The 230,686-nt window shown below is 59.0% G+C and carries 197 protein-coding genes and 3 tRNA genes (2 of these 200 cut by a window edge); 67 read left to right on the forward strand and 133 right to left on the reverse strand.

The features are described from left to right. Both O5O48_RS14625 and O5O48_RS14630 read right to left on the reverse strand, forming a co-directional pair. Window positions 1-218 carry the 5' end (the start) of a circularly permuted type 2 ATP-grasp protein gene (locus O5O48_RS14625; RefSeq protein WP_269687396.1) on the reverse strand. It extends 2,371 nt beyond the left edge of the window, so 218 of the gene's 2,589 nt are visible here — the first part of the coding sequence; the start codon lies at window positions 216-218; its stop codon lies beyond the left edge, outside the window. A 54-nt stretch (window positions 219-272) separates the two neighbouring features. After that, complete coding sequence (locus tag O5O48_RS14630) at window positions 273-3,590, reverse strand: transglutaminase family protein (RefSeq protein ID WP_233049601.1); 3,318 nt, start codon at window positions 3,588-3,590, stop codon at window positions 273-275. 209 nt (window positions 3,591-3,799) lie between these two features. On the opposite strand from O5O48_RS14630, the gene O5O48_RS14635 reads away from it, so the two are divergent. Beyond that, window positions 3,800-5,257: a circularly permuted type 2 ATP-grasp protein gene (locus tag O5O48_RS14635; RefSeq protein ID WP_228245013.1), complete on the forward strand. Its 1,458-nt coding sequence runs from the start codon at window positions 3,800-3,802 to the stop codon at window positions 5,255-5,257. A 3-nt stretch (window positions 5,258-5,260) separates the two neighbouring features. After that, a complete protein-coding gene (locus tag O5O48_RS14640) occupies window positions 5,261-6,229 on the forward strand; it encodes an alpha-E domain-containing protein (RefSeq protein WP_104738401.1) in 969 nt (322 codons plus the stop codon). 48 nt (window positions 6,230-6,277) lie between these two features. Here O5O48_RS14640 and O5O48_RS14645 read toward each other — a convergent pair whose 3' ends face one another. After that, the gene (locus O5O48_RS14645) at window positions 6,278-6,655 is read right to left on the reverse strand and encodes a YkgJ family cysteine cluster protein (protein WP_088277872.1); all 378 of its coding nucleotides are present in this window, start codon (window positions 6,653-6,655) and stop codon (window positions 6,278-6,280) included. 205 nt (window positions 6,656-6,860) lie between these two features. Here O5O48_RS14645 and O5O48_RS14650 point away from each other — a divergent pair, with 205 nt between their 5' ends. The 3 genes from O5O48_RS14650 (at window position 6,861) to O5O48_RS14660 (ending at window position 11,379) form a co-directional block, all read left to right on the forward strand. Beyond that, window positions 6,861-8,078 carry a serine hydrolase domain-containing protein gene (locus O5O48_RS14650; protein WP_269687397.1) on the forward strand — a complete coding sequence of 406 codons (1,218 nt, stop codon included), beginning with the start codon at window positions 6,861-6,863 and terminating at the stop codon, window positions 8,076-8,078. Window positions 8,079-8,513: 435 nt separating this feature from the next. Beyond that, a complete protein-coding gene (locus tag O5O48_RS14655; protein WP_233049598.1) occupies window positions 8,514-9,560 on the forward strand; it encodes a DUF2817 domain-containing protein in 1,047 nt (348 codons plus the stop codon). Window positions 9,561-9,633: 73 nt separating this feature from the next. Next, the gene (locus O5O48_RS14660; protein ID WP_269687398.1) at window positions 9,634-11,379 is read left to right on the forward strand and encodes an alkaline phosphatase D family protein; all 1,746 of its coding nucleotides are present in this window, start codon (window positions 9,634-9,636) and stop codon (window positions 11,377-11,379) included. 3 nt (window positions 11,380-11,382) lie between these two features. Here the strand turns inward: O5O48_RS14660 and arfB are convergent, their stop codons facing one another. The 3 genes from arfB to O5O48_RS14675 all read right to left on the reverse strand — a co-directional run bounded on the left by arfB (window position 11,383) and on the right by O5O48_RS14675 (window position 13,653). Further along, on the reverse strand, window positions 11,383-11,796 hold the full coding sequence (gene arfB / locus O5O48_RS14665) for an alternative ribosome rescue aminoacyl-tRNA hydrolase ArfB (protein ID WP_269687399.1): 414 nt from the start codon (window positions 11,794-11,796) through the stop codon (window positions 11,383-11,385). Between the two features lie 97 nt (window positions 11,797-11,893). Then, window positions 11,894-12,604: a type 1 glutamine amidotransferase gene (locus O5O48_RS14670; protein WP_228245020.1), complete on the reverse strand. Its 711-nt coding sequence runs from the start codon at window positions 12,602-12,604 to the stop codon at window positions 11,894-11,896. Between the two features lie 14 nt (window positions 12,605-12,618). Next, window positions 12,619-13,653 carry an Lnb N-terminal periplasmic domain-containing protein gene (locus O5O48_RS14675; protein WP_269687400.1) on the reverse strand — a complete coding sequence of 345 codons (1,035 nt, stop codon included), beginning with the start codon at window positions 13,651-13,653 and terminating at the stop codon, window positions 12,619-12,621. A 122-nt stretch (window positions 13,654-13,775) separates the two neighbouring features. Here O5O48_RS14675 and O5O48_RS14680 point away from each other — a divergent pair, with 122 nt between their 5' ends. The 4 genes from O5O48_RS14680 to O5O48_RS14695 all read left to right on the forward strand — a co-directional run bounded on the left by O5O48_RS14680 (window position 13,776) and on the right by O5O48_RS14695 (window position 19,894). After that, window positions 13,776-14,750, forward strand: a complete 975-nt coding sequence (locus O5O48_RS14680) for a hypothetical protein (protein ID WP_233049595.1) — start codon at window positions 13,776-13,778, stop codon at window positions 14,748-14,750. A gap of 269 nt (window positions 14,751-15,019) precedes the next feature. Continuing rightward, window positions 15,020-16,996: a sensor histidine kinase gene (locus O5O48_RS14685; protein WP_269687401.1), complete on the forward strand. Its 1,977-nt coding sequence runs from the start codon at window positions 15,020-15,022 to the stop codon at window positions 16,994-16,996. Beyond that, the gene (locus O5O48_RS14690) at window positions 16,993-17,424 is read left to right on the forward strand and encodes a response regulator (protein ID WP_233049593.1); all 432 of its coding nucleotides are present in this window, start codon (window positions 16,993-16,995) and stop codon (window positions 17,422-17,424) included. Before O5O48_RS14685 ends, O5O48_RS14690 begins: the two co-directional genes overlap by 4 nt. A 13-nt stretch (window positions 17,425-17,437) precedes the next feature. Then, window positions 17,438-19,894 (forward strand): EAL domain-containing protein, encoded by a 2,457-nt coding sequence (locus tag O5O48_RS14695; RefSeq protein WP_269687402.1) that lies wholly within the window; start codon window positions 17,438-17,440, stop codon window positions 19,892-19,894. A 21-nt stretch (window positions 19,895-19,915) separates the two neighbouring features. On the opposite strand, the gene O5O48_RS14700 is transcribed toward O5O48_RS14695, so the two are convergent. Together O5O48_RS14700 and O5O48_RS14705 are read right to left on the reverse strand one after the other, a co-directional pair. Then, window positions 19,916-20,077: a hypothetical protein gene (locus tag O5O48_RS14700; protein WP_269687403.1), complete on the reverse strand. Its 162-nt coding sequence runs from the start codon at window positions 20,075-20,077 to the stop codon at window positions 19,916-19,918. 104 nt (window positions 20,078-20,181) lie between these two features. Next, window positions 20,182-22,308, reverse strand: coding sequence for a TonB-dependent receptor family protein (locus O5O48_RS14705; RefSeq protein ID WP_269687404.1), 2,127 nt, complete (start codon window positions 22,306-22,308; stop codon window positions 20,182-20,184). A gap of 336 nt (window positions 22,309-22,644) precedes the next feature. Between O5O48_RS14705 and O5O48_RS14710 the strand changes: the two genes are divergently transcribed. The 3 genes from O5O48_RS14710 (at window position 22,645) to O5O48_RS14720 (ending at window position 26,026) form a co-directional block, all read left to right on the forward strand. Continuing rightward, a complete protein-coding gene (locus O5O48_RS14710) occupies window positions 22,645-23,565 on the forward strand; it encodes an MBL fold metallo-hydrolase (RefSeq protein ID WP_269687405.1) in 921 nt (306 codons plus the stop codon). A 114-nt stretch (window positions 23,566-23,679) separates the two neighbouring features. Next, on the forward strand, window positions 23,680-24,771 hold the full coding sequence (locus tag O5O48_RS14715; RefSeq protein ID WP_269687406.1) for a helix-turn-helix domain-containing protein: 1,092 nt from the start codon (window positions 23,680-23,682) through the stop codon (window positions 24,769-24,771). Further along, window positions 24,704-26,026, forward strand: coding sequence for an amidohydrolase (locus O5O48_RS14720; protein ID WP_269687407.1), 1,323 nt, complete (start codon window positions 24,704-24,706; stop codon window positions 26,024-26,026). Before O5O48_RS14715 ends, O5O48_RS14720 begins: the two co-directional genes overlap by 68 nt. A gap of 59 nt (window positions 26,027-26,085) precedes the next feature. On the opposite strand, the gene O5O48_RS14725 is transcribed toward O5O48_RS14720, so the two are convergent. Next, window positions 26,086-27,816, reverse strand: coding sequence for an N-acyl-D-amino-acid deacylase family protein (locus O5O48_RS14725; RefSeq protein WP_269687408.1), 1,731 nt, complete (start codon window positions 27,814-27,816; stop codon window positions 26,086-26,088). Window positions 27,817-27,939: 123 nt separating this feature from the next. Here O5O48_RS14725 and O5O48_RS14730 point away from each other — a divergent pair, with 123 nt between their 5' ends. After that, a complete protein-coding gene (locus tag O5O48_RS14730; RefSeq protein WP_269687409.1) occupies window positions 27,940-28,959 on the forward strand; it encodes an AraC family transcriptional regulator in 1,020 nt (339 codons plus the stop codon). Window positions 28,960-29,155: 196 nt separating this feature from the next. On the opposite strand, the gene O5O48_RS14740 is transcribed toward O5O48_RS14730, so the two are convergent. The 4 genes from O5O48_RS14740 to O5O48_RS14755 all read right to left on the reverse strand — a co-directional run bounded on the left by O5O48_RS14740 (window position 29,156) and on the right by O5O48_RS14755 (window position 32,744). After that, complete coding sequence (locus O5O48_RS14740; protein ID WP_269687410.1) at window positions 29,156-30,133, reverse strand: pyridoxamine 5'-phosphate oxidase family protein; 978 nt, start codon at window positions 30,131-30,133, stop codon at window positions 29,156-29,158. A 25-nt stretch (window positions 30,134-30,158) separates the two neighbouring features. After that, window positions 30,159-30,788 (reverse strand): glutathione S-transferase family protein, encoded by a 630-nt coding sequence (locus O5O48_RS14745; protein ID WP_269687411.1) that lies wholly within the window; start codon window positions 30,786-30,788, stop codon window positions 30,159-30,161. Between the two features lie 136 nt (window positions 30,789-30,924). Beyond that, window positions 30,925-31,830: a LysR family transcriptional regulator gene (locus O5O48_RS14750; RefSeq protein ID WP_269687412.1), complete on the reverse strand. Its 906-nt coding sequence runs from the start codon at window positions 31,828-31,830 to the stop codon at window positions 30,925-30,927. Further along, on the reverse strand, window positions 31,830-32,744 hold the full coding sequence (locus O5O48_RS14755) for a LysR family transcriptional regulator (RefSeq protein WP_269687413.1): 915 nt from the start codon (window positions 32,742-32,744) through the stop codon (window positions 31,830-31,832). Before O5O48_RS14755 ends, O5O48_RS14750 begins: the two co-directional genes overlap by 1 nt. Window positions 32,745-32,916: 172 nt before the next feature. On the opposite strand from O5O48_RS14755, the gene O5O48_RS14760 reads away from it, so the two are divergent. From O5O48_RS14760 to O5O48_RS14780, 5 genes are all read left to right on the forward strand, one after another. Continuing rightward, a complete protein-coding gene (locus tag O5O48_RS14760) occupies window positions 32,917-33,417 on the forward strand; it encodes a YHS domain-containing (seleno)protein (RefSeq protein ID WP_269687414.1) in 501 nt (166 codons plus the stop codon). A 69-nt stretch (window positions 33,418-33,486) separates the two neighbouring features. Beyond that, window positions 33,487-33,954 carry a DoxX family protein gene (locus O5O48_RS14765; protein ID WP_269687415.1) on the forward strand — a complete coding sequence of 156 codons (468 nt, stop codon included), beginning with the start codon at window positions 33,487-33,489 and terminating at the stop codon, window positions 33,952-33,954. A gap of 53 nt (window positions 33,955-34,007) precedes the next feature. Further along, window positions 34,008-34,295: a BufA1 family periplasmic bufferin-type metallophore gene (locus O5O48_RS14770; protein WP_269687416.1), complete on the forward strand. Its 288-nt coding sequence runs from the start codon at window positions 34,008-34,010 to the stop codon at window positions 34,293-34,295. 9 nt (window positions 34,296-34,304) lie between these two features. Further along, complete coding sequence (bufB, locus tag O5O48_RS14775) at window positions 34,305-35,165, forward strand: MNIO family bufferin maturase (RefSeq protein ID WP_269687417.1); 861 nt, start codon at window positions 34,305-34,307, stop codon at window positions 35,163-35,165. Then, a complete protein-coding gene (locus tag O5O48_RS14780; protein ID WP_269687418.1) occupies window positions 35,162-35,902 on the forward strand; it encodes a DNA-binding domain-containing protein in 741 nt (246 codons plus the stop codon). Before bufB ends, O5O48_RS14780 begins: the two co-directional genes overlap by 4 nt. A 62-nt stretch (window positions 35,903-35,964) precedes the next feature. Here the strand turns inward: O5O48_RS14780 and O5O48_RS14785 are convergent, their stop codons facing one another. The 6 genes from O5O48_RS14785 to O5O48_RS14810 all read right to left on the reverse strand — a co-directional run bounded on the left by O5O48_RS14785 (window position 35,965) and on the right by O5O48_RS14810 (window position 49,900). Further along, window positions 35,965-38,076 carry an HlyD family efflux transporter periplasmic adaptor subunit gene (locus tag O5O48_RS14785; protein ID WP_269688713.1) on the reverse strand — a complete coding sequence of 704 codons (2,112 nt, stop codon included), beginning with the start codon at window positions 38,074-38,076 and terminating at the stop codon, window positions 35,965-35,967. Further along, window positions 38,070-39,416 carry an efflux RND transporter periplasmic adaptor subunit gene (locus tag O5O48_RS14790; RefSeq protein WP_269687419.1) on the reverse strand — a complete coding sequence of 449 codons (1,347 nt, stop codon included), beginning with the start codon at window positions 39,414-39,416 and terminating at the stop codon, window positions 38,070-38,072. The genes O5O48_RS14785 and O5O48_RS14790 overlap by 7 nt, the downstream gene beginning before the upstream one ends. Window positions 39,417-39,425: 9 nt before the next feature. Further along, the gene (locus tag O5O48_RS14795; protein ID WP_269687420.1) at window positions 39,426-46,460 is read right to left on the reverse strand and encodes a DUF4347 domain-containing protein; all 7,035 of its coding nucleotides are present in this window, start codon (window positions 46,458-46,460) and stop codon (window positions 39,426-39,428) included. Window positions 46,461-46,499: 39 nt separating this feature from the next. Beyond that, on the reverse strand, window positions 46,500-47,249 hold the full coding sequence (locus O5O48_RS14800; RefSeq protein WP_230927606.1) for an efflux RND transporter periplasmic adaptor subunit: 750 nt from the start codon (window positions 47,247-47,249) through the stop codon (window positions 46,500-46,502). After that, window positions 47,249-48,814 carry a TolC family protein gene (locus O5O48_RS14805; protein ID WP_269687421.1) on the reverse strand — a complete coding sequence of 522 codons (1,566 nt, stop codon included), beginning with the start codon at window positions 48,812-48,814 and terminating at the stop codon, window positions 47,249-47,251. The genes O5O48_RS14800 and O5O48_RS14805 overlap by 1 nt, the downstream gene beginning before the upstream one ends. 741 nt (window positions 48,815-49,555) lie before the next feature. Beyond that, a complete protein-coding gene (locus O5O48_RS14810) occupies window positions 49,556-49,900 on the reverse strand; it encodes a YggL family protein (RefSeq protein WP_269687422.1) in 345 nt (114 codons plus the stop codon). Window positions 49,901-50,125: 225 nt separating this feature from the next. Between O5O48_RS14810 and O5O48_RS14815 the strand changes: the two genes are divergently transcribed. Continuing rightward, on the forward strand, window positions 50,126-50,761 hold the full coding sequence (locus tag O5O48_RS14815) for a hypothetical protein (RefSeq protein ID WP_269687423.1): 636 nt from the start codon (window positions 50,126-50,128) through the stop codon (window positions 50,759-50,761). 25 nt (window positions 50,762-50,786) lie between these two features. Here the strand turns inward: O5O48_RS14815 and O5O48_RS14820 are convergent, their stop codons facing one another. The 29 genes from O5O48_RS14820 to O5O48_RS14960 form a co-directional block, all read right to left on the reverse strand. Further along, window positions 50,787-53,402, reverse strand: a complete 2,616-nt coding sequence (locus O5O48_RS14820; RefSeq protein ID WP_269687424.1) for an EAL domain-containing protein — start codon at window positions 53,400-53,402, stop codon at window positions 50,787-50,789. A gap of 195 nt (window positions 53,403-53,597) precedes the next feature. Next, window positions 53,598-54,383: an OmpA/MotB family protein gene (locus O5O48_RS14825; protein ID WP_269687425.1), complete on the reverse strand. Its 786-nt coding sequence runs from the start codon at window positions 54,381-54,383 to the stop codon at window positions 53,598-53,600. Further along, window positions 54,376-55,191: a motility protein A gene (locus O5O48_RS14830; protein WP_228245035.1), complete on the reverse strand. Its 816-nt coding sequence runs from the start codon at window positions 55,189-55,191 to the stop codon at window positions 54,376-54,378. The genes O5O48_RS14825 and O5O48_RS14830 overlap by 8 nt, the downstream gene beginning before the upstream one ends. 339 nt (window positions 55,192-55,530) lie before the next feature. Beyond that, window positions 55,531-56,370 (reverse strand): cache domain-containing protein, encoded by an 840-nt coding sequence (locus O5O48_RS14835; RefSeq protein WP_269687426.1) that lies wholly within the window; start codon window positions 56,368-56,370, stop codon window positions 55,531-55,533. A gap of 90 nt (window positions 56,371-56,460) precedes the next feature. Next, window positions 56,461-57,234, reverse strand: coding sequence for an enoyl-CoA hydratase/isomerase family protein (locus O5O48_RS14840; protein WP_269687427.1), 774 nt, complete (start codon window positions 57,232-57,234; stop codon window positions 56,461-56,463). A 64-nt stretch (window positions 57,235-57,298) separates the two neighbouring features. Beyond that, window positions 57,299-58,339: a Rieske 2Fe-2S domain-containing protein gene (locus O5O48_RS14845; protein WP_088275401.1), complete on the reverse strand. Its 1,041-nt coding sequence runs from the start codon at window positions 58,337-58,339 to the stop codon at window positions 57,299-57,301. Window positions 58,340-58,486: 147 nt separating this feature from the next. Beyond that, window positions 58,487-59,335, reverse strand: coding sequence for an SDR family NAD(P)-dependent oxidoreductase (locus tag O5O48_RS14850; RefSeq protein ID WP_269687428.1), 849 nt, complete (start codon window positions 59,333-59,335; stop codon window positions 58,487-58,489). Window positions 59,336-59,449: 114 nt separating this feature from the next. Beyond that, a complete protein-coding gene (locus tag O5O48_RS14855) occupies window positions 59,450-60,700 on the reverse strand; it encodes a helix-turn-helix transcriptional regulator (protein ID WP_088274943.1) in 1,251 nt (416 codons plus the stop codon). 197 nt (window positions 60,701-60,897) lie between these two features. Then, complete coding sequence (locus O5O48_RS14860) at window positions 60,898-62,091, reverse strand: helix-turn-helix transcriptional regulator (RefSeq protein WP_269687429.1); 1,194 nt, start codon at window positions 62,089-62,091, stop codon at window positions 60,898-60,900. Window position 62,092: 1 nt separating this feature from the next. Beyond that, window positions 62,093-64,483, reverse strand: a complete 2,391-nt coding sequence (locus O5O48_RS14865) for an efflux RND transporter permease subunit (RefSeq protein WP_269687430.1) — start codon at window positions 64,481-64,483, stop codon at window positions 62,093-62,095. Between the two features lie 9 nt (window positions 64,484-64,492). Next, a complete protein-coding gene (locus O5O48_RS14870) occupies window positions 64,493-65,461 on the reverse strand; it encodes a WD40/YVTN/BNR-like repeat-containing protein (RefSeq protein WP_269687431.1) in 969 nt (322 codons plus the stop codon). A gap of 255 nt (window positions 65,462-65,716) precedes the next feature. Then, window positions 65,717-66,919, reverse strand: coding sequence for an acetyl-CoA C-acyltransferase (locus O5O48_RS14875; RefSeq protein WP_269687432.1), 1,203 nt, complete (start codon window positions 66,917-66,919; stop codon window positions 65,717-65,719). A 13-nt stretch (window positions 66,920-66,932) separates the two neighbouring features. Next, window positions 66,933-67,403, reverse strand: a complete 471-nt coding sequence (locus O5O48_RS14880) for a MaoC family dehydratase (RefSeq protein WP_269687433.1) — start codon at window positions 67,401-67,403, stop codon at window positions 66,933-66,935. 22 nt (window positions 67,404-67,425) lie between these two features. After that, window positions 67,426-68,214 carry an SDR family oxidoreductase gene (locus O5O48_RS14885; RefSeq protein ID WP_269688714.1) on the reverse strand — a complete coding sequence of 263 codons (789 nt, stop codon included), beginning with the start codon at window positions 68,212-68,214 and terminating at the stop codon, window positions 67,426-67,428. A gap of 8 nt (window positions 68,215-68,222) precedes the next feature. Next, window positions 68,223-69,407: an acyl-CoA dehydrogenase family protein gene (locus O5O48_RS14890; protein ID WP_269687434.1), complete on the reverse strand. Its 1,185-nt coding sequence runs from the start codon at window positions 69,405-69,407 to the stop codon at window positions 68,223-68,225. A 10-nt stretch (window positions 69,408-69,417) separates the two neighbouring features. Beyond that, window positions 69,418-70,599, reverse strand: a complete 1,182-nt coding sequence (locus tag O5O48_RS14895) for an acyl-CoA dehydrogenase family protein (protein WP_269687435.1) — start codon at window positions 70,597-70,599, stop codon at window positions 69,418-69,420. A 14-nt stretch (window positions 70,600-70,613) separates the two neighbouring features. Continuing rightward, complete coding sequence (locus O5O48_RS14900) at window positions 70,614-71,516, reverse strand: SDR family oxidoreductase (RefSeq protein WP_269687436.1); 903 nt, start codon at window positions 71,514-71,516, stop codon at window positions 70,614-70,616. A 104-nt stretch (window positions 71,517-71,620) separates the two neighbouring features. Next, window positions 71,621-72,856 (reverse strand): helix-turn-helix transcriptional regulator, encoded by a 1,236-nt coding sequence (locus O5O48_RS14905; RefSeq protein ID WP_269687437.1) that lies wholly within the window; start codon window positions 72,854-72,856, stop codon window positions 71,621-71,623. Between the two features lie 130 nt (window positions 72,857-72,986). Then, window positions 72,987-74,138 (reverse strand): acetyl-CoA C-acetyltransferase, encoded by a 1,152-nt coding sequence (locus O5O48_RS14910; RefSeq protein ID WP_269687438.1) that lies wholly within the window; start codon window positions 74,136-74,138, stop codon window positions 72,987-72,989. Beyond that, window positions 74,131-75,198: an acyl-CoA dehydrogenase family protein gene (locus O5O48_RS14915; RefSeq protein WP_269687439.1), complete on the reverse strand. Its 1,068-nt coding sequence runs from the start codon at window positions 75,196-75,198 to the stop codon at window positions 74,131-74,133. Before O5O48_RS14915 ends, O5O48_RS14910 begins: the two co-directional genes overlap by 8 nt. An 11-nt stretch (window positions 75,199-75,209) precedes the next feature. Continuing rightward, window positions 75,210-76,376: an acyl-CoA dehydrogenase family protein gene (locus O5O48_RS14920; RefSeq protein ID WP_269687440.1), complete on the reverse strand. Its 1,167-nt coding sequence runs from the start codon at window positions 76,374-76,376 to the stop codon at window positions 75,210-75,212. 10 nt (window positions 76,377-76,386) lie between these two features. After that, window positions 76,387-77,139, reverse strand: coding sequence for an enoyl-CoA hydratase family protein (locus O5O48_RS14925; RefSeq protein ID WP_269687441.1), 753 nt, complete (start codon window positions 77,137-77,139; stop codon window positions 76,387-76,389). Beyond that, window positions 77,136-78,251, reverse strand: a complete 1,116-nt coding sequence (locus O5O48_RS14930; RefSeq protein ID WP_269687442.1) for an NAD(P)H-dependent flavin oxidoreductase — start codon at window positions 78,249-78,251, stop codon at window positions 77,136-77,138. The genes O5O48_RS14925 and O5O48_RS14930 overlap by 4 nt, the downstream gene beginning before the upstream one ends. Next, window positions 78,248-79,159 carry an enoyl-CoA hydratase gene (locus O5O48_RS14935; protein ID WP_269687443.1) on the reverse strand — a complete coding sequence of 304 codons (912 nt, stop codon included), beginning with the start codon at window positions 79,157-79,159 and terminating at the stop codon, window positions 78,248-78,250. The genes O5O48_RS14930 and O5O48_RS14935 overlap by 4 nt, the downstream gene beginning before the upstream one ends. Then, window positions 79,156-79,965: a CoA-transferase subunit beta gene (locus tag O5O48_RS14940; RefSeq protein WP_269687444.1), complete on the reverse strand. Its 810-nt coding sequence runs from the start codon at window positions 79,963-79,965 to the stop codon at window positions 79,156-79,158. The genes O5O48_RS14935 and O5O48_RS14940 overlap by 4 nt, the downstream gene beginning before the upstream one ends. 10 nt (window positions 79,966-79,975) lie before the next feature. Next, window positions 79,976-80,851, reverse strand: coding sequence for a CoA transferase subunit A (locus tag O5O48_RS14945; RefSeq protein ID WP_088274974.1), 876 nt, complete (start codon window positions 80,849-80,851; stop codon window positions 79,976-79,978). 2 nt (window positions 80,852-80,853) lie between these two features. Continuing rightward, window positions 80,854-81,750, reverse strand: coding sequence for a VOC family protein (locus O5O48_RS14950; RefSeq protein WP_269687445.1), 897 nt, complete (start codon window positions 81,748-81,750; stop codon window positions 80,854-80,856). A gap of 208 nt (window positions 81,751-81,958) precedes the next feature. Next, a complete protein-coding gene (locus O5O48_RS14955) occupies window positions 81,959-82,900 on the reverse strand; it encodes a bifunctional OB-fold nucleic acid binding domain-containing protein/MaoC family dehydratase (protein ID WP_269688715.1) in 942 nt (313 codons plus the stop codon). Continuing rightward, on the reverse strand, window positions 82,900-84,111 hold the full coding sequence (locus O5O48_RS14960) for a thiolase family protein (protein WP_269687446.1): 1,212 nt from the start codon (window positions 84,109-84,111) through the stop codon (window positions 82,900-82,902). Before O5O48_RS14960 ends, O5O48_RS14955 begins: the two co-directional genes overlap by 1 nt. Window positions 84,112-84,292: 181 nt before the next feature. Here O5O48_RS14960 and O5O48_RS14965 point away from each other — a divergent pair, with 181 nt between their 5' ends. Both O5O48_RS14965 and O5O48_RS14970 read left to right on the forward strand, forming a co-directional pair. Next, entirely contained in the window at window positions 84,293-86,356 is a 2,064-nt protein-coding gene (locus O5O48_RS14965) for a PQQ-dependent dehydrogenase, methanol/ethanol family (RefSeq protein WP_269687447.1), read from the forward strand. Window positions 86,357-86,501: 145 nt separating this feature from the next. Beyond that, complete coding sequence (locus O5O48_RS14970) at window positions 86,502-87,197, forward strand: hypothetical protein (RefSeq protein WP_269687448.1); 696 nt, start codon at window positions 86,502-86,504, stop codon at window positions 87,195-87,197. 255 nt (window positions 87,198-87,452) lie between these two features. Here O5O48_RS14970 and O5O48_RS14975 read toward each other — a convergent pair whose 3' ends face one another. The 8 genes from O5O48_RS14975 to O5O48_RS15010 form a co-directional block, all read right to left on the reverse strand. Further along, window positions 87,453-88,826: a DUF1329 domain-containing protein gene (locus tag O5O48_RS14975; protein WP_269687449.1), complete on the reverse strand. Its 1,374-nt coding sequence runs from the start codon at window positions 88,824-88,826 to the stop codon at window positions 87,453-87,455. 61 nt (window positions 88,827-88,887) lie between these two features. Next, window positions 88,888-90,516: a DUF1302 domain-containing protein gene (locus tag O5O48_RS14980; RefSeq protein WP_269687450.1), complete on the reverse strand. Its 1,629-nt coding sequence runs from the start codon at window positions 90,514-90,516 to the stop codon at window positions 88,888-88,890. Between the two features lie 45 nt (window positions 90,517-90,561). Next, entirely contained in the window at window positions 90,562-91,653 is a 1,092-nt protein-coding gene (locus O5O48_RS14985; protein ID WP_088274988.1) for an MBL fold metallo-hydrolase, read from the reverse strand. Further along, entirely contained in the window at window positions 91,650-93,509 is a 1,860-nt protein-coding gene (locus tag O5O48_RS14990; RefSeq protein ID WP_269687451.1) for a long-chain-acyl-CoA synthetase, read from the reverse strand. Before O5O48_RS14990 ends, O5O48_RS14985 begins: the two co-directional genes overlap by 4 nt. Continuing rightward, window positions 93,506-94,591, reverse strand: coding sequence for an alkene reductase (locus tag O5O48_RS14995; RefSeq protein ID WP_269687452.1), 1,086 nt, complete (start codon window positions 94,589-94,591; stop codon window positions 93,506-93,508). The genes O5O48_RS14990 and O5O48_RS14995 overlap by 4 nt, the downstream gene beginning before the upstream one ends. A 10-nt stretch (window positions 94,592-94,601) precedes the next feature. Further along, the gene (locus O5O48_RS15000; protein WP_269687453.1) at window positions 94,602-95,231 is read right to left on the reverse strand and encodes a nuclear transport factor 2 family protein; all 630 of its coding nucleotides are present in this window, start codon (window positions 95,229-95,231) and stop codon (window positions 94,602-94,604) included. A 45-nt stretch (window positions 95,232-95,276) separates the two neighbouring features. Further along, window positions 95,277-96,050: an SDR family NAD(P)-dependent oxidoreductase gene (locus O5O48_RS15005; protein WP_269687454.1), complete on the reverse strand. Its 774-nt coding sequence runs from the start codon at window positions 96,048-96,050 to the stop codon at window positions 95,277-95,279. 11 nt (window positions 96,051-96,061) lie between these two features. After that, on the reverse strand, window positions 96,062-96,796 hold the full coding sequence (locus O5O48_RS15010) for an SDR family NAD(P)-dependent oxidoreductase (protein ID WP_269687455.1): 735 nt from the start codon (window positions 96,794-96,796) through the stop codon (window positions 96,062-96,064). A 220-nt stretch (window positions 96,797-97,016) separates the two neighbouring features. Here O5O48_RS15010 and O5O48_RS15015 point away from each other — a divergent pair, with 220 nt between their 5' ends. From O5O48_RS15015 to O5O48_RS15025, 3 genes are read left to right on the forward strand one after another with little or no spacing between them, the layout of a single operon-like run. Beyond that, complete coding sequence (locus O5O48_RS15015) at window positions 97,017-98,339, forward strand: spinster family MFS transporter (RefSeq protein WP_269687456.1); 1,323 nt, start codon at window positions 97,017-97,019, stop codon at window positions 98,337-98,339. A gap of 27 nt (window positions 98,340-98,366) precedes the next feature. Further along, window positions 98,367-99,203, forward strand: a complete 837-nt coding sequence (locus O5O48_RS15020; RefSeq protein WP_269687457.1) for an alpha/beta fold hydrolase — start codon at window positions 98,367-98,369, stop codon at window positions 99,201-99,203. 47 nt (window positions 99,204-99,250) lie between these two features. Then, on the forward strand, window positions 99,251-101,368 hold the full coding sequence (locus O5O48_RS15025; protein ID WP_269687458.1) for an oxidoreductase: 2,118 nt from the start codon (window positions 99,251-99,253) through the stop codon (window positions 101,366-101,368). 328 nt (window positions 101,369-101,696) lie between these two features. On the opposite strand, the gene O5O48_RS15030 is transcribed toward O5O48_RS15025, so the two are convergent. From O5O48_RS15030 to O5O48_RS15070, 9 genes are all read right to left on the reverse strand, one after another. After that, window positions 101,697-101,927, reverse strand: coding sequence for a DUF2798 domain-containing protein (locus O5O48_RS15030; RefSeq protein ID WP_269687459.1), 231 nt, complete (start codon window positions 101,925-101,927; stop codon window positions 101,697-101,699). Between the two features lie 209 nt (window positions 101,928-102,136). Continuing rightward, the gene (locus tag O5O48_RS15035) at window positions 102,137-102,928 is read right to left on the reverse strand and encodes an SDR family NAD(P)-dependent oxidoreductase (RefSeq protein ID WP_269687460.1); all 792 of its coding nucleotides are present in this window, start codon (window positions 102,926-102,928) and stop codon (window positions 102,137-102,139) included. A 1-nt stretch (window position 102,929) separates the two neighbouring features. Continuing rightward, complete coding sequence (locus tag O5O48_RS15040) at window positions 102,930-104,588, reverse strand: class I adenylate-forming enzyme family protein (RefSeq protein WP_269687461.1); 1,659 nt, start codon at window positions 104,586-104,588, stop codon at window positions 102,930-102,932. Window positions 104,589-104,660: 72 nt separating this feature from the next. Then, complete coding sequence (locus O5O48_RS15045; protein WP_269687462.1) at window positions 104,661-105,791, reverse strand: acyl-CoA dehydrogenase family protein; 1,131 nt, start codon at window positions 105,789-105,791, stop codon at window positions 104,661-104,663. Continuing rightward, a complete protein-coding gene (locus O5O48_RS15050; RefSeq protein ID WP_269687463.1) occupies window positions 105,788-106,993 on the reverse strand; it encodes an acyl-CoA dehydrogenase family protein in 1,206 nt (401 codons plus the stop codon). Before O5O48_RS15050 ends, O5O48_RS15045 begins: the two co-directional genes overlap by 4 nt. Before the next feature lie 115 nt (window positions 106,994-107,108). Further along, window positions 107,109-108,590 carry an FAD-dependent oxidoreductase gene (locus O5O48_RS15055; RefSeq protein WP_269687464.1) on the reverse strand — a complete coding sequence of 494 codons (1,482 nt, stop codon included), beginning with the start codon at window positions 108,588-108,590 and terminating at the stop codon, window positions 107,109-107,111. 38 nt (window positions 108,591-108,628) lie between these two features. Beyond that, on the reverse strand, window positions 108,629-109,867 hold the full coding sequence (locus O5O48_RS15060; protein WP_269687465.1) for an NADH:flavin oxidoreductase: 1,239 nt from the start codon (window positions 109,865-109,867) through the stop codon (window positions 108,629-108,631). Continuing rightward, a complete protein-coding gene (locus O5O48_RS15065) occupies window positions 109,857-110,318 on the reverse strand; it encodes a nuclear transport factor 2 family protein (protein WP_269687466.1) in 462 nt (153 codons plus the stop codon). Before O5O48_RS15065 ends, O5O48_RS15060 begins: the two co-directional genes overlap by 11 nt. Window positions 110,319-110,320: 2 nt before the next feature. Continuing rightward, window positions 110,321-111,205 carry an SDR family NAD(P)-dependent oxidoreductase gene (locus tag O5O48_RS15070; protein WP_269687467.1) on the reverse strand — a complete coding sequence of 295 codons (885 nt, stop codon included), beginning with the start codon at window positions 111,203-111,205 and terminating at the stop codon, window positions 110,321-110,323. A 203-nt stretch (window positions 111,206-111,408) separates the two neighbouring features. Here O5O48_RS15070 and O5O48_RS15075 point away from each other — a divergent pair, with 203 nt between their 5' ends. The 5 genes from O5O48_RS15075 (at window position 111,409) to O5O48_RS15095 (ending at window position 115,420) form a co-directional block, all read left to right on the forward strand. Continuing rightward, window positions 111,409-111,582: a hypothetical protein gene (locus O5O48_RS15075; protein ID WP_160003153.1), complete on the forward strand. Its 174-nt coding sequence runs from the start codon at window positions 111,409-111,411 to the stop codon at window positions 111,580-111,582. An 84-nt stretch (window positions 111,583-111,666) separates the two neighbouring features. Continuing rightward, window positions 111,667-112,665 (forward strand): AraC family transcriptional regulator, encoded by a 999-nt coding sequence (locus O5O48_RS15080; protein WP_269687468.1) that lies wholly within the window; start codon window positions 111,667-111,669, stop codon window positions 112,663-112,665. A 106-nt stretch (window positions 112,666-112,771) separates the two neighbouring features. Next, the gene (locus O5O48_RS15085) at window positions 112,772-113,542 is read left to right on the forward strand and encodes a class II aldolase/adducin family protein (RefSeq protein ID WP_269687469.1); all 771 of its coding nucleotides are present in this window, start codon (window positions 112,772-112,774) and stop codon (window positions 113,540-113,542) included. A gap of 12 nt (window positions 113,543-113,554) precedes the next feature. Beyond that, window positions 113,555-114,481, forward strand: coding sequence for a TauD/TfdA dioxygenase family protein (locus O5O48_RS15090; protein WP_269687470.1), 927 nt, complete (start codon window positions 113,555-113,557; stop codon window positions 114,479-114,481). Window positions 114,482-114,484: 3 nt separating this feature from the next. Continuing rightward, complete coding sequence (locus tag O5O48_RS15095; protein WP_269687471.1) at window positions 114,485-115,420, forward strand: NAD(P)-dependent oxidoreductase; 936 nt, start codon at window positions 114,485-114,487, stop codon at window positions 115,418-115,420. A gap of 88 nt (window positions 115,421-115,508) precedes the next feature. Here the strand turns inward: O5O48_RS15095 and O5O48_RS15100 are convergent, their stop codons facing one another. The 6 genes from O5O48_RS15100 to O5O48_RS15125 are packed head-to-tail and all read right to left on the reverse strand — an operon-like array spanning window position 115,509 to window position 121,228. Continuing rightward, window positions 115,509-116,675, reverse strand: a complete 1,167-nt coding sequence (locus O5O48_RS15100) for an acyl-CoA dehydrogenase family protein (RefSeq protein ID WP_269687472.1) — start codon at window positions 116,673-116,675, stop codon at window positions 115,509-115,511. 10 nt (window positions 116,676-116,685) lie between these two features. Continuing rightward, window positions 116,686-117,861, reverse strand: a complete 1,176-nt coding sequence (locus O5O48_RS15105; RefSeq protein WP_088275032.1) for a lipid-transfer protein — start codon at window positions 117,859-117,861, stop codon at window positions 116,686-116,688. An 11-nt stretch (window positions 117,862-117,872) separates the two neighbouring features. Then, the gene (locus tag O5O48_RS15110) at window positions 117,873-118,295 is read right to left on the reverse strand and encodes a MaoC family dehydratase (protein ID WP_088275034.1); all 423 of its coding nucleotides are present in this window, start codon (window positions 118,293-118,295) and stop codon (window positions 117,873-117,875) included. Further along, window positions 118,264-119,400, reverse strand: coding sequence for an acyl-CoA dehydrogenase family protein (locus O5O48_RS15115; RefSeq protein ID WP_269687473.1), 1,137 nt, complete (start codon window positions 119,398-119,400; stop codon window positions 118,264-118,266). The genes O5O48_RS15110 and O5O48_RS15115 overlap by 32 nt, the downstream gene beginning before the upstream one ends. Before the next feature lie 10 nt (window positions 119,401-119,410). Beyond that, the gene (locus O5O48_RS15120) at window positions 119,411-120,385 is read right to left on the reverse strand and encodes a bifunctional MaoC family dehydratase N-terminal/OB-fold nucleic acid binding domain-containing protein (protein ID WP_269687474.1); all 975 of its coding nucleotides are present in this window, start codon (window positions 120,383-120,385) and stop codon (window positions 119,411-119,413) included. A gap of 54 nt (window positions 120,386-120,439) precedes the next feature. Continuing rightward, entirely contained in the window at window positions 120,440-121,228 is a 789-nt protein-coding gene (locus O5O48_RS15125; protein ID WP_088275038.1) for an SDR family oxidoreductase, read from the reverse strand. 137 nt (window positions 121,229-121,365) lie between these two features. Here O5O48_RS15125 and O5O48_RS15130 point away from each other — a divergent pair, with 137 nt between their 5' ends. After that, window positions 121,366-122,151 (forward strand): enoyl-CoA hydratase, encoded by a 786-nt coding sequence (locus O5O48_RS15130; protein WP_088275040.1) that lies wholly within the window; start codon window positions 121,366-121,368, stop codon window positions 122,149-122,151. Between the two features lie 183 nt (window positions 122,152-122,334). Here O5O48_RS15130 and O5O48_RS15135 read toward each other — a convergent pair whose 3' ends face one another. The 9 genes from O5O48_RS15135 to O5O48_RS15175 all read right to left on the reverse strand — a co-directional run bounded on the left by O5O48_RS15135 (window position 122,335) and on the right by O5O48_RS15175 (window position 135,214). Further along, window positions 122,335-123,702: a DUF1329 domain-containing protein gene (locus O5O48_RS15135; protein WP_235005746.1), complete on the reverse strand. Its 1,368-nt coding sequence runs from the start codon at window positions 123,700-123,702 to the stop codon at window positions 122,335-122,337. An 11-nt stretch (window positions 123,703-123,713) separates the two neighbouring features. Next, window positions 123,714-125,381: a DUF1302 domain-containing protein gene (locus O5O48_RS15140; protein ID WP_269687475.1), complete on the reverse strand. Its 1,668-nt coding sequence runs from the start codon at window positions 125,379-125,381 to the stop codon at window positions 123,714-123,716. 157 nt (window positions 125,382-125,538) lie between these two features. After that, window positions 125,539-127,125: a FadD3 family acyl-CoA ligase gene (locus O5O48_RS15145; RefSeq protein WP_269687476.1), complete on the reverse strand. Its 1,587-nt coding sequence runs from the start codon at window positions 127,123-127,125 to the stop codon at window positions 125,539-125,541. A 20-nt stretch (window positions 127,126-127,145) separates the two neighbouring features. Next, on the reverse strand, window positions 127,146-128,177 hold the full coding sequence (locus O5O48_RS15150) for a ferredoxin--NADP reductase (protein ID WP_269687477.1): 1,032 nt from the start codon (window positions 128,175-128,177) through the stop codon (window positions 127,146-127,148). A gap of 1 nt (window position 128,178) precedes the next feature. Further along, a complete protein-coding gene (locus tag O5O48_RS15155; protein WP_269687478.1) occupies window positions 128,179-128,940 on the reverse strand; it encodes an SDR family oxidoreductase in 762 nt (253 codons plus the stop codon). Continuing rightward, window positions 128,937-130,661, reverse strand: a complete 1,725-nt coding sequence (locus tag O5O48_RS15160; RefSeq protein WP_269687479.1) for an FAD-binding protein — start codon at window positions 130,659-130,661, stop codon at window positions 128,937-128,939. Before O5O48_RS15160 ends, O5O48_RS15155 begins: the two co-directional genes overlap by 4 nt. A 60-nt stretch (window positions 130,662-130,721) precedes the next feature. Further along, window positions 130,722-131,912 (reverse strand): acyl-CoA dehydrogenase family protein, encoded by a 1,191-nt coding sequence (locus O5O48_RS15165; protein WP_269687480.1) that lies wholly within the window; start codon window positions 131,910-131,912, stop codon window positions 130,722-130,724. A gap of 134 nt (window positions 131,913-132,046) precedes the next feature. Beyond that, on the reverse strand, window positions 132,047-133,708 hold the full coding sequence (locus O5O48_RS15170) for a methyl-accepting chemotaxis protein (protein WP_269687481.1): 1,662 nt from the start codon (window positions 133,706-133,708) through the stop codon (window positions 132,047-132,049). Between the two features lie 75 nt (window positions 133,709-133,783). Next, a complete protein-coding gene (locus O5O48_RS15175) occupies window positions 133,784-135,214 on the reverse strand; it encodes a coniferyl aldehyde dehydrogenase (protein ID WP_269687482.1) in 1,431 nt (476 codons plus the stop codon). 186 nt (window positions 135,215-135,400) lie between these two features. Here O5O48_RS15175 and O5O48_RS15180 point away from each other — a divergent pair, with 186 nt between their 5' ends. The 6 genes from O5O48_RS15180 (at window position 135,401) to O5O48_RS15205 (ending at window position 141,321) form a co-directional block, all read left to right on the forward strand. After that, window positions 135,401-136,405 carry a flavin reductase gene (locus O5O48_RS15180; RefSeq protein WP_269687483.1) on the forward strand — a complete coding sequence of 335 codons (1,005 nt, stop codon included), beginning with the start codon at window positions 135,401-135,403 and terminating at the stop codon, window positions 136,403-136,405. A 15-nt stretch (window positions 136,406-136,420) separates the two neighbouring features. Next, window positions 136,421-137,194, forward strand: coding sequence for a glucose 1-dehydrogenase (locus O5O48_RS15185; protein WP_269687484.1), 774 nt, complete (start codon window positions 136,421-136,423; stop codon window positions 137,192-137,194). 19 nt (window positions 137,195-137,213) lie between these two features. After that, window positions 137,214-138,005 carry a fumarylacetoacetate hydrolase family protein gene (locus O5O48_RS15190; protein WP_269688716.1) on the forward strand — a complete coding sequence of 264 codons (792 nt, stop codon included), beginning with the start codon at window positions 137,214-137,216 and terminating at the stop codon, window positions 138,003-138,005. Between the two features lie 17 nt (window positions 138,006-138,022). After that, window positions 138,023-138,919 carry an acetaldehyde dehydrogenase (acetylating) gene (locus O5O48_RS15195; RefSeq protein ID WP_269687485.1) on the forward strand — a complete coding sequence of 299 codons (897 nt, stop codon included), beginning with the start codon at window positions 138,023-138,025 and terminating at the stop codon, window positions 138,917-138,919. A gap of 11 nt (window positions 138,920-138,930) precedes the next feature. Beyond that, complete coding sequence (gene dmpG / locus O5O48_RS15200) at window positions 138,931-139,956, forward strand: 4-hydroxy-2-oxovalerate aldolase (protein ID WP_269687486.1); 1,026 nt, start codon at window positions 138,931-138,933, stop codon at window positions 139,954-139,956. A gap of 63 nt (window positions 139,957-140,019) precedes the next feature. Beyond that, the gene (locus tag O5O48_RS15205) at window positions 140,020-141,321 is read left to right on the forward strand and encodes a spinster family MFS transporter (RefSeq protein ID WP_269687487.1); all 1,302 of its coding nucleotides are present in this window, start codon (window positions 140,020-140,022) and stop codon (window positions 141,319-141,321) included. A gap of 48 nt (window positions 141,322-141,369) precedes the next feature. On the opposite strand, the gene O5O48_RS15210 is transcribed toward O5O48_RS15205, so the two are convergent. The 4 genes from O5O48_RS15210 to O5O48_RS15225 all read right to left on the reverse strand — a co-directional run bounded on the left by O5O48_RS15210 (window position 141,370) and on the right by O5O48_RS15225 (window position 146,218). Then, window positions 141,370-142,134, reverse strand: a complete 765-nt coding sequence (locus O5O48_RS15210) for an SDR family oxidoreductase (protein WP_269687488.1) — start codon at window positions 142,132-142,134, stop codon at window positions 141,370-141,372. A 79-nt stretch (window positions 142,135-142,213) separates the two neighbouring features. After that, the gene (locus O5O48_RS15215; RefSeq protein ID WP_269687489.1) at window positions 142,214-143,743 is read right to left on the reverse strand and encodes an amidase; all 1,530 of its coding nucleotides are present in this window, start codon (window positions 143,741-143,743) and stop codon (window positions 142,214-142,216) included. 24 nt (window positions 143,744-143,767) lie between these two features. Continuing rightward, window positions 143,768-144,421 carry an EthD domain-containing protein gene (locus tag O5O48_RS15220; protein ID WP_269687490.1) on the reverse strand — a complete coding sequence of 218 codons (654 nt, stop codon included), beginning with the start codon at window positions 144,419-144,421 and terminating at the stop codon, window positions 143,768-143,770. Window positions 144,422-144,745: 324 nt separating this feature from the next. Next, the gene (locus O5O48_RS15225) at window positions 144,746-146,218 is read right to left on the reverse strand and encodes a spinster family MFS transporter (RefSeq protein WP_269687491.1); all 1,473 of its coding nucleotides are present in this window, start codon (window positions 146,216-146,218) and stop codon (window positions 144,746-144,748) included. Between the two features lie 966 nt (window positions 146,219-147,184). Here O5O48_RS15225 and O5O48_RS15230 point away from each other — a divergent pair. After that, window positions 147,185-148,579 (forward strand): tyrosine-type recombinase/integrase, encoded by a 1,395-nt coding sequence (locus tag O5O48_RS15230; protein WP_269687492.1) that lies wholly within the window; start codon window positions 147,185-147,187, stop codon window positions 148,577-148,579. A gap of 2,004 nt (window positions 148,580-150,583) precedes the next feature. Here the strand turns inward: O5O48_RS15230 and O5O48_RS15235 are convergent. The 7 genes from O5O48_RS15235 to O5O48_RS15265 form a co-directional block, all read right to left on the reverse strand. After that, on the reverse strand, window positions 150,584-153,505 hold the full coding sequence (locus tag O5O48_RS15235; protein WP_269687493.1) for a glycosyltransferase family 2 protein: 2,922 nt from the start codon (window positions 153,503-153,505) through the stop codon (window positions 150,584-150,586). 82 nt (window positions 153,506-153,587) lie between these two features. Continuing rightward, window positions 153,588-154,415 (reverse strand): glycosyltransferase, encoded by an 828-nt coding sequence (locus O5O48_RS15240; RefSeq protein ID WP_269687494.1) that lies wholly within the window; start codon window positions 154,413-154,415, stop codon window positions 153,588-153,590. Then, window positions 154,412-155,308, reverse strand: a complete 897-nt coding sequence (locus tag O5O48_RS15245; RefSeq protein WP_269687495.1) for a hypothetical protein — start codon at window positions 155,306-155,308, stop codon at window positions 154,412-154,414. The genes O5O48_RS15240 and O5O48_RS15245 overlap by 4 nt, the downstream gene beginning before the upstream one ends. Window positions 155,309-155,584: 276 nt before the next feature. After that, window positions 155,585-157,579 carry a DUF262 domain-containing protein gene (locus O5O48_RS15250; RefSeq protein ID WP_269687496.1) on the reverse strand — a complete coding sequence of 665 codons (1,995 nt, stop codon included), beginning with the start codon at window positions 157,577-157,579 and terminating at the stop codon, window positions 155,585-155,587. After that, the gene (locus O5O48_RS15255) at window positions 157,576-158,976 is read right to left on the reverse strand and encodes a DUF262 domain-containing protein (protein WP_269687497.1); all 1,401 of its coding nucleotides are present in this window, start codon (window positions 158,974-158,976) and stop codon (window positions 157,576-157,578) included. The genes O5O48_RS15250 and O5O48_RS15255 overlap by 4 nt, the downstream gene beginning before the upstream one ends. 6 nt (window positions 158,977-158,982) lie before the next feature. Further along, a complete protein-coding gene (locus tag O5O48_RS15260; RefSeq protein WP_269687498.1) occupies window positions 158,983-165,336 on the reverse strand; it encodes a DEAD/DEAH box helicase in 6,354 nt (2,117 codons plus the stop codon). 4 nt (window positions 165,337-165,340) lie between these two features. Next, window positions 165,341-168,661 (reverse strand): STY4851/ECs_5259 family protein, encoded by a 3,321-nt coding sequence (locus tag O5O48_RS15265; RefSeq protein WP_269687499.1) that lies wholly within the window; start codon window positions 168,659-168,661, stop codon window positions 165,341-165,343. Between the two features lie 541 nt (window positions 168,662-169,202). Between O5O48_RS15265 and O5O48_RS15270 the strand changes: the two genes are divergently transcribed. Next, a complete protein-coding gene (locus tag O5O48_RS15270; protein WP_269687500.1) occupies window positions 169,203-170,078 on the forward strand; it encodes a WYL domain-containing protein in 876 nt (291 codons plus the stop codon). 50 nt (window positions 170,079-170,128) lie between these two features. On the opposite strand, the gene O5O48_RS15275 is transcribed toward O5O48_RS15270, so the two are convergent. From O5O48_RS15275 to O5O48_RS15295, 5 genes are read right to left on the reverse strand one after another with little or no spacing between them, the layout of a single operon-like run. Further along, a complete protein-coding gene (locus O5O48_RS15275; protein WP_269687501.1) occupies window positions 170,129-170,668 on the reverse strand; it encodes a hypothetical protein in 540 nt (179 codons plus the stop codon). Beyond that, window positions 170,665-171,165, reverse strand: coding sequence for a hypothetical protein (locus O5O48_RS15280; protein ID WP_269687502.1), 501 nt, complete (start codon window positions 171,163-171,165; stop codon window positions 170,665-170,667). The genes O5O48_RS15275 and O5O48_RS15280 overlap by 4 nt, the downstream gene beginning before the upstream one ends. Continuing rightward, window positions 171,165-171,356 carry a hypothetical protein gene (locus O5O48_RS15285; protein ID WP_228246455.1) on the reverse strand — a complete coding sequence of 64 codons (192 nt, stop codon included), beginning with the start codon at window positions 171,354-171,356 and terminating at the stop codon, window positions 171,165-171,167. The genes O5O48_RS15280 and O5O48_RS15285 overlap by 1 nt, the downstream gene beginning before the upstream one ends. A gap of 56 nt (window positions 171,357-171,412) precedes the next feature. After that, window positions 171,413-172,168, reverse strand: coding sequence for a hypothetical protein (locus tag O5O48_RS15290; protein ID WP_269687503.1), 756 nt, complete (start codon window positions 172,166-172,168; stop codon window positions 171,413-171,415). 12 nt (window positions 172,169-172,180) lie between these two features. Next, a complete protein-coding gene (locus O5O48_RS15295; protein WP_269687504.1) occupies window positions 172,181-172,522 on the reverse strand; it encodes a hypothetical protein in 342 nt (113 codons plus the stop codon). Window positions 172,523-172,639: 117 nt separating this feature from the next. On the opposite strand from O5O48_RS15295, the gene O5O48_RS15300 reads away from it, so the two are divergent. Further along, window positions 172,640-173,026, forward strand: coding sequence for a hypothetical protein (locus O5O48_RS15300; RefSeq protein WP_269687505.1), 387 nt, complete (start codon window positions 172,640-172,642; stop codon window positions 173,024-173,026). 61 nt (window positions 173,027-173,087) lie between these two features. On the opposite strand, the gene O5O48_RS15305 is transcribed toward O5O48_RS15300, so the two are convergent. Next, entirely contained in the window at window positions 173,088-174,323 is a 1,236-nt protein-coding gene (locus O5O48_RS15305) for an ADP-ribosylglycohydrolase family protein (protein WP_269687506.1), read from the reverse strand. A gap of 87 nt (window positions 174,324-174,410) precedes the next feature. Here O5O48_RS15305 and O5O48_RS15310 point away from each other — a divergent pair, with 87 nt between their 5' ends. From O5O48_RS15310 to O5O48_RS15340, 7 genes are all read left to right on the forward strand, one after another. After that, window positions 174,411-175,451 carry a helix-turn-helix transcriptional regulator gene (locus tag O5O48_RS15310; protein ID WP_269687507.1) on the forward strand — a complete coding sequence of 347 codons (1,041 nt, stop codon included), beginning with the start codon at window positions 174,411-174,413 and terminating at the stop codon, window positions 175,449-175,451. Beyond that, window positions 175,448-176,098: a HEPN domain-containing protein gene (locus tag O5O48_RS15315; RefSeq protein ID WP_269687508.1), complete on the forward strand. Its 651-nt coding sequence runs from the start codon at window positions 175,448-175,450 to the stop codon at window positions 176,096-176,098. Before O5O48_RS15310 ends, O5O48_RS15315 begins: the two co-directional genes overlap by 4 nt. Window positions 176,099-176,389: 291 nt before the next feature. Beyond that, the gene (locus O5O48_RS15320) at window positions 176,390-177,022 is read left to right on the forward strand and encodes a hypothetical protein (protein ID WP_269687509.1); all 633 of its coding nucleotides are present in this window, start codon (window positions 176,390-176,392) and stop codon (window positions 177,020-177,022) included. A 9-nt stretch (window positions 177,023-177,031) separates the two neighbouring features. After that, entirely contained in the window at window positions 177,032-177,376 is a 345-nt protein-coding gene (locus O5O48_RS15325) for a DUF4258 domain-containing protein (protein WP_269687510.1), read from the forward strand. Between the two features lie 14 nt (window positions 177,377-177,390). Further along, window positions 177,391-178,176 (forward strand): hypothetical protein, encoded by a 786-nt coding sequence (locus O5O48_RS15330; protein WP_269687511.1) that lies wholly within the window; start codon window positions 177,391-177,393, stop codon window positions 178,174-178,176. Further along, window positions 178,176-178,430 carry a hypothetical protein gene (locus O5O48_RS15335; RefSeq protein WP_269687512.1) on the forward strand — a complete coding sequence of 85 codons (255 nt, stop codon included), beginning with the start codon at window positions 178,176-178,178 and terminating at the stop codon, window positions 178,428-178,430. Before O5O48_RS15330 ends, O5O48_RS15335 begins: the two co-directional genes overlap by 1 nt. Window positions 178,431-178,479: 49 nt before the next feature. Beyond that, on the forward strand, window positions 178,480-179,118 hold the full coding sequence (locus O5O48_RS15340; RefSeq protein ID WP_269687513.1) for a hypothetical protein: 639 nt from the start codon (window positions 178,480-178,482) through the stop codon (window positions 179,116-179,118). Here O5O48_RS15340 and O5O48_RS15345 read toward each other — a convergent pair. The 4 genes from O5O48_RS15345 to O5O48_RS15360 form a co-directional block, all read right to left on the reverse strand. After that, the gene (locus tag O5O48_RS15345; protein ID WP_269687514.1) at window positions 179,115-179,663 is read right to left on the reverse strand and encodes a hypothetical protein; all 549 of its coding nucleotides are present in this window, start codon (window positions 179,661-179,663) and stop codon (window positions 179,115-179,117) included. The genes O5O48_RS15340 and O5O48_RS15345 overlap by 4 nt on opposite strands. Further along, window positions 179,656-180,816, reverse strand: a complete 1,161-nt coding sequence (locus O5O48_RS15350; RefSeq protein ID WP_269687515.1) for a hypothetical protein — start codon at window positions 180,814-180,816, stop codon at window positions 179,656-179,658. Before O5O48_RS15350 ends, O5O48_RS15345 begins: the two co-directional genes overlap by 8 nt. Before the next feature lie 292 nt (window positions 180,817-181,108). Then, entirely contained in the window at window positions 181,109-181,579 is a 471-nt protein-coding gene (gene hepT / locus O5O48_RS15355; RefSeq protein WP_269687516.1) for a type VII toxin-antitoxin system HepT family RNase toxin, read from the reverse strand. 104 nt (window positions 181,580-181,683) lie between these two features. Further along, window positions 181,684-183,834, reverse strand: coding sequence for an NERD domain-containing protein (locus O5O48_RS15360; protein ID WP_269687517.1), 2,151 nt, complete (start codon window positions 183,832-183,834; stop codon window positions 181,684-181,686). Between the two features lie 283 nt (window positions 183,835-184,117). Between O5O48_RS15360 and O5O48_RS15365 the strand changes: the two genes are divergently transcribed. The 6 genes from O5O48_RS15365 (at window position 184,118) to O5O48_RS15390 (ending at window position 188,539) form a co-directional block, all read left to right on the forward strand. Beyond that, the gene (locus O5O48_RS15365; protein WP_269687518.1) at window positions 184,118-184,438 is read left to right on the forward strand and encodes a hypothetical protein; all 321 of its coding nucleotides are present in this window, start codon (window positions 184,118-184,120) and stop codon (window positions 184,436-184,438) included. 103 nt (window positions 184,439-184,541) lie between these two features. Then, window positions 184,542-185,510: a DUF932 domain-containing protein gene (locus O5O48_RS15370; protein WP_269687519.1), complete on the forward strand. Its 969-nt coding sequence runs from the start codon at window positions 184,542-184,544 to the stop codon at window positions 185,508-185,510. 108 nt (window positions 185,511-185,618) lie between these two features. After that, window positions 185,619-186,626 carry a YqaJ viral recombinase family nuclease gene (locus tag O5O48_RS15375; protein ID WP_269687520.1) on the forward strand — a complete coding sequence of 336 codons (1,008 nt, stop codon included), beginning with the start codon at window positions 185,619-185,621 and terminating at the stop codon, window positions 186,624-186,626. A gap of 81 nt (window positions 186,627-186,707) precedes the next feature. Next, entirely contained in the window at window positions 186,708-187,661 is a 954-nt protein-coding gene (locus tag O5O48_RS15380; protein WP_269687521.1) for a recombination directionality factor, read from the forward strand. Between the two features lie 31 nt (window positions 187,662-187,692). Continuing rightward, on the forward strand, window positions 187,693-188,181 hold the full coding sequence (gene radC / locus O5O48_RS15385) for a RadC family protein (RefSeq protein ID WP_269687522.1): 489 nt from the start codon (window positions 187,693-187,695) through the stop codon (window positions 188,179-188,181). A 25-nt stretch (window positions 188,182-188,206) separates the two neighbouring features. Further along, entirely contained in the window at window positions 188,207-188,539 is a 333-nt protein-coding gene (locus O5O48_RS15390) for a hypothetical protein (RefSeq protein ID WP_269687523.1), read from the forward strand. Window positions 188,540-188,546: 7 nt separating this feature from the next. Here the strand turns inward: O5O48_RS15390 and O5O48_RS15395 are convergent, their stop codons facing one another. Continuing rightward, a complete protein-coding gene (locus O5O48_RS15395) occupies window positions 188,547-188,891 on the reverse strand; it encodes a helix-turn-helix domain-containing protein (RefSeq protein WP_269687524.1) in 345 nt (114 codons plus the stop codon). A gap of 140 nt (window positions 188,892-189,031) precedes the next feature. On the opposite strand from O5O48_RS15395, the gene O5O48_RS15400 reads away from it, so the two are divergent. Genes O5O48_RS15400 through O5O48_RS15410 form a run of 3 tightly spaced genes read left to right on the forward strand, consistent with a single transcriptional unit; the run spans window position 189,032 to window position 190,187 of the window. Then, complete coding sequence (locus O5O48_RS15400; RefSeq protein ID WP_269687525.1) at window positions 189,032-189,478, forward strand: hypothetical protein; 447 nt, start codon at window positions 189,032-189,034, stop codon at window positions 189,476-189,478. Window positions 189,479-189,519: 41 nt separating this feature from the next. Further along, window positions 189,520-189,912, forward strand: a complete 393-nt coding sequence (locus O5O48_RS15405; RefSeq protein ID WP_269687526.1) for a hypothetical protein — start codon at window positions 189,520-189,522, stop codon at window positions 189,910-189,912. An 11-nt stretch (window positions 189,913-189,923) separates the two neighbouring features. After that, a complete protein-coding gene (locus tag O5O48_RS15410) occupies window positions 189,924-190,187 on the forward strand; it encodes a hypothetical protein (protein ID WP_269687527.1) in 264 nt (87 codons plus the stop codon). 126 nt (window positions 190,188-190,313) lie between these two features. Here O5O48_RS15410 and O5O48_RS15415 read toward each other — a convergent pair whose 3' ends face one another. Together O5O48_RS15415 and dcm are read right to left on the reverse strand one after the other, a co-directional pair. Then, window positions 190,314-190,748, reverse strand: coding sequence for a very short patch repair endonuclease (locus tag O5O48_RS15415; protein WP_332367345.1), 435 nt, complete (start codon window positions 190,746-190,748; stop codon window positions 190,314-190,316). Beyond that, a complete protein-coding gene (gene dcm, locus O5O48_RS15420; protein ID WP_269687528.1) occupies window positions 190,745-192,040 on the reverse strand; it encodes a DNA (cytosine-5-)-methyltransferase in 1,296 nt (431 codons plus the stop codon). Before dcm ends, O5O48_RS15415 begins: the two co-directional genes overlap by 4 nt. A 111-nt stretch (window positions 192,041-192,151) precedes the next feature. On the opposite strand from dcm, the gene O5O48_RS15425 reads away from it, so the two are divergent. Further along, window positions 192,152-192,448, forward strand: a complete 297-nt coding sequence (locus O5O48_RS15425; protein ID WP_269687529.1) for a hypothetical protein — start codon at window positions 192,152-192,154, stop codon at window positions 192,446-192,448. A 3-nt stretch (window positions 192,449-192,451) separates the two neighbouring features. On the opposite strand, the gene O5O48_RS15430 is transcribed toward O5O48_RS15425, so the two are convergent. The 5 genes from O5O48_RS15430 to O5O48_RS15450 all read right to left on the reverse strand — a co-directional run bounded on the left by O5O48_RS15430 (window position 192,452) and on the right by O5O48_RS15450 (window position 198,451). Next, window positions 192,452-193,620, reverse strand: a protein-coding gene (locus tag O5O48_RS15430; RefSeq protein WP_228247539.1) for an IS3 family transposase whose coding sequence is annotated in 2 segments (ribosomal slippage) — window positions 192,452-193,359 and window positions 193,359-193,620 — 1,170 coding nt in all. Because the reading frame shifts where the segments join, the coding sequence is not laid out codon by codon here. A gap of 127 nt (window positions 193,621-193,747) precedes the next feature. Further along, window positions 193,748-194,188, reverse strand: coding sequence for an EcoRII N-terminal effector-binding domain-containing protein (locus O5O48_RS15435; RefSeq protein WP_269687530.1), 441 nt, complete (start codon window positions 194,186-194,188; stop codon window positions 193,748-193,750). Continuing rightward, a complete protein-coding gene (locus O5O48_RS15440; protein WP_269687531.1) occupies window positions 194,185-196,005 on the reverse strand; it encodes a DEAD/DEAH box helicase in 1,821 nt (606 codons plus the stop codon). Before O5O48_RS15440 ends, O5O48_RS15435 begins: the two co-directional genes overlap by 4 nt. Further along, window positions 195,998-196,822, reverse strand: coding sequence for an HNH endonuclease (locus O5O48_RS15445; protein ID WP_269687532.1), 825 nt, complete (start codon window positions 196,820-196,822; stop codon window positions 195,998-196,000). Before O5O48_RS15445 ends, O5O48_RS15440 begins: the two co-directional genes overlap by 8 nt. 6 nt (window positions 196,823-196,828) lie before the next feature. Further along, complete coding sequence (locus O5O48_RS15450; protein ID WP_269687533.1) at window positions 196,829-198,451, reverse strand: ATP-binding protein; 1,623 nt, start codon at window positions 198,449-198,451, stop codon at window positions 196,829-196,831. A gap of 401 nt (window positions 198,452-198,852) precedes the next feature. Here O5O48_RS15450 and O5O48_RS17765 point away from each other — a divergent pair, with 401 nt between their 5' ends. Further along, window positions 198,853-198,927 carry a hypothetical protein gene (locus O5O48_RS17765; protein ID WP_350227377.1) on the forward strand — a complete coding sequence of 25 codons (75 nt, stop codon included), beginning with the start codon at window positions 198,853-198,855 and terminating at the stop codon, window positions 198,925-198,927. Here the strand turns inward: O5O48_RS17765 and O5O48_RS15455 are convergent. The 3 genes from O5O48_RS15455 to O5O48_RS15465 form a co-directional block, all read right to left on the reverse strand. Beyond that, a complete protein-coding gene (locus tag O5O48_RS15455) occupies window positions 198,924-199,877 on the reverse strand; it encodes a YagK/YfjJ domain-containing protein (RefSeq protein ID WP_269687534.1) in 954 nt (317 codons plus the stop codon). The genes O5O48_RS17765 and O5O48_RS15455 overlap by 4 nt on opposite strands. 423 nt (window positions 199,878-200,300) lie before the next feature. Then, complete coding sequence (locus O5O48_RS15460) at window positions 200,301-200,552, reverse strand: AlpA family phage regulatory protein (protein ID WP_269687535.1); 252 nt, start codon at window positions 200,550-200,552, stop codon at window positions 200,301-200,303. A gap of 86 nt (window positions 200,553-200,638) precedes the next feature. Beyond that, on the reverse strand, window positions 200,639-201,835 hold the full coding sequence (locus O5O48_RS15465; protein ID WP_269687536.1) for a hypothetical protein: 1,197 nt from the start codon (window positions 201,833-201,835) through the stop codon (window positions 200,639-200,641). 1,091 nt (window positions 201,836-202,926) lie between these two features. Between O5O48_RS15465 and O5O48_RS15470 the strand changes: the two genes are divergently transcribed. Further along, window positions 202,927-203,091, forward strand: coding sequence for a hypothetical protein (locus tag O5O48_RS15470; protein WP_269687537.1), 165 nt, complete (start codon window positions 202,927-202,929; stop codon window positions 203,089-203,091). Between the two features lie 6 nt (window positions 203,092-203,097). Here the strand turns inward: O5O48_RS15470 and O5O48_RS15475 are convergent. The 11 genes from O5O48_RS15475 to uvrB all read right to left on the reverse strand — a co-directional run bounded on the left by O5O48_RS15475 (window position 203,098) and on the right by uvrB (window position 213,015). Next, a tRNA-Pro gene (locus O5O48_RS15475) sits at window positions 203,098-203,174 on the reverse strand. A gap of 77 nt (window positions 203,175-203,251) precedes the next feature. Continuing rightward, window positions 203,252-203,611 carry a MerR family transcriptional regulator gene (locus O5O48_RS15480; protein ID WP_083727851.1) on the reverse strand — a complete coding sequence of 120 codons (360 nt, stop codon included), beginning with the start codon at window positions 203,609-203,611 and terminating at the stop codon, window positions 203,252-203,254. After that, window positions 203,592-203,894: an integration host factor subunit alpha gene (gene ihfA / locus O5O48_RS15485; protein ID WP_088275071.1), complete on the reverse strand. Its 303-nt coding sequence runs from the start codon at window positions 203,892-203,894 to the stop codon at window positions 203,592-203,594. The genes O5O48_RS15480 and ihfA overlap by 20 nt, the downstream gene beginning before the upstream one ends. Before the next feature lie 5 nt (window positions 203,895-203,899). Further along, window positions 203,900-206,278 (reverse strand): phenylalanine--tRNA ligase subunit beta, encoded by a 2,379-nt coding sequence (gene pheT / locus O5O48_RS15490; RefSeq protein WP_269687538.1) that lies wholly within the window; start codon window positions 206,276-206,278, stop codon window positions 203,900-203,902. A 39-nt stretch (window positions 206,279-206,317) separates the two neighbouring features. Next, window positions 206,318-207,322: a phenylalanine--tRNA ligase subunit alpha gene (pheS, locus tag O5O48_RS15495; protein ID WP_228246485.1), complete on the reverse strand. Its 1,005-nt coding sequence runs from the start codon at window positions 207,320-207,322 to the stop codon at window positions 206,318-206,320. Window positions 207,323-207,429: 107 nt separating this feature from the next. Continuing rightward, the gene (gene rplT / locus O5O48_RS15500) at window positions 207,430-207,786 is read right to left on the reverse strand and encodes a 50S ribosomal protein L20 (RefSeq protein ID WP_083727855.1); all 357 of its coding nucleotides are present in this window, start codon (window positions 207,784-207,786) and stop codon (window positions 207,430-207,432) included. Window positions 207,787-207,818: 32 nt separating this feature from the next. Further along, a complete protein-coding gene (gene rpmI, locus O5O48_RS15505; RefSeq protein WP_083727856.1) occupies window positions 207,819-208,013 on the reverse strand; it encodes a 50S ribosomal protein L35 in 195 nt (64 codons plus the stop codon). A gap of 61 nt (window positions 208,014-208,074) precedes the next feature. Then, window positions 208,075-208,626, reverse strand: coding sequence for a translation initiation factor IF-3 (infC, locus tag O5O48_RS15510; protein ID WP_233049867.1), 552 nt, complete (start codon window positions 208,624-208,626; stop codon window positions 208,075-208,077). After that, on the reverse strand, window positions 208,623-210,548 hold the full coding sequence (thrS, locus tag O5O48_RS15515; protein WP_269687539.1) for a threonine--tRNA ligase: 1,926 nt from the start codon (window positions 210,546-210,548) through the stop codon (window positions 208,623-208,625). Before thrS ends, infC begins: the two co-directional genes overlap by 4 nt. Before the next feature lie 179 nt (window positions 210,549-210,727). Continuing rightward, a tRNA-Val gene (locus O5O48_RS15520) sits at window positions 210,728-210,804 on the reverse strand. Window positions 210,805-210,969: 165 nt separating this feature from the next. Continuing rightward, window positions 210,970-213,015 (reverse strand): excinuclease ABC subunit UvrB, encoded by a 2,046-nt coding sequence (gene uvrB / locus O5O48_RS15525; RefSeq protein WP_269688718.1) that lies wholly within the window; start codon window positions 213,013-213,015, stop codon window positions 210,970-210,972. Between the two features lie 286 nt (window positions 213,016-213,301). Between uvrB and O5O48_RS15530 the strand changes: the two genes are divergently transcribed. Beyond that, window positions 213,302-214,504, forward strand: coding sequence for an amino acid aminotransferase (locus tag O5O48_RS15530; protein ID WP_269687540.1), 1,203 nt, complete (start codon window positions 213,302-213,304; stop codon window positions 214,502-214,504). A gap of 76 nt (window positions 214,505-214,580) precedes the next feature. Beyond that, window positions 214,581-214,656 (forward strand) — tRNA-Asn (locus O5O48_RS15535). 48 nt (window positions 214,657-214,704) lie between these two features. Here O5O48_RS15535 and O5O48_RS15540 read toward each other — a convergent pair. Then, the gene (locus O5O48_RS15540) at window positions 214,705-215,304 is read right to left on the reverse strand and encodes an FMN-dependent NADH-azoreductase (protein WP_269687541.1); all 600 of its coding nucleotides are present in this window, start codon (window positions 215,302-215,304) and stop codon (window positions 214,705-214,707) included. Between the two features lie 103 nt (window positions 215,305-215,407). Then, complete coding sequence (locus tag O5O48_RS15545) at window positions 215,408-215,728, reverse strand: 3-phosphoglycerate kinase (RefSeq protein WP_233049534.1); 321 nt, start codon at window positions 215,726-215,728, stop codon at window positions 215,408-215,410. A 99-nt stretch (window positions 215,729-215,827) separates the two neighbouring features. Between O5O48_RS15545 and O5O48_RS15550 the strand changes: the two genes are divergently transcribed. The 3 genes from O5O48_RS15550 (at window position 215,828) to O5O48_RS15560 (ending at window position 218,207) form a co-directional block, all read left to right on the forward strand. Continuing rightward, window positions 215,828-216,718: a LysR family transcriptional regulator gene (locus tag O5O48_RS15550; RefSeq protein ID WP_088275083.1), complete on the forward strand. Its 891-nt coding sequence runs from the start codon at window positions 215,828-215,830 to the stop codon at window positions 216,716-216,718. Between the two features lie 67 nt (window positions 216,719-216,785). After that, complete coding sequence (locus tag O5O48_RS15555; RefSeq protein ID WP_233049533.1) at window positions 216,786-217,625, forward strand: alpha/beta fold hydrolase; 840 nt, start codon at window positions 216,786-216,788, stop codon at window positions 217,623-217,625. 15 nt (window positions 217,626-217,640) lie between these two features. Continuing rightward, the gene (locus O5O48_RS15560) at window positions 217,641-218,207 is read left to right on the forward strand and encodes a peptidylprolyl isomerase (RefSeq protein ID WP_228246492.1); all 567 of its coding nucleotides are present in this window, start codon (window positions 217,641-217,643) and stop codon (window positions 218,205-218,207) included. 5 nt (window positions 218,208-218,212) lie between these two features. On the opposite strand, the gene O5O48_RS15565 is transcribed toward O5O48_RS15560, so the two are convergent. After that, a complete protein-coding gene (locus O5O48_RS15565) occupies window positions 218,213-219,337 on the reverse strand; it encodes a GNAT family N-acetyltransferase (protein WP_269687542.1) in 1,125 nt (374 codons plus the stop codon). 132 nt (window positions 219,338-219,469) lie between these two features. Here O5O48_RS15565 and ada point away from each other — a divergent pair, with 132 nt between their 5' ends. From ada to O5O48_RS15585, 4 genes are all read left to right on the forward strand, one after another. Further along, the gene (gene ada, locus O5O48_RS15570) at window positions 219,470-220,537 is read left to right on the forward strand and encodes a bifunctional DNA-binding transcriptional regulator/O6-methylguanine-DNA methyltransferase Ada (RefSeq protein ID WP_269687543.1); all 1,068 of its coding nucleotides are present in this window, start codon (window positions 219,470-219,472) and stop codon (window positions 220,535-220,537) included. Next, the gene (locus O5O48_RS15575; protein WP_269687544.1) at window positions 220,530-221,441 is read left to right on the forward strand and encodes a DNA-3-methyladenine glycosylase 2; all 912 of its coding nucleotides are present in this window, start codon (window positions 220,530-220,532) and stop codon (window positions 221,439-221,441) included. Before ada ends, O5O48_RS15575 begins: the two co-directional genes overlap by 8 nt. A gap of 154 nt (window positions 221,442-221,595) precedes the next feature. Further along, window positions 221,596-222,501 (forward strand): YihY/virulence factor BrkB family protein, encoded by a 906-nt coding sequence (locus O5O48_RS15580; RefSeq protein ID WP_233049528.1) that lies wholly within the window; start codon window positions 221,596-221,598, stop codon window positions 222,499-222,501. A 149-nt stretch (window positions 222,502-222,650) separates the two neighbouring features. After that, window positions 222,651-223,847, forward strand: coding sequence for a serine hydrolase domain-containing protein (locus O5O48_RS15585; protein ID WP_269687545.1), 1,197 nt, complete (start codon window positions 222,651-222,653; stop codon window positions 223,845-223,847). Window positions 223,848-224,008: 161 nt separating this feature from the next. Here O5O48_RS15585 and O5O48_RS15590 read toward each other — a convergent pair whose 3' ends face one another. The 7 genes from O5O48_RS15590 to hrpA all read right to left on the reverse strand — a co-directional run. Then, the gene (locus tag O5O48_RS15590) at window positions 224,009-224,719 is read right to left on the reverse strand and encodes a DUF2057 family protein (RefSeq protein WP_269687546.1); all 711 of its coding nucleotides are present in this window, start codon (window positions 224,717-224,719) and stop codon (window positions 224,009-224,011) included. Window positions 224,720-224,886: 167 nt separating this feature from the next. Continuing rightward, complete coding sequence (locus O5O48_RS15595; protein WP_233049525.1) at window positions 224,887-225,936, reverse strand: porin; 1,050 nt, start codon at window positions 225,934-225,936, stop codon at window positions 224,887-224,889. A gap of 284 nt (window positions 225,937-226,220) precedes the next feature. Next, complete coding sequence (locus O5O48_RS15600) at window positions 226,221-226,454, reverse strand: anti-sigma factor family protein (RefSeq protein WP_269687547.1); 234 nt, start codon at window positions 226,452-226,454, stop codon at window positions 226,221-226,223. Continuing rightward, window positions 226,448-227,059 (reverse strand): RNA polymerase sigma factor, encoded by a 612-nt coding sequence (locus tag O5O48_RS15605; protein WP_088275105.1) that lies wholly within the window; start codon window positions 227,057-227,059, stop codon window positions 226,448-226,450. The genes O5O48_RS15600 and O5O48_RS15605 overlap by 7 nt, the downstream gene beginning before the upstream one ends. Continuing rightward, window positions 227,059-228,180, reverse strand: a complete 1,122-nt coding sequence (locus tag O5O48_RS15610) for a beta-ketoacyl-ACP synthase III (RefSeq protein WP_088275107.1) — start codon at window positions 228,178-228,180, stop codon at window positions 227,059-227,061. Before O5O48_RS15610 ends, O5O48_RS15605 begins: the two co-directional genes overlap by 1 nt. 14 nt (window positions 228,181-228,194) lie before the next feature. After that, window positions 228,195-229,154 (reverse strand): alpha/beta fold hydrolase, encoded by a 960-nt coding sequence (locus tag O5O48_RS15615; protein ID WP_269687548.1) that lies wholly within the window; start codon window positions 229,152-229,154, stop codon window positions 228,195-228,197. Window positions 229,155-229,194: 40 nt separating this feature from the next. Next, window positions 229,195-230,686 carry the 3' end of an ATP-dependent RNA helicase HrpA gene (gene hrpA / locus O5O48_RS15620; protein WP_269687549.1) on the reverse strand. Its footprint extends 2,408 nt past the window's final position, so the window shows 1,492 of its 3,900 coding nt (coding positions 2,409-3,900); its start codon lies beyond the right edge, outside the window — the gene reads right to left on this strand; the stop codon is at window positions 229,195-229,197.

Raw genomic sequence — 230,686 nt, forward strand, 5'->3', positions numbered from 1 at the left:
GGATTGAAGGTGACGCCGTTTTCATGCAGCAGGTTCTGCGCTTCTTCCGAGCGAGCAGCCAGCACGTCGGGCCCGAGCTGGACAATATCATCCAGCACGCCTTGCCAGTGAGCGCGCGGCTGCTGGTTGTCGCTCAGCAACTCGTCATGTCCGTCATGCCCTGGATAGTCCCCGAGAATGGCATTGACTGCGGGGTCCAGATTGGCGAGGTGTTGCATGGAGCGGTTCCTGGTTCAGGCTGAGGTCAGCCGAGTGTGCTGGGTGACTGACGATTATAAACCAGAGCTGCCAACGACAGCGCGGCGCAAATCCAGGGTGTGCGGATACTCCTGACCCGGCGCCTGCCGCACCTCCCCTGCCTTGCCCTGACTATGACCATAGCTCCAGAACCGCGCCATGCGCCGCGCCTCAGCCTCATTGGCGTTAACCGGGAAATGCTCGTAATTGCGGCCAGCCGGATGCACCACATGGTAGGTGCAGCCTCCAACCGAGCGGCCGTTCCAGTTGTCGATCAAGTCAAACACCAGCGGCGCCTGGACACTGATCATCGGATGCAGCGCGGACGGTGGCTGCCAGGCGCGGTAACGCACCGCGGCTACCAGTTCGCCCGGCACGCCGGTTGCCTGCAGTGGCACCTTGAAGCCGTTGCAGGTCAGCTGATAGCGAGCCGGATTGAAGTCATGCACCTTGACCTCCAGCCGTTCGACCGAGGAATCCACATAACGGGCGGTGCCACCACCGGCAACCTCCTCCCCCAGCACGTGCCAGGGTTCAATCGCCTGGCGCAGCTCGATGCGGGTATCTCCGTATTGGACCTCACCCGCATGCGGGAAGCGGAACTCCAGAAACGGCGCGAACCACTCGTCACGGAAATCGAACCCGTGGGCACGCAGGTCGCGCAGTACATCGCACAGATCACGCCACAGATAATGCGGCATCATCCATTTGTCATGCAGCGCTGTGCCCCAACGCGCCAGCGGCTGGCGGTAAGGCTCGGCATAAAAGCGGGCGACCAGCGCTCGAATCAGCAACTGCTGCATCAGACTCATGCGCGCATGCGGCGGCATTTCAAACCCGCGCAACTCCAGCAGCCCGAGCCGGCCGGTCGCGCTGTCGGGCGAATACAGCTTGTCGACACAGAATTCGGCGCGGTGGGTGTTGCCGGTAATATCGGTCAGCAGGTTGCGCACCAGGCGGTCAACCAGCCAGGGCTGCGGTACCTCGCCGGACGGCATCTGCGCCAGCGCAATCTCCAGTTCATACAGCGCCTCATGCCGGGCTTCGTCAATCCGTGGTGCCTGACTGGTCGGGCCGATAAACATGCCGGAAAACAGGTAAGACAGGCTCGGATGGTGCTGCCAGAAGGTCAGCATGCTCGCCAGCAGGTCCGGCCGGCGCAGGAAAGGTGACTCGGCAGGCGTGCGACCACCGAGGGTAACGTGGTTACCGCCCCCGGTGCCGGTGTGGCGGCCATCGAGCATGAACTTCTCGGTACCGAGCCGCGTCAGTCGTGCTTCCTCGTAGAGAGTCTCGGTATTGCGCACCAGCTCAGGCCAGCTGGCCGCGGGCATGATGTTCACCTCAATCACCCCTGGGTCCGGAGTGATCATGAATTTCTCGATGCGGTTATCCGATGGGGGGGCGTAGCCTTCGATGCAGACCGGCAGATTCAGCTCGGCGGCGGTGTGTTCAACAGAAGCCAGCAGCTCCAGGTAGGACTCCAGCCGAGCCAGTGGCGGCATGAAGACAAACAGCTTGCCGTCACGCGGCTCAATGCACAGCGCGGTGCCGATAACGCCGCAGTCGATCAGCTCCGGCCGCTGTTCCTGCCAGTCCTGTCCGGCTGCAACGTGGTGAAGCGAACCCTCCCCCTCGGCGTACATTGCACTGTAGCGGCTGGCCACTTCGCCATGCAGATCTGCCAGCGGCGCCTGCTCCTCGAACAGTGACGTCGGCTGCGGCTCCTCGCGGCGGGCGATCGGCAGCGCCGACAGCGGCAACCGCAGGCCCATCGGTGAATCGCCGGGCACCAGATAGAGCTGCTCGCGACGCAACGGCCAACTGCCGCTGAGCCAGCCGCCCTGCGTCGCCGCCAATGGCAGCGTGTAGCCGACCGTCGCATCCAGGCCGCGCTCCAGCAACCGCGCAAGGCGCAGACGGTTGTCATCGTCCTTGAGGTCTTCGCCGCGCAAATCGACGTCAATCGGTTGCGTGCGCTCCAGCCAGAGGTAATAGTAGGCATCCTCGAAACAGGGGATCAGATGCGAGTCCGAGACGCCAAGGCGCCGTGTCAGCGCCTGCGCAAACTGCAGCGCCTTGGCATCGTCCACGCCGTAGTCCCGATCCATGTCGGCCAGCCAGCGGTCGTCCTGCCACATGGGCTTACCGTCGCGGCGCCAGTAACACGCCAGCGCCCATCGCGGCAGCGGCTCACCCGGATACCATTTTCCCTGTTGATAATGAATAAGCGACTGGGGCGCAAAATGCGGGCGCAGACGCCGTAGCAAGGTCTCGGAAAGCCCTCTTTTGGTTGGCCCCTGGGCAGCAATGGTCCATTCTGGTGCATCCATATCATCAATGGAGACAAAGGTTGGCTCGCCGCCCATGGTCAAACGTACGTCCAGCGCCTGCAACTGCGCATCTACCTGTTCACCCAGCGCGAGAATCTCTGCCCACTGATCTTCAGTGTACGGTTTGGTTACACGGGGATCTTCGTGCACCCTGGTGACGCTCATATTGAAGGAAAACGTCACCTCGCAGGGCTCGGTTGCACCGCTAATGGGCGCGGCGCTGGCAGGCTCAGCCGTGGCGGCCAGCGGCAGATGCCCTTCGCCAGCCAACAGGCCCGAGGTTGGATCCAGCCCGATCCAGCCTGCTCCAGGCACAAACACCTCGGTCCAGGCGTGCAGGTCTGTGAAATCGGTTTCGGTACCGGACGGACCGTCAAGCGCCTTGACGTCGGCCGTCAGTTGAATCAGATAGCCTGAAACAAAGCGCGCTGCCAGCCCCAGATGACGGCAGATATGCACCAGCAGCCAGGCCGAGTCACGGCACGAACCGCTGCCCAGCGTGAGTGTCTGTTCCGGGGTCTGTACGCCGGGTTCCATCCTGATCATGTACTGAATTTCATTGGCCAGACGCTGATTCAGCGAGACCAGGAAATCCGTAATCGAGCGTTCTTCACGGTCAACCTTGCCGATCCAGCCAGCCAGTTTCGGGCCCGCTTTTGGCGTTTCCAGATAGGGCGCCAGCTCTTTTTTCAGCTCGTCCCTGTAGTCGAAAGGGAACTGCTCGGCGTATTCCTCGACAAAAAAATCAAAGGGATTGATCACCGTCATCGGTGCGATCAGCTCCACCTCAATAGAGAGGCTGGTCATCTTTTCAGGAAACACAAGGCGCGCCACATGGTTGCCGAACGGGTCCTGCTGCCAGTTGATGAAGTACTCACCTCCGCTAACCTTGAGGCTGTAGGCATCAACTGGCGTGCGGCAGTGCGGTGCGGGACGCAACCGGATGAGATGGGGCGCAACCGAAATCGGCTTGTCGAACTCGTAGTGGGTTTCATGCCGGAGTGCAACGCGAATAGTCATGTTCCGTTATCCCATCAATGTATGCGGTCAATCCATCCAGCCGATCAACGAAGCAATGGCTGTGCCAATCGGCGAGCGTCCTATTTTGTTAACACGGTTGGGTGACAATTATTCGAGTGCACCCAGCGTCTCATGCCCTGATCCGGTGCATCTGGTATGGCAATTGCAAGTTGCAGAGTATCCCTTCCCCTGGCGGACAGAGTAGCTGAATGAGCAAAGTAAACTGGGACGATTACACATCCAAAGGCTTCTACGATGAACTGATAAAGGCACCAGGGCAGCCGCGACCGGAGGCGGAACTGCTGTGCCAATACCTCGCCAACCTCGATGCCCGCGAGCTGAGCGAACACAAGACGGCGGCCGAAGTTGCCATCCAGCTGATGGGCATCACCTTCACTGTCTACACCGAAGGCAACATGATCGACCGAGCCTGGCCCTTCGACATCGTGCCGCGCATCATCCCGCTGGCCGAATGGCAAAAGACCGACGCCGGACTCAAGCAGCGGGTACAGGCGCTCAACATGTTTATCGACGACCTTTACCACGACCAGAAGATCGTCAAGGACGGCGTGGTGCCGCGCGAAGTGCTGGCCCAGTCGGTCAACTTCCGTCCGCAGTGCGTCGGCATCTCCACGCCGCATAACGTCTGGGCACATATCTGCGGCTCGGACCTGGTGCGCGACAAGGACGGCACCCTCTACGTGCTGGAAGACAACTTGCGTGTGCCGTCTGGTGTGTCGTACATGCTCGAGAACCGCAACGTCACCAAGCGCGTCATGCCCGACCTGTTCGCCACCGGCCAGATTCAGCCGGTCGACGACTACACCGCGCAGTTGTACGACATGCTCGCGTCACTCTCGCCCCGTCCCGGCGACGACCCGTGCATCGTCATTCTGACCCCCGGCATATACAACTCCGCCTACTACGAGCACTCCTACCTTGCCCAGCAGATGGGCGTGCAGCTGGTTGAGGGCACGGATCTAGTGGTTGGCGACGACGACTGCGTCTACATGCGCCGCATCGACGGGCTGGCCCGGGTCGACGTGATCTACCGCCGGGTCGACGACATGTTCATCGACCCCGAGGTGTTCAACCCCGAGTCCATGCTCGGCGTGCACGGCCTGATGCGCGCCTGGCGCAAGGGCAACGTGGCACTGGCCAATGCGCCGGGCGCCGGCGTGGCCGATGACAAGGTGATCTACGCCTTCGTGCCCAAGATCATCGAGTACTACCTCGGCGAGCAGCCGCTGCTGCCGAATGTACCCAGCTACCTGTGCATGTTCGAGGACGACCGCAAATACGTGCTCGACAACCTCGACAAGCTGGTGGTCAAGCCCGCCAACGAGTCCGGCGGCTACGGCATGCTGATCGGCCCGCACGCCAGCAAGAAGGAACGCGACAAATTTGCCGAGCTGATCAAGGCAGACCCGCGCAACTACATGGCGCAGCCAACCCTCAGTCTTTCGACCTCGCCAACCCTGTGCGGCAACAACCAGATGGAGCCACGTCACGTCGACCTGCGGCCGTTCATCCTGTCCGGGGAGTCTACCTGGGTTACCACCGGCGGCCTGACCCGGGTCGCACTTACCAAGGGATCGCTGGTCGTCAACTCCTCTCAGGGCGGCGGCAGCAAGGACACCTGGATCGTAGACCTGGCGGGGAACTGACCAATGCTTTCACGAGTTGCCGAAAACGTTTACTGGATGGCCCGCTATCTGGAGCGCGCCGAAGATACCGCTCGCCTGCTGAGTGTGAACAGCCACCTGTTGCTGGACCTGCCGCGCGCAACCAAGCTCGGCTGGTCCGAAATCATCGCCATTACCGGCAATGACGAATTGTTCGACGAGTTCTACCCCACCCGTGACGAAGCCAGCGTGCTGTCGTTCATGTGTGGCGACCGTCGCTACCCCGGCTCGATCCTCAGCTCGCTGGCCGCCGCGCGGGAGAACCTGCGCACCACCCGCGACGTCATCCCGCGGGAGATTTGGGAAGAGGTCAACCAGCTGTACCTGAGCGTTAAGGAGCAGGTTGGCTCAGGTATCACTCCGCGCCGGCGCGATGCATTTTTGGGCCGGGTGATCCGCAGCTGTCAGACCGTCAATGGTCTCATTGAAGGTACGCTCAGCTATACGCCGGTGCGCTCCTTTCTGATCGTCGGACGACAGCTCGAACGGGCAGATATGACCACCCGCATCATTGATGTGCGCTCGGCCAATCTGCTGCCGCGCAGCGCAGAAGACCTCAAGCCCTTCGAGACCTTGCAGTGGATGAGTGTGCTCAAGTCACTGACTGGCTACCAGATGTACCGCCAGCATGTACGCCTGCGTATCCGCGGGCCGGACGTGCTCAGTTTTCTGCTGCAGGACCAGCTATTCCCGCGCAGCGTCGCCTGCTGCATGGACCGTCTGGCAGAAGCGCTGCAAGGTTTGCCACGTCATGAACTGGCACTGAAGGAAGTCGAAACCTGCCGGCAGGACCTGAGCAAGCCGGACGTAACGCTGCTGGCTGCAGAACCGGATCAGTTGCACGCCTTTGTCGATGAAATCCAGATCGATTTCGACGACCTGCACGCGGCAATCAGCCAGACCTACTTTGCCCAGCAGGAACTCAATCAGAGCCAGAGTCAGAGCGCGAGCTGAGGCCCCCCGCTGCCGAGAGCTCAACACCTCGGCGGCGGGACACCTCAATCAGGCAGCTACGATCGGGATCAGGCGCGGGCGGGTCGGATTGGACGGCAGCGGGGGCAAGCCGTGAGCGGCTCTGGCGCGCTGACAGTCCGGGCTGTCCAGCCCGTTTTCACCGTGAAATGGGAAGTCACGGCAAGGACTCGGGCGCTTCTCGTAGATACTGCAGCGAACGCCCTCACCGACCGTTCCCATCAGACCCACACAACGCGGCTGGGGCTGATTGGTGCCCTGCATGCAGGCACGGTACGGTGTTATCTGTTCAGTAAGCTGGGTGGGTACGTCACCCCCTGGGGCACTGTCAGTTTCTCCCCAGTAAAAAGACACCCTGAATGTGGCGCAACAGGCACCGCAGTTCAGACAGGGCGAATGGTCGCTCATTTCATCGCAATCCTCATGCTGCTCCGGAGCGCGTTTTTTACTCCGCGCCGCGTCGCCGCACAAGAGCCCGGAGACAGCGCCCCGAACTTTATTTTGTAACCACCATCACGACGCTGGATGGCAGACCATTTGGCCGCCGCAGCGCTTTCTGCTTCGCCGCCGGACAGGCTACTATCGACGGCTCACGAACAAGACGGATAGATCCATGGCAAACAGCAACTGCATCGCCGGCGTTGACCTGGAACGGCTCTCGCGCATCGGCACTCACCTGCAATCGGCCTATATTGACGCAGGCAAGCTGCCCGGCGCTCTGACTCTGGTGGCGCGCCGTGGCCAGGTTGTCTATTGCGAAGCACAAGGGCTGAGAGACGTAGAGCGCGGCCTGCCGGTCGAGCGCGATACGCTGTTCCGCATCTACTCGATGACCAAGCCGGTCACCTCTGTTGCCCTGATGCAGCTGTACGAACAAGGTCGCTTTCTGCTGGATGACCCGGTCCACAAGTACATCCCCAGCTGGAGCAACCTGCGCGTCTACAAGACCGGCAGCCATCCGCACATTCTGACCACGCCCTGCGAGCGCCCCATGACCATCCGTGACCTGCTGACCCACCAGTCCGGTCTGACCTATGGCTTCATGAATCGCACCAACGTCGACGCCGCCTACCGGGCGCTCAAACTCGATGGCGGCCCCGGCCTGACCCTCGACCGTCTGATCGACGAACTGTCACGACTGCCGCTTGAGTTCTCGCCCGGCACCGCCTGGAACTACTCGGTGGCGACAGACGTCTGCGGTTATCTGGTGCAAGTACTGTCGGGCTTGAGTCTGGACGACTACTTCAAGCGCCATATCTTCGACCCGCTGGAGATGACCGACACCTTCTTCACCGTCCCGGCCGACCGCATCCCACGCTTCGCCGCCTGCTATCAGTTCCAGCCCGGCGGCAGCTTCAGCCTGCAGGACGATCCGCAGGACTCCAGTTTCACCAAAGCCCACGACTTTCTCTCCGGCGGCGGCGGCCTGGTCTCGACCATCGACGACTACTACCGCTTTGCCCAGGCGCTGGCCAATGGCGGAGAGCTGAACGGCGCCCGTATCATCGGCCGCAAAACGCTCGAATTCATGCGCATGAACCACCTGCCCAACAATCAAGACCTACCTGGTGTCTCCGTCGGCTCGTTCAGCGAAACACCCTACGAAGGCAGCGGCTTCGGCCTCGGCTTCTCGGTCAAGATCGACGTCGCCAAATCGCAGACCAACGGCTCGGTCGGCGAATACGGCTGGGGCGGCATGGCCAGCACCAACTTCTTCGTCGACCCGGTTGAGGATTTGCTGATGGTGTTTATGACGCAGCTGATTCCGTCGTCGAGTTATCCAGTGCGGCAGGAGTTGCGGGCGATCATCAATGGCGCGTTGGTGGATTGAGGTTTGCAGGCTGCTTTGCCGTATGGCACCGGCGCCGCTGGATAGTCTCAACCCATTGCAGTTCGTCGTTAAGGCTGATTGCCAAGCTGGCAGGTGATTCGTTTTTCGCCTTCACGGCGAGTCAGGGGAAATGCTTGCCCATTTCCCCTAACGACCCCTGGGGCACCCCGGCTGCGCGGCCCTTCGGGTTCGCTGCGTTGCTCGGGCCAGCGGGGGCCGGCAGAACTCGGCTCTTCGAGCCTCAAACAGGCTGCTGTCCTCTGTCCCGCCGGCCCTGCGCTACTCGCCCACGCAAACGGGGACTTCTAGTCCGCGCTACGACATAGGTTTGCGTAGGGGCGCGGCATGCCGCGCCCGACTCACACGAACACCAATCCGTCACCCAATCGTCACACTCCCCTGCCACCATCGGGCTATCCCACGCCCGAGTGCATCATGAGCGACGCGCAACACCTGATTCAACGTCACCTCCCAGAGCACACCCAGCTCGAAGCCTTGTTGCATCAGGCGGCACGTCATCTGCGCGTTACCACCCCACTCAAGGTGCCTGTCAACGGTCTGGATATCCCAATCCGGGTGATTGAACTCGGCAGCCGCTCACCGCAGGCGCCGGTTATCGGCTTTTTTGGCGGCGTACACGGGGTTGAACGGATCGGCACGCAGGTGCTCATTTCCTGGCTGCACAGTCTGGTCAACCGGCTGGACTGGGACGATCAGCTGCGCGAGCAGCTTGAGCGCGTGCGGCTGCTGTTCATGCCGATGATCAACCCCGGCGGGATCTGGCATCACCGGCGCAGCAACCTCAATGGGGTGGATTTGATGCGTAACGCGCCAGTGGATGCGATGGGGCCGGTACCCTGGCTGGTAAGCGGGCATCGCATCAGCAGACGTCTGCCGTGGTATCGCGGCAAACTGGGCGCCCCGATGGAAGCCGAGTCAGCGGCGGTGGTCAGCGTCGTGCAGCAACGGTTGCTGTCAGCCCCCTTCGCAATGAGTGTCGACTGCCACAGCGGCTTCGGTCGCCGCGACCGGCTCTGGTGCAGTTACGCACGCAGCCACAAGCCGATTGAGCACATCGCCGAGGTGCTGAGCCTCAAGCAGCTGTTCGAGCAGACCTACCCGCACCACCACCCGTATATCATCGAGCCGCAGTCGATCAACTACACCACCCACGGCGACCTCTGGGACTACCTCTACGACCACGGTCTGGAACACCACCCACAAAACCTGTTCCTGCCCTTTACCCTGGAAATGGGCTCCTGGCTGTGGGTGCGCAAGAATCCCCGGCAGATGTTCGACTACTTCGGCTACTTCAACCCGGTCATCAGCCATCGAAAACGCCGGGTCCTGCGCCAGCATCTGCCACTATTCGAGTTTCTTACCAACGCCACCCGCTGCTGGCAAAACTGGATTCCAGCTGCTCGGAACCGCGATCTGCTCACCCGGCAGGCAATCGACCTGTGGTTTGTCGACAAGCCTTAACCATCCCGTCGTCAGCCTGTCACACCACACTGCCACCCTTCTGCCCCAGCCCAAACATCATCAGGAGCAGGAAATGAGCGGACTCAACCGGCGTGATTTTCTTCGTGCATCAGCGCTCGCTGTCGGCACCATCGTGGTATCCAGCGGCCTTCAAGGCTGCCTTTCCAGCAGTTCTTCAGACGACGCTGCTCGCGAGCTGAGCTTCAATCACGGCGTAGCCAGCGGGGACCCGCTCGCTGACCGCGTCATCATCTGGACCCGTGTGACTCCGCTCGATGGCCGCAGCGCCGACATCAGTGTCGGCTGGGAAATAGCGACTGACGCGGCATTCACCGACCTGGTTCACAGCGGCACAGCAACCACCGGCGCTGCGCGGGATTACACCCTGAAGGTCGATGCGCAGAACCTGTTGCCAGGTACCACCTACTACTACCGGTTCAAGGCTGCTGATGTAATCTCGCCGGTCGGCCGAATGAAAACCCTGCCGGCAGGCAGCATCGATCAGGTGCGCTTCGCGGTAATGTCCTGCTCCAACTACCCGGCCGGTTATTTCCATGTCTACGCCGCGGCAGCAGCAGAGTCAGAGCTGGACGCAGTCATTCACCTCGGCGATTACATTTACGAGTACGGCAACGGCGGCTACGCCACCGAAGACGCCGCAGCCCTTGGCCGCTTGCTGCCCGACAACAACGCTGGCGAAATCCTCACGCTGACGGACTATCGTCGCCGTTATGCGCTGTATCGCACCGACACCGACCTGCAGTCGCTGCACGCCGCTGCGCCCTTTATCGCCGTGTGGGATGACCATGAAGTGGCCAATGATACCTGGCGTGACGGCGCAGAAAACCACAACGAGGGAGAAGGCGACTTTACCGCCCGCAAGCTGGCGGCCCTGCAGGCTTATTTTGAATGGATGCCGGTGCGCCCTGCTTCGGCTAACGACGAGGAAACCATCTATCGCCGCTTCGACTTCGGCGACCTGGTCAGTCTGCATATGCTGGACACCCGGATAATCGGCCGCGATGAGCAACTGGACTACGCCAACTACATCGGCGCCAGCGGGTTTGACGCAACGGCTTTTGCAGCCGATGTCAGCGACAGCAACCGCACCCTGCTCGGCCAGACACAGCTGAACTGGCTGCAGACCCAGCTCGCGACCTCGACTGCCATCTGGCAGGTGCTGGGCCAACAGATCCTCATGGGCCGCATGCTGCTGCCGGCGGAGATGCTGACCGCGCTGCAGAGCCTGGGTTCAGGTGAGCTGACCACGATGCTCACCGAGTTGGTAACCATCAAACTGCGTCGGCAGGCCGGCGATCCGACTCTGACCTCTGAAGAAATAGCGCGTATCGAGACCGTTATCCCGTACAACCTCGATGCCTGGGATGGCTATGCCTATGAGCGGGAAGTATTGCTGGGCACCGCACGCGGTCTGAACCAGAACCTGATTGTGTTGGCGGGCGACACCCACAATGCCTGGGCCAACAATCTGGCCACCCTCAGCGGCGATGCCGTCGGTGTGGAATTTGCCACCGCCTCAGTCAGCTCGCCCGGGCTCGAAGAGTATCTGGGTCTGAGCGATGCCGAAGTGCCGGGCGCCGAACAGGCGATCACGACGCTGGTCGACGCTCTGGAATACCTGAATGCCAATCAGCGCGGATATCTGGTCGTCACCCTCACCACCAATGATGCAGTCGCAGACTGGCGCTTCGTGGATACAGTGAAGTCGTCAACCTGGAACCTGGACACTAGCCGGGCCAAAAGCCTGCGCACCTTGCCAGGCGCTGCAAACCGGGTTCTGGTGCCGACGCTCAGCTGAAACTTAGATGTCGACCCTGCCGCGCAGCTGCTTGGTCTGACCGCGCTTGACCTTGCCTTCCACCCGTTTGACCTGCGAACTGCGGGTCGGACGGGTCGGGCGGCGCTTCTTCTGCACTACGCTGGCAGCCAGAATCAGCTCGCGCAGCCGGTTGAGGGCGTCTTCGCGGTTCATTTCCTGGGTACGGAACTGCTGAGCCTTGATGATGATCACGCCATCACCGGTAATGCGCGAGTCACGCAGCGCCAGCAAGCGCTCCTTGTAGAACAGCGGCAGGCTGGAGTTATTGATGTCGAAGCGCAGATGGATTGCGCTGGACACCTTGTTGACGTTCTGACCGCCCGCGCCCTGTGCGCGCACAGCGGTCATCTCGACTTCCCAGTCGCCGAGCTGAACCTGGTTGGAGATATAAATCATGGCGCCACCGTTGGTGTATGAGCTGAAACACCGGCGCTCCCGCGCAGATGTCAACCCGCGCAGCATACGCCGATGCTGCGCGACAGGCAAAACCCTATCAACCGCGGGCTTGCTGAACGAAGTTGATAATCCAGTCGAACATCAGGTCGCTGTCCACAGCAGCGTGCAGAGACGCCTTGCCGGCGCGTACCCGAGCGGGCGGTATTGACGCCGTGCGCATATCCATCAAGGCCTCGGAATAAGCTTTTTCGAACTCCGGATGGCCTTGAACACTGAGAAAGTGATCGCCGTACTGCAACAGGTAATTCGGGCAGAAATCACTGCCGGCGATAACTTGCGCATGGGGCGGCAACTCAACGACCTGGTCCTGATGACTGACGATCAGATCGATCTTGTCCTGGATCGGCTGCATCCATGGCTTGGGCTCATGGATCTGGTTAAAGGACACGCCAACGCCCCAGCCACGCTCAGACTTGCGAACCTCGCCCCCCATTGCCGTGGCCATAACCTGATGCCCGAAGCAGACCCCGATCAGCGGTTTGCGCTCGCTCCACAGAGTGGCGATAAAACCTTCAAGTGAGCGAATCCAGTCCAGCTGCTCGTAGACGCCATGCTTGCTGCCGCTGATCACATACAGATCGCACTCATGCGGATCGCCGGGCAACTCACCCTTGTGGGCCGGGTAGATACGGTAGTCCATCTGCGGCAAACGCTTGCGCAGTGCCAGTTCGAACATCTCCGGGTAGTTTCCGTGCGCGGGCAGCAGGAGCTCGTTCACATCATCACACTGCAACAGACCTACTTTCATGCTAATTCCTTCCATCAAAACGGCGCCGTCACGCCAGCAGCTTGATCATGGCGTCCTGCCTTGAACTCATCCTCACAGCCCGGCACGCCCTTGCGGATGCAGGCTGAGAAATCCTCGTCTCCAGTCACCGCCCTTGCCCGTTCTGTTATTCGCCCGAGCCGCTTTAACTCGGCCAGCGAATAACCGGGCTGCAAGCCACCCTGATGGTATACGTAGTTGTCCAGAAAACCACTGAGCAGCAAGCGGATATCCGAACGCAGATCAGGACGAATGCGTTGCATCAGCCGGAAGACAACGTTGGTGCAGTTGGCGTGCAGCGTGTGATAGAAGCGCGGCGACACCGCCAGCCGATTGGCAACCTCGACGTAGCCCAGCAGCAACGCGCGGCCGGCGGCAGGTGTCAATCGGGTGCGATACAGGTACATATCCTCATCCCGGTGGTTGGTGCGTACCTTGACGATATCCTGCTCTTCACTGGCGACGATGTTGAGTTCGAAGTGTTTGAAGAAGCCTGCAATCGCCGAGTAATCACCACCGCGGGCGCGGCGAATTTCGACCGACCAGGTCGAATATCGGCCATCGGCAAACCCGAAGGAAACCAGCATATGCGCGATTGAGCGATGGCCCCAGAATGACAGAAACATGTCTACCGATTGCAGCGTCGAAAGCGCGTATTCACGACTCTGCCAGCGGATATCGTAATCGTCGGCACTGCGCCACTCGAAGCAACGCACCCGCTGCAATCGCAGAACGTCCCCGTCGACAGTCCCAGTGGTCGTATAGGCCATATCGTCCGCCCAGTCACAGTTGCCTTTGGGCAGCACGCCTCGCCACCACAGCAGCAAGGGGCCAAAAGCAGCCAGGAAGCACAGCAGCGCGTCAATGGCCTCGCCGCGTGAGGTCAGACTGAGTACCAGCGTCATGACCAGCACCCAGCAACCGAGTGGCACATATCGTAACCACAGACGTCGCGGGCGATGGAACCACAGCGCGGGGATCGCCCAAAGCGATACCAGCACTACCATCAAAGCCTGCACTGTCTCCAGCATGACGCCTCCCCAACGGATCGCCGTTGAATACAGCGCCCTACAGGAGCGAAGTCTACACCCTTGGCGCCCCGGTGCCATCTGCCTTAGTGGCTATACTGCAGCCAGGGGAAAGGAGAAACAGCATGGGCAGACAGATCTTTGCATTGATGTTGCTGTTAACCGCCGGCGTGACCGGCGCAGACGAAACGAATGATTCCGATCTCTCCCCTTGGGCGATCGATACCATTACCCCGATCCACGACAGCGTGACGCGCTGGGTCGACAACACCGCCCGCAACATCGACGGTTTTTTTGGCACCATCGACAGCGACAGCGTCGACAACGAGTCCTACCTGCGCCTGAGTACTGACTTCGACTGGGCCGAATCCGAAGAGTTTGATATCGACCCCGGCATCCGCTTCAAACTCGATGTACCAACCACAGAAGAGCGGCTGCGGCTGATTATCGAGAGTGATCCCGAGGAGAGCCGAGGCACCCTTGAAGAACAAGGCGCCGAACGGCTGCGTAATGACACCGATGGCCTTGGCGATACCGTCGCTGGCCTGAGCAGACTGGGCAGCCGCGACAAACGCGAAGGCTGGCAAACCCGTGTTGGCGCGGGGGTAAAACTGCACTGGCCGGTCAATCCGTACCTGCGCTACAGCGCTGAGCGGCTCTGGCAACTGGGCGACAGCCCATGGCAACTATCCAGCTACAATCGCGCCTCCTGGTTCGAGCATGACGGCTACTCTGCTCGCTCGCGCTGGGACGTTGGCCGACCACTGGACAGCACACGCCACCTGCGCTTTGTCAGCCAGCTGCAATGGCAGGAGGATTACGACCAACTTGAATTCTCGCAGAGTGCGCAACTCAACAAGGTATTGGGCAAACGCAGTGCCATTCGCTACTCGGCGGTCATAGTCGGCGGCAGCTCCTCAAACCCAAGGGTCAACGACTATTACCTGCAGGCCGACTATCGGCGCGACATCCATCGCCAGTACCTCTACTGGGATATTGTGCCCGCGTTGCACTTCCCGCGTGAAGCCGATTTCAAGCCGCGCTGGGCCATCAGTCTGCGACTGGAAATGTTGTTCAGGGCACACCTGACGCGTGAATAAAATGCAGGATCAGAGGCATAACCTATACTGAGCGACGATTGTGACTAGCGTTACTCACGAGCTCCAGGGATGAAGATACGATGCCGATCCGCATGGAACAGGGTAAATACGTACTTCAGTACTTTTTCCTTATCTGGTTGCCACTGACCCTACTGACCGTCATCGTGACCAGTGCCTTGATGCACAACCAGCGTCAGATGGCGCGGGGCACCGCGGCGATAGAGCAGCAGGCACAGGTAGAGTCCGCACAGAGTCTGCTGAGTAGTCGGTTGTCCCGCATTCAGGCCGATGCCCTTTACCTCGCCGGCCAGCTCGCCTTGATGCAATCGGACGAACAGGCAACGTCAACTTTTGAGACCTTCCAGCGATACCACCCGCAGTACTACCAGATCCGCCTGCTGGACCTGAACGGACACGAACACATACGCGTGGAGCTGACCGACGGGCAGCCTTTGGCTCTACCGTCGACACGCCTGCAGGACAAAAGTCAACGCTACTATGTTCAGCTCGGTCTGCAGCAGCCAGTGGGCAGCGTTTACCTGTCTCCGTTCGACCTCAATATGGAAAACGGCGAAATCGAGCGCCCATTTCAACCGACAATTCGCGTCGCCACCCCAATTGCCGATGCCGACGGGCAAACCAGGGGCCTGCTGGTCATCAATTACCGCGGCCAATATTTGCTCGACGCGCTGGCCTCGCTAGACAAGCCCAATAAGGCGGCACTCTGGCTGGTGAACGCCAACGGTTACTGGCTAAAGGCAAGCGATCCCGCAATAACATGGGGGTTCATGCTGCCGGAACGTAGTAGCGCCAACCTGTCACAGCAGCACGTGTCCCTGTGGAGCCAGATGATACGGGAAGACAACGATGGCAGTGCCGTGTCCGACGATGCCATGTACCGCTTCGTCAGCGTCGACTTCGACCCCCGCAACGATATCCCCCTGAGTCAGTCGCTAGGCAAGCTGTACATTGTCTCCGAGCTCGCTAATAAACAGCTATTGGGCACCAGCCAGAACGCCGGCCGGATTTTCTGGCAGGCTGCAGCCCTCGTCATCCTCTTGTTCGCCATGCTCTCGCTGCTGCTGGCCCGTACCATCGCCCAGCGCCGAGCCACTGAACAAAGTATGGCAAGTAATGAAAAGATGTTTCGCGCGATGATTGAAGCGGCACCGGATGCCATCATCATCACCGATACCGACGGCAATATCACCCTGGCAAACGAGCAGACTACTGTCATGTTCGACTATGCGGAGCAGGAACTGGTTGGCCAGAAAGTGGAAGTGCTTATTCCGACAAACCTTGCCGAGCGCCACGTACAGCACCGCAGTGGCTACATGATGGAGCCCAAATCCCGTTCGATGGGCCTGGGGCTCAGTTTGTATGCACGACGTAAGGATGGAAGCCATTTGCCCGTTGAAATCAGCCTGAGCTCTATTCAAACAGCCGATAGCAAGCTGGTTTTCTGCGCCATTCGGGACGCTACCGAACGCCGCACCACCGAACGCAAGATCCGCCAGCTTAACGAAAGCCTGGCCCAACAGAACAACGAACTGCAGGCCGTTAACAGTGAACTGGAAGCTTTCAGCTACTCGGTATCCCACGACTTACGCGCGCCACTCAGGGCGATCGACGGTTTTAGCAAGATTCTCCAAAGTAGCCTTGAAGGCAAACTCGACGCCCAGGAAACCGACTACTTCAATCGGATCCGCAAGGCTGCGCAGAACATGAGCCGCCTGATCGATGACCTTCTGATGCTGGCCCGAGTAACGCGCGCCGAGGTCAAGCTTGCCAGCCTCGACCTGAGTCGCACTGCTGCAGCAATAGCCGAGCGGCTGCAAGAAAGCCAGCCGGAGCGCCGGATTGACGTGCAGATAGAACCGAACATCAGAGTTCAGGCAGATCCAGCGCTACTCGGTGTAGCGCTGGATAATCTCCTCGGTAACGCGTTCAAGTTCACCGGCAATACCGCAGAGCCGCGAATCGAGATCGGCCGTATCGACGACCCTGAAGGCGACGTGGTGTTCGTACGCGACAATGGCGTCGGGTTTGACATGAGCTATGCTGACAAACTATTCACGCCGTTTCAGCGCCTGCACAGCGCAAGCGCATTTCCCGGGACCGGAATCGGTCTGGCCTCTATCGCGCGGGTCATGAACAAGTTGGGTGGCAGTATCTGGGCCGAATCCAGCGAGGGCCACGGAGCGACATTCTATATACGATTCAAACGCGCAAGGAGCGAGCAATGATGGAAAAGCCGATATTGCTTGTGGAGGACAATCAGGACGATGTGGCCTTGATGCTGCATGCTCTGCACAACAACCGTATCCGGACGCCAGTGGTCGTTGCAGAGGATGGCGAGCAGGCACTGGCGAAGCTTTTTGGCGCGCAGAATGCTCAAGTACAGCTTGCGCCTGCACTGATCTTGCTTGACCTCAACTTGCCCAAGCTCAATGGGCTGGATGTCCTGCGCGAACTGCGTTCCAACGACAGCACGCGTATGGTCCCGGTGGTAATTCTGACTTCTTCACTGGAGGAAAGCGATCGCTTGCAGGCCTATCAATCGGGTGCCAACAGTTACGTTCGCAAACCGGTGGACTTTGAAGAATTTATCGCTGTCGCCCAGCAGTTGGGCAGCTATTGGCTTGGCCTCAATCAACCCGCAATGGACACCTGATCGGAGCGCTATCATGGGTGGAGACGTAACAGGCAGCCGCTGGAAGGTCCTGATGCTGGAGGACAATGAAGACGATGCTCTGCTAATCGTCCATCACATGCAAACGCATGGCATTGTTCTTGAGTGGGACCGTATAGAGTCCGAACCAGAACTGCGCCAGCGCCTGGCATCCGAACAGTGGGACGTAGTGCTGTCCGACCACAGTATGCCGCTGTTTGACGGTGTCACTGCCCTTCGCATAGTGCGCGAACTTGATCCAGACATACCTTTTGTATTCGTATCCGGCACCTTGGGTGAAAAAGCCGCAGTCGCCGCAATCAAGGCCGGCGCCCAGGACTTTATCGGCAAGCACGACCTCACGCGCCTGGCGCCCTCGGTAGAACGGGCCATCACCGAACAGGCCCTGCAGAAAAAACATCGTATTGCGCAAGACGGACTGCGCAAACTGTCCCAGGCGGTAGAACAGGCTGCAGACAGTATTTTCATCACCAGCCGTGACGGCCAGTTCGAATATGTAAACCCCGCTTTCGAGCACATGACAGGCTACACCGCCGAAAGTACCCAGGGGCAGACACCTGATCTGCTCAAATCAGCCGATCAGGACCCATCCGCCTATGCCGAGTTGTGGAATACCATCCTAAGTAAACAGGTGTATCGGGGCACGCTCATCAACCGCAAGAAAAGCGGCGAGGCGTTCTTCGAGGAAAAGGTAATAACCCCTCTAGTCAACCCCGCCGGGCAGATAACTCATTTCGTATCCACTGGCCGCGACATTACCGAGCGCGTGCTCGCCGAAGAGGACCGCTCCCGCCTTAACGCCATTCTTGAAGCGACCACTGACATAGTTGCCGTAGCCGATGCCAGTGGCGAGGTGCTCTATCTCAACAAGGCTGGCCACGCGCTGCTGGCCAGATCGCTGAGCCTGCCTGACGTCGCGACCGGTGAAGCAAAAACTCACAATGCCCTTAACGCAGCAAAAGTACTGATTCGTGGAGCCCTCGCCCAGGCCGAAAAGCACGGAGTCTGGGAACGCGAGTCAGTGCTTCAGGATAGTGCCGGGCAACAGATTTACCTGCACCAGGTTGTCATGTCGCATCGTGATCAGAACGGGCGTATTGCCTACTACTCGACCATCGCCCGCAATATCAGCGAGCGTAAGCAATTCGAGGCTCAACTTCAGCATCAGGCGACACATGACTTGCTGACCGGGCTGGCCAACCGGGTTCTGCTGGCCGAACAGTTGCAAACGGAAATCCAGCGCTCAGCACGGCTCAATCACCTCACAGCTGTCATCTTTCTGGACATGGACAACTTCAAGCGGGTCAACGATAGTCTTGGCCACAGCATCGGTGATCAACTCCTGCAGCAGGTAGGTGTTCGGCTTGGCCGGCACATTCGGTCAAACGATATTCTTGCCCGCTATGGCGGTGATGAGTTTGTCATCGTAGCTAACGACCTGAACGACGCAGACACCATCACCAGCATACTCGACAAGGTAAAAAGGGCTTTTGAACAGCCGGTACGTATTGCCCGTCAGGATATCTTCGTCAGCTTCAGCGCCGGTATTGCGGTCTATCCGGACGATGGCGATGACGTCGAAACCCTGCTGCGCAATGCCGACTCCGCGATGTATCAAAGCAAGGCGCTCGGTGGACGCTCTTTCCGCTTTTATGCACCAGCCATGAACGAGCGCCAGCAACGGCTGCTGGCACTGGAGTCAGAGCTCCACCGGGCACTGGAACGTAACGAGTTTGTACTGCACTACCAACCCCAGGCTGATCTCGAATGCGGAAAGGTAACCGGTGTTGAAGCCCTGATTCGCTGGCATCACCCCAGACACGGACTGGTTGCACCGAATGATTTCATTCCCTTGCTGGAAGAAACCGGGCTGATCGACGACGTTGGTCTGTGGGTTCTGCGCCAGGCCTGCCAGGATATGCTTCGCCTTGCAGCAGAGCTCGGACAGGCGCCACGGGTGTCGGTCAACCTGTCAGCGCGCCAGTTTTCCTCTCAGCGCCTTGCCGAGCAGGTAGCGGCGGTGCTGCGCGATACCGGGCTGCCGGCAGAGCAACTCGAGCTGGAAATCACTGAACAGATGTTGATCAATGATCTCGAGTCTTCCCGCTCCACACTCGGGGCGCTCAGGGATCTTGGCGTTACTGTAGCCATTGACGATTTTGGTACAGGCTACTGCTCGCTGGCCTACCTCAAGCGCCTGCCACTGCATGTCTTGAAGATAGACCGCACCTTCGTATCGGGGCTGCCGGATGACCTCAACGATCTTGCTATTGTCGAAGCCATCACCCTGCTTGCCCACAAGCTGGACCTGCAGGTCATCGCCGAGGGCGTAGAGACAGCGGCACAACTTGAAACACTGCGCGCGCTGGGCTGTGACATGGTACAGGGCTACTATCTGAGCAAACCCGTCCCCCTGGACAGGCTGGAAAGTGCCGCTGCACTGACCGTCTGAGCTAGCCTCGGTAGCTCCCGCTTAGTCTTCTTCACGCAGCCGATGACAGAAATCGCCCGCATCCAGCTCATTGAGCTCCTCACCCTCCAGCGGACCTTCCCAACGGCTATGCGGCGGCTCAAGCTCAGGCAGCGGTGAATGCGGCAGGTTATTCTCGCCCGGGTGCTGTTGATCAAATGACATGGCGTACCTCCTGACAGAATCGACGTGTACCTGTTAATTCAGTCAAGCAAACCCTGCGTCAGGTTCCAGCTGACTTGATGAGCGGTCAACAGCTCACCCGGGAGTTACAGCCAACTCCAGGATAATCCTGTATAAACGCCAAAGCCCTCACCGGGCGTCAAACGCGCCGCTTCCATGCCGTTGTCGTTATACCCGGGCGTCACGGTTGCGGCGTAGTGCTCATCAGTCAGATTGCGCAGCTCCAGCCAGGTCTGCCAGTCGCCCTTGGGCGCATCGTATCCCAAGGTAGCGCCAAAAATCGTGTAGCTATCGGCATTCCAGGAGTTGGCGTAATCCACCGGCACCTTGGATGCAAACTGGGCATTTAGCCCTACGTAAACACCGACCGGATGCTGATAGCGCAGCTCACCCTGGTAGTAATGACGCGGCAGTCCCGGCAGCGCATTACTGCCAAAGGTGTCGTCGTCACGGTAGTGGAAATCACTGAAGGTATACGCCTGACGCAGCGCCAGCGCGCCCAGCTCGTCGCCCTGCCACAGGGTGCTGGTCAATCCCGCCTCGATACCCTGATGCACGGTCGCGCTGGCATTTGACTCGGCAAAGATGTTGGGCTCGATCTCGATGGTCAGCAGTTCGTGATTGACCCGCGAGTAGTACCAGGCCAGATCCCACAAACCGACGAGCGAATCTCCACGCGCACCCACTTCAAAGGTCGTCGCGGTCTGGTTATCCAGACTGACCGGGGTGCTTTGACGGTTGCTCCAGGGCTGGTTGCTGACTGGGAAGCGCGTCGGTGAGCCCCAGATCATCGACCACGGGTGCGGCGGCTCAACCGAACGGGACAAGTTGCCGTAGACCTCGCTACCGGACTCCAGCTGATAACGCAGCCCCAGACGCGGCGCGTAGTCCCAGGTGCCTTCGTTGAGCTTCTCATCGGTGTCCGGCCAGGTCACCTCGACCTCACGCTGGGTGTAGATCAGCGCCAGTCCGCTGCTCAACCACAGGCGTGGTGCCAGCTCCAATTCGTTGCTGACGTGCAATACGTTGTCCGAGCCCTGATGGGTGTATTCGCGCATCAGGGTGCCTACCGGGTAGACAGTACCGTCTGCGTTAAGCGGTTGGTAGGCCGTTTCCTTCGCATCGCTGCTGGGCAGATTGGTGGTGGTGCGCCAGCCGACAGTGGTGTTTGAGTTAAGGCCAAACAGCTCGTGTTCGCGCTTATAGTTCAGGGTGGCGCTGACGTCGCTGTAATCCACCCGGATGCGGTACGGGCTTTCCATCAGGTCCATCGGATAATGGTGATAAACCAGCCCCATTTCCAGCGTGCTGAAGTCGTCGAGTCGCAGCGTGGTCTTGTTTGCCAGCCAGGTGCTGCCCGGCTGCTCACGCTTGGCATCACGGGCGATATTTCCGGCGTTGGCTTGAGTCGGATCATCGTCCATCTGCGACTGGGTCAGGCGGCCCGGCGTCTGATGCTCGGTCTCCCGATAACGCAGGTAGAAACGGGTTTCCAGATCCGGCGTCAGCTGCAGGCCGACGTTGGCGACCACACCCTTGCCGCTGCCGGCGGCGTGATCCTGCTGACCGTCGTAGTGCAGGTCGGTGATACCCACGTAATAATCCAGATCACCGATTACCTGACCGGATGCGATGTGGCGCTTGAGGTAACCGTCGCTGCCCGCCTCCATGCGCAGCTGCAGACGCGGCGCATCAAACCCGCTGCGGGTGATGTAATCAACCGCCCCGCCCAGTGCCAGTGCGCCGCGCTCAAAGCCGTTGGCCCCGCGCAGTACCTCGGCGCGACTGAGCCACAGGGGCTCCAGCAGCTCATACGGCGTACCGCCCGAACCGGTCAGCGGCAGGCCATCGAGCAGGATATGATTACCCGACGCATGCGCTCCCGGGCCGCGGTTGATTCCCGAGCCGCGAATACTGATCTTCACACCTTCGTTACCTGGCGACTGGGCATATACGCCCGGCTGATAGGCCAGCACATCGGCCACGCCAGCCACCCGTCCCTGTTCAACCTGCTGCATGTCGACCACATTAGTGCCGCCGGGCACCTCGCTCAGCGCTTCACGCGCTCTGGCAATCTCATCAAACGTCTCGCCGGTTACCGTCACGGCGTCCAGTTCGGTAACAGCTTGCGCCTGAGCAATTGCAGGAGAGCCCAGCAGGCAGGCCAGACACAGCGGCGCCAAACGTGACGGCGGGGTTAACAGATTGGACATGCGGCAACTCCAGCAGCAGACAGGAACAGTGCGAACGGCGCATTTTACTGGTTTCCCCTGCGCGAACAACCAAGCGCAATGCCAGCAACTGCGCCGGTTTCACACGGATCAGCCCCCTGCTGACAAGAGCCGCTGGCGAGTGCAGCGCACAACTCTCGCGGAAGCCGCATTCCAGAGCGGCCAACGGTCATCAGGGCGTTCATGCACCCCTTCGCAAGGCGGTATTCCCCGATTACCAGCGCCGCCAAACTTGACGAGGTGCGGCAGCTTGCCGTAACAAGGACATCCAACAACAATCGCCCGCCCTTGTCGCGGCAAGCCAAAATGGACGCCGACATGCCAGTTCAGGAATCCGCTCAACTCCCCGTCAGCCATCGTGACTTCGGCCGTGTCTCGGTCTATTTCGGCGAGCGCAGCGGCAAGTACCCGGACGGCAATCAGATCCTGATTCGCGGTAGCGAGGTCCGTACGGCGCTGGATACCCCGCTGGTGTCCAACCATATTGGCGCCGCCTTCGACGACAGCGAACTGGTGGTGCTCGGGCACGTTCACGAAGACCACATCGCAGGCCTGCACCGGCTGCCCAATGTGCCGGTCCATGCTCATATCAACGACTTGCCGACCGTGCAGAGCTGGGACGGCATGCTCGCTGCCTACGGAGACATGGACCCGAGCCAGGCAGCCGCGATGCGCGCCAACTTTGAGCGCAAGTTCCATTACACCCCACGCCCCGACGCCATTGGCTATGAGGACGGCGCGCTCTGGGATCTGGGCAGCAACCGTATCACCGCCTTCCACCTGCCCGGCCACACCGCAGGCCATTGCGCCCTGCTGATCGAGCCCGAAGAGGTGCTGTTTATCGGTGATATCGACCTGACCGGATTCGGTCCCTACTACGGTGACGCCTGCTCCAACCTTGCGGATTTTCGTCGCAGCCTGGACGCCGTTGCGCGCATTCCCGCCAAGGTCTGGGTCACCTCGCACCATCGCGGCATCTACACCGACCGCGAACAGTTCCTGCACGATCTGGCTATTTATACTGCCAAATTGACCGAGCGCGAGAGCAAGCTGCTGACCATGCTGCGGAGCGGTCCACGCACCTTGTCCCAACTGGTTGAACAACGTCTGCTCTACCCGCCCGGATACGACGCAGCCTGGGTTAAGGGCGCGGAGCGAAGGACCATCAGCCAGCACCTCGCCGAGCTGCTGGCCGATGGTCGGCTGGTTCAGCATGAGGATCGCTACCAACTGGCCTGAACAACTCCCGCGCCAGCGGCGTATGTGCACAGGATGGCGCGATCCGCACTTGCTTGCCTGCGTCGGGCTCGCGACACTGGACGAACCCTTTCAGCAGCTCGGTTAATCTTTGCCATGGCACAGACTGCACCCACCGCGTCCAGCGAGCACCTCGACAAGATCGTCAAGGGCCTGCGTGCCTGTGTACCGGCCAACAGCCTGGAGGCGGCGCTGCAACGCAGCCATCTGACGCTGCAGCCCCATGCCCGGCGTGTGCCGCTGGCAGCCATTCGCCAGCTGGTGACAGAGCTGGCCGAGGAACAGCAGGATCCGTGGCTGCTGGTCCGCGCCTTCAGCTATCTGAACTATTCCGAAACCTTTCTGGCAACCACCTATCTGGGCAACGCCCGCACCCTGCGTGATGCCATCAATTTGAGTCAGCGCTACTTTCAGCAAAACAGCGACCTGGCCAGTCTGGCGCTGGAGCAAAGCGGCGCACAGGCCCGAATCGTGGTAACGCCAACGCCGGAGGCAGAGGCCACCGAACAGCAGTTGCTGGCGACCCTGTATGCGCTGCTGCGCATCTGCCAGGGGCTGGGCTTGCAGCAGGCCGGCGCGGCCATGGCCGGTTTCTCTGACGCCGCGTGTGAAGCCTGCCGGCGTCTGCTGCGTGTCCCGGTGGAGATCCTCGCAGGTGCCAAACGTCTTGAACTCCGGTTTCCTGCGCTGGAACTGGCCCGTGCGCTGAATACTGCGCAACCCAATATTGCGCGCCTCGCACGCAGGGAGCGTCAGCTGATTCGCTCCCATTCCGGCCACAACTGGAGCGAGTCCGTGCAATTGCTACTGACAGCGCTGCTGCCCCGCGGTGAAACCCGCCTCTCACGCTGCGCCAGCCTGCTGGCGGTGGCACCTCGTACACTGCAGCGCAGGCTGACCGCCGAGCAGCGGCCGTTCAGTGCGCTGCTGGACAGCGTTCGCCAGCAGCTATGTCTGGAGTATCTGCACAGCGGTCATGCCGATGCCACCCTTGCACTGTTACTCGGCTATCGCCAGACCAGTCAGTTCTATCGACAGTTTCGCCTGTGGTTCGGCTGCTCACCGAGCCAGCTGCGCCCACACCTTACCCCTGAAACAACCAAAACAAGAGGACGCTCCCATGCGCTGCCGCACCCTGCTTCCGGCGCTGCTTCTGCCCCTGGCTCTGGCAGCCAACGCCACGGATAACGCACTCGACGAACGCCTGGTCAGCGGCGCCGAGGCCATTGCGCCCAAAGCCATTGCCTGGCGCCATGACATTCACCAGCACCCTGAGCTGGGTAATCAGGAACACCGCACCGCTGCGCTAGTCGCCGAGCACCTGCGCAGGCTCGGGATGGACGTACAGACCGGCGTTGGAACCACCGGTGTAGTCGGCCTGCTGAAGGGCGGCAAGCCGGGGCCGGTGGTCGCCTTACGCGCCGACATGGATGCCCTGCCAGTGCTTGAGGCAACAGGTCTGCCCTTCGCATCCAACGTCCGCCAGCCGTATCTGGGTGAGGAGCGCCCGGTCATGCACGCCTGTGGCCATGATGCCCATGTTGCGATCCTGATGGCGGCCGCCGAAGTCCTCGCCAGCGTAAAGGACGAGCTGCCGGGCAGCGTGAAATTCATCTTTCAGCCTGCCGAAGAAGGCCCCAGTGACTATGCCTACGATGGCGAGCGTCACTTCGGCGCCCGACAACTGGTGGAAGCGGGTGTGATGAAGAATCCGCAGGTAAATGCCGTCTTTGGCTTGCACGTCAGCTCTGCCATGCCTACCGGCCTGATCGGCTATCGCAGCGGCCCGGTGATGGCCAGCTCAGGTGATTTGCATATCCGCGTTCAGGGCAAGCAAACCCACGGTGCCCAGCCATGGGATGGGGTCGATCCAATCGTAACCAGCGCGCAGATCATCAACGGACTGCAAACCGTTGTCAGCCGGCAGACCAATATCATGCCCGCTCCTGCGGTCGTCACCATTGGCACCATTCATGGCGGCAGCCGGCACAACATCATCCCCGAAGAGGTTGTCATGACCGGCACCGTGCGAACCTTCGGCGATGACGTCCAGCAACAGGTCAACGAGCGTATCGAGCGCACGGCAAAGGGAATTGCACAAGCGGCTGGGGCCAGCGCCGAGGTAAAAATCATCGACAATTACCTGACCACCACCAACAACCCCGCACTGACTGAGCGCATGTTGCCGACCCTGCGCCGTGCAGCACAGGGCCGGGTGGTGGTATCGCCGATGGTCACCGGCTCGGAGGACTTCTCGTTCTATGCCAACGAAGCACCGGGCCTGTTTTTCTTTCTGGGCGTCACGCCAATGGACCAGATGGGTAAGGCCGCGCCGAATCACTCGCCCGGCTTTGTGGTCGACGACGCAGCGCTGGTGACCGGCGTGCGGGCACTGAGCATGCTCGCAACCGACTACCTGCAACAGACACAGAACGATAACTGATCTGTGACTGCCCGGCGCCGGGTTATCCGGGCCGGCAGCACGAGCTGCTGCAACCGCTCTTACCTCGCCCGCAAATAGCGGCCAAAGCCCTGAACCTTGCCCAGTTCGGCTACCGGCTCGCCCTCTTCCACTGCAACCTTGCCGTTGATCAGCACGTTGCGCACGATGCCCGCGTTGCGGTTGACCATGCGCTCCAGCCCAAAGCCCTCCATCTCTGCCCACGTTTCGATATCCAGCGGCTGACCCAGCTGCGACGGATCCAGCACCACCACATCCGCACGGTCACCCACCCGCAGCGTGCCGGCATCGATCCCCATCCATTGGGCCTGCTCGCCGGTCAGGCGATGTACAGCTCGCTCCAGGCTCATGGCCGGGTTTCCCTCGTCGATTGACTGCTTGATCAGCTGCAGAAAGCGCAGCGGCAGGTTGTAAAACGCCATATTGCGAATGTGTGCACCCGCATCCGAGAAGGTGATCAGCGTGTCGGGGTTGCTGACCATGGCCCGCAGCCGGTCAACCCGGTGGTTGCCGATGATGGTGAACCAGCGCAGCTTGCGGCCGTATTCGACCATCAGATCGAGGAACAGGTCGACTACGTGCATCCCCTTCTCATTAGCAATTTCGGCGAAGTCTCGCCCCACGTAACGCTTTTCGGGGCAATCAAGAATAATGGCGTCGCCAAAGTCACGCTGCCAGACGCGCGGCGAGAACTTCTCCGAATAGAACCTGCGAAATTTGCGCCGGTAGGCCTCGTCCTTGAACAGCGCGTTCTGCTCGACCTCGGTCTTCAGGTTACGCGCCATTTCGCCGGCACCAAACTCCTCGAACACCACATGGTCAATGCCATCGGCATAAATCGCAAAGGGTGTCGGCAACACCTGCCAGCGAAAATCGCCGCCCAGCAAATTGGTTACCCGCGCCGCCAGTTTGGCCATCGGCGCAACCGTCTTGTTGCCCTTGAGGTCAAGCATGGAAATCAGTGTGGTTTTCAGCGGCTTGCGCAGCACGCCCAGCGCCTCGCCCAGGTACTGAAAAATTTGCAGCGGGTTGGCAGCATTCGGCGCGCCCTGATGGACTCGCCCACGACGTCGCAGATGCGCATTCAACCGTTTTACCTCACTCCAGCGCGCGTAGGTGCTGGGCAGGCTCTTGGACCACTCGCGGTCGCCATCGATCTTGTCCCACTTAAGGCACATGCTCGAAAGGCCGAGAAAGCCCTCGTCCAGTGCCTCTTCCAGCAACGATTCCATCCGCAGCAGTTCAGCTTCGGTTGGCCGCACGGCGCGATCGGTGGAACGGTGCAAGCCCATCACCGCAACCCGCAGATCACTGTGACCCAGAAAGCTGATTACGTTAGGGCCCAGTGGCTGGCGCTCAATGAAGGCTACCCACTCGGAGGGGGTGCGCCAGGTCTTGTTCTGCTGCAGGATCGGCAGGACCTTTTCACGTGGCACGGTCTCAACCCGGGTGAAGATATCAGAAGCATCTTCGGCGTCGGAGCAGACCATACTCAATGAGCAGCTGCCTACCAGGACCGTGGTCACGCCGTGACGCACCGATTCCGACAGACTGGGCGCGACGATGAGCTCAGCATCGTAGTGGGTGTGGGTGTCAATAAAGCCCGGCGTGACCCAGCAGCCGCCGGCATCGATAACCCGGGCACCGGTTACATCCAGCGGACCCTCGGAGATGTCTGCGACCACGCCATCACGAATTGCCACATTGCACAAACGAGACGGGCCACCTGTACCGTCGAAAAACCGGCCGTTATTGATCACCACATCAAACATGGCCACACCCTCTATTGTTGTTATTAAGAGTGTCAGACTAGGCAACAGCCCGGAGCAAAACTTGACATTTTGCGACACGCCGCCAAATCTGCAACTTGGCCAATAGCGCTCGCAGGAGACGCCATGACTATCCGGTATGTTGTACGCAGTGCGGCGATAAGCGGGTTTCGCGTCGAAGCCGGAGACGCTGCCGACCTGCTCCTGCGTAAGGCCGGTATCGATCCGGCACTGCTCGACAGCGAGGATCATCAGATCGAGATCGAACAGCTGCAGCGTCTGCTGGCCGAGGCAGCCGAGCATCTCCAGCGCCCGGATTTCGGCATGCGGGTTGCGCAGCACCAGGGCATTGAAATGCTGGGCCTGCTCGGCAAGGTCCTGAGCAATGCCACCACCCTGCAGGAGGCCTTCGGCATAGCTCAGCGATACATGAGCCTGCATAGCAGCGCCGAACACTGGCAGTTGCAGACCTTCGCAGGACAGGTCCACATCATCCGCACCGAGCACAACAACCCAAGCCCGCATGCACGTCAGTATCACGAGATGTCCGTGGCGGCGTTTTTGCGGGTCGCACGCCTGCTACTTGGCCATGCGCAACGCCCGTTACGGGTGACCTTTGCCCATAGCCGGATCGGGGCGCTCAGGCAGTATCTAAACCATTTTGGCTGTGAGGTGCTGTTCGATCAGGAACACGACAGCCTGGTGTTCCCCGAAGCGATGTTCAGTGCTGTCTTCAACAGTACGCGATCCGACGACGGCAAAGAGAGTGAGCAGTACCTGGCCAATGCCCGGGAGCGGCTGCAGACCAGTCTGGAGCTGCAGATTCGCAACCTGATTACCGAGCAGCCGGGCCTGCAGCACATCAGCATCGACACCATTGCAGCACAGCTTGGGCTGCACCCGCGGAGCCTGCAACGCCGGCTGCAAGAGGAGCAGATCCGCTTTCGTGATCTGGTACAGGATGCACGCATCCGCATGGCCTGCTGGCACCTTCAGGCCTCACGCTGTGACGTTACCAGCCTGTCAGACCGGCTTGGTTACAGTGACCTCTCCTCGTTCAGTCGCGCCTTCAAGCGACGCATCGGCGTGTCACCGGCCAAATGGCGGCAGCAGTTCAGACAGGCCGCTGCCGTCACCTCTCCTTAGGGGACACAAGCCGCTGCGGCTGGCCCCTACAACCCCAGCTCGGACAGCCCCGAATGTTCAGCCGGCCTCGGGCCGAGAGGCCAATGGAAAGGCGCTTCTCAGGTCGGATGGGGCGCTCGTTGATACAGGCGTACCTTTTCGATTGCCGTCTCCCGGGTAAATGGGGTAACGGCTGACGTTGTTCAGTACTCACCTTCTACTCCTGGGGCGTACCCGATTCATTAACAGATAGGGACTCATCGGCCCACCTGCCGGTGCGACCCAACGCCGGCGAAAAGCCCTCAAACTGCCAGCGCAAAGCCGACCCGCCCGGCCGCCAGACCGCACGCTCGACCTCCAGATGCCAAAGGTGCTCAACACCTTCGTAGCGCTCGGCTTGTGGTGCGTCCCATTGCAGCTCGACCCGACCGGTAATTTGCAGCAGGTCACCACTGGCGAAGTCGATAAACAGCAACCCCGCACGCGGATTGACCAGCAGGTTGCCGAGGGTATTGAAGAAGCGGTTGCCGGAAAACTCCGGCATGGTCAGGCGGTCTGCTGTCACTCTGACAAAACCGGGCCAGCCACCGCGATGAGACACGTCCACCGCGGCATCCTGACCGTCGCGTGGCAAGCCACTGGCGACGAAGCAGGTATCAGCAGCACTGATCAGCTCGCGCATGCGGTCAGTCAGGCTGTTGGTTACAAGGGTGCCCGCCTCTTCCGGGGCACCAGCCTCTGCGAGCAACTGACGTTGCTGGATGAACTGCGGACAGTTGCCAAACGCCTGCTCGACCCGAATATCCAGCCCGTTCGAGTCAATCGCGCTTATCTGCCCTGACAAACGATTGCGCCGTCGGGTAGTCAAATCGATGCCCAGCAACCCAACCGCCCCGGTCTCAAGCAATGCCTGAGCACAGGGATCCGCGCCGCTGAGCCGGGTATCCAGCCGCAGCGTCGACGGATCGGGGGACCAGGCAAAGCCCGGCGCCCCCTCCAGCATGCCAGCCCAGAGATCACCGTTGGCTGAAACGGCACCCACGACAACAAAGTTCAGCAGCGGATAGAACGCCCGATGCTGCTCAGGCAGCACCGGGCTGAGCACCCGCGGTCCGATCTCAGCCATCCGCTCGGCAACACCGAGGCGGCGCTGCAATTCGCGCTCGCCTGCATGCCATACATCAGCGTTACTCATGACGGAGCCCTCTGTGCCCACTCGCTCAGGCGCTTTGCAGGCCAATGGCGGAACGCGCCATCGGCACAAAGCCGGGCAAACTCTCAATCTGCGCCAGCCATGCTTGCACCCGCGGATACTTGCTCAGCGAAACGTTGCCTTCCGGTGCGTGCGCCACATAGCTGTACAGCGCGACGTCCGCGATGGTCACCTGCTCTCCCGCAAGGTAGCTGCTGGCAGTCAGAGCACGTTCAACCAGGCCCAGCAAATCGTGCGACGCATTGATGGTGGACTCGGCATCATAGGGTGCGCCAAACAACGTGATCAGCCTGGCGCGCGCCGGTCCAGCGGCCAGCTCGCCGGCGGCGACCGACAACCAGCGCTGCACCCGCGCGGCGCCTGCGGCATCGCGTGGCAACCAGCGACCGGAGGCATCGTACTGAGTGGCGAGGTACACCAGAATGGCGTTCGAATCGCTGAATACCTGGCCACGGTCCTCGATAACCGGCACCTGGCCGAAGGTGTTCAACGCCAGAAAGGCCGGCTGCTTGTGCGCACCGGTGGCCAGATCGACAAATACGGTTTCATGGGGAACGCGCAGCAGCGACAGCATCAGTTCAACGCGGTGCGCGTGGCCGGACAGAGGGTAACGATAGAACTTGATCGGATGTGACATGTGAGACTCCAGTATCTATGACAGGTAAAACGGGCTGCGGTGGTAGCCGCAAATGCCCGCGGGAGTCTCATCTTCTTACCTCGCACAAAAGTGAGGAATAACCGGCAACAGCAATCCTTTATTGCGAAAACTGAAATTACCCTTCATTCAATGCCGGGTGTACTCGCAAGCGCGCGACGGCCAGATCCACGAAGCTGCGGACCCGCGCAGCGGCGCGGCGACCTTCCCGGTAGACCACATGCACCGGCAATACCGGCAACTCGAATTCCTGCAGTACCGGTTGCAACCGCCCCAGCGCCAGCGACTCATGCACCTGATAGCTCATGCAGCGCACCAACCCCGCGTCCCGCTCGGCAGCCGCAATCGCCGCATGATTGGTTGCACAGCTCAAGCGTGGCAGCAGCGCGTAACGCTTTACCGCGCCCTGCTGCACAAACTGCCATTCCGGCGTACGCGAGTCGGCAGATGAATGCACTATCTGATGTTCAATCAACTGCTCCGGCCGCGAGGGCGTGCCATGCGCGGCAAGGTAGTCCGGACTGGCGCAGATGATGCGCCGCACATCACCGACCTTGGCAGCAAACAGTGACGAGTCAGGCAATGCCCCGACCTGCACCGCGACCTCAATTCCCTCCTCGTGCAGATTGGGTACCCGGTCCTGATACACGCCAAACACCTCGACCCGCGGATGCGCCTGAAGGTATTCCAGCAGGATGGGCGTCATCAGCGACTGCCCGAAGAGCAGCGGCATGGACACCTGCAACCGCCCCTGAGGTGACGTGTGCAAACCGCTGGCAGAGCGGTCGGCGTCAGCCACTTCCGCCAGAATACGCCGGCAGTCCGCAAGAAAGCGCTCACCGGCCTCGGTCAGGCCCACGCCCCGCGTGCTGCGCTGCAACAACTTGACACCGATACGCTGCTCCAGCGCATCGATTGCCCGCGTGACCGTGGGGGCCGACAGATACAAGCGCCGCGCCGCCTTGGCCAGACTCATCTCGTCGGCCACCGCCCCGAATACCGTCATTTCCTGAAATCGGTCCATCAGTGCGGCCCCCTGCCCTGCAACGCGCTGTTGGCGCTCAGCTGGGCGACGCAGAAATCAACAAATTCACGTACCTTGGCCGGTATCCTCCGCCCGCCCTGGTGAACCACATGAATCGGCAGTGGCTCTAATTCATAGTCTTCCAGCAGCAGTTCCAGCGCGCCGATCCGAACCTGCTCCGCGACCTGATAGGACAGCACCCGGGTGATGCCCCAGCCCAGTTTCGCCGCGTTGATTGCCGCCTGGTTTGCAGTAACAACCAAGCGCGGCTCAGGTATGACCTGGATTCGCCCCTCGGGTCCACTGAACTCCCACTCAGTCAGCAGTGTGCTCGAGGCAGACATCACAACCGACGCGTCTGCCAGCTCGCTCGGGTGCGATGGCCGGCCGTAACGCGCCAGATATCCGGGCGAGGCGCAGACGACCCGACGGACCTCACCAACGCGAATGCTATTGAGATTGCCATCAGGCAATTCACCGATCCGCACCGCCACGTCAATTCCTTCGTCAAGCATGTGCACCACCCGGTCGACCAACAGCGCCTTGATCTGTACCGCGGGATGGTTGGCCAGATAGTCGACCATTACCGGAGTCACGAACAGCTCACCAAACAGCACAGGTGCAGTCACCGTTAGCAGGCCCCGTGCCTGCGCATGCACGCCACCCGCCGATTCCTCGGCTTCGTCCAGCTCGGCCAGAATCCGGCGGCAGTCTTCAACGTAACGCTGACCTGACTCGGTCACATGCACACTGCGGGTTGTGCGCGCCAGCAACAAGGTGCCGAGCCGTTGCTCCAACGCAGCAACAGCACGGGTAACGCTGGGTGCAGACATGCCAAGCTTGCGTGCGGCAGAGGCAAAGTTCTGCTCTTCTGCAACGGCCTGAAATATCTGCATTTCCTTGAATCTGTCCATGGTCCACTCCGGTTCACTGCCGATCAGGTTAGACCAATAATTTCATTTACAACAATAGTCACTTTCAAAATCAGGCTGTTCTTTGATTTTTTGGATGCACTTACAGTTCAAACCGTCGCTGCACAGCACGACACACCATTGACTGAAATTGCATGAATCGAGGAGCTACACCATGACACTGAAAAACGCTTTTATCGCCAGTTCGCTGGCCGTTGCCCTGGGCTTTGGCGGTGCCGCACTGCTGACCGCAACCACCACCTATGCTTATGACGAAACCTCAACGTCGGCGATCAACGTCGATGAGCAGCGCGTCATTCTCAAGGGTTACGACACCGTCTCCTACTTCCAGGGCAATCCGGCAGAGGGCAGCAGCCGCTTCGCCGTCGAGCATGGCGGCGCCCTGTACTACTTCGCCAACGCCGAGAACATGAAGACCTTTCAGGCCGATCCTGCGGCCTACGTGCCGCAGTACGGCGGGTACTGCGCAATGGGCGCGGCGCTGGGCAAAAAACTGGATGTAGACCCGAGCCAGTACAAGGTGGTCGACGGCAAGCTGTACCTGAACGTTAACGCGGACGTATTCAAGAAGTGGGCTGAAGATGTGCCTGGCAACATCGCCAAGGCCGACACCAACTGGCCGCTGATCAAGGATCTGGCGCCGAACGCCCTGTAACCCGGTACTGCGGCGGTAGCCTCGCTGCCGCCGCAGCCATTCGCGCCCATCATCAATGAGGTAGTTATCATGCTTTCCCCCTCTGCACACCGGCCCCTGCAGGCTCCGCTGCAGGACGTTCTGCTACTGGCCGCACGCATTTTCCCCGGTGCCGTGTTCTGGCAGTCCGGACGAACCAAGGTCGACGGCTGGCAACTCAATGACACCGCGCTGTACCTGTTTCAGGAAGAGTATCGCCTGCCGTTGATTGACCCGGTGATCGCCGCTGCGTTGGCAACGATCGGCGAGCACCTGTTACCGGTGATGCTGTTGCTGGGGTTAGCCACACGACTCGGTGCGTTTGGCCTGCTGACCATGACCCTGGTCATTCAGCTGCTGGTCTACCCTTCGGCCTGGGCCACTCATGGCACCTGGGCAGTTCCGCTGTTAGTGCTGCTGTTGCACGGCGGTGGTCGCCTGTCGCTCGACCACCTGATCGGACGCTGGCTGAACCCGATATCCACTCCACGCGCCCCGCATTGCACTCAGGCGCACTAAGCACCGTGCGTTCGCGAACCGCACCCCTATATATTAGAAAGAGGACCTTCATCATGGATCGTCGACACTTCAACACCGCGCTGGCCGCCTCGCTGCTCGGAGCTGTACTTGCAGCCAGCCAGCATGCCAGTGCCGCCGGCATCAACGCCGGCAAGGAAAAATGCTATGGCATCTCACTGGCCGGTCAGAATGACTGCGCCGCAGGCCCCGGCACCTCCTGCGCCGGCACCTCCAAGATTGATTATCAGGGTGATGCCTGGACACTGGTTCCGTCCGGTACCTGTACCAGCATCGAGACTCCACACGGCATGGGCTCGCTGACGCCAGTCAAGCGTCCCTAGGAGGTGGACATGCACTACTTCCCCCTGACCCGAGGTGCCGGTGTTGGCTTCAAGCCACAACATTTTGAGGCTCTGCTTGCAAATACCAGCGCTGTCGATCTGCTCGAAATCCACGCGGAGAACTATTTCGGCGAGGGGGGAATTCTGCATCACCAGCTGGAGCAACTGCAGACGGAGCTGCCACTCTCAATTCATGGTGTAGGTTTATCACTCGGAGGCGCAGAGGCGTTGAACCCGCAGCACCTGCGGCAGCTGCAGCGCCTGTGTGAACGCTACCGCCCTGCCCTGGTTTCAGAACACCTTGCCTGGGCCTTTAGTGACGGGCAGTTCCTGGCGGATCTGCTGCCGGTTGTATACAGCAGCGAGGTACTCGACCGCACGGTTGATCACGTTGCCCGATTGCAGGATACCCTCGGTCGCCGGGTTCTGATCGAGAACCCCGCCACGTACCTGACGTTTGCCCAAAGCGAATTACCCGAGGCCGAGTTCCTGGCTGCGCTGGTGCAACGCAGCGGCTGCGGCTTGTTGCTGGATCTGAACAATCTGCTGATCAGTTGCCACAATAACGGCGGCCGGGTCGACAGCTACCTGCAGACTATCCCTCTCGACGACGTGGGCGAGGTACACCTCGCGGGCCATAGTGCTAAGCCTGTGGCTAACGGTGGCACCTTGCTGATCGACGATCACGGCAGCGCCGTTGATAGCGCAACCTGGGCTCTTTATAGCCATTTCCTGCACATCGCTGGCAGCAGACCAACCATCATCGAACGGGACAATGATGTCCCGTGCTGGTCCCGGCTGGTACAGGAGGTCGATGTCGCACGCGCTTGCCTGCTCGAATCCGACCGTACCAGGGAGGCGACCAGATGAATACGCACGATCAGCGGCAGTTCACCAGGGCGCTTACCCAGTCCGCTCCCGAGACACCCTGTCATCTTTTCAGCGGCAAGGCGCGGGATGTGGAGCAACGCTTCGATATCTACAGAAACAACGTCCGGGCGGCGCGCATCAGCGCGCTGCGCCAGGTCTACCCTGTGCTGGATCGCCTGCTGGGCGAGAGATACTTCACGGCCGTCGCTGCTGCCTTTGTCAGCAGCCAGCCGCCAACGTCTGCTGTTCTGCACTGCTATGGTGACGGACTTGGCGAGTTTTTGATGTCGTTCCCGGCAGTGGCGCAGATGCCGTGGCTGCGTGACATAGCAGACCTTGAGCGGGCACGTTTAAAGGCGTTTCATGCCGCAAACCAGATCCCGTTCAAGCCGATTCCAGACGACAGCGCGCTGTCCTGGCTTGAACAACCACTGGCATGGCACCCGTCGCTTGCCCTGCTGCGCTCAACCAGCCCGCTGTTACGGATATGGCAAAGCCAGATAGACCAGCTGCCGATGCCTCGCGCCGAAGACTGGCAACCGGAAAACGTGCTGGTGTGGCGCCCTCAGTGGCAACTTCACACGGAGCGGATAAGCTCGCTTAAGGCTGATCTGCTAGCGCCCTTTCGGTCAGGCAGCACGCTCAGTCAGGTGCTGGCGTTTAGTTCAGAGGATGAAGCCGAAGCCATACCGGCACTGGCAGAACTGGTAGCCTGGGGGTGCCTTTGCCCCGCGTGACATTGTGCGCCTGCATGCCAGAGCACCGCTCATGGATCGGGCAGGCGCGCAAATCATTTTGTTCAGAATCCGGACTCCCGAATAAAAAGCGCAATCAGACGCTGCAACTGATGCAGCAATGCACTCCGTGGCTTGCCTTCAATGACGGCCACGCCGACCTCCCTTTTCTGTCGAAGAACCTCGGGTACAGGGCCTTCAAGCGTCATTTCGACGCGATAATGTGCGGCTTCCGGTATCAGCCGGTCATCCTTGAGTCGTGCGGCGATAGGGCCGCCCGCGTCAGAGCCGAGCTCTGCGTAGGGCAACGCCGGAACAGCGCTGATATCAATTTGTGCAACCCGCACAGATATTCGCTCGCCCTCACCCGAGGATGCGACAAATACACCGACCTGCCCGTGTTCAAGAGAGGTCAGATAACGCTCGTTTACCAATCCTTCAATAATCAGTTGGTCATTGTTGACCAGAGTAAGAATCGGCTCATCGCGTCCGATCCACTGGTTGTCGGACAGGCTTCCCATGGCGCCGACAAACCCGTTGATCGGAGCCCTGACGACCAGCTTCGCCTCCCGCTGACGCAACCCGGCCAACTGTTCATTCAACTGCTGGAGACGCTCAAGGTTGACCGCCTGAGCGACCTGGTCATCACGAAAAGTCGACTGACGAGAGAGCTTCAGGCGAACCAGCTGAAGCTGTTCCAGCGTTTCCTGCACTTGCTGCCTGAGTTCCGGCGACTGCAATTGCACAAGTACCTGACCCGCCGTCACCTGATCGCCGGACTGCACGTAAACAGCCACTACCTGAGCCGGCTCCGACGCAAACAGCGATTGCACCTGCTGAGCACGCAAGACGGATGGCAGCCGAACATCAACCGACAAGGGCAGCAACATCCAGACTAGCGCCAGCAATGGCAGTGCCCACCCGACCAATCGCCAGCCTGTCCAGTGAAAATCAGCGCGACGCTCTCGCCACGTACGTACTTCCTTGAATATGGGCATGACGATGAACCAGAGCACCTCGACAATGAATAGAAAGATGCCAAGCACCTTGAAGAAAAAGTGATACACCAGCAGAGCAATACCCAGGAACAGGAAAAAGCGGTACAACCATGTGCCCCAGGCATAGAGGATCAGCAGCCGTGCGCGTCGACGTGGCATCGGCTCCGGCAGCGGATCATTCAGCCCCCATAGCCAGCGACGCAACCGCCAGCGTCCGAGTTCGAACGCACGCTGTTGAAGGTTCTCTACCCCAATCAAGTCGGAAAACGCGTAGTACCCGTCAAACCGCATAAACGGACTGATGTTGACCAGGACAGAGGTAACCCAACTGGTGGTCGCAATAAAAAACGCGGCACTGCGCAGCGAACCATCCGGCAGGACACCCCACAGGAACGTGGCAATGAGCGCGAGATAAAGCTCTGTTCGGACGCCAGCAGTGACAATACGCAGGCGATCACGACGGGACTGCAGCTTCCAGGCATCCGTAGTATCGGTATATAGCACCGGAAACATCACCAGGAATGCGACGCCCATGGATGCCACTCTGCAACCTAGTCTTTGCGATATCAGCGCATGCCCCAATTCATGGGCACTCTTGACCAGCACCAGCGTCAGACCGTAAAGCAGAAACCCTTCCAGGCTGAAGAAGTAAAGAAAGGTCGCACTGAACTCGTCCCATTGACGCAGCACCAGCAGACCGCCCAGGACTCCGAGAACCATAACGATCCGATGAGCAGTACTGCCGAGCAGCCATGACAGCTTCGGACCGACTTTATTCAGCCAGTTGTCAGGCCGAAACAGCGGGATTCGAATAAACAGATAGTTATGCAGTAACCATTGCAGGACACTGGGCCGGCTGCCCTGCTGTTGACGATAAAAGGCGTCACTGGCGCCGTTGCTGCGGGCAAGCACCAGGTTGTTTGCAATCAGAAAATCGGAAAACGCACGAATCTCCTCGACCGCATGATCCAGCCCTCGGGCCTGCAGAAATGCATGCATCTCTTCCAGCGTGCGGCCTGGCTGCCAGTGGCGAATCAGCGCCAGGGCGTCTATCGACAGGGTGAAATAACGGTTACGCACTCGATCATGCAGCAGATAACGTGGCGCACCATCTTCGTCATGCCCTCCCGGCAGCAGCTTCAGGTCCTGCCTGAGTGCAGGTAGCCTGAACTCTACCATCCCAGCCACTGCCGAACCGAGGTAATGGGGCGGCGAAACAGGTAGAAGAAAATGCTCACCTTCTCACCGTACACCTTGGCGGTACCACGCAGGCCAACACGGGGAGGCTCTGCCTGCCGCTCAGACTCGCTGAGCTGTGCGATCAAACGGTAGGCCAGCTGCTGATCCGGCGTTGTCTGTGGTTCGTAGCCGGACTCACTGAGCTGTGCCGACCAGGCATGCAGAGGATCATTGTCGAGAAAAACCCTTACCTCCGCTCCCGACACCAGGGAAATCGAATCCTTGACCGGCAGCATGATTCTGAACTCCACCTGGGTCGGATCCGCAACCTGCATAATCCGTTCCCCTACCCTCACGGGCCGGCCCTTCCAGTCGTCCGGGTTGTCCAGTACGGCAACACCCGGCCGGTCAGCCGTAATCACCGAGCGCTCCAGCTGGTCCCGGGCAAACTGCCACTCGGCCTGTCTCAAACGAACCTGCGCTTCCAGCTCGGCGAGCCTGGCTTTCTGCGTGGGATCCAGAAAGCCGCCCTGCTGAACAGTCTTCAGTTCGGCCTCGGCAACGGATAACGCCTGCCTGGCAACCGCCTCCTTACTGGCAAGCTCACTTTGCTCAAGCTCGATCAGCACATCGCCCGGGCGCACCTGCTGATTGGGCTTTACCGCTACCTGCCTGACCACCCCTTCCAGGGGGGCTGCAACAACATGGGGAGACTTCGGTACCACTTCAACCGGCGCCAGGGTGCTCAGGCGCACCGGTAGCAGCATTATCAGCAGAACCGCCAACAGGCTGGCCAGCCACACCTTGCGGTGCTGCAGATTGCTTTTCAAACGAGTGAACTGCTGACCGCGACGCAGCGCAAAGAGCGCGTGCCCGGCACTTCCCGCCAGATGCTGCAGCACACTCTGCTCGGCCTCGCTCCAGTTTTTGTCTCGCAGAAGAAGCAGAACGCCTGCAACCTCGCCATTTCTGGCCTCGATACGCAGCGGTTGCCAAAGGATATGGTCGGGCAGACCAAGCTCTCGCCATTCGTTGGCAAGGTCCGCGCTCAGATCAGCCGGCCTCAGCTGGGTCTGATTTTCCGGACTCCCCTGCCCAATTACAAAACGCGCCAATTGCTCAACCCAGGCGATGTAGGGTGAGGTGTAATCAACGGTAGGCAAATCAGACGCGGCAACGACATGCGGCCGCTGCATACGCTCACCGACCAGCAAAACGCTCTGGGTGTATGGCACGCAGGTATGTGTCTGATTGACCAATGTATAAAACAACTGCGCAAGGCTTTCAGCCTTGCGCAGTTGCTGTTCAAGCCCCAAAAGGGCCGCGACAGTATCGCTCACCAATACCCCTTAAACTGACTGGAGCATCGACACGAGTCGGCTGCCATAGTGGTCACGCGCCGCTATCTCCGCAGCCAACTGGTCATTCAGCGGAATGAATCCCGTTGACTCGACGTCAACAGGCTCGACTGCTTCCGTATCAGCGCCGGCCGCCCGCTTGAACAGCTCCTCAAGGTCAAGCTTGAGCTCAAGCACGCGAATCTGCCCGTCGGAGCCGATCGCCTGAACCCTGATACTGACCTCTTTCTGACCAGCAGGCGGATTGCCGATTGTGACCGAACCAGTGGTCGGGTCCAGCTGAACCCACCCAGGCAGCTGCTCACCGCTCGACAGTGTTCCGCTGTAACGCTGGGTACCACCATTGGTACTGGTGTCCTGAATCGCGATGACGACCTGGCCTTCAGAGTTACTCTTGATACTGGTTACCACCAGGGAAACAACATCGAATGCATCCCGCTGAACCTGGGTGAACTCTACCTGACCCGCCTCGTTTACGTTGACGTCAATCGAAGCGCGAACGGTCGTTGACCCATCGGGATTCCTGACCTGGACCGCGATAGCGCCCGGTTCGGACAGAATGACCTGCTCGGATCGACCTTCACCATCGTTGTCCGCACCCTGCAGATCATCAGACGGCTCGCTACCTTCACCAATGGCATCTTCAACAACACTTTCGAAGCCAAGGCCGGACGACGGCATAAAACCACTGGAATCCAGCGGGTCACGCGTGTCACCGCTCTCGCTGACAAGCCCATCTGGCATACCCGACTGCGGGAGTTCAACCGGCTGGGAGTCAGTATCAGGCGCTGGGGGCGGAGTACTGCCCGGGCCGGGATTGGCCGGGGCTTCGTTAGGCACGGCAGTCACCGTCAGCTCGAACACTCTGGAGACAGTGGCACCCTCGGCATCAATTGCCGTTACCTGAACCTCGAACACACCGGGCTCGCGCGGCGAACCTGAGATTGAGCCGGTCTCCGAGTTATAAACCAGCCCGCGCGGCAGCCCGCTGATGCTGAAGTCCAGATCCTCTCTGCTTAGCGTCGAGTCCTTGTCGGAGAACAGACTGTCCACTTCGAGCGCATAGCGGTCGCCCAGCTGCACAGTGGTTTCCTCACGGCTCAGCTCGCGCGCGGTGACTTCTGGGGCATCGTTGGTACCTATGATCCGAAAGTTCACAACAGCCTGATCGGTCGCGCCCTGACTATCTTCTACTGTCACGGTGTAGCTGAAGCTGATTTCATCTCCTGCATTGAGGAAATCCAGGTCAAGGCCACGGACATCGTACGTCCAACCAATGCTCCCTTCGTTATCAAGCTCGGTGGCACCAGTGCTGAATGCGTCAACCAGCGCCTGAGCCAGCCCAGCAGGCAGCGTACCTACGACACTGTTATCCGCGCGGCTCCAGGTGATATCGTCATTTGACTCAAAGCTGACGTCGATCGTGTCCGTCAGATCGACATCCGCAAAGTGCACCTCGCCGGACTGCACCAGATCCTGGGCGGCAGCGTCACCTGCCTCGGTAAAGTCCTCAGGCGCGTCAACGGTGACCTGCGGTGCATCGTTGCTGCCGGTCAGGGTAACGGTCACATCCTGGGTCGCCGTGCCACCATTGCCGTCATCAACGGTGATGGCAAACACCGCGGTAACGACTTCACCCTCAGCCAGGAATTCCAGGTCACCAGCGTCGATGTCGTAAGTCCAATCGATAGTGCCGTTGTTGACGTTTCCATCTGCCGGGCTGATGCTGAAGGCATTCTCGATCGCTGCCAGCTGCTCGGTGGTCAGCGGCAGATTGGTGATACCATCAGCTCGCTTGGCGGTAACCGACTTGGTTACTTCGCTCGCCGTTGGGCGGTCGGTCAGATCCACATCGGTAAAGGTGATCGAGCCACTGTCAGTCAGATCGGTGCCGTCGATGATCTCGCCGGTCACATCCACCACGGTGATCTTTGGCGCATCGTTGCTGCCGGTCAGGGTAACGGTGACGTCCTGAGTAGCCGTGCCGCCATTGCCGTCATCAACGGTGATGGTAAACACCGCGGTAACCACCTCTCCCTCAGCCAGAAATTCCAGGTCGCCGGCGTCAATGTCATAGGTCCAGTTGATGGTACCGTCATTGTCATTACCCGCCGCCGGGCTGATGCTGAAAGCATTCTCGATCGCTGCCAGCTGCTCGGTAGTCAGCGGCAGATTGGTGGTGCCATCAGCGCGCTTGGCGGTAACCGACTTGGTCACCTCAGTCGCCACTGGGCGGTCGGTCAGATCCACATCGGTAAAGCTGATCGAACCGCTGTCAGTCAGGTCACTGCTGCCATCAGTGATCTCGCCGGTCACATCACCCGCGCTGATCTCAGGCACATCGTTGCTGCCGGTCAGGGTGACAGTCACGTCCTGGGTCGCCGTACCGCCATTGCCGTCATCAACGGTGATGGTAAACACTGCGGTAACCACTTCACCCTCGGCCAGAAATTCCAGGTCGCCGGCGTCAATGTCATAGGTCCAGTTGATGGTACCGTCATTGTCATTACCCGCCGCCGGGCTGATGCTGAAAGCATTCTCGATCGCTGCCAGCTGCTCGGTAGTCAGCGGCAGATTGGTGGTGCCATCAGCGCGCTTGGCGGTAACCGACTTGGTCACCTCAGTCGCCACTGGGCGGTCGGTCAGATCCACATCGGTAAAGCTGATCGAACCGCTGTCAGTCAGGTCACTGCTGCCATCAGTGATCTCGCCGGTCACATCACCCGCGCTGATCTCAGGCACATCGTTGCTGCCGGTCAGGGTCACGGTCACGTCCTGGGTCGCCGTGCCGCCATTGCCGTCATCAACGGTGATGGTAAACACCGCGGTAACCACCTCTCCCTCAGCCAGAAATTCCAGGTCGCCGGCGTCAATGTCATAGGTCCAGTTGATGGTACCGTCATTGTCATTACCCGCCGCCGGGCTGATGCTGAAAGCATTCTCGATCGCTGCCAGCTGCTCGGTAGTCAGCGGCAGATTGGTGGTGCCATCAGCGCGCTTGGCGGTAACCGACTTGGTCACCTCAGTCGCCACTGGGCGGTCGGTCAGATCCACATCGGTAAAGCTGATCGAACCGCTGTCAGTCAGGTCACTGCTGCCATCAGTGATCTCGCCGGTCACATCACCCGCGCTGATCTCAGGCACATCGTTGCTGCCGGTCAGGGTGACAGTCACGTCCTGGGTCGCCGTACCGCCATTGCCGTCATCAACGGTGATGGTAAACACTGCGGTAACCACTTCACCCTCGGCCAGAAATTCCAGGTCGCCGGCGTCAATGTCATAGGTCCAGTTGATGGTACCGTCATTGTCATTACCCGCCGCCGGGCTGATGCTGAAAGCATTCTCGATCGCTGCCAGCTGCTCGGTAGTCAGCGGCAGATTGGTGGTGCCATCAGCACGCTTGGCGGTAACCGACTTGGTCGTCTCTGCCGCCGTAGGCAGATCAGAGGGATCTGCGTCAGTAAAGGTGATTGAACCAGTATCTGAGAGCGGACCGCTATCATTGATGGCGCCATCGGTATCGACGCCTGTCACGACTGGGGTATCGTTTACTGCGTTAATGGTGATGTCGAGGGTAGCTGCTTCCAAAGTGCCAAATCCAGCTCCACCGTACTCGACGATATAGCCGCTAATAGCACCGTTGTTAAATGCATAATCATTCCATTTTCCATTACTGGAGATGAAGTGCGCGTAGTCTTCTTCGCCAGCATTGTTCGGTTCACCGTCGCCCCAGTTTTCATAGTTGCCGTCAACCGAGCTACCGCTACCCGTACCAGTCCAAAATAAAGTGCCCGCCTCTGGCCCGGTTACCCAGCGCCATTGCCCTTCAATAGCAGCATCGCTGGCACCCATCCAGCCATCGCCACCCAGCTTCGGAGTAATAAAGGCATTTTCCTCAGCGGAGGTTACGGTGGCCAGATACCCCTTCAAGCCAAACAACTCGCGGCTCTCAGCGGCAGCCTTAGCGTCCGCCCAGGTCATACCGGGTGCACTGACGTACTCGTAGTAATGCCCATTCGCAGGGTTGTAGAACAAGCCCTGCTCATCCACCCGATAGGGTTGCCAGCTGGTGCCGCTGTCGTCACTCGCTTCGATTGTCAGCTGGTCGCTGCCAAAGTAATCGGCATCACCTGCGTAACGAAGCGAGTTAAGAGCGGCCTGAACATCGCCAATAGCACCCGAGAACACCAGAGTGTGGCCACCGGACTGGGAAACAGAGACCGAACCTGGATTATCCAGAGTCAGGTTGCCATGGTTTGAACTGATACGAACTGTGACGTTGTCCCCTTCAACATCCGTCAGGGCGAACCCGTTGATGAGAATCGAAGAGTCTTCGTTAAGTGTGACGGATGACTTGCCGGTAATGGAGACCGGATCATTGACGGCCGCGACCTGAACATTGACCTGCAAGCTGGCAGCAGACACCCCGTTCTGGCTGTCAACGGCTTTCACCGTGAAAGCCGAGAGTACGCCGTTGGCATTACTGCCCGGCAGCCAAATCAGGCTCTCGCCTGGTGCCAGCAGTGTAGTACCGGCAACGACATCGCTGAGTACCCCGCCAGACTCGCGGCGCAAAGTACCACTGAGAATGGAATCGATACGGAACGATACCGAGGCATCCTCTTTGTCGGAGGCGTTGGCCAAGGCTTGCAGTTCTGCGTAGGTAATGGTCCTGGCAGTATCCTCCGACGCGCCGGTTACAGTCCCGGTGCTGTTATCAATTACCGGGATATCATTAACTGCGGTAATGGATGTTCCAAGACTAACCGCTGCAGCCGAGACTGCTGCTGTGCCGCCGGTGCTTCCAACAGCGGTAGTATCAAACGCTTGTCTGGTCGCACCGCTGGTGAAGGTAATGCCGGGATCAGAGCTGTCAACAGCATGAACACTGAGGCTACCGGGCGCGCCATTGTAATCCGCCGCAGGAACGAACCGCAGGCTCGCAGTAGAAGACAGCAGCAGACCTGCATCGGCCGACACAGTACCAACCGCTAGCCAGTTGGTGCCATCAGTGGAATATTGCCACTCGCCCTGCGAGGAATCGCTGGCGTCGCCGGTGATGATGATGCCTGCCAGTGAATCCTTCGGATCAAAGGACGCATCGACATCCGAGAACAGCGAGCCAAACAGAGTACCGACACTGCTACCTGCAGGAGCCGTGGTGTCTTCATTGACAGCGCCGAGTGATGCATTGCCACTGAACGAGGGAGCGTTGTTGCGTTCAGCGATAGTGACCTGACTGGTATCGGAGCCGGTATTGCCAGCCTTGTCCATTACCGAGACGGTAACGGTGCGGGTCAGTGTATTGTAGTCGACCGCGGTATTTTCGTAGGTTATGCGCTGGGCAAGGGAGGTCAGTACAGAGTCACCAACTGGGCCCGGCGGGTTGGCTTGGGTGACCTTGACGTCGTCGATCATCAGCTTGCCACCGACCAACGTTCCGCCAGTAAAATCGTACGACCCTGCTACAAAGACAAATCGGTATACCCCTTCCTGGCCAGCTGCGATTGTGATCTCCTCGCGCGCCCAACTGGTCTCCTGATTCGAAGCGGTACCGGTACGATCCAGAATTGTGATGGTTTCACCGGTATTGACGTCGATAATGTAGCCAAACGCATCATAGGCATCACCGCCGCTAAGCGCCTTCCAGTCGAAGGACACCTTATCACCTACCTGAAGCACTACCGCCCCATCACTATAAACGGCCGGCCCTCGAATTACGCCATACCCTTGGTCGATATATTCTTGCCCGGTATCAAGCTCGATCGCTAAATCGTTCGCATCGGAACCAGCATAATTCGATAGTTTGGCACTTTGAGTAAAATTACCCCCGGTAGTGTTATCGCCTATAGACCCATTGCTGGCGGGGTAGGTTGGGTCAACTGGGGTAAGTTGCCCGGCGATTTGGTCAACACCCATGCGCAGACGTTGCATGACCGATGTCCAGCCTGAGATAACCGTCGAACCGTTGGTGCCATCCTGGAAGTCGCCGTTTTCAAATGCGTTGGAGAAGTTGATTCTCAGCGGCTGGCCATTTTCACCGTTCTTGATCGGGTCAACGCTACCAATCACAATCGCGACAGACCCGTTACCCCGGTAGACCGTGGTGCCAACGATGGATACCTCACCGTTCACGGTTGAGGGTGTGCTGTCACTGATGAAGCCCAGCGACTCTGAGGACGTCGCACCACCAATTTCGAAGTCGATATAACCGCCGGTATAATCGGTGCCGCCACCGATGGTCACATCGCCGTCAATCAGCACAGCCCCGTCACCTTCGCTGTACTGGAGGTCATCAAGGTTGGAGATTACCAACGGCGCCAGCGTGCCATCGTACCCAGCAGCAACCAATGCAGTGGTCTCGACCGAACCACTGGTCACCTCCAGCTCCCAATCCCCGCCGAGTGCCTGGGCACCGGTCAGGTCTTCGGACGCAGCAACATCAGCGCTGGTAAGTTGCGCTACGGCATCCAGAAAACCCTGCCCCTCGCTATCAGAGCCGACGTAGCAACCGTAGAGCATCAGGTCACCCGACTCGGTCAGCGTTTCACCCAGCGCGGCGAGCAGTTGCGCATTGGCATCCAGATTCTCACCATTAAGCGTCAGTGTGCCGAGTTTCAGCTCACCCACATCACCGTGAGAGAACAGGTGGATGGCATCAATACCCGACTGCCCCTGCAGCGCGGCGACCATTTGTTCCAGGCCGTTCTCGCTGCTGTCTATCAGAATGACTTCAACACCGTCATCCAGCCCATCGACCAAGTCCTGATAGTTGTCTACCGAGGTATCGACAAAAGCGACTTCGCGGCGATTACCAGGCTCACTTGCCGTGGGCGCCGGCGCAGCAAAATGCATGCTCTGTTCGGCCGAAGCGGTATGCGTTGCGGCCTCCTGAAAAGCCACGTCCGTGGTCATTTCTACAGCGGTAGCAACCGCAGCACCATCAAGCAGAATGCGCGGCTCCAGCGCACTGATCAGGGGCTTGCGGCGAAAGCGAACTGCGTTAGCGGGGGTGTGTTTTTTCATGTCCTCTATCCCTTTAGGGCACCGGCCAGATGGTCTGTTTCAGGGGCTGACTTGTTCTTCGGCGGGCGCGGGCTCGCTGAATACGGCAGTCGCGCTCATACCGGGTATAAGTTGCGTGTTTTGTGGCAATTTGGCTCTCAGCAGGACTGTCTGGCTGACAGCATCAATTGCGGGAATAATCGCCCTAACCTCGGCAGATTCGGGTTCGGCAAGGTTGTCCACCAGCAAGCTGATTGGCTGGCCCACGGTCAGCCAGTTCAGCCAGGCTGCAGGCACAACCACTTCCGCCTCGAGGTTCTGGTCACCCACAACCTCAATCAATTCCTGTTGCTGGCGAATATTCTCGTGGGCGTTGACCCGCAGACCGACAACGCGGCCTCGCCAGGGTGCCTTGATTACACAGCGGTCGGTGTTGAGACGGGCAATTTTCAGCTCAGCCAGAGCCTGGGCATATTCTGACTGCGCCAGAGCGACATCCAGCCCACCGATTGAGTTCAAGGCATCAAGCTCACGAGCATTTTCGCTTTTGATTCGCGCTGCCTGAACTTCAGCAGCCACCTTCTCGGCCTGGGCGTCATACAGGGAACAGTCCAGATCAACCAGAACTGCTCCCCTTTCAAAGGCCTCACCGGGAAGGTAAGGAATGCGCTCAACGCGCGCAGCCAGCTCGCCCGAGAGTACGGCGCGATCCAGTGACTTGATCACTGCTCGCGCCTGGTACTCGGCCTGAGCCGAAGCCGCGCTTGCCAGCAGGGCCAGCGACAGCCCCAGATTGAATTGCTGACGCATCAGCTGGTCTTGTCGCTGGCGACGACTTGATCAGACTCAACTGGCACAACGGCCTCCGCAGACTGTGCACTTTGAGCTGAATGCTGCCACTGATCAAAGCGCTGTCCGATCTCCTGGCCCAACGCCTCAACATTCAGAGTCTGATAATCCTGCGGGAGCAGATCCATGCCGATGGTCACAAAGACACGACCGTAGCTGTTCTGCAGATCGGCATACGCAACATCACGGCGCAGCTCGGCCAGGACAGTGTTAAGCGACTCACGAATCAGGTCGAGCTGCGACATGCGCTTGTGCTCCGCAGCATTGCGGGTCTGCTCGCCAATGCGCTCGGCAACACCGAGATACTGAGTGGCCAGGTCGAAGCTTTTGCGCGCCTGCTCATAGCGGATGCGAGAGAGATGCACCTGAGTGAGAACCGCCATGGAGGTAGCCAAACGCTGCTCTTCGGTCAGCGCCTCGCGGGTCTCTGCCATCCGACGCTCAGCGCCAATCTTGAACACGTCCAGCATGTTCCAGCTGATCTGCGCGCCGACACTGGTCCAATCCTGGTTCAGCAGATATTCGTTACTGTCCTGGTACGAGCCGGCGGTCAACTGAATACCCGGCAGCAGGCTCAGCATTGCTGCCTTTGTCTCTGCAGCAGAAATGCGTTTCTGGTAGTGAGTTTCGACCAGCTCAGGGCGCTGCTGCAGCGCCTGCTCTTCCATCTCGGCCAGGCCCACGCTCAGCTCAGGCACCACAAAAGCCGGATTCGACACGTCAACCAGGGAGAACTGCGTGCCCGGCTTCAAACCCATGAGGGCCGACAATTCGGTCTTGGCTCCCATAAGGTCCTGACGCAGGGCCTGCAGCGCGCGGAGAATATCCAGTAACTCACGCTGGTAATACAGCGCATCCAGCGGTGAACGCAATCCTTGAGTTTCCACCTGGCGCGAGTTCGCCAGTGCATCACTGGCCTGATCGATAAGAGGATTGATCTTGCTCAGCAGGCGCTCTGCCGAGACTGCTCGCCAGTAGGCAGCGCGCACGTCCTGGGTAATGTTGTGAACAACCTTTCGCTCACGCTCCCTGGTAATCAGATAACGATCCGCATGCTGCTGAGCACGAACATAGGACAGACCAAAGTCGAGGACATTCCAGGAGAAGGCAACATCCTGAGTATCACGCTCACGACCCTGTGAAACGGAGTAAGCCGGGTTCGGACCCAGCGCATCCGGCTCGCCATCAGTAAAGTTGACGCTGGCAGACGCTGCGTATTCACTGCGCTTCGAATAACCCGCCGATGCCGTCAGCTCAGGCAACATCTCATGGCGAACAAGATCGATTTGCCCTTGGGCCAGAGCCGCTTCCAGGGACTTCAGTTTCTTATCACGATTGTTGAGAACGGCGCGGGCGATCGCCTCATCCAGAGAGATCGCTGCCTCAACAGCCTGCTCCTGCGCCAAGCGTTCGATATCCGAAAGCGCTGTCGTTTCAAGGCTTTGCGGACTAATCACGTTGGGAGTAACAGAGCAACCACTTGCGAGGGCAACAACAGATAAAGCTAGCAGGGACTTCTTAAGCATGAACTCTTCCTTCGGTAGAAGATCGGACCAATCCAATGGCGACGTGCCAGCATACTAATCATTCTGCAAATTAAAAAACAAGTCTATTTACAGCGAAAAGCTATAAGCAAAGATCGGTTGATTCAGGTCAATGTTCTCCAGAGGGGAACTCATTGCGCACACGCGAAAACGCCAATTAAATAGCGTCAAAAAAAACAACATGCAGCATCCAGCGACAGGATCAAACACGGCAGTCGAATAGCACTACCAACACAGAAGTCGCATTAGCAATCAGAACTTCTGCCAGCCAAATGGGGCTATATCGCCCCAAAAAACCAGCCAACTGCAGCAATTATTGCAGCCTTGCAGCCAACCAGGGTATTAGCGGAATGTAATACCCGATCGCATAACGGCAAGTACAGAGCACACTTGGCGCTCTGATAAAGCACAATCGTTCCTCAGCTTACTGGGCAATGAGCTGCGGTTTTCAGAATGGAAGAGAGCAACAAGAAAAAAGCAATACGGACTAAAAAAACAGACACTTAAGCCGCTAACTTATAAAGTTAATGCAGCATGAGACGATACAACAGACACAATAAAGCGTTAACCACACTAAATAAATCACCAAAATAAACTCTGGCTGTTAAACGCTGGAAGCCAAACCTTATTCCTGGCTGCGCGCTGTTACGAAAAAGCCCCTGGCTTTGGGCCAGGGGCTTTACTCGCAAATCTGGGCCATCATTACCTGATGCCCCTAAACTGTTAAACCGCTGCGTTGATCGGCTTGTCAGGATACCAGGCATCCTGCAGAGGACCGACTTCGCAGACAGCCAGTTCGCTGCGCGCCTTGAGCCAGCTCTCGACAGCCTGACGCTGCTCTTCGCTGACCGAGCCGCGCTCGGCCAGGCAAACCAGACCAAAGCCCTCGCCACCAACATAATCCAGGTTGTTTGCGTCCATTGCCTCAGCCAGGAACTGGTCCAGGAAGGCGTCAATCGCCTCAATATCAAGATCGCTCTTGAATTCGAGATTCAGCTCAAAGCCCAGCTCCTGAAACTCGTCAACACACAGCTTTTTGCGCAGGCGACGGGACCGATTGGTAGCCATAAGTTTTCCTCTTGAATGATGTCAGCGCGGATTGTAGCAGGGTAGCCCCGCTCCCGCTGGCCTTCCGACCAGCTGCACTGCTAAACCCGTCGCGCGGCGCCCTGTTACCGCGGACTGATACCAGTTGGCCTTCCTGAACGCTGATATGCCTTGCACTTTGTTTTGCCATTCAAGCCGAGATCGGCAAGTATCTTTCCCGGATTCAACGCCTTTGATGGAGAGATAATGAATCGTTTTATCTGGCTCTGGGACAACGCTGCAACACTGGCCGGGATAGCTACCCTGCTGGCCCTGCTCACGGCATTGACCATCTGGACTCGCCTGCTGCGACATCGAGCAAAGCCATTGGTGGTGACCGCCGCTCACTTTCGTCCCTCCTTGCTTCCAGGCGACTGGACGACGTTCCTGCGAATCAAGAACCGCAGCGATCGACCAATGGTCATCCAGCGTATCGACATCCTGGGACCGCAGATCCACTATCTGCGCTGCGTGGCGGGTGAACTGATCGAAGGCCGAAATGTGCAACCGGTGCTGGCGGCGTTCAGTCACGACAGCGCTACACTGGCTCCGGGCGGCACCTTCTCTACATCGAACCACGATCTTGACCATGACGCGGCCAACGAGCTATTCAGCAGCCAAAACCGGTTAGGCGTCATAACCGATCGCGGTGACTACTGCCTTGCCCTGCCGCGCCTGAGAGTAAACAGACTTCACACGGGCGATCCCGACTTTGAACTCGCAACCGACAGTCGCTGGGTGCATGAATGGAACAGGCTTAGGGTCATGATCGCCGGTCTGGTTTCTAACAGGTCAATCCGGCGACACATACTGGGCATCAGAGACGAGCGCGCCGGCAGCTGATGCCGAGCAGCTCGTGCGCCAGATTTCAAAGCAGCTCAAGAAATGCATCCACAGACATCGGCTTGCCAAACAGGTAGCCCTGAAAGTGCCTGCAGCCATGCAGACGCAGAATATCCTGCTGCGCAGGGTGCTCAACGCCTTCGGCGATGACCTCAAGTTCAAGCCCTTCGGCCATCGACAATATGGCTCTGACAATGGCGATGTTGCCTTTGTCATCAGGGAGCCCTCGGACAAAAGACTGGTCTATCTTCAGTTGGTCGAGCGGCAGGCGCTGCAGATACGCCATGGATGAGTAACCGGTACCGAAGTCATCAATGGCAAACCGCACTCCCATCTCCCTCAGCAGCTGCATTCGAGAGACGGCTTTGTCTACATCGGTCAGCAACAGGGACTCGGTTATCTCAAGCTTGAGCTGCAGTGCACTGGCGCCTGTCTGCTGCAGAATTTCCCTGACCTGACAGACAAAATCGTCCCGGTACAAAAGTCGTGCACTGATATTGACAGCCAACGACAGCGTCGCGGTCTGCGGTTGCTGTGCCCATCGCGCCAGCAGCTCACAACCCTGACGCAGGATTGCCAGATCCAGTGACTCTATCAACCCAGAGCGCTCTGCAATGTCGATAAACACGCCTGGCGCAAGCAGGCCCCGCGAAGGATGCTGCCATCTGACAAGCGCCTCGGCCCCTTCAAAATTGCCGCTGGCATCGGCCTGGGGCTGCAGATAGAGCACAAACTCTTCCTGCGCAAGTCCACGCCGAATGTCCTCCTCAAGCTCGATCCGCATGCTCACGACCGCCTGCATCTGCGGGTCATAGAAGCTCAGCATGTCCTTGCCTGCTGCCTTGGCGCTGTACATCGACAGATCAGCGTACTGCATCAACTCGTCAGCGGTGTGCTGCTCATCGTTGAACAGCACAATGCCGAGGCTCGCACTGCTGCTGAAAACCTGATCCTTGATCAGGTAGGGTTCACGCAGGGTTTGCAGCAGCTTCCTGCCGATGTGTTCAACCTGGGTGGCCGCTTCGGTCGCATTGACTTCCGGGCCCTCAAGCAAAACCACAAATTCGTCTCCGCCAAAGCGCGCTACCGTATCGCGCTCACGCAATGCGTGCCGAAGCCGCTCGGCAACCTGACACAGCATCCCATCTCCAATCTGGTGACCGTAGAGATCATTGACGTTCTTGAAGTCGTCCAGATCCAGAAAAATCAACGCGGCGTAGTGCTGCTCGCGACGGCAAACCACAAGCGCCTGCTCCAGGCGCTGACGCATCAGCCGACGATTGGGCAGATTGGTCAGCGGATCGTAAAAGGCCAGATGCTGAATCTTTTCTTCTGCATCCTTGCGCTCACTGATATCGGTCAGAGACGCAACGTAGTTGGTCAGGCGCCCCTTGGCATCGTGTACGGCGCTGATCGTCAGCCATTCGGGAAATGCCTCGCCACTCTTGCGGCGGTTCCATATTTCGCCCTGCCAGCCACCAGACTCGTAAAGCGCCTTCCACATCTGCTGGTAAAACTCCGCCCCCTGATGGCCTGAGCCGAGGATTCGCGTCGGCTGGCCCAGAACCTCTGCTTCGCTGTAGCCGGTGATGGCCGAGAACGCGCGATTGGCCTTGATGATTCGTGTCTGCGCGTCGGTAACCAGCATCCCCTGCTGGGACTCGAACGCGATTGCAGCGATCCGCTGATCAAGCTCAAGGGCTACCCGGTCGCTGATGTCGCGTGCCAACAGCACCACTGCTCGCCGCCCACCAACCATGACTTCCAGACGCCGTGCTCTGGCTTCAAAGGTTCTGATCCCTGCCAGCGTCTGCATGCTGTACTCGATTGACAGCGGTTGATCCGTATCCAGTGTCCGCGCGATAAACTCGAGAAAACGATCAGCCTGCTCCTTCGGCAATACGTCCTGCAAACGCCTGTTCAGCAACTTTGATTGCTCAGCAGCAAGCAGTTCGTGCTGCGGCGTGCTGACTTTAAGGTAGGTGCCCTGCTCGTCAAGCACCATAAACACATCCGGCACCGCGTCCGTCACTGCCTTCAGATAGGCCTCGCTCTGGCGCAGCGCATTGCGTGCCTGCCGCTGCTGCTCCACATCTTCCAACAGCAGACCAAGCAAAACAGCGGCCGGGATCAGCACAGCCAGTAGCGGTACCAGAGCATGTTCCAGAAACAGGGCATAATTGTCAGCCGGCAGCAGTGCGAGAATGAGCACCTCAAGCAGGTGCATTCCAGCGCTGAATATCAGCAACGAGAGCACGTTGAAGGGAATCCGATGGCGTCGATAGAGATGACGAAACAGCAGTCCCATCAATACGGGCATGGCCACGTTCAGTAACCCCGGCACCAGGCCGACACCGCCGAGCGACAGCCGGAACAAACCTGCCATCACACCGGCAATCCCCGCGACCAGCGGTCCACCGAAAAACGCGGCCATACTGAGCACCACTGTACGGCCATCGAAGATCAGCCCTTCAGCCAGCTCAAGCGGAATCATCATGCCAACAATGCACACAGCGCCAAAGAGTACTCCCGAGCACACCTTGCCAGGCAGCTCGTAGCCATCCAGGTAGCGCATGATCATTGCGTGAAGCCAGCAGAGCGCAATCAGCAGCGTCAGATTCTCGACCAGATCCAGAAACATCAAGTACCTCGAAAGCTGCTGACAATGGCGGCGGCAGGCGCGCGCAGTCTCGGATTAATATTGGGCGACAAGGCAAGCCTCCCGCAAAACCATAGGCGCAACTGGGACGCCCAGCCACCTAATAATGTCACATTGATGTCACTCAAAAACACGAACGCCAAATCGGGGCTGATGCCCCTTCCCCGGCGGATGCCGTTATTTTTCTAGAATGAGCTCCACGCGGCGGTTGGCTGCTCGACCAGTGGCGGTATCATTCCCCTGCAGTGGCTGCGTATCGGCATATCCCACGGCGACCAAGCGCTGACTGGCAATACCGTTGGCCTCAAGGTAACGCACCACACTGCCGGCACGTGCCCCTGACAACTCCCAGTTCGACGGATAGCGCAGGCTGCGAATCGGCAGGCTGTCCGTGTGCCCGGCAATGGTAATGCGGTGCTCACCCTGACGCAGCACAGGCAACAACTTGCGCAGCACCAGCAGACCATCAAGACTGAGCTCCGCCTCTGCCGGCGCAAAGATGATCTCGCTGCTGATGCGAAAACTCACACTCTGATCGTTGTAGATAACCTCGATGTCATCTCCCAGCGCTGAGGTATCCAGCCCGGAAAGCGGATCAGACGTCGGTGCCGGCGCAACCGGCTCCGTAATCGGCGGAGAAACGATCTGCACAGGAGCTGCTGTCTCGCTGAGCGTGTCGACCTGGACGCCGCCCGATGAGTTATCACGTACCGAGCCGGCAAACGTCAGCATGACCACCAGCATCACCAGCAGCAGCGTCAATACATCCAGATAAACAGTAAGCCAACCCTCCTCTTCAGGAGGCTCGAAGGCTTCATGAATAACCGGCTGTCGCCGTGCCCTGTGCGCAGCAACAGCACCTTCTCGCCGTGCCCGCTGCAGTTCAAGTTCGGTCAGATGCAGCTGCTTTTCAAGCAGGACGCTGCGTGCGCGATCATCGCCATCGCCCGGCAAATCAGTCATCTCGAGCCTCGCCGTGCAGGGCCGGCTTGCCCTTGCTGCCGTCATTGATCTCGTCCCGATAATGGGCCATGAACGACTTGAGCATTTCGCGCATCACCGCCGGGCTGCATTTTCGGTTCATCATCGAGATGCCCTGCATGATGGTATTCATCAGCGCGACACGATCCTCGGTGCGCCGCTCCAGCTTGACTGCAACCGGCTTGAACAGCAGGTTCGCCAGCAGCACCCCGTAAAAGGTCGTGATCAGGGCGACTGCCATCTGCTGACCAATACTGGTGACATCACCGTCGCCCAGCAGGAACATCAAATTGACCAGGCCGACCAGGGTCCCGACCATGCCAAAGGCCGGCGCGTAGCTGGCCATGACGCGGAACAGCTGCGCCTCGGCGTGCTCACGCGCACGCAAACGCGCTATGCGCCACTGTAGAAGATCCATCACATCCTCTTCCGGCGTCATATCCACCACCAGTTGAACCCCGGTCTTGAGAAACGGATTGGCAACCTGCTCAAGGGCACGCTCAACCGCCTTGAGGTCACCAGACATCCAGATACGATAGATTCTGATCAGCTCTTCGATGTCCTGCCGCGCATACAGCCGTTCATTGCGCATCACCGTTGCCAGCAGGCCGAAGATGCGCAGCACCTCGCGCATGGGGTAGCTGATAAAGGTCGCCGCCAGCGTGCCAAACAGCACAATCCCCAGTCCGGGCAGATTGAGAAACAGCCCCGGCGCCTCCGTTGAAAACACCAGAACAGTGGCAAGCAACAGCACACCGGCAATCATGCCGATCAGCGTGGACGGATTCATGCAGGCTCCATCAGAATGTAATTGGGTATCGCAGGATAGATAGGCCCGTTGCAGGACGCAGACAGACAGAAAATCCGACGCGATATCAGTTCTGAGAGAGTTTGCCCTAGCTGCAGGGATGGGTATAGCCCCATAAAAGAGGCCGCAGACAAGCCGGGCGCGAATACCCTCGGCAGTCACAGGATGTACTGCTATCGAAGGAAGACCGATGTATGGGGAAGTTGAAGCCTGACAGGTTTTGCAGAAGTGACTTATCAGCGCAAGGCGCGGCAACTGGCCAAGGCTACCGCGCTAATTACACCTGACTCATATACCAACCAGCAAGGGCTGCTCCCCGGATTACTCGGTGTACCACCCGACACACGCCAACAGATTACCGAGCCGGCGAATGGCAATGGTTTTGGATTCCACATGCTGGGTCACCGGATTGCGCCACTGGTAACTGAACTCGGCCTCGTCCTTCCCTGTCATCAGCGCCAGTACAGGATCACCGAGCGGGTTACCGGCATGATCGCGCAGGGTATCGAAGCGTGTCCCGATCAGTCCCGGGTTGTAACCGTGTGCAACGAAGCGACGCGTATCGCCATCGACCACGAAGGGGTAAAGGTCATCCTGATAAAAGGCACTGTCCAGATCGTTGATGCGCGCAATGGTGGCCTGTTGATTCGTGGTAAGTGCCTCGACGACCCTGTCCAGCATGACCAGCGCGCCCTGCTTGCCTGTGCGCGGCAGGTAATAGCCGACGGCAACGATGTAATCGTTTACCACTCGGTAGAAGGCCTTCTTACGCTCCTCCTTGCCTTGCTGCCAATTCAGCCAGCGATACTCGCTAACCTGAACACCATCAGCCTCCTCGACTGCCAGTACCTGCTGGAACGTCTCCTGCAGATGGTCATCCAGCAGGGATGCAATATTGCGCCCTATCAGCACACGGGATGGTCCTCCGCTGGCAACCATCACACCTGAGCGGTCAATAACGAAGACGTACAAGTCGCTTTCGGTGAAGTCGCCCTGCCTGCTGAAAACGGCAAAACTGCGCTCGCCTTCGGCTTTCAGGAACTCGGCTGCACGCTCGAGCAAGGCATTTGCCCGCTGTTCCTGTTCCCCTTCGGCGGCAATCAGCTGCGAGCAGAGCAGCATGGAAAGAAGAGCGAGACTGGCAGTGATGATGTTTTTCATAAGGACTCACAACACATAGGCGGATGAGAATAACCAGTCAAACTACCCTAGAAACTGTGAAGCGTCTGCGCGTCGTCCATTTGGACGACCTCAGCGCCGTTTGGCCAGAAACGCTGCGACTGCGCCGGCAAACGCCGGACGACTGGCACAGCTCACAAAGCTGTATTGCTCGGCATCCAGCTGAGTCGCCAGTTCGTGCTGCAATCCCAGATCGATCAGATCGATCGTCGCCCGCACTACCTGGGGGTCCAGCGACAAGATGCGCTTGAGCAACGCAGCCAGCTCGATATCAAGCTGCTCGGCGCTGACAACTCTCTGCACCAGGCCCCACTCACACGCCTGCTCAGCAGAGAGGCCGTGCCCCAGAAGCGCCATCTCAAGCGTTCTGCTGCGACCGATTCGTCGCACCAGCGACCACGACAGCCCCAGGTCCGGCGTTGTCGCGATATCGCTGTAGGCATAAACGAAGCGCGCCGCACTGGTAGCCAGCACCAGATCCGCCGCCGCTACCAGGCTCAAGCCCGCCCCGGCTGCAGCGCCCTGCACAACAGCCATAGTCAACCAGGGCGCAGAGTGCCACTGACGTATGCAGGCGTGCATGGGCTCAATGATTGCCATGGCAGCGCCAACCGGATCCGACTGCAGCGCCTGCAGATCACCACCGGCAACAAACGCCCGACCTTCCCCGCGCAGCAGCAGAACACGCACATCGTCACGGGAAAGCAGCAGCTCGGTGGCGTGAAAACATTCCTGCGCCATTTCAACGCTGAGTGCATTCATTGCCTGAGGGTTATTGAAGGTCAGGGTTGCGCAGCCGTCAGCAAGCTCAAGGCTGAGCTGGCGACCGGAAAGCAAGGTTGTCATCAGGTTCCTCCGGAAACGGCAACGGCTGGCACCTGGCCAGCCGTTGCGAACAGCACAGCTATTTTCAGCGGTTATCGACGACGATGAACTCGCGCAGTTCCTTGTGCATGGCAGGCACATCCGCCTCGTCCATGAAGAACTGCTGATACCATTCGCGCAGCTGATAAATAGGGCCGTCCCCTTCAGCAAGTACCGGCATGTCAACCCGGCGCTTGTGCGACCAGATATCCACGTCCTGATAGAAGGACTCGCGGTTCTGCTTGACGTAATCCAGTGCCAGCTGCTTGTTCTGCTCCTCAGTCCAGCCCGGAATCTTCTTGACCAGCACACCAAAGCGCAGCTCGAACTGATTCGGACCGACCGGCACGTGACAGTTCAGCAGGATGCTCTCTACCAGCAGGCCATCATACTCGGCGCGCATGCGGGTAAAGTGGGTAGCCGGGCCGTAGTAGGCAGAATCAGCAATCAGGTCACCGCCCAGACGCTCGGAGTCACCCATAAACAACTGGGTGCCAATATGCTCCTTGAACGTGTTGCGGAAGTACTTGGTCGGCGTGCCGTGGACCGGGCCAAAGTGCTGGGCATCAACGAGGTTGTCGACCAGCTCGCGCGGGTTGGTATCGATCATCATCAGATCCAGATGCCAGTCGTGATCCCACTCGTCGCTGTCAATTTCCGGCAAGTGCGGAATCTCAACGCCCTCTGCAGGCGGCTTGCCTTCCGGGTTGTTCCACACAAACAGCAGATTGTTCTCTTCACAGGTCAGCCACTTGCGGGTCTTGGCTTTCGGCGGAATCCGCTTGCAGTAGGGAATCTCGGCGCAGCGGCCGCTGGCGTCAAACGCCCAGTGGTGGAACGGACAGACAACCTTGCCGTTAACCAGTTCGCCCTGGGACAGGTCTGCGCCCATGTGCGGGCAATAGGCGTCCAGGATGCTGATGGCGCCCTGCTCGTCTGCGAATGCCAGCAGACGGGTTCCGAAAATATTCAGGGTGTGCAACTGGCCATCGCGATAGTCCTTGGCCTCACCCAGGCAGTGCCAGCCACGGGCATAACGATATTCCGCGGCCTCAACAGCTGGTTTGACATTGATTAGCTGATTCATCAGTTGGTCCTCACTGAGCATTTTTATCTTTGTTCACCACGGCTTGGTTCCGCCCATGTGAATACGCCCGCAAAGCGCAGCGGCCTGAACCGGTCGGACAGTAACCTCATCCGATGCAGGGCATCTTCGCGTCAGCGGGTAGTCTGTTCATCCTCCACTTGGACTAGACCACTCATCGACAACCTGATGTTCACGGGCAAATGGCTGGGCGTGTACGGTGCGTTTTTGATATGTGCCAGCGGTGTCCTGCCGGCAGAGCCAGAGCATGACCGCGGCAGGCACGTGGGGCGGCGCAGACCCGGCGCCGAGGGCGCGGATGCCCTCAACGCCGATGGTCGCCTCAAGGGCTTCAGTAGTGACCACACCGGGATTGAGCGTATAGGCGCGAATCCCGCGATGCCCCAGCTCTGCCTTGATCACCCCGGACAATCGCGAGACCGCCGCCTTTCCAGCGCCATAGGCGTATCCCCAGCCGCCCCGCGCGGCGGAGACGGGCGGATTGCTCTCGCCGGCGCCCGATGAGACGTTGATAATGACTCCCGCGCCCTGCTGCGCCATCGGGCCAACCAGTCGGCGAGTCAATAGCAAGGGGGAAATCAGATAAGCCTGCGAGACGCGCTGCAGCGTCTCAACCTGTAAGTCGAGCAGCGAGACGTTGAGGTCGCTGCCCTGATAGACCGCATTGTTGATCAGCACATCCACGCGCCCAGCCTGATCCAGCGCCTGATCTGCCGCGAGCTCTGCGGAGGCGCCATCGAGCAGGTCCAGATGAACGCAAAATACCCTGGCGCCCCGTTCTCGGGCCTCTGCGGCAACACTGCCGAGGCTGCCGGGCAAGGGTTTGCCATCGGCCCCGGTCAGACTGTATTGGCGCTGGGCCGCATCACCCTGCATGCGACCGGCCAACACCAGGTCGTATCCTGCGCTGGCAAAGGCCAGCGCAGCGGCCCTGCCGATGCCGCGGCTGGCACCGGTGATCATTGCTACCTGTTTCATTGCTTCCCCGCTCGTCTGATAAGGGGCCTCTAGCGGTCCCTTTTTCTCAGTATCAAGTCAGGTGGGGAGTCAACTCATCGTTGGTACGGACTATTCCTTGGCTGGAGCACGCGCTCAATGCGTGCGCAGTGAGCGCAGCTCAGGCCGCGCAATGGCTGAAGGCTTGACCGTCAGCGGCGTCACCTGGCCACGGCCAAGCGATACCACGCTGTTGAGCATCACACGCACCAGCTCGGCCTGGCGCCGAACACCGGTCTTCGAGAAGATCGAACGCAGGTGCGCACGAGCCGTGTTGCGCATGATACCGAGGTTCTCAGCGGCCTCTTCCAGCGACAGGCCGTTGGCCAGCTCCAGCGCCAGCGCTGTTTCAGCTGGGGTAAAGTTGAACAGTTCCTTGGCCACCCGGTTGTCGACCTGGGAGCGGCCTACCGAGTCGCGGATATACACGATCACGGTCGGCCGTCCCTTGCCTTCGGCCCATTCGGATGCCGGCAGCGCCTCGACTACAACGCCAAGACTGACCTCACCCGAGGGCCGAGCGATGGACAGGGCCTCACGGCTTTCCGCCGGCTGCTGGCCCTGCTGCAAATCCAGCGTCTCGCGAATCAGCCGGTGCAACTCGCGGTTATCGCTGGGGTAGCTGGCCTCCAGCCGGGTGCCGACCAGCTTGATGCCATCGGCCTCCTTCAGCATCGCCCGGGCTACGTCGTTTAGCTGCAGTACGCAACCGGTTTCGTCCAGCACCAGGGTGGCAACAGACAACCGGTTTATGGCTTCGGCGTAAACTGTGCCCAGTGACTCGCTGCGCCCGAGCAGATTGTGAACGTGCAGCGAGCGGCGCAGGTGTGGCAAAAGTCGATTGCACAGCGCCTTGTCTTCGGCACTGAATGCCGGCTGGTTGTGCCCACGGGTCACCCGCATGCGCAACATGCCGTCTTCCGGGGTAGTAATGTCGGCACCAAGGATGTGGTACACATTATTCAGGCGTGCGTAATCGGTGTAGTACGGGTTGGCCTCCCACTCCTCGGTGGTCATCACATCATCGATGGTAAAGCTGACGTCCGCCGGCATGCTCGAGAAGGGGCTGTCGTTATGGTAGTAATCAAAGTAGCGGACCGTACCGCTCCCCTCGACCTCCCCCGCAACCAGCATCAGACCAATGTTGTCAATTCCCGGAATGCGCAGAATGAGTGTGGCGTAGTTGGCCTGGAACAGCTTGCGCAGCTCCTCGACCGCGTCGTACAGGCGCTGAGTATCAAACGCACCGTCGTGGATACACCCAATCAGGTGATCGTAATGATCCAGACTAAGGCTGATACTGTGCGCTATCGGGTTTTGTGGTGTTACAACGTTCTTGTTATTCATGACTGTGCGACCTCTGCGTCGGGCTGCTCATTGGCGGCCCATCTTGTTTTTATTGATAAATACAGCAGTCTGAGTCTCTGTTGCCCGAGCTGCAGCAAAGTGCCCTCTGCGACAAAGTGTCTCACCTTACTTCGTTTTGCATTGTGCGCAAATGTCTGGAATGGCCATTGAGCATGGCTACAGAGGACATCAGCGCGTTATGTGTCGTTTTCCTCCCGCGCTTCGGTTTCAACGCCTCCGTCCTGCTGACCCAGTGAAACCACGCTGTTAAGGATCAGGCGCACCAACTCCGTTTGACGGCGCACCCCGGTTTTGGAAAAAATCGCGCGCAGATGGGCTCGAGCCGTATTGCGGCGAATGCCCAGCGAACTGGCAGCTTCCTCCAGCGACAGGCCGTTGGCCAGCTCCATCGCAAGCGCCGACTCAGAAGGCGTAAATCCGAACACCTGACGGGTCATGGCTGTACTGAGCATCGAGCGGCCTACCGCATCTCGCACGTAAACCACAACGCAAGGTTTGCCGTCGTCCCAGTCAGACTCCGGGACCGGTTCAATCAGCAACCCCAGGCTGACCTGTCCCGAAGGCCTTGAAATGGACAGCGCTTCGGCGATATTGCCATCATTGCTGCGACCGGCCGTCTGGGCGCTTCGCAGCGCCTGATACAGGCGCTTGTTGTCTCCCGGGTAATTGGCTTCCACGCGGCCGCCAACCAGCTTCAGTCCATCTCCGGCCTGAAGCATGTCCCGTGCGATCTGGTTGGCTTCCACGATGCCGCCGTTTTCATCGAGCACCATGGTCGCAATTGCCAGCCGGCCGATGGTCTGGGCGTACAGCGCGTTGAGCGACTCCTTGTGGCCTATCAGGTTGTGAATCTGCAGGGCCCTGCTCATGTGCGGAATCAGTGAGCTGCAGAGCAGTTTTTCCGCACGGGAAAAGTCCTGAGTACCATCTGGCCGGGTAATGCGAAATCGAAAAACGCCGCCGCCAGGAATCGCGACATCGACGCCCATCACATGCAACACCCTCTGCGGCTGGCAGTAACGCTTGTAGTAGTCGGACTCCAGCCAGGTGCTGTAGCTCATGAGGTCCGTTACCGTGAATACCCGGTTTGTCTGGCAGTTCACAAACGGTGTTTCAGCCCGGGGATAGGCAATGTAGGTGATGGTACCCTCACCTTCTATATCACCGCTGACTACCATCAGGCCCTTGTCGCTGCCCACCGGCGCACGCAGGATCAGTGTTACGTAATTGGCACGGAACAACTCGCGCACATGGCCCAAAAAGCGGCTCCAGCTATGGTCATCCAGCGCAGCATCATACAACTCGCCCAGCAGGGAGTCGTATGCTGCCGCCGGGACCATGGTGGCTTGTTCCTGGCTGATCTTGGTCATCTCAGTTCGGCCCGGCACCCTGCAGCGGGCTCCTCACCGCCGGACGCACCCGTACCAGCGGTTTGCTGCGCTGGAACCAGGCAGCCAGCCCCGGCAGCAGGAAAATCGCGCCGAATACGTTCACCAGGAACATGAAGGCCAGCAAAATACCCATATCTGCCTGGAACTTGAGCGGTGCAAAAATCCAGGTACCAACCCCGACCGACATGGTTACTGCGGTAAACAACGCCGCAGTGCCGCGCTGACACATAGCTTCGTAAAAGGCCATACGCAGGCTCTTGCCGGCCTTGAGTTCGTGCTGCATGCGCTCGTACAGATAAATCCCGTAGTCGACCCCAACACCCACCCCGAGCGCCATTACCGGCAAGGTCGCAACCTTGAGGCCAATCCCGAACATCGCCATGACGGCGCTGCACAGGGTGGCAACAATCGCCAGCGGGATCAGGATGCAAAGCACTGCGCGACCACTGCGGAAGGTGACCCAGCAAAACAGCGCCACTGCCAGCAGCAAAGATCCGTGCATTTGTGCTTCGGCCTGCTGCACCGCCTCATTCGAGGCAGCCATCACGCCCACGTTGCCGCCAGCCAGCATGAAGCGCAGCTTCGGTTCATCGATATTGGCGATAATGTGCTCAACCTGGTCAATCACATGAGCAATGGTGTCGCCGTCATGGTCATTGAGAAACAGCAACATCTGCATGGTTTGACAACCATCAACCACCAGACCGTTGGACGCCGAGTAGGCACGCGAGCCCGCCATCAGACCGCGGGACGAGCCCGGAATGGCCGCCCAGCGCGGGTTACCTTCGTTGTTGCCGGCAATCGAAACCTTGCCCATACCCGCCACACTCTGGGTCGAATTGACGCCCTTGATGCTGCGTGCATGAAAGTCCAGCTCCTCGACCGCGCGCATCACATCCGGGTCCAGACAGGCTTCGGTGACGTCGGTTTCCATGTAAATCGACAGTACATCAAGACCGATCGAGTACTTCTGGGTGATGCGCAGGTTGTCCTGGTTATAGCGGGCACTCTGGCGCAGCTCGGGGGCACCGACCCCCACATCGCCGACAATCAGCTCGCGGCTTTTCCAGGAACCGGCAACCAGCAGCACCAGACTGATTGCAAAGACCACCAGCGCGGGACCCGGCGTCGCCAGGACAGACAGCCTCCACCACAGTTGGTGCTTGCCGCCGTTGCGCGCCTCATGGGCTGCCCAGGCACGACGATCCAGCGTCAGCCAGGACAGGATGATCGGCAGCATCATCTTGTTGGTAAAGATCATCAGCAAGCCACCAATACAGGCTGAAATCCCCAGCTCGCGCACAATCGGAATATCGATCAGCATGATCACACCGAAGCCCAGTGCGTTGGTAACCAGCGCAAGCGCACCGGGGATGAAGATCTTGCAGCAGGCCACTTTGGCTGCTTCCCTCGGTTCCAGGCCGTTGAACAGTTCCTGTTTCCAGGCGTTGCTCATCTGTACCGCATGCGACACCCCGATCGAGAAGATCAGGAACGGCACCAGGATCGACATTGGATCGATACCCATACCAATCAGCGGCAGGATCCCCAGCAACCAGACCACCGGTACCAGTGCAACCAGCAACGCGACAACGGTCTGTACCAGTGAACGCGAGTAAGCCCACAGCAGCAGCGTGGTAATGATGAAGGCGATCACGAAAAAGCCCATCACCTCAACCAGGCCATCAATCACATCGCCAACCAGCTTTGAGAAGCCGACGATATTGATCTCGATATTCTCGTTCTCGTACTTGCTGCGAATCGCCTCCAGCTGACGGGCAATTTCGGCATAGGACACACGCTCACCGGTGTCCGGGTTGAACTCCTGCAGTTCGGCATTGACGATCGCCGCAGTCAAATCATTGGCCACCAGTCGACCGATTTCACCGGACCGGGCAGCGTTGCTGCGAACCTGCTCCAGATCCTCGGGCGTGCCGCTGAATTGGGGCGGAATAACCACATCACCGACGAAACCGTCTTCCGATATTTCGACATAGCGCACGTCGGGAGTGAACAGCGAGCGTACACTGGCACGCCGTACGCCGGGGATGAAGAACACCTCATCGGTAACCTGGCGCAGCACCTCGAGGAATTCCGGGTTGTAGATATCCCCCTCGCCCAGCCAGTTCACACTTACCAGGATCGTGTTGGCACCCGAGAACGTCTCGCTGTAATGCAGGTAGTTCTCCATGTACGGGTGGCTGGCCGGAATCTGCTTGTTGAAGCCAGGATCCAGTCGAATCTGGGTCGCGCTGTAACCCAACCCGAGAGTCAGCAGCATGAAAAACCCGAGAATGAGCTTGCGGTGGTTCATCAACAGGTCGGCAAAACCTTCGACCCAGCGATCCAGTAAACGAACATGCCTGGTCATGACTACCCCTTATCGACCTGTATGCGCCAGAAGGTCTCGGTCCCGCTGTTGCAGACCGAACTGTCCGGCGACGAAAAATTCTCTGTTAGGCAGAACCACTGCCGACGTCAGCGTCCCCATGCCGCGCATGAAGCCGATGTTGCGAAGCTCGCCATCGCCTGTCAGGTTGACGTAGGCACCGCCGGTCCCGACGATCACTACGCCATTGGCATCAGCGGCGTGACCGTAAAGTGGCAACTGGTGAGGCAGCTGGATTTGGCTCCAGTTAATGCCATCGTCGTGGCTGACGAAGACATGCCCACGCATGCCATAGGCAACCCAGCTGGCGTCTTTGAGATGGGCAACCCCGAACAGAGAGCCACGATAAAACGGCTCCACTGCCTGCCACTGATCACCGCCATCGGTGCTGCGCAGGACAAGCCCCATTTCGCCAACCAGCAGCTGCATGCGCTTGCCGTCACCAGCCAGGTCGTTCAGATGCTCGCCATGGATATCCAGCTCAACACTGGTCCAGCTCTGGCCGGCGTCGGTGGAATGGAAAAAGCGGCCAAAGCTGCCATAGGCAAACACTTCCTTGCCATCGGCACTCCAAGTCCCCATCAGCGGCTCGCCGGCTTCCTCGTCATTCATGATGACGTCCCAGCTATCACCGCCGTCGGTGCTGCGAAGAATCAGTTGATCATGGCCGACGGCCAGCAGCAGATTGCCACCCAGCCAAGTGATACCTGTGAGGGTGACCGGCAGCTGGTGGTCGCCATAGGTCTGTTGCCAGCTGTCGCCATCGTCGTCACTGACCATGATGGTGCCGCGCTCGCCAACCGCGACCATGCGGCCGTCAAAATGCACCAGATCATTGAACTGGATACGGGCAAGGTCCATATCCAGCTCAGCACCTTGGCCATCGTGGCGGGGGGAAAACGCGTAGAACACCAGAGCGGTGACGACAATGCAGAAGGCGTAGCTAATCAGTTTGCTCATGATGCATTCCTGCCTGTTGAGCTCCTCGGGGGAGCACATTGTTTTTATTCGGCTGAGCGCCTGTCCCAATCTGAGACAAAGCGTCGCAGCAGCACCAGCATCGATATTCGGGCACCAGGAACGTGACAACATCGTCCAAACGGCTTACACCCAAATGCCAGTATGCAAATCTGCGCAAACCTGCGAGGTAGACGCGGGGAAGCACGAGCCCGCTGAAACGCGGGCCCGGCTCTCAGACGTTAATTGGAAGAGGGCTCAGTCGAGCTCGAACAGGCCGGCGGCACCCATGCCGCCACCGATGCACATGGATACAACGACATAGCGGACACCGCGGCGGCGGCCTTCCAGCAGCGCGTGACCGACCATACGAGCACCGCTCATGCCAAACGGGTGACCAATGGAGATCGCACCGCCGTTGACGTTAAGGCGATCATTGGGAATACCCAGCGCGTCACGGCAGTACAACACCTGGCTGGCAAATGCCTCGTTGATCTCCCACAGTCCGATATCCTCGACCTTCAGACCAAAGCGCTGGAGCAGTTTCGGGATGGCGTAAACCGGGCCAATCCCCATCTCGTCGGGCTTGCAGCCGGCCACAGCGATACCGCGGTAGGTGCCAAGTGGCTTGAGGCCGCGCCGGTCTGCCTCGGCACGACTCATAAGCAGGCAGGCGGCCGCGCCATCAGAGAACTGCGAGGCATTACCAGCAGTGATATGTTCACCCTGGGCAATCCACTGGCCATCTTTCCAGACCGGTGGAAGCGATTGCAGGCCTTCCAGGGTAGTGCTCGGGCGATTGCACTCGTCGCGGTCGGCGGTAACCTGTTCGTGACCGGCCGGCTTGCCTTCCTTGTCGAACAGCAGCTTGCTGGCTGTCAGCGGGACGATTTCATCGGCAAACAAACCGGCCTGCTGGGCAGCTGCGGTGCGCTGCTGGCTTTGCAGCGCGTAGGCATCCTGCTCGGCGCGACTGATGCCGTAACGTGCAGCAACAATCTCGGCGGTTTCGATCATCGGAATGTAGGCAGTCGGCATGACCTCCAGCACTGCTTCGGAGCGCGCGCGGTGAGCGTTCTTGTGCTTGGTCTGGGTCAGCGACAGCGATTCAACCCCGCCGCCGATGGCAATTTCCAGCTCGCCGGTCATGATCGCCTTGGCCGCTTCACCTACCGCCATCAGGCCGGACGCGCACATGCGATCAAGCGCCATACCGGGCACGGCATCGCCAAGGCCGCCGGTGTAGGCACACAGCCGGCCAATGTTGTAGCCCTGGGTGCCCTGTTGTACGGCGGCGCCCATGATCACATCACCTACCTCCTCCGGCTTGATACCCGCGCGCTCAACTACCGCACGCACCACGTGGCCGCCGAGAACCGGGGCCTCGGTGTCATTGAAGGAACCACGGAAGGATTTGGTCAGCGCGGTACGCGCAACGGAAACAATAACGGCATCTTGCATGCTATGAGACTCCTCAGGCAGCGGGATTGAAGGTGTAGCGGCTAATGGTGTCAACGACGCAACCCGGGCGGTCACTGCCTTCGACCTCGACGGTCACGCGCACGACGACCTGCACAGCGCCATTGGCGAGGGCCTCAACCCCGGTAACCTCACCCACGCCGCGAATACGTGCGCCAACACGCACTGGCGCGGGGAAACGCACCCGATCGCAGCCATAGTTGACACCCATCTGCAGGTTCTCGACCCGCATCAATTGCGGCAGGAAATAGTTCACCAGTGACAGGGTCAGGTAGCCGTGGGCGATGGTGCCGCCGAACGGGCCCTTGGCCGCCTTCTCGGGATCAACGTGAATCCACTGGTGGTCACCGGTTGCATCGGCAAACTGGTCGACCCGAGGCTGCTCGATACGCAGCCAGTCGGTGGCGCCCAGCGATTGACCGACGGCGGCTTGCAGCGCCGCCGCCGAGGAAAATACGGTAGTCATTGCTTTACTCCTGAAGGCGCACTCAGGCGCGCTGGGAACTGACGGGCAGAATTTCGCCGGTCATGTAGCTGGAATAGTCGCTGGCCAGGAACATCATCACGTTGGCCACCTCCCAGCACTCGGCTCCTCGGCCATAGGCCTCGCGGGCTTCAAGCTCACGCAGCAGCTCTTCCGGTGCCGATTTGCGCAGCATCGGGTGCACCGCCAGCGACGGGGCGACTGCGTTAATACGCACGCCCAGCTCGACCGCTTCCAGCGCCGAGCAGCGGGTCAAGGCCATTACGCCAGCCTTGGCTGCGGCGTAGTGCGCCTGCTCTTTCTGTGCCCGCCAACCCAGCACCGAGGCGTTATTGACGATCACAGCGCCCTGCCCGCGGGCTTTTACGCGCTGCAGAAAATAGCGGGTCATGCGCATGGTGCCGTTCAGGGTCACATCAATGACCTTGTCCCATTCGGCGTCTTCCATGTCGATCAGCATCTTGCTGGTACCCAGACCGGCGTTGTTGATCAGCACGTCAGTGCCACCGAGCTTGTCTTCCGCGAAGTCGATCAGGGCGCGCACCTGGTCTTCGTCGGTCACGTTGCAAACCAGACCCCATACAGCATCGAGCCCGGTTTCGGCCTTCAGCTTGTCGACCGATGCGGCCAGCCGGCCTTCGTGCACATCACTAATAACGATGGCGCGACAGCCCTCTTCCACCGCCCGGGTGGCGGCAGCGAAGCCGATGCCGGCGCCGGCTGCGGCGGTGATAAGGACTGACTTGCCTTCAAGCAGGCCGTGCCCGGAAACGTACTGCGGATTGGTGATCATGTTGCTCATTACAGGTTTCCTTTGGCTTCTTTGGGCATGCCCAGTCCGCGTTCAGCAATGATGTTGCGCTGAATCTGGTTGGTGCCGCCGTAAAGGGTGTCGGAGCGGGTGAACAGGAACAGGGACTGCAGGCGCGTCAGGTTGTACGGTGCGGACTCGACCATCTCGGCCTCCGGCCCCAGCACATCCATAGCCAGCGCGCCCAGGTTGCGGTGCCAGCTGGCCCAGTGCAGCTTGTAGACCAGGGCTGCGGGTCCGGCGTCGTTACTGCTGTCCTGCGAGAGCATGCGCATGGCGTTGTAGCGCATCAGACGCAGGCCGATATGGGCCTCGGCAATGCGCTGACGCAGCGCCGGATCGCGTGCCGCGCCGTTGTCCCGGGCGATACGCACAATCTGGTCCAGCTCGTTCTGGAACTGCATCTGCTGGCCGAGGGTGGAGACGCCACGCTCGAAGCCGAGCAGGCCCATCGCAATCTTCCAGCCATCGCCCGGGGCGCCAACGATGTCAGCGGCGACCGCATCATCGAAGAACACTTCGTTGAACTCGGAGGTGCCGGTCAGCTGCTCGATGGGCCGTACGGTGACGCCCGGCTGATGCATCGAAACCAGGAAAAACCCCAGCCCCTTGTGGCCACGTGACTCCGGATCGGTGCGCGCAACGACAAAGCACCAGTCGGACTCATGAGCCAGCGATGTCCATACTTTCTGGCCGTTAAGAATCCAGTGCCCATCGGCATCCTGCACCGCACGGGTGCGGACGTTGGCCAGATCCGAGCCGGCGCCCGGCTCGGAATAGCCCTGACACCAGAGCTCGGTGCCAGCCAGAATACCGGGCAGGTATTTCTGCTGTTGCTCGGGGCTGGCAAAGGCGATCAGCGTCGGGCCGGCAAGGCCCTCACCAATGTGCCCTACCCGCCCCGGCGCACCGGCACGGGCATACTCTTCATGGAAGATCACCTGCTGCTCAATGCTGCAGCCACGGCCACCGTGCTCCGTGGGCCAGCCAACGCAGGTCCAGCCGCCTTCGGCCAGCTTCTGCTCCCAGCGTTTGCGCTCTGCCGGGAACATGTGCTCGTCACCCGGGCCACCACGAAAGCGCAGTTGCTCAAATTCGCCGCACAGGTTGTCTTTCAGCCAGCCGGCAATCTCGGCGCGAAAGGCTTCATCGGCTGCGGTAAAGGTCAGTTTCATGCTCGGCTCCTCAATCCAGCAGCAGGCTGGCAATCAGCTCACGCTGCGCCGCACCGGCACCCAGGTACAACTCACTGGCCTTGGCCCGCTTGAAGTACAGGTGCACGTCGTATTCCCAGGTAAAACCGACACCACCGTGCAGCTGAATGGCGCTGCCGGCGTTGTGGAACAGGGTGTCGGAGCAATAGGCCTTGGCCATCGCTGCCGCTTCGGCCAGCTCGGCTGCCAATCGCGCATCACCCTCGGGGTTTACACGCTCCTCGGCGATACAGGCGGCATAGTAGACGGCCGAGCGGGACACCTCGCACTTGAGCAGCATGTCGGCCGCCTTGTGCTTGAGCGCCTGATAACTGGCAATCTGGCGGCCGAACTGCACGCGCTCCTGCATATAGGCAACGCTGATATCAAGCACCTGCTGGGCCGCGCCCATTTGCTCGGCGGCCAGCGCCACCTTGACCAGCGCCAGGATGTCGTCAAGCAACTCACCAGCGGCCTCGTCGCCAGCCATGCGCGCCGAGACCGGTACCAGCACATCGCTGAACTGCAGGCGGGCCTGGCGGCGGGTCTGATCCAGCGTTGGTTGCCACTCGCGACTGATACCCGCGGTGTCGGCCGGCACGGCAAACAGCGCGACGCCGTCGCGGCCCGCAGTGCCCGGCGCTCGTGCGGCAACAATCAGCAGGTCAGCACTGTGGCCATCGATCACATAGCGCAGCTCGCCGCTCAGGCGATAGCCCTCATCACAGGCTTGCCATTGCAGACCGATGGCCTCGCAGCCCCACTGACCGCCAAAACGGGCCGCCTCGGTACCGGTCCAGCCCAGGGTTGCCGTCAGTGCGCCATCGACGATGGCGGGCAGGTACTGCGCCTTCTGCTCATCGGTGCCAGCCAGCAGCAACGCGTTGACGCCCAGCCCGACGGTGGCGAAGAACGGCGAGCACAGCAGCACCTTGCCCATCTGCTCCAGTACCGCAGCCAGTTCGACCTGGCCAAGGCCCATACCGCCATAGGCTTCCGGCACGGTGATGGCCTGGAAGCACAGTTCCTGGCAGATGCGCTGCCACAGGTCCGGGTCATAGCCGAGTTCGGTTGCCATGGCTTTGCGCACGGCAGACGAATCCGACACGTCCTGCAGGAATGCCGCGGCAGTGTCGCGGATCATTCGCTGCTCATCGGTGAAACGAAACTCCATGGTCAGGCCTCGCTTTAGCTGCCGTAGACTTTTTGCGCCGGAACTTCGTTTGCCAGCAATTGCTGCATGGCGGTACCGACCTCTGCTGGTGCCCAGCGCGCGCCCTTGTCGACGCCTTCGGTAGTGCGCCAGCCATCAGCAATTGAGATCTTGCCGCCCTCGGCTTCGAAAATCCGACCGGTAATGGCCGCAGACTCGCTACTTGCCAGCCAGGCCAGCACCGAGCTGACGTTTTCCGGCGCCCAGTAGTCGAAGCTGCCATCGTCCGGCTTGGCCATGCGCTGGGCCATGGATTCAACCGCGGTAGTCATGCCGGTACGGGCCGCCGGCGCAATGGCGTTGGCGGTAATACCGTAGCGACGCAGCTCGGCCGCCTGATTCAGCGTCAGCGCAGCAATCCCGGCCTTGGCCGCCGCGTAATTGGATTGACCAATCGAGCCCTGCAGCCCGGCGCCGGAAGTGGTGTTGATGATGCGCGCGTCAACGCGGTGTCCGGCCTTGGTCTGATCGCGCCAGTAGTGCACCGCGTGGGAGCTGATACAGAAGTGGCCCTTGAGGTGTACCGCCATGATGGCGTCCCACTCGGCCTCGCTCATGGAAGCAAACATGCGGTCACGGTTGATACCGGCGTTGTTGAGCACAACGTGCAGATCACCCCAGGTTTCAATCGCCTGACGGACCGCATTTTCGCTGTCGGCGTAGTTGGTGATATCGGACGTGTTGACTGCTGCCCGGCCACCGGCGCAGAGGATTTCATCCACCACCGCAGCAGCGGCGTCACCGTTGATATCGTTGACCAGAACACAAGCGCCTTCAGCTGCGAAGACGCGTGCGTGGGCGGCGCCCAGTCCACCACCGGCGCCGGTGATGATAACCACTCGATCGTTCAGAATTCCCGTGCTTGGGGTATCAGTCATGCCGCGACTCCTCGTAACAGTGCTGTTTTAGCGTGCGAGGATTGTTGCGTCGCGGGCATGCCGGGATCATCGTCCGTAGAGACTACGATCCCGCTGGGAGGGTGTTATGGCAGGCGTAATTCGGATTCGATGACTTCGGAACTGACTCGGCTGGCGTCCGCATCAAGCCCACCCTTGCCCATTGAAGCAACACTGTTGAGCAGCACTCGAACCAGCTCGGCCTGACGGCTGGCACCGGTTTTCGAGAACATCGAACGCAGATGGGCGCGGGCGGTATTGCGCATGATGTTAAGAGCCTCGGCCGCCTCTTCAAGAGACCGACCATTGGCCAGGTGATAGGCCAATGCGGTTTCCGCCGGGGTGAAGTTGAACAGCTCCTTGGCGATTCTGTAGTCGACCTGAGAGACCGCCACCGCATCACGGATATACACCATCACCACTGGCTGGCCTTGCCCTTCCGCCCACTCGGCACCGGGTATGGGCTCGACCACCAGACCCAGGCTGACATCCCCTGAGGGCCTAGCGATGGCCAGAGTGGTACGCGACTCCGTGGGCGGGCGCATGCCTTTTACCTCCGCCGCGCTGCGAATCAGCTTGACCAGCTCACGGTGATCACTGGGATAGCTGGCTTCCAACCGGGACCCTACCAGCTTCAAACCGTCGGCCCGAGCCAGCAGTTCACGGGCAACATCGTTCATCTGCAGAACGGTACCCCCCTGATCAAGCATCAGCGTGGCAACCGACAGCCGCTTGATGGCATCGGCATGCAGGTGACTGATTGATTCACTGCGGTCAAGCAGGTTGTGCATGCGCAAGGTGCGCTGCAGATGCGGGATCAGGCGCTGACACAGGGCCTGATCCTGTTCGGAGAAGGCAGGCTGATCGTGGCCCCGGGTGACCCGAAAACGCACCACGCCCGTCTCCATCGCCGTCACATCGGCGCCCATCACGTGATAGACATCACTGGGTCTGGCGTACTCGAGGTAGTAACGGCAATTCTGCCAGTCCTCACGCGACATCACCGAATCATTGGTGAATACGGTATCGGTTGGCAGATCGACAAAGGGATTGTCATCGTGCAGGTGTTTGAAGTAGGCGATACGGCCGCGCGCTGCGCGATTACCGGCCACCAGCATCAGTGCCAGGTCTTCCACATCGGATATCCGCAGAATCAATGTGCAGAAATTGCCATTGAACAGAACCCGCAAGCACTCCAACGCCTCGTAAAGGCTCTCGGTACACATCGCGCCATCGTGGATAGTGCCGATGATGCGGTCATATTCATCCAGCGATAGCGCCTGATCGGACAGCGCTCGCGAACCCGTGTTGTCTGTTGTCATGGTCCCACCTGGTGCCGACGCAACCCTGCCTGGCGTGGTTGTTGTTCTGACCATCCATGGGCCGCTCCGGGAGTTAATCCGGCAACTCGGAGTGTAAGCGCAAAAAGCTCATACACCCCGCATATGCCACTCAAAGGCGTTCAATGATAGTCACGTTGGCCTGACCGCCACCTTCACACATGGTCTGCAGGCCAAAACGCGTGCCGCTGCGCTCGAGTTCGTGCAGCAAGGTCGTTATCAGGCGGGCACCGGTGGCACCCAGCGGGTGACCAAGGGCAATGGCGCCGCCGTTGACGTTGGTGCGCGCCGGGTCGTAGTCCAACTCCTGTTGCCAGGCCATGACCACCGACGCGAAGGCCTCATTGATCTCCACCCTATCGATATCGCTCATCTGCAGCCCGGTTTTGCGCAGCGCGTGGCGGGTCGCCTCAATCGGCGCGGTCAGATGCCAGATCGGGCAGTCACCACGTACGCTGATGTGGTGAATACGTGCCCGCGGCGTGAGCTGGTAGCGCTTGAGGGCCGCCTCGGAGACCACCAGCAGCGCAGCCGAGGCGTCCGCAGTCTGGCTGGATACGGCCGCGGTAATACCCGGGAACTGGGCATCAACCGGCTCCAGTGAAGCCATCTTCTCCAGCGTGGTCTGGCGTGGCGTCTCGTCTACCGACAGGCCCGCCAGCGGGGCAATCTCGCGCTCAAACAGACCACCGGCAATGGCGCGCAGCGCACGCTCGTGGCTCTCCAGTGCGAACTGCTCCATAGCCTCACGGCTGATCTTCCAGTGATCGGCGATCCGCTGGGCGGCGTAGAACTGGTTAACCGGCTGGTTGCCAAAGCGTGCCTGCCAGCCCTCGCTGCCGGAGAACGGATCAGGGAAACCGAGCGGCTGACCGGCCAGCATCGCCGAGGAAATCGGGATCTGGGTCATGGTTTGCACACCGCCAACGGCGACCACATCCTGGGTGCCACTCATCACCGCCTGGGCGGCAAAGTGCAGAGCCTGCTGGGAGGAACCGCACTGGCGATCCACCGTGGTGCCCGGGACATTCAGCGGCAGGCCGGCGGCCAGCCAGCTGGTGCGGGCGATGTCACCGGCCTGCGAGCCGATGGTATCGACACAGCCAAAGATGACGTCGTCATATTCATCGGCCGGAATGCTGTTACGCTCGACCAGCGCCTTCAGCGCATGGGCGCCCAGGTCGATGGCGTGAATGGCAGAGAGACTGCCCTTGCGTTTGCCGGTCGGGCTGCGCAGGGCGTCAACGATATAAGCTTCAGGCATCGGTAGCTCCAAAGGAGTGGTGCGGGCCAATCGGTGCGTCGGCGGCCAGCACGGCTTCGGCAACGCGCGAGGTGTGGAAGGCACGATCGCCCCAGGACGAATCCAGCGCCCAGGCACGCTTCATGAACATCTGCAGGTCAACTTCCCAGGTGTAACCCATGGCGCCGTGCACCTGAATGCCATGACGGGCGGCAACCCATGCCGCCTCGCAGCAGGCCAGCTTGGCGTGGGACACGTTGAGCGCGGCTGTCGGCTCGTTATTGGCCAGTGCGTGGGCCGCGCGGTACAGCACCGGCTTGGCGAACTCGATCTTGCCGGCAACATCGGCCAGCTTGTGCTTGACGGCCTGGAAGCTGCCGATGGCCTTGCCGAACTGCTTGCGCTGAACCGCGTAGTCAACCGACAGGTCGAGCATGCGCTGGGCCAGGCCCAGACTCTGACCGGCTACTGCCAGGGCACCGCGGTTAAGGGTCTGATCCCAGATCGCACTGCCCTGCTCGGCACCCACCAGGCGGGTGGCGTCGCCGGGCTGGAAACTGACGCGACTGAGACGGCGGGAGCTGTCGATGCTCGGGTTGCGCTCGAAGCTGACGTGCTCGCGCTTGAGGGCATGAATTTCGCCCTGATGCGCCTGCAGTACCACGTCGGCCAGATGCACATCGGCCACCAGCGGGTTGACCGGGTGTCCGACCGCAATGCGCACGTCACCGTCGACAATCCGGGCCAGCAACTCATCACGCAGCCCGGTGCCCGCTGGCAGCGCGGCCAACAGACCGGTGGCCACGTAGGCGGTATCGGCCATGGAGTCGGCAATGGCGTAGTAACCCAGTTCCTGGGTCAGCAGCGACCAGGCGATATCATCCATGCCCAGGCCGCCCTGCGCCTCAGGGACCGACAGCGCGGTGAGGCCCTGTTCGGCCATCTTGCGGCGCATCTCGGGTGAGCGACCGTCTTCGGTCTCCCAAATCTCGCGCAGGGTTTCCGGCGGCGCTTCGGTCATCAGAAACCGGCTGATGGCCTCGCGGAAGGCGAGCTGATCTTCGGTAAAGGTAAAGTCCATGATCGCCCCCCTCAGGCCTTCGGCAAACCGAGCATGCGCTCGGCGATGATGTTGCGCTGAATCTCGTTGGTGCCGGCATAGATGGGGCCGGCCTGGGCAAACAGGAAGCCTTCCAGCCAGCTGCCGCCGTCGACGGCTTCCGGCGCGCTGCCGCGCAGCTCGCCCCGAGCGCCGAGAATTCGCATCGCGGTTTCGTGCATTTTCAGATCCAGTTCGGACCAGACGATCTTGTTGACGCTGGCCTCGGCGCCAACCTTCGCGCCCTTCTGAACCAGGCCAACGGTGTGGTATGACGAGTAGGCGTAGGCTTGCGCGCCCATCCAGCTTTCAACCACGGCGTCGCGCAGACCCGGATCGCGGGCTGCCACTTCGGGGTTGGCCTTGAACAGCTCGATAAGCCGTTTGGCAGTGTGCTGGAAACGCGCCGGTGAGCGCAGCAGCAAGCCCCGTTCAAACCCGGCAGTGGCCATGGCTACATTCCAGCCCTGGCCTTCGGCACCGATGCGGTTTTCAACCGGCACCCGTACCTCGTCAAAGAAGATTTCGGCAAAGGCTTCCTTGCCGTTCAACGCCTTGATCGGGCGAATGGTGACGCCCGGGCTGTTGAGGGGAACCATCAAATAGGTCAGACCGTGATGTCGCTGGCTGTTTGGCTCACTGCGAAACAGGCCAAAGGTCCAGTCGGCAAAACTGGCGCGGGTGGACCAGGTTTTCTGGCCACTGACAACGTAATAATCGCCGTCGCGCACGGCCTTGCTGCGGATCGCTGCCATGTCGGAGCCGGCGTTAGGCTCGGACCAGCCCTGCGCCCACATATCCTCACTGGAGGCGATACGCGGCAGAAAATGCTGTTTTTGTTTCTCGGTGCCGAACTCCATCAGGGTCGGACCCAGCAACAGCTGGCCGTTCTGATTGACGCGCATTGGCGCGTTGACCGCGTAGTACTCTTCCTCGAAGATCAGCCACTCGATCAGGTCGCAGCCGCGGCCACCCAAGTGCTCCGGCCACATGACCATGGACCAGCGGCTTTCGTACAGCTTGCGCTCCCAGGCCCGGTGTTCTTCAAAGCCTTCCCGGGTGTCGTAACTGGCCAGCGGTTTGCTGGGTACATTGGCTTCCAGCCAGGCGCGGGCCTCGGCCCGGAAGGCGTTTTGCTTGTCGGTATACGTCAGTTGCATGCTGGCTGCCTCAGAAGCTGGCGTCGCGTTTTTCAACGAACGCGCGGCGGGTTTCAGCCGAATCCGGCATGGTGTAGGCCTCGAGGGTGAAGCCCTGCTCCCAGCGGTACTTGTCTTCCAGATTGCCGTCTTCGATGCCGTTCAGCGCTTCCTTGGCAATGCGGATCATGGCCGGGCTCTTGGCGGCGATCTTCTCGGCGATGGCACGAGTAGCAGCCGGCAACTCGTCACGCTCGACCAGTTGCTCGATGAAGCCGTACTGCATGGCGTCCGGCGCGGTCACGGTTTCGCCGGTGAAGAACATGTAACGCACCTTCTGTACCGGGAACAGGCGCTGCAAATGGGCACCGCCGCCCATCGCGCCGCGGTCGACTTCCGGCAGGGCGAACGTGGCACAGCGTGAGGCAACCACGATGTCGGCCGCTCCGGTCATGCCGATGCCGCCACCCAGCACGAAGCCGTGCACGCCGACGATGACCGGCACCTGGCAACGGTGAATCGCCTTGAAGGTGGCGTAGTTGCCGGCGTTCACCTTGACGATGCGCTCCGGGTGGGCATCCAGTTCTTTAATGTCGACGCCGGCACAGAAACCGCGACCTTCGGAGCGGATGATCAGCACGCGCACATCCGGGTTGGCGCCCAGCTCATCGATGGTGGCGGCCAGTGACAGCCACTCGTTACTGTCCAGTGCATTGACCGGCGGTTTGCAGATCACCAGTTCGGCGATGCCGTTCTCGATCTGACTGCTAAAAGCATTGCTCATGCGTGGGCACTCCCCTTCTGCTCAACGCCCGCTGGCGTCGAGTCCTGCTGCATACGTTGCTGGAGCCGATGCAAGCAGACATCAGCCTCCTGGACTATTTCATCGATCAATTGCTGACAGCTGAGCAGGCGATCAATCGCCGCCGCGACCTGGCCACTGGGCAGGATTCCTTCGTCAGGGAAGCCTTCGACCATCGAGCGCTGTAGCAGAATCGGCTGGTTGGCCGCCATGATGACCTGCGAGGTGGCACCCGGGTCTTCACGCACGGCGCTGAAAAAGGTCTTGAGCATGTGGCCCGCGGTCATGCCGGTCTGCGCCTTCCAGCGATAGGCACTGCGCAGCGCAATCATCAGTCGGCCGATCGGGCCGGCGGCTTCCAGCTTGCGGATGAACGGGTTGTCGACCATGCGGTGACGCATGCCGTCCACTGCCAGCGTGACCCTGATCTGCTGGGTATCGCGGGTGGCCAGGTAGCGCTCCAGAGTCTTCGCCGGAGTGGGCGAATCGCTGCTCATCATGAAGCGCGTACCCATGGCAATGGCTTCGGCACCGGCAGCCAGCGCCGAGGCCAGTCCGCGACCGGTTGAGAAACCGCCGGCGGCGATTACCGGAAGCTGCACCGCGTCCAGCACCTGGGGCAGCAAGATACTGGTAGGAACACCGCCGGTGTGACCACCACCCTCGCCGCCCTGAATGGTGATGATGTCTGCGCCCATTTCGGCCGCCTTGATCGCATGCTTGAGAGCGCCGACCGTTGGAACGCACAGAACGCCTGCGTCCTTGAAACGCTGTACGGTCTGGCGGTCCGGACCGCGGCCGTAGCTCACGGCACGCAGCCGGTACTTGATCGCCAGATCAACGCACTGGGCGGCGTTGTCCTGAAACATGTGAAAGTTCAGGCCGAAGTTGCTGCCGCCTGTGGCGTCAACGACCTTGCGAATCTCGGCCTCCAGCTGGTCCGCCGCGATGGTCGCTCCAGCGAGAAAGCCAAAGCCGCCGGCGCGCGTGGTGGCGATCACCAGATTGGCATCCGACACCCAGCCCATGGCGGTCTGAATAATCGGGTAGCGGCAACCCAGCGCTTCGGTCACACGGGTGTTGTACCAGCTCATTTGCTGCCACCCTCGCCGGCCTGCGCCTTGTTGGCCGCCGCCATGGCCTTGCCGTCAAAGCCGCCCAGCTTGTCACCCGAGATCTGTTCGTTGTGAACATGGGCGAAATGGTGCCAGGCGAATACGGCTTCCATGCCGGTACGCTTGCCCTGAAGATCCTCGATGTGATTGACCGCCTGCTTGGTCAGCGCCAGCCCCATGCGCGGCTGTTTTGCAATCTTGCCGGCCACCTCCATGGTGGTGGCTTCCAGCTGATCACGCGCTACCACCCGGTTGACCATGCCCAGCTCGTAGGCACGGGCGGCCGGCATACGCTCACCCAGGAACAGAAACTCCTTGGCAATACGGGGATGCATTTCGAAGGCGTGCGCAAAGTATTCGACTCCCGGAATACCCATTCGCACGACCGGATCCTGGAAGAATGCGTCGTCGCTGGCGATGATCAGATCACACACCCAGGCCAGCATCAGGCCGCCGGCGATACAACCGCCCTGGACCATGGCGATGGTCGGCTTGGGCATCTCGCGCCAGCGCCGGCACATATTCAAATAGACTTCCTGCTCGCGCACATAGAGGAACTCGCCACCCGGTTTATTGGTGTGGTCCCACCACAGGTGCTTGTGTTCGAAGCTCTTGGTCACGTCGCGGCCAGGGGTGCCGATGTCATGCCCGGCAGAAAAGTGCTTGCCGGTTGAGCACAGCACGATAACCTTGACCGCATCGTCGTTGATCGCGCGGCGGAAGCAATCGTCCAGCGCATAGGTCATCTGCGAGTTCTGCACATTATTGAACTGCGGACGACTCATGGTGACGACGGCAACACCATCGTCGACCCGATAGGACACCGGTTCGTCGGTCTCGTAGACCGCCGTATCAGGGCGGTCCACAAATTCGTTGTGCTCACTCATGCGCGCAGCTCCTCGGCTGAACGAATGCCGGCCGGATTACCCTTGAGCTGTTTGGACCGCAGGTTGTGCGGGTCCAGCCTGGCAATGGCGGCCAGTTGCTCGGCGGTCGGATGCGGCGTCTCGCCCAGGTTGTCCACTTTCAGCAGCGGGAAGCCGGTGCGTTCCTGGACCAGTTCAAAATCAACGCCCGGGTGCAGGGATACCACGCGAGGCGCATTATCCGGACCGTTCCAATCCATTACGCACAGGTCTGTTACCGCCACCCCGATGCTCATCAGGTCGCGGCGCATGCCCGGCCTCCAGCGCTCGGGCTTGAAGCCGACACCGGAAACCATGTCCACCTCACCGGCAACAAACACCCGGCTGTTGTGGTTGGGCACAAAGAACGAGTTGCGGTGGTTGATGCTGTTACCCGGCAGACCGCGGACACCCAGCATGGCAACCTTCGGCTTGTGGTAGTCACCGACTACCGACAGGTTGGTCTGCGCCCAGCGGTCGATCTGGGTCGGGCCGACCATGGCGTGACGGCGGCCGTGCCATACGCAATCAAAGATACGTTCAAAGGGCATGTAACCGGCGTACTTGGGCTGGTAGTCGCCACGCGGGCCAACCGGCACCGGCTCTTCTACCAGGAAGGCCTCGCTGTCGGTCATCAGCAGTTCCGGGCTATGGCTCACCTTGGCCAGGCTTGCGCCCAGACGGGGAATAATTCCCAGGCCAGATGCCAGCCATTCACCGTTGTTACGCCAGGCCTCGGAGGCGGCCACAATCATCAGTTCAGCCAGGCTGAATTCGGGCTTGCTCATGGTCGACTCCTTAGAAAATGGGCATTGGCAGCTGACTGATGCGCTCGGCACCGCCGTTACGCTCGAGGTATTCGGCATCGCTGCAATTAACATGGGTTTCTGCGTACTGTTGCCAGCCGTCGTCTTGCGCGGCACTGTCGCTGTAGGCTTTGAGGTGCTGCATGTCCCAGCCGTAGGCCGGGCCGCAGGCGGTCGGATGGGCACCGAGCGGGGCGTGAACCACGCCGGATACCAGCGAGCGCTCAAACGTATTGAAACGCGCGGTCTCGGCATCCAGCTCCAGCTTGTCTTCCACCTCTTCGGCACTGACATAGCAACGCTCGGCGGCGCGCGCGAAGTGCTGGTCGAAATACACGTCGTTGCCGGTAATCAGGGTATTACCCAGGCGGTCGGCGCGGTTGACGTGAACAAAGGCCACATCCAGGTTCAGCGCCGGCATGGCCAGCAGCACTTCACCGTCGGCGTAAGGCGAGGCAATGGTGCGCAGTTCGGGGTTATGGGTCAGCACATCGGTCGCCAGACCAGCACGGGCCGGCAGGAACGGCAGACGCATCGCGGCCGCCTTCAGCCCCCACTGGAACAGACCTTCGTCCAGCTCCATGACGTTCAGCTCGCCAGCCTGACGCGCCTTGCGGAAATAGGGCTCCAGTGGAATGGCATCCATGGTAGCGAAACCGAAGATCAGCTTTTTCACCTTGCCGGCCGCGCACAGCATGCCGACTTCCGGGCCGCCGTATGCAACAACGGTCAGATCCTTCACGTCCGAGCGCAGAATTTCGCGCACAATCGCCATCGGCTTGCGACGCGGGCCCCAGCCGCCAAAACCAATTGTCATTCCGTCGCGCAGCTGGCCAACCACGTCGGCGGCCGTCATCAATTTATTCACCTTCAACCCTCCTGCTGACCGGCACCGAAGTCGTGCCCCCAGATGCTGACCTTGGTAAATTCGAAGGCCGTGTGTTTGTCCCAGTCCACCTGCAAGCCACCCCAGCCGTACTCCAGATCAAAGCCTGAGGGGGTTTTCATGTAGAACGAGGTCATTTGGTCATTGAGGTGTTGCCCCAGCGTTGCCGACAGCGGAACCTTGTGCGCAACCCGACGATCGTGCGCACGACCCACCTCGGTCATCGAATCCACTTCCACCATCACGTGTACGCACTTGCTTGGGACGTCGTATTCGGCAATGGCCAGGCTGTGGTGACGTGCGTTGCCACAATGCATGAAGTGGATACGAATGGCCGGCCCATTGGGATCGGGGCGGAAATTGAAAATATCGGAGATGGCAAAGCCCAGAACGTCACGATAAAACGCCGCGCAGGCATCAAAATCCGGTGCCGGCAGCACAGTGTGACCCAGCCCCATGTCGCCGGTCAGGAAGCGCGGTACGCCTTGCGGCGAGACAAAGGGTTCGCAATCGGACAGGTAACCCCAGGTCAACTCGTGACGATTGCCACAGGGATCAAACAGCACGGCAGCTTCGTTGACGCCACGCTGACGGCAGAACTCGGCACTCTGCAACTCGAACGCCACCTGCTTGCTGCTGAGCTTCTCAAGCAGCGCGTCAAAGGCCGGCTTGCTGCCCAGCTCCCAACCTGATGCCAGATAGCGATCGGGGGCACCCTCGACTACCAGCATGCGAAACGGACGATTATCCATCTTGATGTAAAGGCCACCACCCGGCGCCTCACTGGTCATCATGCCAAGCACGTTCTCGGCATAATCACGCCATTTATGCAGATCATCGATCTGCGCAACAAAATAGCTCAACGCGCGTATTTCACTCATGCCGCCACTCCTCATTTATTGCTTTTCGGGCTTGTGAGGATTGTTGCGCGCGGCACCTGGCCAATCATCGTCCATAGAGACTAACGGCCAGCGCCGCAGCTGCGGGCCTCGCACGAGATAACCGTCGAATAAAAAAAACCGCCTCCAGCATCAACTGGAAGCGGTAAAAAGACCGTCTCGGGGACGGTTGGGTCGAACGTCAGCTCGATTACATGTACAGAATGACCAGATCATTGATCACGGCCGGTCGATCCTGGCCGACCACATGGATATTGAACTCCATGATCATCTGGGTGCCGCGCGGCAATACCTCAACCGACTTGACCCTGACCCGCGAATGCAGCAGCGAGCCGGCCGGCACCGGGCTGGGAAAGCGCAAACGCTCGGAGCCGTAGTTGACCATATTGGTGAAGCCGGTTACCTCGAAGGACAGCGGCACCTGCATGCGCGACATCAGCACCTGCACCAGCGCACCATGGGCGATCGTGCCGCCGAAAGGCCCTTCCTTGCGGGCCCGTTCCGGGTCGGTATGAATCCAGTAGTCGTCGCCGGACAGCCGGGCAAAATCGTCAATCAGCGCCTGATCAACCAGGATCTGGTTACTCCAGTCACTGAACTGATCCGATACCAGCGCTTTCAGCGCATCGATATCCTTTACGTCGATCCTGGTACGCGCCGGACCAGCGTCGGCCGCCGGCGCCGGCGGTGCCTTGGGCACTTCATCACGCTCGACAAGATCGACATCGACACCGGTGTAACGCAGCAGCACGGTGCCATCCTCACTGACCCGCGCCCGCACCGGTTTGACCGCCATACCGACCCGGATATCGTCCGGCGCCAGGCCAACCAGCGTGGTATTCATCCGCACGCCTTGTTCCAGCTCGACAACCGCCAGAATCTGCGGCTCGGCTCCGGCAAACTCCGGCAGCGTAGGAATGCGCGCGACAGTGAAGGTATAGAGAGTGCCGGCACCGCTGACCTCTTTCCAGCTCAGATCATGGCTGAGGCAGTGACTGCAATGACGGCGCGGATAGAACGTCCATTGCTGGCAGCTGTTGCACTGCTGCAACTGCACCCTGCCTTCCTTCAAACCGTTCCAGAACGGCGCAGAGATCGGTGTCGCCAGCGGCATTGGTTTGTTCGACATGATTAGGCCCCCTGAAGAATCAATACGCCCTGCTCGCTCATGACACCGCCGGTGCCAGAGACAAACACCTGATCGCATACTCGAAGCTGGCGATCCCCCGCCTTGCCGGCAATCTGCTGGTAGGCTTCCACCACCTGAGAGAAGCCGCCGGCCGAGCCAGCCTGACCAAAGCTCAGCTGACCGCCATGGGTATTCATCGGGAAGTTGCCCTTGAAGGTCAGGTCGTTTTCCATGACGAATCTCATACCCTCGCCCTTGGCGCAGAAACCGGCGTCTTCCAGACTCAGCAATACGGTGATGGTGTAGCAGTCATAGACCTGTGCGGCGTGCATATCCGCCGGGGTCGCACCTGCCATAGCAAAAGCGGTGCGCGCGGCGGCAGCCAGCGGGGTCTCGGTCATGTCCTGGGCGTAGCTGGGAGACTTGTAGCCCAGCCGCTCACCGAAGCCGGTGACAAAGGCCGGACGCCCCTTGCTGCGCTCGGCAAGCTCGCGCGAGGCAACGATGACCGCTGCGCCACCCGCCACCGGCATGACGATCTCCAGCACATGCAGAGGATCTGCCACCATGCGGCTATTGAGGACATCATCAATGCTGAGCGTCTGGCCGCGGAAAATGGCATCGGGGTGAGCCTGAGCGCTGGTGCGCTGGTCAACCGCGATCTTTGCCATCGCACGCTGGTCGTAGCCATATTGGGCGGCGTAGCGCTGGGCGATCATTGCATAGCCGGTGTTCTGGCCCATGTGACCGTAAGGCAGGTCAAATTCGGCCTCGGGCGCCCCGTACTGGGTGCTGTGCCCGCCAAAACGCATGGCGCGGGCCATAGCCGAGGGATCGTCATCCGGTCCGAACGGCGCCATGCGTTGCGGAATGACGCACAGCACGGCCTGGCAAATACCCAGTTCGATGGCGGCTGCCGCACGCCAGATCATGCCGACGGCGGTGGTTCCGCCAAGATCGACCACTTCGGCAAAATTGACGCCGATACCCAGGTATTCTGCAGCCATCGCCGGCACGAAGCTGGACGCTTCGTGAAAGTGCGGCCCGTTAATGCACAGACCGTCAATATCGCTGGCCTTCAGGCCGGCATCCGCCAATGCCCGCGCGGCCAGATCGGCGACCTGCTCCAGATGAAACATTTGTGGAGCCGTGGAATATTTTTCCGGCTTGTACTGCGCGGCGCCAACAATGGCTGCCTGTCCTTTCAGTCCCATACCCTGCGAACCTCTTGTAGTTGTAATGACTGTGTCGATTGTCATCGGCCCGAAACAGGTCTCCATCGTCCGAAAAGCCTACATGGCCAAAAAAACCGGCAGCAGATAACCGTTTGGACGAGGCCGGTAATGACCAGAGCGCGCATGCTGACGGTTCAAAAACAAGAACAAGGAGAGAGTTATGCCCCGTTTCACCGCGGCGCGACTGACCGGCGTGCTGCTGTCGCTGGTTGCCGCAAGCAGCCCGATCAATGCCGACCAGCAGCCCGATCAGCAGTGGCCTCATCACGGAAACAACCAGGCCGAAACCCGCTACGCTCAGGCCAGCCAGATCAATACCGAAACCATCGGTCAGCTGGGGCTGGCCTGGCACTTTCGCTTCGATCGACCACGGGGCGTCGAGGCCACGCCCATCATGGTTGGAGATACCCTGTATGTCAGCGGTCCCTGGGGGCTGGTATATGCGCTGGATGCGCGCACTGGGGAACTGCGCTGGCAACATGATCCACAAGTAGAACCCGGCAAAGGCGCTGTCAGTTGCTGCGATGTGGTCAATCGTGGAGTCGCGGTGGCGGATGGCAAGGTCTTTGTCGGCACCCTGGACGGCCGGTTACAGGCCTTGGACGCCACTAGTGGAGCACTGCTGTGGGAAACGCTTACGGTTGATCCACAACAGCCGTATAGCATCACCGGAGCCCCCCGCGTCGCCAATGGTCTGGTAATGATCGGCAACGGTGGTGCGGAATTTGGTGTGCGGGGCTACATCTCGGCCTATGACAGCGCGAGCGGCGTGCTCAAATGGCGCTTTTATACCGTACCCGGCAATCCGAACGATCCGGCTGACGGCGCTGTGTCCGACACGCCCCTGGCGCAACTGGCAAGTCCGACCTGGCAGGGGCAGTGGTGGACACTGGGCGGAGGAGGCACCGTGTGGGATTCGATGGCGTTCGACCCCGAATCCGGGCTGTTCTATTTTGGCGTCGGCAACGGCTCACCCCATGACCGTGATCTGCGCAGCCCGGGCGGCGGTGACAACCTGTTTCTATCCTCCATCATCGCAGTGCGCGCCGATACCGGCGAGTACGTCTGGCATTATCAGACAACCCCCGGTGATAGTTGGGACTACACCGCTACCCAACATATGATTCTGACCGAGCTGACGCTCAATGGCGTGGAGCGCAAGGTGCTGCTGCAGGCACCAAAGAACGGTTTCTTTTACGTTCTGGATCGGCTGACCGGCGAACTGCTCAGCGCCGATAACTACGTTCCCACATCCTGGGCCACCCATATCGATTCGGCCAGCGGCCGGCCGGTCGAGGTTCCCGGAGCGCGTTATCCCGAAAGCCAGCCGGCGCTGGTGACCCCATCGCAGATTGGCGGCCATAACTGGCAACCGATGGCGCTCAACCCACAAACCGGCCTGGTCTATATTCCGGCCCAGCAAAGCACCGCGTTCATGCAAAAGGCCAACGATACGACGGTGCGCCCCGGGCGCTGGAATACCGGGGTGCAGGATCACCCGATGCCCACCAGTGCCGAGGCGATAAAGCAGGCCAAAAGCGGTTTCAAGGGTTTTCTGCTGGCCTGGGATCCGGTAACCCAGCAAGAACGCTGGCGCGTTGAACACCCGGGCCCCTGGAACGGCGGCGTCTTGACCACTGGCGGCAGTCTGGTGTTCCAGGGTGTGGGTGGCGGCGGTTTGCACGCCTACGACGCCCGCGATGGCAAGCCGCTCTGGCAAAGCGACACCTGGCTGGACATTCTCGGCGGGCCGATTTCCTACGTATTGGACGGCGAGCAGTATATTGCCGCTGCTGCCGGCTTTGGCAGTTCCATGCACCTGACTGCCAGCTTGCTGCTGCCCCGTCGAGGAATGTCGGTACCAGGGGGTGTGTTTGTCTGGAAGCTGGGAGGCCGCCAATCCATGCCGGCTATCCCCGAGCGTCCCGAAGCACCACCATTGCCGGCAGTCCAAGCTTCGCCCACCCAGTTGCAATCCGGCGCGCAGCTGTTCACCCGTTACTGCATGGTCTGCCATGGCGCCGGAGCCGTTGCCGGCGGTGGCATTCCGGATCTGCGCTACTCGCCGTACCTGCAGTCGGACGAGCTGTTTCGCTTGCCACTGCTGCAAGGCACCTTGCAGCAACGCGGAATGCCCTCCTTTGCTGACACCCTGAATGGCGAAGACGTCTCCAGCATTCGCCGCTACATCATAGACAGCGCCGGCAATACCCTCGGAAACTGAGCGAAACACCGGTCGGCACCTGCCGGCCGGTGCAATAGCCCTGTGGAATTACGCCGTCTTGCCTAGTCCATTTACGGCACGCCGAATGCCGCCTGCTGTGTAACTTTCCAGCCCTTCTGTGATCGCCAACAAGGGAGTGAACAATATGCACGCGATCAAACGGCTGCTACTGGCAGCCACCCTCACCAACACCGCCGCAGTCTGCGCCGATACCCTCGAGCTTCAGCAACTGGGACTGCGAACCGCCAGCTCCCTGCTCATGCTGCATGGCGAGCACAACGGCAGTGAAGACCTGAACCATTTCTATCGGCTGCGGCACCGACTGGAAACCAGCTGGAGCGAGCACAAGGCAGACGCCAGTCAAGACGAAACCCTTGCCATGCAGCGCCTGTTGCAAAGCATTGATACCGCTGTAGCCCAGCTTCACCAAAACGGCGGCATCGAGCTTGAGCACGCGGAGAAAATGAACCGTGAATTGCGTCTGATGCAAAGCTTCTGGTTTCAGGCCGCCGGTGACGACCGCGGGCAGCTGCAACTGGCATTGCTTGACCTGAATTATCGCTACCTGCATCGCAGCTACATCGGTATGCCTGAGCCGCTTAGTCTGCCCGGATCCGGGTACTACAATGCCGCCAACCTGGAACTGATCAACACTCTGGATAGCGCCCTGACAGCTGTCAGCGCACCAGATCACAACGGTGCCCGCTGGCTTATGCTCAAACGCATGTACGGCGACCTTGATAGCAACTGGGCACAAACCCCAACTGCACCGGTGGTGGTCAACCTGAATGCCAACCAGTTGCTGTTCGAACTCAACGACGCCCTGAAACCAACCCCTTGACTCCTCTACTCCGTCAGCCTGCCGGCTGACGGGGCCATTGTGCGAGTCTGGCCTGCCTTCCGCGCCCCCCTCAGTCTGCCCCGGTTAAAGCAGTTGGCACGCTGCACAGCAGCTAATTGTGTGGTGGCTGGCAACGGTGCCAATGACCGCTGTTAGGCAGGCATCTGCAGTACCATCACACCGAACCTGTACGACAAAAAAACCCCCTGACTGGCAGGGGGTTTTCATCATTGATGTGATGTCACCGTCAGCAAACTATCGACCGCGGGCGCGCATCATGTCCGGCGTAAAGAAGTTGGGTTCAATATTGCCGGCATTGATGATCGGCCCCTTTTCACGCTCCTGGGTCAGCGTGTAGCCAACATACTGACCGCTGGAAAGATCATGGTAGAAGGAAGCCCCAGCCTGCCATGCGCTCATATCCGGATGGTAGTAGTAAGTCACGAACGAGTGCTTCCAGAGGTCGCCACGATTGTCATAGAAATCGGCAATCACGGCATGCCAGGTATCCTCGTCGAGATACATCATGCGTTCGCGGTAAAGATGACGGCTGTTTTCCTTGAGGTTGGCCTTGATGACCCAGACCCGGCGCAGCTCGTAGCGAATATGCTCGGGGTTGGCGTGGTTGGGGGTCAGCAGCGAATCATAGGTAATGTCACTGCTGTTGATAGCAAAGTCGTTGGCCGGAATGTAGATCTCTTTCTTGCCGATCAACTCCCAGTCATAGCGCTCCGGCGAGCCATTGAACAGGCGGTCGGAGTCGATGGTCATGGCGCCGTTGGAGCCACCCAGCGGCTGGTCGAAGCCGTAGCCTGGTGCCAGCCGGACACGGCGGGTGCCGGTGTTGTAGGTCCAGGCAACCCGGGGCGCCGTCTTGTAGTTATAGGGTTCATGGTTAACGGAAATGTTGCCGCGCTCGCGCAGCGGCATCAGCACCTCGGTCATGCAGAAAGATGAGGCACCGTCTTCGGTACGTGGCTCACCCGTTGGGCTGGATGCCGGAGACAAACAGACGCCATTCACACGACCCCAGCCAATTTCACCAGTGGGCTGTACCGATGCCAGATCACGCACTTCATCCTGGGTCCAGGCACGATAAGGCAGCTGGTGATTCCACAGCACTTCCATCGCGTTCTTCGGAATCGGGAACGGGTTGCTGCCAAGGCCGGTATAGCCCATGCCGTCATCTACCAGCTCGGCATTGAGGGCGTTCCACTTGGCGCGCTCACAAACGTGCTCCGGGTAGGCGAAATCGCGGTGGCTGGGATACACCTTGATCTGAAAGGTATCCGGGTACTGCTTGAACATCGCCAGCTGGCCTTCGGTCAGATTCTCGGCATGTTCCTGCGCGTTGGCTGCGGTGATAACCAGAACCGGCTCTTCGTTGGCGTAGGGATCAACCGGGTGTGAACCGGAATGGGGCTCGGCGTTCCAGCCTGGGACCTCGCCAACGTACTTGCGGGTATAGGGCGGAATGGTACCGGCGGCGTTACCGGCGGCTTCGGCACCAACGCAAGTCAGGTCCTGGCCAAGGCGCGCGGCTTCCTCCGGACTGACCTTGGCGTGGGCGGTCGCGGACAGCATTGCAACAGCCGCGGCGAGTGAAATAACTGCACTGTGTTTCAACATTATTTTTATCTCCAGTGTATCGGTGCGCCCCGCTCCAGCGGGGCGCAAACCTTAGGCGTCATCAGAACGAATACTTGGCCGAGAAAGTGATGTTGTCCCGGTCGGTCAGCTGGCGGTTGGCGCGCAGGCTGGCGGAGCTCAGGTAGTTGGTGTAGGTGGTGTTCAGCTCCAGGTTGCCCAAGCGTTTGAAGGTGGCACCGATCCCCAGACGCTTGTCGTGCTGACCGGCACCAATGGCGCCCTGCAATGGGGTCCGACCATCAACCACGTGGGCAAAGCTGACCGGCACACTGAGATCCCAGCCGGCAAAGATGCCCGGGTAGCTCAGGCTGACCTGCAGGGTGTAAGCCGTGGAGGACTTGGTCTGCCAGTTGTTGCCGGAGTCGTAGGTGAAATCCTTGCTGCCGAATACCGGATCACCGTCAACGCCATTGGCGCGCACATGTACCACCTCGCCGAGAATGGTGGTCGCATCGGCCCACGGCGCAGCACCCAGGGTGCGAATAAAGCTGAGCTGGAACTGCTGGCCACGGCCTCGGGTCGCGGTCGGGCCTGCCGGCGTCATGACATTGACCGGCGCGCCGTCGCGGTAGCTCCACTCACCGCCAATCTGGGTATCACCCCACAGGGTGGAGAAGCTGACACCGGTCAGCTTGATGTCGTCGAAGTACTCAACCTGATATGTGGTTGGCAACCGAGGATCAAGCGGATTCAGCCCGAAACCGCCCAGCGATATACCTGACGGGTTGCGATCATGGTAGCGAACGTGGAACAGACCCAGCTCCCAGGTAAGGCTGGGACGGTACATGACGCGCACACCCCATTGACCGCTGTCGCCAGGCTTGTTGGTGCCGGCGTAATTGGCCTGCTGATAGAAGCCTGGTGCCAATTGCAGCAACAGAAACTCCCGACCCGGGCCGGTGACGTCAGAGGTAGAGAGGTAAGAGCCCACCGGGCTCAGATCATTACCAGCCCACTCGTACTGATAGTAGGCAGCCACACCAACATCCGGGCTGATTTCCCAGTTCGCCGATACCTGCCCGAGAGGCAGCAGGACTTCCTTGGTCTCAACACCGGGCTGGCCGGCCTTGACCACATCTACCGCCGACTGGACGCCGTTTACACCTGGATAGAACAGGCCTTCACCCCAGGCCACCATATGCTCACCGGCGCGCAGCGAAAGCCGCTGGTTGGCAGGCAGGTCGAAGTTGCCATACACGTAAGCGTCGAGAATGCGCCCGTAACCACCGGAAAAGCGCTTGGTGTCACTGGTGAATTCATCAGCGGCACCAGCCTTGTTGACTGTCGCTGGCGAACGGTTGTCGTTACTGCGGTGATAAACGTCATCGTAGAACGCGTTGGCGCGCAAGACTGCCCCGTAATTGCCATGAGTCAGAATCATCTCGGCCAGCGCACCAACACGGTTGGTGGTCAGCGAGTGCTTGTCGAAGTTTCGGTTACCATCGTCACCGTTGATATTCGACAGTAGCTCGGAATCCTGATCGCTCAGGCGCATGCCGATGCCATAGCTGGTGGTCACCGACCAGTTGAGTTCTGTGTCGCTACCGAACGAAATCGGTTCCCCTGCGTAGGCGCCGGCTGCGCCAAGCGTGGCAACAGCTATCGCCAGGGAGGCAAGTACAAAACCTCCCGAAGCATGTGGTAAAGCATTCTTGTTTTTGTTGTTCATGACTGCTCCTAGTTTTGGGGGGGAACACCCCCCGGTTTGGGTTGCTTACACGTGAATGTCTCCGGGCGAACCCACTGTCTGTTCATCGGCTCTGGCCAGGCTGTAGCGCCACACCGAATCACGTAGTTCGCGCCGTACTGCGCCCTCTTCCATGAGGTAATTGAGGTGAGCCAGGGTCTCGCCCATGGCCATCAGATGATCGAAACCGTTGCGCACCCGAGTGAACAGCAGCGCCCTGGCCTGCTCTGCCGTCAGCGGTTCCTGCAGCGCCACCAGCAAGCGATCCAGATGCCGGTCGTGATGCTGCTGCAACTGCGCCAGACGCTGGTGCAGACCAAAGAACGGCCGCTCATGGGCCGGCAGCACCAGCACCGAGTCAGGCAGCTGACGCAACTTGCGAATGGATTGCAGCCACTCACCAAGCGGGTTGGCATCAGGCTCGGTAACGGTGATGCAGATGCTTGAGGTAATACGTGGCAATACCTGATCACCGGAAATCAGCAACTGGTCTTCTTCGCTGTAGAGGCAGGCATGCTCAGGGGAATGCCCTGAGCCCACCACAACTCGCCAGTAGCGATCGCCAATGCGCAGCTGCTGACCGTCACGCAGACGGCGGTAGCTGTGCGGGACGTCAATACTGAAAAAGGCCTTGTTGATCGCCGGAATCATTTGCTCAATGTCGCTGTCGGCCATGCCCGCGCGGCGATACAGCTGCATGAAGGTCCAGTGCGGTGCATCGCTTGGGCTGCCCTGAAACGTCAGCGACTGATACTCGCCAAAGGTCATGTAGGCCGGGCACTGAAAGCGATCGACCAGCCAGCCGATCAGGCCGGAGTGATCGTAATGACAGTGCGTAGCGATAACGGCCAGCACCGGTTGCCCGGCGAACAGGCCGGTGAATACCTGCTCCCAGACCGCACGCGCCGCATCCGTGGCCAAACCGGTGTCCACCACAACCCAGCCATGTTCATGGCGCAGCAGATAGAGGTTGATATGGTCCAGCGCGAACGGCAGCGGCATGCGCAGCCAGTAGATGCCGTCAGCGACCTCGCGAACGTCACCCATCGCCTGCGCCTGCTCCCAGGGGAAGCGCAGAGGCGAGTCGACGACACCGGCGTGCAGGCTGATATCGGTCATGCGCTTTCCCCGGCAAACGCCGGCAGAGCGTTGCGTGCCAGTACCTCGTCACTCAGCGGCTGATAGGTCCCCGTCATGGCATCACGAACGTACAAAGGGTCGCTGACCTGGGCAGGAGAGTAGCCCTGACGCTGAAGATCGACCTTGCGCAGCTTGAAGGTACTTGTCATATCCGCCATTGCCGAGACCCTGACAAATACCGGCACCGCATAGTGCGGCACTCGCTCTGTCGCAAATGCGTGGAACGCGTCGGGATCAAAGGTTTGACCGGGTTGCATCAGAATGGCCGCCATGCCGGCGCGGCCCTCGTGCTCGGGAACCTGAACGCCGTAAATGTTGATCAGTTCCAGACCAGGGAAGTCGCCCAGCGCATCGGCCACTTCCAGTGTGGAAACGTTCTCGCTCTTCCAGCGGAAGGTGTCGCCAATACGATCAACGAAATAGCAGTAGCCATCCTCGTCATAACGCAGCAGATCACCGGAGCTCCACCAGGCGTCGCCGTCGGCAAACACATTGCGCAGGATCTTCTTCTCGGTCGCCTCCGCCGAGGTATAGCCCTCGAAACGGCCGGCACCGATCTCCGGGTGATTGACGATGTAGCCGACAGCCTCGCCTACTTCGCCCGGTTGGCACTGGATATAGCGGCCCTGGTCGTCGCGAACGTGGGTCTGGGTCTCGGTATCAAACTTCAGCAGCCGCAGGTTGGTCTTGTCCCAGAACGGCACTCGGCCACAGGACCCTACCCGGTTGTCTACGTTGAGTGTGGCCGCGTTGGCCTCGGTAGCACCCCAGCCCTCGAAGATATCGATTTCACCGAACCGCTCCACCCAGCGCTGCCAGACATCGCGACTGAGACCGGCGCCCAGCATGCAGCGCAGGCTGTGATCACGGTCATTCGCCTGCGCCGGCTTGTTCAGCAGGTAGCGGCAGATTTCGCCGATGTACTGAAACACGGTTACCTGGTTGCGGCGAATGTCGCTCCAGAACTCACTGGCGCTGAACTTGCGCCGGAACACAATGGCAGCACCGGAGGCCAGTGCTGTCGAGGTAATCGAGGTGGCCGCTGCGCCGTGATACAGCGGCAGGCAGCAGTAGAAAACGTCCTCTGGCTTGACCTCCAGCGTGACCTTCATGACATCGCCCGAGGTCATCCAGCGCATATGGCTATAACGGGCCGCCTTGGGCAGACCGGTGGTACCGGAGGTGAAGATATAGAGCATGTCATCTTCGGCCTTGATACCGACCCGCAGCGCCCGGTCGGGACGCGCATCGGACGCTGCCGCAACCGCACTGGCGAAACCGCTATCCAGATAGCCGGGGAAGGCGCTATCCGCCGGCTTTTCAGCATCAGGCACCAGCCAGCAGGGATAGGCGGCGGTCTCGCTGGTATCAAGAAATACCTTCAGGCATTCCTCACCGATAATGACCGCTTTGGCCCCGGTGCTTTCCAGCGCATGGACCAGCGGCTTGCCGGTGAGGTGATAATTGATAAACGCAGTGGTGACACCCAGCTTGCTCAGGGCGAACCAGCAGAAGAAAAAGTCCGGCCGGTTTTCCATTGCCAGAGCGCAAACGTCACCAGCGCGCAGGCCCCGCGCCAACATGGCATTGGCGTAGCGATTGGCTATGCGCTCGACCTCGGCATAGGTGAATCGCTGGTCCTGATAGATCAGGAACGGCCGTTGCGCATAACGATCCACCTGAGCCTCGATCCGGTCGGCGAGCGTATAGGCGTCACTTGGCTTGATCTGCAGCGAGGCCGCCGAGCGCAGGTCCAGTTTCGCCTGCGTCGCCTCTCGGGATGGCAGCTCAAAGCGGGATTCTTGTTCTTGTTTTGCCCTGGCTTGAGTGGTCATGCATGTTCCTCCAGCGGATTGGCGCCTAGCGCCGGATAGTCGATGTACCCCTTTGGACCGGGTGAATAGAGCGTCTGGCGATCAAACTCGGCCAGCGGTGCGCCAGCGCGGATGCGCTCTACCAGGTCGGGATTGGCGATGTAGTGACGGGCAAACGAGACCGCATCAGCCGCGCCCTGCTCTATCGCAGCCTGCGCGGTATCAGGCTCGAAACCGTCATTGATGATCAGCGCCCCGGCGAACCGGCTGCGCGCCAGCGCAAAGGCGTCGATCTTCGAGCTGTGGGCCCGCATGATGTGCAGATAGGCCAGATCCAAGCCCTGCAGCGCATCCAGCAGCGCGTCAAAGGTGGCAGCCGGGTTGCTGTCGGCTACGTCGTTGTAGCGGTTGGCCGGACAGAAGCGGATCCCCACCCGACCGGCACCGATGGCATTCGCCATCGCGTCCAGCACCTCACGGGTAAAGCGCACGCGGTTTTGCGGGCTGCCGCCGTATTCGTCGGTACGCTGGTTGGCGTTTTCCGACATGAACTGCATCGGCAGGTAACCACTCGTACAATGCAATTCAACACCATCAAAACCGGCAGCACGGGCATTCAGCGCGGCCTGCCGATACTCGCTGACCACCTCGGCGATCTGCTCGCGGGTAAGGGCCTCGGGCTGCTCGGTTGGCGCCAAGCCAACTGCATCGGTAAACAGCTCGGTCTGCGCGGCTACTGCCGACGGAGCAACGGTACGCGCGCCCTCCGGCTTGTTGTGCCTGCTGGCAACCCGGCCGCAATGCATCAGTTGCAGCACGATGCGGCCGCCACGGGCATGCACGGCTTCGGTCACCTGACGCCAGGCGGCGATCTGCTGGTCGTTGTAAATCGCCGGCGTGCGGCAATAGCCCAGACCGTCAGCCGACGGCGCAGTGCCCTCGGCGACAATCAGCCCGGCACTGGCGCGCTGGGCGTAGTACTCAACCATCTCGGCGGTCGGCACCGCACGATCATCTGCACGGCTGCGGGTCATCGGCGCCATGACGATACGGTTGGCCAGTTCGATCTCGCCAAAGCGAGCCGGCTGCATCAGAGCATTCATGCCGGCCTCCTCAGCGCACACGAATCTTCGGCGGCGGGGTGTCGCCCCGCATGCGCTGAAGAAACTGTTCAAGGGGAGCCGGCTCGGCCACTTCCGGCAGATGATCGCGCTCGGGCGCACCAGCCCAGAACGACTTCCACGACGCGAACAGATCATGGAAGGTGCCCGGATAAGGCGCACGACCCGGCCAGCGCATTTTCATATCGCCGATCGGCGGCTTGTTCAGGTCAGTGGCGTACCAGTAACACGGCAGACGGCGGCGGAAATACCAGCGCCCATCAATGCGCTGATAGTCGTCCCAGTAGAGCATTTGCATGATGACCCACTCAGCTCCGGTCTCATGCTCGTTCTTGGAATACACCACGCCAATGGCGTTATCCGGATCGGTAAACTCAATGATGTGCTGACCGATATGATGCGAGGTGCCGGTAAACTGCCAACGCAGGGTGTCATCGACCCAGGCCTTGAGATGCTGACGGCCGGTCTTTTCGCGTCCTACACGGATATCCGGCGCAAACAGGCCGACGTGCGCATCCAGGTCGCGCATATCCAGTGACAGTGCGTATTTACCAGCCAGCTGGCGGATCTCCTCAATCGACTCAAGGCGATCCAGGCGCTGTACCAGGGAATTCTGATCCATGTCTTGCCTCAACTTCAGGCAGGTGCGAGCACGGGGCTCGCCCTGTTATTCAAAAACGGTGTAAAGGTCGGAACTGCGGCCACCATCAACGGCCAGACTGGCGCCGGTAATGTAGGAAGCTTCGTCCGAGGCAAGGAAGAACACGGCATTGGCGAGCTCGTCGGCCTCGCCTACCCGTCTCATGGGAATCAGCTTCTCGGTGTTGTTGCGCGAAGCATCGTCACTCAGCATGCCGGCAGTGGCCGGGGTAGCGACCACGCCCGGAACCACTACGTTGCAGCGCACGCCGCAGGCAGCGCCCTCGGAAGCGACCGCACGACTGAAGTTGATGACTGCTGCCTTGGCTGCGGAGTAGCCGGACATCCAGGCGGTGCCAAACACGCCACAAATGGACGCGATGTTGACGATGCTGCCGCCGCCCTGCTTCTTCATCAGTTGCATGGCAGTGCGGGTACCCCAGAAGGTGCCGTCAACAGTGGTCGCGAAGTTGGCGTGCCAGTCGGCAGTGGTCATCTGATCAACGCCGCCCCAGGTATAGGCCATGGCGTTGTTGACCATGACATCAAGACGACCGAATTGCTCTGCAGTTGCCTCGATGGCACCAACGAAGGCTGCCTCGTTGCTCACATCGGCTACGCGGTAGCTGGCCTTGCCACCGGCTGCGGTGATCTCGCCAACCACGTCGCGCAGCGGACCTTCACTGCGACCACAGATCACTACGGTAGCGCCTTCAGCGGCCATTTTCTTCGCGGTGGCCGCGCCAATACCGGAACCACCGCCGGTTACGAAACACACCTTGTTATGCATACGTGCAGTCATAATCTGTCTCCTTACAGGAAGGCGGAGCCGCCGTTGATGGTCAGGTTCTGGCCGGTCACGAAGCTGGCGTCATCGCTGGCCAGGAACACCACCGCGCGAGCGATTTCAGCCGGCTGACCCAGACGACCCAGCGGAATGGCAGCGACCATCGATTGCATCCACTCATCGGGAATGCCGGCCATCATCGGGGTGTCGGTCGGGCCTGGAACGATGGTATTGACGCGAATTTTCTGCGGCGCCAGCTCCCGCGCCAGGCTGCGGGTCAGGCCCATCACGCCGGCCTTGGATGCGACGTAATGACTGGGGCCTTCACCGGTCACTGCACCGGTGCTGGAGAAGTTGATAATGCTGCCGGCGATACCGCCGTTGACCATCAGGCGGGCCGCTTCACGAGCACACAGGAAGCTGCCCTTGAGGTTGACGCCCACCACGCGATCCCAGTGCTCAACGGGGGTATCCAGAAAACTGTCGACGGAGCCCGTGCCGGCGTTGTTGACCAGCACGTCAAGGCGGCCCGCCTCACTACTGATACGCTGCATGGCTGCCTGGACAGAGGCTTCATCCATGACGTTGCAGACCACGGCGCGAGCCTTGTCACCGTACTCGGCAACACTGGCGGAGATAGCCTCTTCGTTGATGTCTGCGGCGTAGACGATCGCCCCTTCGGCAACGAATTCACGCACGATGGCTGCACCCATTCCCTGGGCGGCACCGGTAACGAAGGCAATCTTGTTATTGAGTTTCATGGCTGCTCCTGTTGGCCCGATTGCGACGATCGGGTTGATTACGGTTGCAGCAATGATTCACGTGACAAAGCAGGCAAACATCGTCCGATGAGACTAAGCAAATTGGCCCATCCAGAGCGCCTGGCGAGGTCTTGAGAAGCTGGTCTGAACGGACGATGAAGATCGCTGAAAGCGCGCGGATGATCCTGTTTACGTACAAAAACAAAAGGAACACAACACCATGAATGCTCCGCCGAGAACCTCGGTTCCCCATGCACCGGTCGTTACCTGGCGCACCCACTACGCACTGTTCATGCTGGCGATCATCTACATCTTCAACTACATCGATCGTCTGGTTGTTTCCATTCTGATTGAACCGATCAAACTGGAGTTTGGTGTCTCCGACACCCTGATCGGCCTGCTCTCCGGGGTCGCTTTTGCCCTGTTCTACACCGTTTTCGGGTTGCCTTTCAGTCGCCTGGCCGACCGTTTCGGTCGCAAGCCCGTGGTTGCACTGGCGTGTATCGCCTGGAGTGTGATGACCATGTTGTGCGGTCTGGCCGGCAGCTTTGCGGTACTGCTGCTATGTCGTATCGGCGTCGCCGTCGGAGAAGCCGGCGGTTCGGCACCATCAGTGGCCATGGTGTCGGATCTCTATCCACCCAAGCAGCGCACGCGGGCGCTGGCGGTACTGATGATGGGGCCGGCGGTCGGTGCATTGGTCGGCCTGGGCGTGGGTGGCTGGGTCGCCGAGACCTGGGGCTGGCGCTGGGCATTTATCGCGACCGGCGCGCCCGGGGTCCTGCTCGGCCTGCTGCTGGCCTTTACCGTGCGTGAGCCAGCCAAGCCCGCTGACACGTCGGCGCAAAACAGCAATGACAGTTTCTGGCGCACTATAAGCAGCCTGCTGGCGACCCCGTCCTACCTTCTGATCATTGTCGGCGGCAGTCTGGCGGCGATCGCCGGCTATGCCATTGCCACCTGGAATCCCAGCTTCCTGATTCGCTCCCACGGCCTGAGCCTGAAAGAAGCAGGGCTGCTGATGGGGCTGGGGGGCGGAGTAATCTCCGTGTGCGGAACACTGGCCTGCGGCTGGTTCACCGACCGAATGGTTGCCCGGTCCCCGGCATGGCAGCTGGGCGCCGCTCTGTTTGGCAGTTTGCTGAGCATCCCCTTCTGCCTTGCATTCTATCTGTGGCCAGCAGGTACCGCGTTCCAGGTTGGCAGCGTTGCGGTACCCACGGCAGGACTGTTCTACATCGGCTTTGCCTTCTTCGGCATGTGGTGGTCGGTACCCTGCTTCGGTGCCATGAGTCACCTGTTCCCGCCCAGCAGACTGGCGCAGGGCACGGCCATTCTGTTTATGGGTATCACCCTGTTCGGCGTAGGCCTCGGCCCGCTGGTGGTTGGCGTGCTGAGCGACCTGTTCAGCCATATTGCCGGTACCGAAGCTCTGCGCTACTCGCTGGCCAGCACCGTTTCCCTGCTGGCTTTGTCCTGCCTGTGCCTGGCACTGGCCATTCCCCGCTACGTTCGCCAGATCACCACCACCAAGGTCAATTGAACCGACCCAAAACCATCAGGAGTCAAAATGAGCAACACCAATCAGGATCTTCCGCTGCCAGTCGGCAAATACGCCAAGCTCGACACCGGCCTGACTGTGCACTACCTCGATATCGGCAAAGGTCCGGTTATTGTCTGGCTGCACGGCAGCGGCCCGGGTGCCAGTGGTTTCAGTAACTTCAAGGGTAATTACCCGGTTTTCGAGCAAGCCGGTTACCGCAATCTGGTACTGGATCTGCCCGGGTTTGGTCGTTCCGACAAGCCGGATACGGTCAACTATGATCTCGACTTTTTTGTGCGCAACCTCAAGGCACTGCTTGATCAGCTCGAAATTGACAGCTGCACCCTGCTCGGCAACTCGCTGGGCGGTGCCATCGCTCTGGGCTTCGTGCTGGCTTACCCGCAACAGGTCGACAAACTGATTCTGATGGCCCCCGGTGGTATCGAGGAGCGCGAAACCTATTTCCAGATGGAAGGCATTCAGCGCATGGTCGAGGTATTCGGTCAGGGTCCGATGGGTGTTGAGCAAATGCGCCAGGTCATGACCCTGCAACTGTTCGATCCAGGCCAGCTCCAAGAAAGCCTGCTGGCCGAACGTGCAGCTGTCGCGGTGACCCAGCCAGGCAACCTGTTTTCCACCATGCTGGTGCCGAACATGACCGAGCGCCTGAGCGAGATCAAGGCTCCGATCCTCGGCTTCTGGGGCACTAACGATCGCTTTAATCCGCCGGCCGGTGCCTTCAAGATCCTGGATAACGCCCCAAATGCGCGCTTCGTCATGCTCAACCGTTGCGGCCACTGGGTGCAGGTAGAGCACCAGCACATGTTCAACCGTGAATGCCTCGAGTTTCTGGCCGACGCTTGAGTCTCACCCGGCGAGCCACATCAACTGATGTGGCTCCGAGAGTCCCCATGTCTTACAAAAATCTTCTTTCAGCCGGCCGGATCGGCCGGCTGCATTTGCGTAATCGCATCATCATGGCGCCGATGGGCTCCAACTTCGCCGAAGCCGATGGCACCTGCGGCGAGCGCATTCAGGCGTATTACGAAGCACGTGCTGCCGGCGGCGCCGGTCTGCTGATCATGGGTGTCTGTGCCGTAGCATTCCCTGCAGGCACCGCCGAGCCCTATCAGGTTGGCGTCTCCGAGGACCGGTTCATTCCCGGACTGAGTCAGCTGGCTGCGCGGGTACACAGGCACGGCGCCAAAATTGCCATGCAATTGCAGCATGCCGGCAAGACCGCTGCGCGCGATATTGCCGAAGGTCGCGAGCTGTGGGTGCCGTCCATGCCGCCGCCAATGAAAACCGACATGATGGCCGCTCTGACGCCCGAGGAGCTGCGCGGATTTATCAGCGGTAACAGGGGGCGCCCCAGCGTGCGAGTCATGGACAAGGCAGACATCACGCAGATGATCGAGTGGTTCGCTAGCGCCGCAGTGCGTGCGCAGCAGGCCGGCTTTGACGGAGTCGAGATCCACGCGGCCCACAGCTACATCATTGCCGGCTTCCTCTCGCCCTACTACAACCGGCGCGACGATGAATACGGCGGCAGCATCGACAACCGCGCCCGGCTGATGCTTGAGGTGCTGCGGGAAGTACGCCGGCGCACCGGCGAGGACTTTGGCGTCTGGTTGCGCCTCGATGCCGCCGAACTGCATACCGAGGGCGGCATCACTCTGGACGAGTGCAAGCAGTTTGCGCGCATGGCCGAACAGGCCGGCGCCGATGCGGTTTCAGTATCGGCCTACGCCACTATCAAATCCGGGGTAGCCTTCACCGAGGCACCACTGGTGCAACAACCCGCAGGGTTTCTCGAGTGGGCCACCGAGGTCCGCAGCGCAGTCAGCATACCGGTCATCGCAGTAGGCCGGATCGAACCGGAACTGGCCGACAGCGCCATTGCCGACGGACGTTGCGACTTTGTTGCCATGGCCCGCAAGATGCTGGCCGATCCCGAGTTGCCCAACAAGCTGATGCGTGGCGATGCGGCTGCGATTCGTCCCTGCATTTACTGCTACGTCTGTGTCAGTCAGATTTTCGTCAATGAACGGGTCAAATGTGCGGTCAATCCGTTTACCGGCAATGAGTCGCGTAAGCTGATACTGCCTGCCGATCCTGCCCGTCACGTGGTAGTGGTAGGCGGCGGACCAGCCGGTCTGGAAGCGGCCAGACTGGCAAGCCTGCGAGGCATGCGGGTTACCCTGCTTGAGCGCAGCAGTCAGCTGGGAGGCACGTTGTTCTTTGCTGCCCTGCCCTACCCGGAGAACGGCAAGTTGCTGGATAACCTGGTATATCAGGTCCGCCAGTTGCCGATTGATATTCGCCTGAACACCGAGGCCTCACCGCAGCTGCTGCGTGACCTGGGCGCCGATCATGTGCTGGTTGCCAACGGTGCCAGCCGGGTGCCTCCTCATATACCCGGTGCGGACGGGGCTCACGTCTGGAGCGGTGATGAGCTGCGCCGGCTGATGACCGGTGATCGCGCCCAGCAGGTAGCCCGCAGCAAATTATCCGTATTGCAGCGCGGCATGCTCATGACTGGGACGCTGATTGGCGCGACCCGCAGTACCTCAGCACTTCGCCAGCTGTCACGGCTCTGGATGCCGTTGGGCAAACAGGTGGTGATCATCGGCGGCGGACTGGTTGGCCTCGAGCTGGCCGAGTTTCTTGCCGAGCGCGGTCGCAGTGTAAGCGTTGTCGAACCGACGGAGAGTTTTGGCCGGGAATTGTCCATCGTGCGTCGCTGGCGCGTGCTCGACAACCTCCGCAAGCACAGTGTTGCAATGCATCGCCAGACCAGCGTGGTAGCGATCGACCAGTGTCAGGTGCACTGTCTGGACGAAAATGGCGGTGCTTTCAGCCTGCCTGCCGACTCTGTCGTCATCGCTCTTGGGGCGGCTCCGCAGGGCGATCTGGCCGAGCAACTGGCCAGGTCCGGTATTGCTGTCAGCCGGATTGGCGACTGTAACGAGGTGGGATATATCGAGGGCGCCTTGCGCTCGGCCACCGACGCGGTACTTGCGCTGTGAACAGCGGCCGCGTCCTGGTCCATACGCTCTAGTCTCTATAGAGGATTCGCCGGCGCGACCACACGGTCACAATACAAACATGGCGTATTCGCCATGCCTCCGTTAGTGGTGAAGCTGCGCGACCGGCTTTGCGACCACGCACAGCGTGCAAACGCTGTTTTTTGCCGGCACGGGTTCTCCTCCGTGTCGGTTTTTTTTGATCTATCGCATACGCTGACCAGCATCCCTCCCTGAGTGCCTGCGCTACGCGGCCTCTCGCTCTTGGGCCGCGCCGGGGGACGCAGCTAGTCCCGCCCCCCCAGCACGGCCGCCTCCTGTTGTCGATAGCTCAGTCCCGCCCGGGACCGGCAAGTCGGCCAGCCAGCATGAAGGCCAGTGGCGACACCAGCAGCGACAGGCAAAAGGCAACGGGCCAGGCGACGACAAATGCAGCAGCCCAAGTGCCCAGCGCTTTAACGCTGAATCCCAAATTCAGAAAGCTGAAAAAGCCGGTCATAAGAAAGGCCATCATCCCGGAGATGAAAACCTGAGCAACGATGATGACGCGTTTACTGTGCATGTGCATGAACTCCTCAGAAGGTCCGGGAGTGCATGGGCAGCGGAGGCGGCACACGGCATCTCCCCCGGATGGAACAGGGTGATGCTGTGGGTTCTGAAAACAGACTAATTCCCGCGTGGGCACGAGTGCCGGAATAACCACACCGGCATATCATTTTTCGACCGGGCGATGCTAAGTGGCGACTGCCCCGCCGTCAAGGCTGCGCAGCTCTATTCTGCCGGCTGCGGTGCCCAACTAACGCCGTTGATATGCGAACCGCCGTCAACAAACAGGGTGTTCCCGGTAAGGTAGCGGGCAGCGTCGCTGGCGAGGAATACCGCCACCGGACCGATATCGTCCTTTGGGTCTCCTACACGCCCCATGGGGTTGGCGGCCGCCATGGCCCTGGCATTATCCGGGTTGGCCTCGGCAAAGCGCTGATAGGCAGCGCTTGCCGCCCCCGGGCAGATAATGTTGCAGCAGATCTGATCAACCGCCCACTCGCGCGCCGCGGTGCGGGTCAGACTGCGCAGGGCCTCCTTGGCGGCATTGTAGTCGCCACTGTACATATGCGCGTTCACTCCATTGAGCGAGCACAGGTTGATAATCCGCCCGCCTCCCTGCTGGCGAAAGTATGGCAACGCCGCCTGCATGGCCCAGAATGCCGCCATCACCGCCATGTCATAGCCGCCGCGCAGCTGCTCATCGGTCAGCTTTTCCAGCCGGGTCAGCCGACCGGCCTTCCAGGCGTTGTTGACCAGTGCATCAAGCCGTCCGAAGTGAGCATGAGCTGCGTCCACCATGGCGATTACCTGCGACCGATCGGTGACATCCACCACCCGACTGGCCACCCGCCCCGGGTGACGTTCATTCAATTCCGCCTCGGTAGCGGCAAGTGCCTGCGCATTGATATCGGTAAGCATCACGCCGGCTCCGGCCTCCAGCATGGCTTCAGCCATACCGCGACCAATGCCCATGGCGCTGCCGGTAATCACTGCAACGCGATTGTCCAGAAGCCCCATGCTAGATCCCCAGTGCCTGTTTGATCACCGGCTTCTGCAGCTTGCCGGTCGCGTTGCGGGCCAACGGCTGGTCGGCGAACCAGATACGCTCGGGAATCTTGTAGGCTGCCAGGTGCTCAGCCATGAACGCCTGCAGTTGCTCGGGCTCCAGTTCTCCGTTGCGGTACACTGCCAGACCGACCACTTCGCCAAAACGGCTATCCGGGCAGGCAAAGGCAGCAGCCTCGATTACGGCCGGGTGTGCGGCGGCCACCTGCTCCACTTCCAGTGCCGAGATATTTTCGCCACCGCGAATAATGATGTCCTTGATACGGTCGGTAATGCGGATCATGCCATTGTCGTCCAGGCAGCCGACATCGCCACTGAACAGCCAGCCGTTATTCAGGGTTGCGGCGGTTTCCTCCGGGCGGTTCCAGTAGCCCCGCATCATCGCCGGCGAGCGCAACCATATCGGCCCTTCGCTGCCGGCAGGCAAAGGCTGCTCAGGCGATTCGCCAATGCACATATCAACAATCGGAAGTGGCCATCCCGCGGTAGTCGGGAACAGTACAAACTGATCTCCGGCATGGGCGGCGCCAATACCATTACCCTCGGTCATGCCGTAGCCGGTCCCAACCATTGCCTGCGGTTTCACACTCAGCAGCCGCTCCAGCAGCGCCGAGGAGGCAGCACCGCCACCAAGCCCAAGGGAAAACAGGCTTGCGGTTGCCTCGGAATCAAAGCGCGGATGAGCCAGAAGCTCCTGCATCATCACCGGTGCACCATTGAACTGAGTGCAACGCTCGGTTTCGATCAGCCGCAGCGCCTCCTCCACATCCCATTTGTACATGATGACCATGCGCCGACCGTTGCGTAGCATGCTAAGGAACTGAGCATGCAGACCGCTGACGTGAAACAGCGGGAAACACAGCAGTGCCGTGGGCTGCAGCCCCGACGCCATGATCGGCTTGATTCGCTCAGGCGAACTCATGGCGGCCATTGCGCCCTGATAGTCCAGCGCAAACAGTGCCTGACCCAGCGCCTGGTTGGTCGACACCACGCCCTTGGCGCGGCTGGTCGTCCCCGAGGTATAAAGGATCAGGGCGTCATCCTCCGGCGCCGGCTGGTGCAGCGTGGGCGGCGCGGAAGGCAGCGCCATCATGGGTGCCCACTGGGCCGCCACCGGCTCGTCACCGATGCCGTCAACCAGCAGCACCCGGGTGCGCTCGGGCAAGTCGTCGATGACCTGCTGCCAGCGTGGAAGGTCACAGATCAGCAGCGCAACATCCGCATCCTCGATGCAGTACAACAACTCGTCATGCAGGCCCCAGCTGTTCAGCGGCACCGGCACAAGGCCCGCCTGTACGCAGGCGACAAAGGCAATCATCCACTCGGGACGATTGCGCATGGCTATCGCTACCCGCTGGCCGGGCTGCAGACCCAGTGTCTGCTGCAGCGCCGCCGTCAACTGATCGGCGGCCGCAAAGAAGCTACTGACGGTATAGCGCTGATCCTGCCACAGCAGAAATGGCACGTCGCCATGGCGACGACCGGCCTGAATTGCTTCCACCAGAGTGGTCGGCGCATTACGAAAGCGCTTGCTGCCGTCGGCAGCCGTATCGAGCGCAAAGGGAGACTGGTCGTGCAGCAACTGGCCAATGCTGGCACGAGCAGTAGTCAAAAAAGTGTTCTTGTCTGTCATCTGGGTAGCCTGAGTCTTGTTGCTTTTATTGGTACTGCAACCCGTTTGCGGCTAGCTCAGCCGCACGCCGGCATAGCGCGATACATGAAAGGCACTGTGCCCGAGCTGAGACTGCGCCATGCGAATACGCTTGAGGAACAACCCCAGGTCGTATTCATCGGTCACGCCAATGCCTCCGTGCATCTGGATCGCTTCGTTGCTGATCAGCTGGGCCGCTTCATTGGCTTTCCACTTGGCCAGACTCACCAGTTGTCGGCGTTGAGCCGGGTCGACCTGATTACGATCCAGCGCCTCAAAGGCTGCCATCACGCTGCTGCGCATCAGCTCCAGCTGGACATACAGTCGCGCCGCCCGGTGCTGCAGCGCCTGGAAGCTGCCTATTGGGGCATCGAACTGCACCCTGGTGCGCAGGTACTCAAGGGTCATGGCAAAGACCGCTTCGCAGCAGCCAAGCAGCTCGGCTGCAAGACAGGCTCGACCGCGATCCAGCGTCAGCTCGAGTGCCGCCTCGAATTGGTCGCTGGCGAGCAGTGCAGATGCGTCCACCGCTGCGTCTTCAAGCAGCAGTTGCGCCATATTGCGCGCATCAATCATCTGCCGACGCTGCAGCGTCATGCCAGCCGTACCGGCGGGTACGGCGAATACCCCGCGCTGACCGTCTTCGAGGCGCGCAATCACCAGCCAGCCGTCGGCCTCCAGGCCATCGATTACCCAGCTCTTGCAGCCACTGAGCCGGTAACCACTATCGGTTCTGATCGCACGGGTATCGCACAGATCCGGCTGGTGGCGGTCGGCTTCTTCGAGAGCCAGCGCCCAGCGCTGTTCGCCCGCGATCAGACCCGGCAGCAGGCCCTGCGTCTGACTATCACTGCCCAGTTGTTCGATAAGACTGCCGCACAACACCACGCTGCTTAGCAAGGGGGACGCACTGAGGTGACGACCGATCTGCTCGAAAATCGGCGCAAAGCCGGCAAAACCGAAGTCGAGCCCGCCCTGGTCCTCGGCGAAGGCGACCGCGGACCAACCCAGTTCAACCATCCCCTGCCAGACCTGCGGGTCAAAGCCAACGGCCGCGTCGGCGTCGCGCAGGGCGCGTTGGGCAGCCACCGGGGAGCGTGCCGCCAGGAAGTCCTGCGCACTGTCCAGCAACTGCTGCTGGTCTTCGTTGTAGATCAGGCTCATGAGCGCACTCCCTGGACCGGGTCCGGCAGGCCAAGCACCCGCTTGGCGATGACATTCAACTGTACTTCCGACGAGCCGCCGGCAATGGTCTGGGCAAAGCTCATCAACCAGGCCCCGGTCAGATCGAGATCACGACTGGCGAATCCGTCACCGCTCCAGCCCATGGACTGATTGCCCAGCAACTGCAGCAGGATTTCGAACTTCTCGCGTTCCTGCTCGGTATGCACCAGTTTGGAGATAGCCATCAGACCGGAGACGTCCTGACGGGCGCTGAGGCTGTCGATCATCCGGCGATTGGTCAGACTGAAAGCCTGCTCATCCATCAGACAGGCAACAGCCCGCTGCTGAAGTGCAACTTCGTCAGCATCTTGCGGCGCCGGCAGACAGCGCTTGACGTATTCATCCAGGTCAAAGTGGGTAGGCAGTGCCGACTCACTGAACCGGGACATGGCACGGCGTTCGTGCTGCAGCAGGGCCTTGCCCAGCTTCCAGCCGTCGTTAATTTCACCAATGAGCTGCGAGCGCGGTACCCGAACATTGTCAAAGAACACCTGACAGAAAGAGGACTTTCCGCTGATCAGATCAATCGGCGAGACGCTAACACCAGGCGACGTCATATCCAGCACAATCAGGCTGATACCCTTCTGCTTGGGCACCATGGGGCCCGTGCGCACCAATGCGTACATCCAGTCGGACTTGTTGCCGTAGGAGGTCCAGATCTTGGTGCCGTTGATCACGTAATCGTCGCCATCAAGCACTGCCGTCGTGCGCAGGCTGGCCAGATCCGAACCGGCATTGGGCTCGGAGAACCCCTGGCACCAGCGAATTTCACCACGCGCCATCGGCGGCAGAAAACGCTGTTTCTGCTCCTCGCTGGCATACTCCAGCAACACCGGGCCAAGCATCCAGATACCCAGATTAATCTGGGGTGGACGACAGTGCAGGCGCCGCATTTCGGCATCCAGAATGGCGCTGCGGCGCACATCCAGACCACCACCGCCGTAGGCAACCGGCCAATCCGGGCAAAACCAGCCCTTGTCTCTCATCCGCTCGAACCAGAGCTTCTGGTCTTCACTGCAAAACTCGACATTGCGCCCACCCCAGACCATCTCCTCTGACGGCATCGGCGTGCGCATCGACGCTGGGCAATTGGCTTCAAGCCAGGCCCGGGTTTCGGCGCGAAACTCTTCCAACTCGTTCATGCTATACCTGCTCGCTGTTACATCCGGGCCAGACCCGGGGAGACAAAGTGTGTTAGCGACTCTACGAGGGCGACCGGCGACCGGCGTCGTCCGTCCGGACGACGCCGTAAACAGCTCAGCTCGACAGTGCAGCTGCGCTGCGGCCGGCCATGCGGCCAAAGAATGTGGAGTCGCCAAGCGAAAGACCGGAGCTGTAACCCTCCCCCCAGCGAGGCAGGCCGCAGGCAGTTCGGCCGGCGGCATAGAGCCCGGTAATGGTTTCACCGTCAGCGTCAAGCACCTCACCGGTGGGTTTTGTCGCCAGCCCGCCCAGGGTGAAGGCGTGCGCCTGGAAGTCACCCTTGCAATAGCTCAGGGCGGCAAATGGCGGCTCCGTAAGCGGTCGCAGCCACTCCTCGCTCTTGTGAAAATGCGGGTCCTCACCGGCAGCGGCATAGCGGTTGAACTCCTCTACCGTGTGCACAAGCGCGCCGGCAGGCAGCCCAAGCTCCTGTTCGACCTCCTCCCAGCTTTCACCAACGGCAGCAATCTCAAGATCTTCCTGCAGAATCGGTCGACCGAATATTTCGTTATCGACCAGTAGCCAGGCGCGGCCCTGAGACTGCCGCAACACTGCGTGGGCGACCCGGCCGTGGTAACTGTCCTCGTTGACAAAACGCTGGCCGTGGCCATTTACGAAGATTCCCTTGACCAGCGACGCCGGCGGAAAGAACGGCAGCGTCGCGAAAAATTCCTGCATGTTCAGCGTGGCGGCACCAACACTGATGCCCATGCGAATGCCGGAGCCATCATCATTGCCACCGGTGACCGGCAATTGGCAATCCAGGGCCGACGGAACGAAACGGCGGACCATGTCGGCATTGCAGATGAACCCGCCTGCGCAAAGGATCACGCCACGGCGCGCTCGAAGATAGCGAATCTGGCCATCCTGGCGCGCCACAACGCCAACCACACGCCGGTGTTCGCCAATCACCAGTGCCAGGGCCCGGCTGTTGCAATGCAACTGGGCGCCCAGCGCCACCGCCTGATCACACAAGACCTTCATCAACAGCTGACCGCCGCCCCAGCCGGTGAACTGTACGGTGTGCCCGCGCGGCGCCGGTTGCGCCTCGGCACTCCAGGGCCAGGCTTTCTCGTTGCCCGACCACAGAAGCGTGTCGTCGGTCGGCGGTTCAATCCACTTGCCCGGCAGATAGGTACCCTTGAAAGGCACCCCCAGTGCGCGCAGCCAATTGAAGTGCTGCACGGCGTTCTCGGCATAGACATCTACCCGCTCGGCGTCGGCAGCCGGACCGCCCGACATCATCAGGTAACGGCGCAGATCATCCGTACTGTCACTGAAGCCGTGCTCACGCTGCACGTCAGTACCGCCGTTACCGCCGACATACACCTCACCGCCCGAAAGTGCGGCGCTACCACCACCGGCACCCGCAACCTCCAGAACTACCACATCAGCCCCGGCGTTACGCGCCTCGATGGCCGCACAGGCACCCGCCGCGCCAAAGCCAACAACCAGCACATCGGTTTCCATGTCCCAATGGCCAACCTGTGCCTCCGACACCGCTCTCCCCGGTGAATAACGCACGTCTTCGCTCATGCAAACTCCTGCATCGAAATAGTAATGGGGGGGGGAATTCAGCTCGCCGCCGGCAAGCTGTTCAGCACCGGATCTCCCGCGCGCCCAAGCACACAGGAGGTCCCGCCCTCGGTGTACATCATGGCCACGCAGCGGTTGCAGGCCGTGCAGCCGCTCTGCGTCAATGCACCGTGCTGCAGGTCGCGCACCCAAGCCGGGTCGTGAATCAACACCCGTCCCATCGCCATCAGGTCGAACCCTTCGTCGCACAGGGTGGAAACCCCCTCGGCGGAGGTCAGGCCACCGAGATAGGCCAGCGGCACATTTACCGCAGCGCGAATCTGGCGCGCATACTTGAGCAAATACAGCGGCTTGAACTCACGCGGCTTCTCGAACCGCTGCTGCAGGTACATGGCCAGTTTCATGATCGGATTGGTGACCACCGCTCGGTTCTCCGGCGGGAAGGAGGAGCCAAACATGGTAGTGATGGACTCGGCGTTCATCCCCGCGCTCAGCACCAGCGCATGGGCGCCTTCCGCTTCGAGCGCCCTGGCAATGGCAACCCCTTCCTCAATGTGGTTTCCGCCGCGCACGCCCTCGGTAATGCTGAATTTGCACAGCACCGCCATCTCGCGCCCCACCGCATCCAGCACGGCGCGCAGCACTTCGCGGGGAAAGCGCAGGCGATTTTCCAGGGAGCCGCCGTATTCATCGGTGCGCTTGTTGTACAGCGGCGAGAGAAACTGGCTCAGCAGGTAGCCGTGGCCCATGTGAATCTCTACAGCATCAAAGCCGGCCTGCTGCGCGAGCCGTGCTCCGCGTGCAAAATCGGCGGCAATACGCTGCATATCGGCGCGGGTCATCTGGCGCTTGAAGAACATACCGCTCATCAACCCGATTTTGTTGAAGCCGCCGCTGGCCGACAAGGGCCGGCGCTGACCGGGCTGGGGGGTAAAGACAAAACAGCCGCCGTGGGTGATCTGTGCCGAGACCGCGCCGCCTTCGCGGTGCACCGCATCGGTCAGCGCACGCAGGTGCGGCAGAGTTTGCTCATTAAGCTGAATCTGGTTGGGCAAGGTGCAGCCGTCATCGCTTACCGCACAGTAGGCAACGGTGGTCATTGCCGCGCCACCAGCAACAATACCGGCGTGGAATTGCACCAGCTGCCGTGATGGCACACCATTGGGCGACATGCCTTCATTGGTGGCGGCCTTGATAAAGCGGTTTTTCAGTTGCAACGGGCCAATCTGTACGGGCACAAAGGCGCCCTGCACCTGGGTGCTGGTATCACTGCTCATGCGGTTCTCCAAGGCTGCGACCGGTTACCACCGAGTGCAGACGGCAGACCGTTTCCACGATCTGCCAGCGGCCCTCGCTTTTGCGATAACGGTCCTGATAGGTGCCGCCCAGCTGGCGTGTAAGCCCGCTGTCGGCATCAAGATTGAAGTAATAAATGGCCCAGCAAGCGCTGGCGGTGTTGTCCGACTCCAGCGTGATTTCCGGGTTGGCTGCGTGGTGCAGGTCGATTACCTGCGGCTGACACGCCATCTCCCGGTACACCTGGATGAACGCCTCACGATCACGGAAGGTGCCGATCGGACCAAAGTCGATCCAGATCTCGCCCTCGGCAAAGCAGTCAGTAATGACCTGCACATCCTTGCGGTCACAGGCGTTGAGATAGCGGTGTTTGAGGGCGCGAATCGCCTCCAGATCCTCCAGCCGCTGCAAACGTTGCAGAATGTCGTCCATGCTCAGCCCACCCTGGCCGGATGCACCGCCGGCGGCGCACCCAATTGCTGTCGTAGCGAGGCCGGCTGCCGGCCATCCGTATCTCGCAGGCCATAGGCCAGAGCCTGCTCGGCAACAATCAGCGTGTGGCCGTTAAGACGCTCAAGCTCGGGGTCGCTCCACAATGAGTGGATTACCCTGCCGGTGAATTGCGGTGTCTCCGCACGCTCAAGAAAAGCCGCGTAATCAACGTTGTCATCAGCGCCAGCCAGGGCGCTGCGCTCGGTCTTTTGCAGTCCGAGCCAGAGCGATACAGCCTTGACCGGTGTCGACTCAAGATCGACCGCCATATCAGCTGCCATTTTGTCGCAGCCGGCTTTCTGCGCCCCGTACGCGGGGCCGTGCATATAGCAGTTGGCGCCAAAGCTGGAGATAAATACGATCAGGCCCTGTGTGCTGCGCAACAGCAGCGGCATGGCGCAGTAACTGGCAACGTAAGCCGAGCGCAGCCCAACGTCGAGCATCTGTGACATGGCCAGCGGCTTTTCCCAGAAAGGCCCCGGCGCAGTCAGCTGCGGAGGAAGGAAGGTGGCGTTATTGACCAGCAGATCAAGCCGCCCCTGCTCACGCTCGATACGCTCGAACAACGCAGCAACCTGTGCATCGTCAGCGTGATCGCATTGCACCGCGATGCCGTGACCGCCGGCATCACTGACAGCCGCCGCGCTGGCCTCAAGATTGCCACTCAGCCGCTGCCCGCCAACCGAGTCGGTACCAATACCGGACAATGTACGGCCACTCAGGTAAACCGTCATGCCAAGTGCGCCAAGCGCCTCGGCTATCCCGGCGCCAACACCTCGGCTGGCGCCTGTCACCAGGGCGATACCCGCGCAAGATCCATTGTGCATCTGGCTTTTCCTTTTCTTGTTTTCACCCGATTGTGAAAACTCGCCAGTGCAGCAACATCGTCCAAGCAGACGATACCAACCGTTCGTCGCCAGAAGCCGTACCTAACCCGTTTGGACGAGGTACAGACTTGTCGGATCGGCAAAATACCGCCTTATCTGAATACCCCAATTGGCTCATACAATCTCAAGAAGAGGGCCTTAGCATGAACAGATCACGACTCCATCTCTGGATTTGTGGCAGTGCCGCAGCGTTGTTGCTGATGCTGATGACCGCCGCGCTCAACTCGCCGCTGGCGCAGTATGATCAGCCGCGCTGCGCTGGCAGCCAGTCCCTGTGCCCCAGCGGTCCCCTGCCGGTAGCCAGGCTGCTGCCCTAGCAGCCGCCGAACTCCGTGCCGCTCGGCGCATGCAAGCGGCCTGCGTGGCCCGAGCGCTGGCTCTTCTGCATTGACGAGTGATCCATGAACACGGATGCGCGCTACATCTTCTGGCTGCTGGATTTCCTTGCGCACCAAGGCGTTGATACCGACGCACTCCGATCAGCGCACGGCCTGGACGATCTCAAATCCATGGACATGCCGGTAAGCAGCCGGACCCACACGGCACTGCTCCTGGACGCCATGGAGAAGACGGGAGATCCGGGGCTCGGGCTCAAGCTGGGCTATCAGCGATCGCTGGCAACCTATGACCAGCTTGCCTTTCTGATGCTCAGTTGCTCGACCTTTCGCGAGGCAAACACCACCGGACTGAAGTACCAAAACTACCCCGGTCGTTTTTCCGGACATTCGATCATCACGACCTTCAGCGAAATAGACGGTCAGGGCTGCTATCAGGTCAACCTGAACGAAGACCTGGGGCCCCTTCGGCTGCTGGCCGTTGAAGAACTGCTGGCCAATATCATGGCAACCGCTCGATGGGTACTGGGTCAGCCCTTACCGGTAACAAGGCTTCGTTGCGACTATCCCGCCCCCAATCACGCAAGCGAGTACCGGGCCATTTTCAACTGCGAGCCCCAGTTCGATACACCGGTTATCCAGCTGTTCTTCGACGCAGCAGTCCTCGATGCACCGATGCCGAACGCCAGCCCACAGAGCGCCAGACTCTATGAGGCAATGTGCGCGGAGCACAGCATCCGGCGCATGGGGGGAAACATGGCCTGGCGGGTATGGCCGCTGATCGTCAAGGACCCTGCCAACCCGCCAAATGCCGATCAGGCTGCCGCCCAACTCTGCTGCAGCCCAAGGACATTGAGACGCAAACTGCAGTCGGAGGGCTGGCAGTACCAGCAGATCATTGACCGGGTCCGTGAAATCCATGCCCGTCGCGGTCTCAGCGATCCGACCCTGTCAGTCACCCAGCTGGCCTTTCAACTGGGCTACTGCGATCACTCCGGATTTCTCAAGGCGTTCAGGAAATGGACCGGCATAACGCCGCGAGAATTCAGAAGCCGCCTGCTGTAGACCATCTCTGGCCACTCAGGCCTGTTAACTGGCCAAACCTTCCAATGCCCGGCGCCGGCCACTCCTTAGCATCCTTCAACACACACAGCCAAAAGGATAACCCCCCGTGTTGAAGACAGAGCATTTGAATAAAGCCATGTTCGAGAAGTTCGCTCCGCGCAGAGGCGAGCGCGCGCTGCTTCCCGACCTGACACCAAAGGCCGAGGTGGCACTGATGTGCCGCATGCTGTTCGCTGAAGGCTGGAACGACCATATCGCAGGCCACATAACGGTTCGCCAACCGGACGGCAGCATACTGACCAATCCGTGGGAGCTCACATGGGACGAAGTGACAGCCAGCGATATCATCACCCTGGACCAGCACGGCAACATCCTGGACAGCCACTGGAATACCACTCCCGCCATTGGTCTGCACCTGCAGCTGCATGATGCCCGTCCCGATGTCAACGTCGTCGTTCACAACCATCCCAAATGGAGTGGTATCTGGGCCAACTTGCAAGAAACCCCGCCGATCTATGACCAGGCTGGTGCCTACTGCGGCTCAGAGCTGCCGAATTACAACGAGTATCTCGGCACCTTCGAGAACAAGGCCACCAGTATGACCGCAGTCGAAGCACTGGGTGACGCAAAGTGGGCCTTACTCGCGCACCATGGCGCGCTCGTCGTAGGGCGTGATCTGCGCCAGGCGCACCTGCGAGCTGCGACGCTCGAGTGGCGCTGCCGACGGGCCTATGAGGTTCGCCTTGCCGGTGGTGCAGAGCCCTTGGCCGAGGAGGTAATCGCACAGATCGGCCTGCCGGACGCAAACGGCTTTCCATTTCTCTGGGAAGCAATGGCCCGTCGTGAGCTTCGTCGCGATCCAACCGTTCTGAGCTGAGGAAGAAAAACCATGAAACTGACGGTTAAGCCGCTGGACAATATTGGCGTTGAAATTCAAGGCTTCGACATCACCCGCCCGCTGCAAGAGGCAGAGCGGAAACAACTGATTGCCCTTTGGCATCAATACGGTGTTCTGGTCTTCCGTAACCAGGATATTACCCCTGAAAACCAGATCGCATTCAGTCGGCACTTTGGCCCTCTGGCCCTGCATCCCCTGAAGGCGACGCGATCAGAAGCCTATCCCGAGCTGTTCGAGATCGAAAGCGGTGGCGACAAGGACAAGTCGATGACCGCGATATACAAGGGAGAAACCATTGTCGGCCGACTGGACTGGCATATCGATCTGCACTACACCGGAAAACCCAACCACGGCGCCGTGCTTACAGCCGTCGAAGTCGCCGGCGAAGGCGGATTGACCGGGTTCGGCGATCTGGCAAAGGCCTACGATGCACTGGATGACAAAACCAGGGAGCTGATTGCCAGGCTTGAAGTGTCCTATGCCTTCAGCATGCAACGAAGACACATGCGCTATGTGGACCTGGATGGATATGAACCGGGCCCGCACAGCCCGAAGAAACCCGCGGATGTGAAGTTTCCCGACTTCCCCGAGTCGGTTTATCCCATGGTCATGACCCATCCGGTGACCGGAATGAAAGTTCTGGGCATCGTCGAGCAGTTCCTCGATCGGGTGATCACCCCCTACAAGGCCGGCCTTTCCAACGATGAGTCGATTGAATTGCTGGAACGCCTGGTGGCGCATACTCGCGACCCGCAATTCCATTATTTCCATCAGTGGCAACCGGGAGACATGGTGCTCTGGGACAACTGGCGCGCCATGCATTGTGCGACCGGCACCCCTCCCGGCGTACGCCGGCGCATAAACCGCACCACCATCGAGGGTGATGTTCAACTGGGCCGTGTTTTGCTTGAGGAGTAAGTCATGCGCGTTGTGATGCTGTTTGACCTTCCAGCCATGCGCGAGGCCATTCAGGCCGCTGTTCCAGACGCAGACATCCTGACCCTGCCGCCCCCTGGCCAGATAGCCAGCCTGGGGGCGGTAGATGCGGTCCTCGCCCCCCCGGGAGCCAGTCAGGCGCTGGGGCAGCTACTGGCCCGGCACCCGGAGATTCGCTGGATTCATGTGCTGGGCACGGGGATTGACGACTATCCGCTGGAGCTGCTTCACGGCAGGCAGGTGACCTGTTCAAGGGGGGCGACTACCGCGCCCATCGCCGAGTGGGTTATGGCGATGATACTCGCGCAGGCCAAGAATCTGCCGTTCAGCTGGGTCACCCAGCCACCACCGCACTGGTGCATGGCGCAGCTGGATACGCTGGAGGGTAAAACACTGGGGATACTTGGCTTTGGCAACATTGGCCAGGCCATTGCTCGCAGGGCTCTCGGGTTTGACATGAAGGTACGGGTCACCATGCGCACCTATCGTCCTGCAGGTATGGCAGGCGTCGAATCCGTAACCGACATCGATGAGCTGATCACAACGGCGGACCATCTGGTACTGGCGCTTCCTGCAACCGCCCTGACCGAAGGACTGATGAGCGCAGACCGACTGTCGCTGATGAAGCGCGGCAGCCACCTGATCAACGTATCACGTGGCACCCTGGTCGATACCCGGGCCCTGAGGGAGCATCTGGATAGCGGGCAAATTGCCCGCGCCTCCCTTGATGTGGCAAACCCTGAGCCATTGCCGGCAGGTCACTGGCTTTACCAGCACCCGCAGGTACAGCTAAGCCCCCACATTTCCTGGAATAGCCCTCTCAGCCAGCAGCGCATGAGCGAGGCATTTATCGACAACCTTCTGTGCTTTGCATCAGGTGCCGAGTTGAATGGTGTCATCGATAGCCAGGCAGGCTACTGAGCACCTGCACTTGGGCACTTGACGAAGGGGAAGTCTGAAGACAACCACAGCGGCAGCCCTGTTTGGGGCCCCGCTGTGGTTACTACACTTAACGCGAGCGCGGCATACCCAGGCCGAACTGCGCCACCAGCTCACGCTGGATCTCGTTGGTGCCGCCACCAAAGGTCAGGGTGACACAGGCACGCACGTCATATTCCAGCTCGCCAAGCAGAAACGCCGCAGCACTGCCGTCACGAATCAGGCCATTGGCACCGACCACTTCGGTCAGCTTGCGCAAAATCTCCACAGCCGATTCCGAACCGTACACCTTGGTGGTCGAGGCCAGCGCGACGTCCATCTGGCCGGCCTCAAGATCCGCCGCAATGCGGAAGTTGATCAGGCGCATCGCCTCCAACCGGGCATAGCATTCAGCCAACAGCGAACGCACCCAGGCATGATCCATCGCGCAGCGTCCCTGTTCATCCTTGGCCCGGGCCCACAGATACACCTTGCGGAACATGCCCACTACCCGATCAGCCCATGAGCCAAGTCCGAGACGTTCGTGGTTGAGCTGGGCAGTGACCAGCTGCCATCCCTTGTTCAGCTCACCGACCAGGCGGGTTCGCGGCACAATGACGTTGTCATAGTAGGTTGCCGCGGTCGGGTTGCTGCAGGTCGGGATGAGCGTGTTGGAGAAGCCCTCGCTCTTGCAGTCGACAATCAGGATCGATATTCCCTTGTGACGCAGCTCTTCGGGATTGGTCCGCGCAGCCAGCCAGATATAGTCGGCAGAGTGAGCCCCGGAGGTCCAGAGCTTATTGCCGTTGACCACAAAGTGGTCGGGCTCGACCCGCGCACTGGTCTTCAAAGTAGCCAGGTCAGAGCCGGCGCCCGGCTCCGAGTAACCAATGGCAAAATGGATTTCCCCGGCAGCAATGCCCGGCAGAAACGTCTCCTTTTGCTCCTCGGTACCATAGGTCATCAACGAGGGTCCAACGGTACTGATGGTCACGAACGGCAGTGGTGCGCCGGCAATATTGGCCTCTTCGAAGAAGATCAGCTGCTCGGTCGGGCCGTAGCCCTGACCGCCAAACTCCTTCGGCCAGCCAACCGCCAGCCAGCCATCCTTGCCCATCTGCCGTACCAGCCGGTGAGAGGTAGCACTGCCCTCTTCCCCCCGCAACTCACGACGCAGATCGTCGTTCATCAGGCTCTTGAAGTAGTCACGAACTTCCAGGCGCAGCTTGTGCTGCGCCGGTGTCAGGTCAACGTACATGCTGATCTCCTCAGGCTACACCCAGAATCAGGCCACTGGTTGGCACGCCGGTACCGGCTGTTACCAGCACGTTCTCGACGTTATCCACCTGGTTTACCGAACTGCCACGTACCTGGCGAACACCCTCGGCAATACCGTTCATACCGTGGATGTAGGCTTCACCAAGTTGACCGCCGTGGGTATTGATCGGCAGGCGACCGCCACGGGCGTGATGGCCGGCACGAATGAACTCCTTGGCTTCACCACGATCAGCGAAGCCGAACGACTCCAGTTGCGGCAGTACAAACGGCGTGAAGTGGTCATAAATAACCGCTGTCTGAATCGCATCCGGGCCGATGCCGGCCTGACGATAGATCTCGCGGGCGACCACATCCATTTCCGGCAAACCGGTGATGTCCTCGCGATAGAACGAGGTCATGCTCTGCTGACCGTCGGCGATCCCCTGCGAGGCGCCCTTGATGATCACCGGCTTCTGCTGCAGATCGCGGGCGCGCTCAACAGAGGTGATGACCATCGCCACCGCACCATCGGATTCCTGGCAGCAGTCCAGCAGGTGCAGCGGCTCGCAGATCCAGCGCGATTGCTGGTGCTCCTCAAGGGTGATCGGCTTCTCATAAAAGAACGCCGCGGGGTTGGTTGCCGCAAAATCGCGGGCGGCAACCGCGACCCGACCGAAGTCTTCCGAGGTCGCGCCAAAGGCGTGCATGTAGCGACGGGCAAACATGCCGACCCAAGCCGCAGGGGTATGAAAGCCGTGCGGCATGTACCAGCCGTAATTGACGTTATCGAAAATCGGTGTCGCGCCAAACCCGTAACTGCCGGTACCGAAGCGATACCAGGAACGCTCGTTCATCGCCCGATAGACCACTACGGTCTTGGCCACACCACTGGCAACCGCCATGGCCGCGTGCATGACCGGACCACAGGCCGCCCCGCCACCGTGCGGCACCTGCGAGAAAAATTTGACTTCCTTGCAGCCGAGCAGACGGGCGATCTCGTACTCCGGTACCTTGTCGACCGAGTAGGAGCTGAAGCCATCCACTTCCGAAGGGTCGATCCCGGCGTCAGCAAGCGCCGTCAGGGTCGCCTCCATGGCCAGGCGCAATTCGGTACGTCCGGAGTTCTTGGAAAACTCGGTCGCACCGAGGCCAACAATAGCGGCCTTACCGCCAAGTGCATCAGTCATCTTGCTTCTCCTTACGCAGGCAGAACCACGGTGACCTTGCCGGTCGCGTGGTTGCCCATGGAATTTTTACCCTTCAGCGCGACCACCAGTGTCCGGCTGGCCTCATCGCGCTCGACCACTTCACCGGTGAAGGTCATGGTGTCGCCCGGGTAGTTCGGCGCGCCCAGTTTCAGCTGGATATCACGGAACACCGCCAGCGGGCCGCTCCACTGTTCTACAAAGCGCTGCGCCAGTGCGGTCGTGGTGAGAATATTCATGAAAATGTGTGGTGACCCCAGTTCACGGGCGGCCGCAACATCGTGGTGGCCCGGAAAGTAGTCACGGGTGGCAATGGCGCCACCATTGATCAGCGTAACGGTGACCGGAATCACCAGTTCGGGAAGGTGTTCGCCCACCTGGGTTTCAGCAAATGCTCTGGTTTTCATCGAGGTCATATTTCCATCCAAGCGTGTCATTGTTGGCCAGCCAGTCGCCAAGGCGCTCAAGAGTGGCTGCCGAGCCGCCGAGCACCAGGCTCAGATAACGGCTCCAGTAGAGGAAGCGGTGAATCGGGTACGTCAGATCGACGCCGATACCGCCGTGGACGTGCTGGGCCCGATGACCGACCAGATGGGCAGCCTCGGTGCTCAGGTAGCGAACCGACAGGGCCTCGGCCTCACTGGCCAACGCGCTGTCAAGGCGATAGCAGAGCTGGTAAAGAGCGCTGCGCAGCGCCTCCAGGGCGATATGAGCATCGGCCATGCCCATCTGGACCGCCTGGAACGAGCCGATCGGACGATCGAACTGCACACGTTCGCTGACATAAGCGACCGTGCGACGCAGCTGTTCTTCACTGACACCCAGCTGCAGCGAGGCAGCCGCCGCGACCGCGCGTTGCTCAAGCCAGCCGACTGCCTGCGCCGGCAGGACCTGATCGGCCTTGATGCACACGCCATGACAGTGCACATCGGCGGCGCCGAGGCCGTGGTTCCAGGTCGCAGAAACCAGCTCGACCCCTTCTGCCAGCGGGTCAAGCAGTACCAGATGCACGCCGTCGTCGCCCTGTGCCAGAACCAGCACGGCACCCGCCTGGGCTGCCAGATCGACCGCGCCAACGCTGCCATTGAGCAGCAGATAGTCGTCGTGCTGATCGAGCTGCAGGCCAATCCCGTGGCTGTTCGACAGGCCATTCAGAGACAGGCTGAGCAGCTGCTCGCCCCGGGCGGCCGAGGCAATCAGGTCGCCATGACTGTCTGCGGCGAACCGGGCAAGGCAGGCAGCAGCCAGCTGGTGCTGCCACAGCGGCACATGCCCCAGGGCCGTGCCCTGAGCGCGCAGAACACAATGCAGGTCGGTCATGCCCATACCCGAGCCGCCAAACGCCTCCGGAATAGCCAGCGCATGCAGCCCGGTCTCGATACAGGTTTGCCACAGCTCGGCCATGAACGGCTGGCCCTCGAGATCAAACGCACGCATGCGCTCGTCTGTGCAGTAATCGCTGAAAACGCTGCCTGCCATCTCGGCAATGGCACGCTGATCTTCACTCAACGAAAAATCCATGCTCGCCTCCTCAGGCCGCAACAACGCGAAATTGCGGCAGGGTCTGTTGATCGTCAAAGCGGTGGAATTCAACCTGCACCCGCTGGCCAATCTCCAGCGTTGCCGGATCGGCGCCAACCAGGCCGGCGATCAGACGTACGCCTTCGTCCAGCTCGATCAGGCCTATCGGGTTCGGGTAGTCAAACGGCGGTACTTCCGGGTAATGCATCACCACAAAGGAATACAGCTGCCCCTTGCCCGACGCCTCAATGCTGTCCCAGTCAAAGCTGTGACACTTGATGCATACCGGCGCCGGAGGATGACGCAGGGTCTGGCAATCGGTGCAGCGCTGAATCAGCAACTTGCCGGCTTCGCAGCCCTCCCAGAAGAATCGGGTATCGTCACTGACGCCGGGCAGCGGCCGCTTCATGGCCTTGGCCTCTGCCGGCTTGGCGGCCGGTTTTTCCTGTGGGCGCTGGGCCGGCTTGAACTTGAAGACCCTGAACAGCTGGCGGCCGACTTCCTCGTCGCCAGCATCCTGCTGGGAGAAATAGGTCATCAGCACGGTAACGAAAAATCCGGTTCCCAGCGGGGTGGTTTTTTCTTCGGATACGCTGTCGAGCCGGCTGGTGAAGTAAAGACGCTCGCCGGCAACGATCTGACGGTCGAAATACAGGTCGGAGTTGACCGCTACCACGGCCGGATAGCCGTGGGGCTCAATGACCTTGAGCACCTCAAAGTTGTTTTCGGTGCTGGAGCCCTCCGGGAAGTTCTCCTGGTCCAGACCGCCCATGCCCCACACCTGCAGCATGCCCGGTGGCGCCACCACGTCAGCGTACCCCTGCTGCCGGGCAAACTCCGGATTGGTGTAAAGGGGGTTGTCGATGCCCATGATTTCGCACCAATGGCGAATCATCGGCGCGTTAACCCGGTCCCAGGCATAGACACGACCGTACTCGCGTCCGACCATGGCCTGAACCTCGTCGATGAGTGCTTGATCAGCCAAGTTCTTCTCCTGATTGTTTTCCAAGACACGCCTCAAAGGCGTGGTCGCGTTAGGTCACGCCTTGCCGGCAGTGGACGCGGCCAGAAAGGCCGGTGCTTCTCCACCGCCGTGCAACAGCAGGTTGGTACCACTGAAATAGGCCGCCATCGGTGAGGCGGCATACAGACAGGCATTGGCGATATCCTCGGGCTCACCCATGCGTCCGGCCGGAATGGTCCGGCCAACCGCGGCAATACCCTCTTCATCGCCGTAATGCAGATGAGACTGCTCGGTACGAATCAGACCGGGGCTGACACTCAGAACCCGGACCTTCGGCGCCCATTCAACCGCCAGCGAACTGGCCAGTGAAACGACCCCGGCCTTGGCCGCGCCATAGGCAGCTGTTCCGGGCGACGGCCGGCTGGCAGCAACCGAGCCGATGAACACGATCACCCCGCCAGCAGCCTGCTGCTGCATAATGGCGTTGGCCTGCTGGGCCAGGTTCAACGGCGCCAGCAGATTGAGTCTGATGATGCTTTCGCTGAAGCGCGGAGAGGCAGTCGCGGCGTCGGCATTGGGGCTGCCGCCGGCGTTGTTGATCAGCACATCAAGGCGGCCGTAATGTTCATGGACAGCGCCCAGAGCCTGCTCGGTTGCCTCGGGGTCACGTACGTCCAGACTCAGAAAACGTGCACTGCGACCATCGACTGACGGCAGCTGCTCGGGCTCGCTGCGCCCGCAGACCACAACATTCGCTCCGGCCGACAGGAACGCACAGGCAATTCCCGCACCGATACCGCGCGTTCCCCCGGTGATGACGACAACTTTGCCGGTGTAATCCAGGGAGGCACTAACTGACTGCATGAACGGTTCCTCTGCTTGTTTCATGAAGTCACTGTATGGGCGCTCAGGCATCGGCGATTCGTCTGAATGGACGATGAGCTACCACCCGCAGCTGAAGACAATCGGCCACAATGTCCCCCTCCGCCCGGAGTCTTCCGATGACCGATTGCGCTAAGTCGGTGCTGTTGATTGACCGACCTGCCCCCTTTGTTACCCGCCTTACGCTTAACCGCCCGGCGGTCACCAACGCGCTCAGCCTGGAGCTGCAAGCCGCGCTTTCCAGAGCCTTCACCGAGGTTGCGACAGACCCGCAAACGCGCTGTGTCATCCTCACCGGCGGCGAACGGGTGTTCGCTGCCGGCGGTGATATTTCGAGCATGGCCGATGTCGGTGCCATTGATATCCTTTGCCGGCATACCGAGCGGGTATGGGCACCGATCCAGCACTGCCCAAAGCCGATAATTGCCGCGGTTTGCGGCTACGCCTATGGCGGCGGTTGCGAACTGGCCATGCACGCCGACATCATCATTGCCGGTCGCAGCGCACGCTTCAGCCAACCGGAAATCCGCATTGGCATCATGCCCGGCATTGGCGGAACCCAGCGGCTGGTGCGCGCCGTAGGCAAGGCAAAGGCAATGCAAATGGCGCTGACCGGCCGGCCAATCAGTGCCGAGGAGGCCCACCTGGCCGGGCTGGTGAGCGAGCTGGTTGACGACGATCAGGTTGCTGCGACCGCTCTGGAGCAGGCGAAACTGATCGCCGGCATGCCGCCGCTGGCGGCAGAGCAGATCAAGGAGGTCATTCTGGCCGGCATGGACGCCTCGCTGGATGCGGCACTGGTCATGGAGCGCAAGGCCAATGCCCTGCTGTTCGCCTCCCGCGACCAGAAAGAAGGCATGCAGGCATTTCTGGAAAAACGTCGCCCCGACTTCCAGGGCAACTGACCGGCGCGCTGGTCACTCGCGATCACCCCAGGCGACCCGGCCAATTCCGGCCTTTCTCGAATCGAGTGAGACCAATGCGCTGGCCCGGCACGGAACGTTCGCCAGCCACTCCGACATGCCACAATGAACCAATAAAAAACCCCGCCTGTCTTGCGACAGGCGGGGTTTTGTTATGGCCTGAAATCAGCGACCCGAGCGGCGGGCAGCCTCCGGACCAAAGTCACGCTCACTCAGGTTACCCGTGTTGAGGGTATAGCCGTTGGGCTGCTCGTTGACCAGGTTGAAGGCCAGATAGCTCTTGGCCTGCAGATCGTGGTACAGACCTACTCCCGCCTGCCAGGTATTGGCTTCATAGGCGTAGAAGTAGTTGATCATCGAGGTACGCCACAGGCCGCCACGTGCATCGTAGTTGTCGGCCATGACCATCAGCCAGCTGTCCTCATCCACGTACATGTGACGGGTCGGGTACAGGTGACGGTAGCTGTCCTTCAGGTTGGCCTCGAGCACCCAGACCCGGCGCAGTTCGTAACGCATGAACTCGGGGTTGGCATGGTTCGGCGGCAGCAGCTCGTCGTAGGTCACATCGTTGGAGTGAATGCGGTAGGCGTTGGCCGGAACGTACATCTCCTGCTTGCCCACGATCTTCCAGTTGTAGCGCTGACCGGAGCCGTTGAAGATCCGCACCTCATCCACGGTGATCGAACCGCCACTGCCCGGGAACTGCATGTCATACCCGTATTCGGGCGACTGACGGACACGACGGGTGCCCGGATCATAACGCCAGCTTTGACGCGGTTCGGTAGCGTGGTTGTAGTATTCCACACCGGTGTTGATTTCACCCCGATCACGCTGCGGCAGCAGGGTTTCGTTCAGATAGTAGGCCGACGGACCTTCGGTCTTGCCGAGCACACCCGGTTTCAGGTTCGGGGCGTAGTTGCGCGAGCGTACCTGCCCCCAGTTGATGTTGCCGTTGGACAGCACATAGGCGTTGTCGGAGACCAGCTCCTCGGTAAACGGACGGAAGGTGAAGAAGGACGAGGTCCACATCAGCTCCAGACCGGTTTTCGGGAACGGGAACAGGATACCGCCAGTGGTGGCCTGCACGCCCTCACCGTCGTTCACGAGCTGTGCAGAACGGGCGTTCTCCAGGGTTGCCTGGCAGACGCTGTCAGCAAAGCGAAAGTCGCGACGGGTCTGGTAGACCGGCATCTGGAAGGTGTCCGGGTAGGCTTCAAACAGGGCCTTCTGACCGGCCGACAGGCGATCGGCATACTCGGCCATATTCGCCGCGGTGATCACGAACAGCGGCTTGTCTTCCGGGTACGGATCAATCGGATGCTTGCCTGTGCCCTCAAAATTGACGTGTGGCGGGGTACCCAGCCACTTGCCGGTCCATTCGGTGATGCTGCCGTCGGCATTGGCTGCCTTCTCCGCGCCGACGCAGGTCAGTTCGTTGCCCAGCTTGGCAATTTCCTCGGGGGTTGCAGCAGCGTGCACCAGCCCTGCCTGAACCAGCAGAGTCGCAATGCACAAGGGTTTGATCATACGCATGGGAAACTCCATCAGAAGGTGTATTTGGCGTTGAACGAGAGGTAGTCGCGGTCGGCCATGGTGCGGCCCTTGGCGATATCCGGGGTCGACAGGTAGTTCACCCAGGTCGCGCCCAGCTCGAAGTTGCCGAGGTAGCTGAAGGTGGCACCCAGGGTCAGGCGCTGCTCGTCACGGCCCAGGCCCTGGCGACCGCTGCCGTCAACGCTTTGCTGCAAAATCGCATTGGTGGTCAGATCCCAGCCGTTGAAGATGCTGGGATAATCCAGATACGCACCGAGACCGATCAGGGTGCCAGCGCGGGTCTGGCCGTCGTAGACGAAGTCGTCGAACTGGCCGTCCTCACCCGGGAAACCACCGGTCACGGTGAGGGTGTCAACGTCCTGAATGCGCTCATGCACCACTTCACCCATCAGCGTGGTCTGGCTGGCAATCGCACTCGGACCGAGGATGTAGACGAAGTTGGCGCTGGCCATCAGCAGCTCGCCAGGTGTCGGCGCACCGTTGCTGAGATAAACCGGCGCACCATCGCGCAAGCTGATGTCCGACCCCACCTGCACGTCACCGATCTTGGAGGTCAGGCTCACACCGGTCAGCTTGATGTCTTCGAAATAGCCGAATTTCAGCGCCGGGACGCCCGGGCCGTAGCCGACGGCATTGATGCTGTCCAGCGACGAATACCGGGTAGCGCCGCTGGCGTCAAAGAACATGGCCGCGACCCGATCATGGTAGCGGTAATGATAGAGACCGACCTCGGTGTTGAAGTCGATGTTCCAGCGTACGCCCAGACCCCATTGGCCGGAGTCACGCGGATCATCTGCCTCAATGCTGTTGGCTACGGTAAAGGTTGCATCAGGCAAGGCCGCGACTGTGCCGGGCGCGAAGCGGTAGAACTGCGAACCCGGGCCGAAGAAGTCGCCACCGAAGAAGTCGCCGACCGGGTTCAGGCGGGTCTTTTCCCATTCCAGCTGGTAGAAACCAGCGAGAGACAGATGCTCATTCAGTGTCCAGGTGAACGACAGCTGATTGACCGGCAGATAGGCATCCTTGGCCTCGGTGCCCGGCACGTTGAACTTGGTGGCATCAACGGGTGCCTGGCCCTGGCTGATGTTCGGCCAGAACAGGCTCTCGCCCCAGGCAACCAGGTGGCGGCCGGCGTTGAGTGACAGATACTGGCTTTCGCCAATCGGGAAGTTGCCGTACACGTAGGCATCGAGCAACTGGAAGCGGCTGCCGCTGTCGCGGCGGGTGGTCGCGGTAAAGCGGGACTCATCACCAGGTGTACCCACAACACGGTTGACGGTCGCGGCGGAGTTGTTGTCGTTGTCGTTCTTGTAGACGAAGTCATAGAAGTGACTGCCGCGCAGGATCGCGCCAACGTTGTCCTTCTGCAGCATCACTTCGCCAAACAGGCTGACGCGGTTGTTGACCGGGGCATGACGCTTGAAGTTTCGGGTCGCGTCATCGTTGTTTGGATTGGCCAGGTAGTGGCTGTCAGGGCTGCGGGTACGCAGCGAGTAGGTGTAGTTGGCGGTTACCTGCGATTCAATGGTCAGCCCGTTATCAAGGTTCAAGGTGGGCAGGGCCATGGCAGCGGCAGGCGTCAGCCCGGCCGCCAGCGCCAGCACCAGCGGCTTGAGCACAGCGCCGTGGCAGCCATTGTTGCGATTGTTGTTATTCACTGTTCGCTCCTGATGTTTATCCATGTCATCCCGAAAGCAGGACGCCGGAGAAGTATCGGAAGCGAGGCAAAAAAACACTTACCTCAAACGGAGTAATCCGTGCGAATAAGGAAAAAATCGCTGCCACACGGGGCATGTGGCAGCGCGAAGAGCCTCATCAACCGGCCAGTTGACGGGCCAGCAATAACTTGTCGACTTTGTTGGAGGCATTGGTTGGCAGCTCCCGGTAGAAGGCAATACGGCGCGGAACCTTGTAGTTGGCCATGCGCTCGCGGGACCAGCTGATAAGATCGGTATCGCTCACCTGCTCGCCCTGGCGCAGCACCACGCAGGCACAGCCCACTTCGCCCATACGCTCATCCGGCACGCCCAGCACCGCAACCTGGGCAATGGACGGATGCTCACTCAGCGCCGCCTCGATCTCTGCCGGGTAGCAGTTGAAGCCGCCGACGATGAACATGTCCTTGAGACGCCCGGTAATGCGCAGATTGCCTTCGGCATCCAGGCTGCCTACATCGCCAGTGTGCAACCAGCCCTGCGCGTCAAGCGCTTCGGCGGTAGCCTGATCGTTGTTGAAGTACCCCTGCATGACGTGAAAGCCGCGCAGGCAAATTTCGCCCTGCTCCCCCTGACTCAGCGCATTCCCCTCGGCATCGAGTATGCCCAGCTCCGTGCCGGGAATCGGCTTGCCACTGGTGCCGGCAATGGTCTGCGCCGAGTCCTGCGGGTCACAGATGGTGGCAAGACCGCCGCATTCGGTGAGGCCATAGGCGGTGGTAACAACGGTGAAGCCGAGCTCTTCGCGCATGCGCTTGATCAACACCGGCGGGATGGTCGAGGCTCCGGTAACCGCAACACGCAGACTGGACAGGTCAGTAGCGCCCCGACGGGGATGATCCAGCATCGACAGATACAGGGTTGGTGGGCCTGGCAAAATCGTGACCTTGTCCTGCTCCACCCGACGAAACACATCGTCAGCGTCGAACATTGCCTGGGGCAGGATGGTAGCACCACCGAGCAGGCAGGTCAGCCAGCCGGCCTTGTAGCCAAACGAATGGAAGAACGGATTGACAATCAAGTAACGGTCACCGGGTACCAGCCCAATGATCCTCACATACTCGTTGAATGCGCGCAGACTTTGCCCATGCGCATACATCACGCCCTTGGGCTTGCCTGTGGTGCCGGACGTAAACAGCAGATCCGACAGATCATCAGGACCAACCGACTGCGCACGTTCCAGAGCCTGCTGCGCAGAGACAGCCTGCCCTCCGGCCAGAAAGGCCGACAACGCCTGCTCCGCCGCAGCGGACTCGCCAATCACTACCACCTGCTCCAGCCCGGCGGGCCGCACCGGTGCCAGCATCGCCGGGTAATCGTTACCCAGGAACTGACCCTGCGCAAACAGCAACCGGGTACCACTGCGGTCCAGAATATCCGCCGCCTCACTGCCTTTCATGCGGGTATTGAGTGGCACCATCACTGCCCCGGCTGCTTGCAAGCCGAGGGCCAGCAACACCCACTCGATACTGTTCGGAGCCCAGATCGCTACCCGGTCGCCATGGCCAATTCCCGCGGCAATCAGCGCCCGGGAAACCTCGAGCATACGCTCGGGCAACTCTGCATAAGCGATACGCTGCGCCCCATCCTCCAGGGCAATGGCATCACCATGAAGCTGCGCAGCGCGCAGAACCAGCGCCGGAATCGACGCCGGCAAATCAGCCGGCGAGGGAAACACTGAAGACATCGGGGAAATCTCTTGTTGGATCAATCGGGAAAACGCAAATGCACCTTGTCGCTGGTGGCCACAGCCTGACAGGCCAGGGTCCAGCCCTCGCTCAGTTCCTGCTCGTCCAGCGCATCGTTGTGCAGCAGATCTACCTCACCGGATACCAGCGTGCACATGCACGAAGCGCAGGACCCAACCAGACAGGAGTGAGGCGGCTCCATGCCCTCACGCTGCATGGCCGAGAGCAGCAACTCACCGGGCTGGCAGTCGATCTCGCGCACCTCGCCATCCAGTTCAACGGTGAGTGTTGTCGCCAAGGCACCTTCGTGCTCAACCACACCGCCCTGCGGCTGCTCACTCTCACTGGGCAGCGAGACAAAGCGCTCAACATGAATCGCCGCCGGCGCAAGACCGGCCTGCTTGAGCGCAGCCACGCCCGCATCCATGAATGGCTCCGGACCGCAGATAAAGGCTTCGGCGTGCTCAAATCCGGCTGCCAGGTGCGCCAGCTGCGGTACATTCGGGTGCCCCTGAACACTGGCAAGCCAATGCACTACCTGCAGACGCTCCGGATACGCCGCTACCAGTTGCTGCAACAGATCACGGAAGATCACAGACGCCTCGTCACGGTTCGCGTAGATCAAGCGAACACGGCCGGTTGCCTGGCTAAGCACCGAACGCAGGATCGACAGAACCGGCGTCACTCCGCTACCGCCAGCCAGCAGCAGGAAGTCACCATCGAGCTGACGCGGCACAAATACGCCAGCCGGCGGCAATACCTCGATCCGGTCGCCCGGCCTGATCTGATCGCACAGCCAGTTGGACCCTCGCCCATCTGCCACACGCTTGACCGTGACCCGCAGGTTCTCGCTGGCAAAGGGTGAGCTGGACAGGGAGTAGCAGCGCGGCAACCAGTCGTCCTGGTAAGGGATACGCAGGGTCAGAAACTGCCCCGGACGATATCTGAAGCGCTCTGACTGCTCCTGCGGAACGCTGAACTCGAAAGAGCAACTGTCGTGCGTTTCCTGAATGACCTCCGCAACCTCAAGCGCTATGTAATTCATGCTCATCTCAAATACCCATCACGGCTTGTCCGCTATCCACACGCATTTCGATGCCATTGATTGCCCGCGACTCGTCGCTGGCCAGATACAGCACGGCATTGGCAACGTCGCTCGGCAGGCACATGCGATTCATCGGGTCGGCATCAATGGTGAACGCAGACGGATCCATGCCCTTCGGATAGCCGCCCAGGGTCATGGGTGTCATCACCCCGTCGGGGTGCACCGAGTTGCAGCGGATCCGATACTTGTGTTTGCGGCAATGCACTGCCACGGCGCGGCTAAGGGCGGCCACCGCACCCTTGCTGGCGCTGTAGGCAACGTAGTCTTCCAGCCCCAGCAGCGCTGCCAATGAAGAGATGTTGACGATCGAACCGCCGCCACTGTCTTTCATCAGGCGCACCGCCATCTGGGTACCCAGGAAGACACTGTCGGCGTTGATGCGCAGCAGCCTGTGCCACTGTTCGAGGCTCTCCTGCTCGATATTGGCCTTGAGCAACACCGCCGCGTTATTGACCAGCACATCCAGGCCAGCCCCCCGCTCGGCCAGATGCGCCGCAAGGGCGTCCCAGCTCTGGGGGTCGGAGACATCCTGACGCACAAAACTGGCCTTGCCGCCGAGCGAGGAGGCAAGCGCCTGCCCCTGCTCGACGTTCAGATCAGTCAGCACCACCTCTGCGCCTTCGGCAACAAACAGGCGAACACAGGCTTCACCAATACCGCTGGCGCCGCCGGTTACCACGGCGACCTTGCCCTGCAGACGTCCGCTCATGCTGCCTTCTCCCGCTGTTGAACTGCGCTTGCCAGATGCAGAGCTGCAACGTAACCAAAGGTCATGGCCGGCCCCAATGTGCCGCCAGCACCCGGATAGGTGGTTCCAAGTACCGAGGCGGAGGTGTTGCCGATCGCGTAAAGCCCGTCGATGGTTGAACCGTCCTCACGCACGACCTGAGCGTGCTCGTTGGTCAGCAGGCCGCCCTTGGTGCCGATATCGCCGGAGTACATCGGCATGGCATAGAACGGACCCTTGCCGATCGGCGCCAGGCAGGGATTCGGGCTGACGTTGCTGTCGCCGTAGTAACGATCAAAGACGTTCCCGCCACGGGCAAAGTCGAGATCATCGCCGGTGGCCGCGTAGCCGTTCATCTTCTCCACGGTTGCCTTCAGACCGGCGGCATCTACACCAATCTGGCCAGCCAGCGCGTCAAGCGTATCGGCCTTGTAATACAGGTTGTTCAGCCATTCCTTGCGCAGGCGCATGTCCGGCATGATCTGGGCCGGCATCAGCGGGCCCATGGCGTAGTTGAAGCGGAAGTGACTGTCGAAGATGGCCCAGGCCGGAACGCATTTGCCGCCGGTCTGTTCATTGTTGCGGTACATCGCATCAACGAACTCCAAATACGGCGCCGCCTCATTGACGAAACGCTGACCCAGGCCGTTGACCACAATCGCCCCCGGGAAGGCGCGCTCAGCGAAAATACCCCGGGCACGGTCTTCACCCGGCACCAGCAGGCTCGGTGCCCACCAGCCCCACTCCATCAGATCGGTGGCCGCACCGATACGTTGCGCCGCTTCCAGTGCCGCACCGGTGTTCGCACCAGCCGGTGTGGCGCTCCAGGCGGCCTTGGTCGGCTGCGGCAGATACTTGTCACGCAGCGCCTGGTTTTGCTCAAAGCCGCCACTGCCGAGAATCACGCCACGACGTGCACGCAGCACTTCTACCCGACCCGCTCGCTCGACCTGAATGCCGCAAACGCGGCCATCCTCGATCACCAGATCGGTAAAGTTGGTGTTCAGCCACAGCGGAATATTGCGATCCATCATGGAGGCACGCAGGCTGGCCACCAGCGCATTGCCCAGCGCGGTGCGGCGGTCACGGCGGCTGCCGGTCTTGCGTCTCCAGCGAAAATCGAGCTTGTAGCGCAACATCATCCACAGCACCATCAGGCGCCAGCCACGGCTCTTGGACATGGCCTTGTGCGCATCACGTGCGGTCCAGGCAATACGCCCCATCAACATGTTGCCCGGCGCGCCTTCGCGCAGATTGTCGAGTTCGTCGCCCAGCTGACTCAGGTCGAACAGCTCGGGGTCGAGACTGCGCCCGCCCGGCAGTGAACCCGGCATATGCTGGTAATAATCGGGATACTTTTCGGCCACCGCGTAGCGGACTCGGGTGTTGTCCTCGAGCCAGGCAATCATCTCCGGGGCCTTGTACAGGTAGGTTCGCAAGCGGCGTTCATCTACCCGGTCGCCAACAGCAGCCTTGAGGTAGGTCCAGGCCAGCTCCTCACTATCGTTGCCGCCAATGGCCTTGAAATAATGGTTGTTGGGAATCCAGATACCACCGCCGGACAGGGCGGAGGTGCCGCCATATTGCGCGGTTTTTTCCACCATCAGTACGCTCAGGCCCTGATCTGCGGCCGTTATTGCTGCGGTCATGGCGCCGGCACCGGAGCCGACCACAATCAGGTCGTATTCATTGTTGTTATGCATAGCGTTGCTCGTCGACAGTTTTGGGAAGGTCGGCCGCCCATCCCGGGCGGCCGGTTCTGATCAAACGTACGGATCAGGGTTGGGCAGGCCGAGCTGAACCGCTCCGTAGGCGCGACCGAAGGCGGCGACGTTGTTGGAGATGTGGCCACGAGCCTGGTGCAGATCGCGGAAGATACGAGCAACCGGATTGGTGTTGTACAGGCCGGACGCCGCCATGCAGCGCAGCAGCTGATTGACCTTTTCGGCGCAGACATTGGTCACGTGGGCAGACTGGTAGCGGTACAGCAAACGGGTTTCCACCTCAGGAAACTCGTTGCGCTCGGCCAGCTCGCAGAGGTGATCAAAGTTGCGTTCGAGCACCAGTTTGAGCTGGTCCAGGGTCAGAATGGCATCGGCCACCACTTCCTGGGCCAGCGGGTCCTCGGCGGTCTTCGCACCGTGCTTGCCAATGTGTGCCGCCGCATTGGCACAGAACGCGTTGATTGCACCCTGCAGCGCGCCCATACAGGAGCTGGAGACCGCGCGGGTAAACACCTGGGCAAACGGAATCGCGTAAAGCGGGCTAGTGTTGACCAGCCGGCCCGGCGTCGCTTCCATACTGGTGTTGTTGGTGCGCTGAACGCGGTGGAACGGAACAAAGGCATCTTCGACAACAATGTCGTGACTGCCGGTGCCGCGCAGGCCCAGAACATCCCAGTTGCGCTCGATGCGGTAGTCACTGCGTGGCACCAGGAAAGTACCGTGCTCGCTGCCCTCGCCATTGGCGTCCGGCGGGATGATGCCGCCGAGCAGGGTCCACTTGCAGTGCTCACTGCCGCTGGAGAAGCCCCAGCGACCGCTGATGCGATACCCACCCTCAACCGGCGTCACTTTGGCTACCGGCATATAGGTCGAGCCGATCAGGGTCTTGTGATCATCACCCCACACTTCTTCCTGCGCTTCCAGCGGATAACGTGCCAGCTGCCAGGGGTGCACGCCCATGACACCGTAAATCCAGGCAGTCGACATGCAGCCTTCGGCCAGGGTCATCTGGATTTCGAAGAAGGCGCGGGGATCCAGCTCATACCCGCCAAACCGCTTCGGTTGCATAGCCTGGAACAGGCCGGCTTCCTGCATGTCAGCGACGGTTTCATCCGGCACCTTCATTTCGCGATCAGCTTGCTCGGCACGGGCCTTGAGCGCCGGGACTAGCTTGCGTGCAGCCTCCAGCAGCTCCAGTTCTTTTTGTGATTTTACGCGAGTGGCAACCATCTCTTGGTCCTCCAAAGACTTTTTCGTACCGCCAAACAGCGCGGGTTGTCCTGATTATCCGAACGCCGAACAGGACACTCATCGTCAATGTGGACTACTCATTACCCCTCGTTTGCGCAGCGAGGCGCCCAGGTTCAGCCAACCTGAAAGCGCCCTGCCATCAGCTCGAGCTCTCCGGCCAGGCGTTCCAGTTCGACAGCAGCAGCTGCACTTTCGGCAGCCGTACCGGACATGTGTCGAACACCGACCGACACCCCCTCGACCTCACGGGCGATTTCCCGGGTCGCGGTCGACTGGCCGTTAAGAATGTGACTGATCTGATTGACCGCCTGGATTACCTCACCGGTGCCCTGGCGAATGGTCGCCATGGCCTCCGTCGCTTCGCTGGCCAGCTTTACACCGCTTTCAACTCGGACCACGGTCTGCTGCATACCGGCAGATGCGGTGCGCGTACCATGCTGGATCTGCTTGACCGTTTCGGCGATTTCCAGAGTCGACTGCGAGGTCCGCTCGGCAAGCTGCCGGACCTCCCCTGCCACCACCGCGAATCCGCGCCCCATATCACCGGCACGCGCAGCCTCAATCGCAGCATTGAGCGAAAGCAGGTTGGTTTGCTCTGCCACCTCGTTGATCACCTGGATTACGCTGCCGATCTGACCGGAGAAGCGCTCAAGCGCCTGCATGTGCTCCGCCGTAGAGGAAACCACGCTGGCGATTTCCCGCATCTCGGTAGCCATCTGGTTAATCAACTGTTCGCTGGAGCGACTGGAGTGCTCGGCCTGCTCCGTGATGTCCCGGGTTGATTCGGCATGGCCGCGAACCTCGTCGATAGATACCGACAGCTGCTCGACCGCAGCCGACATACTGCTGACCGCCTCAGCCTGCTGACGGGCGAGTGTCGATGAACTATCGGACAGACCGCTCATTCCGGAAGAAGAGCGGCCAAGCATGCTCACCTGATCGCGCAAGCCACCCAGCAAGCGACCGAGGTTATCGCGCATGCGCGCGAACTCGTGTATCAGATCGGTAATCTCGTCGTTACCAGAGGCGATCACCGGTCGACTCAGATCACCCTCGGCGATGGCCTGGGCATGCCCGGCTACCGATGACAGGCCCAGGCGCAAACGACGAATCAGCAGGCCACCCACCAGGCCACCGGCCAGCACCCCGATCAATGCCAGCAGCAGATAGGCCATCACACTGTAGCGGTAACGCTGCTCGGCCCGGTGAAAGTCTGCCTCGGTTTTTTCCTCCTGGTACTGCCGCAGATTGGCCAGCTCCTCGGCAGCCAGTCGGCCTTCTTCGGCCCCCATCTGCAGAAAAACCCGGATACCGGCGATGTTGAAATCGTTCAGCGCCAGCGAGGACAGCATGGCGTCGAGGTCCTCGCTCCACAGCTCGTAATGCTCATCAAAGGCGGCAAGCAGTTGCAGATCACGCTCATCCAGCTCGCGCTCGGCAAACCCGGCCCTGTGCTCCTCGAGTTCGGAGGTGTTGGCCCGAATCTCGTCCAGCAACACTGACAGGGCCCGCGAGTGCAGCACTGCCAGATTACCATCGGGGTCATACTGGAAGGCGGTGATCACCAGCCGGCGATTGCGCTCAAGCAGGCGCTCAATGTCGGTCGCCTGACGTATCGCCCCCAGACGCTCGTAGTGAGCCGTGTGCAGGCTGTCGCGCGCCAACTTGAGGCCGTACCAGCCAAGGGCTACCGCCGACCCGAACAACACCAGCGCAAGGCCGGCCCAAATCCACAGGCGGCTGGCCAGGGTAACGCGTCGCGAGCTGAATAACATGTTTGCTCTCCATGCACAGACAAACCGCGCGACGTTCCCGCCCCGCGGCTGTAAACAGATCAACTGAGGGAGATATCAGCGCGTAATTTGCGCTTTCATCGCATCGGTAAAGCCGGGATGGTACGGCGCGAGCATGCCCCACTCGCCGCGGGGATCGTAGGCAGGCGCCTTGAACACCGTGCGGGCATGACTGAACTCAACAAAGCCTTCCATTCCGTGGTAATGCCCCATACCCGAGGCGCCTACCCCACCGAAGGGCGCATCCTCCATCGCGGCGTGCATCAAGGCATCGTTGATTGTGACCCCGCCGGACAGGGTGTAATCCAGCACCCGGCGCTGCTCCTGCTCATCGCTGCCGAAGTAGTACAACGCCAGCGGCCGCTCACCCTGATTGATCTCATCGATCACGTGCGGCAGCTCGCTGTAAGTCAGCAAAACCAGCGCCGGACCAAATATTTCCTCCTGCATGATCCGGCTCAGACGCGGCGGATTGACCACAATCGACAGCGGCCGACGACGCTCATTCTGCGCTACCGCAACATCAGGGCAGCGCACAACCTGCACCCCCATCTCCTGCACTTCTGCCAGGCAGCCATCCAGCCGCGCCAAATGGCGCTCATTGACCACCGCAACACAATCAGGATTGCCGGCAACCGACGGATACAGTGCCGCCCAGGTGCCGGTGAAGGCATCGATGAAGGCATCACGCCACTCGACCGGGACAAACACCAGGTCCGGCGAAATGCAGATCTGACCACTATTGGTACCTTTGGCGATGGCCAGCCGGCGCGCGGCGTCGGCAATATCGGCAGAACGCCCGATCACCACTGGCGACTTGCCTCCCAGCTCCAGCGTCACCGGCACCAGGTTTTCAGCCGCCCGGCGCATGATGTCGCGACCGACTGACGTGCTGCCGGTAAACACCAGGTGGTTGAACGGCTGGGAAGCAAAGCCCTGACCAACCTCAATGCCACCATTGATGACCGCCAGCTCCAGCGGATCAAAGCGCGCGTCGATCGCGCGCGCGAGCACCTCGGCCGTGCGCGGCACTACTTCGGAGGGCTTGAGCACAGCTCGATTGCCAGCTGCGAACACACCGGCCAACGGACTGAGCAAGGTGAACAGCGGCGCATTCCAGGTGCCGATAATGCCTACAGTGCCCTTGGGCTGATACTGCACCCATGCCTCACCACCCAACTGGTCATAGGGAGCGAACACAGGACGAGGCTGATCGGCGCTCCATTGCTCCAGATGATCTCGCGCATGCTTGAGCGAGGCGAGCGCACCCAGCACGTCATTCATCAGACTGAAGCCGGGATGGCGACCGCCAAAGTCCTCATCCATTGCCGCAGCCAGCGCCTCATGCTCGTCCACCAGCAAATCAATTACCTGCTGAATGCGCCGCTGCCGAACATCAACACCCACTCGCCCCTGACGGTCGGTGGCCTGACGCTGCAAGGCAAGCAGCTCGGTCAATTGTTGCAATGATTGCAGGTACGCGCGCACGGATCACTCCTTCGCCCTACTGGGCTGTTCTTGTGTTTGCCGGTCAGGCTAGCCGACCAGAACCTCCGTCACGTCGTCCATTTGGACGACCTCCCGGTGCCGCAGCGTTAGTCCATAGAGACGATGAACATAAATGCTGCCAACTCAATACTTTCGCCACGTTCCGCAGCAACAGTGAGGCAGCACATGACTGCTACAGCCAGTTTCAATCCAAAGGCGTTCCGTGACGCCCTGAGCACCTTTACTACCGGGGTGACCATCATCACCACTCGCGGCACGGAAGGCGAACCGATCGGCATCACCGCCAACAGCTTCAACTCGGTTTCGCTCAACCCGCCGCTGGTGCTCTGGAGCCTGGCAAAGTCAGCCTTCAGTCTCTCTGCCTTCTCCAGCAACAAGCACTGGAATGTGCACGTGCTGTCGGTCGAGCAGGAAGCCCTGTCGGGACGCTTCGCCTCGCGCGGCGAGGACAAGTTCGCGGGCATCGAACTCGATCGCGGCATCAACGACATTCCGCTACTGCATAACTGCACCGCGCGCTTTCAGTGCCGCACAGCGTTCATGTACGAGGGCGGCGACCACGTGATTTTCGTTGGCGAGGTGCTCGGCTTTGACAAGAGCGAGCTGCCACCACTGGCATTCCAGTCAGGCCAGTACGCGCTGGCCGCCCGCAAGCCGCGCGAGGGTGTTCGGCTGTCCAATGCCCAGTCACACCCACCCGAGTGCAGCTACACAGAGGACCTTCTGGGCTATCTCGCCGGACGAGCCCACTACCAGCTGGTGGCCTACCTGCGCACGCTGCTGCAGAACCATCGACTGGATGAACACGCGTTCTTTGTCTTGTCGGTCCTCAGCATTCAAGACCGCCTGACCCTGGACCAGATCAATCACTTCGTTGCCTATACCGGCCGAGAGGTGACCATGGCGATGATGCTGTTTCTGGAAAAACAGCGTTATGTCGCCATCGAGATGGACGGTGAAGACCAGCGCTTCGTGCTGACTGCTGACGGCCGGGAAGTCTCTCTGGAGCACGTCGCTGTTGCCAAGGCAGTTGAACAGGACATCACCGAGAAGCTCGGTGCCGGCGATACCCAGGCACTGAAGATTCTTCTCAAGCGCCTGATCCACGCAACCGATCCCGGCCTCCCCGACCTCTGGCAGGCCGAACCCCAAACCAGCGACGCCCACTGATATCAAGGAGTTCTCATGGCTCTCATCGAGCAGTTCACCCTGCAGGGCAAGGTCGCCCTGGTAACCGGTGCCGGCAAAGGTATTGGTCGTGCCATCGCGCTGGCCTATGCCGAGGCAGGTGCCAGCGTCGCCTGCGCGGCACGCACGCTGAGCGACGTAGAGTCGGTTGCGGCAGAAATCCGCGCTGCTGGCGGCAAGGCCGTCGCTGTGCAGTGTGACGTGAACGACGCCAGGCAGCGCGAAGCCGCGGTCGCGGCAACCCTCGATGCCTTCGGCAAATTGACTCACCTGGTCAACAACGCCGGTGGCGGCGGCCCGAATCATCCGCTCAAGCTCAGCTGGCAGGAGTTTGACCAGTCCATGCATTTTAACGTCACCACTGCCTACCACTTCATTCAGCTGTGCGCACCACACATGTTTGAAGCGGGCTCCGGCAACGTGATCAACATTACCTCCGGCGCTGCCCGTTACATCCAGCGTGGATTCAGCCGCTACGCCGCAGCCAAGGCCGCGCTGACCCAGCTTGGCTTCATGCTGGCCCAGGATTTTGCTCCGACCATGCGCATCAACGCGATAGCACCAGGCCCGATCATGACTGACGCGCTGGCTGGTGTGATGACCGATGAAATTCGCGAGGTGATGGAGCGCAACACGCCGCTCAAGTGCCTTGGCGACACCCAGGATATCGCCGCCGCGGCCCTGTACCTGGCGACCCCCGCCTCGAAGTGGGTTACCGGCAAGGTGATCGAAGTCGACGGCGGCGCCGAATCCAGCGTTTTCCCGACCTGAAGGACACCAGAACATGGCATTGGACCCGCAATTGATTACCGCTCTGGGTGATGAGCTGTTCAGCGCACTGCGCGAACGCCGCACCCTGACGCCGCTGACCAGCCGCCACCCCGAGATCAGCATCGACGATGCGTATCGCATATCGCTGCAGTTTCTAAGCCGCCGCGAGGCCATGGGTGAGCGTTTGATCGGCAAGAAGATTGGCGTTACCAGCAAGGCCGTACAGGACATGCTGAACGTGCATCAACCCGACTTCGGGTTTCTCACCGACCGCATGCAGGTTGCCAACGGCGCCACTGTCAGCCTGCGCGAGTACAACCTGATTCAGCCGCGTGCAGAAGGCGAAATCGCCTTCATTCTGGCAGAGGACCTGACCGGCCCCGGCATCAGCGCTGATGACGTGCTGGCCGCGACCGACTCAGTCACGCCCTGTTTCGAGATCGTCGACTCTCGCATTCACGACTGGCAGATCCGTATCCAGGACACTGTCGCCGACAACGCCTCCTGCGGCGTGTTCGTGCTCGGTGACCAGCGCACCGATCCGCGCACACTGGACCTGGCAGCCGCCGAGCTGACCATGAGCAAGAACGGCGAAGCGGCCGGTCGCGGGCTCGGTTCTGCGGTACAAGGCCATCCCTGCACCGCTGTCGCATGGCTGGCCAACACCCTTGGCGAACTGGGCATTCCATTCCGCCGTGGCGAAATCATTCTGTCCGGCGCCCTGGCACCGCTGGTGCCGGTCACTGCCGGCGATCATATCCAGATGCATATCAGCGCGCTTGGCAGTGCCAGCATGCGCTTTACCGACTGACACTCAGGGAGAATCTCATGAGCAAGAAAATCCGCTGTGCCCTGATCGGACCAGGCAACATCGGCACCGACCTGCTGTACAAGCTCAAGCGCAGTGAATGGCTGGAGCCGGTCTGGATGGTAGGTATTGACCCGACCTCCGAAGGCCTCAAGCGGGCCGAAGAAATGGGCCTGAAGGTAACCTGCGACGGTGTTGACGGGCTGCTTGAGCACGTCGAGAGTGATGATATCCGCATCGCCTTTGACGCTACCTCAGCCTATGTCCACGCCGAAAACAGCCGCAAGCTCACCGAGCGCGGCGTGCTGATGATCGACCTGACTCCGGCCGCCATCGGCCCGTACTGCGTCCCGCCGGTCAACCTGGCAGAAAACCTCAAGGCCGGTGCAACCAACGTCAACATGGTTACCTGTGGCGGCCAGGCCACCATTCCGCTGGTCGCTGCGGTATCTCGCGTGCAGCCGGTTGAGTACGCGGAAATCATCGCCACTGCCGCGTCCAAATCAGTCGGTCCCGGCACCCGCAAAAACATCGACGAGTTTACCCGCACCACCGCCAGCGCGATCGAAAAGGTCGGCGGCGCGCGCAAGGGCAAGGCAATCATCATCATCAACCCGGCCGAGCCACCACTGATCATGCGTGACACGGTGCACTGTCTGGTTGAAGGCGAGCCGGACAAGGCCGCCATCACCGCCTCGATCGAGCAGATGATCGGTGAAGTGCAGAAGTATGTTCCCGGCTACAAGCTGGTCAACGGCCCGGTATTCGACGGCAATCGGGTCTCGATCTTCATGGAAGTTGAAGGTCTGGGTGACTTCCTGCCCAAGTATGCCGGCAATCTGGACATCATGACCGCTGCGGCAGCCCGCACCGCCGAAATGTTCGCCGAAAATCTGCTCAAGCAAACCGCCCTTTAAGGAGGCACGCCATGGACCTTCGCGGCAAGAAGATTACCGTTCACGACATGTGCCTGCGTGACGGCATGCACCCCAAACGCCACCAGATCAGTCTGGATGAAATGAAGTCCATCGCCGTTGGCCTGGACGAAGCTGGCATTCCGCTGATTGAGGTCACACACGGTGACGGTCTGGGCGGCAGCTCCGTCAACTACGGATTCCCGGCCCATAGCGATGAAGAGTATCTGTCTGCAGTTATTCCGCTGCTCAAGCGCGCCAAGGTGTCCGCCCTGCTGCTGCCGGGCATCGGCACCGTTGACCATCTGCGCATGGCCAAGGACCTGGGCGTCAACACCATCCGCGTTGCAACCCACTGCACCGAGGCCGACGTCTCCGAACAGCACATCACCAAGGCGCGCGAGCTGGGCATGGATACCGTCGGCTTCCTGATGATGGCGCACATGAACAGTCCTGAAGGGCTGACCCAGCAGGGCCTGCTGATGGAAAGCTACGGGGCCAACTGCGTCTACATCACCGACTCTGCCGGTTACCTGCTGCCTGATGACGTCGCTGCCCGCGTCGCCGCACTGCGCGCAGCCCTCAAGCCTGAAACCGAGATCGGCTTCCACGGTCACCACAACCTGTCGATGGGCGTTTCCAACTCCATCGCTGCAATTGGCGCCGGCGCCACCCGCATCGACGCAGCCTGCGCCGGACTCGGTGCAGGCGCAGGCAACACGCCGATGGAAGTCCTGATTGCGGTCTGCGACCGCATGGGTATCGAAACCGGCGTGGACGTGTTCGGCATTCAGGATGTCGCTGAGGATCGCGTTGTTCCGATTATGGACTTCCCGATTCGCAGTGACCGTGACGCCCTGACCATGGGCTATGCCGGCGTGTACGGTTCATTCCTGCTGTTCGCCAAGCGCGCCGAGAAGAAATACGGCGTGTCTGCCCGCGAGATTCTGGTCGAGATGGGCCGTCGCGGTATGGTCGGCGGCCAGGAAGACATGATCGAGGACACCGCACTGACACTGCTGAAACAGCGTCAGGCCTGACCCTTAATGCGGTAGATACAACGGCTCCGTCAGGGAGCCGTTGTGCTTTCAGGAGTGTGCAGGATGAGCAACGCTGCTGTTACCCGCGGCCTGGGCTGGCGCGCCCACGGGCTGCTGTCGGTGCTGGTTTTTGCCTACGCCGGCTTCTTCATTGGCCGCCAGATCATGTCGATAATGATCGAGCCGATCAAACAGGAGTTCGGCGCTTCGGACACCGCAATGGGACTGATCTCCGGGCTGGCATTCGCCGCAGTTTATGCATTGATGGGCCTGCCCGCCGGCCGCCTGGCTGATCGAGGCAGCCGGGTGCGCCTGCTGGCGTTCGCCGGCCTGCTCTGGGGAGTGTCCACCCTGCTCTGCGGGCTGGCCACCAGCTTCTGGCTACTGGTGGCAGCACGCATGCTGGTTGCCGTTTTCGAGGCACCGGTTACCCCCGCCTCGCTATCGCTGATTGCCGACCTGTACCCGGTGCAGCAACGCTCGCTGGCGATCAGCTTTTTCACCGGTGCGCCCACGGTTTCGGCCATGCTTGGTCTTGGTGTCGGCGCCTGGGTCATCGATACCTGGGGCTGGCGCAGTGGTTTCTATCTGGTCGCCAGCCCGGTGTTGCTGGTTTCGGTAGTGCTGGGCCTGCTGGTGCGTGAGCCTCGGCGCGGCTACTGGGATGCCAACGGCAGTACCGTTCACGCGCCCCGCCACAACCTGCGTCAGGCCGCGGCGCATTTGTTCAGCAACCGCCCGTATCGGCTGACGGTGCTGATCTGCACGCTGTTCAGCTTCAGTGGCTTTGCCTTCGCCATGTGGAATACCAGCTTTCTGATTCGCTCCCACGGGCTGTCATTGCAACACGCAGGCATTCTCGCTGGCGTAGTAGTCGGCGGCACTGCGACTGTCGGCGGCCTGTTCAGCGGCTGGCTGACCGACCGTCTGGTCGTTGTCGACCGACGCTGGCTGGTCTGGGTGCCGCTGATCGGCCAGAGTATCGCGCTGGCATTTATGCTCAGCTATCTGATGTGGCCGGTACAGACCGCCTTCCATATCGGCAGCATGCCGGTACCAACGACCATGTTCTGGTGCGCGCTGATGGGCTTTTTTACCGTCTGGTGGGTAGCTCCGCTATTCAATCTGCTGACCCAACTGGTCGACAGCTGGGAACGCGCTACAGCCGTTGCCCTGCAGACCATCTGTACAACGGTAGCGGGCGTCGGCCTCGGTCCGCTGTTCATTGGCGCCTTGAGCGATATGCTGGCGCCGTTCAGTGGAGACGAGTCCCTGCGCCAGGCGATGCTGCTGGCCAATATCAGCCTGTTTGTCGCACTGTTGCTGCTGTTGCGGCTGCTACGCCAGCCACACTTCCGGCAATAAAACACAAAAGGCCCCGAACGGGGCCTTTTGCTGCGGCGCAAACTACGATCAGAACCGGTTGGGACGTATCATCGCGTCCATGCCGCCATCAGCAAATACCACCGTGCCGTGCATAAAGCCGGCCTGCGAAGACAGCAGAAAACGGATGACGTTCGCCAATTCCGCGGGCTGGCTTCCACGTCCCAGCGGTGCGACAAAGTTGCGCGTCGCCTCGCCATAACGTGCATCCTCTGTGGACGCCTTGTACAAAGGCGTTTCAACTACGCCCGGTGCCACCACATTGAGCCGTACGCCCAGTTTGGCCCACTCGTGAACCTTGCTGCGCACCAGCAGGCTGACCGCCAGCTTGGAGCCGGCATAGGCCAGACTCGGATCCTGATCGGCAATTGCCGCCAGCGCTTCAGCTTCATCGCCCTTGAGCAGGGTCTGAATGATCGGATGCTGATCGACACCCGGCTGCACCGCAGCCACTGAACCGACCACCACCGCCGATGGCTCAGTGCCCTTGCTCAGAGCCGGTGCCAGGCCATCGAGCAATGCTTTGACCGCAAAATAGTTAACCGCAAGGATCAGCCCGGTATTGGGGGCAGTTACCCCCAGGCCGGCACAGAGCACCAGATGGTCCAGGCGGTCGCCACAACGATCACGTACTTGCGAGACCGCTTGCTGACGACCTTCATCAGTGGACAGGTCTGCATTGATGTCGGCGTTGGCACGGTCGATACCGATGACACTGTGGCCAGCCTCGCGCAGCTGCGCACAGAGCGCAGCGCCAATACCCGAGGCGGAGCCGGTAACGGCGGTAATGGGCATAGTGGTTCTCCTGATTGTGATTGTTGGGCCCTGCCGTCACTGTGCTTAGCAGCGCAACGGAGGGCATCGTCCGGTGGGACTACACAATCTCGGGCACCCTGCTGAACCACGGACGGGCCTGCTCAAGCTGGCTGGCCAACCGCAGTAACGTGCGCTCCTCACCAAAGCGTCCGGCAAACATCACCCCCACCGGCAACCCATCCTCACTCCAGTACAGGGGCACCGACATCGCCGGCTGACCGGTAATGTTGTATACGGAGGTGAGCGAAGACATCCGGCCAGCCAACGCCCCAAACTCCTGAACCGGCAAGTCCATGGTGATGGTGCCAAGTGGCGGTGGAAGATGCGGCATTGTCGGGCTCAGAATCAGGTCGTACTGTTGCAAGAACGCTTCCATATCATGGCCGGCACGGCGCAAGGCAAGCACGCCGTTATTGTAATCAACGGCCGAGACCTGCCTGCCCCAGCCCAGCATCTGCCAGTCCACCGGCTCCAGATCAGCCTCTGTTGCAATCCGCCCCAGCTGATGCTCGCGCAGCGCCACGCTCTGTGCCAGGCTGACCATACTTACCAAGCCGGATGCACGTCCCGCGGCCTCCAGATCCAGCTCCGGGGTTATCTCCTCGACCACATGCCCAAGCTCGGCGCACAACGCAGCGGCCTGCTCAGCCGCCTTTCGGCACTCTGGCTCCAGTTCTCCGCCCTGCAGCGGTGCAGCAAGCAAGGCGATGCGCAGCTGTCCCGGCTTGCGGCCAAGCTGTTCCAGATAGCGTCCCTGGCTGTCCTGCTTTGCCAGCGCTCTGCCCGGCTTGCGCCACGCCAGGCAGTCCAGCATCGCGGCGCTGTCCCGAACACTGCGGCTGATTACGTGTTGTGCCGACAGCCCACCGCGCACGTCAGTATCACCACTGCCGATGGGTACCAGCCCGCGGCTTGGCTTGAGCCCAAAAAGGCCACATGCAGAAGCAGGCATTCGGATCGAACCGCCACCATCGCTTGCGTGGGCAACCGGAACAATCCCTGCTGCCACCGCAGCAGCCGCACCTCCTGACGAGCCGCCGGCACTGCGATTCAGCTGCCATGGGTTATGCGTCTTCCCCCACAACGTGCTCTCAGTACTGGGACAATTTCCAAACTCGGGGCTATGCGTCTTGCCGAACACTACCAGACCCGCTTCACGTACCTTGCGCATGTAAGGGTCATCCTGCTGCGCGACGGCATCGCGAAACATTCGTGAACCCTGGGTAGTAACGGTGCCCGCCATGCTCACGCCCAGGTCCTTGAGCAAAAACGGTACACCTCCGAAAGGCCCGTCCGGCCGACCGGCCTTGAGCTGTTCTCGGGCCAGATCGTAGTGTTTCAGTACGACCGCGTTGAGCGTCGGGTTGACCTGCTCGGTCCTAGCAATAGCCAGCTCAAGCAACTCGGCTGCGCTGACCTCGCCGCCAGCAAGCAGGCCAGCCAGCGCGGTTGCGTCCTGCTTGCGATACTCGTCAAAACGCATATTCTCAGAGCCATGGGCAACGGTCGAAAAGCCCAGCGGCAACGCCAGCCCACTCAGCCCAATACCGGTTCCCGCCATGAAACGACGACGTGATATGGATGTCATGATTCACTCCTGTTTTTGTACTTGTCATGGAAGAAACGCCACAAAGCCCTGCTTCAACTGCTGGGCAGAACTTGAATGAGTATGAACCTGAACCGCAGCCAGCAAGCCTGGCGCGGGACCAGTCAGACCCGGTGGTCTCTCGGGGTGCTGATCAAGTTGCAGCCAAAGCAACGCATCGAAAGGAAAGTCGCTGCCAACCACCGGACTGAGCAGATCCAGGCTCATCCTGCGCAGCCCTCGAATATCACGGCTGAGGGAACGCGCCCAGGCCTCGACTTCGCGCCGAAACTCTGTCTGCGAACGGCCGGCGCGGGAAAACAGCAACGCATATCTCAGCTGTGACAGCGCGTCGTCAGTCTTTGCGCCCTCAACCATCACAGACTCTTCAGACATGGCGACGCGTATCCGCTCTGGCCGCATAAACTTGCGCTCATCGTCACGCATCAGCGCGCGCGAGCGCGACTGCATGGCCTGTCTGATATCAAATCCGCGTTGCATCTGAAACTCGCTGATGCAATCAAAATCAAGCCCGCCGACCTCGTCGACCAGGTGATTGCGGGTGTACTGCCGGTAAGGAAAATGGGCGATAGCCAAAGGGCTGTGAATTTCTTCGTAATAGCGCCGAAACGCATCGCGCGACAGATCGGCGCGTCGGGTCAAAAGGGAAATGGCTTTCATGCATCGCTCGCGAACAGATGAGATTCTGATGTTCGAGATTCAATGCCAGACCGAAGAGCCGCATCGTCCGTTTGGGTATTTGTGCCAGCCGGCAACTTCAGGTATCAGGCTCTCGGCTAACCCAAACCCTGTTCCAGAGCAGTGCAGAACCGCGTCCAGTATGGTTCGCTCTGCCTGCTCCCAAAACCCTTCGATGGGCAACGACCGGGTGTCGGACCTGATTTCTCAGGAGAGCATAAAGTCAACCGGATCACGCCATTCAATGACACCGGTAGTTACTTCGGGCAAAAAGAGAGGGCGCAATGCGCCCTCCCGAGCAGTCACTTATACGGTGACCGGATTTTTTACCTCTCTGTCCACCATGTCCTTGCCCAGGCGGGTCCAGGTCAGCAGGAAGCATAGAGCGCTGGCAGCGTAGAGGCAGGCCATTATGACCATGGAGGTTTGCAGACTTTGCGCATAGACCTGCCCGCATACGTCCTGCAGGTTCTGGTTCAGTTGACCAACCACTGCGGGATGACACTGGTTCCGTGCCAGTTCGCCAGCCGCCACACCAAGATCGGCGATACCGGACTTGAAGAAGATGTCCGAGATTGCGCCAATGAACAGCGGGCCGAAGCCGTAGCCAATCAGGTTGACCAGCAGCAGCATCACCGCCGTGGCCATAGCGCGTACCCGCATGCTTACCACGCCCTGGCCGATGGTGTACTGGGCGGCCAGGTAGCCATACTTGACGAAGCCACCGATGATCAAACCGATTGCCGCGTAGAACAGGTTGTCCGTGGTGAAGGCGAAGATATAAAAGGGAACCGACAGCAACAGGCCCGCCGCCGGCACCCAAGCGATGGCGCCCGGGTGCTTCTTGTAAATTCTGGTCGCCAGCCACCCGGTAGCAAAGGTACCAATGGCGGCTGACAGGGCAACCGGTGTGTTGATCCAGATCGCAGCCTGACCGGCAGTGATCTCGTAGGTCCGGACCAGAAAGATCGACTGGAACGAGGAGATACCATAGCCGCAGAACGCAGCGATGGTAGCGCCGGCAGTCATCAGCCAGAAAGCAGGCTTGCCCATCAGCTCATGGATCGCTTCACCCAGGCTGGCCCGCTCTTTTTTCACGGCGACCGGCGGATCGGTATAACCTCGCGGAGGCTCCTTCACCGTGAGTTTGAAAACCAGGGCGACCAGCAGGCCAGGCAAGCCGACGACGAAAAAGGCGGTGCGCCAGTCAAATACATCGGTCACCCAGCCGCCAACCAGGTTGGCAACCATGGTGCCGAGCGTTACGCCCATGGCGTAGAAACCCAATGCCTGTGAGCGCTCTCGAGGGATGAAATAGTCCGCGATCAGCGAGTTGGCCGGCGGTGTGCAGCCCGCCTCGCCAATACCCACACCAACGCGGCACATCAGCAGAATCCAGAACGCGCCGATGGTCACCGAGCCAATAGTGACTTCCGTCGCCAGACCGCAAAGCGCGGTCATCAGCGACCACAGGGCCACACAGACCGTCATGATCCAGACACGATTGGCGACATCTGCAAAGCGTGCCAGCGGAATGCCAACGGCGGTATAGAGCAAGGCAAAACCGAAGCCGGTGAGAAGCCCGAACTGGGTGTCTGTAATCCCCAGGTCCGGCACCAGGTCAGGGCCGACGACGGCCAGCAGGGCGCGGTCAACGAAATTCAGGATGTAGATAAATGTCAGCGCAAGGAGCACATAATTGCGATAAGCCTTGGAGCCGTAGCCGGCCAGTTGGCCTTGGGCTGCGCCCTCTGCGGCAGTGGTGGGTCTCATGGACATAAGCCTTCCAGGTATATTGTTATTGGTCGATGCGGACTGTAATCCCACACTGGTATTACCTACTGCAAGCACGGTCTGGCCTGAAGAACAGCATAAAAACCCTGCCCCGCAACCGGACGAGCCGACCCACTATATCGGCATAGCGGGATACAGTGGCGGACAGAATTGTTGAGTTTTGTCGCCGGACTTATTCACCTCAGGCGATTACCAGGCTCAGGCTCGCATGCGTCATCCGTGCGCATTACGTTACAGGGTAATAGCGAAACGACCAGTCAGGATCGAGCCAAACAGCCGGTTTGAATACCCGCCCATAAACAAATGCCATAGCTTGAGCGGCACGCTGCAGAAACGCACGCCTTTGCAGCCTGCAGTGTTTACTGCCTGTTCTGACCGAGTCTGCTGGTGCACAGACCTAACACTGCAGCAAGGGAATACGACGTGCCCTGCGCCGTCATGTGAGTTTTGGCAGCGCCATCTGACTGCATTGTTAACTGCCAATCCGAATCAGTCGGCATAACAGGTCACTCGACGGTCATCCTCAGGATGGATAGAAGATCGCTGACCATGCCAGCGAAGGGATGATCCCGAGGGATCAGCGGGCTCACGAGGAAGTGGTGGGAGTTGACTAGGTTCCAGGCCCGGATATTGCCGAGATCAGTAGCTGCGAATTGCACCGACCTTGCGCCAGACGAAAAAAAGGCCAGATCAGTCTGATCTGGCCTTTCGATTGTTTGGTCGGGACGGAGTGATTCGAACACTCGACCCCTTGCACCCCATGCGATTTTTTAGTGGATTTCCATGAATCTCCATAGACGTCACCGGACGGCACAAACCCTAGTAAATACGCGGCATACAGGCTAGATTAGCATCCACAGACGTCCACCACCATCCACCGACAGCCAAGCGATTCGGTGGGGCAAAAGTGGGGCAAAATTCTAAGCCACCGTTTTATACAAGGGGTAGAGAGTGGCCAAAATCACCGCCAAGCAGCTTGAAGCACTCACCACGACTGACGACGGAAAAACTCTCCGGGAAGATGGCGGATTGGTTGGTAAAGTACGTGCTGGTGTCCGCGGGATCACCGTACTCTTCCGCTACGAATTCAAGCTCGATGGCAAGAAAGGTGACCACCGACTGGGTAGCTGGCCGAAGAAGTCTCTAGCCCAAATTCGTGCTGAACGTGATGACGTACGCGCAACAGTCAGCAAAGGCGTTGACCCAACCTCCGCCCGCAAGGCAGCCAAGATCGAAGCGCAAGCCGCCATTGCTGCCACAATCGCTGAAGCCGAGCGCCAGGCGAGTGAGAGCAAGACCGTTCAGGATCTGTTCGATACCTGGCTGGCTGACGGTGTCGCTCGCCAGGACGGCAATGCCGAACTGCAGCGCAGATTCAAGAAAGACGTCCTCCCCTTCATCGGCAAGACTCAGATCCGCAGCCTGACAGACAAGGACCTACTCAGCGTCCTGCGCAAAGTCAAAGCACGCGGGCTCAACCGCTCTGTTGTGATCCTCAACAACGACTTAGGCCAGATGCTGCACTGGGCCGAGAAACGCAAACCCTGGCGCCCGCTGATGGCTGACGGCAACCCAGCTGACCTGATCGACGTGAAGAAACTACTCGATCATGACTACCAGGAAGAACGCGACCGCGTGCTGTCCCCTGATGAGATTCGCGAGCTCTGGAACATCTTCATCAAGCTGGAAGAGGACTACACCGCCCTGCCCGCCGGCAGCAAGTACAGCGGCATTCGACCAGTCAACGAGCGTGTGCAATGTGCCGTCTGGATTTGTCTGAGCACCTTGTGTCGCATAGGTGAACTGCTCAAGGCCGAATGGAAGCACGTCGATCTTGAAAGCGGCCGCTGGTTTATTCCAGCCGAGAACACCAAAGGCCAGCGCGGTAAACGTCAGGACCACCACATTTTCCTCTCGGACTTTGCAAAGGAACAGTTCCAACGCCTGCAGCACGAAACCGGCTCTACACCATTCGTGTTTCCAAACCGTTCCGGCGATGCCCACGTCAACACCAAAACCGTCAGCAAGCTGATTGGCGACCGTCAGTGCGTGTTCAAAGGCCGCAGCAAGCCTCTAGCTGGGAGACATCATGACGACAGCCTAGTGCTGGCGAAAGGCGCGAACGGCGAGTGGACGCCACACGACATGCGCAGAACCGGCGCAACCATGATGCAAGCGCTGGGAGTCCCCCTCGACATCATCGACCGCTGCCAGAACCACCTGCTGGGCGGGTCCAAGGTCAGACGGCATTACTTGCTGCACGATTATGCTGAGGAAAAGCGGCAGGCTTGGGAGATGCTTGGTAAGGAGCTGCAGTTGATTTTGAGTTTGCCTGCCGAAACATAGCTAAGAGCATACTGGCATTCAAACGAACAACACCGGGCTCAGCCCCGAAACTGAGCCGGTGTCAGGTGAGTACTTGCCCTGTATTGCCGAACTCTCAAGGTGCAGGAGAAGCAGTGCCTATCTTCGAGGGGGCATTCAAGTACTACAAATTGCAGCGCATGAGTCAAATTAAGTACTTACGGTATCCCTGCATTAAGTCCCCATAGGACTCAACCAACCAGCGGTAATCCTCGTACCAGTCTGCAAGAGCATGCCGATACTGATACTGCCCCCGACGAGTACTTTGCAGCATTCGCAAATGCCCAAGAATAGCCTCGTAGCGCTGTGGCGTCCCAGGCTCGCCCCAGGCACTCCGGTAGGATTGGGGGAACGCGTCCGGGATCACACCAAACACAGCGAACTCCAGCACCTGACGACGCTCATCACGAGGTAAGCCGGTTTTTCCTACCCTATACCCAAAGACCTTCAAAGGAGACTGCTCAAGTCCGTACCTGTCATTCCCAGGTTTTCTTCGGCTGCTTTTACTAAAGCGCGACACGGCACTCCGTACTACGGGAGGAGGCGTATGCCGAATACGGGAGTGTAAATCTCGCTGGTAGCTCTCTCGCTCGGCATTGGTGTCTGGCGCAACAGAGTAATGCCGCCTTGAGCGTGGACGGGGTTGTGAGTGTTCCGGTCGCTCGGAAGCGCTTAAGTCAGGCTTGAATGGCTCCTGTGGCTGCTGATAAGAACCATAACTTGCGGAGTTCGACTCACGGATCAACCACACCGCAAAAAACAGAACGAAAAAAATCAGCGCCATTGCTTCAAAGAAATTATCAGACAGCATAACTTCAAAACAAATCTCAAGCGTTTACAGTTTTGTAAGCATCGGGGAAGTCATTTCCACTCAAACTAATTTCGCACGCACTACTGATACAGAGTCAGTCTGACCGGTCTAATCCCCGTAAAACAAGGACATACATTCCGGAAAATCACAGGATCAGTCAAGCCTCAGAAAATCCGTCGCTCAGCTCCGAGACAGACGTGGCAGCGTTGCCGCTCACGTCTACCTGTGGGATACGCCAACAACATGAGGGCCAAACTACCGGTCAACGTGCGCGAGTAGTTTAGGCCAGCTACACCTTCTGCGCCTGCGAAGGTAAAGTGCTTCCACTCACGTGATGAAGCAGCAAGATGATCGATACATTTGACTCCTCCCCTTTTCCTCTTGTGCGAATCACCGGCAATGGCCCCGGCGAAAAAGGCAGTGGGAGCCCCCCCACTCTCGACGTGACATTCAACCTACCAACGCTAACTGAACCCAAGGGTAACCAGGTATTCATCCGAAACGCTCGCGTCGCTGAGCAGGCTGATAACGGGCCGTTCGTAGTGAGCGCGCGCTGCCTGAGCAACAGCGCGCTGTTTCAACTACAGCAAAGACTGAGCAGCATCAGCGTGGACCTAACCCGGCGTCTTGGTTGCCTGCCGTCCTCTGGCCTAACCGCGATTCAATGCTTTTCTGAGATCGCAAATTCTGTATGTGTAGATCGCGCGCCCCTACTACCGTCGCTTGCGCGCCATTCCGACATGGACAGAAGAAAGCCTTTGGCATGTGTGTTTCATAACTGGCTAGGTGAACGAAGATTAGCCATGGAGATCGGCACCCACTCTCCTGCTCGAATCACATGGCCTGGTCTTCATTACCCAGGCCCGGATGGCGGAACAGAACAAGCTAACCCGCTGCAAAGGCTTCTCGACATATTCAACGAACAGCAGCCTTGTGAATCCCTTCGTCGAGAGCTTCAATTGCTCGCTGGTGCCTCTAACAACTCGTGGCTAGCCTCGCTAACCCCAGCCACTCTTGAGGACTTGGAAGTCAGTTTTTTTCTGCCCAGAAACACGCAACATACCAAGCAATGGTGGCTATATGACAATGAGGCCTCGACTGCCATCGACTTGATACTCAAGCGCCTGATATGGAGCCAGCAGTACCTAGCCAATTGGTAGTTTGCTGAAGGAGGTTTATGGCTCACCCTGCAACGAAGGCATTGCAAAAACATCTGATAAGACCTTGAACGCCTCTTCTTTGCGTGAAGAAGAGTAGTCCTCTCGATCGTGGTAGTAGCAATAGATATCGTCGATGTGAACCGGCCGCTCCGCCAACTCGCTCATTGGCAGCATGGTCGCGTAGTCCGAAACCATGTCGATCCATTCTCCGTCCCGATCCCGAAAGTAGCTTTTGGGCACCCTATCGAACAACGACTTTCTGAATGCACGCATATGCGCCCAAACGTTCCCGCCACCATGCCGGCGCGCACTATCGTAAACCGGTGTGCAGAGCTGCGCAGGTTTGGATGGCCGGAACATCGTTCCGTTGATCAAATCTGCACCAGCTGCGACTTCTTCATGAAGCCGCTCAACAACTCTCGACGACATCAGCGCATCATCCTGATCAAGGACAACAATCAGTGACTCAGGGTTAGTGCAAATACGTTCAATAGCTTCAATAAAATTCGGCATGTAGCCTTGGCGCTGCTCTCGCCGAATAAGGGTAGTCCTCGCAAGCAGATTGCGCAGTAGCGAGGGAATCCTAGCCTGCCAAGCTACGCTTCCTCCATCCTCAATCAGGATGATGCCGAAAGCTTGAGAGCGCTGCTTTCGCAGAGAATCCAAACATCGCGTCAATTTTTCTACCGGAGTATTCCTGCCCTTCAGCAGAAAAACGACACTCTCAGCACGTACCGGATAGCCCCAATGCGCGTCGCGCACCAGGTCGAAATGGTTCTTTTGGCCGTCGGGCACCAGCCCTTGCCCTATGAGGTCTCGCAGCACAGGCAAGTTGATACAGGCCTTATCCTCGTTCCGTGGATGGATATAAAAAGATCGACTATCACCGCCTCTTAAGCTGACTAATTCAGCTTTAGGCTGATGTCGCTCTAATGCCCTGTGCCAGGTCAGCTCAAATTTGCCGGCCGCGCAGGGATTGGATATCGGCAGTTGTTTGAACAGTTTCTTCAGATCTAGGAGGCAGAAGCGCACCTCTGGAACGTGACCACCAGCGGGTGAGCTGTAAGGGTTAAAGCCAGACGTACCCTGAGGGATGTTGAAGCCAACTGAAAGCACGCGGGGGTCACTACAGGCATGCTTCATCTCCGCCAAATAGTCATGCCTTGCGTCACATCTACCAACCAGCACATCACTGTCACATTGCAACACGAATCGCGTATCGACTTGCTCAAATGCCCAGAGCTGCGGATACAGCGGCGCGCGGCCGCACGTATGAGTATCTAGAACAGTTTCGTTTGCGAACCAGCGTGAGTAGACATCTCGGATACTGCTCTCAGTGCTCGGCGAGATAAGAACCGTATCAATCACTCCCTCAGTTTTCAGATGCTCCGCGATCGCCAAAACATCCTTTAAGCTTCCGCGGCAATATTCCCGCAGAAAGGGGCCTTCAAAGGTGTCAACCGCCAGACAGACTCGTTTGAATCTCGATGGATAACTGAGCTGACTCACGATGTGCTCGACTTGAGAGCGCAGCACATCTGCATCTTGTGCACAGGCTTTGATGAGCAGCGTGGTCTCGCTATCGAGATAGTAGGCTTCAGGCTCATCCTGAGGCGATTCAACGTCGTGAAGCGCACATACCAGACGCCCAAAGAAGCTTTCAAATCCAGGCAGTCCTTTAAGGCTCTGATGCTGAGGAATGGTTGACTCTCGCCTCACCAGCTCCTGATCGCGGTAACCCAGCACACCTATCGCGTAAAGCCTGGCAGCCGAGTCAACAAATCGCGGAACAGAGAACGGCATTATATCCTTACCGATATCTATGTTTACCAAACGACCGTCATGGGTCAAACGCAGGTTGGCCCGGCTGACGTTCGACACAACCAGTCCAGCATTGAAGCAGTCAGCAAGAAACGCAAACACCTGGTCTTCTGACAGGACGTCGGTCAGCTCTCGATAGTCTTTCCAATCATATCGGCATCGGACGCCTCCACCACCAGAACCCTCCCACGTGAGATGACGTGCAATGGTAGATGGAGCGCGGCGCAAACGTCCGGCCAGCTTGGTAGCTTCAGGCCAGGTCATGCTCCATGGGTAAAAGCGTTTGACTACCTGGCTGTTTTCTAGAGTTACAACGCCCTCTAAACCGAACCCCAGAACAGGCACTCCTTCGTCCAGTAGCGCGACCCACTGCTGCACTGCATGCGCTAGTTGGATACGCTGGCGGGACCATTCCTGCTTGATCCGATTCTCGCTCGTTACCTGCCCCGAGAGCGAGTAGCAGCAATAGATAGACTCGCCGACAACGGCACCCTTCTGCGGCTTAAAAACAAGCAGCGATGCCACCAACCAATGGTCTTCTGCACTACGAATATCCGGATAGCGAATGCTCGATTGGGTTCGCAAGATCAGGTTGCACGAAGGAAGCTCTTGCTCCTGATCACCAAGGCAAAATGCCTGTATGAACGCGAGTAATCGATTGCGATTGAACAGCACCGCTTTGTCCGCAACGTTAACCCTTGAGAGAGTACGTTGGCCCATACGAAGGTAGTTGCTGCCGATTACATACTGAGCACCACTGGCTTTGCCTTCTGCAACTAAGGTTGCTAACGAATCCTCAGCAGCCAGCACATCATCGGCGTCCAGACGGGCAACCCACTCGGCGCGGGAAAAGTGATCATCAACATAGTCCAGCAGGGCATTTCTTGCCCTGGCTGCAGTACCACAATTGCCATGTAAAACGACAACGCCTGGGTGATCTAGCGTGAACCTGCACGTCTCCTTCCAATCATCTGTCGACTGATCATCAAGGATAACAATACACGCCTCACCTGATTGAAAAAGCGTTTGCCGCATGGCTGACTCCAGTGCGGCGGGCAACTGATCGCGCTGATTGTGCAACGCAATCGCGATGATGACTTGAGCATCACGAGCCACCTGAGATCCAGCCTTAGAACACGATATGTTCCGTGGCGATAGTCCTACTGAGAGTTGCTTTGGAGCTGTACGTTGGTAGTTGCTAGCCGCCGGTGTAGGCACCAGTGATTTGGCTTTCGTCGAATCCGAAATAGGCGTTTGCGCGCTCAAAGAACTGCTTCCTTATTGCAGGTGTCATCCGTCGTCCATGAAGCTGATAAAACATGGCGAGTCCCCGAAGCTTCTCAGCCCCGCCCTTTCTGGAAAGCTGGTCAGCCGCGGTACCAAGATACCAAGTAGCTGTGTGCTTGCCAGTAAACCCGACAGACACGTTCGGTACGGACAGCACTCGTACAGCTAGGTCACGATCGTTACAACTTGCCAGCCCCTCTGTGAAGCCCCCTGCGTTGATCAACGTTCGGAGGGAAATGAACGTATTCGAGCCCTGCCACCCCGGATTTCCTGCGAGAAAGTCGTCTGCGGTTAATGCGAGCGGTGGTGCGGTAGGAACCTCTATACCCTCTTTAAACAGTCGCAAACCAGAGACGACTACACTCGGCATGTCGTTCGTCATTGCACAGTTACGGCACAGCTGCAGGTGGCTAGGATCCCAAGTATCATCGTCGTCAAGTATCGCGACATAAGCATCCGGCCAAATGGTCCGAATTAGCCCGATGCCCGTGTTCCAGCTGCCGGCAGCACCATGTGCACCCTTGTTACTCAAAAAGTGCACAGGGACTCCCTCAACCCCCCCCCGCAGCTGATCTTGCTCACTCTCCGTTAGTGGTCTCTCATCGGAAACAACAACCAACGCATCTGGCTTACGTGCCTGGGAGGAAATACTGGGCAAAGATCTACCAAGCAAGTATTCAAAGCGCGGCTTAGTCGCAACCAGTGCAATTAGCGGAAGGAAATCGCCGGAAAGCATCATGCTTCGACCACGCCATCAAGCAAGGGGAAGTACTCGTTTGAGGTAGCCTGTTCTGCTGTTCGGTCTCGGCGATTGCGGGTCCAGGCCGCCCGTAGAAGAGGCGTGTCCACGTCCAGTTGCTCTGCGTAGGTCTGTAGGGCGGCAACGTCTTTAGGCAAGCAGCGCCCTCCCCATCCTCTAAGCCCATCTGGCCCTGGAACTTGCCAGTGAGTCGATCCCATACGCTCATGGTCCTGATGAAACGCACGCTGAAGCTCATCCCAACTGCACTGGCTACCACTGCGCTGGAAAACATCGAACATCTCGTTCATGAAGCTAACCTTCATAGCCAAGAAAGCATTTTCTTGATACTTCAAGAACGCAGCACTCACGGCGTCTGGGAGGATCGATGTGCGCATCTCGCCAGTGATATTACTGTGGTCGTGGAAAAGCTCAGCAACAACATGGCAGTCTCTTTCACTACCGCCAAGTACCAGCGAACGCATCGAGAGCATGTCTTCAATTGGGCTGGCTTCACGCAGAAACTCAGGACTGACTACGAGCCGCAATGCAGGGAATTGGGCGAGCGTTTGTGCCACTGCATCAGGAGGAACTGCCGACTTCACGCAAATGACGGGGTAACAGTCAGAGCTCTCGCCCGATGCCTGCTGGAGACCAGCTATTACATCGTAGAAAGCTGTCAGATCAGCATTTCCATCTACTTTTGCGGGAGTAGGTACCGCCAAAAAGATAATTCGACAGCTCGAGACCAAGGCCTCCAAGGTCGACGCTTGAGACCCTAAGCGCGGGTCACTGATTCTGACATCGCAGCGAGAGTCAAATGCGGCTTGCAGTGCCTTACCCACGGTACCAAAACCGACAATGCCAATCACTGGCCTAGCAGTGTTCTTCATTAACAGCACTCACAGGTTGCAAGAGAGCTAAAGTCTTGAGTAACTGGCCCTAGTCCCTGGGTATGACGCTAAAGCGCTTTTTCGCCGGTGGCCCGCACGCTACGACTTGGGCGCGAGACTTTATCAGTCGATATAAAGCCCATCAAGAACTGAGTCGCCCCGAGTTTCGTAGACACCTGCCAGCCATTCCTTCAATTAACCGGCCTGCTGTTAGACCTCAGTGCCCCCCGTGAGCGCCTACTCAATAGCTATTCCAAAGCCAGCTAATTGGTTTGGTTAACCATTTACCGCCCCTTGCCCGTAGTGGCTTTCCAGTAATGCAATCATCCGTCTTTGGTGCTCGGCGATCTCGTCTACCCCCCAACGCTTGTCGGCCTGGTCATAAATCTCAAATATCGCCTTCAACTTCAATGCGTCATACCGGGGTTTGTCCCTAAAGTCTTCGCGCTTTTTACCAACCGTCTGGTTGCTGTATGACGAGTTTTCGCCCGGACTCAGCAACACCAGGTTGCCGATCGCATCCAGCGACTCCTTGGACAGGGACTTTTTGTACTCCTCATGCTGAGGATGCACGTGCTCCACAGAGTTCTTTGATGTGACTCGGTATCGCTTGAGCTTTTCATCATCCTTGTCACCGTTTTTCCAGAGCAGGTATTCCAGCTTCTGAAACCAATAATGCTCGAAGCCAGTCCCCTTCGCGCTGGCCAGATACCGTGAAACAGATGCCCAGCTATCAGTAGCCGGCGCATCCCCAACGGCGATTTTGAAACTGGCCTCTTTTTGGGTTTCTGTTGCAAGCGAAAGCTGATTGTCGATCTTTTCCAAGGCCGACAACGCTTGCTCATACCCCATATCTGGATCCAACACCAACCGTGCGAGAAAAGCGGTCAGCCAGTAATGCGCGGAACGGTCACCCGTAAAGTTTCGCACCGCTTGCAACTGAACCAGCTCGCTCAACTCTCGCGCACTGCGGTTGATGTAGTATTTTCCGCCGGATTGAGAACGGCTCATGTAGGTGAGTCGCAGCTGAGGGTCGGCGCTGTCATCATGCTCCACCCACTTCACCACCCAAGTGTCAAACTGGTATCGAACCTGCCAAAGCAACTGGATGAAAGACTTGATTTCGACCTCGTCCTTGTTGAGCAAACACTCAAAACAGGCCATCAGGTTGGACGCCTTAATTCGTGCGCTGATATCCGGCCAGCCCCTCAATGCGCAGAAAACCCGCAACGCGTGAATCAACAGCAGCTCGAAGCTAACGATTGAGCGACAGTAGACGGTTTCGTCTTCAATGCCCTCCTGGACGTCCTTGTCGGCCTTCAGCTCAACATTCGCTGAGGCATCACCGGCTTTGACCTCCTCTAACAGCGACGCAAGCGTCTTACCGCTCAATGTTCCCGAGCGCCCTTCGCTATCAACTGATTTCTGCTGAATGCCACTACTCTCATAGCTTTTGAGGGCTGAATACTCAATGGCATTCCAGTTGGCATTGGGGAACAGCTGTCGGAGATTACGTTCGAAATAGTTCTCCGTATGCTCACAGGCCTGCCAGATTGCGCTGTATAGCGGCAGGTCACTTGTCAGTTTACGGAAAAGTTTGGCCTTCAACAGGTCGACCGGCTCCAGCTGAATACCTGCAGTATTCATGCTGGCAAACAGGCGGTTGAGGTCCATGCTCGAAGGAACGATATTGTTTACCCAGCTCACCTTGCGGTAGATATAGTCGGCAAACCCCTCTCGGCTGAAACTCTCATTTTCAGGCAGCTTCTTTACCTGCTGTTTGAGCACGCGCAGGTTCGCATCCAGATGAGTCAGGTAGGCGTCATTCTCGATGGCATCAGCCCCTGGACGCGTCATTCGATCCAACCCCGCATAACTCCCAAGGAGATTACTCACTGCGTCACGGATCTCGAACGTCAATCTAGGCTTTTTACCAAGGATAGAAACCTCCGCCAAAGGCGTGGTCACACCAGCAGCCTTGAACGCCAGTGACAACAAAATCAAAGTAGTCGTGCGCTGTTGACCGTCAATCAGCTCGTAAGTGAGCAGCTCTCCCTCATCACGAACAGCTGACAACACACTGCCGATAAAGTACTGAGGCTCCCTTGTCATGAAGGCGTCCCGGATATCGTCAAACAGTTTGAGTACATCCTCATCACGCCATACATACGGGCGCTGATAGCTGGGAATGACGAAGGCCATACCGCGAGTGCGGACCGCTGCCAGCGTCAGCACCTCGGTGCGCACATGATGCTCCGCAAGCGCCCTCATCTCCGCCCTCCCACAATTTGCTGGTGTAATGCAGCAGCGAAGCCACTTTCGTACTGCCCTGCATCCAACTGCAAACCAAACTGCTTGCAAACTGCGTCCATAAACCGCCGCTTCACACTGTTCTTGTCCAAATTGCTTGAATCCACTCTGAGGTTGAAGCTGTCCAGGAATTCAAAGCACTGCTCGGGGGTATAGCTGGCGGCGATCCAGTCCAGAATCGGATACTCTCGAACAAAGGCCGGAACAGAGTTCTCACGCACAGACTTTTGATTACTCACTCGTCTCGAATACACCACACGAAACAGCTTCTTAGCCGCTCGCTCCAGCTGGTTTTCACCAAACTGGCTGATATAAAGCAGAAGGCAGGCCTCGTAGAGTTTTTCGAGATAGCCGCAACCAGACAAGCCTTTTAGCCACTCGATGAACTGCTGATATTCGCGCAGATGCGGCAGGTCAGGCCGCTGCCAGTAACGCTGATACAAGCCTTGAAAGTAGGCAAGATAACGTATGGTGTTGATGCCTTCATTCAAAGGCTGGCGCACCTCGTAGCCCTGCTGATCGGCGTGCTGGACCACCTCCCCGGCAAGCCCGACCTGACGGCGAATACGTCCGTAGGCGACATCGCCGCCGATGCCGACCTGCTTCGCCAGCTCGGCAACGATACAGTCACGCATTAACTTGGTTTGATTATGAGAGGGTAGCTCCCGAGAGCCGATGCTTTTCCAAAATCGCCCCTTGAGCAGAGCGCCAACGGTACTGTCCAGCGGCCCCATGGCCTCCCACTGCCGGGCAAACTGCGGTTGATGCAGTTTCTCAACGGCCCGTAAATGATGCGCCTTGATGATATCCGGCCCACCCAGCCGCACGCCGCCAGTGTTCTGGGTCTCAAAGAAGCGATAGGCATCGTCTTCGGACTGGGTAATCACCAGAGAGAATTGCAGCTTGTTAAAGTCGATCTGGCTTTTCACACGATCCAGACGGTCGCCGAGCCATTGGAGGTTGTGCTTGATCTGCTGCTGGCTGATGGGGTGCTCATAGACTAGGCCGCCAATGCTCGACGGGGCAGTATCAAGCAGGCAGCCAATCAGCGCTAGGGTGGTGATGCGCTGCTGGCCATCGATGATATTCAACCGGTCGCCTTCCTGATGCAGGATCAGGCTGCCTAGATAGTAAGGTAGTTCGGTGTCTCGCCGTTTATGTAACGCGATATCCTCTAGCAAGATATCCAGTTGCATGTCCTGCCAGCAATAGGGGCGCTGGTATTCCGGTATAGTCAGCTTTCCCACCAATGTTTCACCACTGCTGGTGACGATGGCACCAGCACTTAAGGTTGACTCTGGATTCAAGCACTCCGAGAAAAGTTGAGCGGCACTGCAAGTGGCGACCTGAACTGTCATAGCGGATCAGGCCTCCGCCTTGCTCAGTTCAACCAAAACATCCGTAGACCACTTCTGCTCAGCATTCATCACGTTGGCCTTCTGGAATCGCTCAGCCATCAGCATTAGCTGATCGTTCACGGACTCTGTGAAGTCGAACCAAACCTCTCTCGACGACGCATAGCGCAGCAGCCAGTAGCCCATTCCCTGGTCAAACCGCACTTTCAAGCGCTGCCCATCTGTAAACTCAACGAGCAGTTTGCGATGGTGGGGCACTTCGCGATTGGAGGCCTGAATATCGAGCTGAACCTTTGCTCCGGTTTTGACCGACAGCCACATGCGTCCAAACTCCTCGAAGTCGTCAATACTAGGCCAATCGTCAAAGACTCTTCGGCTTTCCCCACGTGGCTGCTTGAACAGCGTTTGGACATGCACGTCAGCGTCAGTAGAAAGGCGATCCTTGAAGAAACCCAGAATGGAGCCCAGCAGGCTCACTGATGGCGGATTCTGGAAGTAACGATCACTATATGAAAGCGACGCGACTGTGCCTGACTTCAGCAAAGCATCAATCGTCGGGTTGCTTGCTGCGATAAGCGACCAGAAGCGTTGGCCAAAGTCGCTGGCAGGCCCATTGAGCTGATCAAAGATCTCAATATCCAGGGTCGAGGCATTAGCCACACTACCTGGTAAAGCCATACCCAGCTCCGCAGGTACCAGGTTTGCCAAAGGCTGAAGCCGAGATACCACAACCAAATCCGCACCCTGATGCCAGCCATCACCCGGCAAGGTCGACTGCGATGATCGGGTAGCGATCGTCGCCAACCCGCTACTCTGCACAATCTGGGCAACCACATGAGGCCACTTGTCCGCCACATCGTGACATATGTTGATGCCGATCGACTTAAGTCTGCGAAGATCTTGAAGGACTTCGTTGCTGTACTCGCAACGCGGAATCACAAGGGTCACAGCCAACTCATCAGATAGCAGGTAGTTATATAGCGCGCGGCTAAACTGAGGGGCCAAGAGATCCCAATCACATGAATCACCGCTTGCCCAAAGCACTATCTCGCTGGCGCCCTCGTTGATGTGACGCCGCAGCACTTGCTCAATATTACCGGCAGCGTAACGGGCATCCTCAAGGGATAGCTTATCCTCCTCCGCTAACCCGATATGATGTCCAAACTCATCACCTAACCATTCCAGGGCCAATTGACGATCAATCTTGTCGTGATCATGCCGCGTATGAGAGTCCAACAGACAGTCGCCGCATCCGTGCTGGCAACTCGCACACCGGAGCCGTTCAACCATTCCCTTCAGTAGTGGCTCTACATGCAATGGAGCACTGGTCGCGAATCCTGCTCCTCCGCTGATCACGTCATACAGCTGAATAACGAGTGCAGCATCACCGGATTCCAACCGCGCCGGCCGCGTGGAATAACCTAGCTCTGATACAGATATACCCAGAATGCTGGCGAGCGAATTACGCAAGGCAATGGAGAGAGTGATCCCGACAGTACGCCCCAATTCAGAATCAGGTAGATACTCGCCAGTAACCGGGTGGCGCAGCAGGACTTCAAATACGTCGGTATAGGTCGTCGCGCCCAGCGTCACATTGGCGAGCAAACTGCCGGCGCCCGGGCAAGGCATCCTCTTGTTGTTGTCGTCTTTGTCCTCTTTGGTCGGGCGCGGGGAAACGTGATCCGACGAAGGAGACAATGACGGCGGAAACTGGTCATGCGCCAACATGGACTCGGCGCGGCCACAGCTCATGCAAAGTGCATAACCTGCGCCCGTGGCACCCAAACTGTGATTGAAAACCCGGCCATTAACTCCGTAAGCCATGCTGCCAAGCGCCGGATTTGGCAGCGGCACACTCGCCGCATCAACAAAGATCCATGACGGTTCAACCGGGATATAGCGCTGATGTTCGATGTCATTGGTAGCGTTCACATAAGCGTCTGTGACGAACCCTTCAGGCTCGAGGACCTTACGAGTATTGCTTGCTTTAATGGTCGCCCCACACTCGCGGTTCGTACAAATTAACGCATCGCCCTTTACCAACCCTTCTTCGTATCCCAGGCTACCGCAGGCGTCACAGCGCCACGCCATATTCAGCTTTTGAGCTTCGTTAGTAGCTGCGTTGATGTTGTGCCAGTGAAGCGAAACGCCAGCGGAACGGAACACACGGCCATCGAGGACAATGTCAGCACCAGGCGCATATTCTCGTATCGCGATAGAGAGGTTTCGAGACGGCAGCCCCTTGTAACGAGCCACGTTATCTTCACGGTCTCGCTTGGAACTTGAATCGCTCTGCTTGCCGCGGAAATAATCCTCAACGGTAAAATTGTCGAAGTTAACCACGTCTGTAGGGAACCCGTAGCCCGGCAAGAAGGTTCGAGCGGCAAGGTCACGTAGCAGGTACTCTTTGCAATGCCTGCTTTTTTCCATCCTGATACGTTTCTGATAAGGACTGTCCGGCTTGGCCTGCGACTCCTCAGCTACCAGGTAGCGATACTCGTCCAACCAGCGACTCTGCAGTATCTTGATAGATTCAGCCGTTGTATGACGTAGCTGATCAGCCGCGACACCATTTAATGCAGTCCCTTTTACTAGCGCCCGCAACGCGTCATCAGCAGTGGATACCGCCACGCCCAGCCAGTCGATGAAACGTGTACATTGAGACTGCCCCACGTCCTCACCAAAGAACCACTCGGTGTTGAGATTAGTGCGTTCGGTTTGTGTCGTTCCAACCATCTCATGCCAAAAGGTTGCCAGCAGCAGCGAGTTCACATGCCGTTGCACCAACCGCTCAGAATTCAGAGCCACTGCTGGCGCGGGGATCTTGGTTTCGAAAGGCCAAGATGGATTGCTAAACACCTGCTGATCATGCGGGTTGTTTTTACAAAGCGTGTAAGACAATGCCCTTGATTCTTTGCTTCGGCCAGCACGACCGGCGCGCTGAAGATAGTTTGCCGGGTGCGGTGGCACGTTGTTCATCACAACAGCAGAAATACCGCCAATGTCGACCCCCATCTCCATGGTGGTGGAGCAGTTCAATACGTTGATCTGCCCTTTCTTGAACATATCCTCATACTTTTCCAAACGCTCTGCAGCCTGTTGGGCAGAGTGCTCGGCCGTGCGGTAATAGAATCCGCCTTCGACAGTGCGGTCACTAATGTCCGTCCAGAGATTGCGCTCACGCAGCACCTTAATAGCTGGGTCGGCATTCACAGCAGTCCGCGTTTTCTGCAGTCCGGGGAGGTAATCCTCTTGAGACCGATCAAACGTCCAGACCTTGGGCATGTCTATCTCCGGCGCTTGGAACGACGCCCGACGGGCCTCACTCAGCTTCGAGAAGTCCACACGAGCAGGCAGATAAGGAGTCAGACCTTTGAACGTGGTATCGAGCAACTTATTGGAAACCGGGCACACATATGCCCGGTCTACCAGGGAAAAGCCAATATGCTCTCTGGGCAGATAGTGACGGTTACCATCTGATTTGAACGGCCCACCGGGGCGGCTTAGCTCAAGCCACGCAGCCTTCAACCATGCATTGACCAGATCGACGTCCACCGGGTTGGATGGGCTTAGTCCTGCACCTAGCAGAAGAAGCTTGATCAGGCGTTGATCATGCTTTCCTTCACGGATTTGCGGCCAACGTTTTACTCGCGCTTCATCCCATTCCGTCGAGTCCGGTTGGCGGAGGACCTTGGATGAAAAACGGCTGCCTATCCAGTCAAGCCAGCTTGCTTCCACAGAAACGTAGCTGTTCTCCCGCACATGGAAGTCCAGCGCAACCTTCAAGAAGTCATGCCAATCTTGAGCTGAGAGCCCGCGCTGCTGCCACTGTTCAGGCAGCGGCCTCGACTCATCAAGACCTCTGTATGTCAGTTTCACCAAGCCCAGGGTTTCCAGGCTGTTCTGGCGTTTTGGACGACGCATGAACTCTCTGAACAGCAGCATGTCTGCCAGCTTGTGCGGGCCGTCCTTGTCGCTAAAGATCTCTGGCTTTTGATACTTGTTGTAAAGGAGTATGGAGTCCTTCAGATCGGACTTATGCTTCAACTCCTCCACCATGGTGCTCCAGTCCAGAGACACCAGACTGATTTTTGGCTGGCCGTTTTGAGGATCTGCCAACTGGGCCGTCAGCCGCTCCAACTCCTGCCTGGCTTTTTGCTCGTCCTCGCGCAGTCCAACCTCTTGATAGAGTTTGATGTCATCTTCGAACTTGGCAATGAGGCGACGCAGCACATCTGGTGACACATTCGCACTCGCAGTATTTGAACTAGCTTTAGCAGCTTGATGCCACTGCAAAATCTCAACAACCAGCCCACGCAACCGGCTACGCTCAGCCTCCTGCTGCATGCGGACAGCCATACGCGCAGTACCCTGTCGGCTGTCAGTGAAGGTAATCAGCCGGCGACCACGCCCAGGCAGAGACTGGCTCCCATGTTGATTGGCCCCTCCATCAGTTTCAAAATCCGGACAATGCTCCAGCACTGTAGGCACTGCCTGAGAGACGTAGAAAGGCGCACCCAGCATAGCCCGCCTAAATGGCAGCCCGCCCGCAAATCCGGTGTACTGGCACTCAGGATTGGCACAGCAAAGATCCTCTGCGTCGTTAATCGAAAGCTCGACTTTGCTCAAGGAAGAAGAAGTGAAGGTGCCATCAATTTTGTCCAACTCAACCGAAATATAACCATCGGTCGTGTCGGTAAGCGCTGACATTACGAGCGGGGTGTAGCCGGCTTTGATCACACTGGAGTCGTCTGCCAAAGCAGAGTCCTCGTCAAATGCACTCTCAGACAACAGCGAGAACTCATCGCCGGCAGATCGTTCCCACTGGGTCAGACGCTCGTGCCGGTCAAGGCCCAGCAGGTGTGGCTCGTTACATTCACGACAGAATGTGAGTTCGAAAACCGGACTACCGCAATTGCACTGTGAACGCTGGCCTGCGTAGACATTTCCGAGCGGCCACCCCTCCTCCAGCGCAGTGCCCTTCTTGGCAGAACAGTTTCTATCAAAGCAGGCCCATAACCCATGCGTGACTCGTTGAAAAAAATGCGCCCTGAGCTGCAAGAACGCAGCAGCATTTGAAGTTGGCCGCGTGCCAGAGCACACATCCAACCACTGCAGGACACGCCGTTGATCAAAGGTCTCACCGAACTCACGGGAAAGCCGTGCAGCGATATCCGCAACACCCAAAGGCTTGGGCGATAGCACAAGCATGTCCCTGATACGGCGTGCTTCCGGAGCGTGAATTAGCGCCTCAAACCGCTGTGGGTTTACATCAGGTTCTGCGCTATTCGGTGGCGCCATCTGTAACAAGGCATCCAGCGCCACCGGCGTTTCCTTGCTAGGTGGGAGTGTGGGGATAACCCTGCTGCCACCGAGCACATCGATATTGTCTATCGGGACACCAGAGAGGTCAGCCAGAAACTGCTTTAACTGAGCAGCAGCGTCGTCTCCAGCCAGGGTCGCGGAGGTGGCGACAAAACGAACGTCGCTCGGCGACACTCCAAAAGCAGTCATAACTCGACGTAATTGAAGTGCCAGCTCCGCTGCCTGAGAACCTACGTAGGAGTGAGCCTCATCCAGCACAATCCAGCGTAGAGATTTTTGCTTTTTGGAAATTTGTACAATCGGAGCATCAATCTGCCGCACCATCATGTATTCAAGCATGGTGCCATTGGTAACCAGGATGGGCGCTGGCTTCTCACGCATAAGCTCACGCGAGAGCACCTCGTTCGGCTTTCCTTTTTGCTCTGTCTTGACCTTTGCATGCAGCTCAGGGGTATTGCCGTTGTAAAGGCAGTAGCGAATACCCTCACCAAAAGATCGCGTCCAGGCGTCCAGACGCTCTCGCTGTGAGTTGATGAGGGCATTTAACGGGTAGAGAAATAATGCGCGCACGCCGTTGAGTGACTGACCATTATTAGCCTTCAACTCCCGATACAAATCCTCCAGCACAGGCACCATAAAACATTCAGTTTTACCCGACCCCGTGCCGCTGGTAACTACGACTGAACGACGCTTTTCCAGCAACGACTGCCAGCTTGCAAGTTGATGAGAAAAGGGCTTCCAGCCTGCAGCAAATCTATAGCGACCATTGTTCTTGGCGTCCAACGAAGCAACCAATTCGGGGCTGAGCAACCCTTGATCGCCCGTCAGTTCTTGCATTGTAGAAGCCGATTCCTGCCAGCCAAAGGTCTGCTCAAATAGAGGTGGAGCCAGGAATGCGCCCTCAGACCCAGGCTCACCGCTCATGATGCTCGACAAATGCTTGCGTAAACCAGGGTGCGCGATGCTCAGCATACTCAGCGTCGACTCGGTTGTACGCGACAGCGACTGGTCTACCAGCTCAGAAAAATAGGAGGTCATATCCTTACAGATCCTTGTCAGAACTCAACAAATTGCGCAGCAATGAAATTTGATACAGTGAGCTGAACCAACGAGAGTCAAGATCACGAATCTGCCGCAAGAAGAAGATCGTATTGGCACCATCGCCGAAAACGTCAGATACTTGGGCCTTGCCACTCGCAACCGCTGCAAGAAAAACAGGCAGATATACAACAGCATTTCTGAAGCTCATTTCTGGCTCAAAGTTGATAACGCACTCGTCCTGAGCCGCACACCAACGCTGCAGTTCGCTTCCTCTGAAGTCAGGCCATTCCGCATCAGCGCGGTCATGGAGAAGCTCCTGATACCAGTGCCCCCTGACAAGCAGCTGCAACACTGGCAGATCCAGTTGCGCATCCTGGTCTAGTGGCTGATTGGCCAAATAACGTTGAATGTTTTCGCCAAAGGCTGGTACCGCCTCCCCCAGTTTCTTCGCCATCCGTTCGAGCACAGCCGAGGCAGCCTGCTCCGGAATCCCTTTAACCTTGAGGAATGCACCAAAACGCTGCCCTGCACGATGCAGGTGCCGAATAGGGAAACACTCCCACAGGAACGGGAACTCGGTTTCAATACGTCCGATAAAGGTGGCGTCCATTTCGAACTTGAACAGAGCCATTGCGAGAGCGCACGGATGCGCGACGAGGGCCTTCCATACTTCAAAGGTACCGAGTGGCAGGTATCCGAACTGATCGTATAACGTGCGCAGGAACTGCCAACCACTGTGCATTGGATTCACGGCCATTGAGTCTAAAACCGGCAAGAATGCACTTGTCTCTGCCTTAGGGTCGAACGCAAGGACTGCCTTTTGCAGGCTGTGGATGACTTCGTCCTGAGAAGGTGAAGCCGTGTTGCCAGCCAGAAAAAGTGGCCTAAAAGTCACGCTTGAAGCTTTATTCGGCACTACCAGCCAAGGGCCCTCTTTGGCTACCAAGGCGGGTAGCTCATATTCCCCGGTAGCAACCCCTTCGCTGAATCTGGATGATAAAGCAAAGGTTTTACGTGCAGGCTCATGAAGCAACATTAACTCTGGAACCGGATAGGTAGCAGCACGTAAGTTGGCTGCAGAGAGCAGATTACGGTCAGAGTCGAGGAAGACTTCAGTTTCATACTTCCGAACACGATACGATGCTTCATGCCCTCCGCCAAACACCCTCAGCTCAACAACTTGATCAATCCCGGACTGAAGCGAAAAAAGGTCCATAACCTTGTCTCTAATACTGAACAAGCTCACTTCAACGGGCTTCTCTCCAGCAAGGTAGCGCCAATGGTAGTGGGCTGAGTTGGCAACGCTGCCGCGCAGACTCAGCTCCAACTCAAATCGAGTGGGCGCCCCTGGCTTCCCGAAGAGAAACACGCGTGTACCAAGCAATTCATCTATCGAGATCTCTCGCTTCAGCGGCGTACCATCAGCGGAGAATGCCAGGCAGCCAGAGGACGGGAACGGCACCTCTACCGTAATTTCGTCACCAAGGAGGTTAGGAGTGATTGTCAGCTCCAGCTTCGCAGGCGGCATACCTTGCGCGTCCAGCTGAAACTCGATGTGATCCGCATGTTTGATCTTGTGAGCAAGGACACCTGGCGCTTCGATAGAGCTCAAGCAGTTGTGCGCGGTATAAACGAGAACGCTGCCTTTGTCTGGCTGATCTCCTCGTCGCAACTCAATGCGAAAATCCGACGGCAGCACCCCAAGCCGCCGCCGCATAAGCGTGTCTCCGTTCTTATTCCGTACGGACAGATACTGGACACCCAGAAGCTCTGGCGCGGAGCACTCTGTTATACGCCGACCGGCGACAAACAGATCCCCTTTCATTTCCGGTGCCTGCCCTTCAGCCTGCGGCCAATAGACCCGCGGCACACCAAGGAAGGTACTTTGGGGCTTGGTGGGCCAATCGAGGGAAGCGCCAACCAGTTCGGGGCGTGCGGTGGAGTCATGGTTCCATCCCGTGCGTATGCGAAACACCTCATCACACATAACCCGGCTCTCTGCTCTCCCCCGCAGGATAAATGAACGAAGGGACAAAACTTCTGGACCAACCTCGGGCAGAGCGCTGTCGTCAACAAACTCACAAGACGCGCCCTTCGGGACTACGAGCAGAACCGTTTCCGAACGGGATGAAAAAGAAGCCTGGCCGCACAGCTGCCAGCGATCATTGACGCGTTCAAACCCAACCGGCACATCTCCCACTGCGGCAATGCTGTTTGGCACAGGTACAGCTGCCAACACCAATCCGCCCGCTGTCGCGACAAGAGACAAGCTGGCGCTGTAGTCTTTACGTCTCAGAATTACGTTCCGTCTACGCAGACGAACACGCGCAACGCCATTCTCTACTGTTGCGTACCCCGGCCCTAAAGACACGAGTTCGTTGTCGCCTTCTCTTAATGCGAGATCAAATCGGGTAGTCGCTGGCTGAAAGGCAAGGTTGAACGAAATGATTTCCGGCATCGACAGCTGCAGTTTCAAACACTCCGATGGCTCTTCCCAGTAATGGACACACTGCCATCCATCGCGCTGCCGTCTGGTTTTTGCTGTTTCAACCACAACCCTTTTTAGCAAACCATTCAGGAGTTCTGTTCCGGTCGAGTGATCCAGCGGAAGCGGGAATACCTCGCGCCACTGCGGGTAGGAAACATCAAGCCTTTTTACTGGCTCCGACTCGTTGTATAGGTCATAGAAGCTGGCGAAGGAAACCAGTTGGTCTGCCATCCCCGCGATCAACTCGATAGACGTACTCTCAAGGAACGCCTGAGGTAGCCCAGCGTGTGCTACCAGTACCTCTACCTGCTGATAGGTGTTCTGCCCCATCGCATGGGCCTGATCATACGATCTCAAAATGCGAGTAAACAGTGCCTGGAATTTACTGTCGGACTCGGCCAGAAGCTTGAACGGCAGTCCGCCCTCTCCAAACAGAGATCCAAGAAAATTGCGCCGATCAGAGTCATATACTCGTATCGGGCGCTTCCAGAAGCCCTCCAGGCCTTTGGGTACAGCGCGACTTAAATCTCCTGCACTGATCGAATAACCGAGTACCTGCCAGATTGGATCCCACGTCCAGCCATGCTCTCGTTGATACTCATGACGGTACCACTCAGAACAAAACAAGACGAAGCAGGCGCATGCCGCCGCGTCCTTGCTAGCTGCTTCGAAACCGGGAAGATCAGAGAGCAGTTGACCAAGCGCTCGATACTCTTCCGCACTGCAGTGGTAGCCATAAAGTGGGCGCTGATCAGGGCCGCCAAGCGACCGTCGTTGAAAAAAATCGCGGAGCCACGCTGCGCAACTGAATACGGACGTTGCATTAGAGTTCATACAAGCTAGATCCTTCTATGCTGACAACTACGACCGGATGGAGACAAAGATGGGGGTCGAAATATAAAGGTCCATCCATGAGCCCGGCACAAAGTGTGATGGCCATCACTTTAGCCAGCGAACAGGGCACGGTAAAGCGCTTGTTGGCGCCGACGCACTTTTGCCGCCCGCCATTAAAAAAGGGCCGGTCATCCATGACCGCGGGTTCCATCCCTGCCCACTCCCAGCGAGCACAGTTGGATGATATGTCGCGTTAGCTGACAGACCAATAATGGTCATGCATACAGGTCAAGTTTTCAGGCAGGTGCGCGAACTTGCCCATCACGCCTAGAGGCGCGCTACTTGGTCGCTTACTTAGTCGGTTACTTGGTCGCGGCTTGCAGCAGGCAGCGGTTTTGTAAGTCCCAGGCCGCCACCTGCCACCGAGAGCTCATCGGAAAAGCAATCGTCCTTGCATCAACCCGAATCAACATGCCATCTTGTTTGACACGTCTTCACAAGCGACACTTATGTGTCAGCTTTTCAAGCAGGTAAGGACACCATGAAACGTAGCAACACCCCCGAATCCGTCCGCTGGGATCTTGCCCTTCGCTATCGTCTGATTGAGACGGTAGCCTGGTGGGAAGGCCGGTTGACCACACAGCACCTGATGCAGAGCTTTGGCATCAGCCGTCAGCAAGCGTCCAAAGACATCAACACCTATATCACCGAGCATGCCCCGAAAAATCTGGAGTACGACAAGCACCTGAAGGGCTATGTACCGAGCAAGCGCTTCCAGCCGCGCTTTATCGACGACAGCGCCAGCGCTTACCTGCACTTGCTGAACCAGAGCCACGATCGCGCGCCGCACATTGAAGGCCTGGCGCTGGCCTATGCGCATACCGAGGTGCTGGATGTGCCGGACAGATCGGTGCGCCCGGAGGTGCTGCGGCCGTTGCTGAAGGCCTGCCGTGAGGGCCAGCGACTGGAGTGCGACTATGTGTCGTTCACCACGCCCAATGGCGAAACACGCCTGATCGCGCCGCACACACTGGTATTTACCGGCATGCGCTGGCACGTGCGCGCTTACTGCGAGAAGAACGGGGACTATCGGGACTTTGTGCTCAGCCGCTTTCGCGGTGCGCCGGACTTGATGGATGACCTGTCGGACAATACCCGCGAGTCTGACGCTGGCTGGAACACACAGGTTTCGGTAATCATCGAGCCAGACTCACGCCTCAAGCCGGAACAGCGGGCCATTGTGGAAGCAGACTACGGCATGCAGAACGGGCAACTTGAAATCCAGACCCGCGGCGCGCTGGTGCAATACGTACTGCAGCGCTACCAGATCGACCCGACCAAGGTGCACGCCAAGCCCACTGCCCAGCAGATTGTGGTGGGTAATCTTGAGCAACTGCAGCAGTGGTTTTACAAGTAAAGGTCACAGTCGTCCGGACGGCCATGACCCAACCAACTGAACCGCGCCCTTCAGTCTTCAGTCAGCGTCTTGCAGACCGTCATGAAGAAACGCGCCGGCTGGCCGTCAACCATCTCGACGTAGCCTTCGCGCCGCTCCTTACACCAACCTGCGTCCCAGTCAGCCGCAAACCGTCTGAGCTCGGCATCCTCTTCGCACTGAGCAAGAAATTCCTGCCAGGCTGTGTTGAGGTGCCCGAATGGCAGGTCAGGCACCGCACCAAGCGGGTCTGCAACCCGCTCTCGAGCTTCGATTTCAGCCACGGTGAGTGACTCGAGCAGGTGATCTTCGGCTACAGCGAACTCGGGTATGGGATCGTCCGACCCAAACGGCCGATCCAGTAGAGGAAGCAGAAGCAGCACCGGCCAAATCACACTACTGAGCAGAATCAGTGGTAGCCAGCGCCGCTTGGGTGGCTGCCAGTCGGGGTCAAGGGCCTGTGCTGCCACCTCGGTTATTGGTGGGGCCTTAGCGTAGGCTCGCGCGCCCTTGATACTGAAGCCGATGCCGACCAGCAGGCCAATGCCAAGATACAGGTAAAGATAAATCACTCCCCTGCCCCCTCTTTCACGCCCGGCCTCGGAAATGCGGTAAACGCCCCCACGCCATATCCCTCAGGTGCATCGGGGGTGTCGGAGACGCCGTTGTGTTTCTCCGTGGAGGCGACAAGCACACCGCGCTCAAAATCCAGCAGCAGATCACGCTCATAAATACTCGCGTAACCCGCATGAACGTACTTCAGCAGCTTTCCGCGTGGAACCCTGATGCGGCCGGAGTACCAATGGGCGAAAACCCGTTCCGGATATCCCGGAAAAACCGACTTCAGTGACGCATCCTCGCCATTACTCAGCCAACCCTGTATCGCAACCAAGTACAGCCGGTCTTCCAATAGCTCCCAGGTGGCAACATAACCACGCATGAGCGCCGTGGAGCTAGGTTCAAACTCAGGATAGGCACCGCCCAAACGAAAGTAAGTGCCGAGCGGCGCATCGCAGATGGTCATCCGCTGCCCCTTGTAGAAAAGCAGGTCGCCGATCTGAGCAGTCATCAGGCCTCCGATGGCGGGTCAGGTAATTCAGGCACGGAGAACGCCGCAGCGCCGAGCAGCAACGCAACCCCAAACATGAACAACCCCATACCCCAAGACTCCGTCAAACCCAACCAGAGCCCGTAGCCCATGGTCGCCAGTTGGAGCATCAGGATGCTGGCGTTGAAAATGTACTTGATCAGAATGCTCATGCCGCAATTCCTCCTACCAAGAACAAAGCCCGATGAGACTCATGACGCGACGGCGCTTACGCTAACGCTCTCGAAGCAACGCCGGCCTTAATGCGATCGATCACCTGATCTCTGAACTCCGCATGTCCATAACCCGCGCGCGGATGCGCTATGCGGTAGCAGGTGGCACCGGCTGCTTCAAACTCCCAGAGCTTGCCCGGAACCAGCTTATCTTTAGCAGTTTGGTAACCGCCGAAGTGATCAGTGAACAGGCTCCGAATAACCTCATCGGCTCCTTTGATACCCGAAGCAAACACGATGTAATCCGGCTTCAGAAGCCGAATCTGGGTTACCAGTAGCTGCTGAGAGACGGAGACGACCTCATTGAACTCACTCGCAGGGCGATTTCTCGGGCTCTTCTTGTCATAGTCCCAGGCGAACAGGTTCGCGTAGATCAGCGCCCTTGGGTGCAGGCCAAGCTCCCTGGCCAGTCGGAAGTAGTACTGCATAAAACGGCTTCTGGACGTCTCGACGACCTTGTCTCCCTTCAACTTGAAGTGAGTTCTGTAGCGTCCGAGAGACTCATCTACAACCTCCGATACCGCAACGCCACCGAGCCCCGCAGCCCGCTTGATAGTATTTCTTGGCGGAGACGTATTGGTGTTCCAACCTGCCGTCTCACGACCGACCAGCATGACTTTCGTCTCAGCTGCCCAATACTCCTCAAACGGATCAGGCAGAAACACACCCGAGTACTTGTCTTCAGCCAGGTTGAACCGGTCAATCTGCAGCCCCTGCAGAATGCGCACGTATTCCTGTTTCAATGCATCCATTCGTTACATCCTCTATCCATTTTCAGATTCGTCGTCGACTAGCCAGTCAATGCTCATGGCGCCTTGGCTTATGCGCACGATACCCCTTTTCCAGCGAGATTGACCGCACTGCGCACGATACTGAATGAGGCTGTCCAGCAGCTCCATCAGGTACAGCTTGAAGCCCGACTCACCTGCTTGAACGAACCAGTCGCCCTCAGTCGACCAGGACGCGTGGCTCAATCTAGCTTCATCGTCGTCCGCGACAAAGCGCACCTCGCCGCAACAGTCCGCATGTTCCGGGAATTGCCGACTCAACATCTTCAAGCGCAGGGTTTCATAGCCTGCATCAAACTCGGTTTTACCAGCATCCATAGCGTCCCCCTGCAACCGGCGGTGCAACTTACCTAGCCAGCATGGCAGCCCGTGCGACAGCCGCTGTCGCATAAAGATGGACACTGACGTTTTAAAAAAACAAGGAGCCAACCATCAATGACTATCCCGCTCGAACCAGCAAATTTCATCGCCCCCATCTCCGTGATCGAACGGAAATATCCCGGCGGCTGGCAGCAGTGCCAAAAGGACCACAACGATGAATCCGGTTTCCCTTTCCCAGCCTGGTACGACGACCAGCTGTTTCGAGTTGGCGGCAAGAGCATCTATCTTCTAAAAATTGTCTTCAGCCACTGGCCGAATATGGGCTTTCGAATCAAGCGTAAGGTTAAGGGCCAAGCAGTATGGCACCAGGGCTGCTTCATTAGAGGTGGCGACATTACACCAACATTACCGTGCCCCTGGTTGATGGTAGCTGACGATGGCATGTCAGCCTGGATGAAACCGGGGCATCCGTACGAAACGAACCTCAGTAAACGCAGCTAAGCTTAAAAGCAACCATGCTCTAGTGGGCTTGGAGCTCTCGCAGGCCCAGCGCGACACCAATTCACCAACCCGGATAACGCCGACGCAGCTCGGCCTCACCACCCGTCTCATACCTCGCCGGAATGTCGACCAGGTCCAGAGCCACCTGCGTAATCACATCACGCAATTCCAGCTCCTCCAGCCAGCGTTCAGGAATAGCTTGCGGGCCGTAAATCAAGCCAAGCACGTTGCCTGCGATCATCCCGGTGCTGTCGCTATCACCACCGTGATTGACGGCCATGATGATGCCGTCTTCGAGGCTTTCTGCCGCCAGCGCGCACCAGAGCCCGATGGCAAGTGCTTCGTCTGCAACCCAGCCGCCGCCTAGATCAGCAATGCGCTCGGGGTTGGGCCGCACGCCCTGCTGGTGCAAGCGCAGTACATATTCCACAAGCCGGCGGGTTTCCTGCATGCCGGGTTTGCCGCCGTGTGCCTGCAGGGCAATCACCACCACCTCGGACAATGGCAGCGACTGACGCCAGAGTCGGTTCAGGATGTCGGCAAACAGACCCGCTGCCAGATAACCTGTCGGATGGCCATGGGTCAGCCGCGCTGTCTCACTGGCCACCTCGAAAGGATTGAAAAAAAAGGCACAGGGTGCCACGCGCATGACACCACCGCAGCCCTTGCTGTCATTGACCGCTGGCTCACCGAACACCCGGATTTCCATCAATGCAGAGAGGCAGGTGTTACCTGGTGCACGCCGGGACCACAATTCCGGCTGTTCGATCAGCCAGCCATCCCGGCAAGGGCTCAATGCAGGTTCGAAACCCTGGGTGAGCAGCCAACGCTGCAGCGCATGGTGCACAACCGCAGGCACATGGCAGCTCCCCGTTTCACGCTGACGTACAAAAGCCCGCAGCAGCCCCTCAGCGGTGAACAGCATCATCTGGGTGTCGTCGGTTACCGCACCGCGTCGCCCATAGATCGGCGCCATCGAACGAATGCCCCAGTTACCGAAGCCGCGACGAATCTCGTCCCAAGACAGAAACTCGACCCTGGCGCCCAAAGCGTCACCGGCGGCACCTGCCAGCAAGCAGCCAAGCACGCGCTCAGCCTGAAGCGACATTGGCGCAGGCATCGACCATCGCCGTTCACGCCCACACACAGAAGCATGTGGCACGGCGCATTCGCCTTCGTCACCACCTTCAAGAGCAATACGCGGATGGCCGCATACATCGCGCTGCAAATAGCGCAGCAGCAGCTCCTGGCGTTGTGCGGTAGAAAGCGTGTGAGGGCTGGTCAGGGTTGCGTTCATTCAGTCACTCCGTGGTCATTGCTGAGTGACATGCTAGATTCGACATGCGACGATTCATGTCGCTGCGATTAGACACAAGGACTTGCAATGAGCCAGCACGATACGCTGATGCGCCACCTCGCCCTGCTGCGCATGATCCCCCGGCACCCCGCCAAGCGCGCGACCACTACCCTGCACGAGAAGCTCAGCGAAGAAGGGTTCACCCTGACGCCACGCTCCTTGCAGCGCGACCTTGAACGGCTCTCGACCTGGTTTCCGCTTACCTGCGACAAATCCGAAAAGCCCTATCGCTGGTCCTACGTTGCCAGCTACGCCAGTGACCTGCCGGCGATGGACACGGTCGAGGCTCTGGTGCTGGTCATGGCAGAGCAAGGATTGACAGACAAGCTGCCGCCCTCCGCACTCAGTCACATCAGCTACCGCTTTGAGCGCGCGCGCCAGCACCTTGAGAGTCTGCATGCAAATGGGTTTGCGTACTGGAGCAAGCGCGTTTCCAGCATTCCTGAAGGCAAGTCACTGATCGCACCAGAGGTGAAAGCTGGCATCTGGGATAGCGTATCGGATGCGCTGCTCAATCAGCAGGCTATCGAAGTGGACTATCTCAGCCGCTACAAACAGGCACCACAGCACTTCATCGTTCACCCACAAGGGCTGGTGACGCGAGGGCAGATAAGCTACGTACTTGCCACCATCAACCAACACGATGACATCCGTCAGTTGGCGCTGCATCGCTTTCAGGCGGTCAAACACAGCAGCGAAGCGTACCGGCCCCATCCGGACTTCAACGTGCAGGATTACATCACCGAAGGCAGCTTTGGCTTGCCAGTCACAACAGACCCGGTGGTCCTTGTTGCCCAGCTGAACAACCACGTTGCCTGGAAGCTGAGGGAAACACCGGTAAGCGATGATCAAACATTGTCTGAACCCGACGCAGATGGCTGGATTGAGTTACGCGCAACAGTACCAAACGACCAGCAAACCCTCTGGTGGATTCACGGCTTCGGTGCCGGCTTTCACGTAGTGCAACCGGCTGAGTGGCGAGATCATCAGGCGGAACAAGCGGAGAAGATCTTGTCGCAAGCCAGAAAAAACGGTTACCAGCCTGTACAGCAGGAGGTGACATCATGAGTTACGAACGCCTCAAGCAACGCCAACGCGCCGAACGCCACACCCACAACGAGAACCTTGCCCTGCGCACTCACCGCTCACTCAGCTGGCTCAATCGCGCCGAACAGGCCGAGGATCTCGACGGTCAATTCATTTTTCTGTGGATCGCTTTCAACGCTGCCTACGCCACAGAAATCGATGAGCGCCTGCGCCTGAGCGAACAGGAAACCTTCAAGGCCTTCCTCAACAAGCTGTGCGAACTAGATCAGCGGAACTCACTGGAGAAGCTGGTGTGGCAAGCATTCCCCGGCAACATCCGAGTGCTGCTGGACAACCCGTTTGTGTTTCAAAGCTTCTGGGATTACCAGAACGGCAAACTCAGCCACGAGGAATGGCAAGATCGCTTTAATCGCGGTAAACAACGCGCCAAAACCGCCCTCGGCTCCCGCGACACTGCCACCGTACTCGCCGTTGTTTTCAGCCGTCTCTACACGCTACGCAACCAGTTGATGCACGGCGGCGCAACCTGGAACGGGCAGGTCAACCGTGAACAGCTGCGCGACTGCGTCGCCATCCTCGGCCAACTGGTACCGCTGGTGATCGAGATCATGCTGGATAACCCGAACACCTTGTGGGGCGATGCGTGTTACCCAGTGGTGAGCGCATAAGGGATTACCTGCCACCTCCAGCAGCCATTCGCAGCAACAGGGACACCTTGCGCTTGATGCCAGCACTGGGTGGGTAACCAGATCGTAAAGGCCTGCTTTTACCCGCTCACGCTCCGGCCGCCCTGCGGACCGCCCTCGCCTTACTCCTGCCCCCACCGCATGGACTCTCAATAGACCGTGCACAAGGCATAAATCCGCGCACCCAATAAAGAATTAAAAATAGAATAAATTCCACTTTACATGGAATACGAAGGCACCTAATCTAGTCCCATCAAACACGGGGTAGACACCATGCGACTAGAAGACCTGTTCTGTAACTACGTGAAGCCAGAGGGCAAAATTCAGCCAGAAAATATCGCCAAGGAGGTACGCAGGGCGTATCGCGGACACCTCGCGGCCGAGGCTGAGAAGTATTGCTGCGATATCGATGCTCTTGACCAGATTCTGGGTGGGCCTGGAGCCTTCATCAGTCGAGCCGAGGCCTGTTACGAATACGCTGTTAACGGTCAACTGAAAAGCTCGGACAACAGCGCACGCAGTGACGACTGGCTGGATTTCGCATCATTCATCAACCAAGCCCGATGGGATGAAGAGTTCCACGGCACCGACTCCATCGCGCCGACCCTGGAGCACATTTTCAAGCTCGCCGCCATCCGCGCACGTCTGGATTGTGACATCCACGGTGACCAGGCCTACGACGCATTACCCGAGGTTCTGCTCGACAACGCCACCGGTTTTTTAACCCTGCCGGAAGTTGCCTTTCTTGCTCGCATGACCGAGAAGGCCGTGCGCAACGCTACGCAGCCGAGCGCCTCAGACCGCCTTGTGACGCGCAAACAAGGAAGCAGAACTGTCGTTAGCTCAAAAGAGGCAATGCGCTGGCTGAGCGCACGCCGAAACTTCGTACCGACCCAGTTCGTTTGAGTTATCGCCATGCAGATTACCAACCACGCACAAAAGCGAGCGCAAGAGCGGCGCATCAGCCCGGCACAACTGGAATGGTTGATGAGCTATGGGAAAGAAGCGCACAACAGGGGTGTCAGCTACTTGTATTTCGACAGGGAAAGCTTCCGTCAGCTGGTCACAGACGTTGATGACGCGGATTTCTGCCTAGCTTGCCGAAGCAGAAAGCTTTACCTCGTGGTAAACGGAAGCACGGTTATTACAGCAGGCCTGCGAGGCGACAGACTGAAAACACGCAAAGCAAACAAGCGTTTTAGCCAACGCAGAACATCAGGCCACCCAGGCACCCCACAACGCCGCAGCCGCATTCGCTAGGAAAGAATGAAACCATGAGCCAATTTGAAAAATTTAGCCGACTTATCGCCGATTCAACCGCGAGCTTCTCGGGTGCCGATCTACCGGTGGAGTTACTGCTTTCAACCGAAGGCAGCCTACAGACCTTCTACGCGCCATTTGACTACGTCAATCCGGCCGCAAAAATCGTTATCTGCGGCATCACTCCCGGCCACACCCAAGCGGTCAACGCGCTGAACGAAGCCAGACGGGCGCTTAAAGCCGGTGACTCGCTGGAGCAAGCCAAACGCAAGGCAAAGGAAACGGCGAGTTTCTCCGGCCCGATGCGCCCCAACCTTATTGCGATGCTTGATCACATCGGCGTTGCCGATCTGCTCGGAATCGATAGCTGTGAGCAGCTCTTCACAACACACAGCCACATCGTGCATTACACATCCGCGTTGCGGTATCCCGTCTTCGTTAACGGAGCCAATTACAACGGCACGCCATCCATGCTGGGCAAGCGCTCGCTGCGAGAGCAGATTGACCGCCATCTGGCGGAAGAGGTCCAAGCCCTGGGCGGTGACTGCCTCTATGTTCCTCTTGGCCCCAAGGTCGCTGACGCCTTCGAACACCTGCAGCGCAAAGGACTGCTCAGACCCGAGCAAATTCTGTCCGGCCTGCCGCACCCCTCCGGCGCAAATGCAGAGCGCATCAGCTACTTCCTTGGAAGAAAAGACAAACAGAAGCTGTCTGCCAAGACCAACCCGGACGTGATTGATACCGCCCGCAGACAGCTGACGGCAAAAGTAAGCAGCCTGATTGATAAAAGGAACGCCTGATGCGGAGGATTATCAGTTTGCCATTGCGGCTGATTGTGGCCCTCAAGCTAAGAAGCCTTCAGTTCGCCTTGGATATGGCTCAAGAACAGACACGAGACGCCCACGCTTTGCACTGCAAGGCTTGCCCTGCGCAAGCCGAGGGCTGCGGCCGCCCCGATGAATGCAAACTGGCACGCCTTAAAGACAGAGAGACCGTGTTAGCGCAGGCCATAGTCACCGCGCAGCACCGGCTGAACAATTTGGCTGGCAGCTAAGCTTTCAGCCACCTCTGGAATTGCCTCATAGAACCAAGTAGCCAAAACCATGCACACCCTCTTTTCAGGACCTTTTTTCGAGTACGTTCTAGGCAGGGAGCCACTGCTTTCAGCGGAGTATCTGACCTGCGGATCCAGCGCAATGTTGTTCCAATGCGAGGGCAAGCTATACCGGCTGACTACCGACGGATGCGGTCACAATTTTCTGTCTCAACAGTCTGCAAACGGCAATCCGGCGGTCGTGCAGATTATTGAAGACTTCGGCCCCGTGGCGCCGAATGACGCCTATCCGCAAGAGGAATACTACTGGCTGGCACAGGTGGAGTGGCTGGAACCCATCGACGCAGCCAGCCTGGTAGGGGAAAACCTGCAAGGCCTATTCGACACCCTGCACGATGATGGCGCTGTTATGCCCGAAGAACGCCAACCGTTCGTCGACGCCTGCAGGCAAGCACTCACAACCCATCCGGAGTTCAAACCGCTTTTGGACACGATTATCCGTGCGGCCTATTTTCTGGATGAAGGAGAGGGTTTGATCGACGTCAACCTGAGCAACGTCATGCTGAGGCCTTCAACAGGCGAGCTGGTATGGAGCGACCCGATACATGATTCAGTGATGACCTTAACTTCGACGCAAAGCAGTCAAATGGAGAGCGTACGCAGATTCGCTGGGCAGCTAAAAGCTTAACCTAATCGCCGGGGCACCCCAGGCAACTTGCCCCGTTTGTCCTTCACCAAGCCATGAATCAAAGGCACCAGCAGCAAGGTCCAGAACACTGACTTACTTCTGGAGCCTGGCTGCTTGCCGCTGAAGATGTTGCCGAAGTGCATGAAGAAGAACATCGCCAGCGGAATCTTTACGTAAAGCGCCAGCAGCATCTTCAATGGGTTGGGGTTATCAATCCAGGTTCGCGTCAGGACAAACAGCAACAGCAACGCATCCAGAACCACCGCCAGCGCGGCAAAGGCCCAGAGCAACTCATTGCCACCGTCATTGGCATCACTGCTTCCGCCACCTCCCAAGGTGAAGGCCAGCCCGGCGATAGCGGCTGGAATCAGGTACAGGCCACCAACCAGCATCACATCAAAGTGATTGCGATACACCACAATGCGCTGCCGCAGGCCCATCCAGATACCGATGGCAAACGGCAGCAACAAAGCCAGCCCAACACCGACAACCCACCAGGTCATTGGCACGGCGCTCATAGTCGACTCAGATACGGCCTCAGGCATTGGCGGGTTCCTTGTCAGCAGGCAAGTAACGCATCAGCAGCTCCCGCGCGTCGACACGCCAGATCGCCTTGAACACAATGCCCAGGCAATAGAGAAACAGCAGCGGAAGAATCAGCGTGCGCAGGATGAACAGCGCCATCACCATCATGATGGTGTTGGTTGCGTTGGACAGCGTATCCTGCAGCGCACTCCAGGCCGCTGGGTCCGTCAGCGTAGAAAATGTACTGCCCAAGGAGCCCATGAAACCGTCGGAGTCTTCCGATTTTTCCGCCGCGGCGCGCTCTCGCTGGATTAACGCCAATCCGTTTTCGGCTTTCTCTTGCTCATCCTCAAGCAGTTCCAGTTGATCCTCGATCAGGTCAACCTTAGCGATCGCTTCTGCGTGCTCTGGCGTGCTCGACAGCCCAATCACTCGTTGAACCGTATCCATACCCGATTCCAGCTCATCAAGCTCGGCCTTGGCATCGGCATACTTAGACTGCAGTTGCTCAGTCTGCTCCGCAATCTCAGCCATACGTGCGTTAAGAACGGTCTCGCGCTCCACGCGGCTTTCCTCTGCCTGTTCTGCCAGTTCCCTCAGCTCTGCGGCGTCAGCCCCTTCTAAATCCTGTGCTTCCACCTTGCTGGGAAGCGCCTCAAGCGAGGCAATACCCTCGTTGGATTGATCAGCCAGAAAGTACTCGCCAACAACGCCGTTAAACGCGACTACCACCACCAACGCAAAACGAAGGAACACGAGAAACGCAAACAGCCGAACAAGCTGGTTAAAGCCGGCCAAAGACGGGCGCAGCAAACTCACCAGCACCAGGGCACCGGAAAGTGTCAGAAGAACCTTGAAGAACAGGTCGGAAATAATGCCAAGCAGCAGCTTCTGGATCAGCAATGAGCCAATCGACAGCTTCATCAGAGAGGAGTAATCCTCAACCAGATCATTGAACGGATCCAGCAACTCCCCCAACCCCAACGATCCCGAAAAAGCGATCATGCTGACTTCAACCTCGACGCTCTGCAGCATCGAAATCAGCGCGTTCAGTAGCTTCGCCACGCCAAAGGCGACAGAGGCCTGCACCAGAGAACTGTCGATGTATTCGGTTGAAGCGCGATCAATCACGCCCAGCCAGGACACCATCATCAGCACGAGAACAACAGCCATTACGACAACTCGGCCACGGCCTTTCAGCAGGCCCGACCTCTGCAACGTCGGTTCCATATTCACTCCTTGAGTAACAATTGATCGAACGGGACTGCTATCTGTGCGATCCAGCTTCCCTGCGACCTTTGGAGACTAAAAGCACCAGCACACTGAGGCAATTAAAAATTCGCCTAAGCACCTAGCGCCGTTGGGGAATATAACAGCAGGGTGCGACAGCATCTGTCGCTAAAGAGAGGCAAAACCGTTATCACTCACCCGCTAATCGGATCAGTAACGCTGGAGAAAAAGCCTACTAGTCAGCAGCATCATCAGTCACTGTTATGGTTTGTGAGCTTGTTTTTAAAGGCCCGTTCTCATCGCTCAAGAGCATTTGACGGCTGTATTCGGTGAAATCACAAAGGTGGCGCGTAATCACAGCGACGATCTTGGCTATCTGCAACGCTTGATCGTCGTGTAAAGCACTCTTGCGAAACTCAACTACATTCTGCAGTGGCGAGACCCAAGCTCTATCTATTCGCCCTGCCCTAGCGAGCAAAGCGAAAACGTCATGATTGCTTTGCGGCACACCTAGACGCTCTCGCCAGATAAGATGCTGCCCCATACTCAGCGCTGCTTCACAGGCACGTAAGACGTTCAGAATCGCTGCGTCTTGACGGGAACAGTCAGTGCTGAAGCTGCCGGGATCCTTCTCGAACTCATCACGAGCCCTCTGCACACAACGCTCAATGATGGCAGCTTTATTGATCAGTACGTCATAAACCATTGAACCGCACCGAGTTTCATAGAACTCTCCACGCTTGAGGATTTTAGGCAATTAACGTGACCACTTCAGCTCTATCGGCATGCCAAGCTATTCCGGCCAAATATTCAGCAGATGCCGCGCCAAAGCTCATCTGACTCAACAATGCTGATAAGCCGGCGAGCAGTAAACCCTTCAGGAAACAACGAAACCCAACTCTTCTCGTCAAGCTGATCTATGGGCCTGAGGAGCTGCTTCTCGTCACGCAGAATGACCTCCAGCGCTTCGCGGGCTACCACCCTGAAGCCATCGACTGACTGGCCATCAAGCTCAATGGAGGTGTCGACGATCCAGGAACGCAGATCTGCTTCAGGCTGCTTACCGTGATAGCCCAATCTAGCGCGTAGGTCTTGATCATTTATCAGCGCGCAACACACCGCTACCTGCTTGCGCCGTAACTGCCAGGCGGCCTTGCGCAACGTGTTGGTTCGATGGAGCCAGACCTCATGGGCTGTAGATCGGATATAACCTGACTTAACCTCAAAGAGCAGCAGTACTCCCTCACTGTGGCAGATCAGGTCTACCTCTCCAGCATCATCTTCGTCTGTCGGCGCCGGTCGATATCCCACTTCAACAGCAAATCCTCGCTGCCGAAGGCTCTCCGCCAACGCCAGCTCTACTCGCTGAGTTTCTTCCTGCAAATCAGCTCTGCGGGCATTCACGCGCCGCAAGTTATTGATAGCTGCCGTCAGGTTATTTTGCTGAGCAACCACCCAAGGAAACTGAAAGCTGTATCGACCGATCTTGTAGAACGGCTGCTCGTACAAACGTGGCGCTGGCACACCTGGCTGCCGCCTGAGTTGCTGCGACAAAACCTTGAGGTCGCTGGTCCAAAACTTGAGAATCGCCTTAGCAGCATCGGAACTGCCTTGCGGATATTCCTCGCTTACCGTCCAGTCTTTAATCCTGCGGATCTTTTCATCCTCTTGTGACCAGGTCATGGGGAACCTGTTCTCCCCAGACAACAATCCTTCCAAGGCCAGACGACTAAGCGCCTGAGTAAGCACACCCGAATCATGCAGATGGCGCTGAAATGGTCGGATGTACTGGCTCTGAAAAAAAGCCGAGGTCAGCTCACTCGCCAATAGGACATGATGAAGCTGAACCTGAGTCCCATCATCGAGAGAAACCCGCTCACCCAGGCCATAAATCTGCTGCAATTGCAGCTCACTGCGCATTGCCTTGATATACGCCAATTGATTCAACTCGTGGTTTTCACGCGAACCGATGGTTTGCTCGGCCATATCAGAGTCGATGAAGGCCTGAACAGCCCTGTTCATCCAATAGTGCCAAAGCAGGTCGCCCTTTCGCTCGGTTCGCTGCCATTGCTCTGTTCTGGCGTTTGACTCGTTATAGATAACCGACTCGCCGGGCTCCAAGTGGTAACGACATTCCGGATCAAAGCAAAACCAGTCAATCGAACCCTCGTAGTCGATCCGCTCTTGGGTGGCCGCAACAAGAACAGCCAACCATTCAAGGTTTTCACGACACTTAGCTAGATCAGTGCTGAACGATTCAGGGAAAAGGATCGGTGACAGGTGATGCTTGAGTGACCGACCGAGACGCGGCTCGGTTAGACGAAAGTCAGCCTCCGGGCAAACCTGCAGTTTCCTCAGAATGATGCGGTTGTAAACCTGCCACTGCTTACCGTATCTATCAGCTGACGCATCATCAATAACGGCCTCATAGGCCAGCACACTGAGATAGGAAAACAGCTCCAGCAGAGACAACCGCTCAAGCTGCTTTTCAGCGTGGTCGACCAGCTCGTCAAAGGGCTTGAGCTGATCCAGTAACCGGTCACAAACAGCGAAGAATAACTCCCACTCATCCCCCACCAGCCCAGCACGAAGCGCTATCCATAAGGGAGAAGTGACACGCATGAACAACTTAGAGTAACGAATCGCCCACTTGAGAACTTCAGGATTACTGCTGGCGAGGTGCAACAGGAGCTCGGTACTGACCGCATTATCGAAATGCAGCACTCGACCAAGGGAAAGGCTGGCGAGTTCGGATTGAGCAAGCGCATCCTGATCAAGCCAAAACGATGCCCGTGACAAGCCCTGTGCACGCTCAAGTGCTGACAGCTTCTTACCTGCTGGCCGTTGATCAAGGAAGTGATGCAGGCACTCATCAAGAGCGCGGCCCTTACTGATCCCTGGATGATTCCGTTCATATACCGACTGGTAATACTGCCGGCAGCCCTCTCCCTTTTCAGTCATCCTACATCGCTCGCATCATCCTTAGGCTTCTAGTCTGAGCTTAAACTATCGGCAGGCCAAGACTCCATGGGGCATGATTTAATTGAACAGCAGCTCATCCTGCACCTCATGCTCCGGCAAGGGCGAGCCACTAAACCGCACCAGAAATTGAAACAATGTTGTCAGTATCGGCCCCTGATTTCCTGCTTGCTTTTCCATTCAAATAAATTTCAACCCTACATAACTCCCACGAGCCAACCCCAAGCCAGTCCGCTCAACTGGCCTGTCTCGTGAGGAGTTCTCTATGTCTCGATCCTGTCCGCGCTGTCGCTCGCAGCGCGTGGTGTTCTGCAACTACGGCAAGCGTATCGGCGGCACTGTAGGCACTGTTGCCGGTGCGTTCAGCGGCGCTGCGGCCTCGACTGCATCGGGCGCAGCGGCCGGTCTGCGCATCGGCATGCAAGTCGGCGTGTCAGGTGGCCCGACGGGCGTCGGTGCTGGAGCCGTGCTCGGTGCCATCACTGGTGCCTTGGCTGGCTGCATTGCCGGGCTGCGACTGGGCAAAGTGGTGGATGAGCAGTTGCTCTGCCGCTTTCGCTGCCTGGACTGCCACGCGCATTTCTGAGCCCCGCCCTTCCCTCTGACCTGTCTCTTTTCGTCTCTTTCCCATTGTCTTTGACCGCCTGGGCTCTATGGCTCGGGCGGTCTATGCCGTTTTGGAGGTTTCCATGGCACATCAAGTTGAAACTATGGCCTACGTTGGCACCACACCCTGGCATGGCCTGGGTAGCAAGCTGTCCCGTCATCAACCGCTGGAGGTCTGGCAGCATGAAGCCGGCATGAACTGGCACATCGAAGAGTCCCCGGTGCGCTTTCTGTCGGACTCGGCTGCGCATCTGGGTAGCATCCATACCTTCCCGGAGCAGAAGGTACTCTACCGTTCGGACACCAAGGCCCCGCTGTCGGTGGTCTCGCAGCGTTACAAGGTGGTACAGCCGTTTGACGTGCTGGAGTTCTACCGGGATCTGACCGAGTACGCCGGCTTTGAGCTGGAGACCGCCGGCGTACTCAAGGGTGGTCGCAAGTTCTGGGCGCTGGCCCGGACGGGGCAAGCCTCGGTGCTCAAGGGTAATGACCTGGTTAACGGCTACCTGCTGCTGGCCACCTCTTGCGACGGCACTCTCTCGACTGTGGCCACTCCCACCACCGTGCGGGTAGTGTGCAATAACACTCTGGCCATCGCGGTGGACGGCGCAGCCGAGTCAATCAAGGTGCCGCACAACACTGAGTTCAACGCCAAGGCGGTCAAACGCCAGCTGGGTATCTCGGTCGCTCAGTGGGATGACTTCATGTACCGCATGAAGCACTTGTCCCAGCGCAAGGTGAACACCGGTGAAGCGCTTGGCTACTTCCTGCGGGTGATCTGCGACACCGAGCAGGACGTGGAGGATCGCCGCGAGCTCACCCAGCACCGGGCCCTGCAGAAAGTGCAGGATCTGTACGCCGGCAAAGGACGCGGCTCTCAACTGGCGTCGGCACGAGACACCGCGTGGGGTTTGCTCAACGCGGTAACCGAGTACGTCGATCACGAGAAGCGCGCCCGCAGCATTGATCACCGGCTGGACTCAGCCTGGTTTGGTCAAGGTGCCACCCTGAAGCAAAAGGCTCTGGATCATGCCCTGGAGCTGATCGCCTGAGTTTCTCGCTTCATTTATCTGCTTCTCTTCTCAACCCCTTCATCTACCTACGCGCCTGAGCCCGATCAGTGTCTGCTGGTCGGGCTTTTGTGCGTCTGGAGTTTGCTTATGAACACGCATCAAACCACACCGACCACCAGCGCCAACAAAGCAGGACGTGGTGTCCTGCGCCTGGTCAGCACCAAAGACCTCTCTCGCAACGACTGGCTGGACGTGCGCAAGCGCGGCATCGGCAGTTCGGATGCCGCAGCCGCTATCGGTCTCAACCCCTACAAATCCCAGCTGGAGCTCTGGCTGGAGAAAACCAACCGTGACGTTGGCCTGGCCAAACCGAACCCGGATGACGACACCACCCCGGTGTTCTGGGGCGTGGTGCTGGAGCCGGTTGTCGCTTCCCAGTACCAGCGCCGCACCGGTAACAAGGTCCGCAAGGTCAATGCTGTCCTGCAGCACCCTGACGTGCCCTGGATGCTGGCCAACATCGACCGCGAAGTCGTTGGCAGCAATGAGGTGCAGATCCTCGAATGCAAAACCGCCGGCCTGAACGGTGCTCGCCTCTGGCGTGACGGCGTACCCAAGTACGTTGAGGTGCAGGTCATGCATCAGTTGGCCGTGACCGGTAAGCAGGCCGCGGATGTGGCCGTGTTGCTCGGTGGTCAACAGCTGGAGGTCTATCGCATCGAGCGTGACGGGGCGTTGATTGAGCAGTTGATCGCGCTGGAGCGCCAATTCTGGCACTACGTTGAGACCGACACGCCGCCACCGGCAGATGGGTCCGAGTCCGCCGAAGAAGCGCTGCGCCTGCTCTACCCGGCTGACGATGGCGAGCAGGTGAACTTCACCGAGAACGCCGCGTTGTCACAGGCGTTCGATGAGCTCAAGCAGGTTCGCGGTGCCCTGGCCAGCTTGGGCAAGCGCGAAGCCGAGCTCAAACAGTCTCTGCAGCAGGCCATGGGCAGTGCCAGCAAGGCGCTCTTCGCCAGCGGCAACATCAGTTGGAAGAAGTCCAAGGATGGGACGGGTATCGACCTCGACGCCCTGTTCAAGGACCACCCTGCCCTCAAGGCGCAGTATCAGTTCAGCAAGCCCGGAAGCCGGCGCTTTCTGGTCAGTTGATTTGTTTTATCTCCCATCACCCCCCTTCAGGCCGACTGCCCTTGTGGCGTCGGCCTTTTTGTTTCTTACAGGAGCATTCCCATGATCAAAGGCCTGGCAATCACCCCGCCCGTGCTCGGGCGTATCTCCATCGGTAAGGTGGTCGAGAAGAACGGCAAGCGCCTGCCGGAGAAAGACGACCAGTTCACCATTACCTCTCAGGTGCAGACCCGCGATGGCTGGCTGCCCCACCCACTCGACGAGCTGCTGCGCAAGGAGCAAGGCGGCAAGATCCGCAGCATTCCAGTGCGCTTGCTATTCAATGATCCGGAGCTGAACTTCCGCGCTGAATACAGCCTGTTTGACCGCACCACTGGTAGACCGCTGTGTGTCGGTAACGGGGAGTCGTGCAAGCGCTCAACGGCAGAAGGCATTCAAAGCCTGCCCTGCCCCTCACCGGATGGCTGCCCGCTGGCGCCCGGTGGCAACTGCAAGCCGTATGGCCGCTTGAACGTCGCCATTGGTGATGACGACCCACTGGGGAGTTTTGTGTTTCGTACCACCGGCTATAACAGCATCCGTACTCTGTCGGCGCGACTGAGTTACCTGCAGGCCTTGTCCGGAGATCGACTGGCGTGTCTGCCGCTGGAACTGCGACTGCGCGGCAAGTCCACTAGGCAAAGCCATGGTTCACCCATCTACTACGTAGATCTGACGCTGCGTAGTGGCCTGAGCCTGGAAGAAGCCCTCTCTCAGGCACACCAGCTGGATCAATCACGGCGCGATGCCGGCTTTGATCAACAAGCACTGGATGCTGCCGCACGCATGGGGCTGGTCAATGGGGCCTTTGAGGACAGTGAAGAAGACTCACACCTGGTACTCGAGGAGTTCTATCCAGAGCAATCAGTCGTTGAGTCAGCGCCAGCAGCCACTGCTCAGAAGCCCACTCCGCAGTACAGCAGCCGTCGAAGCCGCAACGGTAAGCCGACCCTGCACGACCTGATTCTTGAACGCACCCACAACCTGCAACAAGCCAACCCACCCGCCAGCGCCTGAGCGGGTGGTTTTTCTATATCCGGAGATCACCATGAGCAAGCAAAAGTCGTCGTCGGCGCTGCTGCCGACAGCGGGCATTGAGCTGTCCGAAACCGAAGTCCTGAGCTGGGCCCAGTCGATTCTGGAAGCCCGCTTTCATCGCAGCAACTACCTGACCAGTCCGAATCTGGTTCGCGACTACCTTGTGTCCCAACTGGCCCACGAGGAGCGCGAGGTGTTCGGCATCATCCTGCTCGATAGCCAGCATGGGGTGCTGCGCTTTGAGCGGCTGTTCTACGGCACCATCGACAGCGCCAGCGTCTATCCCCGAGAAGTCGTCAAAGCGGTACTCAATGCCAATGCCGCAGCCGTCATTCTCGCCCACAACCACCCAAGCGGTGTGCCTGAGCCCAGCCAGGCCGACCGCACACTGACCACCCGCCTACAAACCGCACTGCAAACCATCGATGTACGTCTGCTCGATCACCTGGTGATTGGTGGCACGACAGCGGTGAGTTTTGCTGAGCGCGGGTTGATCTGAACACAGCCGTAAAGGAGATCCAGCAATGATAAAGACCTGCACCATCTGCAACAGCGCCACATTGGTTCATCGGCAGAACCTGCACACCCTGGTCGTGATGGCCGGGGTACTTGATGTGCTGTTGCGTACTCATGTTGAGCGCCAGCAGGACGCGCAGACCAACCACGCACCGTGGGAGCAGTTGGGAAAGCTGGTGGCATTACTGGCAGAGCCAACGCCCTTACTGGAAGCAGGCGCAACTCAGGGAGCTGCTCTGGCAGATAACGTGGCAAAGCACTGGCTCGGCACCTTCGACAGCCTGTGCCTGAACTGCGGTTTCTTGCTGATGAATGAGTCCGACGACCCAGCGCCAGGGTGATGCTTTGTTATTTGGTTTTCAGGCGCTCTGTCAGTTGCGCCACCAGACGCAAGACCAGTTCCCGGTCAGCGGTGTCCAGCGGCTCCAGCATGCTGCGAAGGTTACGCACCTGATCGTCGACATGCGGGCTCCCCTCCGTCAGCAGATCCACCGCTTCACAACCAAATAGCGCAGCCAACTCATAAAGGCGGGCAACCGATGGCATGGCAATGCCCCGCTCCATCCGCGAGACCGCCTCAATGCCGATACCCAGCTTGCCGGCAACACCGTCCTGCGTCATCCCCGCATCACTGCGCTTTTGCGCAATCGCCCGACCGATGCTCGCGGTCAGGGCGTTTTTTGGTTTGGCCATACCCCCTCCTATCCGACCTGAATGGTTGGGCATCGACCGATTGACATAAAGGACTTGAAACGATGAGAATCAACTCTACAGGTAGATTTGACGCCAATTTCTACGCTTTGACTCCACTAATTAGAAAAGGAAAGGACGCCATGAAGCACTCTCTCCGCGCCAGCGCTCTGCTCAGCGTACTGGCTCTCACCAGTATTCCCGCCACAGCAGCCGAGTGGACCCGCGGCTACGGCATGGGCACGACTGAGTACACGGTCACCGATGAGTCCGGTAACGAGCTGTACATCGCCTGCCCTGACAGCGACGGTGAATATGTCCATGCCTACGCCAAGATCCAGGGGCAGTCCTACAGCTCGAAGAAGGATCCCGGTTTCAACGTCATCCTCGATGGCATCGAGTACGGCAACCCGTTCGACACCATGTGCCGCATCTGCGGTCAGGCTTTCCCGAGCTTCTGGGAGCACCTGCGAACAGCCCAAACCCTGCAGATCAGCCAGAACGGGCAAACCGTCACGCTGCCCACGACCGGCATAGACGTACTTAAGCCGCTCAACCACCCGGGAAACACCTGCCAGTCCGCCTGGTGATCAGGCGCCTATTCCAATAACGCTCATAAGGAGCCCGCTGTATGGAACAGAACAATCTCGAGCGACGAGATCCCCAGAACGACGAGGACGATTACATCGACGACACCTTGCCGGTCCCCGTAAAAGTGCTCGGCTGGGCGCTGGCAGCCTTTGCCTTCGCCATCTTCGCTGTAACGTTCAACAACTCCGGCATGGTGCTGCGTGCTGGCTTTTTCGCAAAAGCCTTCGCGGTATTGGTGGGTACCTTGCTCGGCTGGGGCGGTGCCCTGCTGGGTGATGCCATCTGCCGCTTTGCGCGCCCGTCTGCCGTGTTCACTACCGGCGGATTCTTCAGCCTGGTATTCACCAAGCTGTTCTGGATCGCGGGTCCTCAGCTGATCGGCATGGTTATTGGCGTGATGCTGGGCATGTCCCAGGTCCTGTCCCGCATATAAGGAGCAAGGATGTGAAAAATAAACTATTGGCGGTATTGGCGCTGAGCGTACTGGCAGCGGGCTGTTCTAGCCCTGAAGACAAACTGCGCGGACAGTTCTTGTCAGGCTGCGCGCAAAGCGGCGCGGATCGCGAGTTCTGCAACTGCGTTTTCGAACAGGTCCTGCTGAAATTCGACGTTCCTTACCTGGAACGCATGAACCGTACCGGCGTTGTAAGCGATGAGTTCGTTCAAGCCAACGTGGAAGCGGGTCTGTGGTGTAACCGGATCTACTAAGCAATAACACCCCAGCGGCCTGCGGGCCTGGCTGGGGTGTTATTTCTTTTTTGCGCTCAATCGGGAGGTCAGAAAGCCGAGAAATAGACCTACCGAACAAGGCAACAGATTGGCGAAATCCAGTAATCAGATACACGGAGCAGCGATAGCCTTGCGGCGAAGCTCCTGTACGAGATTATCAAGAGTATCCTTGGGCGAGTCCCTCAGAGCGCACTCATATACGACAATCACTCGCCAACCCATCTCCTCAAGCCTAATGCGATTTTGGCTATCGCGCTGCTTGTTCCCCGCCAGTTTCTCCTCCCAAAACGGTGTACGGCTCTTGGGAAGCCTGAAATAACGACAACCATGCCAATGCCAAAAGCAACCATGAACAAAGATAACGGTGCGCCATCTAGGCATAACGATGTCGGGTTTTCCCGGCAGCTTTGGATCGTGCAATCGAAACCTAATCCCCTTGGAATGCAGATATCGTCGCACCTGCAACTCAGGCCGAGTATTTTTCGAGCGAACCTTGGACATCATCTCGCTCCGCTTCTCAGCGCTGACGCTATCCGTCATGCGATCGCCTGCTCTACCTCAAACAAGTCGGCGATAGCGAAATTCGGATCATGCTGCTTGGCACACTCAACAATGTCCAACACGTGAGGACGCATTAACTGCGCAATAGCTTTCACCTTGGGCACCACCACTGCATTACCAAACTGCTTGTATGCCTGAGTATCCGAAACTGGTATCTCAAAAAGGGGCTCGCCCGGCATATCAAAACCCATCAGCCTCGCACACTCTCGAGGAGTCAAACGACGCGGCCTGTTGCCATGTTGGTATACCAAAACCTCGGAGCCGTCCTTGTAGTAACGAGCCGAAAGCGTTCTAGTTACGTCGTCTTTGCCATTCAGACCAAATCCGAAGCCGTTCCCTGCTGCGCGATGCTTGTCAGCATAGGCTTGAAGGTACTCCCAAAGCCTCTCGGTCAACGTGTACTTGTCAGCGACGAGAGCTTGTTCGCCCTCGGTAAAAGGAGGCTCTGGCTCTTCGTCACCATTTTGCGGATGAAGGATATCTCCAAGGACAGGAGCCTTCTCCGGAAAGACCAGCTCACCAAAATTGAACGGCACATCGTCGCGAAACCCAACGATAAAAATCCGCTCTCGGTGCTGAGGGACCCAATGCCGGGCATCAACAATTCGATAGTGAACGTTGTACCCCAGCTCATCCTGAAGTGTCTCCATTATGGTCTGGAACGTTCTACCCTTGTCATGCCCCCTCAGGTTTTTGACGTTTTCCAAGAGAAATGCAGCAGGACGGTGATGCGCGATGATTCGCGCGACATCAAAGAACAGGGTGCCCTGAGTTTTGTCTTCAAAGCCATGCGCGCGTCCAAGGGAATTCTTTTTGGAAACGCCTGCAATTGAGAATGGCTGGCAGGGGAAGCCAGCAACCAATACATCATGCTCAGGGATGTCCTCGGCCGCAATTTTCGTGATATCACCAGCAACGTCATGATCGCAGTCGAAGTTCGCCTGGTAGGTCATGCGGGCGTATTTATTCCACTCGCTAGTAAACACACACCGTCCACCAACGCCCTCAAAAGCCTTACGCATGCCCCCGATACCAGCGAACAAATCTATAAATCGGAATGCCCCGGGCACCCTGTCCGACTGCGCGCGACTCGCTCTAGCGATACGCTCGTTGATCACTTTGAGGGCAAGCTTTTCGGCTGGAATCTGCCCCTTCTCCCAACGATAGACAGTGCTTTTCGACTTTCCAGTCAGCTCCATCACGTCCTCGATGCTCATACCAGCCTTTTCGCGCAAAACCGTAAAGCTCGAGAGAGTTTCGTTGATTGCCATACTTCAGCCTTCCCCTGGGAACGTTTTTCGCATTTTGCATATTTTGGCCAATGGGAAGAGACTTGGCAACCTGGTATCATGTTGATCAGATCCCAAATAAGAGGAAAAAAAGTGCCAAAGTCACGTATTCCGGAGCTCAAAGGAACAACAGAGCAAGATGCTCAAGAATGGTTTCTGGCGATGCGAGATGCAGAGCTACTCTTCGACCCAAATGACGACGCCACTGAAATCGTGCATCGTGAGTCGAACGAACCGCTGTTCACACACCTAGAAGCCACAGAAGCAAATGCAATAGTTGACCGCCTGTCTCACTCCTTGGGCGACAAGCTAGACGCCGTCGTCTACCCGATCTATATGGAAGCGTTGGGACAACCCCCATATCCAGAAGACGATGACGACTCAGTGTAGTGGTCAACAATTCCCGGACAGTGATTTAAGTTTTTCTTCTACAACAGCCGGCGGCACGAGGCCGTTGTGCTGATGTGGTCTTGTCCAGTTGTAGCATTGCATTAGGTAGCGACCTATATCCTGCTCAGCCAGTGCAGCGGTCATGTAGCCTACCGTCGGAACCCACTCCGTTTTCAGGCTACGGAACAGGCGCTCCATCGGTGCATTATCCCAACAGTTTCCTCGCCGACTCATGCTCTGGGTCATCCGGTATCGCCATAGCCTCTGGCGGAAATGGCGACTGCTGTATTGGCTACCTTGATCGCTGTGGAACAAGACACCACTTGGGCGCCCACGCATCTCGTAGGCTCTGTCGAGCGCCTTTACGACCAGATCAGCATCCGGCTTGGCAGACATCGCCCAGCCCACCACTCTGCGACTGAACAAGTCCAATACTGCGGCGAGGTAATGCCATTTGCCCTGCGCCCAGATATAGGTAATGTCGCCACACCAAACCGTATTGGGGGCCTCGACAGTGAACTGCCGATCCAAAATGTTCGGTATGTCAGGCCGTTCCACTGTCGACTTCTTGTAGGCGTGTGTCCCCGGTTGCTTACTAATCAGGCCCTGCTCTTTCATCAGCGCTCTTACCTTAAAGCGACCGATCACTGTACCTTCTGCTTGGAGCATGGCGGCTATGCTGCGACTACCCGCGGCACTGCGGCTTTGAGTAAACAGCTCGTTCACTCGACGACGCAGCAGTAGCCGCTGAACATTAACGCGCCTGCATCTGGCCAGGTAGGCGTAATAGCTAGAGCGCGACACGTCGAAAACAGCACACAACAGTTGGACGGGATAGCGCTTGGCCAGTTGCCGAATCGACCTCAACGTCTGCGCCCGTGCTCCTCGGCCATCAAGAGCGCAGTGGCCTCCTTTAAGATTTTCTTCTCCAGCTCAAGGCGATTGATACGCGCCTTCAGGGCTTGAATTTCCTGCTGTTCAGCCGTGAGCGCCTTGCTGTTTGGCGTCACTCCACCACGCTCCTCGCGCAGTTGATCGACCCAACGCCGGAGAGCGGTTTCTCCGACACCCATCGACTTGCAGGCTTCTGCCACGCTATAGCCTTGGTCGACGACCAAGGCCGCTGCATCATGTTTGAACTCGACCGAAAAGGATCGACGTTGTTTGCTCATTGAACACCTCGCTGATGGCGATTCTACCGCCTAACTTGGTGTCCGGGATTAGTAGACCACTACACAGGGACCTATTGATATCGGCTCAAATCATTTTCGACACATGCTTGGGGAGCATGAAAGGAGATCAGTGGATTCGCCTCCACGCTGACTTGATCTTGATTCGAACCTGTTGATTGCATTCTGGCTCCGCATGAGAGCCCTGAGATGGCACCACCTTGATTGAGTAAGGCGCGTCAGGCGACGCTCTGGAAATTTCAAACACATCCCCTTCACCCGCACCTGCATCTCGAAAATACGCAGTCATGTATGTAATGCGGTACTCATTCCTTGTGCCGCTGGGGTCGTGCAGCTTGTTGTTGTAGTAGACGAATCTGAATTTCCGCAGCACCCCATCCTCGTCAATACATTCAATCCATGCATCTGGATTTTTAACCGAGGGGTCCAAGCTGGGTAAAAAAGACAGAAGCTCCCCCTCCGACTTGGGAATAAGGATCCCTCCCTGATGCCCTCCAGTCGCCCCTACGTCATTTGCACTCAATATCTTGCTGAACGCCTGCTTTATCATTTCTTCTCCGGTGCGATTTCCAGAGCTCGCTTAATATCGTCTGCATCCCTGGATGAAACCGGAATGCTTTCGCTGGCTAGCTCACTCTTCCATGTGGAACGGTCAATCATCACTTCTTCGACAGTGTCCTTGTAATAAAGACGATACACCGTAACGGGCTGAGTCTGTCCCCGGCGATGCGCTCTTGCGCTGGCTTGGGCCTCCAGTGCAGGATTCCATAGGGGCGTGAAATGTATGACCACCGTAGCAGCGGTAATATTCAAACCCGCCCCAGCTGCTTTGGGATTCAGAACCAAGCACCCTGGGCCAGTGTGCGCGGAGAACTCGTCAATGATCGGCTGTCGTGCCTCTTGGGGAGTCGCTCCGTTGATAGCGCCCCAATAGACATTCCCCCCGCCCGAAAACGCCTCTTTTATCAAATCGCCAACTTTGTTGAAAAGCGCAAAAACAATTACCTTCCTGCCGTTCAAAAAAGCCTCTTTCAAGAGCTCAACGACCCTCTCCATTTTGGGCGTAACTAGAGGAAAAGCTGCAGTACGCTCAACAGTGACATCAGAAACGTCCTGGTCGTCTTCATGCAGGCATCTTAGCCACGGATGAGCGCAGACCAACTGCAGCTGCAACGTAGCAACAAGCGCTCCAGCAACGGGGTACTTTTCAAACGTCTCTTGTCTAACCTGCAGATAATGCTCCACCAGCAACCCATCAAGCTCAAGCGGCAAGTCAATATCTATCCGTTCAGGAAGGTCCCCAGCCACATCCACCACACGGCGCTTGAGAATCACTGGGTCAGTGATAGCCCCTACGGCTTGGGCAGAGTCAACCGAATCGGGGTAGGCTTGCTCAAACTCACTTCGGGAACCAAGCAAACCCGGAATTGCAAAATCCATCAGCGACCAAAGATCCAGAAGACTGTTCTCAACGGGAGTGCCAGTCATCGGGATAGAGCGTCGACGAGGAATCGTTTCAATAGCTTTGCGGCGGTTGGAATCAGGGTTCTTGATTGCCTGAGCCTCATCACAAATCACCCATGACCATTCAAGGCAGGAGAAGATTGCGATGTCATTCACCATCGTGTCATAGGTGGCGATAACAACATGGGTTTTCTGAAGCTCTCGATAAATGCCGGCCCGCTCGGAACCACGATGAACTAGAACAGTTAAGCTCGGAGCAAATCGAGTAAATTCTCTCACCCAGTTTGCAATCAAACTCGTCGGACAGATGATCAGAGCTGGCGCCGACTCCTGCGGGGGTTCCAAAAGTAAAAGAGCGATAATCTGCAGGGTTTTACCCAAGCCCATTTCATCCGCCAGAATCAAACCACCTGTATGGGCAATCGTTTCCCTCATCCAATGCACACCACGCGCTTGATAGGGATAAAGGGTTGCCGTCAAACCGGGAACATCAAGCTCTCCCTCCAACTTTTCCGACAACGCGCGGCCCGCCTGCAAAAAGCTCGCGCTGGGTTCGACAGTCAAATCCAAACCCTTTGCTCTAATAAGCCGAACAGCCTCACTAAAAGACAGACTATCTGGGTCAGATCCGTTCAACGCTGCCTCAAAGACGGACAGAGAGTCTCTGGGCAATGGCCTGATTGTATTTGAATCAAGTACCCAAGCGTGCCGGTTGCTTGGTGCAGCATAAATCTGCTTCACACCCCGAACCAAGCGACACCCTGACAATCGCGCGACGATCTCCCGGCCGACCTTATCAATCACTACGACAGGATCGACAACGCGCTCTGAAAGGAGCAGACCATCGGGCAAGCTCTTGCGCAAATCATCGAAGGCTTCGGGAAGAGCAGAAAGGTCAATCACTTTGCTTACCCATCAAGCTCTGAATTTCATGGATACTGAACGGCAAAGGACGCCTCGTATGAACAGCACGGTGACAATTAGGACAAAGGGGAACCAAGTCAGTCCGCGGGTCATATGGTCGCGGCTCGGTGAGCACTGAGACTGGCTCTAAGTGGTGCACCTCAATGATCGAGCCAGCCTCACCATATAGCTTTAACGGCTCAAGACCGCAGGCTAAACACTTTTCTCCGTGGATGCGTATTGCAAGCAGCCTGTTGCGGGGATTTCGCTCTCGCTTAAGAACCACAGATTGCAGTATTGCCCCCTCGAAAGCGGGCTCTTCATGCTCCGGGGCTTCATCAACAAGATCGTAACCAATTAGCTCAGCCATGGCGGCCATCATAGGGACGATCACCTCATGGCAAGTTGCAACGACAGCCGCATCCTCCAGTGAAAGCTCAATATCTCTCACTTTCGCTGTCATCTGAAACGCACCATTAGTCACAGACCAGGAAGCAAGCGACTGCCCACTCACGTCAACCTCTATATCCGGCCGGATAGAGGCTACCAAGGCCCTAGCAAGCTGAATATCTTCGGATGAAGCATTACGTATTTGCTCGATCACCTGCCCCGAAAAACTCCCAAACGAGAGTGTGACGACATGACCTCTCAAACCGTAGGGCCGCAACTCGGCAACCGGCCCATGCTTTTCATCAAGATCTCCGAACCATATCCTTAGACCGGACCGAAGACCGCTATGATCGACTGAAGCACCAATCGCAGCACCGGTACCCAGCTCAAGCTCTCTCAGGATAAGATCCTTCTTACCTGCAATCATGTCAGCTTATTCGTCTCCCGCCATCTCTTCCGGGTCAGGATCCGGAACATTCCGAAGGAGCTTATGAAGATTTCTGGAAATTTCACTCCGGATATCCTCGAAAATAGGCTCCATTTCCTCGTTGGTGTTGTTCTGCTCCGCAACAGCGAATGCCCACAACAACAAATCCATCCCCTCGACCGCGAACCCATTGGCCGCAGCTCGCTTGTAGATTTTCTGGTAGAAATCGTGATGCTTGTTCAACAGCACTGCCGGTACATGCCCGCTATCACCCGAGCTCCTGAACGCAGGCTGCCAGAGCTCACCAGAAGTGATGTCATCTACAGCCTCGACGTACACCGTGTCTGGGCTAACGTTGCTTTGAACTGCAAGCTTCAGCGTGATTTTTGGCCCCAAGTTGTTCGATACAACAACTGACTGCTTGGTTGGGTCAACAGAATCCACCTGAGGCTTACTAGCGTTGCCAGTCTCCGCAATGTTTTTGTTGGCGCTGGTATGGTCGATTTTGTGGGAGTTCGCTGCTTCTCGGTTCTGCCGGCGGTATCTGTTACCGGCCTCGCGATACACAGGCTGAAGGAGCTCACGCAAACCGTCTTCCAAATCTGGATGGAAAAGAATCCGCGACTTCTTTACGTCTATCCGGAAAGCGTCATCAAGCTCATGACCGAAATCAAATTCGATCCTTAACAATGACGTGTGAGGCTCAGGAGCACCAAACACCTCCATCCACGTACCGTCCTGAATCAGGCGCCCCTCACGATAGACATAGAAACCCTGCGCCCGGTTTGAGATACGAGCATATGTACGCTCCTCATCTTTGGACATGTCGTTACGATGGGGCAAGATCCAAGCCTTGATGCTGGCCGTTTGTTCTGTACCATCGGGCAGCTCAACGACTAGAGTTTGCTTACTGGGGTGAAGTACTTGTTCAGATCGTTGGGGGTAGAAAGGATTCCACGGTTCAACGAGCATCTGGTTGATATAGATTTCGATATCACGTTCGCGGTCATCGTTCTTATCGAGAAAACGGTGATAAACGAGAGAGATATGTTTACTCAAGGCATCCGCCAGCCTGTTGATCGCGGCCTTCTCTTTCGCGCCACCCGGCTCGTAATCCTTGGTTAGGATCCTGTCACACTTTTCCCAGATCACGAGAGTCCCGCGGTCGCCACAAAGCTCTTCAAATGCCTCTTGCTCGTCCAGCGTAACTGGCTCTCTGAGCATCTCCCACTGCTTTTTGTCAGCTACATGCTCCAAGTCCCAAGTCAGTTTTGCCAATTCCTCATCAGGACTCTTTCTTGAAATCACGGTGTACTTCAGGCACACCGAGCTGGAGGCCGTCTTGAGCCCCAGCCCAAACTTGCCAAGACTTTCAGGGTTATCGCGCTCTGGTGCACCATACCTCATGGCACGATGAACGCCGCCCGCGTCCATCCCTTCACCATTGTCGCCGAAGTAAACGAGCTTTCGGCCATCTTCACGCAAAACGATCTCAACATTGATCTGATCTGCCTGAGCCGCGATTGAGTTGTCGATAATGTCAGCGGCTGCTGTTTTAACGTTGTAGCCAGTGTCGCGAAGACCAAAAATGAGTCGTGGCGCATCTGGCTCATTAATCAAGTCATGCATTCAGCAATCCTTATCTATCAGGGGTCTGGCGAGACCGACCCGTTCCATCGGTAATGGCCCCACTGGCGCAGAGCACTGAGTATTAGCGGCCGAAAGCCCCTCCTGCAGTCTTAGCGCAGGCAATAAACCGATCATATTCTAGACTGCCGCAGTGAACCAACCCTTGATGTGGCACCATAGGAGACTGCCATCAGGCCCAAGAGGGGGTAGCCAGCTTACTCCAGATCTATCATTCAGCATTGCAAATCCGGCAGGAGATGCATCGTCGGCTGCCTATAAGCGGTAGTCACAAGTGACGAAAATGGTTGACACTCGACTTGGTCGTCAGCCGCGGCGCAGTCCGATTCAGGTCGCCCACACCGACGAAGAAAACATTACGTCCTACCAAGTCAGAATGGCAAATGCAACGCCAGCTCCTGAGCCCTGCATTCACCACCAGGTTTGATCAACTATGGACGGTACGGGCTGGCAACTAGCGGATACACCCCGTCCTGTAGGCCCTGACACCTGCAGGCCTGATCCGCAGGTGCTGCCCCTTGTCCTTGACCAAGTAGGCCATCAGACTGGCTACCGCATAGCGTCCCTTCTCATCACGACGCAGAAACATGCCAGTACCTCTGTCGTCCTCTTCACCATCCCATTCGCGACTGCTGTCATGCCAATGTCCGCCACCCTGAGTAATCTCTGCCCACAGCTCACCGATACGCTCAGCAATACGAAAATGACGCCAGACCTGAGACCCATTGAAGAAGAACGCGACATGTAGATGAAAGCCCTGATCCTCGCCCTGCTCTACCCGGATGATGGAAGCCACCAAATGCTCAAAGATAGGATTGGTCCTGCGAGCTCTGGCCAGCTTGTTCATGTCATCAAACACCTGTTCGATGGTGAGCCGTTGCTTGGCCGTCTCCCGGTAGTAGAGGTTCAGCCTCAGCACGAGCGTCTTGGAATACCGGTCCATCACTCTCTGCACGAACTCACTGATGTCTTCAGCCTGGCGTTTGGCTTGATACCGACGGTCTCTGGCTCTGCGCTGATACCACTCTTGCTTGCTCAGCTCACGAATGCGCTCGATGAGCAGGTTCATGACCTCCGGTTCTGACAGAAAGCCACCGTTAGACTCAGGATCAGGACAGATATAGGAACGATCGATACACTCCAGCCTAATGTCATGGCAAGCATCGTAGAACAGTTCCAGGTTCTCACTGTAGTCGTAATCCATACGACCATCGAACAAGGCAAGCATCTGACTGAGGTAATCCAGCTTATCCCCTAGTTTCGTCTTGTGGTATGGCATGTCTGGGTGTGACTGAAGACTATAGGCCTGACCACCTCTGCGTAGAGCATCGTCTACGAGCTGATCGATCTTGACGCTGGCTTCTGCTTGGGAGATTGCAGGTGTGTAGTCGTTGAATGGGTGATGCATGGTATGTCTCCTCGGTTAGGTACATACCACTGGTCACTTGTGTATTTTTTAACCTGATCTCTCTGTCGTACTGGGTTGATCTCTTAGCTGTCTCTGTCCTGTATAGGGTGCTGTATTGGTGTTGCGTTGATTAGGATTGATGATTAGATAATCAGAGTCTATAGAGTATATAAATAGATCCCGATTCAAGCTGCCGGCTGATGCCCTGCGTGACAAGGACTTCCGGGAGAAACATCACGGCTGGGCTTGGCGAAAGACGCTGGACGAGTACAGGCAGGTTAGCTGATGCGGGAACGGAATCATCCCTCGCAGAACTCCAACTAAAACACGAAGAAAGGACTACGCGCACACGAATCGCTGAGTTACTCCTCAGCGACATAGAAGCCACGACCGGCAACGGCCAGCCGTGGTTTCTATGTCGCACTAACTGGCCACGCTCAACCGCTGGGGCTTCACACCATCTGCCAGGCTAACGTCCCGCTCCTCAATCCTGGCCAAAACCCAATCAAAGATCTCGGCATCAACCCAGCCTACCCCCCTGGTGTTGACTCCATCATGCCCGGCGGGTGCGAGATTAACAGGCTTAGGGAAAATCCCCTCTGCGATGTACTTGTAGATGGTGGAGCGTGCAAGCCCTGTCGTGTCAATTACGTCTTTCAGTCGCATGATCCTCATGAGCAGTCTCCTCTGTTAGCTCAGAGGATGTGGCGAAGAAATATAAAATTACTGCTTGCGCATCTGCCCTAACTCAAAACCCCGCATCAAGAAGGCGCTGTGAGAAGAAGCGGTGAAGCCACCCCGTGACTTGGCGCCAATGCGCGGATACAAGCCCTATACGTTCCCTGCTCAAACACGAATGGAGTTATCTGCAAGCGCTTAAGCTTCAGTTCGTCCAAACCAAGCACGCTCAGCCAGCGCTTTGCCATGCGCGCGACCTCAAGAGCGAAACGCGCTAGCTCATCATGAAGCGCCTCCAACATCGCAGGAGTCCAGCCCGCTATGTCGTCAGCACACTCAGAGGACACCAAAAACGTGCTTACCATATCAGCAACCCCATAATCGTGAGCAAAACTGGCATAGAACGCCTCTGGGGAGTCAAGCGCGTTCCAGCTTGAACAAATCAATGCAGACGCACTATCTAGCAAGCTACGCATCAAAACAGGAACTTCAGCGACTCGCAGTTCCGAGATGAACCGGTATGCCAGCAAAAGCTCTTTCTCGCTCAAGATCGCGCGGAACCTGTCGCGGTCTGCCTCAAAATACAGGCTCAACCTGCTGGGGTGGCTCGGTGCCCCCAGAGCGTCCAAATCAAGAAAAAAAATAGAATGCCGTTTTGCTGGCCTAAACCACCGACTGCTCACCCCTGGTACGACACTCAACACTCCCACATCCGACGCATCCCGAATATGACCCCGAAGCCGAGATACAGAAAGAGCGCAAAGTCTTCGCAATGAACGGAACTTGTCGCCGGGCACCCTCCCAAGCGAATCGCTGAAGGCGACGAGGATCACTAATATCAAGCGCATTGAGGGAAGCATGTTTTCAGACTTCGTCCGTGTCGGCGGACACTTATAAGCCCCAGTCCGGATAACCGATGAATCTCGGCGAGCAGCCCCACCTAGGATTAACCCACCCAACAATAACAGCTTGATCAGCTCGCCCTGCCCATCCCAAAACTCCCCTCCAATTGAGTCACAGACCTCTGGCTCAACCCGATACAGGTTAAAAGGCCTGGCACCGTCTGGATGCGTTGTAACTAGAGCAGAGACAAGCCCCGCACGCACCAGACTACCAAGACCAGAGGTAACTAGGTAAGGCGAGACAGAGAACCTTTCGGATAACTGTTCTACGGTAAAGCCGGCATCATGCGCATGGCACATCGATGCAGCGAGTAACAAGAAACGCTCGTTGCACTTTAAGCCGAATTTATCTATGAGAGAAAAGAAGTCTTCAAGCATGGCACACATTACCTTAAAAAATAGCCTAAATAACACCTATTTATTTTTATATCATAATTATCGTGACCGTAGCGGAATGATATCGGTATGATTTCGCAATAGTTTGCATTGTGACCGATAGCAACTCAGCGGAATCATCAAACGTAACGAGGAGGCATACATGGCGAGGAAGCGGGCCCCAGGGTTCTCCTGGCTAGATCTCGAAGATATGGATCAATTCACCTGGGCAATTCAGTACGTCAAAGAGCGGAGAAGAAGCCTCCAGCGGTACTCACGCCACCTCGAATACAGCAAACACGGATACCGTGACTTGGAGATCATTGGAGAGGACTTTGAGCGAGTAATAGACAGGCGCGGACCGCACGCGGCTGTGCTTGAGAAGTTTTTTCAAGACATGAAGGCAGCTGCTCGAGCCGCCAAGACACGCAAAAAACAAAGAGAGCAAGGAGCCAGAAAAGTCACAATCAGCAAAGAGGCCGGCGACCAACTAGCAGGCTTAGCTAGCGTCGCAGGGGCAAGCGAGAGCGCCATACTCGAAAAGCTGATCCAGCAAGCTTTTGCGCGCAAGGCACGAACCGAGCCACGCCTACAGGAAGCCCCGCCAACGCAGGAAATCGAAGCCGCCCTTGAAGCAACGCATCCTGCCCAGCCTCAACAGCAGACACCACTACAGACAAACCGACAGCGTCCACCGCGTGCGAGTAGCTACGTACACCCAACTCATCCAGAGAATGCAAGAGGTGTGGATGGCGATAACGCTGCCTGGATCACGAACGATAATACTCCCGTACTCTCCAGACTCATCGCACGGGTGACACAAGACCCCCACAGCGACGACGCATACGAAATAAGGCCAGAAGACACCCCACTTGAGCTAAACGGCTCACACTGGGCCGTAGAGGGAGACAAAGCCACTTTGAACCCAACAGGAGCCCCAACACCACCGCCAGCCACTGGAAGCAACCTTGAGGCCAACACCACATGCGAACAGGACCGATCGCCCAGGCAAACAATCAAAGCAAAGACGAAAGACCATCGAACTACCCCACACAGGCAAGGAGCCGCCTCCAACCGCAAGCGCGGCCGAAAGCGTGGCCGAAAGCGAAAGTAAGTCAGGAATCAAAGCCAAGAAAACACAGGCAAAAGGACAGCAGAAAAGACAAGGAAAAATAATACAAAATTCGGTGGGGCAAAAAGTGGGGCAAAAATTCCAGACAAATAAAAAGGGGCTAGACCATATCGATCTAACCCCTTGATTTTATTGGTCGGGACGGAGTGATTCGAACACTCGACCCCTTGCACCCCATGCAAGTGCGCTACCAGGCTGCGCTACGCCCCGACGATGCTTCGGTTTGTCTGCCGAAGCGGGTCGCATAATACATTAACTCCCTGAAATGAGAAAGTTTTTTTTCAGTATCAGCGAACCCGAAGAACGTTGAGCACTTCCTCCAGCTCGGCAATGGTCTGACGGATCAGTTGCTTGTACTGGGTGAGATCTTCGCGGGCTTCTTCACCGGACAGGCGCTGGCGTGCGCCGCCGATGGTGAATCCCTGATCGTACAGCAGAGCACGAATCTGACGGATCATGAGCACATCCTGACGCTGATAGTAGCGACGGTTACCCCGACGCTTGACCGGCGACAACTGGGGAAACTCCTGTTCCCAGTAGCGCAGAACATGGGGCTTTACTGCACACAACTCGCTCACCTCACCAATGGTGAAGTAGCGTTTACCGGGGATCGCCGGCAGCTCGTCGTTATGGCTGGGTTCCAGCATACGCTTCTACTCGTGCCTTGAGTTTTTGTCCCGGGCGAAAGGTCACCACCCGCCTGGCGGTAATGGGGATCTCTTCGCCTGTTTTCGGATTTCGGCCGGGGCGCTGACGTTTATCGCGCAAATCGAAGTTGCCGAATCCGGACAACTTGACCTGTTCATTGGCTTCCAGTGCGTTACGAATTTCTTCGAAAAACAACTCGACCAACTCTTTGGCTTCGCGCTTGTTGAACCCTAACTCTTCGTACAGCCGCTCAGCCATTTCCGCTTTTGTCAGAGCCCCCATTTCACCTATTTCCTTAGCGTGGCGTTAAACCCTTGCTCCAAGGACTGCAGCACTCTGTCCATGACAGCATTCACCTCATCATCGGTAAGAGTGCGTGACGAATCCTGTAACGTCAAGCCGATTGCCATGCTTTTTCTATGAGGATCAATACCTTTGCCCTCATACACGTCAAACAACCTGAGGTTTTTGAGATGTTCGCCGGCCGCTTGGCGAATGGCGCCGAGCAGATCCTGGGCCAATACCTCGCGGTCCACAACCAGTGCGACATCCCGTCTGACCTCAGGGAAGCGGGACAATTCGCTAAAGCGCGGCAGCTCGCCCTGACAGATCTTCGCCAATGCCAACTCGAACACAAATACCGGCCCATTGAGGTCAAGATCCTCAACCAGTTGCGGGTGCAGCGCTCCGATCAGGCCTACCTGCTCTTCACCATTGAGGATGCCGGCAGACTGGCCAGGATGCAGCGCAGGGTGGGCCACCGGTGCGAAGCGGAAGCTAACGCCGGCGGCACTCTGCGCCAGGATGGCTTCAACATCAGCCTTGACGTCGAAGAAGTCGACCTTCTCTGCCCCGTTCGCCCAGCCCTCAGGTTGACGGCTGCCAGTAACAATACCGGAAAGCATGACTTCCTGACGCAGACCATCTGCGCACGGAATGAAGCGCTGGCCGCTCTCGAACAGCCGCACCCGGCCTTGCTGCCGATTCTGGTTGTACTGCACCGCCTTGCACAGGCCCGGCCACAAGGAGGGACGCATGACTGCCATGTCACTGGAAATCGGGTTGGCCAGCGCCAGGGGTTCGATCTCCGGCTCGAACTGCTTGCTCAGGCCCGGCTCGATGAAGCTGTAAGTAATGGCTTCATGGTAGCCACGGGCGACCAGCAGGCGACGCAGCACGGTCAGCTCGCCGCGGGCCTCCGGCTTGCCAGCCAGACTGAGGGCTGCGGTCGGTGCGCTGACCGGCAGGCGGTTGTAACCATACAGGCGAGCCAGCTCTTCGATCAGATCCACTTCGATACTGATATCGAAGCGGTGACTGGGTACATCGATCTGCCACTGGCCATTACCAATCGAGGTAACGCCCAGCCCAAGACCGGAGAGATAACCGACCACGTCGGCCTCACCCATCTGCATGCCGAGCATCTGGGTGATGCGGTCATTGCGCAAGGTGATCTGCTTGAGTGAGGGCAATGCGCCCTGCTCGACCGCCTCGATGACCGGACCTGGCTCACCACCGACGATCTCCAGGATCAGTGCAGTCGCACGCTCGATGGCCTCACGCTGCAGTTGCCAGTCAACGCCTCGCTCAAAGCGATGCGAAGAGTCGGTGTGCAGGCTGTAGCCACGCGCCTTGCCGGCGATTGCGATGGTGTCGAAGAAGGCGCTCTCCAGGAACAGGTCCCGGGTGTTTTCGCTGACGCCACTGTGCTCACCACCCATGATGCCGGCCATAGCCAGCGGGCGTTCGTGGTCTGCAATCACCAGGGTATCTGCACGCAGGCTGATTTCCTGGCCGTCCAGCAGTACCAGCTTCTCACCCTCTTCCGCCATGCGCACGCGAATGCCGCCCTTGATCTCGGCCAGATCGAAGGCATGCATCGGCTGTCCCAGCTCAAGCATCACGTAGTTGGTGATGTCGACCACTGCATCAATACTGCGAATATCGCTGCGACGCAGACGCTCAACCATCCACAGCGGCGTTGGGCGTGACAGATCAACGTTGCGGATAACCCGCCCCACATAACGCGGGCAGGCTTGAGCAGCGACCAGCTCAACCGGGCGCACCTCGTCATGGACGGCTGCGATCGACTCAACCTTGACACGGCAAACCTCGGCGCCATAGTTGGCGCCTACTTCACGGGCCAGACCGGCGATAGACAAGCAATCGCCACGGTTCGGCGTCAGGTCGACTTCGATGATAGCGTCGTCGAGGCCAAGGTACTCGCGTACGCTCTGACCGACAGGGGCATCAAGCGGCAGCTCATAGAGGCCGTCGTGGTCTTCTGAAATCTGCAGCTCGGCAGCCGAGCACAGCATGCCGAAGGATTCGACACCGCGCAGTTTGGCCTTCTTGATCTTGAAGTCTTCGCCCAGTACCGCGCCCACCATGGCAAACGGGATCTTGATGCCGGCGCGCGCGTTGGGTGCGCCGCACACCACCTGGAACTCCTCGCTGCCATTGCTGACACGGCATACGCGCAGCTTGTCGGCATCGGGATGCTGCTCGGCACTGAGAATCTCGCCCACCACAACGCCGGAGAACTCACCGGCTGCCGGGGTAACGCTGTCTACTTCGAGTCCGGTCATGGACAGGCGCGCTACCAGTTCGTCACGGGAAACGTCAGGGTTTACCCAGGTGCGCAGCCACTGTTCACTGAATTTCATTATCGATTCCTGCTGTCAAAAGGGTTGCGGATGCGGCGCTCAACGGAACTGCTCAAGGAAACGCAGATCGTTGTCGAAGAAAATGCGCAGATCGCCCACGCCATAACGCAGCATGGTCAGGCGCTCGACGCCCATCCCGAAAGCAAACCCCTGGTATTTCTCCGGGTCGATACCGGACATGCGCAGCACCTCCGGGTGCACCATGCCGCAACCCAGGACTTCCAGCCAGTCGGCCTTTTCTTCACCGTTCTTGACTACGCGGCGGCGAATATCCACCTCGGCGGAAGGTTCGGTGAAGGGGAAGAACGACGGGCGGAAACGGACTTCGAGATCAGCCTCGAAGAACTCGCGCAGGAACTGCTCAATGGTGCCCTTCAGATCGGCAAAGCTCACACCCTCGTCAATCAGCAGACCTTCAACCTGATGGAACATCGGCGAGTGGGTCTGGTCGGAGTCGCAGCGGTACACGCGACCCGGACAGATGATGCGAATCGGCGGCTGCTGGCTCTCCATGGTACGTACCTGAACCGGCGAGGTGTGAGTACGCAGCAGGGTGTTGGCATTGAAGTAGAAGGTATCGTGCATGGCACGCGCCGGGTGGTGACCCGGAATATTCAGCGCCTCGAAGTTGTGGTAGTCGTCTTCCACTTCCGGGCCTTCCGCGACGGTATAACCGACGTGGGCAAAAATCTGTTCAATCCGCTCCATGGTGCGGGTAACCGGGTGCAAACCACCGGTAGTCTGACCACGGCCAGGCAACGTTACATCCACACGCTCGGCAGCCAGACGGGCATTCATCGCAGCGCTTTCCATCTCGGACTTGCGTCCATTGAGCACGCTCTGAACCTGCTCTTTGGCCTGGTTGACCAGCGCGCCAACCTTGGGACGCTCCTCGGCCGGAATGTTGCCCAGGGTCTTCATCACCTGGGTCAGCTCGCCCTTCTTGCCAAGATACTGAACGCGGATATTCTCCAGCGCAGCCACATCAGCTGCCTGTTTGATTGCCTCAAGTGCTTGTGCGACCAGGGCGTCGAGGTTTTCCATCAACACGTACTCCAGAAACAAAAATAGGGGAAGAGCTTTGAGGCTCTTCCCCTATCATTGACGTTGCCAGCCGCGCCCGAAGGCGCGGTGATTGTCGTAACGAGGGCTTAAGCCAGGCTAGCCTTTGCTTTTTCGACAATCGCGGTAAACGCCGCTTTTTCGTTCACGGCCAGATCGGCCAGAACCTTACGATCGATCTCGACGGACGCCTTTTTCAGGCCAGCGATCAGGCGGCTGTAGGACAGACCGTTCTGACGAGCACCAGCGTTGATACGGGCAATCCACAGCGCGCGGAACTGACGCTTGCGCTGCTTGCGGTCACGATATGCGTACTGACCAGCTTTGATAACCGCTTGCTTGGCAACGCGGAACACGCGTGAACGCGCGCCGTAGTAACCTTTAGCCAGCTTGAGAACTTTCTTGTGACGCTTGCGCGCCATGACACCACGTTTTACACGAGCCATTGCTTTCTTCCTCTAACCTGTAACCTTGATGATTAACGCAGACGCAGCATGCGCTCGACTTTTTGGACGTCAGCAGCGTTCAGCTGCGAAGTGCCGCGAAGTTGACGCTTACGCTTGGTGCTCATCTTGGTCAGGATGTGGCTCTTGAAAGCATGCTTGTGCTTGATGCCGTTCCCGGTTTTCTTGAAGCGCTTGGCAGCGCCACTTTTGGTCTTCATCTTTGCCATGTTCAGTTACTCCAAATTGAAGTGCATCAAATAATCGCAAGGCCTGGCGTTGCCCTGGAGATTACTTTTTCTTTTTGGGGGCGATGACCATCATCAGCTGACGACCTTCCATCTTCGGGTGCTGTTCCACGGTGCCGTATTCAGCAAGGTCGGTTTCGACCCGCTTCAACAACTCCATGCCCAGCTCCTGATGGGCCATTTCGCGACCACGGAATCGCAGGGATACCTTGGCCTTGTCCCCGTCAGAGAGGAAACGAATCAGGTTGCGAAGCTTGACCTGATAGTCACCCTCTTCCGTCCCTGGACGAAACTTGATTTCCTTGATCTGAATCTGCTTCTGATTCTTGCGCGCTGCGGCTTGCTGCTTCTTCTTTTCGAAGATGTGCTTGCCGTAGTCCATGATGCGGCACACGGGCGGTGCCGCATCGGGAGAGATTTCAACCAGGTCCAGCTTGACTTCTTCAGCTGCGGCCAGCGCTTCCTGAATGGATACGATGCCGATCTGCTCGCCATCTGCTCCAATCAGGCGCACTTCGCGCGCCGTGATGTTTTCGTTAATCGGCGGGCGTTGTGCGGCTCTTTTGTCTTGTCTCATCTCGCGTTTAATCTTTATTGCTCCGAATTCGGGCGGCCTCGTTGTGCCACAGCGCGAGATAGGAAATCAGCGAACTCGGTTACAGTCATTGAACCCAGATCTTTACCCTCTCGCGTGCGCACGGCCACGGTGTGCGACTCGACTTCCCGATCACCTACAACCAGCAGGTAGGGAGTCTTGTGCAAAGTATGCTCGCGGATTTTAAAGCCGATCTTCTCGTTTCTCAAGTCCGCAACCACTCTATACCCCATATCCTTAAGGGATTTCTCGACTTCACTGCAGAATTCGGCCTGATTATCGGTGATATTCAGTACCGCCGCCTGCGTCGGCGCGAGCCATGCCGGGAAGTCACCGGCGTAATGTTCGATCAGAATACCGATAAAGCGCTCGAACGAACCGAGTATCGCACGGTGCAGCATGACCGGGGTCTTGCGCACGCCATCTTCAGCAACGTACTGAGCGCCCAGGCGACCTGGCAACATGAAGTCCAGCTGCAGGGTACCGCACTGCCAGACCCGTCCGATACAGTCACGCAGGGAGAATTCGATCTTCGGACCGTAGAAAGCGCCCTCACCCGGCTGCAAATCCCACTTCAGGCCCGCTTCATTAAGTGCATCCTCTAGACCTTTTTCGGCGCGATCCCACAATGCGTCATCACCAACCCGGCTTTCCGGACGAGTGGACAGCTTCAGCTCAACGTCGTCAAAGCCGAAATCCCGGTAGACCTGCAGCGTCAGCGCGATAAAGTCGCTGGCTTCCTTCTTGACCTGCTCATCGGTACAGAAGATATGCGCATCGTCCTGGGTAAAGCCACGCACGCGCATCAGACCGTGCAGCGAACCGGAGGGCTCATTGCGATGACAGGAGCCGAACTCGGCCAGACGCAGCGGCAGCTCGCGGTAGCTCTTCAACCCCTGGTTAAAGACCTGAATGTGACACGGGCAGTTCATCGGCTTGACCGCGTAGTCACGGCTTTCCGACTCGGTGGTAAACATGTTCGCCGCGTAGTGCTCCCAGTGACCGGAACGCTCCCACAGCACGCGATCAACCACCTGAGGCGTCTTGATCTCTTTATAACCGGCGTCCAGCTGGACCTTGCGCATGTACTGTTCAAGCACCTGGTAGATAGACCAGCCATTGGGGTGCCAGAACACCATGCCCGGCGCTTCTTCCTGGGTGTGGAACAGGTCCAGACGCTTGCCGATCTTGCGGTGATCGCGCTTCTCGGCCTCTTCCATACGCTGGATGTAGGCTGCCAGCTGCTTCTTGTCCGCCCAGGCAGTGCCATAGATACGCTGCAGCTGCTCATTCTTGGCATCGCCGCGCCAGTAGGCACCGGAGATACGGGTCAGCTTGAACGCTTTCAGAAAGCGCGTGTTCGGCACGTGCGGGCCGCGGCACATGTCGACATATTCTTCGTGGTAGTAGAGGCCCATGGCCTTTTCGTCCGGCATATCCTCAACCAGACGCAGCTTGTACTCCTCACCACGGGACTCGAACACCTTGATGACCTCATCACGCGGGGTCACCTTTTTAATCACGTCGTAATTGGTGTCGATCAGCTCGGCCATACGCTTTTCGATGGCGGCCATGTCTTCCGGCGTAAAGGGGCGCTCAAAGGAGATGTCGTAATAGAAGCCGTCATCGATAACCGGACCAATAACCATCTTGGCGCTCGGATACAGCTGCTTGACCGCATGACCCACCAGGTGAGCACAGGAGTGACGAATGATTTCGACCCCTTCCTCGTCCTTGGCTGTAATGATCTGCAGGGTCGCGTCCCGCTCGATCAGATCACAGGCGTCGACCAGACGCCCATCGACTTTGCCGGCAATGGTTGCCTTGGCAAGGCCGGCACCAATGGACTGCGCAACGTCTGCAACGGAAACGGGATTTTCAAAAACGCGCTGACTGCCGTCAGGAAGAGTAATTACGGGCATGTGCCTCTCCTTCTCAGTGGTGACCCCTACGCAAGGCCACGTGATGGATGAACCGCCCCAGCGACTCGCCGCAGTCAGACCGGCATCACGATTGCCGGCAGCCCTTGCGGGCTACTGCAGAAGCACCTGAAGCGGTGCAGAAAGAAAAAAACCCGGCCACAGGGACCGGGTTTCTAATTTGGTAGGCACGATTGGATTCGAACCAACGACCCCCACCATGTCAAGGTGGTGCTCTAACCAACTGAGCTACGTGCCTGCGATGGAGGCGAACTTTACGCACCTCCCTTAACCCTGTCAACCACTAAGTTACTGAAAACCTGAAAAAAGCTTGAATCGCCAGCAGGGCGATCAACAAACAACCAGCACCTGATTATTCTTTATCCAAAACGCTCAAATAACGAGCAAAACCCCTGAATCCGATTCAGACCTGCATCAGTTGATCGCGCAATTTCTGGATCTGGTCACGCAACTGGGCAGCCGACTCGAATTCCAGATCACGCGCGTGCTGGAACATTTTTTCTTCCAGCTCGCCGATACGCTTGGTGATTTCGCCCGGTGTGCGCGGCGCAGAATATCCCGCCCCCTCTTCTGCCACCTTCTGCTGACGACGACGGCCACTGCGACTGCCAGGCACCACTGCACCCTCCAGAATATCCGCCACGCTCTTGGTAACGCCCCGCGGGGTGATGCCATGCTCCTTGTTGAAGTTGATCTGCTTCTCGCGGCGGCGTTCAGTTTCACCGATTGCGCGCTCCATCGACCCGGTAATACGGTCGGCGTAGAGTATCGCCTTGCCGTTCAGGTTGCGCGCCGCGCGGCCGATGGTCTGGATCAGCGATCGTTCGGAACGCAGAAAGCCCTCCTTATCTGCATCCAGAATGGCAACCAGCGACACCTCCGGCATGTCCAAACCCTCACGCAGCAGGTTGATGCCCACCAGCACATCGAAGGCCCCGGTACGCAGGTCACGGATAATCTCGACCCGCTCCACCGTATCAATGTCCGAATGCAGATAGCGCACCCGCACACCGTGATCGCCCAGATAGTCCGTCAGATCCTCGGCCATGCGCTTGGTCAGCGTGGTGACCAGCACCCGCTCCTCTTTATCCACCCGCAAGCGTATCTCGGACAATAAATCGTCGACCTGGGTGGTCGCCGGGCGTACTTCAATCAGCGGGTCAACCAGACCGGTTGGCCGCACCACCTGCTCGACCACCCGCCCGGCATGGGCCTCTTCATAGGGGCCGGGTGTAGCCGAAACAAAGATCGTTTGCGGCGATATCGCCTCCCACTCATCAAAGCGCATCGGGCGGTTATCCAATGCCGACGGCAGACGGAAGCCATACTCGACCAGGGTCTCCTTGCGCGAACGGTCCCCCTTGTACATCGCACCGACCTGCGGTACCGACACATGGGATTCGTCGATGATCAGCAGCGCGTTCTGCGGCAGATAATCAAACAGCGTTGGCGGCGGCGCACCCGGCTCGCGACCGGACAGGTAGCGCGAGTAGTTCTCGATGCCATTGCAGTAACCCAGCTCCAGAATCATCTCCAGATCAAAGCGGGTACGCTGCTCCAGCCGCTGCATTTCAACCAGTTTGTTCTGCTCCTTCAGTACCGCGAGACGCGCATCCAGCTCCACCTTGATATGTTCCACAGCCTCAAGCAATGTCTCACGAGGCGTCACATAATGGCTTTTGGGATAAACAGTTACGCGCGGAACCTTACGCAAAACCTCACCTGTTAGCGGGTCGAAGAAACTGATCGTCTCGACCTCATCATCGAACAGTTCGATACGAATGGCCTCGAGGTCAGATTCCGCCGGAAAGATGTCGATCACATCACCGCGCACACGGTAAGTCGCCCGGGCCAGCTCCATGTCGTTGCGGGTGTACTGCAGCTCGGCCAGCCTGCGCAGCAAGGTCCGCTGATCCACCTGATCGCCGCGATCAACATGCAGCACCATCCGCAGGTAGGATTCGGGATCACCCAGGCCGTAAATAGCCGACACCGTCGCCACGATGATGGCATCCGGGCGCTCCATCAGCGCCTTGGTCGCCGACAGCCGCATCTGCTCTATGTGATCATTGATCGAGGCATCCTTCTCGATATAGGTATCGGAGGACGGCACATAGGCTTCAGGCTGGTAGTAATCGTAATAGGAAACGAAGTACTCGACCGCGTTGTGCGGAAAGAACTCCTTGAACTCGCCATACAACTGCGCAGCGAGGGTCTTGTTCGGAGCCATGATGATAGCCGGCCGCTGCATCTGCTGAATGACATTGGCAATGGTAAAGGTCTTGCCGGAGCCGGTCACACCCAACAGGGTCTGGTGCGACAGCCCTGCCTCGAGGCCCTCGACCAGCTGAGCGATCGCTGTCGGCTGATCGCCGGCGGGCTGAAAGCGGGTTTGCAGATTGAACTCAGACACGGTCGACGATCTCCCACTATTACGACAATCGCACATCATACCCGACACAACCCCAACGCGTCCGTCACTGCCTCGCAGTGACGCTATCAGCAAAGCTGTCGTCTGCCTTGAGAGCGCATTCGCGGCAAAAAGACGCGCAACGCGAAGGGAACCCGATTGGAGTTATCTGATCAGTTCCTTATAATGAGCGGCCGCTAAGATGGCACTGACAGAACCCTGATGGCGGGGCAAAGCAACCCACCCTCGTCAATCCGCAACTTCAGTGCAGTCCCCTGGCATAGCCCGACACCCTACATTCACCTGTATCGAGTTTGCCCATATCATGAGTTTGTTTTCCCCGGTAGAACTGGCCCCGCGTGATCCTATCCTTGGCTTGAACGAAGCGTTCAACGCCGATACCCGTGCGAACAAAGTCAATCTGGGTGTTGGGGTATACAGTGACGAGTCAGGCAAGGTACCGCTGCTGCGCGCAGTACAGGCCGCCGAAGAAGCCCGCGTTGCCGAACATGCCGCCCGCGCCTACCTGCCGATTGACGGCCTGGCACCCTACGATCAGGCGGTGCAAAAGCTGCTGTTCGGCGCTGACTCCGCCCTGCTCTCCTCCGGCCGCATCATTACTGCACAGGCGCTCGGCGGCACCGGCGCCCTGAAACTGGGTGCTGACTTCCTTTATCGCCTGACCGGCAAGCGAACCGTCGCCATCAGCAATCCGAGCTGGGAAAACCATCGCGCGCTGTTCGAAGCCGCTGGTTACGATGTCGTCGACTACACCTACTTCGACCCGGCAACCAACGGTCTGAACCTGAGCGGCATGCTGGCGGACCTGGAAGCGCTGGCCGAAGGCACCGTGGTTATTCTGCACGCCTGCTGCCACAACCCGACCGGTGTCGATCTGAGCCTGGCTGACTGGGCCAAGGTCATCGACGTTGTTGGCCGCCGCCAACTTGTCCCCTTCCTCGACATCGCCTATCAGGGATTCGGCGAGAATCTCGAAGACGACGCGGTTGCCGTGCGCCTGTTTGCCGAGTCCGGTCTGCCATTCCTGGTTGCCAGCTCCTTCTCCAAATCCTTCTCGCTGTATGGCGAGCGCGTTGGCGCCCTGACCATGGTCACCGCCAGCAAGGAAGAAACTGCACCGGTGCTGTCGCAGCTCAAGCGCGTTATCCGCACCAACTACTCCAACCCGCCGACCCACGGTGCCAAGGTAGTTGCAGCGGTGCTCACCAACCCTGAGCTGTATGCCCTGTGGGAAGAAGAACTGGCCGAGATGCGTGACCGTATCCGCGACATGCGCGCAGCCCTGGTTCAGAAGCTGCAGGAAGCCGGCGTCGAACAGGACGTCAGCTTCATTCAGCGCCAGCGTGGCATGTTCTCCTTCTCCGGCCTGAGCAAGGAGCAGGTGGCACGCCTGGCAGACGAGTTCGGCATCTACGCTGTTGGCAGCGGCCGCATCTGTGTCGCGGCGCTGAATAACAGCAACATCGACGCCGTTGCCCAGGCAATGGCTGCGGTCATGAAGGCGTGAGTTTCACGCCTGATTGATCAATTGGCTTCAAGGCGTTGACTTCCATCATTTTTTTGGTAAAGTGCGCAGCGTCCATTCCGCGATAGCTCAGTCGGTAGAGCAAATGACTGTTAATCATTGGGTCCCTGGTTCGAGTCCAGGTCGCGGAGCCAAATTAAAAAACCCGGCTGATTGCCGGGTTTTTTATTGCCTGCGTTTTATCAGGCGATGGCAGCCAAAGCCTGATCCGCTTCAGCGCGGCCCTTGGCAGCCTCTTCCTCGCCCAACGCCTGACCTTCAACGTTGACGAATTCCACATCCAGAATGCCGATAAAGCCCAGCAACTGACGAATGTAGGGCTCCTGGAAGTCGATCGGCGTACCGGCATAGCGGCCACCACGGGCGGTCACCACATAGACCTTGCGATCACCTGCCAGACCTACAGGTCCATTTTCGGTGTACTTGAAGGTGCGCCCGGCCAGCAAAACGTGGTCGAACCAGCTTTTCAAGGTAGAGGTAATGCCGAAGTTGTACATGGAAGAGCCAATCACGACGATATCGCTGGCAAGCAACTCATCGATCAACTGTCCCGACCGGGCAGCGGCCGCCCGCTCCTCCTCAGTCTGTTCCTCGGCTGGCTTCATCCAGCCGCCAAGCAGGGTGCCGTCAAGGTGGGGGATCGGCTCAGCGCCCAAGTCACGGGTCACCACCCAGGAACCGGGGTTGGCCGCTTCAATCTGGCGCACCAGCTGCGCAGTGTATTCGCGGGTCAGCGACCCTTCCTGACGGGCACTGGATTGCACTACAAGGATCTTTTTCATGGCTCGACTCCATCTTTCGGTAAAGGATGGCGCCATGATAGAACCAATAAAAAGATAAAAAAGCGCAAAAATGCGCTAATACCAATCGGCTAAATTGATATATTCAGTTTACACTGCAGCGCACATCGACCCTGACGCGAGTGATAGCCCGCTGGAAAGACTGACTGACCACCGTGCTCTCCCCTGCGGCCAGCCGCACCCGGCGCGGCGCGGGCCGTTCCGGGCCGTTGACGAACGTCGCCTCGCACAGAGCCGTGTTAGCCCCGGCATTACGCAGCGTCACTGTTGCGATATTACTGATGTCCGTGGTCCGGGTTTCGATGGTCACCCCATCGAGATGCGCTTCCAGATCGATTGGAAAGGCCTGGGCAGCTGCGGGCAGTAACAGGCAGGTCAGTGCGCTGGCGGAGACGAGAGAACGCATCGAAAACTCCTTGCGGCAATACAGATGCACGACGCGTGCAAGCGTCGGGCGTGCCCCGAAACGAACACGCTCGAATACGATACGGCAGAGGATGGCAAGATGAAAGCACCACGTGTAACCCTCGAACAATGGCGCACCCTGCAGGCGGTCATCGACCACGGCGGCTTTGCCCAGGCAGCAGAGGCGCTGCACCGCTCACAGTCCTCGGTCAGCTACACGGTAGCGCGCATGCAGGAACAACTGGGCGTGCCGCTGCTGACCATTGAGGGCCGCAAGGCGGTGCTGACCGAGGCCGGCACGGTGCTGCTCAGGCGCTCCCGCCAGTTGCTGTCACAGGCCAGTCAGCTGGAAATGCTGGCCACCGAGATGGAGCTGGGCTGGGAGCCGGAAGTGCGTCTGGTAGTCGATGCCGCCTACCCTACCGAGCGGCTGGCCAGTGCCCTGCGCGCGTTCATGCCCCAAAGCCGTGGCTGCCGGGTGCAACTGCGCGAGGAGGTGCTCTCCGGCGTGGAAGATTGCCTGCTTGATGGCTCCGCCGACCTGGCCATTTCCGGGCTCAGCATCGCCGGCTTCCTGCCGCAACAGCTCAACTCGGTCGACTTCGTCGCGGTTGCCCACCCCGAGCATCCGCTGCACCAATTGCAGCGCAGCCTGACCCATGACGATCTGCAAGGCCACCTGCAGATCGTTATCCGCGACTCGGGGCAGCACAAGCCCAGGGATTCCGGCTGGCTTGGCGCCGAGCAACGCTGGACGGTAGCCAGTCTGGGCACCGCCGCCCGTATGGTCGCCAGCGGCCTGGGCTTTGCCTGGCTGCCCTGCCACGAGATACGCCACCTGATCAACGACGGCAAACTGAAAGCCTTGCCGCTGGAGAAAGGCGCCAACCGCTCGGTACCACTGTTCCTGTACGCCAACAAGGACCGCCCGGTCGGCCCGGCCACGCGCATTCTTGCCGACCTGATCATTGAACATTCGATGACAGACTGATGCAGCACTTCAATTGGCAGGACGTCCATGCATAGAATGCCATCTCTATTCGTCAGGGACGCCGTCCATGCCACAGATCCGACTGAACGACTGTGAATTCCATTACACCGACCAGGGCTCGGGCCAGCCGGTACTCTTGCTGCACGGTCTTGGTTCCAGCGAGCAGGACTGGGAATACCAGATACCCGCGCTCAGCGCCCATTACCGCGTGCTATGCCTGGATATGCGTGGCCACGGCGGCACCGACAAAACCGGCAAGGGCTACTCGATAGCCCAGTTCGCCCGGGACTGTCTGGCCTTCATCGAGGCAATGGGGCTGGAAAAGCCGCACATCGTCGGCCTGTCGATGGGCGGCATGATCGCCTTTCAACTCGCCACGGACGCTCCTGAGGTGCCGGCCAGTCTGACCATCGTCAATAGCGCACCCGAGGTCATCCCCCGTCGCCCGGCGGAACTATGGATGGCCGGCAAGCGCCTGTTTTTCGCCCACGTATTACCGATGTCGACCATCGCCAAGGGGCTCTCTCGCCTGCTGTTCCCCAAGCCTGAGCAGGTGAACCATCGGCAAACATTCATCCAGCGCTGGACCGCCAACCATCGACGCAGCTATCTGGCGTCACTGCGGGCGATTGTCGGCTGGGGCGTCAGTAACCAGCTGGACCGTATCAGTTGCCCGGTGCTGGTCGTCAGCGCCGATCAGGATTACACCCCGGTTGAACTCAAGCGCGAATACGTCAGTCGCATGGGCGACGCCAGGCTTGAGGTGATTGCCGATTCACGGCACGCTACCCCGGTTGACCAACCCGACGCTTTCAACACGCTGTTGCTGAATTTCCTGAGCCAGGTCGACAGCAGCCGCGTAACAACAACGACAGAGCCTGCCCAGGCAGGCCTTTCCACCCTCTGACCACGGAGTCAAACCATGCTCAAACACCTGATTGGTGCCACTACCCTGCTGCTGCTCAGCAGCACCGCGCTGGCCGAAAACCCGCGTGTGCAACTGACCACCAACCTCGGCGACATCGTTGTCGAGCTGAACGAGGAGCAGGCACCCATCAGCGCCGCCAACTTCCTGCGTTATGTCGAAGCAGGCCACTACGACGGCGTGATTTTCCACCGTGTGATCCCGGGCTTCATGATTCAGACCGGCGGCTTCGACAGCAACATGCGTCAGCGTGAAACCGGCAACCCGATCAAGAACGAAGCCGACAACGGCCTGCGCAATCTGCGCTACACCCTAGCCATGGCCCGCACCGGCGTAGTCGACAGCGCCACCAGCCAGTTCTTCATCAATCTGGATAACAACGATTTCCTCGACCACGGCTCACGCGACTTCGGCTATGCCGTGTTCGGCAAGGTCGTCAGCGGTGAACAGGTTGTTGAAACCATCGGCAAGGTACCCACCACCAGCCGCAGCGGGCACCAGAACGTCCCGGTCAACCCGGTCACCATCATCAGCGCCACCCGCCTGGAAGACGGCGCCGAGTAAGCTCGCTACTCAGCTGCCTGCCGGAATGGCAGGTAGCTGATTGCCTCCTGCTGATAGGCTTTCACTCCCGCGCGCTCGCGCAGCAAAAAATCCGCTACCGCCCCATGCAGGCCCGGCTGCAGCTTGTGCCATGACTGTGTCAACACCGGCTCAAAGCCGCGCACCAGCTTGTGCTCACCCTGCGCCCCGGCATCAAACCGCTTTAGCCCTTCAGCAATACAGCGCTCCATACCCTGATAGAAACAGGTCTCAAAGTGCAGGCGGTCAAACTCCTCAAGGCAGCCCCAGTAACGCCCATACAGGGTGTCGCCACCGACGAGAAACAACGCGCCGGCGACTGGCCGCTCACCCTGCATGGCAAACAGCAGGCGAACGCTGGCCTGGCAGTAACGGTTCAACAAGATAAAAAACTCAGGCGGCAGATAGGGCTCCTGTCCGCGCTTGTAATAGGTCGCCGCGTAAAACGGGTAGAACTGCCGCCAGACCGCCTCATCCAGCTGCTCGCCGGTCAGCCAGCGGAACTCGACGCCCTGATCGCGAATCGCCTGCCGCTCCTTGCGAAAGTTCTTGCGCTTGCGCGAGTTGCAGGCGGCCAGAAAGTCGTCGAAGCACTGATAGCCCCGGTTGTACCAGTGAAACTGGCAACCCAGGCGCTGCAGCCAGCCATGCTCCTGCAACAGATCGTTCTCGCTGCCAAGATTGAACAGCAGATGCAGGCTGGACACCTCACCGGCCTGCAACTCGGCATCCAGCCCGCCAAGCAGCGCACCGGCCGCCGCCGGATCCCGCGCAATCAAACGCGGCCCCTGCACCGGTGAAAACGGCGCCGCACTGAGGTATTTCGGGTAATAGCGCTGCCCCGCCCGTTCCCAGGCTTCGGCCCACTGCCAGTCGAACACGTACTCACCCCAGGAGTGGCTTTTGCGATACAGCGGCATCAGTGCCAGCAGCTCACCGTCCTGCTCGACCACCCGGTGTGCAGGCTCCCAGCCAGAGGCCGCGCATACCGCTCCGCTTTCTTCCAGTGCGCGCAGAAAGCCGTGGCACAGAAACGGGTAGTCTGCCGCGAGTAGCGCGTCCCAGCGGGCGGCATCAACATCATTGATCGAACGTAAGCGTTTCGGCACCATGGAGCAAAACCCATCCGGCAAATGACACAGCAGCCGATGATGACCGGCTGCCGATTCAGTAGCAAGATACCGGATGCAGCCCCGATCTGCCGCAGGCAACATCGATAGCAGACACCCCGGCGAGACACGGCAATGATCCATACACCTCCAGACAGTCTGACCCGGCAGCGCCTGCAGCAGATCCAGGCCCGCGATGCCGCCGCAGATGGCAGCTTTATCTACGCGGTCATCACCACGGGCGTGTATTGCCGACCAAGCTGCCCGTCCCGTCAGGCAAAGGCGGAAAACCTGCGTTTATTTACCAACACCGCCGAGGCCCGCGCAGCAGGCTTTCGGCCCTGCCTGCGCTGCAAACCGGATGGAGAACCCAACGCCGAACGGCAGGCGCGCGTTACCCGCTTATGCCGCCTGATTGAGCAGGCCGAGCAGGCGCCCACGTTGCAGCAACTGGCCGAAGCAGCCGGGCTGAGTCGCTGGCACCTGCAACGTGAATTCCGCAGGGAAACCGGCGTAACACCCAAAGAGTACGCCCGCGCTGTGCGGCAAAAACGTCTGCATCAACAGCTGGCCGACGCCCCGACAGCAACAAACGCCGCTTTCGCTGCGGGGTTTGGCTCGACCAGCCACTTCTACGCTGAAGCCCCCCGTGAACTCGGTATGCCTGCGGCGGATTATCGTCAGGGCGGCTCCAGGCAGCAGATCGGTTTTGCCATCGGCCCCTGCCCGCTCGGCCGCGTGCTGGTCGCCCTCAGCGCACAGGGCATCTGCTCGATCCTGCTGGGCGATGATGACACCCTGCTGGAAGCCGATCTGCGAGCACGCTTTCCGAAAGCCCAGTGCACGCCCGATAAGGGCCTTGGCGACCAGCTGGGCGCCGTGGTCGCGCTGATCGAGTCACCACACCAGGCGCAGCAGCTGCCGCTGGACATTCGCGGCACCGCCTTTCAACGTCGCGTCTGGCAGGCGCTGCAAGCCATCCCGCCCGGCCAGACCCGAAGCTACTCCGAGCTGGCCGAGGCCATGGGCTCGCCCAGCGCCGCAAGGGCGGTAGCCGGCGCCTGCGCTGCCAACCCGCTGGCTATCGTCGTGCCCTGCCACCGTATTGTCCGCAGCGACGGCAGTCTGTCTGGTTATCGCTGGGGCGTAGAACGCAAACGCGCGCTCCTGCAACGCGAGGCGCAGGGCCCAAAGGATGACTGAAGCCGGTACCGCACTGCGCCTCACCCTGCCCGCAGACTATCGTCATGCCGATGTGCAGCGCTTCTACGCCCGTGACCGCGAGCAGGTCTCGGAACGCACAACAGGCCAGCGCATCGAAAAGGCCCTGCACTGGCAAGGCCACCCCACCCTGCTGCAACTGGATTTCAGCGAACCCGGCAGCGTGCTGGCCCAGCTGTCGATTGCAGAACCCGACACCACTGCGCTCCTGCATTACCTGCGCAACCTGCTCGGCCTGAATCAGGATATCGACGGCCTGCGCATTGCCCACGGCGCGCACCCCGAGATCGCCCGACTACTCAGGCAAACACCCGGCCTGCGCATGCCGCAGAGCGCCAGCCCGTTTGAAGCCGCCTGCTGGGCGGTCATCGGCCAGATGATCAGCGTCGATGCCGCCATCTCCGTACGCCGCCGCGTTATTCGCGCACTGGGTACGCCACTGGCCAACGGCATGCATTGCCACCCCCAACCCGACGCACTGCTGGGCGCGACACCAGACGACGTGCGCAGCTGCGGCCTGTCCGCCAGCAAAGCCGCCACCCTGATACGCCTGGCCAAGGCAGTAGAAAGCAACCAGTTGCCATTGGACACCTGGTCCGCCACCACCCCGTCACCCGCCGCAGCTATTGCCGAAGGCCTCGCCAGCATCAAAGGCATCGGCCCCTGGACCCAGAGCTATATCCTGCTGCGCGGCTACGGCGTACTCGACGGCTCCATGCACGGCGACGTCGTCGTGCGCAAACGACTCGGCGCACTGCTCAACCTGCCCGAAGCACCGGACCAAGCCTTTACCCAACAATGGCTCGCCCAGTTCGGCTCCTGGAAAGCCCTGGTCGCCGCCCACCTCTGGGCCATGCCAGCCGACACCCAAGCCAAAGACTACTAACAGCGATAGTGCTGGCTGTGCAAAGTCGGCATCCTGGCCCCCTGCCGCTGGCCCCAATCCGCCGCGCATGTCTACAATGCCCCTGACCCACAAAACAACAGCGACATAAGGCTTTCTCGACAATGGCTTTCGGTTCCCACGGCAGTAGCGCCCTATGATCAGACACTGGTTCGATATTTTCCGCTCCGCGGTGCAGAACTGGCTGGAAAGCCAGGCCTTTATCTATGCCGCGGCTCTGGCGTTTTTCACGGTGTTTTCCATTGCGCCGGTGCTGGTGGTGGTCGTGGCGCTGGTGGGGTTTGTGTTGGGTGAGCGCGCGGTAGAGGGGCAGCTATTTGCGCAGCTTGAGGGCACTATCGGGCCTGAGGCGGCGGGGGTTATTCAAACGGCGGTGGCCAATTCGCAGATAGATCAGAGCGGCATCTGGCCGGCGTTGATTGGCATTCTGGCCACCATCGTTGGTGCAACCACGGTGTTCGGCAAGATGCAGCAGTCGCTGAACCAGATCTGGGGCGTGGCACCGCGCCCGTCGCGTAACAACCTTTGGCTGTTGATCAAAAGTCGCCTGCTGTCGCTGACCCTGATTCTGGCTATCGGTTTTATTCTGCTGGTGTCGCTGACGCTGTCTGTCGCCTTCAGTGCAGTAATGGCCTTTGCCGACAGCTGGCTGCCCGTTCCGGCACCGGCCATGGTGGCGATGGAGTTTTGCCTGTCTCTGGCGTTGACCACGCTGCTGTTTGCGGCGATGTTCAAGATTCTGCCGGATGTGCTGCTGTCGTGGCGTGATGTGCTGGTAGGCGCCTTTATTACAGCAGTACTGTTCGCCGCCGGTCGCTCCCTGATTGCACTCTATCTTGCCTACTCGGCTACCGCGTCGGCCTATGGCGCTGCCGGCTCGCTGGCCCTGCTGCTGCTCTGGGTGAACTATTCCTCGATGATCCTGCTGTTTGGTGCCGCCTTTACCCGCGCGCACCTGGAAGGCCGTGGTCTGGAAGTGCGGCCCAAGCGCACGGCGGTGCGCGTGCAGCGCGAGTTGATAGCCAAGGCGCCGCAGGACTGACCCCGTTGCGGCCAGTTCGGCTGCCGCACACAGGTATTTAGCAAGCGACGGCTGCCGAATCACGCGGGCTTATGCAGCCGGCGCAATCCCCCATCCTGCACGCAACTCCCGTAAGTTATGCCCACAACAATAAAAGATGGAGTACACGCATGAAGAAAGGGATTCTTTCGATCATTGTGCTGCTGGCAATCGCCTGCGGCGTTTTCTGGGTCACGGCCGACCAGGATATGCGCCGACTGGCGCTGAACCTGCCAACCAGCACCAATGTGCTGTTCTGGTCCGACGATCAGCGCGATGCCGGTTTCAGGGCGCTGGATCGCCTGCCGGTTCTGAGCGACTCCCGGGTAATCGAGGCGGGTGACAACGTATACCCCCTGCCCAACGGCGCACCGCTGGATGTGGGTGTGGACGTAGATGCCTACATGGACTCCCAGCGCGCCGCTGCACTGATCATCGTGCACGACGGCAAGGTACGGCTCGAAAAGTACGCCATGGACTTTGGCCCCGATGGACGCTGGACCAGTTTCTCGGTCGCCAAGTCATTTACCTCGACGCTGGTCGGCGCCGCGATTCAGGACGGTTACATCAAAAGTATCGACGACATGGTGTCGGACTATATACCGGACCTCAAGGGCTCGGCGTACGACAACGTGACCATAGCCCAGCTGCTTACCATGACCTCGGGCGTGGCATGGAACGAGGATTACGCCGACCCGAACTCGGACGTAGCCCGCTTCAACTCGCACACTGCCGAGCCCGGTATGGACGTGACCGTCAGTTATATGCGCCAGCTGCAGGCCGAGGCCGAGCCCGGCACCAAATGGGTGTACAAAACCGGCGAGACCAACCTGATTGGCGTGCTTGCCAGCTCGGCCGCCAACAAGCCGCTGGCTGAGTATCTGTCGGAAAAGATCTGGAAACCCTTTGGCATGCAACAGGACGCCACCTGGCTGCTCGGCTCCACCGGCCATGAAATCAGCGGCTGTTGCGTGCAGGCCGCCACCCGGGACTACGCCCGCTTCGGCCTGTTCATGCTCGGCGGCGGTATCGCCGGCGGAAAGCAGGTACTGCCCGAGGGCTGGATCACCGAGGCTACCCACAAACAGGTGGATATCGGCGTGCCGGGCCGCGGCTACGGCTATCAGTGGTGGACCCTCGACGACGGCGCCTACATGGCCCAGGGCATTTTCGGGCAAAGCATCTTTATCGACCCGAACCGCCAGCTGGTCATCGCCGCCAACGGTAACTGGCCGCAGGCCACCGACAGGCAAGGCGGCACCCAGGGCAAGGACCGTTTGACCTTTTACCGCCAGGTACAGCAAGCCATCGATGCCGAGCAACCGTAAAGCGGACCAAGCCGCAAGCGTGTCCGCGCGGTTGCACCGAGTGATCGGGCTACGCGTGGCCAAGGCTGCGCGATTCACCACCCTAGCGGCACATGCACAAAAAAATCCCCGCGTGAGCGGGGAATAAGGTGCAGCACACAAGCCTACGGGGTGTTACTCGATTACTGAGCGGCCCATTCGAGGAAGGCGTCACGGCTTTCCGGGCTGAGCATCAGGTAGATCTGCTTCAAGGTAGCAAGGGTCGATGCGTCATGCGGCAGCGTCTGGGCTGGCGCAGCAGCCTGCGACGGAGTCGGCACGGCCATCGGCACTTGCGCGGTAGCCTGGGGAGCCGCGCCAATCGGAGCGATACCGTGATCCCGGGTGGCGACCATGGTGCCAGAACCGAACATTTCGCCCAGCAGCGACACATAACGCGGACCCGGTTCGCTGACAACACGCTCGCCGGTGCGGGTGTTGACGGCAACGCCTTCGAAGTTATTTTCCATTTCCTGAGCCTGCTTCAGGTTGCCCGGCTCATCGAACTCAATGCGCCATAACTCGCCGGCCTGACCGTCGATGGTGAAGGTCGCGCTGCGGGTACGGACGATTTCGTGGCTCAGACCGCCGCCCACATCGTAGCCGTTTTCAAAGTACGCATTGATGCGGTACTTGCCCGGCTGCAGCTCCAGCTGACGCAGGTTGTTGCCGACCATACGATTGGCTTCCGGCGCAGGCTGACCGTTGATATTGAGGACCTCAAGGGTGTTGGGCATTTCAACAACCAGGACCTGCGAAGCAGGCTGTTCGGCGCCTGAGTACAGTTTGACGGGAGCCTGCTGGGCGCAAGCGGACAGCAGCGCGGCGGCGGCGAGACAGAGCAGTTGACGCATGGGATAGAACTCCTGGCACAAGTGAACATTGAGATCCGGTCGTGATCACACTTTATGACCACCTGGCGACGAGATTAAGACTGCAGGGTTTCACTTTAATGACAAAGCCGGACTGTTTTCTCAAACAGTCCGGCTTTGGGGTACTTCAATCCTGTCAGATGACGGGATCAGAAGTCGTAACGCAGGCCTACCGAGAAGCCGGTTGCGTCTTCGCCCAGTGCACCAGCCGGGTTGGCGGTACGTGCCTGGCTCCAGGGAGTCAGAGCAACGTTCTCGTCATTTTCAACCATGGCGTAGTTGGCGTAGACACGAACAGCCTTGTCCAGCTTGTGCTCGATACCTACAGCCAGCATGTCGCTGTCAAAGTTGTCGGCATCGGAGTCGCGGGTCAGCCACATGGCTTTCAGCGCAGTAGCGGAACCGACTTTCAGCTCGCCACCCAGACCGTAAGTGTCGGAGGTCAGTGCGTCCTGAACAGCTTGAGTCGCTGCCGGGTTGGTGTAGTCGACAGTCTGGTAGAAACCAACCAGTTTGAAGCCGTCAGTGATCTTGTAGGCAGCGGCAGCACGGATACCGTCGCGCTCGCCACGGCCGGTGTCTTCGTCGGCAGCTTCGTACGCCAAAGCCGCTTCCAGGGCGTCACCAGCATAGTTCAGGGAGCCGCTGATCACGCTGTCGTCGGTGTCGTCTTCATTGACGGTGCTTTCCTGAACGGAGTAGCCCAGTTTGGCGAAGAAGCCGTTCATGTCCGGCGTGGTGTATTCCAGAGTGTTGTCATAACGCTCGTCGAAGCGGGCGTTGCCAACGCGGGTCAGGTTGCGCATGTCGCCGACCTGATCGCCGAACAGGTTGGCCGGGCCGCGAGCTGCTTTGAAGGGGCTGTCGAAACGACCCATGCGAGCGGAACCAAAGTTGCCTTTCAGACCGACGAAGGTATCGCGGGTGTTGAAGGAGCTGCCGTTGTCGGTACCGAAGTCGATCTGCTGCTCAATCTGGAAGAAGGCAGTCAGGTTCGGGTTGATCTCGTGGTCGCCCTTGAAGCCCAGACGGGAAGAGTTGCTGGACAGGTTGGTTTCGGAGTAGTCCGCACCGTCATCCAGGAAATCGACGGATACGTGGGCGCGGCCGTAGATGCTTACATCGGCCATGGCGACTGCCGGAATGGCGGCAGCCAGTGCGGTTACGGCGAATCCAGCGAAGTGCTTGCGCAGAGTCATTGAGTCTTCCCTCAGTTATGTTTTGCGTTGACAGTGAAACAACACATTGGGGCTCGCCGGATGGGGCGGCGCCCGGTGTTGGAGGGAATACTGGCAGCGCCATATTTCAGATCAGTTGCGCGGACATGAACATTCGATGACAGGGGAACTTTTTCCGTACGCAGCACATCCGCCAGGAAGACGGAAACAGCTTTACCTTGAAAGCATCGAGATAGAGGGGTTCAGAGCAGTCGAGGATGACGCGGCCGACACCCGTCTGAAACGTACGAGCGCTGATTGACGAGTCAGTGATGGTCGCGGCGAACCGCCTGCATTGCCTTGATCAACGCGTCCAGCTCCGCCACATCGGCGTCTGGCAGCTGGCGGATGACCCGCTGACTAAGCCGCAGCTGGCGAATGAACCGTCGGCAACGCAGACAGACAGCCAGATGCGCCGCAACCGCCAGGCGCTGCTTGAACTTCAGCTCGCCATCCAGCAGATCGCTTGACCGCCCAACCAGCTCCTTGCACGTCAACATTCGCCCGTTACCTCAAAATGCTCCAGCGTCGCAAATACACTCAGACGGGCGCGATGCAGCAGCACCCTGACATTGGAGTGCGAGATGTCCAGCAGGTTACAAATGTCGGTTAATTCGAGCCCCTGCCGTTCACGCAGCAGCAACACACTGCGCTGCAGCTCGGAGAGCGAGTTCAGGGTATGTTCGAGGCAGTCACGCAATGCCTGCTCGTCAAGCAATGCTTCGGGTGAGTCGCTGTGCCAGAGCGGCAGCTCCCCGGCCCAGTGCCCGTCAGATGCAAAGCGTCGGTCGTCGATGGAGCCATGCGGCCCGGTCAGGTCGTCGAGCAGGACCTCGCGACGCTGTTTGCGCAGGCGCGACTTTGCGGTGTTGGCGGTGATGGTAAGCAGCCAGGTCTTGAGACTTGAGCGCGCGGCAAACCCGTTGAGGTTGCGCACGACCGCAAGCCAGCTTTCCTGCACCACTTCTTCGGCATTGGCGATTCCGACAATCGCCGTCGCGACCGCCCGCATGGCCCCCTGGTAAGTGGATACCAGCTGACGGTACGCGCCCTGTTCTCCGGCGAGCAGGCGCTGAATCAGATCCTGCTCGTCGGTCACACGGATCAGCCCTTGCGGACGATGACGCTACCGATGGAGTAACCCGCGCCGAAGGAGCAGATCACGCCGTGGCTGCCGACCGGCAGGTCAGCCTGGTGCTGGTGGAACGCGATGATCGAACCGGCAGAACTGGTATTCGCGTACTGGTCAAGCACCACTGGCGCTTCTTCTACGCTGGGGTCACGACCGAGCAGCTTGCGGGCGATCAGCATGTTCATGTTGAGGTTGGCCTGGTGCAGCCAGAAGCGCTTGACGTCGGCAACAGCGAGACCGGTTTCGGTCAGGTGCTCACCGATCAGTTCGGCGACCATCGGGCATACGTCGCGAAACACCTTGCGACCGTTCTGCATGAACAGCTTGTCGCGCGCGCCGATGCCGGACTCGTCACAGCGGTTGAGGAAGCCGAAGTTGTTGCGGATGTTGTTGGAGAACTTGGTCAGCAGCTTGGTGCCAAGGATCTCGTAAGGGTGTTCGCAGACCGCATCTTCGGCGCGCTCGATAACCACCGCGGTGCAGGCATCACCAAAGATGAAATGGCTGTCGCGATCGCGGAAACTCATGTGGCCGGTACAGACTTCAGGGTTGACCATCAGCACGGCGCGGGCCTGACCGAGGGCAACGGTATTGGCTGCATTCTGAATACCGAAGGTGGCCGAGGAGCAGGCCACATTCATGTCGAACCCGAAACCCTCGATGCCCAGTGCTTCCTGCACCTCAACCGACAGTGCCGGATAGGCGCGCGGCAGGTTGGAGCAGGCAACGATGACGCCATCGATATCAGCCGGTGTGCGACCAGCAGCTTCAAGCGCCTGATGGGCAGCCTTCACGGCCATCTCGCACAGCAGCGATTGTTCGTCGTCGCTGCGCTCGGGAATGGAAGGGACCATGCGATCCACGTCCAGGATGCCGCTCTTGTTAATGACATAGCGAGCCTTGATGCCCGATGCCTTCTCGATAAACTCGGTACTGGAGCACGCCAGGGGTTCAACGCTACCGGCTTCGATAGCTGCGGCATTCTCAGCGTTGAAACGCTCTACGTAGGCATTGTAACTGGCAACCAGCTCTTCATTGCTGATGCTCTCGGACGGGGTAAACAAACCTGTTCCGCTGATCACGACTCTGTGCACGGTCGGTCCTCTTCTCATGTAATGTACGCCGCTCCCTCAACGTCCGCTGCGCTACAGCGAGGGAACAGCTCTTGTGTGTGCGTAGGTTGCTGGCGCTGAGCCAGCCAGTCGGCAATCAGCGGGAAATGATCCTGCTCTGCCTGCGGATGGGTGAGCAGATCGGTGTGCCCGTAATGGCGCGAGCAACCCCGGCCCTTTTCCAGCAAGATTACCTGTGCATCATGTCTGCCCAACTCGTGGGCAAACCGTCTGACATCCTGCATGTGCCCCAACACGCGATCACGATCGCCAGCCAGATACAGGCTGGGGGGCCACGCCAGACTCTTCAAGGCGCTAGCATAGTCGAAACCATCCTCAAGATCACGCCATTCGCCGCGCTCCCAGGCCAGGCAAACGGTGTGAACATCGACGCTCTCATCGTGACTGCCCAGTCCCATTGAGCAGGCCGGGATGCGCCCCTTGAACCGACCGGCAACAGACGCCAACGCCCCCCAGATACAGCGCCGGGCAAAGCGGGTAAAACGGCCACCGGCCAGCGCTCGACGGCGCACGCCGAGCTGCACCAGCCCGCAGATCGAGGCCAGCAACTGGGGCTTGCGGATCAACGCTGCCGCCAGCCACACGCCACCCCAGCCGTGGCTGACGACAAACAGCCGCTGATCGGGGTGTTCGGAGCGCAGCCATTCAAGCAGGGCCGGAATATCGGCCTGCAACAGGTCCCACATGCGAATCGGCTGCGGCCCACCGAGCGCGGGCTGACTGTCACCGTGGCCGCGCAGATCGGCTACGTAAACGCAGCAGCCCTGCTCCGCAAGATAACGGGCCAGCCCGTGTTCGGCAGGCAAAAATACCCGACTGTCGGACATGGCACCATGCAGCAACAGGACCACAGGCCCCGACGTTGGCGCTGCGCCCAGGCGCTGCAGCTGCAATTGGCCGCCGTTGTCACTTGCCACCCGAATAGGCTCGATCACTCCAGTCACCCCGTCACGCCGTGCATTGTCAGCCGTGCTGTCAGGCGGTTATTTCCCGCCACAGTTTTGCCAGCCGCTTGCCCGAGACCGGCATCCGCGTGCCAAGCTGCTGGGCAAACAGCGACACCCGATACTCCTCCAGCATCCAGCGCCATTCTTCCAGTCTCGGGTCCCAGCGACCTTCGCGCTGGAAGCGCTCACTCAAGGCCTTGTATTGCTGCCAGTAACCTTGCAGCTCATCGGTCCAGGCGCGATCACGCGGCACCTGACCCGGCAGTTTGTCGAGGCGCTGCTCGATCGCACTCAGATACCGCGGGTACTGGCTCAGCCATTCGCCCGGCACCTGCCGCGCAAAGCCCGGGAAGACCAGTTCAGACAGTTGCTCGCGAACATCGTTCATGGCCAGCGCGTGGGCCAGTTCGACCTTACCCTTGAAGCGCTTGCGCAGCCCGTGCCACTGCTTGAGGATCGCCAGCACCTGACTCGCCAGCTGCTCGCACGCCGGCACCCAGTCGCCGCGGCCGGCCTCGATCAGCGCAGCCAACGTCTCGGCATCGCGGGGCAATGGTGCCCCGGCAGGCAAAAACACCCGATCAATCGCGCCCAGCAGCACATCATCGGTCAACTGCTTCTGGGTGCCCAGGTCACGGTAGTAGATGGCTGCGTCCTTGAGGGTGGTCAGCTTCTGGCGCAGGTAACGCGCCTGCTCGTTCAACTGAGGACTTTGCAGCAGCAGGCGCTGAATGCCAAATCGATGCTCACGCAACGCGACCTGCGGCACATCAAACAGTTGTTCGACCACGTCCTCGCCCTGCTCCACCCAGGCGGGATGGAAGTTGACGGCAATACCCGCCTGCTTGCGCACCAGGGTTTCCGGCAACGCATAGCTGCCGGGCACCTGGGCGGGCGCCTTGGGCTTGTCTTCAGCAACTGGCATCGCGGCCTGCAGCGGCAGACCGTCAATCTGGGCGCACAACGCGCTGTAATCGCGGCCGGCACAGATCGGCTTACCGACCGCATCGACCACCTCGATACGCATGCGCAGATGGTCTTCCAGCTCCACATCAGCCCAGGCATCGTCATCCAGCCGCACACCGGTCATGCGCGTCAGCTCGCGGCCGAGCGCCTGGGTCAGGCTGCCGTCGGCAAACGGCATGCGCTCCAGCGCGGCGCGGACAAAGTCCGGCACCGGGACAAAGTTCTTACGAATGGCCTTTGGCAAACCACGCACCAGCGCCACGCACTTGTCGAACAACAGCCCGGGCACCAGCCAGTCGAGCCGCTGCGGGTCGATACGCCGCAGCAGCGAAGCAGGAATACGCACGGTCACGCCATCTGCCGGATGGCCCGGCTCGAAGTGATAGCTGAGCGGCAGTGCCACACTCTCCCAGCGCAGCAGATCCGGGTACAGATCGGCGCTGACATCATTGGCCTCGCGCTGCAGCAGGTCATCGCGGGTCATGTGCAGCAGCTTGGGATCGGTCTCGCTGCTGCGCTTGAGCCAGCGCTCGAAACTCGCCAGCTGGTAGATG

The sequence above is a fragment of the Halopseudomonas sp. MFKK-1 genome (assembly GCF_027474385.1).
GTDB classification, from domain to species: domain Bacteria; phylum Pseudomonadota; class Gammaproteobacteria; order Pseudomonadales; family Pseudomonadaceae; genus Halopseudomonas; species Halopseudomonas aestusnigri.

Excerpts from the sequence above, each read along its gene's own strand:
- arfB (WP_269687399.1), bottom strand. The coding sequence starts at position 11,796 with ATGATTTATATCTCCAACCAGGTTCAGCTCGGCGACTGGGAAGTCGAG.
- O5O48_RS14825 (WP_269687425.1), bottom strand. The coding sequence starts at position 54,383 with ATGACTGATTTGCCGGGCGATGGCGATGATCGCGCACGCAGCGTCCTG.
- O5O48_RS15010 (WP_269687455.1), bottom strand. The coding sequence starts at position 96,796 with ATGAAACTCAATAACAAGATTGCCTTCGTTACCGGTGCCGCCCAGGGA.
- O5O48_RS15265 (WP_269687499.1), bottom strand. The coding sequence starts at position 168,661 with ATGAACTCTAATGCAACGTCCGTATTCAGTTGCGCAGCGTGGCTCCGC.
- O5O48_RS15240 (WP_269687494.1), bottom strand. The coding sequence starts at position 154,415 with ATGATGCTTTCCGGCGATTTCCTTCCGCTAATTGCACTGGTTGCGACT.
- O5O48_RS15215 (WP_269687489.1), bottom strand. The coding sequence starts at position 143,743 with ATGACATCCATATCACGTCGTCGTTTCATGGCGGGAACCGGTATTGGG.
- O5O48_RS14780 (WP_269687418.1), top strand. The coding sequence starts at position 35,162 with ATGAATACGCACGATCAGCGGCAGTTCACCAGGGCGCTTACCCAGTCC.
- O5O48_RS14740 (WP_269687410.1), bottom strand. The coding sequence starts at position 30,133 with ATGAGTAACGCTGATGTATGGCATGCAGGCGAGCGCGAATTGCAGCGC.
- O5O48_RS14715 (WP_269687406.1), top strand. The coding sequence starts at position 23,680 with ATGGCACAGACTGCACCCACCGCGTCCAGCGAGCACCTCGACAAGATC.
- O5O48_RS15245 (WP_269687495.1), bottom strand. The coding sequence starts at position 155,308 with ATGAAGAACACTGCTAGGCCAGTGATTGGCATTGTCGGTTTTGGTACC.
- O5O48_RS14940 (WP_269687444.1), bottom strand. The coding sequence starts at position 79,965 with ATGAGCAAGCCCGAATTCAGCCTGGCTGAACTGATGATTGTGGCCGCC.
- O5O48_RS14865 (WP_269687430.1), bottom strand. The coding sequence starts at position 64,483 with ATGACCAGGCATGTTCGTTTACTGGATCGCTGGGTCGAAGGTTTTGCC.
- O5O48_RS14645 (WP_088277872.1), bottom strand. The coding sequence starts at position 6,655 with ATGAGCGACCATTCGCCCTGTCTGAACTGCGGTGCCTGTTGCGCCACA.
- O5O48_RS14770 (WP_269687416.1), top strand. The coding sequence starts at position 34,008 with ATGGATCGTCGACACTTCAACACCGCGCTGGCCGCCTCGCTGCTCGGA.
- O5O48_RS14700 (WP_269687403.1), bottom strand. The coding sequence starts at position 20,077 with ATGTCATTTGATCAACAGCACCCGGGCGAGAATAACCTGCCGCATTCA.
- O5O48_RS15165 (WP_269687480.1), bottom strand. The coding sequence starts at position 131,912 with ATGGTTGCCACTCGCGTAAAATCACAAAAAGAACTGGAGCTGCTGGAG.
- O5O48_RS15080 (WP_269687468.1), top strand. The coding sequence starts at position 111,667 with ATGAACACGGATGCGCGCTACATCTTCTGGCTGCTGGATTTCCTTGCG.
- O5O48_RS14905 (WP_269687437.1), bottom strand. The coding sequence starts at position 72,856 with ATGACAACAGACAACACGGGTTCGCGAGCGCTGTCCGATCAGGCGCTA.
- O5O48_RS14705 (WP_269687404.1), bottom strand. The coding sequence starts at position 22,308 with ATGTCCAATCTGTTAACCCCGCCGTCACGTTTGGCGCCGCTGTGTCTG.
- O5O48_RS14880 (WP_269687433.1), bottom strand. The coding sequence starts at position 67,403 with ATGACTACCGTATTTTCCTCGGCGGCGGCGCTGCAAGCCGCCGTCGGT.
- O5O48_RS14795 (WP_269687420.1), bottom strand. The coding sequence starts at position 46,460 with ATGAAAAAACACACCCCCGCTAACGCAGTTCGCTTTCGCCGCAAGCCC.
- O5O48_RS14650 (WP_269687397.1), top strand. The coding sequence starts at position 6,861 with ATGGCAAACAGCAACTGCATCGCCGGCGTTGACCTGGAACGGCTCTCG.
- O5O48_RS15360 (WP_269687517.1), bottom strand. The coding sequence starts at position 183,834 with ATGACTGAAAAGGGAGAGGGCTGCCGGCAGTATTACCAGTCGGTATAT.
- O5O48_RS14860 (WP_269687429.1), bottom strand. The coding sequence starts at position 62,091 with ATGACCAAGATCAGCCAGGAACAAGCCACCATGGTCCCGGCGGCAGCA.
- O5O48_RS15060 (WP_269687465.1), bottom strand. The coding sequence starts at position 109,867 with ATGAGCAGTGATACCAGCACCCAGGTGCAGGGCGCCTTTGTGCCCGTA.
- O5O48_RS15205 (WP_269687487.1), top strand. The coding sequence starts at position 140,020 with ATGAGCAACGCTGCTGTTACCCGCGGCCTGGGCTGGCGCGCCCACGGG.
- O5O48_RS15185 (WP_269687484.1), top strand. The coding sequence starts at position 136,421 with ATGGCTCTCATCGAGCAGTTCACCCTGCAGGGCAAGGTCGCCCTGGTA.
- O5O48_RS14760 (WP_269687414.1), top strand. The coding sequence starts at position 32,917 with ATGACACTGAAAAACGCTTTTATCGCCAGTTCGCTGGCCGTTGCCCTG.
- O5O48_RS15340 (WP_269687513.1), top strand. The coding sequence starts at position 178,480 with ATGCACACCCTCTTTTCAGGACCTTTTTTCGAGTACGTTCTAGGCAGG.
- O5O48_RS14640 (WP_104738401.1), top strand. The coding sequence starts at position 5,261 with ATGCTTTCACGAGTTGCCGAAAACGTTTACTGGATGGCCCGCTATCTG.
- O5O48_RS15350 (WP_269687515.1), bottom strand. The coding sequence starts at position 180,816 with ATGGCTGTTGTTCTCGTGCTGATGATGGTGTCCTGGCTGGGCGTGATT.
- O5O48_RS15400 (WP_269687525.1), top strand. The coding sequence starts at position 189,032 with ATGAAGCACTCTCTCCGCGCCAGCGCTCTGCTCAGCGTACTGGCTCTC.
- O5O48_RS14655 (WP_233049598.1), top strand. The coding sequence starts at position 8,514 with ATGAGCGACGCGCAACACCTGATTCAACGTCACCTCCCAGAGCACACC.
- hepT (WP_269687516.1), bottom strand. The coding sequence starts at position 181,579 with ATGGTTTATGACGTACTGATCAATAAAGCTGCCATCATTGAGCGTTGT.
- O5O48_RS14690 (WP_233049593.1), top strand. The coding sequence starts at position 16,993 with ATGATGGAAAAGCCGATATTGCTTGTGGAGGACAATCAGGACGATGTG.
- O5O48_RS15305 (WP_269687506.1), bottom strand. The coding sequence starts at position 174,323 with ATGAACGCAACCCTGACCAGCCCTCACACGCTTTCTACCGCACAACGC.
- O5O48_RS14965 (WP_269687447.1), top strand. The coding sequence starts at position 84,293 with ATGCCCCGTTTCACCGCGGCGCGACTGACCGGCGTGCTGCTGTCGCTG.
- O5O48_RS14630 (WP_233049601.1), bottom strand. The coding sequence starts at position 3,590 with ATGACTATTCGCGTTGCACTCCGGCATGAAACCCACTACGAGTTCGAC.
- O5O48_RS14995 (WP_269687452.1), bottom strand. The coding sequence starts at position 94,591 with ATGAATGCTCTGATGCAGCCGGCTCGCTTTGGCGAGATCGAACTGGCC.
- ada (WP_269687543.1), top strand. The coding sequence starts at position 219,470 with ATGATCCATACACCTCCAGACAGTCTGACCCGGCAGCGCCTGCAGCAG.
- O5O48_RS15035 (WP_269687460.1), bottom strand. The coding sequence starts at position 102,928 with ATGGGGCTTCTGGACAATCGCGTTGCAGTGATTACCGGCAGCGCCATG.
- O5O48_RS15050 (WP_269687463.1), bottom strand. The coding sequence starts at position 106,993 with ATGAACGAGTTGGAAGAGTTTCGCGCCGAAACCCGGGCCTGGCTTGAA.
- O5O48_RS15260 (WP_269687498.1), bottom strand. The coding sequence starts at position 165,336 with ATGACCTCCTATTTTTCTGAGCTGGTAGACCAGTCGCTGTCGCGTACA.
- O5O48_RS15075 (WP_160003153.1), top strand. The coding sequence starts at position 111,409 with ATGAACAGATCACGACTCCATCTCTGGATTTGTGGCAGTGCCGCAGCG.
- O5O48_RS15465 (WP_269687536.1), bottom strand. The coding sequence starts at position 201,835 with ATGCTTGAAGACTTCTTTTCTCTCATAGATAAATTCGGCTTAAAGTGC.
- O5O48_RS14920 (WP_269687440.1), bottom strand. The coding sequence starts at position 76,376 with ATGCAACTGACGTATACCGACAAGCAAAACGCCTTCCGGGCCGAGGCC.
- O5O48_RS15285 (WP_228246455.1), bottom strand. The coding sequence starts at position 171,356 with ATGAGCATTCTGATCAAGTACATTTTCAACGCCAGCATCCTGATGCTC.
- O5O48_RS14745 (WP_269687411.1), bottom strand. The coding sequence starts at position 30,788 with ATGTCACATCCGATCAAGTTCTATCGTTACCCTCTGTCCGGCCACGCG.
- O5O48_RS14980 (WP_269687450.1), bottom strand. The coding sequence starts at position 90,516 with ATGAACAACAAAAACAAGAATGCTTTACCACATGCTTCGGGAGGTTTT.
- O5O48_RS15435 (WP_269687530.1), bottom strand. The coding sequence starts at position 194,188 with ATGATAAAGCAGGCGTTCAGCAAGATATTGAGTGCAAATGACGTAGGG.
- O5O48_RS15020 (WP_269687457.1), top strand. The coding sequence starts at position 98,367 with ATGAGCAACACCAATCAGGATCTTCCGCTGCCAGTCGGCAAATACGCC.
- O5O48_RS15590 (WP_269687546.1), bottom strand. The coding sequence starts at position 224,719 with ATGCGTCAACTGCTCTGTCTCGCCGCCGCCGCGCTGCTGTCCGCTTGC.
- O5O48_RS15375 (WP_269687520.1), top strand. The coding sequence starts at position 185,619 with ATGAACACGCATCAAACCACACCGACCACCAGCGCCAACAAAGCAGGA.
- radC (WP_269687522.1), top strand. The coding sequence starts at position 187,693 with ATGAGCAAGCAAAAGTCGTCGTCGGCGCTGCTGCCGACAGCGGGCATT.
- O5O48_RS15540 (WP_269687541.1), bottom strand. The coding sequence starts at position 215,304 with ATGAAAAAGATCCTTGTAGTGCAATCCAGTGCCCGTCAGGAAGGGTCG.
- O5O48_RS15595 (WP_233049525.1), bottom strand. The coding sequence starts at position 225,936 with ATGACTCTGCGCAAGCACTTCGCTGGATTCGCCGTAACCGCACTGGCT.
- pheT (WP_269687538.1), bottom strand. The coding sequence starts at position 206,278 with ATGAAATTCAGTGAACAGTGGCTGCGCACCTGGGTAAACCCTGACGTT.
- O5O48_RS14895 (WP_269687435.1), bottom strand. The coding sequence starts at position 70,599 with ATGGAGTTTCGTTTCACCGATGAGCAGCGAATGATCCGCGACACTGCC.
- O5O48_RS15545 (WP_233049534.1), bottom strand. The coding sequence starts at position 215,728 with ATGCGTTCTCTCGTCTCCGCCAGCGCACTGACCTGCCTGTTACTGCCC.
- O5O48_RS15330 (WP_269687511.1), top strand. The coding sequence starts at position 177,391 with ATGAGCCAATTTGAAAAATTTAGCCGACTTATCGCCGATTCAACCGCG.
- O5O48_RS15100 (WP_269687472.1), bottom strand. The coding sequence starts at position 116,675 with ATGTACGTTGACCTGACACCGGCGCAGCACAAGCTGCGCCTGGAAGTT.
- O5O48_RS14730 (WP_269687409.1), top strand. The coding sequence starts at position 27,940 with ATGACTATCCGGTATGTTGTACGCAGTGCGGCGATAAGCGGGTTTCGC.
- O5O48_RS15160 (WP_269687479.1), bottom strand. The coding sequence starts at position 130,661 with ATGCATAACAACAATGAATACGACCTGATTGTGGTCGGCTCCGGTGCC.
- O5O48_RS15250 (WP_269687496.1), bottom strand. The coding sequence starts at position 157,579 with ATGAGGGCGCTTGCGGAGCATCATGTGCGCACCGAGGTGCTGACGCTG.
- O5O48_RS14855 (WP_088274943.1), bottom strand. The coding sequence starts at position 60,700 with ATGAATAACAAGAACGTTGTAACACCACAAAACCCGATAGCGCACAGT.
- O5O48_RS14890 (WP_269687434.1), bottom strand. The coding sequence starts at position 69,407 with ATGAAACTGACCTTTACCGCAGCCGATGAAGCCTTTCGCGCCGAGATT.
- O5O48_RS15135 (WP_235005746.1), bottom strand. The coding sequence starts at position 123,702 with ATGCGTATGATCAAACCCTTGTGCATTGCGACTCTGCTGGTTCAGGCA.
- O5O48_RS14910 (WP_269687438.1), bottom strand. The coding sequence starts at position 74,138 with ATGCCTGAAGCTTATATCGTTGACGCCCTGCGCAGCCCGACCGGCAAA.
- O5O48_RS15370 (WP_269687519.1), top strand. The coding sequence starts at position 184,542 with ATGGCACATCAAGTTGAAACTATGGCCTACGTTGGCACCACACCCTGG.
- O5O48_RS15575 (WP_269687544.1), top strand. The coding sequence starts at position 220,530 with ATGACTGAAGCCGGTACCGCACTGCGCCTCACCCTGCCCGCAGACTAT.
- O5O48_RS15365 (WP_269687518.1), top strand. The coding sequence starts at position 184,118 with ATGTCTCGATCCTGTCCGCGCTGTCGCTCGCAGCGCGTGGTGTTCTGC.
- O5O48_RS15300 (WP_269687505.1), top strand. The coding sequence starts at position 172,640 with ATGACTATCCCGCTCGAACCAGCAAATTTCATCGCCCCCATCTCCGTG.
- O5O48_RS15110 (WP_088275034.1), bottom strand. The coding sequence starts at position 118,295 with ATGACCTCGATGAAAACCAGAGCATTTGCTGAAACCCAGGTGGGCGAA.
- O5O48_RS15065 (WP_269687466.1), bottom strand. The coding sequence starts at position 110,318 with ATGGACGACATTCTGCAACGTTTGCAGCGGCTGGAGGATCTGGAGGCG.
- O5O48_RS15145 (WP_269687476.1), bottom strand. The coding sequence starts at position 127,125 with ATGTCTTCAGTGTTTCCCTCGCCGGCTGATTTGCCGGCGTCGATTCCG.
- O5O48_RS14805 (WP_269687421.1), bottom strand. The coding sequence starts at position 48,814 with ATGCTTAAGAAGTCCCTGCTAGCTTTATCTGTTGTTGCCCTCGCAAGT.
- O5O48_RS15070 (WP_269687467.1), bottom strand. The coding sequence starts at position 111,205 with ATGCACAATGGATCTTGCGCGGGTATCGCCCTGGTGACAGGCGCCAGC.
- O5O48_RS14990 (WP_269687451.1), bottom strand. The coding sequence starts at position 93,509 with ATGACCACTCAAGCCAGGGCAAAACAAGAACAAGAATCCCGCTTTGAG.
- O5O48_RS15210 (WP_269687488.1), bottom strand. The coding sequence starts at position 142,134 with ATGCCCATTACCGCCGTTACCGGCTCCGCCTCGGGTATTGGCGCTGCG.
- O5O48_RS15380 (WP_269687521.1), top strand. The coding sequence starts at position 186,708 with ATGATCAAAGGCCTGGCAATCACCCCGCCCGTGCTCGGGCGTATCTCC.
- O5O48_RS15480 (WP_083727851.1), bottom strand. The coding sequence starts at position 203,611 with ATGCTGGAACCCAGCCATAACGACGAGCTGCCGGCGATCCCCGGTAAA.
- O5O48_RS15460 (WP_269687535.1), bottom strand. The coding sequence starts at position 200,552 with ATGAGGATCATGCGACTGAAAGACGTAATTGACACGACAGGGCTTGCA.
- O5O48_RS14885 (WP_269688714.1), bottom strand. The coding sequence starts at position 68,214 with ATGATCACCAATCCGCAGTACGTTTCCGGGCACGGCCTGCTTGAAGGC.
- O5O48_RS15000 (WP_269687453.1), bottom strand. The coding sequence starts at position 95,231 with ATGGATCAGAATTCCCTGGTACAGCGCCTGGATCGCCTTGAGTCGATT.
- O5O48_RS15345 (WP_269687514.1), bottom strand. The coding sequence starts at position 179,663 with ATGCCTGAGGCCGTATCTGAGTCGACTATGAGCGCCGTGCCAATGACC.
- dmpG (WP_269687486.1), top strand. The coding sequence starts at position 138,931 with ATGGACCTTCGCGGCAAGAAGATTACCGTTCACGACATGTGCCTGCGT.
- O5O48_RS14985 (WP_088274988.1), bottom strand. The coding sequence starts at position 91,653 with ATGACCGATATCAGCCTGCACGCCGGTGTCGTCGACTCGCCTCTGCGC.
- O5O48_RS14755 (WP_269687413.1), bottom strand. The coding sequence starts at position 32,744 with ATGGACAGATTCAAGGAAATGCAGATATTTCAGGCCGTTGCAGAAGAG.
- O5O48_RS15015 (WP_269687456.1), top strand. The coding sequence starts at position 97,017 with ATGAATGCTCCGCCGAGAACCTCGGTTCCCCATGCACCGGTCGTTACC.
- O5O48_RS15095 (WP_269687471.1), top strand. The coding sequence starts at position 114,485 with ATGCGCGTTGTGATGCTGTTTGACCTTCCAGCCATGCGCGAGGCCATT.
- O5O48_RS14815 (WP_269687423.1), top strand. The coding sequence starts at position 50,126 with ATGAATCGTTTTATCTGGCTCTGGGACAACGCTGCAACACTGGCCGGG.
- O5O48_RS15150 (WP_269687477.1), bottom strand. The coding sequence starts at position 128,177 with ATGAGCATGAATTACATAGCGCTTGAGGTTGCGGAGGTCATTCAGGAA.
- O5O48_RS14930 (WP_269687442.1), bottom strand. The coding sequence starts at position 78,251 with ATGAGCTGGTACAACACCCGTGTGACCGAAGCGCTGGGTTGCCGCTAC.
- O5O48_RS14950 (WP_269687445.1), bottom strand. The coding sequence starts at position 81,750 with ATGAGTGAAATACGCGCGTTGAGCTATTTTGTTGCGCAGATCGATGAT.
- O5O48_RS15295 (WP_269687504.1), bottom strand. The coding sequence starts at position 172,522 with ATGGATGCTGGTAAAACCGAGTTTGATGCAGGCTATGAAACCCTGCGC.
- O5O48_RS15450 (WP_269687533.1), bottom strand. The coding sequence starts at position 198,451 with ATGCATGACTTGATTAATGAGCCAGATGCGCCACGACTCATTTTTGGT.
- O5O48_RS15290 (WP_269687503.1), bottom strand. The coding sequence starts at position 172,168 with ATGGATGCATTGAAACAGGAATACGTGCGCATTCTGCAGGGGCTGCAG.
- O5O48_RS14675 (WP_269687400.1), bottom strand. The coding sequence starts at position 13,653 with ATGCTGGAGACAGTGCAGGCTTTGATGGTAGTGCTGGTATCGCTTTGG.
- O5O48_RS15550 (WP_088275083.1), top strand. The coding sequence starts at position 215,828 with ATGAAAGCACCACGTGTAACCCTCGAACAATGGCGCACCCTGCAGGCG.
- O5O48_RS15600 (WP_269687547.1), bottom strand. The coding sequence starts at position 226,454 with ATGTTGACGTGCAAGGAGCTGGTTGGGCGGTCAAGCGATCTGCTGGAT.
- O5O48_RS14765 (WP_269687415.1), top strand. The coding sequence starts at position 33,487 with ATGCTTTCCCCCTCTGCACACCGGCCCCTGCAGGCTCCGCTGCAGGAC.
- O5O48_RS15315 (WP_269687508.1), top strand. The coding sequence starts at position 175,448 with ATGAGTTACGAACGCCTCAAGCAACGCCAACGCGCCGAACGCCACACC.
- O5O48_RS15310 (WP_269687507.1), top strand. The coding sequence starts at position 174,411 with ATGAGCCAGCACGATACGCTGATGCGCCACCTCGCCCTGCTGCGCATG.
- O5O48_RS14850 (WP_269687428.1), bottom strand. The coding sequence starts at position 59,335 with ATGAAACAGGTAGCAATGATCACCGGTGCCAGCCGCGGCATCGGCAGG.
- O5O48_RS15325 (WP_269687510.1), top strand. The coding sequence starts at position 177,032 with ATGCAGATTACCAACCACGCACAAAAGCGAGCGCAAGAGCGGCGCATC.
- O5O48_RS14840 (WP_269687427.1), bottom strand. The coding sequence starts at position 57,234 with ATGACAACCTTGCTTTCCGGTCGCCAGCTCAGCCTTGAGCTTGCTGAC.
- O5O48_RS15555 (WP_233049533.1), top strand. The coding sequence starts at position 216,786 with ATGCCACAGATCCGACTGAACGACTGTGAATTCCATTACACCGACCAG.
- O5O48_RS14800 (WP_230927606.1), bottom strand. The coding sequence starts at position 47,249 with ATGCGTCAGCAATTCAATCTGGGGCTGTCGCTGGCCCTGCTGGCAAGC.
- O5O48_RS14845 (WP_088275401.1), bottom strand. The coding sequence starts at position 58,339 with ATGAATCAGCTAATCAATGTCAAACCAGCTGTTGAGGCCGCGGAATAT.
- O5O48_RS14935 (WP_269687443.1), bottom strand. The coding sequence starts at position 79,159 with ATGAGTGAGCACAACGAATTTGTGGACCGCCCTGATACGGCGGTCTAC.
- O5O48_RS15320 (WP_269687509.1), top strand. The coding sequence starts at position 176,390 with ATGCGACTAGAAGACCTGTTCTGTAACTACGTGAAGCCAGAGGGCAAA.
- O5O48_RS14830 (WP_228245035.1), bottom strand. The coding sequence starts at position 55,191 with ATGAATCCGTCCACGCTGATCGGCATGATTGCCGGTGTGCTGTTGCTT.
- O5O48_RS14835 (WP_269687426.1), bottom strand. The coding sequence starts at position 56,370 with ATGAAAAACATCATCACTGCCAGTCTCGCTCTTCTTTCCATGCTGCTC.
- dcm (WP_269687528.1), bottom strand. The coding sequence starts at position 192,040 with ATGGCAATCAACGAAACTCTCTCGAGCTTTACGGTTTTGCGCGAAAAG.
- O5O48_RS15225 (WP_269687491.1), bottom strand. The coding sequence starts at position 146,218 with ATGTCCATGAGACCCACCACTGCCGCAGAGGGCGCAGCCCAAGGCCAA.
- O5O48_RS15580 (WP_233049528.1), top strand. The coding sequence starts at position 221,596 with ATGATCAGACACTGGTTCGATATTTTCCGCTCCGCGGTGCAGAACTGG.
- O5O48_RS14820 (WP_269687424.1), bottom strand. The coding sequence starts at position 53,402 with ATGTTTCTGGATCTGGTCGAGAATCTGACGCTGCTGATTGCGCTCTGC.
- O5O48_RS14875 (WP_269687432.1), bottom strand. The coding sequence starts at position 66,919 with ATGCAAGATGCCGTTATTGTTTCCGTTGCGCGTACCGCGCTGACCAAA.
- O5O48_RS15170 (WP_269687481.1), bottom strand. The coding sequence starts at position 133,708 with ATGTTATTCAGCTCGCGACGCGTTACCCTGGCCAGCCGCCTGTGGATT.
- rplT (WP_083727855.1), bottom strand. The coding sequence starts at position 207,786 with ATGGCTCGTGTAAAACGTGGTGTCATGGCGCGCAAGCGTCACAAGAAA.
- O5O48_RS14915 (WP_269687439.1), bottom strand. The coding sequence starts at position 75,198 with ATGGACTTTACCTTTACCGAAGATCAGCTCGCCTTCCGCGAGGCCATC.
- bufB (WP_269687417.1), top strand. The coding sequence starts at position 34,305 with ATGCACTACTTCCCCCTGACCCGAGGTGCCGGTGTTGGCTTCAAGCCA.
- O5O48_RS14720 (WP_269687407.1), top strand. The coding sequence starts at position 24,704 with ATGCGCTGCCGCACCCTGCTTCCGGCGCTGCTTCTGCCCCTGGCTCTG.
- O5O48_RS15530 (WP_269687540.1), top strand. The coding sequence starts at position 213,302 with ATGAGTTTGTTTTCCCCGGTAGAACTGGCCCCGCGTGATCCTATCCTT.
- O5O48_RS15395 (WP_269687524.1), bottom strand. The coding sequence starts at position 188,891 with ATGGCCAAACCAAAAAACGCCCTGACCGCGAGCATCGGTCGGGCGATT.
- O5O48_RS14725 (WP_269687408.1), bottom strand. The coding sequence starts at position 27,816 with ATGTTTGATGTGGTGATCAATAACGGCCGGTTTTTCGACGGTACAGGT.
- O5O48_RS14970 (WP_269687448.1), top strand. The coding sequence starts at position 86,502 with ATGCACGCGATCAAACGGCTGCTACTGGCAGCCACCCTCACCAACACC.
- O5O48_RS15415 (WP_332367345.1), bottom strand. The coding sequence starts at position 190,748 with ATGACGGATAGCGTCAGCGCTGAGAAGCGGAGCGAGATGATGTCCAAG.
- O5O48_RS15405 (WP_269687526.1), top strand. The coding sequence starts at position 189,520 with ATGGAACAGAACAATCTCGAGCGACGAGATCCCCAGAACGACGAGGAC.
- O5O48_RS15255 (WP_269687497.1), bottom strand. The coding sequence starts at position 158,976 with ATGACAGTTCAGGTCGCCACTTGCAGTGCCGCTCAACTTTTCTCGGAG.
- O5O48_RS14900 (WP_269687436.1), bottom strand. The coding sequence starts at position 71,516 with ATGACTGATACCCCAAGCACGGGAATTCTGAACGATCGAGTGGTTATC.
- O5O48_RS15560 (WP_228246492.1), top strand. The coding sequence starts at position 217,641 with ATGCTCAAACACCTGATTGGTGCCACTACCCTGCTGCTGCTCAGCAGC.
- O5O48_RS14975 (WP_269687449.1), bottom strand. The coding sequence starts at position 88,826 with ATGTTGAAACACAGTGCAGTTATTTCACTCGCCGCGGCTGTTGCAATG.
- O5O48_RS15270 (WP_269687500.1), top strand. The coding sequence starts at position 169,203 with ATGAAACGTAGCAACACCCCCGAATCCGTCCGCTGGGATCTTGCCCTT.
- O5O48_RS15155 (WP_269687478.1), bottom strand. The coding sequence starts at position 128,940 with ATGAGCGGACGTCTGCAGGGCAAGGTCGCCGTGGTAACCGGCGGCGCC.
- O5O48_RS15055 (WP_269687464.1), bottom strand. The coding sequence starts at position 108,590 with ATGAGCGAAGACGTGCGTTATTCACCGGGGAGAGCGGTGTCGGAGGCA.
- thrS (WP_269687539.1), bottom strand. The coding sequence starts at position 210,548 with ATGCCCGTAATTACTCTTCCTGACGGCAGTCAGCGCGTTTTTGAAAAT.
- O5O48_RS14870 (WP_269687431.1), bottom strand. The coding sequence starts at position 65,461 with ATGAGCAAACTGATTAGCTACGCCTTCTGCATTGTCGTCACCGCTCTG.
- O5O48_RS15025 (WP_269687458.1), top strand. The coding sequence starts at position 99,251 with ATGTCTTACAAAAATCTTCTTTCAGCCGGCCGGATCGGCCGGCTGCAT.
- O5O48_RS15390 (WP_269687523.1), top strand. The coding sequence starts at position 188,207 with ATGATAAAGACCTGCACCATCTGCAACAGCGCCACATTGGTTCATCGG.
- ihfA (WP_088275071.1), bottom strand. The coding sequence starts at position 203,894 with ATGGGGGCTCTGACAAAAGCGGAAATGGCTGAGCGGCTGTACGAAGAG.
- O5O48_RS14680 (WP_233049595.1), top strand. The coding sequence starts at position 13,776 with ATGGGCAGACAGATCTTTGCATTGATGTTGCTGTTAACCGCCGGCGTG.
- uvrB (WP_269688718.1), bottom strand. The coding sequence starts at position 213,015 with ATGTGCGATTGTCGTAATAGTGGGAGATCGTCGACCGTGTCTGAGTTC.
- O5O48_RS14785 (WP_269688713.1), bottom strand. The coding sequence starts at position 38,076 with ATGGTAGAGTTCAGGCTACCTGCACTCAGGCAGGACCTGAAGCTGCTG.
- O5O48_RS14925 (WP_269687441.1), bottom strand. The coding sequence starts at position 77,139 with ATGAGCAATGCTTTTAGCAGTCAGATCGAGAACGGCATCGCCGAACTG.
- O5O48_RS14695 (WP_269687402.1), top strand. The coding sequence starts at position 17,438 with ATGGGTGGAGACGTAACAGGCAGCCGCTGGAAGGTCCTGATGCTGGAG.
- O5O48_RS15585 (WP_269687545.1), top strand. The coding sequence starts at position 222,651 with ATGAAGAAAGGGATTCTTTCGATCATTGTGCTGCTGGCAATCGCCTGC.
- O5O48_RS14670 (WP_228245020.1), bottom strand. The coding sequence starts at position 12,604 with ATGAAAGTAGGTCTGTTGCAGTGTGATGATGTGAACGAGCTCCTGCTG.
- O5O48_RS15045 (WP_269687462.1), bottom strand. The coding sequence starts at position 105,791 with ATGAGCCTGATCTACAACGAAGACCAGCAGCAGTTGCTGGACAGTGCG.
- O5O48_RS15130 (WP_088275040.1), top strand. The coding sequence starts at position 121,366 with ATGACCGATTGCGCTAAGTCGGTGCTGTTGATTGACCGACCTGCCCCC.
- O5O48_RS14660 (WP_269687398.1), top strand. The coding sequence starts at position 9,634 with ATGAGCGGACTCAACCGGCGTGATTTTCTTCGTGCATCAGCGCTCGCT.
- O5O48_RS15125 (WP_088275038.1), bottom strand. The coding sequence starts at position 121,228 with ATGCAGTCAGTTAGTGCCTCCCTGGATTACACCGGCAAAGTTGTCGTC.
- O5O48_RS15030 (WP_269687459.1), bottom strand. The coding sequence starts at position 101,927 with ATGCACAGTAAACGCGTCATCATCGTTGCTCAGGTTTTCATCTCCGGG.
- O5O48_RS14960 (WP_269687446.1), bottom strand. The coding sequence starts at position 84,111 with ATGGGACTGAAAGGACAGGCAGCCATTGTTGGCGCCGCGCAGTACAAG.
- O5O48_RS15115 (WP_269687473.1), bottom strand. The coding sequence starts at position 119,400 with ATGGATTTTTCGTTGAGTGAAGATCAGCGTGCCATTGCCGAGATGGCA.
- O5O48_RS14710 (WP_269687405.1), top strand. The coding sequence starts at position 22,645 with ATGCCAGTTCAGGAATCCGCTCAACTCCCCGTCAGCCATCGTGACTTC.
- O5O48_RS15335 (WP_269687512.1), top strand. The coding sequence starts at position 178,176 with ATGCGGAGGATTATCAGTTTGCCATTGCGGCTGATTGTGGCCCTCAAG.
- O5O48_RS15180 (WP_269687483.1), top strand. The coding sequence starts at position 135,401 with ATGACTGCTACAGCCAGTTTCAATCCAAAGGCGTTCCGTGACGCCCTG.
- O5O48_RS15090 (WP_269687470.1), top strand. The coding sequence starts at position 113,555 with ATGAAACTGACGGTTAAGCCGCTGGACAATATTGGCGTTGAAATTCAA.
- O5O48_RS15220 (WP_269687490.1), bottom strand. The coding sequence starts at position 144,421 with ATGAAAGCCATTTCCCTTTTGACCCGACGCGCCGATCTGTCGCGCGAT.
- O5O48_RS14635 (WP_228245013.1), top strand. The coding sequence starts at position 3,800 with ATGAGCAAAGTAAACTGGGACGATTACACATCCAAAGGCTTCTACGAT.
- O5O48_RS15445 (WP_269687532.1), bottom strand. The coding sequence starts at position 196,822 with ATGATTGCAGGTAAGAAGGATCTTATCCTGAGAGAGCTTGAGCTGGGT.
- O5O48_RS15280 (WP_269687502.1), bottom strand. The coding sequence starts at position 171,165 with ATGACTGCTCAGATCGGCGACCTGCTTTTCTACAAGGGGCAGCGGATG.
- O5O48_RS15105 (WP_088275032.1), bottom strand. The coding sequence starts at position 117,861 with ATGACTGATGCACTTGGCGGTAAGGCCGCTATTGTTGGCCTCGGTGCG.
- rpmI (WP_083727856.1), bottom strand. The coding sequence starts at position 208,013 with ATGGCAAAGATGAAGACCAAAAGTGGCGCTGCCAAGCGCTTCAAGAAA.
- O5O48_RS14810 (WP_269687422.1), bottom strand. The coding sequence starts at position 49,900 with ATGGCTACCAATCGGTCCCGTCGCCTGCGCAAAAAGCTGTGTGTTGAC.
- O5O48_RS15195 (WP_269687485.1), top strand. The coding sequence starts at position 138,023 with ATGAGCAAGAAAATCCGCTGTGCCCTGATCGGACCAGGCAACATCGGC.
- O5O48_RS15455 (WP_269687534.1), bottom strand. The coding sequence starts at position 199,877 with ATGCATCACCCATTCAACGACTACACACCTGCAATCTCCCAAGCAGAA.
- O5O48_RS15565 (WP_269687542.1), bottom strand. The coding sequence starts at position 219,337 with ATGGTGCCGAAACGCTTACGTTCGATCAATGATGTTGATGCCGCCCGC.
- O5O48_RS15005 (WP_269687454.1), bottom strand. The coding sequence starts at position 96,050 with ATGACTGCACGTATGCATAACAAGGTGTGTTTCGTAACCGGCGGTGGT.
- O5O48_RS14750 (WP_269687412.1), bottom strand. The coding sequence starts at position 31,830 with ATGGACCGATTTCAGGAAATGACGGTATTCGGGGCGGTGGCCGACGAG.
- pheS (WP_228246485.1), bottom strand. The coding sequence starts at position 207,322 with ATGGAAAACCTCGACGCCCTGGTCGCACAAGCACTTGAGGCAATCAAA.